The sequence below is a fragment of the Thioclava sp. F36-7 genome (assembly GCF_002020075.1).
Taxonomy (GTDB): Bacteria; Pseudomonadota; Alphaproteobacteria; order Rhodobacterales; family Rhodobacteraceae; genus Thioclava; species Thioclava sediminum.
In genome coordinates, this window is record NZ_MPZR01000006.1 from 110921 (window position 1) to 328439 (window position 217519).

The following is a 217519-nucleotide window of genomic DNA, read 5'->3' on the forward strand; positions in this document are numbered from 1 at the left end:
GCGCTTGCTTTTCTTCCAGCAGCTCGACCGTGGCCAGCCGCAGGATCGCCATCACATCCGTTGGCGTGCGACGGCGCAGATGCGGTTTGATGATCCGGTCGGCGCGGCCCAGATGGCGCAGCGTCGTCGTGGCGAGGCGCTGGGCGCGGGCACGCTGTGAAGGCTCCAACCCGTCGAGCGCTTCCGCCCCGATCTGTTCGGCGAGGCTCTCGCGATCCTCGAGAACGCCCACGATCAGGCCAAGGGCTGCGCGGCGCGCGGGGTCGGGTCTGGACATGGGCTGCGGCTTCCTGGCTTGTTGCGGCTTAAGCACGGGCCTATATCATGCCCCGATCCACAGACAAGAAAGGACGCGCCATGTCCGATCAGCCCGAAGAGACCCGCGACCTGCCGCCCGCCGCGATCCGCGCGCTCGCCGAAGCCGAGGAGCGCCGCAAGAACGCGCAGGCGGCAGAACTGCCGACCGAGCTTGGCGGTCGCGACGGACCCGAGCCCGTGCGCTACGGCGATTGGGAGAAGAAAGGCCTCGCGATCGACTTCTGATCGCGGCGCGGTCTCAGAGGCCGGGGGCGCTGCCCCCGGACCCCCGGGATATTTGAACCAAGAGGAAGAGGGCGCCTTTCAGAGCCCCAGCACGTCGAGCATGTCGTATTCGCCGGGGCGCTTGTCCTGCCCCCAGAGCGCAGCCTTGAGCGCACCGCGCGCGAAGATAGCGCGGTCGGTGGCGACATGGCGCAGGATGATCCGCTCGCCCATGCCTGCGAACAGAACGTCATGCTCGCCCACGATATCTCCGCCACGAATGGCCGAGAAGCCGATCGCGCCGTGTTTGCGTGCGCCGGTGATACCGTCGCGGCCCGACTCGCGATTGTCGTCAAGCGAGATGCCACGGCCTTCCGCCGCCGCCTCGCCCAGCATCAGCGCGGTGCCCGAGGGCGCATCGACCTTCTTGTTGTGATGCGCCTCGATCACCTCGATATCCCAATCGGCATCGAGCGCGGCTGCGACTTTCTTCGTCAGCTGCGTGAGCAAGTTCACCCCGAGGCTCATATTCCCAGCCCGCACGATCACGGCGTGCCGCGCGCAAGGTGCGAGCGCCGCGATGTCATCGTCATCCATGCCGGTCGTGCCGATCACATGGGTCAGGCGTGCCTGCGCCGCGATCTTCGCGAATTCGCGGGTGGCGGCGGGCGCGGTGAAGTCGATCACGGCCTGCGCGCCGGAAAACGCCTCGAGCGGATCGTCGGTCACGATCACCCCGTTCGGCGCGCCGCCCATCGCTTCGCCCAGATCTTTGCCGATCCAGTCATGGCCCGTGCGTTCGACGGCGCCCACAAGGCGCGCCTTGTCGCTCTCGCTCACGGTGCGGATCAGCATCTGGCCCATCCGGCCCGACGCTCCGGTGATCACGATGCCCGGCAGGTCGCTCATGTCTTTCTCCTTCACGGTTTCGCGCTATCTAGCTTGCACAGGCGGGCTTGGCAAAGCCCCCGTTGCGCAAAACCCGCAGACGCCCTATGTGAGCGCCATGGCAAAGAACCGTTTCTCCTCGGGCGATGGCCCTTCGCAACGTCAGCTTCGCATGGGCGAGTTGATCCGACGCACGCTGTCGGACCTCCTGATGCGGGGCGATGTGCATGATCCCGATCTCAACCGCGTCTCGGTGACGGTGGGCGAAGTGCGCTGCTCTCCCGACCTGAAGGTCGCGACCGCCTATGTGACGCCCTTGGGCGGCGAAGGCGGCAAGGAGCTGATCGCGGCGCTTGCGCGCAACAAGGGCGAGCTGCGCCGCTTGCTCGGCAAGGAAATGACCGCGAAATACAGCCCCGATCTGCGCTTCCGGCTGGACGAGACCTATGACCGTCTCGATGAGACGCGTCGGATATTCTCGGACGAGACGGTGCAGCGCGATATCGCTGCGCGCGACGATGACGAAGACGATGAAGACGATCGCGACTAATGCTGCCGCGCTGATGCTGCTGGCCACGCCTGCGCTGGCCGACGCACCTTGTGCGGATCGCAGCTTCGACGGCACGACCTACACGGTCTGCGAAGCCGAGCTCGGGCAGGACTTGAAGCTGTTCCTCGACGATCCCGACGGCAATCTGATCGGCACGCCCGAGCGGCTTTCCGAGGTCGTCCCCAAAGGCGCCCGCGTCGTCTTCGCGATGAATGCGGGGATGTACCATCCTGATCGCAAGCCGGTGGGTCTGTTCATCGAGAACGGCAAAGAGCTGCATTCGATCGTCACCTCGGAAGGGCCGGGCAATTTCGGCCTGCTGCCCAACGGGGTCTTCTGCATCGGCGAGACGTTCTCAGTGACGGAATCGCGCGCCTTCGCCGCCGATCCGAAGGACTGCACCTATGCGACGCAATCGGGGCCGATGCTGGTGATCGACGGCGCGCTGCATCCGAAATTCCTCGCCGATGGCACGTCGAAGAATATCCGTAACGGGGTCGGGGTCTCGGCCGATGGCAAGACCGCCTATTTCGCGATCTCCGATGCGCCGGTGAGCTTTCACGAATTCGGCCGCTTCTTCCGTGACGAGATACAGGTGCCGAATGCGCTCTATCTCGACGGCAAGATCTCGCGGCTGACCGTGCCCGGTCAGGGGCGCGAGGATATGGGCCTGCCGATGGGACCGATCGTCGCGCTGATCGCGCCTGCCGCCCCCACCGCTGGAGATTGACGGTTCGCGCCGCTTGGGCTAGCAGGCGCACCCTTGGAATATGGAGGCCTCATGGCACGCAAGAAGGGTCGCGACATTTCCGGCTGGCTGATCGTGGATAAGCCCGCGGACATCACCTCCACCTCGGTGGTGAACAAGGTGCGCTGGGCGCTGGGCGCCAAGAAGGCGGGCCATGCGGGCACGCTCGACCCGGCGGCGACCGGGGTTCTGGCGGTCGCGCTGGGCGAGGCCACAAAGACGGTGCCGTTCATCACCGATGCGCTGAAATGCTACCGGTTTCAGGTGCGGCTGGGCGCTGCGACGAAGACCGACGATGCCGAGGGCGAGGTGATCGAGACATCCGATCTACGCCCCACGGATGAAGAGATCGCCACTGCGCTGACCGCCTTCGAAGGCGATATCGAACAGGTGCCGCCGCAGTTTTCCGCCGTGAAGGTCGATGGTGAACGCGCCTATGCGCTGGCCCGTGCGGGCGAGGAGATGGAGCTGGCCGCGCGGCCTCTTTATGTCGAAAGCCTCGTGATGCTGGGCCGTCCCGATGCCGACACGGTCGAGCTGGAGCTGGTCTGCGGCAAGGGCGGCTATGTGCGCTCCATCGCGCGCGATCTGGGGCAGAAGCTGGGCTGCCTCGGCCACGTGCTCTGGCTGCGCCGCGAATGGTCGGGGCCCTTCGAGGCGAGCGACGGGATCACGCTGGCCGAGATCGACGAGCTGGCGAAGACGCCGGAGCTCGATGAGAAACTGCTGCCCGTGGAGCTCGGCCTTGATGATCTGCCGCAGCTGAAAGCGACGCCCGAAGGCGCGGTGCGGCTGAAGAACGGCAATCCGGGGATGGTGCTTCCCGGGGACGCCGAATGGGGCGAAGAAGTCTGGGTCAGCCATGAGGGCAAGCCGCTTGCCGTCGGTATCTATAAATCCGGCGAGGTCCATCCGAGCCGCGTCTTCAACCTTTGACGCGCCCCTTCCCCTTGGTCCAAATATCCCCGCCGGAGGCATCCGCCCTCTGTCACGCACATAACGGTCAGGACGAGAGATGATCACCCGCGAGCATATCAAAGGCGACGCCCCCTCCATCGCGGTCTATTCGGATTGCGAGAACTACCGCTATCTGCTCACGCGGGTCTGGGATGACAGCAAGCCGCGGGCGCTGTTCATCATGCTCAACCCCTCGACCGCGACCGAGGTGCAGAACGACCCGACCGTGGAGCGCTGCGAGCGCCGCGCGCGGGCGCTGGGCTTCGGGGCGTTCCGGGTCACCAATATCTTCGCCTATCGTGCGACCGATCCGAAGGTGATGCGGGCGCAGCCGGACCCGGTCGGGCCCGAGAACGATGCGGCGATCCGCGAGAGCGTCGACTGGGCGGGCGGTCCCGAGGACCGGATCATCTGCGCCTGGGGCGCGCATGGCGCGCATCTCGCGCGGGGCGCTGCGGTGGAAGACCTGCTGCGCGAAAGCGGTCGGGCGCTGCATCACCTCGGGCTGACCAAGGCGGGCGCGCCGAAGCATCCGCTCTATATCGCCTATGAGCATCAGCCCGAGCTGTGGTTCACCCGCGAAGGCTGAGCGAACCGTTAAGCATTTAACGCTTGTTTCCTAGGGTATCCGCGCCGGCAGCGGTAGATTTCTCGCATCTTCACGGGGGTGAGAGAGATGTTGTTTCTGTCGGGTGTTCTGGGCCTGCTGATGGCGGGGGCTACGGCGGGTCTCATGGTGGCTTCGTCGGATGCCGAGAGTGATGAGCCTCCGGCGGATGAAGCGGATCCCAACGTATCGAGTGACGGCGCAGGGTCGCTGCTGGCCGAGGTCAGCGCGGGGCAGGCGCCAACCGATCCGGTCGAGCCACCGGCTCCCGGACCCGGCGACGATATTACTTGGGGCGACGCCTCCGACGACGCGATCGGAGGCGAAGCGGGTGACGATCAGATCAACGGCTATGATGGCGATGACAGCCTTTGGGGCGGGGACGGCGACGACCAGATCCTCGGTGCGTCCGGCAACGATACGCTCTGGGGCGATGCGGGGACCGACACGCTGATCGGCGGCGACGGCGAGGATGAACTCGTCGGCGGCATGGAGGCGGATCTCCTATCCGGCGAGTTCGGATCGGATCGGCTCTTTGGCGAGGCCGGGGAGGACACGCTGATCGGGGGTGCGGGCGACGATATGCTCGCGGGCGGCGCTGACGATGACACGCTGATCGGGGCCGATGGCGTGGATGTGCTGACCGGCGATGCCGGGCGCGACGAGTTGAACGGCGATGCCGGGAACGATCTGCTGATCGGCGTCACACCGGAGACGCGCGATGCGGGGGCGGCCGATGCCGATACGCTCAATGGCGGGGCAGGGGAGGACGTGCTGCTCGGCGGCTCGGGCGATTGGCTGCATGGCGGCGAAGGGGGCGATAGCTTCTCGCTGGGCGATTGGATCGATCCGAACGCCCCTGCGACAATCGCAGATTACACGGCCGGGCAGGACCGGCTGGCGGTCATCTACGATCCGCAGGGCACCGCCACGCCGCAGATCAGTATCGAGCCGTCCGAGGCGCATCCCGATGCGGCGTGGATCCTTCTCGACGGCGTTCGGCTGGCCGAGGTGCTGGACGCGGCCGGGCTGAGCGCGCAGGACGTGGCGCTGCTCACGCCCGCGCAATTCGCAGCGCAGCAGGCCATAGCGCTTTGAAATAAGGCTTTTCAACAAGACGATTCGCGTCTATACGCGCGCATCTGTTCCGAAAGGGGCAGTCTATGGACCTTGCTGGACGACATCCCGGCTTGCGCCCGAACCCTCAATGTAAGGAGATCCCGATGTCGATCACTGTCGAAGACAAGAACGCGCTTATCAAGGAATACGGCACCAAAGAAGGTGACACCGGTTCCCCCGAAGTTCAGGTCGCAGTTCTGACCAAGCGCATCGCGAACCTGACCGAGCACTTCAAAGAGCACAAGAAAGACAACCACTCGCGTCGTGGTCTTCTGATGCTCGTCGCGCAGCGCCGCAAGCTGCTCGACTACCTGAAGGCGAAAGACGTCGCACGTTACCAGTCGCTGATCGAGCGTCTCGGCCTGCGCCGCTAATCCGCCTCGGATTGGAATTCGAAACGCCCGTGCCTTTGGTGCGGGCGTTTTCATTTGCACTATTCCGACTGAATTGCGAAAATTGACAACAACAGCCCTTCTGCCTGCAAATTTAAAAACTTTTGGGTAAATGGCCTTCCCACCAAAAAACTTTGGTCGGTTCGACTTCTTGTCCTCCTGTATCGTCCGCTCCAAACGGGAAAACGCAAGCATCTGCCCTACCTTGCAGGTGCGTTAACAGGGAGGATTGAGATATGCAGATCGGAGTCTGGATCAGCTTGGCACTGTATTTCGTGCTGATGCTGGCCATCGGGGTCTATGCGTGGCGCAAGTCCACGTCGAGCTCCGAGGAATATATGCTGGGTGGGCGTAACCTGCCGCCCGCGGTTGCCGCCCTGTCGGCAGGCGCATCGGACATGTCGGGCTGGCTGCTTCTGGGCCTGCCGGGTGCGCTCTTCGTATCTGGCCTGACGCAGAGCTGGATCGGCATCGGCCTTTTCGTCGGCGCTTTCGTGAACTGGGTCATCGTGGCGCCGCGCCTGCGCGAGCAGACCGAGCGCTATGACAACGCGCTGACCATCCCCGGCTTCCTCGCCAATCGCTTCCCGAGCCACGCGACATTGCTGCGGATGGTTTCGGCGGTGATCATCGTGGTGTTCTTCGCGGTCTATACCGCGTCGGGCCTCGTCGGCGGCGGCAAGCTTTTCGCCAGCGCCTTCGGTGGCAGCTACATGACCGGCGTGATCCTGACGCTGGGTGTCGTGCTGGTCTACACCGTGATCGGCGGCTTCCTCGCCGTGTCGCTCACCGATTTCGTGCAGGGCTGCATCATGATGCTCGCGCTCGTCATCATGCCGATCGTGATCCTCACGACCGGTCAGGGCGACGGCGTGGACGCGGCTGCGAGCCGGCTGACCGATATCGACCCGAATTTCCTGTCGATGACGAATGGGCTGACCTTCGCGGGCTGGCTCTCGGCGGTCGCCTGGGGTCTGGGCTATTTCGGCCAGCCGCATATCATCGTGCGCTTCATGGCCGTGCGCTCGGTCGCCGATGTGCCGAAAGCGCGGAATATCGGCATGGGCTGGATGGCGATCTCGCTGATCGGCGCGATCTCGGTCGGTATCTTCGGCCGCGCCTATGCGCAGCGTAACGGGCTCGACGTGCAGGATCCGGAGACGATCTTCATCATCCTCTCGAACCTGCTGTTCCATCCGCTGGTGACCGGCTTCCTTTATGCCGCGCTTCTGGCGGCGATCATGTCGACCGTGTCGAGCCAGCTTCTGGTGTCGTCCTCGTCGCTGACCGAAGACTTCTACAAGATCGTCTTCAACAAGGACGCCTCGGACCGCACGTTGGTGAATGTCGGCCGTCTTGCCGTGCTGGCAGTGGGGATCGCGGCGATCATCATCGCGTCGAACCCCGACAGCAAAGTGCTCGGCCTCGTGTCGAACGCATGGGCCGGTTTCGGTGCCGCTTTCGGTCCGCTGATCATCCTGTCGCTGACCTGGAAGCGGATGACGGGTCTGGGCGGCGTGGCTGGCCTCGTCGTCGGTGCGCTGACCGTGATCGTCTGGATTTCGCTGGGCTGGGGCTCGTTCCTCTACGAGATCATCCCGGGCTTCATCGCGGCCTTCATCGCCATCGTGGTGGTGAGCCTCGCGTCCGAAGACAGAGGCGAGTTCCGCCCGATCGAGTGATCGAAGAGCTTACGAGCATCATTGCGCCCGTCCCGAAAGGGGCGGGCGTTTTGCGATCTGGCTATTTCGCTGCGGCGGAAAGTTGAGAAAATCCATTAGGACGGCATCGCACGCATGCCTTGGGACCCTTTGGATCAAGCGCGAAGAGGTTCGGACGGTTCGAAAAATAGGGGCGCCACTTTTTATCCGGCAAGTTCCCGATCAAGACCCCGTGGTCTTTCTTCATGATCGTGGCCAGTTCCGCGAGAGGCACTCCAGCGCCGTCCTTGCTGTGTGCCTCGATCGCTGCGCGAATTTTTTCATCGAGACTGGCAGATTTCTTGACTGCTGGCGTTCGTGCCGGAGCTGCGGTCGTTTTCGATTTCAGAAGATGAAACACTGAACAGCTTTCACGAAATGCCTTCGGCGCTTTCTCCTGTCCGACTCCGTGCACTTCTATCCCTTTTTCGCGGAGCCTGGTCGCGAGGTGGGTGAAGTCACCATCGGAGCTTGCGATGACGAACCGTTCGGCGCGTCGTTCCAAAGCGAGCTCGAGTGCGTCGAGGGCGAGCAACACATCTCCTGCGTTCTTGCCGCTTCCGGAATGCACCAGCCGGATCGAAGGGCTGTCGCCCCACGATCTAAACTGCGCGACATCACCGTAGGCACGCCGGATGAAAGCGCCTGGCGCGAACTTGAGGATCTGGGAAGCAAAAGTGGCAGAGATATTCTCGCCATCGATGAAAAGGGCAGTGGGTTTGCTCATGGGGTCACAATGATCAACGTTAATAACTACCGGCCGACGATGGCGTGCCAATCTGGCCAGAATTGGGCGTTGGTCGTTTCTTTCCCTAAGGACTCTTCGCTTCCCAAACCCCTTCATTTCCTGTATTGGCAGGCCCATCTGAGACGTGACGCCTCGAGCCCCCGGGCGCGTGCAACAGGATAAGGGGGCGGCGGCAATGGGGCCGCCATTCAAATCGGGAGACACGGGATACGCCCGTGAGAGCTCCCAGACAGGATACGCTGAATGTTCAATGTTGTGAAAAAATCCATCCAGTGGGGCGAAGAAGAGCTCACTCTGGAAACCGGCAAGGTTGCCCGTCAGGCTGACGGTTCGGTCATCGCCACGCTGGGCGAAACCTCCGTCATGGCCAACGTGACCTTTGCCAAGGAACCGAAGCCGGGCCAGGACTTCTTCCCGCTCACGGTTCATTACCAAGAGAAATACTATGCCGCCGGTAAAGTGCCGGGCGGCTTCTTCAAGCGCGAGGCTCGTCCGTCCGAAAAAGAGACGCTCACCTCGCGCCTGATCGACCGCCCGTGCCGTCCGCTCTTCGTGGAAGGCTTCAAGCATGAAGTGCTCGTGATGTGCACCGTGCTGTCGCATGACCTCGTCAACGAGCCCGACATCGTCGCGATGATCGCCGCTTCGGCCGCGCTGACGATCTCGGGCGTGCCGTTTATGGGCCCGATCGCCGCTGCGCGCGTCGGTTTCTCGGATGGCGAATACATCCTGAACCCCGAAGTCGACGACATGCAGAAGCTGCGGGAGAACCCCGAGCAGCGTCTGGACCTCGTCGTCGCGGGCACCAAGGACGCCGTGATGATGGTGGAATCGGAAGCTTACGAGCTGTCCGAAGCCGAGATGCTGGGCGCGGTCAAGTTCGGCCATGACGCGATGCAGCCGGTGATCGACATGATCATCGATCTCGCCGAAGCCGCCGCGAAAGAGCCCTTCGACTTCAAAGCGCCGGACTACTCGGCGATGCTCGAGACCGTCAAAGGTCTGGGCGAAGAGAAGATGCGTGCCGCTTACGCGATCTCGGACAAGCAAGAGCGCGTGGCCGCGGTCAACGCCGCCAAGGAAGAGATCAAGTCGCAGCTCACCGAAGAGCAGCTCGAAGATCCGACCCTCGGCACCGCGATGAAGAAGCTGGAATCGGCTGTTCTGCGTGGTGACGTCGTGAAGAACGGTCGCCGCATCGACGGTCGTGCGCTGGACGAGGTTCGCCCGATCGTGGCGGAAACCGGTCTGCTGCCGCGCACCCACGGGTCGTCGCTGTTCACCCGCGGCGAGACGCAGGCGCTGGTCGTGACCACGCTGGGCACCGGCGACGATGAGCAGATCATCGACGCGCTGCACGGCAACTCGCGCTCGAACTTCCTGCTGCACTACAACTTCCCGCCCTACTCGGTCGGCGAAGTGGGCCGCGTCGGTTCGCCCGGTCGTCGTGAGATCGGCCACGGCAAGCTCGCATGGCGCGCGCTGCAGGCGGTTCTCCCGGCTGCGACGGACTTCCCCTACACGATCCGCCTCGTCTCCGAGATCACCGAGTCCAACGGCTCGTCCTCGATGGCGTCGGTCTGCGGTGGCTCGCTGGCAATGATGGATGCGGGCGTTCCGCTGAAGTCGGCCGTGGCGGGTGTCGCGATGGGTCTGGTGCTCGAAGAGGATGGCTCCTGGGCCGTTCTGACCGACATCCTTGGCGACGAGGATCACCTCGGCGACATGGACTTCAAGGTCGCAGGCACCGAAGAGGGCATCACCTCGCTGCAGATGGACATCAAGGTCGCCGGCATCACCGCCGAGATCATGGAGAAAGCTCTGGAGCAGGCACGCGCTGGCCGCATGCACATCCTCGGCGAGATGAACAAGGCGCTCTCCGCGGGCCGCACGGAATTCTCCGCCCACGCTCCGCGCATCGAGACGATGACCGTTCCCACCGACAAGATCCGTGAAGTGATCGGTTCGGGCGGCAAGGTCATCCGCGAGATCGTGGAAGTCTCGGGTGCCAAGGTCGACATCAACGACGACGGCGTGATCAAGATCGCTTCGGCCAATGCCGAGGCCATCAAGAAAGCGCATGACATGATCCACGCCATCGTGGCTGAGCCCGAAGAGGGCCAGATCTACACCGGCAAGGTCGTGAAGCTCGTCGATTTCGGCGCCTTCGTGAACTTCTTCGGCAAGCGTGACGGTCTCGTCCACGTCTCCCAGATCGCCAACAAGCGCCTGAACCACCCGAGCGATCTGCTCAAGGAAGGTCAGGAAGTGAAGGTGAAACTTCTGGGCTTCGACGATCGCGGCAAGGTGCGCCTTGGCATGAAGATGGTCGATCAGGAAACCGGCGAAGAAATCGCGCCGGAAAAGCGTGAAGAGAAAGCCGACTGATCGGTTTGATCCGCTAGAAGATTGAGAAAGGCCCCGGAGCGATCCGGGGCCTTTTGCTTTTTGCGCTTCGGGTGGGGCGCGCGGATATGAAAAAGCCCCGGACGCTGCCGGGGCTCTCTCGTAAGCGGGTGAGCTAGGCTCAGCCCTGCGACTTGACGGTGCGCAGATAGGGCAGCTTGACGTCGACTTCGCCGAACTTCTCTTTCGCCTCGTCGGTCGAGACCGACAGCGCGACGATCACGTCCTGACCCGGCACCCAGTTCGCGGGGGTCGCGAAGGGCTTGCCGTCGGTCGCCTGAACGGCGTCCAGCGCGCGGATGATCTCGGCGAAGTTGCGGCCGACCGACATCGGGTAGGACATGGTCAGGCGGACTTTCTTGTCCGGGCCGATGATGAAGACGGTGCGCACGGAGGCCGAATCCGCGGCGGTGCGGCCGTCGGGCATGTAGGCATCGGCGGGCAGCATGTCATAGAGCTTCGAGACGTTCAGCGAGGTGTCGTCGATGATCGGGAAGTTCGCGGGCGCGCCGGCGACCTGCTCGATATCCGATTTCCACTTCACGTGCTCTTCGACGCTATCGACCGAGACACCCATGACCTTGGTGTTGCGCTTCTCGAACTCGGGGGCGAGTTGAGCAACTGCGCCGAACTCGGTGGTGCAAACCGGGGTGAAGTCTTTCGGGTGCGAGAACAGGATGGCGTAGCTGTCGCCGATCCAGTCGTGGAACTTGATCTCGCCAGCGGTCGAGTCAGCGGTGAAATCGGGAGCGGTGTCGTTGATACGCAGGCCCATGAAAAACCTCCTGTGTTTGCGTAAAATCACGTCTTTTCGGGATATAAGCCCTCGTCGGGGTCCGTTCCAGCCAGTTTAGAACCTTTTTAAACTCGGAGCCTGCGACCTTTCGTCAGGCCTTGCGCAGGACGGGGAGTGGTGAAACGCTCGCGCGCAACATCTGTGTGCCGGAGGCTGATATGATCGAGAAACGGAATTTCTACATCGACGGGGCGTGGGTCGCTCCCAAGGCGGCGCGCGAGTACGAGGTGATCGACCCGTCCACTGAGGATCCCTGCGCGGTGATCTCGCTGGGTGATCAGGCCGACACGGATGCGGCAGTCGCCGCGGCAAAGGCCGCGCTGCCCGGCTGGAAGGCCACGGACCCGGCAGAGCGGATCGCGGCGGTCGAGCGGATCGCCAAGGTCTATGCGGAGCGCGCCGAGGATATGGCGCAGGCGATGAGCCTCGAGATGGGCGCGCCGATCGACCTTGCGCGCCGCAACCAGTGGGGCGCGGGCGCCTATCACATCAAGAACTTCATAGACGCGGCGAAGGCTTTCGACTGGGTGCACCCGCTGGGCGACGGCACGCCGGGCGCGATGATCGCCTATGAGGCCGTGGGCGTCGTCGGGCTGATCACGCCGTGGAACTGGCCGATGAATCAGGTGACGCTGAAGGTGATCCCGGCGATCCTCGCAGGCTGCACGATGGTGCTGAAACCGTCGGAGGAAGCGCCGCTGTCCTCGCTGCTGTTTGCGGAAATCCTCGACGCGGCGGGTCTGCCCAAGGGCGTGTTCAACCTCGTGAATGGCGATGGCGTTGGCGTTGGCACGCAGCTTTCGACCCATCCCGATGTCGAGATGATTTCCTTCACCGGCTCGACCCGGGCCGGCAAGGCCATCTCGAAGGCGGCGGCCGATACGCTCAAGCGGGTGACGCTGGAGCTGGGCGGCAAGGGCGCCAACCTGATCTTCGCCGATGCGGATGAAGATGCGGTGGCGCGCGGCGTGAAGCACTGCTTCCAGAACTCGGGCCAAAGCTGCAACGCGCCGACGCGGATGCTGGTCGAGCGTTCGGCCTATGACAAGGCCGTGGAAATCGCGCGCCAGACCGCCGAGGCCACGCAGGTGGCCAGCCCGCGCGAGGAAGGCAAGCATATCGGCCCCGTCGTGAACAAGGCGCAGTTCGACAAGATTCAGGGCCTGATCGAGACCGGCATCGCGGAGGGCGCGAAGCTCGTCGCGGGTGGTCCCGGGCGACCCGAGCATCTCAATCGCGGCTTCTATGTCCGTCCGACGGTCTTTGCCGATTGCGACCCCTCGATGACGATCATGAACGAGGAAATCTTCGGCCCCGTGCTGTCGATCATGCCCTTCGACAGCGAGGAGCAGGCAATCGAAGTGGCGAACGCCACGCCTTACGGTCTGACCAATTACCTGCAATCGGGCGATGGCGCGCGGCGCAACCGTCTGGCGCGGCAGCTGCGCTCGGGCATGGTCGAGATGAACGGCCAGGACCGTGGCGCAGGCGCGCCGTTCGGCGGCGTGGGTTCCTCTGGCCGGGCGCGCGAGGGTGGCCGTTGGGGCATCGAGGAATTCTGCGACGTGAAGTCGATCTCCGGCTGGGCGGAATAAGGGGCGCTGCCCCTCTTGGCCTATCGGCCAATTCACCTGCGGATATTTCTATCGAGAAGAAGAGGGGCGGTTGCGCAAGCGGCCGCCCTTCGACATGATCGCGCGGCTTTTGGAACGGGAGAATGAGATGAGCTTCACGCTGGCGACCTGGAACATCAACTCGGTGCGGCTGCGCGAGGGGCTGGTGCGCAAGCTGATGGAGGAAGAGGCGCCCGACGTGCTCTGCCTGCAGGAGTGCAAGAGCCCGGTCGAGAAGATCCCGCTCGAGGGGTTCAAGGCGCTCGGCTACACTCACATGGTTGCGCGCGGCCAGAAGGGCTATAACGGCGTCGCGATCTTCTCGAAAATCCCGATGGAAGAGAACAGCGCCCATGATTTCGCCGATCTCGGCCATGCGCGTCACGTCGCGGGCACGCTCGAGAATGGCGTGACGATCCACAACTTCTATGTCCCCGCAGGCGGCGACGTGCCGGACCGCGAGGTGAATGAGAAGTTCGGGCAGAAGCTCGATTACCTCACTCAGATGCGCGATTACTTCAAAGCGGAAGCGCCGCAGAAATCGATCCTCGTGGGCGATCTGAATATCGCGCCGCGCGAGGATGACGTCTGGAGCCACAAGCAGCTTCTGAAGATCGTCAGCCACACGCCGATCGAGGTCGAACATCTGCACGACACGATGGAGGCGGGCAAATGGGTGGACATCACCCGGCAGGATATCCCCGAGGGGCTTTTGTACTCGTGGTGGTCCTATCGGGCGCGCGACTGGGATGCCGCCGACAAGGGGCGCAGGCTCGATCACATCTGGGCGACGCCGGATATTTCGAACGCGGCCCATGGCAGTCGTGTGCTGCGGGCTGCGCGCGGTTGGGAGAAGCCCTCCGATCACGCGCCGGTATTCGCGACCTTCGATCTGTAATCGCTTGCGGCAGCGCGCCGCGGTCAAACGGGTTTGCGTTCGGCCCCTGCGAGGCCATATAGGAAAGCAAATCCTCCGCAATTTCGGGAGACGGACATGCTGGAACTGGGTGGCGGCGCCAAGGCCGCAGGCAAGAGCGACTACGTCAAGGACGTGACCGAAGCCAACTTCATGGCCGAGGTGATCGAGAAATCGCAGACCGTGCCGGTCATCGTCGATTTCTGGGCGCCGTGGTGCGGCCCGTGTAAGCAGCTTGGCCCGGCGCTGGAAGCCGAGGTCGAAGCCGCGAAAGGCGCGGTCGTGATGGCCAAGGTCAATGTCGACGAAAACCAGATGATCGCAGGCCAGATGCGCGTGCAGTCGATCCCGACCGTCTACGCTTTCTGGCAGGGCCAGCCGATCGACGGTTTCCAGGGCGCGCTGCCGCCCTCCGAGATCAAGAGCTTCGTGGCCAAGCTGATCGAAGCGTCCGGCGGTGAGGCCGGTAACGGTCTCGGCGATGCGGTCGAGGCGGCGGAAGCCATGCTGGCCGAAGGCGCGGCGGAAGACGCAGCGGAGACCTTCGCGGCGATCCTCGAGGAAGATGGCGACCTGGCGGAGGCCCATGGCGGCCTGATCCGCGCGCGCATCGCGCTGGATCAACTGGACGCGGCAGGCGCGGCTTTGGCGGCTGTGCCCCCGAAGCTGTCCGACAGCGCCCCGGTCGAGGCCGCGCGCGCGCAGCTCGATCTGGCGAAACAGGCGCAATCGGCGGGGCCGCTCGACGATCTGAAAGCCAAGGTCGAGGCCAATCCCGACGATCATCAGGCGCGCTTCGATTATGCGCAGGCGCTTTATGCGGCGGGCAATGTCGAGGAAGCTGTGGACCAGCTTCTCGAGCTTTTCCGCCGCGATCGCGAATGGGATAACGAGGCCGCGAAGACGCAGCTTTTCACCATTTTCGACGCGCTCAAGCCGAACGATCCGATCGTGGCAAAAGGCCGCCGTCGTCTGTCGTCGATGATATTTGCCTGAGGACATGGGCGCGCTAGTTTCATCCGCATGATGAAGAAAGGCGACTTGCCCGAAATCCTTCCGCTTTTTCCGCTGCCCGGTGCGCTGCTGCTGCCCCGGGCGCGGCTTCCGCTGCATATCTTCGAGCCGCGCTATCTGCAGATGATCGAAGATTGCATGAAGACCAAGTCTCGGCTGATCGGGATGATTCAGCCGATCAAGGGGCCGGAGGGGCAAAACCACCTCAACGCGATTGGCTGTGCGGGCCGTCTGACCGGGTTCTCCGAGACCGAGGACGGGCGCTACATGATCACCCTGTCGGGGATCTCGCGCTATCGCATCGTGAAGCAGATCGAGGGCTTCACCCCCTATATTCGCGCCGAGGTCAGCTGGGCCGGGTTCGAGCGCGATCTTGGTGCGGCCGAGCATGACAACGGCTTCGACCGCGACGAGTTTCTCGACCTGCTGGCGAAGTTTTTCCACGCGCAGGGGCTGGATACCGATTGGGAAACGCTGAAAGATGCCGATGATGAGTTGTTGATCAACTCGCTCGGGATGCTGTTGCCGTTGGAGCCGGAGGACAAGCAGGCGTTGCTGGAGGCGCCCTGTCTGGCCACCCGGCGCGAGACCTTGGTGACCCTGATCGAATATGCGCTGCATGGCGGCGGAGAGGAGCGGTTGCAATGAGCGACGAGACTGAGAGCGCATCGACCCCCGAGACGGCCCGCGAGAAGCCGCTGTTCGACCGGCACATGCTGGAGGCGCTCGTGTGCCCGCTGACCCATGCGGTGCTGAAATACGATGCCGAGAAGCAGGAACTGGTTTCGCAGCCCGCGAAGCTGGCCTTCCCGATCCGGGGCGGCATTCCGATCCTTCTCGCAGACGAGGCCCGCCGGATCGACGAATAAGGCGCGGCGTTTAAAGCGCGCGGCCCTGCAACAGGCGGGGCAGGGGGCCTGACAAGCCCGCCGCTTGCTGCATGAACCCGCGCCGCAGCCCCGGGATCGCCTGCACCAGACCCATCCCCAGATCGCGCCCCGCTTTCAGCAGCGGATTGTCGTTCGAGAAGAGCTTGTTCACGGTATCCATGCCGAGCGCGAGCGACGTCGAGTCGAAGCGCCGCCAGCCCTGATAGCGCTCCAGCACGTCCTCGGCGCCGATATCCTCGCCGCGGCGCATCGCTTCCACGACGATCTCCGCCAGCGCCGCCGCATCGCGCAGCCCGAGGTTCAGTCCTTGGCCCGCGATCGGATGCACGCCATGCGCCGCATCGCCCACCAGTGCCACGCGCGGCGCGACATAGGCTTTCGCAAGCGTCAGGTTCAGCGGGTAAGAGAAGCGCGGACCGGCCAGTTTGATCTCGCCGAGGAAATCGCCGAAGCGCGGGCGCAGCACGGCGAGGAAATCCTCGTCATCGAGCGCCGAGATGGTTTTCGCGTTTTCCTCGGTCTCGCTCCAGACGATCGACGACCGGTTGCCCTTCAGCGGCAGGATGGCGAGCGGCCCGGTCGGCATGAAGAACTGCTGCGCGATGCCGTTATGGGGTTTCTCGTGCTCGACCGCAGCCACCAGCGCGGTCTGGCCGTAGCCCCAGCCCTCGCGGGTGATCCCGGCGCGTTCGGCCACGCCTGAGCGGCGACCATCGGCCCCGATCAGCAGCTTCGCGGTCAGGGTCTTGCCGGTGGACAGGCTCACTTCTACCCCGCCCGGCACGACCTGCTGCCCTGTCACCTGCGTTTCGTGCAGTAGCGTAATCTTGTCGCTCGCCTCCATCGCATCGAGGAAGGCGCGATAGAGGTAGCGATCCTCCAGCATGTAGCCGACCGGCGCCTGATCCAGCTCGCGCGCATCGAAATGCAGGAAGAAAGGGGCCGCCCCTTCGCCCGCGTGACCGTCGGCGGCTTTTACTTCCATCATCGGCTGTGCCTGATCGGCCAGCCCGTCCCAGACGCCAATCGCGCGCAGCAATTTCTGCGACGCGATGGCCAGCGCATAGGCGCGGCCGTCGAACGTGTCGGTCGCGCGCTGGCGTGCCGGCGCGGCGTCGACAAGGGTCACGGAAAGGCCGGCGGAGGCCAGTGCAAGCGCCAAGGCGGGGCCGTTGAGCCCGCCGCCCGCGATGATGACGTCTGAATCGTGTTTCATGGCGCTTACTATGGCGCTGGAAGCGGGATTGTCCATGCGCGGGACTGTCGCTAGCGTGGCGGAAAGAACGAAGGAGGCGGGCATGGAATGGCGGTTGGCAGGGGCTGCGGAACAAGGGCGGGCGATTGCCGCCGGTCAGCTCGATCCGGTGGAGCAGACCGAGGCCTATCTGGAGGCGGCTGAAGCGTCCGAAGAAATCTATGCGCGTCTCACGCCGCAGCGAGCCCGCGACGAGGCGATGGCCGCGCATCAACGCGCCAAGCAGGGAACCAGGCGCGGGATGCTCGATGGGGTCGCGCTGTCGTGGAAGGATCTGTTCGACACCGCCGGGGTCGCGACTGAGGCAGGCACGCGGCTGCTGGCCGGGCGTGTGCCCGAGCGCGATGCGGATGTGCTGATCGAGGCCACGCTGGGCGGCTCGGTCTGTCTGGGCAAGACGCATATGACCGAACTGGCCTTCTCTGGGCTGGGCGTGAACCCGATGACGGCGACGCCGCCGAATATCCATGATCCCGAACTCGCGCCGGGCGGTTCGTCCTCTGGCGCGGCGCTGTCGGTGGCACGCGGCTTGGCGGCGGCGGCGATCGGTTCTGATACGGGCGGCTCGGTGCGTATTCCGGCGGCGTGGAACGATCTCGTGGGGCTAAAGACGACGCATGGGCGGATCACGACGAAAGGCGTCGTGCCGCTGTGCCGGACCTTCGACACGGTCGGACCCATCACGCGCAATGTCGAAGATGCCGCGCATGTCTTTGCGCTGCTCGAACGGCGCAACGCGCCCGATCTGCGTGACGCGAGCCTCAAGGGGAAGCGGCTTCTGGTGCTTGAAGGGCTGCCCTTTGAGGGCACGCGCGAAAAGCCGGTGCAGGGCTTCGAGCGGGCCGTCGAAGCCTTCGCCAAGGCGGGCGCGGTGATCGAGCGGCGGGGGCTGCCGATGGTGCGTCAGGCGATGGACCTTTCCGGTGTTCTCTTCGCCCCCGAAGCCTATGGCGAATGGAAGCACGAGATCGAAGCCGCGCCCGAGAAGATGTTCGCGGCGATCCTCGAGCGGTTCCGCAGCGGGCGCGACGCGCTGGCCTCGGATTACGCGAAAGGCTGGCACGAACTGGCGGGCTATCGCGCCGCCTATCTGGAGGCGACCGCGGAATATGACGCCGTGCTGGTGCCGACCTCGCCGATCCTGCCGCCCGATGTGCGCCGTCTTCTCAGCGACAAGGCCTATTTCCAGGAAGAGAACGTGCTCGCGCTGCGCAACACCCGGATCGGCAACGTGTTGGGGCTATGCGCGCTCAACCTTCCTACGGGCATCCCAAGCTGCGGGATTTCGCTGATGGCGCCGCCGATGACGGAGGATCGGTTGCTGCGTTTGGGCATGGCCGCCGAATCGTCGCTGGCCTGAAAACCACATTTCTTGTGGTCAACCCGCTCTGGAGCTTGTCTTTTTCTGGACGAAACGGCGGAGCTTTTGTAACCTCGTCGGCAATAAGGGGCGACATAGACCCCATTCGATGAGGCACAGATGGACTTTCCCGAGCGGTTTTCGAACCTGCCCGAATACGCATTTCCGCGTTTGCGCGCGCTGCTCGATTCGCATGAACCGGGCGGCGACGTCTTGGCCATGTCCATCGGTGAGCCGCGCCATCCCATGCCCGAGTTCGTCGGCGATGTGATCGCGCAAAGCCTTGGAGAGTTTGGGAAATATCCCGTCAATGACGGCACGCCCGAATTGTTGGACGCGATCTCGGGCTGGCTGAAACGGCGCTATTCGGTCGAGATCGGGCCGGAGCGGATCATGGCGCTCAACGGCACCCGCGAGGGTCTCTACAACGCCGCGATGGCGCTTTCGCCCGAACAAAAACGCGGCAAAACGCCTGTGATCGCGATCCCGAACCCGTTCTATCAGGTCTATGCGGTGGCGGCGGCAGCCGTCGGCGCGGAGCCGGTTTTCGTGCCCGCGGGCGCTGATACCGGGTTTTTGCCTAATTATTCGGCACTTGCGCCCGAGGTGCTGGACCGCATCACCGTGGCCTATCTGTGCTCGCCCTCGAACCCGCAGGGTGCAGTCGCGAGCCGCGATTATCTGGCCGATCTGCTGCATCTGGCCGAGAAGCACGATTTCATCGTCTTCGCCGACGAGTGCTATTCCGAGATCTGGCGCGAGGCCCCGCCGCCCGGTGCGGCACAGGTCGCAGCCGAAGAGAGCATCGACCCCGAGCGCGTGGTGATCTTCCATTCGCTCTCGAAGCGGTCGAACCTGCCGGGTCTGCGCTCGGGCTTCCTCGCCGCCGGGCCGCAAAGCATCAAACATATCCGTCGCCTGCGCGCCTATGCCGGCGCGCCGCTGCCGCAGCCGTTGCAGCGCGTGGCCGAGCGCGCTTGGGCGGATGAGGCCCATGTCACGGAAAATCGTCGCCTCTACGCCGAGAAATACGAGATCGCGGGACAGATCTTCGACGGCGTCGATGGCTTCCAGCTGCCGCAGGGCGGCTTCTTCCTCTGGCTTCCCGTCGAAGACGGGGAGGCGGCGGCGCTCAAGCTTTGGACAGAGACCGGCATTCGCGTGCTGCCGGGCGCCTATCTCGCGCGCGAGGTGAACGGGGAAAACCCCGGCCAGAAATATATCAGAGTGGCTCTGGTCGCTCCAAAAGCAGAAACGCAGCGCGGGCTGATGCAGCTCCGCGACTGCCTATACGGTTGAGGACGGTAGGTTATGGCATCTTATCAGGTTCGACAGCGCGATCCGCTTTTCGATCAGGACACGCAAGCCGTTCTGGAACGGCGTGGCAAGGAATTGGTGGGGGGGCTGCTGGTCGTCTTCGGCTTGCTCGCCGCGATGATGCTGTTCTCCTATCACCCCGAAGATCCAAGCTGGATGGCGTCCTCGGATGAGCCGGTGCAGAACTGGCTGGGCCGGATCGGTGCCGGGATCGCCTCGCCGCTCTTCGTGATCGTCGGGCATGGCGCGTGGCTGCTGCCCGCGGCGCTAGTGGCTTGGGGGCTGCGCATGATCACCCATCGCGGCGAGGAGCGCCTCGTGTCGCGGATGATCTTCTTCCCGATCGCCGTGGCCGTCGCCGCCGTTTATGCGGCGCTTCTGGTGCCGGGCGACCAATGGGGTCAGGCCTTTGGCCTCGGCGGGCATTTCGGCGACATGATCGCGGGCGCGATGCTGGGGATCGTTCCGATCTCGGGCGTGGTCGGTCTGAAGCTTCTGTCGCTGGTCCTCGCCGCGGCAATGCTGGCCATGGCGACCTTCGTTCTCGGCTTCACCAAGCCCGAGCTGCAGGCGATCACGCGCTTCATGTGGCTGGGCACGGTCGCGATCTATGTCGGCGCGATGAACATTCTGGGCCGGGGGGCTTCGGCCTCGGTCACGGGGGCTCGCTCGGCCGCAGAGCGTGCGCGTCAGCGCCGCGCCGAAGCAGCCGAACGCGCCGCAGAGCTGGCGGCTTGGGAAGAGCAGCAGGCCTACGCCGCGCATGACTGGGCACCCGAGGTCGAAGCGGCCCCGGCGGCACGCCCGTCCTTCCTCTCGCGCATCCGTCGTCCGGTGGAACCCGATTACGATCCCTATGATGCCTCGCCCGAACTGTTCGAGACCGAGCCCTATTGGGACGACCAGCCGCAGCCCGCAGCGCCGACCGAGGACCGCATTCGCGCCCGGATCAGCCAGGCGGTGCAGAACCGCAAGTCGGCGCCGATCGTGACCGATTACGCGCCCGAACCCGAGGCTCCGCTGCATCACGATATGCCCGAGACCTTCGCCGACCCCGAGCCGGAGGCGCCGCGTCCTTCGGCCTCGGTGCTGGCGGCCGTCGCCAAGCGCCTCGCGCGCGCGCCGCGTCAGCCGCAGGTCGTGCATCAGGAACCGCCGCTGCGGGCCGAGCCGCAACTGCGCGCCGAGCCGCCGCTCAAGGCCAAACCGCGCTTCATGCCGGGCTTTGGCGCACCTGCCGCTGCCGCCGAGCATGCGCCCGAAATGGCCTATGCCGGTGCCGACGAGCCGCAGATGACGGCGGCTGAGCAGGTCGCGCAGGGTTATGACTACACGGACGATGACAGCCGCGACTGGACCCACCCGGATTACGAAGGCTTCGAGGCCGATCCCCGCGACATGCGCACCGAGCATTTCTACGCCGGTGAGCCGCACTCCTTCGACGAGACCGGCGCTGCGCAATGGATCGAGGAAGACGTGGTGCCGGAGATCCCGGCCTCCGCGCGCGGTCTCGACCGTCAGGTGATCAAGCAGCCCGAACCGAAACGCGTCGTGCAGCCTGCGGCGAAACCCGCAGCCCCCTCGCGTCGTGCGATCGAAGAGGCGCAGCCGAAGATGGCTTTCGAGAAGCCGAAAACCGCGCCCTTCGAGATGCCTCCGCTGTCGCTGCTGACCAACCCCACGACGATCCAGCGTCACCAGCTCTCGGATGAGGCGCTGGAAGAGAACGCGCGGATGCTCGAGACCGTGCTCGACGATTACGGCGTGAAGGGCGAGATTGTCTCGGTCCGCCCCGGCCCCGTCGTCACGATGTATGAACTCGAGCCCGCGCCGGGTCTGAAAGCCAGCCGCGTGATCGGTCTGGCCGACGATATCGCCCGCTCGATGTCGGCGCTGTCGGCACGTGTCTCGACCGTGCCGGGCCGCTCGGTGATCGGTATCGAACTGCCGAACGATCACCGCGAAAAGGTCGTGCTGCGCGAGATCCTCTCGGCGCGAGATTTCGACGACAAGAACATCAAGCTGCCGCTGGCTCTGGGCAAGACCATCGGCGGTGAGCCGATCGTGACCAACCTCGCCAAGATGCCCCACCTGCTGATCGCAGGGACGACCGGCTCGGGTAAATCGGTGGCGATCAACACGATGATCCTGTCGCTGCTCTACCGTCTGACGCCGGAAGAGTGCCGCTTGATCATGATCGACCCGAAGATGCTCGAACTCTCCGTCTATGACGGCATCCCGCATTTGCTGTCGCCGGTTGTGACCGACCCGAAGAAGGCGGTCGTCGCCCTGAAATGGGTCGTCTCGGAGATGGAAGAGCGTTACCGCAAAATGTCCAAGATGGGCGTGCGGAACATCGAGGGCTACAACGGCCGCGTGAAGGAAAGCCTCGACAAGGGCGAGATGTTCAAGCGCACCGTGCAGACCGGCTTCGACGAAGAGACCGGCGAGCCGATCTTCGAGACGGATGAATTCCAGCCCGAGCCCTTCCCCTATATCGTCGTGATCGTCGACGAGATGGCCGACCTGATGATGGTCGCAGGGAAAGAGATCGAAGCTTGCATCCAGCGTCTGGCGCAGATGGCGCGTGCCTCGGGGATCCACCTGATCATGGCCACGCAGCGCCCCTCGGTCGATGTCATCACCGGCACGATCAAGGCGAACTTCCCGACCCGGATCTCCTTCCAGGTGACGTCGAAGATCGACAGCCGCACCATTCTGGGCGAGCAGGGCGCCGAGCAGCTTCTGGGCATGGGCGACATGCTCTACATGGCGGGCGGCGGCAAGATCACCCGTTGCCACGGGCCGTTCGTGTCCGATGAGGAAGTCGAGGAAATCGTCAACCACCTAAAGAGCTTCGGTCCGCCGGAATACATGTCGGGCGTGGTCGAAGGTCCCGATGACGACACGGCGAGCGATATCGACGCGGTGCTCGGCCTCAACACCGGTGGCAATACCGGCGGTGAGGATGCGCTCTACGATCAGGCGGTGGGCATCGTGATAAAGGATCGCAAATGCTCGACCTCTTATATCCAGCGCAAGCTGGGCATCGGCTACAACAAGGCCGCGCGCCTCGTGGAGCAGATGGAAGATCAGGGCATCGTGTCCTCGGCCAACCATGTCGGCAAGCGCGAAATCCTTGTGCCCGAGCAGCAGTAAGCGGGTCACAATCAGAAATGCGACGCGCCCCGGGGGATACCTCGGGGCGCTTTGCGTTTCAGGGGGCTCTTACTCGGGACGACCGCCGGGCGCCGTGATCCGATACGGGGGCGATGTTATTGAATGACATCCCCTGTTAGGCGCAAATGCGCTCAAGACGGACCCGCAGCGCGATTGGCGCGTTACGGCGGGACTTCCGCTTTCGCAAGGAGTGCCTAAATCTATGGTCATGAAACAGATCCGCATCCTGCTCGCCGCGATCTTCACGCTGGCGCTCGCCCTTCCGGCCTCGGCCGGGAAAGTCTCGCTGAATCAGATATCGTCCTATCTGAACTCGCTGACCTCCGCTTCGGCGGATTTCACGCAGGTCAACTCGGACGGGTCGATCTCGACCGGCAAGCTGTTCATCAAGCGGCCCGGTCGGGCGCGCTTCCAATACAATAACGACAAGACGCTGGTGCTGGCCTCGGCCAACCGGGTAGCGGTGTTCGATCCGAAATCGAACCAGCCGCCGGAGCAATATCCGCTGGTGAAGACGCCGCTGAACCTGATCCTCGGGCGCAATATCGACCTGAACCGCAATGGTATGGTCGTGGGCTACACGACGGACGGGCCGAAGACGATCGTGACTGCACAGGACCCGCAGCATCCCGAATACGGGAATATTCAGCTGGTCTTCACCGACGGGCCGGTCGAGCTGCGCCAGTGGGTGATCACCAACCAGTCGGGCGAGAAGACCACGACGATCCTGAACAACCTGCAAAAGGGCGGAAACTTCGCCACGTCGATGTTCTCCATCGATCAGGCATTGGCCCAGCGGCGCTGATTGCTCAACGCCGGCAGGATTGCAGTTGGATTTCGTACATCTGCGCGCGGGATGCGACGCGGTCGGCCACGGCGAGAAGCCAGGATTTCGACCGGTGTGACCCGCGCGAGTAGCCGCCGCGCCCTTCGTGATAGGCCAGATACTGGTTGCGCGCGTCGGCCTTGGAGATGCCGAGCTTCTTCTGCGTGCCGTCCATGTACCAGCCCATGAAGTCGGTGGCATCCGAGATGCGGTTGCGCCTTGCACCGAAGCGATGGGTGTCTTCGCGATACTCGTCCCAGGTGCCGTCCAGCGCTTGGCTGTAGCCATAGGCGGAGCTTTGACGGCCCAGCGGGATGATCCCGAGCGCGAAGCGCTGCGGCGTCTTCGCATTGCCGTCGAACTTGCTTTCCTGGTGGATCGTGGCCATCTGCACGGCGACCGGAACGCCCCAGCGGGCCTCCGTCCGGCGCATGGCGTTGAAATATTGCGGGCGTTCTTTGATGATCGCGCAGGCGTCATCAAGATTGCGCGGGGGCTTGGACGGTCCGCCTCCACAGGCGGCCACCGCAAGCACTACGCCGAGGGCGAGGTATTTCTTCATAACTGCTCTTCTTTGCTCTGACGGCCTTGTTTTTTGTCAGTCTATGCGTAATTGGCCCGTTCGAAAACCGGGAAACGCACCAGGATCAGCGGACTGTCGCGACGAATCGGACAATCTGTTTCCGGCGGAAATGAGGCGAAAACGTGGACCTGAGCGGTTTCACGATTTAGAATTAAGGTATGAGGATAGATATGCATACCACGCACGCGAAATATCACATCGGCCAAGTGGTGCGGCATCGCAACCACCCGTTCCGCGGGGTGGTGTTCGATGTCGATGCGATCTTCTCCAACTCGCAGGAATGGTATGACGCGATCCCCGAGGAATCGCGCCCGTCCAAGGATCAGCCCTATTACCACCTGCTCGCCGAGAACGACGAAAGCTATTACGTGGCCTATGTGTCCGAGCAGAACCTCGTTGCGGATTTCTCCGGCGAACCGGTGAGCCATCCCGATCTCGAGGACCTCTTCGGCGAATTCGGTAACGGGTCGTATCAGCTGCAATTCCAACTGAACTGAACCGCGCCGCCCATGGTGCAAGGCTGCGAGGCGGGCAGGGGCCCTATCCCGCCTGTCGAATTTCGATCGGGTCTAGCGGCATGCGGAAGGCGAGCAGATTGCGCCCCTCCTCGCGGTGATAGCCCAGATCGGTCGCCAGATCGCGGATCAGGAACCAGCCGAAACCGCCTTCGGGCAGGCTGGTCGGGTCGGGCCGCTCCGGGTCGCGGTCTTCCAGATCGAGGCAGGCAGGAGGCAGCGCGACCCCGTCGTCGCTGACCGAGCAGGTGAGCCCCTTACCGTCGCGCGCGATGGAGAGCGAGATCGTGCCTTTGCCGCTATCGCCGTAGCCGTGCTCGACGATGTTGTTGAGGATTTCCGCGAGAATCAATTCGAGCGTCCCGGCCTCTTCCTCGGTCATCAGACGGATGAAACGCGCCACGGCGGCCCGCAGCGCGTCGCGCACCGCGATCGGTGTCGCCGCGAAGCTGAGGTTGAAGACCCGCACTTCCGCCTGCTGCGGGTGCGGGCTTGGGCGCGGGGTGCTGGGCGGCGATTTCGGTCTCACACGCTTATGCATATTTCCGGCCCTCCCCCAGCGCGGCTTCGATGTCGGCGTGGATCGGCAGCACCGAATCCATCCGGGTCAGGCGAAAAACCTTCGCGACATTCGGCGTCAGCCCGTAAAGCTCCAGCTGTCGGTTTGGCGCGAGCGATTTCATCACCGCCACCACCGCGCCGAGGCCCGAACTGTCGAGAAACTCCACTTTCGAGAGGTCCAGCAGCACCCGTGCCGCCGGTTGCACGGTCACATCGCGCATTCTTTCCTTGAAACGGATCGCGATGGCAGCGTCCAGCCGCGCCTCGGCCAGATGGACGACGAGCGCGCCTTCCAGCGCTTCGGCAGTGAGGTTCATATCCGACTCCCACGGTTGATCTGACGGGAAGGCTAGACGGCAATGCTTACCATTCGGTATCCGTGGGACAGAATTTTGGAGGGTATCATGGAAAACGTGGTGATCGTCGGAGCCTCGCGCACGCCGATGGGCGGAATGCAGGGCGTGTTTGCAGGTGTGCCTGCGTCGGAACTGGGTGGGACCGCCGTCAAGGCGGCGATGGACGGTGCGGGCGTCGCGCCTGCGCGGATCGAGGAAGTGCTGATGGGCTGTGTGCTGCCCGCAGGTCAGGGGCAGGCGCCCGCACGGCAGGCAGGCTTCGCGGCGGGCCTTGGCGAGGAGGTGCCCGCGACGACGCTGAACAAGATGTGCGGTTCGGGCATGAAAGCGGCGATGGTGGCCTATGACCAGATTGCGCTCGGCCAGACTGGGGTGATGGTCGCGGGCGGCATGGAGAGCATGACCAACGCGCCCTACATGCTGCCGAAGATGCGCGCGGGGGCGAGGCTCGGCCATGCGCAGGCGCTCGATCACATGTTCCTCGACGGGCTGGAGGACGCCTATGACAAGGGGCGTCTGATGGGCACCTTCGCGGAGGATTGTGCGCAGGCGTTTCAATTCACCCGCGAGGCGCAGGACGATTACGCGATGGCGTCGCTGAACCGCGCCGTTGCCGCGGAGAAATCCGGGGCTTTCGCGGGTGAGATCGCGCCGGTGACCGTGAAGACCCGCAAGGGCGAGACTGTGGTCTCCATCGACGAGCAGCCCGACAATGCGCGCCCCGACAAGATCCCGCATCTCAAGCCCGCCTTCCGCAAGGACGGCACGGTGACGGCGGCGAATTCGTCCTCGATCTCGGACGGGGCGGCGGCGCTGGTGCTGGCGTCAGAAGCTGCGGCGAAGGCCGAGGGCCTGCCGATCCGCGCCCGCATTCTGGGCCATGCGAGCCATGCGCAGGCGCCCGCCGATTTCCCGACGGCGCCGGTTCCGGCGGCGGAGAAGCTGCTGAAGAAGCTCGGCTGGACGGTCGATGACGTCGATCTGTGGGAAGTCAACGAAGCCTTCGCGGTCGTGCCGATGGCCTTCATGCACAAGCTTGGCATTTCGCATGACAAGGTGAACGTGAATGGCGGCGCCTGTGCGCTTGGCCATCCGATCGGCGCGTCGGGTGCGCGGATCATCGTGACGCTGCTCAATGCGATGGAAAAGGCCGATCTCAAGCGCGGCGTGGCCGCGATCTGCATCGGTGGGGGCGAGGGCACGGCCATCGCGATCGAACGGGTATGAGTGTGGATTACGACGATCTGGCGAAACGCATCGCCGCGCTGACCGAGGGCGAGACCGACGAGGTCGCGCTGATGGCGACGCTGGCCTGCGAAATCCATCATGCGGATGACCGCTTCGACTGGACCGGGTTCTACCGGGTGACCGAGCCGGAACTGCTGAAGATCGGCCCCTATCAGGGTGGGCATGGCTGCCTCGTGATCCCGTTTTCGCGCGGGGTCTGCGGGGCGGCGGCGCGCGAAGGGCGCACGCAGCTGGTCCCCGATGTCGAGGCCTTCCCCGGTCATATCGCCTGCGCAAGTTCCACCCGCTCGGAACTGGTGATCCCGGTCCATGCGCAGCGGGGCCTCATCGCGGTGCTCGATATCGACAGCGACCAGCCCGACGCCTTCACCGAAGCGGACGCCGCGGCGCTGGAGGGGATTCTGAAAGACGTGTTCGGACATTTGTGAGGAAGCCATGAAACATACCGGCGGGTGCCTCTGCGGGGCGATCAGCTACGAGGTCGAGGGCGATATGCGGCCTGTGGTGGCGTGCCATTGCTCCCAGTGCCGCAAGACCTCCGGCCATATCTGGGCCTCCTCGCAGATCGACGACCATCAGCTTGTGCTGATCAACCGCGACGGGCTGCGCTGGTATCGTTCGTCAGAGACGGCGGAGCGGGGCTTTTGCGCGGTCTGCGGCAGCTCCGTGTTCTGGCGGCTGGACGGGGAGGGGCGCATCTCGATCGCGGCGGGCACGCTCAACCTGCCGACGGGGCTTTCGATGGCGGAGCATATCTTCGTGGCCGATAAGGGCGATTACTACGAAATCGAGCCGGGGCCGCCGCAATCGCCCTGAGGCTTGACCCGACAGGCGGCGCAGTGCATCTCGCAGCGCATGAGTTACGTCTATGACCCGCCACAGGATGCCCCGCGCATCCTTCATGCCGATCACGAAATTCTCGTGGTCGACAAACAGGCGGGGTTGCTGTCCGTGCCGGGCAAAGGGCCGGACAAGGCCGACTGCCTGATTGCGCGGCTGCGGGGGATTTACCCCGAGGTTCTGCTGGTCCACCGGCTCGATACCGATACGTCTGGCGTGATGGTCTTCGCGCTGACGCCCCATGCGCAGCGCCATCTCGGTCTGCAATTCGAGAAGCGCCAGACCAAGAAAGCCTATCAGGCGCGGCTCTGGGGTGAGCTGGCCGAGAAGGAGGGGCGGGTCGATCTGCCGCTGTGTGTCGACTGGCCGAACCGTCCGCGCCAGCATGTCGATCACGAGAACGGCCGCCCCGCCCAGACCGACTGGCGGGTGATGCGCCATGAGGACGGCACGACGCGGGTGCGGCTGATGCCGATCACGGGGCGCAGCCACCAGCTGCGGGTGCATATGGCCGAGCTGGGCCATCCGATCCTTGGCGATCCGCTGTATGCCGAAGGCCCGGCACAGGCGTTCGAGCGCCTGATGCTCCATGCCGAGACCCTGCGCTTTCGCCATCCAGATGGCGGCATGCATATGACCTTCACCGCGCCGGTCCCGTTCTGAAACCGATACAATCGCAGGTCTTTTCCCCGCCTGCGCGCGCAGGCATACTCCTGCGAGACTTATTGCGGAGAGCCCGATGCCCAAACCTTTGCGCCTTGGTGTGAATATCGATCACGTGGCCACCGTGCGGAATGCCCGCGGCTCGGCCTATCCCGACCCTCTGCGCGCCGCGCGTCTGGCCGAACAGGCCGGGGCCGACGGGATCACCGCGCATCTGCGCGAAGACCGCCGCCATATCCGCGACGCGGATATCGACGCGCTGCGCAGCGGCATCGACATCCCGCTGAATTTCGAGATGGCCGCGACGCCCGAGATGCAGGAGATCGCGCTGCGTCATCTGCCCCATGCCTGCTGCATCGTGCCGGAAAAGCGCGAAGAGGTGACGACCGAAGGCGGTCTCGACGTCGCGGGCGATATTTCGCGGCTGACCGATTACGTGGGGCCGCTCGTCGAGGCGGGCATCCGCGTGTCGATGTTCATCGGTCATGATCCGGCGCAGATCGAAGCCTCCGCCAAGATCGGCGCGCAGGTGATCGAGCTGCATACCGGCCATTTCTGCGACATGCATTACGAGGGCGATTTCGCCGCCCGCGATGCCGAGTTGGAGGCGCTGAAAGCAGGGGCGGCCTATGCCGACAGTCTCGGGCTGGAGGTGCATGCGGGCCACGGTCTGACCTATGAGACGGTCGAGCCGATCGCCGAGATGAAGCAGATCCGTGAGTTGAACATCGGCCATTTCCTGATCTCAGAGGCGATCTTCGTGGGGCTCGGTCCCGCGATCGTGCATATGCGTAAGCTGATGGATGCGGCGCGGGGCTGAGGCGGCATGATCCTCGGCATCGGCACCGATCTCGCGAATATCGAGCGGATCGAGCGCACGCTCGAACGCTTCGGCGACCGCTTCCGCAATCGCGTCTTCACCGAGACCGAGCAGCGCAAGGCCGAACGCCGGAAGGATGTGGCGGGCACCTATGCCAAGCGCTGGGCGGCGAAAGAGGCCTGTTCCAAAGCGCTTGGGACCGGGTTGCGCATGGGCATCGCATGGAAGGATATGGCGGTCACGAATCTGCCAACGGGACAGCCCGTGATGCAGGTCACGGGCTGGGCGGCGGATCGGCTTAAGGAAATGACACCAGAGGGTTACGAGGCCGTCATCCATGTGACGCTGACCGATGATCACCCCTGGGCGCAGGCCTTCGTCGTGATCGAGGCCCGCAAGCTTTCTTGACTCGGGCGCGAGGCCGCGTATTGAGGCCAAGGAATTTTGAGGCAGGGTAAGAGATAATGGCGAAGAACAAGGCCGAGGGCGGTATCCTCGACACGATCAAGACGATTGTCTGGGCACTGGTGATCGCGGGGGTGTTCCGCACGCTGTTCTTCCAGCCCTTCTGGATTCCCTCCGGCTCGATGAAGGACACGCTGCTGATCGGCGACTTCCTCTTCGTGAACAAGATGGCCTACGGCTATTCGCGTTACTCCTGCCCGTTCTCGGCCTGCCCCTTCGACGGGCGCCTGCTGGCCAGCGACCCCGAGCGCGGCGATGTGGTGGTGTTCCGTCACCCGACCAAGAACGTCGATTTCATCAAGCGTCTGATCGGCCTGCCGGGCGACAAGATCCAGATGATCAACGGCGTGTTGCAGATCAACGGCAAGGCCGTCGAGATGAAGCCCGAGCCCGATTTCGAGGAAGTCATGCAGCCGCAGGGCCCGCAGGGGCTGTTGCCGCGCTGCTCGAACTCGCCGGTCGGCATGGGCGATACCTGCATCAAGAAGCGCTATGCCGAGACGCTGCCCAATGGCGTCACGCATGACATTCTGCAGATCAACAATGACGGCCCCGTGGACAACACGCCCGTCTACACCGTGCCCGAGGGCATGTATTTCTTCATGGGCGACAACCGCGACAACTCCGAAGACAGCCGCTTCCCGCAATCGGTGGGCGGTCTCGGCTTCGTTCCGAAAGAGAACCTGATCGGCCGGGCCGACCGGGTGATGTTCTCCTCGGCGGGTCGCTCGCTGTTCTACTTCTGGACCTGGCGTCCGGATCGGTTCTTCAAGGCGATCAATTGAAGCTAAGCGCGGAGATCAAGGCATTCGAGCAGCGCCTCGGGCACAAGTTCAAACGGCCCGAGCTGCTCGCGCGCGCGCTGACGCATAGCTCGATCTCCACGCCGACCCGGCCCGACAACCAGCGGCTGGAATTTCTGGGCGACCGCGTTTTGGGCCTCGTGATGGCCGAGGCGCTGTTCCTGGGCGATCGTGCCGCTTCCGAGGGCCAGATGGCGCCGCGCTTCAACGCGCTCGTGCGCAAGGAAGCCTGCGCCGATATCGCCCGCAAGATCGACCTCGGTGCGGTGCTGAAGTTGGGCCGGTCCGAGATGATGACCGGCGGGCGGCGCAAGCTGGCGCTGCTGGGCGACGCGATGGAGGCGGTGATCGCCGCGGTCTATCTCGATGGCGGGTTCGACGCGGCGAAGGTGCTGATCCTGCGGCTTTGGGAAGATCGGCTCGACAGTGTCGAGGAAGACGCCCGCGACCCGAAAACCGCGCTGCAGGAGTGGGCGCAGGCCCGCGGTCTGCCACCGCCGCACTACGAGATCATCCATCGCGACGGTCCCGATCACGCCCCAAATTTCACCATCGAGGTGCGTCTGGAAAACGGCGCGCGCGAAACGGCGAAGGCCGGATCGAAGCGTCAGGGCGAGATGACGGCGGCGAAGTCGCTGCTGAAACGTCTGGAAGATGGCGCCGAGGGCTGAGCCAAGGCCCGGATCAGCCGCGAAGCGGCCCGGGCAGCGCCCGACCGCCCCCTCGGGCGGGCGCTTTCGACACCACCGCGCGCGGAAAGCTCTTACGGATTTTACCCGATTAAGCGCAGGCCACGAAGGTATCACGCCCACCCGGCGGTCAGCCGCCACCCTCCGCCACATGACAAGATGACTGGCAACGCGCGCCGTTATAAGCTACCCCGCGCCCCGTATCGCTTTCGCGTATCGCCAAAAAGGAACACCCATGACCACACGCGCCGGTTTCGTCGCCCTGATCGGAGAGCCCAATGCGGGCAAATCCACGCTGCTCAACGCGATGGTGGGCGCGAAGGTCTCGATCGTCACCCATAAGGTGCAGACCACCCGTGCCCGCATCCGTGGCGTCGCGATGGAAGGCCAGAGCCAGATCGTCTTCGTCGACACGCCCGGCATCTTCCGCCCGCGCCGTCGTCTGGATCGCGCAATGGTCAACGCGGCTTGGGGCGGGGCGGCCGATGCCGACATGATCGTCCTGCTGGTCGAGGCGCATCGCGGTCTGACGCCGGGTGTCGAAAGCATCCTCGAGGCGCTGCGCGGTCGCGAAGGCACGCAGCCGGTGGCGCTTGCGATCAACAAGATCGACAAGGTGAAATCCGAGGAGCTTCTGGGTCTGACCGCGAAGCTCAACGAGGCGTACCAGTTCACCAAGACCTTCATGATCTCCGCCGAGCGCGGCTACGGCGTGCAGGATCTCAAGGAGTGGCTTGCGGGTGAGATGCCCGAGGGGCCGTGGCTTTATCCCGAAGATCAGATCGCCGATCTGCCGATGCGCATGATCGCGTCGGAGATCACCCGCGAGAAGCTGACGCTGCGCCTGCATGAAGAACTGCCCTATCAGCTGACCGTCGAGACCGAGAGCTGGGAAGAGCGCAAGGACGGCTCCGCCCGGATCGATCAGGTGATCTATGTCGCCCGCGATGGTCACAAGGGGATCATCCTCGGCAAGGGTGGCGAGACGATCAAGGCGATCTCGAAAGCCGCCCGCGAAGAGCTGATCGAGTTTCTCGACCGGCCCGTGCATCTGTTCCTGCAGGTGAAGGTGCGCCCGAACTGGCTCGAAGAGGCCGAGCGCTATTCCGAGATGGGTCTCGACTTCAAGGACTCGAAGTGATGAGCGAGGGGCGGCTGACCACGGATTTCTGGGTCCGCGCCTATCTCAAGCGGCTGGAGCTGGCGAATATCCCGGCCTATGTCACCGCGCATGGGCAGGCGTCCTCGGGGGCCGTGCTGGTGAAATGCGCGCGGCTCGACGGGACCGCGCAAAGCTACGAGCGGCGTGCCGACCTGATGACGGGCAAAAGCGCGTGGATGCTGTTGCATGACGGTCCCGAGGCCGAGGTCGACGCCAGCATCCGCAAGCAACGCAGTTTCGACCCCGACCTTTGGGTGATCGAAATCGAGAGCCGCGAAGGGCGCACGATGCTGGACGAGGACGGCCTCAGCGGCTGATCCCGAGCCGGTTGAGCCCGCGGCCCAAGGTCACGATCACCAGCCCGCCGATCCAGAAGGCCACGAGGAACTTCACGCACCACAGGCCCAGCCCGCCCCATCCGAGCCTGTCGAGGTTGAGGAAAAAATACGGGTAGAACCCGGTCTCCAGCCCCCGGATCACCGCATAGACGAGATAGACCAGCGGCCAGGCCAGCCAGATCACGGCGTGATGGCTCGTCAGCCCGCCTTTCGGCGCGAAGGCCAGCCACCAGACCGGCACAAGGATCGGCGCTGCGGTGTGGTAGAGCAGGTTCGAGACGTAATCGAGCCCGTGCAGCGGCGCGTCGCCGGCCAGCAGCAGGTGATAGACTACGCCGACGATCAGGATCCACAGCACCACCGCCGCAAGGAACGGCTTGGCCAGTGCCCGTTTGCGCCACGCCATCCAGCCGAAGGCGAGGCCCACCAGCGTATTCGTCCAGATCGTGAAATAGCGAAACATCAGCCACAGGATGCCCAGCGGCACGGCGGCGTGGGGGTGTTCGGCCATGTTGTTGAGGAAGCTCGCGCCGAAGGCCGCCAACTCGACGAGGGCGATCAGGGCGGCGAAAAGGATCGAGGCGCGTTTCATGGGTGTGAAGCTAGTGCGGCGCGCGACGTCTGCGCAATTCACGAAGCCGCTTGCGCCGCAACGTCACGGAAAGGATAGTCCCTCGCATGGACTGGCAAGACCTCGGCACGATCCTCTCGGCACGACCGCATGGCGAAAGCTCGATGATCGTCGAGCTGTTCACCTCGGCGCATGGGCGACATGCGGGCGTGGTGCGCGGCGGGGCGTCGCGCAAGATGACGGGGATCTTGCAGCCGGGAAACCGGGTCACGGCGACGTGGCGCGCCCGGCTGGAAGATCACCTCGGCAGCTACACGATCGAGCCTTTGCAGAGCCGCGCGGTGATCCTGTCGGACCGGCAGGCGCTGGCCGGGCTGAATGCGGTGACGGCGCTTCTGCGGTTCACGCTACCCGAACGTGAGTCGCATGACGCGTTGTTCATGGCCTCCGAGGCGCTGTTCGACGCGATGGCCGAGGGCGGCGACTGGGTGCCGACCTATCTGCGCTGGGAGTTGGGGCTGCTGGAAGAGATGGGCTACGGGCTCGACCTGTCGCGCTGCGCGGTGACCGGATCGCGCGACGATCTGGCCTATGTCAGCCCGCGCTCGGGGCGTGCGGTGAGCCGTCAGGGCGCCGGGGAATGGGCGCCCAGACTTCTGCCGCTACCGCTGTGCCTGTTGGGGCAGGGGCCCGCGAGCCTGGGCGAGATCGTACAGGGGCTGCGGCTGACCGGGTTTTTTCTTGGCGAACGGATGGCGCCCGATCTGGGGGATCGGCCCTTGCCCGAGGCGCGGCAGCGGTTCGTGGATTTGCTGGGGCGCAGTGCGCGCTGACGGAGGGACGCGCCCGAGCCTCGGGTGGGCGCTTTGTTCGGCTCGTGGCTGGGCGCTTTATCTCGCAAGCCCGTAGGTCGGTCGTGCCTTTACTGTCTTCGCCAATGCGCCCTCCCGGGGGTAGGGTCGGGCGCGGCCCGGGGCTAGTCGCCCCGTGCTATAGTTGGAAACCCGCCGTGGTGCTCAAGGCCGCTCGCGATCGTCCAGCAACAGCGTCAGCAGCGCCAGATCCAGCCAGCGCCCGAACTTCTTGCCCACCTGCGGCATCAAGCCCACCTGCGTGAAGCCCAGCCGCTCATGCAGCCGGATCGAGCCCTCATTCGCAGCGTCGATCGCGCCGACCATGACGTGAAATCCGCCCTCTTTGGCACGCGCGATCAGCGCTTCCATCAGCTTCGCGCCCTTGCCGCCCGCGCGGTGGTCGCGGTGGACATAGACGGAATGCTCGACGCTCAGGTGATAGCCGTCATGGGGGCGGAAGGGGCCGAAGCTCGCATAGCCCACGGCACGCCCGTCTTCCTCCCAGACCAGCACCGGATAGCCCGCCGCCTGCCGATCCGCGATATAGGCGCGGCGGTTCTCGGGGCCGACCTCGATCTCGTTCCAGATCGCGGTCGTGTTGCGCACCGCGTCATTGTAAATCTCGGTGATCGCCTCAGCGTCTTGCGGTCTTGCGTCGCGGATCATCTGCGCCCCTCCAGTCTGTCGCGCCAGATTTGGCCGCGAAACCGGGCGAGCGCAACGCTATTTCTGCACGATGAAATGTCCGGTGCGGCGCACGGCCTCGGCGGCGGACACGAACTCTACCCCAAGATCGCGGGTCGCGGCCTCGTGGCTGAGGTGCATCTTCATCCCCAGCATCGGCTTGATCAGCGCGATCTGCTCGTCGAACAGCGCGAGGATCGAGACGATCCAGTTCGGCGCCTTCCGCGTCGGGATTTTGCGCTCGGGGAACTCGGCCTTCAGCACGCGCGCCATCTCGAGGAAGGACATGAAGCTTTCCGCACAGATGTAGCGGCGACCGATGCTCTCGGTCCGGTCGAGCGCCGCGACATGGCAGGCGGAGACATCGGCCACATCGACCACCGGAATATCGAACTCCGGCGCCATCGGGTCCTTGCCCGCCATCAGCCGCTCGATCACCGCGACGGACGAGCCGGTATGGCGATCCATCGGCGTGCCGCAGACGAGGCCGGGATTGATCACGGTCAGACGCATCTCGTGATGATCCTCGATGAATTCCCACGCCGCTTCCTCGGCGAAAATCTTCGAGCGCGTATAGGGGCTACAGGTCGGCGCGCGCGGGTTCGACCAGTCGCGCTCGGTCATTGGGTCAGAGGTCACGCCATGCATCACCGCCTCCATCGACGACGTCTGGATCACGCGGGTCACGCCCGCCGCTTGTGCCGCTGTCAGGACCCGCTTGGTGCCCTCGACCGCAGGCTGGATCACCTCGGCCTCGTTCTTGGGCTTGCTGAGCGGGAAGGGGGAGGCGGTGTGGATCACGGCATCGACCCCCACCATTGCCGCGTCCCAGCCCTTATCCGCCATCAGATCGGCCTCGACGAAGCTCAGCCGTTCCAGCGCTTCGGGGCCGAGGTCACTCAAGGCGGCTTTCACCTCCTCGCCGCGGCTGGCCTTGCGCAGCGTGCCGCGCACGATCTCGCCCTGCGCCAGAAGGTCATAGGCAATGCGTTTGGCGATGAAGCCGGTGATGCCTGTGACCAGAATTGTGCGAGCCATGCGCCCTCCATTGTGCTGAACCTCGTCGTTCAGCTTGCGGGGGCGTTGGGCGGGTGTCAAATCAGAACGGGGCGATGCGAGGTTCGCCCGCATCGCCCCGTTGAATAGAGTTTCGCTGGCTCAGCCGAGGAGACGCCTCGCGATCACCTGCGCCTGAATTTCGGCGGCACCCTCGAAGATGTTCAGGATACGCGCGTCGCAGAGGATGCGGCTGATCTGGTATTCCAGCGCGAAACCGTTGCCGCCATGGATCTGCAGCGCGTTGTCGGCAGCGGCCCACGCCACCCGCGCACCCAGCAGTTTCGCCATACCGGCTTCCAGATCGCAGCGATGGCCGTGATCCTTTTCCCAGGCCGAGAAATAGGTCAGCTGGCGGGCGATCATCGTCTCCACCGCCATCATCGCGAGCTTCGACGACACGCGCGGGAATTCGATCAGCGACTTGCCGAATTGCTTGCGGTCGATCGCGTATTGCATCCCGATCTCCAGCGCCGATTGCGCCACGCCCACGGCGCGGGCGGCGGTCTGGATGCGGGCGGATTCGAACGTCTCCATGAGTTGCTTGAAGCCCTTGCCCTCTTCGCCGCCCAGAAGGTTCTCGCCCTTCACGCGGAAATTGTCGAAGCCGAGCTCGTATTCCTTCATGCCGCGATAGCCGAGCACTTCGATCTCGCCGCCGGTCATGCCCTCGGTGGGGAAGGGGTTGTCATCGGTGCCCGGCGTCTTCTCGGCCAGGAACATCGACAGACCCTTGTAATTGTCGGTCGCGGGATCGGTGCGCGCCAGCAGCGTCATCACATGGGTGCGCTGTGCATGGGTGATCCAGGTCTTGTTGCCGGTGATCAGCCAGTCGTCGCCATCCTTGACCGCGCGGGTGCGAAGCGAGCCCAGATCCGAGCCGGTATTCGGCTCGGTGAACACGGCGGTCGACAGGATTTCACCCGACGACAGGCCCGGAAGCCATTTCTGCTTCTGCTCTTCGGTGCCGCCGCAGATGATCAGCTCGGCCGCGATCTCGGACCGGGTGCCGAGCGAGCCCACGCCGATGTAGCCGCGCGAGAGCTCCTCGGTCACGACGACCATCGAGGCTTTCGACAGGCCGAGCCCGCCATATTCTTCCGGAATGGTCAGGCCGAAGACGCCCAGTTCGGCGAGCTCCTCGATGATCTCCATCGGGATCAGCTCGTCCTTGAGGTGCCATTCATGCGCGTTCGGCTTCACGCGGTCTTCGGCATAGCGGTAGAACTGCTCGCGGATCATCTCGAGGTCCTCGTCGAGACCCGACTGCCCGAAGATCGAGCGGCCCTGAACGTCGCGCATCAGCTCGACCAGACGCATCCGGGCGGCGTTGGAATTGCCCTCGGCGATCAGTTTCGCGGCGGCCTCGGACGGGGTCCAGCTGACGCCCATATCGGCCAGGCGCACCATCTCGCCCTGGTTCATCTGGATGCCGCCCGCGATCTGCGCGAGATATTCGCCGAAGCCGATCTGCACGATCAGCTTCTCCATCTCGCCCAGTTTGCCGTCCGCGGCCAGACGTGCGGCCCAGCCGTGCAGCTGCTTGAGCGACTGCTGATAGGTGGTCAGCCAGGCAAGACCATGGGCGCGGTATTGGTTCGCCTCGAGCGCGGCGCCGGAAATGCGGCCGTCTTTCTCGGTCGCAGCGCGCAGGCTCGCGGTCGCGTCGGAGACCAGCGTCTCCAGTTCGGGCAGGCTCGCCTCCGCAAGGCCCATCAGGTCGTCCAGAATGATCGTCGTCGGCATATCGGCCCCGTCATGTGCCATGAGTCGGCTCCTTATTCTGCAGTTGCAGCCTGTCTAGTTACTTCGCAACCGCAGCGCAATAAAAATTCGCAAACGACGGCAATGGCGACGTAAAATGTCGCAGCCGTTGGCGGGGGTATGGGGTATCCGCCTGATTTCACGTCGCTTCACGGCTGCATCCCGCCGCGTAACCCGGTAGAAGCGACGCGGGACACAGAAGGGAATGCGCATGTTCGGGATGGAAGTTTGGCAAATATTCGCGGCGCTTGGCGTCACGCTTTTCGCAGGTTTCGTGAAAGGCGCGGTCGGTTTCGCGATGCCTATGATCATGCTCTCGAGCTTCGCGTCCTTCCTGCCGCCGCATCAGGCGCTGGCGCTTTTGATCCTGCCGACGCTGGTGACCAACGTGATGCAGGCCTTCCGTCAGGGGGTCGGCGCGGCGGTGGGCTCGATCAAGAATTACCGGCTGTTCATCGCAATGATCATCGTCTTCATCCCGATCAGCGCGACCCTCGTCGACGTGATCCCGCAGCCGCTGATGTACGCGCTTTTGGGCGGGCCGATCGTCGCCTTCTCGATCTGGCAGATCTCGGGACGTCAGATCCCGATGCCCACGCGCCACCGAGCGCTGACCGAGACGGGGCTGGGCATCGTCGCGGGGCTCTATGGCGGGATTTCCGGGATCTGGGGGCCGCCGCTGATCATCTACCTGATCTCGATCGACGCACCGAAACAGGAGGCCGTGCGCATCCTCGGCGTCGTCTTCCTGACCGGGGCGATCATCCTGACCGGCTCGCATCTGGTCTCGGGCGTGCTGAACGCGCAGACGATTCCGCTGTCGCTTTTGATGATCCTGCCCGCGCTGGCGGGGATGAAGCTGGGCTTCAAGGCGCAGGACCGGCTCGATCCCGTGCGCTTCCGGTGGTGGACACTGATCCTGCTGGGCGTGGCCGGGCTGAACCTGCTGCGCCGTGCGCTGATGGGTTAAGCGACGAAGGGGCGCAGCCCCTGACGGCGGGCGGAGGCCAGCGTCTTCGCCTCATAGCCCGAGACGATCTTGCGCACCGGCTTGCGATGGAGCGGCACCCCGCCTTCGCGCACTAGCCCCGCAAAGGCCGTCGTCGCCGCCAGAAGCGGTTGCCGGGCGAGCCGCCCAATATGCAGGCTCTCCAGCTTGCAGCCATCCGCCATCAGCAGGTGATGGCCGCCCAGCAGCAGCCCGTGCCATTCCAGAATGCCCGGGCAATCGGGTTGCAGCGCGGCGCAGCCGTCGGCCAGCGAGCGCGCCTCGATCAGCACCTCGTCCTCGCCGAAGATGAAATCCACCGACGGCCCGCTGAGCGCCACACGGTGCTGCGGCATGACCCACAGATCCTGCCGCGCCGAGAAGACCGGCGCACAGAGCTTCACCGGACGCAGGTGCCCGATCGCAGGGAGGCTGACCCGGCCCGACCAGAGCACCGGCTGCGGTCCGGCATCGATGGTCTCGACCAGATCGCCTTCGCGAAGCCGCGCGGCAGGCACCGCGCCCTCCGGCGTCTGGATCGGGGTCGCGGGGGCGAAACAGCCCGCCGGTCCCATCGGTTGCAGATGATCGCCAAGCGCCAGCCAGTCGACGCGCGGCCCGATCCGCGCGGGCCCCGCCGGATCGAGCAGGGCGGCGGCCTCGTCACGGGTCAGCGGCAGCGGGGCCACGCCCGCCTGCTGCCGGATCGTGCGCTGATCGAGCGCCTCCAGCGTCAGCAGGCTCTCGCGTCCCGGCCCGTCCCAGCGCCAAATGAGCCGCATCCGCCCACCGGTCAGCCGCTCCTGCGTAGCGTCGATCGAGATCGCATGGACCGCCGAGCCGCGCCGCTGCGCCAGCACGATGCGCCCGTCGACATCGAGATTGAGCGAGAGGAAATTCCGCCAGCCTTCGCGCTGATGCAGATGGATCAATGGCAGGGGCGATTGCTCGCCGCGCATCAGGGTGAATTCCAGCATCAGGCTGCCCCGTGCGAGCAGCTCCGGCAATCTGCGCTCGTCGAACCTGACCGCGCCGCGATGCGCGATCTGCGCACCGATCCAGCCCTGTTGCGCCCTCATCCGCGACGCTCCGAATGCTGCCGTGATCCCATGCCTGTCTCCGCGCCCGGGGAAGCCGACACGGAAAACGCGCGCCGCCTGAATGGGCCGCGCGTGGGTCTTTTGCGTCTGACTACGGGCTTTGCCCTGCTCGATATGCCCGATTTCGGGCTTTTGCTTTTGACATATCATGACACCGCGACCTGCCTTTGGGTAGCCCCTGTCTCCGCGTCACTTGCGCCCGGTGTCGAGCCTGCAACAGCCATTGCCCCGAGGGCCGCGGCGCTCTAAGCCTGTAGCGCTGAAAAGGAGTGCCCATGACGACCGATCCCATCCGCCTGAGCGCCGATCTGATCCGCTGCCCCTCGGTGACCCCGGAGGAGGGCGGCGCGCTGGTTTTGCTGGAAGGCTTGCTGAGCGGGGCGGGCTTCACCTGCACGCGCGTCGATCGCAACGGCACGCCGAACTTCTACGCGCGCTGGGGCGCGAAGGGGGCGGCGAAAAGCTTCGGCTTCAACGGGCACACGGATGTCGTGCCGGTGGGCGATGCGAGCGCCTGGACGCATGACCCGTTCGGCGCCGAGATCGTCGACGGCGTGATGTGGGGGCGCGGCGCGACCGACATGAAGACCGCCGTGGCGGCCTTTGCCGCGGCAGCGGTGGATTTCGTGACCGAGACGCCGCCCGACGGGGCGGTGATCCTCGCCATCACCGGCGACGAGGAAGGGCCGGGCCGCGACGGCACGCGGGCGCTTCTGGATTGGATGAAGGCCGAGGGCGAGGCGATGTCGGTCTGCCTCGTGGGCGAGCCGACCTGCCCCAATGAGATGGGCGAGATGATGAAGATCGGGCGGCGTGGCTCGCTCAGCTTCTATATCGAGGCCGAGGGCGTGCAGGGCCATGCCGCCTATCCGCATCGCGCGAAGAACCCGCTGCATGCGCTGGTCGATCTGCTGGGCCGGATGACGGCAGAGCCGCTCGATCACGGCACGGATCATTTCCAGCCCTCGAGCCTGCAGATCACCACCATCGATTGCGGCAACCCGGCCAATAACGTGATCCCGGCCAAGGCCCGCGCGACCGTGAATATCCGCTTCAACGACGCCCATACCGGCGAGGGGCTGATCGCCTGGGCCGAGGCGATGGCCTCCGAGATCTCCGCCGAGACCGGCATCCGCATCGCGCTCAACCCCGATATCTCCGGCGAAAGCTTCGTCACCCCGCCCGGTCCCTTCGTCGATCTCGTCGCGAAATCGGTCCAGGCGGAAACGGGCCGCGCGCCGGAGCTGTCCACCTCGGGCGGCACCTCGGATGCGCGCTTCGTGAAGGATCACTGCCCGGTCGTGGAATTCGGCCTCGTCGGCGCGACGATGCATCAGGTGGACGAGCGCGTGCCGCTCGATCAGATCGAAGCGCTCACGCGCGTCTATGCCCGCATATTGAGAGACTATTTCGCATGATCAGGATCGAGCCGGTCACCGATTACACGCCCTGCCACGCGCTGCGCCGCGCCGTGTTTATCGAAGAACAGGGCATCCCGGAGCCCGAGGAATGGGACGATCTCGACGATCAGGCGGTCCATCTTCTGGCCAGCGAGGATGGCACGCCGCTCGGCACCGCGCGGCTGATCCGCAAGGGTGAGACCGGCAAGATCGGTCGCATCTGCGTGGCGAAATCCGCGCGTGGCACCGGGCTTGGCGCGGCGCTGGTGCGCGACGCCTGCGAGCGGTTCGCTGAGATGGGCTGCACCCGCGCCTATCTCTCGGCCCAGAGCTACGCGATCCCGTTCTACGAGAAGCTCGGCTTCGTGCCCTACGGCGAAGATTACGACGACGCGGGCATCCCGCATCGCGATATGGAAAAGCCGCTCTGAGCTTCCTCTTGATCCAAGTATCCCGGGGGGGCGCGTCAGCGCTGGGGCAGAGCCCCCTCCGCCCAAGCCATGCGCGCCTACGCGCGCGAGGGCAGCGACCCCTCGACACCCAGAATTAGCGCAACACTCTTTGAGTGACGCCCCTCACGCCCCATGTTAGGCAAACCCATGAGCAAACCCGCCCCCATCCCCTCGCGCCAGCAAATCCTCGACTGGCTGAACGACAATCCCGACCAAGGGGCCAAGCGCGATATCGCGCGGGCCTTCGGTGTGAAGGGGCAGGCGAAGATCGAGCTGAAGCGCATTCTCAAGGATATGGCCGACGAAGGCCTGATCGAGAAGCGCCGCCGCAACTTCCGCGACCCCAACGTGCTGCCGCCGGTTTCCGTGCTGCGTGTGATGCGCGAGGATAGTCAGGGCGACCAATGGGCCGAGCCTGCCGAATGGAATGGCGAGGGGCCTGCGCCTTTGGTCCTCTTCGTTCCGAAGGACGGTGATCCCACGCTGGCCGAGGGCGACCGTATCCTCGGCCGCCTGACCCCGGTCGAGGATGAGGATTACGGCTACGAGGCGCGGCTGATCCGCAAGATCGGGCAGGCCTCGCATCGCATCGTCGGCATCTTCCGCAAGAATGCCGAAGGCGGGCGGATCATGCCGATCGACAAGGGCGTCGGCAACGAATGGCAAGTGCCGGCGGCGGTCACGCAGGGCGCCAAGGATGGCGAACTGGTCGAGGCCGAACAGACCGGGCCGCGCGGGCGCATGGGCCTGCCCAAGGCACGCGTGATCGAGGTGCTGGGCGATCCGTCCGCGCCGAAAGCCGTGTCGCTGATCGCGATCCATCAGCATGGCATCCCCGACGATTTCCCCGATGCGGTCGTGGCCGAGGCCGATGCCGCCAAGCCCGCGCCTCTGGGCGAGCGCGAAGACCTGCGCAAGCTGTCTTTCGTCACGATCGACCCGGCGGATGCGCGCGACCGCGACGATGCGGTGCTGGTGATCCGCGATGACGATCCGAAGAACGAGGGCGGCTTCCTGATCTGGGTCGCGATCGCCGATGTGGCGCATTACGTCACGCCGGGCTCCGAGCTGGACCGCGAGGCGCGCAAGCGCGGCAACTCCACCTATTTCCCCGACCGCGTCGTGCCGATGCTGCCCGATAGCCTCTCGGGCGATCTGTGCTCGCTGCACGAGAACGTGGACCGTGCGGTATTGGCGGTGCGGATGAAGATCGACGCGCAGGGGCGCAAGGTCTCGCATCGCTTCACGCGCGGGATGATCCGCTCGGTCGGCTCGCTCGAATACGGGCAGGTGCAATCGGCGCGCGACGGCAATCCGGACGAGAAGACCGAGGATATGGTCGAGGAGATCATCGACCCGATCTACGAGGCCTACGAGGCGCTCAAACACGCTCGCGCGATCCGTCAGCCGCTGGAGCTGGACCTGCCCGAACGGCAGATCGTGATCGGCGACGATGGCCATGTCGCCTCGATCCGCTTCAAGGACCGGCTCGACGCCCATAAGCTGATCGAGGAGTTCATGGTGCTGGCCAATGTGGCCGCCGCCGAGGAACTGGAAAAGCTGCGCCGTCCGCTGCTGTATCGTGTCCACGAAGAACCCAGCCTCGACAAGATCGAGAGCTTGCGCGAAGTGGCGCAGGCGTCGGGTTTCACCCTGGCGAAGGGGCAGGTGCTGCAGACCGCGCACCTGAACAATCTGCTCAGCCAGTCCGAGGGCTCCGAGTTCGACGAGTTGATCAACATCTCGACGCTGCGCTCGATGACGCAGGCCTATTACGCGCCGACGAATTACGGCCATTTCGGTCTCGCGCTGCGCTCCTACGCGCATTTCACCTCGCCGATCCGGCGCTATTCCGACCTGATCGTGCACCGCGCGCTGATCCTCGGCCATGGCTGGGGCAAGGACGGGCTGAGCGCGTGGGATATCGAGAACCTCGAGGACACGGCGAAGCAGATTTCCGATACCGAGCGCCGCTCGATGGTGGCCGAGCGCGACACGACCGACCGCTATCTGGCCGCCTACCTGTCAGACCGCGTGGGCAGCGAGTTTACGGGCCGCATCTCGGGCGTGCAGAAATTCGGCGCCTTCGTGAAGCTCGACGAGACCGGCGCGGACGGGCTGATCCCGATCCGCGAGATCGGGCGCGAGTTCTTCCATTTCGACCGCGAGGCGCAGGAGCTCGTGGGCTCGGATACCGGCATGGTCATCACCATCGGGCAGCGTGTGCGGGTGCGGCTGTCCGAGGCCGTGCCGATCACCGGCGGGCTGATGCTGGAGCTGCTGGAAGTCGAAGGGCAGGGGATGCCCTCGGGTGACGGCAAGCGCCGCAAGGGCCGCCGCCCCGGCACGCGTCCGCCGCGCAAAGGCCCGGGTAAGGGGCCGCGCAAACCGGCCCGCGATGCCGCCAAGAAGAAGGCGGTCGCGCGCAAGGTGAAACGCACGCGCAAGAGCTGAGGCTTACAGCATCCACTCGATCGGCAGGCGCTGCGCGACCCACAGGAAGATGCGATGCGAGAAGGGCACGCCCGGCTCGCGCTTGCGCACGCCATGCCCGGGGCGCGACCAGCGCAATTGCTGCGCACGGGTGAGGCGCAGCCGCCATGCGCGGGCGGGGATGAATTCCTGGAAGGTCTCGGAGATTTCCGTCGCGATCTCGGGCGCGTCGATCACGATGCCCAGCTCTGTATTGAGCCGCATCGAGCGTGGATCGAAGTTGAACGAGCCGATGAAGACGCGCGCGCGATCCACCGCGAAGACCTTGGCGTGCAGCTTGTTGCGCGAAAACGGAGAGGTGCCGCGAATGTCGGAGCCCAGCAGCCGCTCGCGCCGGTTGCGGTCGCTCGGGCGGCGGTCTTCGGCATCGGCTGCGTATTCGTAAAGCTCGATCCCGGCGCGTAACAGCCCCTTGCGGCGATGCGCATAGCCGGAATGGACCAGCGCCACATCGGTCGCGGCATAGGAATTCGTCAGCACCTTGATCGTCGCGCCGGATTTGGCGATCCGCTTGAGATAGCGCACCCCCGTCCGCGTCGGCACGAGGTAGGGCGTCACCAGCACCAGTTCCTCCAGCGGTTGCCCCAAGGCACGCACCAGATATTGCCAGAGCAGTTTGCGCCCCTGCAAAAGCCCGTGGATTTTCGACGGGTGGTCGTAGATCAACTGCGCCTCGGCGAAGATCACCCGCGCCTTACCCGACAGCAGCCGCGACAGCCGGTCGGGATGCTGAAGGTCGTCGGCATAGCGTTTCGCCTCGGGCTCCGAGAGGCGGAGCTCTTCGGTCTGGATGATGGTCTCGGCCTCTTTCGCCTCGCAGCCGCCCAGCATCTTTTCCGCCGGGATCGCGGGGGGCGCGTTCCAGTAGAGGTCGAACTGCTTTCCGATCTGCGCCAGAACCGGCCCCGCGACCGCGACGTCGAGATCCATGTAGAGGCCGCTTTCGGAAAGGCTGTTGAAATAGTCGTCGCCGATATTGCGCCCGCCGAGGATCGCCATCCGGCCATCCGCGATCATCGCCTTGTTGTGCATCCGGCGGTTCAGGCGGCGGAAGTCGGACAGGTAGCCGAGGAAGCGCGCGGTGCGGATCGGGAAGGGGTTGAAGAGGCGGACGTCGACATTGGGCAACTGGTCGAGCGCGGCCAGCGTGCGGTCCATCCCCGCCGTGCCGTTATCGTCGATCAGCAGCCGGATATGGACCCCGCGCTTGGCCGCCTTGCGCAGCGCGCCGAGCATGATCGCGCCCGCCGTGTCGTTCTGCCAGATGTAATATTGCAGATCGAGCGAGACCTCCGCCGCGTCGATCAGTTCCAGCCGCGCCGCCAGCGCGTCGAGCGGATCGGCGAGCAGCTGGACCGCGCTCTTTGTCTCAATTCCCGCGAGCCGGTCCCGCAGCGCGGTCGCGAAGCGCCCGGTTTCGGGGGCGACCTGCATATGGGACTCGGGGAACGGGCCTTTCGGACGCCGATGCGACAGCCTTGCGACGATCAGCGTCAGACCGGCCAGCGCGATGAGGCCGGCGATCAGGGCGAAGCCCAGAATATGAAGCAGTTCCAGTTTCATGGCTGGCATCATGTAGGCGGTTCAAGGGTTTAGGAAAGTGGGCTTCGCATATGAAAAAGGCCGACGTGATCGCCGGCCTTCTTAAAAATCTCGTGTTCCGGGTTCAGCGGATCAGCCGATCGCCGCGGCTTTCACGTCGTCGTCGATATAGGGCACGTATTGCGCGAAGTTGTCCGAGAACATCTCCACCAGCTTCTGCGCCTGCGCATCATAGGCCGCCGCGTCGTCCCAGGTGCGGCGCGGGTCCAGAAGCACGTCCGAGACGTTCGGGACCGAGACCGGAACCTCGAAGCCGAAATTGGGGTCCTTGCGGAACTGCACGTCATGCAGCGAGCCGTCGAGCGCGGCTTTCAGCAGCGCACGGGTCGCCCGGATCGGCATCCGCGAGCCGGTGCCGAAGGCGCCGCCGGTCCAACCGGTGTTGACCAGCCAGCACGACGCGCCGGTGTTGCGGATCTTTTCCTGCAGCAGCTTGCCATAGACCTCGGGGCGACGCGGCATGAAGGGCGCGCCGAAGCAGGTCGAGAAGGTCGGGAGCGGTTCGACCACGCCGACCTCGGTGCCCGGGGTCTTCGAGGTGAAGCCCGACAGGAAGTGATACATCGCCTGCGCCGGGGTGAGCCGCGCGATGGGCGGCAGGACACCGAAGGCATCGCAGGTCAGCATGATCACGTTCTTGGGCTGGCCCGCCATTGCGGTATCCGAGGCGTTCGGAATGTAATGCAGCGGATAGGCGCAGCGCATGTTGTCGGTGATCGAGTTGTCGTTGAAGTCCAGCTCCAGCGTCTCCTCGTCGAACACCATGTTCTCGACCACGGTGCCGAACATCGAGCAGGTGTTGTAGATCTCCGGCTCGGCTTCTTTCGACAGGTTGATCGTCTTGGCGTAGCAGCCGCCTTCGAAGTTGAAGATGCCGTTATGCGACCAGCCATGCTCGTCATCGCCCACGAGGATGCGCGAGGGATCGGCCGAGAGCGTCGTCTTGCCGGTGCCAGAGAGGCCGAAGAAGACCGCCGCGTCATCGGGGTCGTCGATCGCGTGGTTGGCCGAGCAGTGCATCGCCATGATGCCTTCGCCGGGCAGGATGTAGTTGAGAAGGGTGAAGACGCCCTTCTTGTTCTCACCCGCATAGGCGGTGTTGCCGATCAGGATCGTCTTCTTCTCGAAGTTCAGCGCGATCACGGTTTCCGAGCGGCAGCCGTGCTTCTCGGGATCGGCCTTGAAGCTCGGGCAGTTGATGATCGTCCATTCCGGGTTGAACGCGTCGAGCTCCTCGCGCTCGGGGCGGCGCAGCATGGTGCGCAGGAACAGCCCGTGCCAGGCCATTTCCGCCACGAGGCGCACGTCGAGCCGATGCTCGGGGTCGGCACCGCCGAAGAGGTCCTCGACGAAGTAATCCTTGCCCTTCATGTGCTCCAGCATGTCGGCATAGAGGCGGTCGAAGGCTTCGGGATCCATCGGGGAGTTGTTCTCCCACCAGATGCTGTCTTCGACCGAGGCGGTGCGCACGACGAACTTGTCTTTGGGCGACCGGCCCGTGTGTTTCCCGGTGGTGCAGTAGAACGCGCCACCCTTGCCGAGCGTGCCTTCGTCGCGCTTGATCGCTTCTTGGATCAGCGCCGGTTCCAGCAGGTTATAATAGACATTCCCGAGACCTTCGATGCCTTGATCTTCCAGCCGTTTCGCGGGGTTAACGCGTCCAATGTCCATCTGATGCTCCCGATGCCGTCGCGCGGCGTTCACAGGGTTATTCCCGGCGCCTCGGGGCCTCGAAGCGCCGATCCGAGCAACAATGTTACCCGGATGGATCGCCTATAGCATGACAATTTTGCGAAGGAACAGAATGGATAGGGGGAGTTAGCGCAACCATTTCTAGGTTTAGCGCAATCACGGCGAAATGTCGCGGAAAGGTGAGGCAAATTAGTCAAAGGTTCGGAAATTCTGGCTCTGATGATTCGCGAAACCTTGGTGATTCGCAGCTTTTTGTTGATTTGAAGGCAACGAACGCGGAATATGCGTGTAATAACTATAAAGTAGCAGTGAAGGGATATTCCGACATGTCGAGAATCGCGCTGGTCGACGACGACCGCAATATTCTGACCTCTGTCTCGATGACGCTCGAGGCGGAAGGTTACGATGTCGAAACGTATAACGATGGACAGGCTGCATTCGACGCGTTCACCAAGCGTCTCCCGGACATGGCGGTTCTGGATATAAAGATGCCGCGAATGGACGGCATGGAGCTGCTGCAGCGGCTTCGCCAGAAGACGGCGATGCCGGTGATCTTCCTGACCTCCAAAGACGACGAAATCGACGAGGTTCTGGGTCTGCGCATGGGCGCGGACGACTACGTCAAGAAGCCGTTCTCGCAGCGTCTTCTGGTCGAACGCATCCGCGCGCTGCTGCGCCGGCAGGAAGCGATCTCGACCGGCGAGGTCGCCTCGACCGAAGACACCAAGGTCATGGTGCGCGGCTCGCTCGAAATGGACCCGCTGCGCCACGCGGTGACCTGGAAGAGCAAGGACGTCACGCTGACCGTGACCGAATTCCTGCTGCTTCAGGCGCTCGCGCAGCGGCCCGGTTTCGTGAAATCCCGCGATCAGCTGATGGACGTGGCTTACGACGATCAGGTCTATGTCGACGACCGCACGATCGACAGCCACATCAAGCGCCTGCGCAAGAAGATGCGCAGCGTCGATGATGATTTCACGGCGATCGAGACACTCTACGGCATCGGATACCGGTATAACGAAGAGTGATGCTACGTAGATGAGTATTGCCGGGAAGATCGGATTGGCTCGAAAGCGCTCCTCAAACTTCGCCCGTCGCGCGCCGGAAACGGAAGTCGTGCTCGGCGAGGATTGGATCGGCCCGGCCGATATCGTCGACGACGATCTGCGCAAGGGTCGGGCGCGGCGGTCGATGTTCTCGCTCAACCGCTCGCCGCTGGCGCGCAAGATCATCACCTTCAACCTGTTGGCGATGATCGTGCTGGTGACCGGCGTGCTCTACCTCAACCCGTTTCGTGACAGCCTCGTGCTGCAGCGCGAAGGCGGGCTGGTGAACGAGGCGCAGCTGGCCGCCGACGTGTTCGAGGCGCAGCTTCCGGCTGGCGCTCCGGTCAATCTGGCGGCGGGAGACGGGCTCGACCCGCTCGCGACGATCCGCGGGATGGAGCTGCCCGAAGGTGCCGATCTCTACCTGTTCGATCCCAGTGCGGCGCTGCTCGGCACGACGACCACGGGCGACCGCGCGCCGGTCGAAGAGGTCGACGGGCTGAATTTCGACAAGCGCTCAACCGTGCTCAGCGATTTTCTCGGTCAGATCTGGGACTCGGTCGCGGGTCTGTTCGAGCGCGGTGGCGGCACCGCCGCCGATAGCGCGCTCGACATGGTGCGCGATCTGGTGCCCTCGGCGCTGGATGGCCGCACCAAGATCGCCTCGCAGAAGAACGCCGCCGGAGAGACCATCTTCGCCGTCGCCACCCCGATCCGGCAGGGCGATCGCGTCGTGGGCGTCGTGGGGCTGATCTCCGTTGCGGGGCAGATTGACGCGCTGGTCCGCGTCGAGCGCGAGCAGGTGCTGCAGATGTTCGTGATCGCGATCATCGTCTCGATCGGGCTGTCGCTGGTGCTGGCCTCGACCATCGCCAACCCGCTTTCCGATCTTGCCGCCGCTGCCGAAATCGGGCGCGACAAGAACGCGCGCAAGATGGCGCCCGCCCGGGTGCGCATCCCCGACCTGACCGCGCGACCCGACGAGATCGGGCGGCTATCGGGCGCGATGCGCGGTATGGTCGGCGCGCTTTACGAACGTATCGACGCGAACGAACAGTTCGCCGCCGACGTCGCCCATGAGATCAAGAACCCGCTGGCCAGCCTGCGCTCTGCCGTGGCCTCGCTGCATATGGTCAAGAAAGACGAACAGCGCACCCGTCTTCTCGAGGTCATTGATCACGACGTGCGCAGATTGGATCGTCTGGTGAGTGACATTTCCAATGCATCGCGGCTCGATTCCGAGCTGGTGAAAGAAGAGGAAGAGCGGTTCGACCTGATCAAGATGGTGTCGAATCTCAGCGAATTCCTCGGGCAGCAGGCGCGCGAGAAGGGCGTCGATTTCATTACCGACCTGCCGTCGCAATCTGTGGTCATCTCGGGGCTGGAAGCGCGTCTGGCGCAGGTCTTCGTGAACCTCATCACCAATGCGACCTCGTTCTGCGAAGAGGGCGACGCGGTGCGGGTCTGGGCACGCCAGCGCGACAATCGTGTGCTGGTCGTGGTCGAGGATACCGGGCCGGGCATTCCCGAAGAGGCGCTGACCAAGGTCTTCAAGCGGTTCTATTCGGAGCGTCCCGAGGGGCAGTTTGGCGATCACTCGGGTCTTGGCCTCGCGATCTCCAAGCAGATCGTCGAAGCCCATGGCGGCGTGATCTGGGCCGAGAATATCCGCCCCACCGATGCCGACCGGACCTCCGATCCTCTGGGCGCGCGTTTCGTCGTGGGCCTGCCGGTCAGCTGAATGACCGGGTCGGACGACCTCTCGACCAATCTCCATGCCAGTGCCGTCGCGCTCGACCCCGAGCGCGGCGTTCTCATTCGTGGCGCCTCGGGCAGCGGCAAATCGCTTCTCGCGTTGCGGTTGATGGCGCTAGGGGCGTCACTTGTCGCCGATGACCGGGTCGACCTGCGCACCGAAGGCGGGGCGCTGATCGCAAGCGCACCGGAGCCGATCGCGGGCCGGATCGAGGCGCGCGGTGTGGGTATCCTACGCGCCGATCACCTGTCGCAAGCCCGCATCACTTTGCTGGTCGATCTCGATCGGGAAGAGGTCGAACGCTTGCCAACCTGTCGAAAAGACAGGGTGTTGGGGGTCAATCTGCCCCTTGTGCTGCGCGTGCAGCATGGTCATCTTGATGTGGCAATCTTGCAATGGCTGAAAGGGGGCCGATGGGCGTGACCCGATCCGATCCGGTATGGGCACAGGCTGGCCAGCGCGTCGTGCTGGTGACCGGCCCGTCAGGTGCGGGCCGCACGACTGCCATCGGCGCTTTGGAGGATCTGGGCTACGAGCCGATCGTCAACCTGCCGCTGAGTCTCGTGCCGCGCCTTCTCAAAGGCCATCTGACCGGCCCGGTCGCGCTTGGCGTCGATGTCCGCGGTCGCGATTTCTCGGCCGCGGCGCTGATCGAACTGGTCGATATGTTGACCAAGCGCCCGGATCTGCATCTCGACCTGCTCTATCTGGATGCACGTCCCGAAGTGCTCGAACGGCGCTATTCCGAGACCCGCCGCCGTCATCCGCTATCGCCCGAGGAAGACCCCGGCGCAGGCATCGCGCAGGAGATGGACCTGCTCTCGCCGATCCGCATGCGCGCCGATGTCCTGATCGACAGCTCCGAGATGAGCCCGCATGATCTGCGCGCCGAGGTCGGGCGCTTCTTCGACACGGGCCGCACCGAGGCGCTCTCGGTCACGGTGAATTCCTTCAGCTACAAGCGCGGAGTGCAGCGCGGGCTCGATCTGATGTTCGATTGCCGCTTCCTCGCCAATCCCCATTGGGAGCCGGAGCTGCGCGCGCTTGACGGGCGTGACGCGGCGGTCGCGGATTACGTCGCCGCCGATCCGCGCTTTGCGGAGTTCCACCAGCGCGTGCTCGATCTGCTGTTGTTCCTGCTTCCCGCCTATGTCGCGGAGGGCAAGGCTTACCTCTCGGTCGGCTTCGGGTGTACCGGGGGGCAACACCGCTCGGTTGCAATGTCCGAGAGCATCGCCAAAGCGCTTGCGGAAGCAGGGTGGCGCGTGTCTAAACGTCATAGGGAATTGGAGCGTCTCGGCCATGCCGAGAACGAAGAAACGAAGGTGAGGTCGGGCGCGTGATCGGTATCGTGATCGTGGCACATGGTGGTCTGGCGCGCGAATATCTCGCCGCTATAGAGCATGTCGTGGGCCCGCAGCGCGGCATTCGTGCCATCACGATCGAGGACGATCACGACCGCGCGGGCAAACAGGCGGAGATTCGCGCCGCCGCCGATGCGGTCGATGACGGCACAGGTGTCGTGGTTGTGACCGACATGTTCGGCGGCTCTCCGTCCAACCTGTCGCTGATGGCCTGCGAGGCGCGAGACCGCGAAATCATCTACGGTGCGAACCTGCCGCTGCTGATAAAGTTGGCGAAATCGCGCAGCCTTGCGGTCCATGCAGCGGTCGAGGCCGCGCTCGACGCGGGACGAAAATACATCAATAGTTACAATGCCCAAGCGGGAGTGGTGAAATGTCCGTGACCCGCGAGTTGGAGATCGTGAACGAGAAGGGCCTGCATGCGCGCGCCTCTGCCCGTTTCGTCGAGGTTGTCGAGGATCATGACGCCCGCGCCACGGTGGCGAAGGATGGCCAGTCGGTCTCGGGCGACTCGATCATGGGGCTTTTGATGTTGGCAGCTTCGCGTGGAACCACTATTGAAGTGACGACAAGCGGGGCCGAGGCAGAGAAGCTCGCCGATGCGCTTCAGGCATTGGTGGCCGACAAATTCGGCGAAGGTATGTGACGCTCCGCACCCAGCGAGGGGGTTCGCCCAATGAACCAAGAGAGCGAGATCGCAATCGAAGCCGCGCAAGCCGTATCGAAGCCGTATGATAAGCGTCGCCTGTCCTATGCGGGGACGTTTTCCAACCCGTTCAAGGTCGGTACGATCCGCACTTTGGAATGGCTGACCGCGAAAGCGCAGCTTCTGCATCTGATCCGCAAGTTCGAGAAGCGCGGCGCGCCGGTCGGGGCCGAGTTCTGGCCGCAGGCGCTCGATGTGATGGGGATCGATGTCACGACGCCCCCCGAGCAGATCGCCCATATCCCGAAAGAGGGTCCGCTGGTGGTCGTCGCGAACCACCCGCATGGGCTGGTGGACGGGATGGTGCTGGCCTACCTGATCGGGCAGGTGCGCGATGATTTCCTGATCCTGACCCGGTCGTTGCTGACCGGCATTCCCGAAGTCGAGCAATACATGCTGCCGGTGCCCTTCCCACACGAGCCCAATGCCCGCGAGGACAGCCTCAAGATGCGCGCCGCCTGCATGGCGCAGCTCAAGCGCGGTGGCGTGGTGGTACTGTTCCCGGCCGGGCAGGTGGCGCATTCCGAGACGCTGATGGGACCGGTGATCGAGCAGGAATGGAACCCCTTCACCGCGAAAATGCTCGCCCGGTCGAACGCCTCGGTGCTGCCGATCCATTTCCCGGGGCAGAATTCGCGCGCCTATCAGATCGCCAACAAGCTGAGCGCGACGGTGCGGCAGGGGCTGCTGCTCTATGAGATCAAACGTGCGCTGAACAAGCCCCAGAACCCCGCGATCGGCCCGGCGAAGAGCGCAGACGAGATCGCCGAGGCGCTGCAGAACCCGCGCAAGTTCCTCGCGGACCTGCGGGCGGAAACGCTGGCGCTGTAAGGCGACTGGTGGAGGGGGCTCTGCCCCCGCGGCTCCGCCGCCCCCCGGGATATTTTGAAAGAGCGAAGTCGCTTACGCGATCTTAACGGAACGCGGGGCAGTCTGCTTTCGCGGTACAGGCGGGGACGCCGATGGCCGTAAGAGCGAAGGCACCCGGTTCTCCGCAATCGCGGCTCGGGCCGGGTGTCGACCCCAGTCTTCGCTCTTGGAAAATATCCCGGGGTGAGCGCAAAGCGCGAGGGGCAGAGCCCCTCACTTGCACCGTGCCTCAGCGCGTCGGCACCGGCTCGTCACCGCGATAATCGTAGAAGCCGCGCCCGGTCTTGCGCCCGAGCCAACCGGCTTCGACATATTTCGTCAGAAGCGGGCAGGGCCGGTATTTGGTATCGGCCAGCCCGTCATGCAGCACGTTCATGATCGCGAGACAGGTGTCGAGCCCGATGAAATCGGCCAGCTCCAGCGGCCCCATCGGATGGTTCGCGCCGAGCTTCATCGACTCGTCGATCGAGCGCACATTCCCCACGCCTTCATAGAGCGTATAGACCGCCTCATTGATCATCGGCATCAGGATGCGGTTCACGATGAAGGCCGGGAAGTCTTCGGCCGAAGCCGCGGTCTTGCCGAGCTTTTCCACCACTTCGTGCAGCGCCTTGTAGGTCTCCTGATCGGTCGCGATGCCGCGGATCAACTCGACCAGTTGCATCACCGGCACCGGGTTCATGAAGTGGAAGCCCATGAATTTCTCGGGCCGGTCAGTGCGCGAGGCGAGCCGCGTGATCGAGATCGACGAGGTGTTCGAGGTCAGGATCGTCGTCGGCTTGAGATGCGGAAGCAGGTCTTCGAAGATCGCCTGCTTGACCGTCTCGCGCTCGGTCGCGGCCTCGATCACCAGATCGGTCGGACCCAGATCGCTCAGTTTCGTGGTCGTAGTGATCTTCTTCAGCGCGGTGTTCTTCTCGTCTTCCGAGATCTTGCCGCGCGACACCTGTCGATCGAGGTTCTTGGTAACCGTGGTGAGCGCTTTCGTCAGCGCGTCTTCGCTGATGTCGTTCAGCAGAACGTCATATCCGGCCAGCGCGAAGACATGGGCGATACCGTTGCCCATCTGCCCTGCACCCACGATGCCCACTTTCTCGATCGCCATAATTTTCCCTCTCACGCTTTGCGCCCTGACCATAGTTCTCCGCTCGGTCCATGCAAGCGAAACGCAGGGCTGAGATCATTTTAACATTAGCCGTTTGGCAAGATTTTGGGCGCAATCTGGCCTCGGGTGAGTCGAACTCAGACTGAGGTGGGAAAATGGCTTTCGAATATACGGGCGATGGCGCCCTCGATTACTTTCCGTGCCGATACGGGAAATCCAAACTTCTGTTCCGCGGGCCGCGCCGTGCGCTGCAGGGGGATTTCATTGCCGCGATGGGCGGGACGGAGACCTATGGAAAATTCGTGGAGCATCCCTGGCCCGCGCTGCTCGAGGCGCGGCTGGAGATGCCGGTGGTGAATTTCGGCTATCTGAATGCCGGGATCGACGTGTTCCTGCACGAGCCGCAACTGGCTGCGGCGTCAGAGGCCGCGAAGGTCACGGTGATCCAGTTGCTCGGCGCGCAGAACATGTCGAACCGCTTCTATGCGGTGCATCCGCGCCGCAATGACCGCTTCCTGCGCGCGTCGAGCCTGATGCGCTCGATCTTCCGCGGCGTGGATTTCACCGAGTTCAACTTCACGCGTCACATGCTGAGCGCATTGAAAGAACGCGAGCCCGAGAAATTCGCACTGCTCGAAGTCGAGTTGCAGGAGGCATGGCAGCAGCGGATGACCGCGCTTCTGGCCAAGATCAAGGGGCGCAAGCTGCTGCTTTGGTTGGGCGAATTCCACGATCCGGCGCATAGCGACACGCTCGGACACGAGCCTCTGATGGTGACGGAGGCGATGGTGGAGACGTTGCGACCGCTCGTGGCCGATATCGTGCGGGTCGAGCCTTCGGTGACGGCGCGCAGTGCAGGCACGACGGGGATGCATTTCTCCGCGCTGGAAGAGCCTGCGGCGGAAATGGTGCCGGGGCCGCTGGTGCATGAGGAAATTGCAGCGGCCCTCGCGCCTGCGCTGCGGCCATTTCTCTAACAGGAAAGGGCGGGGAAATTCCCCGCCCTTTCGACTTGGTTCAACTCTCGCGGGGGGCAGCGCCTCTCCCGCGGATCAGAGCTTTTCGGTCAGCGCCGGAACAGCGTCGAAGAGGTCCGCGACCAGACCGTAATCGGCGACCTGGAAGATCGGCGCTTCTTCGTCCTTGTTGATCGCGACGATGATCTTCGAGTCCTTCATGCCGGCGAGGTGCTGGATAGCCCCGGAGATGCCGCAGGCGATGTAGAGCTCGGGGGCCACGACCTTGCCGGTCTGACCGACCTGCCAGTCGTTCGGCGCGAAGCCCGAGTCGACGGCGGCGCGCGAGGCACCCACAGCCGCGCCAAGCTTGTCGGCCAGCGCTTCGATCACCTTGAAGTCCTCTTCCGAGCCGACGCCACGGCCGCCCGACACGACGATCTTCGCCGAGGTCAGCTCCGGACGATCGCTCTCGGCGACCTTGTCTTCGATCCAGCTCGACAGAGCGGGCGCGTCCGACATGGCGACGGTTTCGACCGAAGCCGAACCACCTTCGCCGGCTGCGTCGAAGGTCGAGGTGCGGAAGGTGATGACCTTCTTCTCGTCCTTCGATTTCACGGTCTGGATCGCGTTGCCCGCGTAGATCGGGCGCTCGAACGTGTCGGCATCGACAACGCCGGAGACATCCGAGATCACCATCACGTCGAGCAGGGCTGCGACGCGCGGCATCACGTTCTTCGCATCGGTCGTGGCAGGCGCCACGATATGCGAGTAGTCGCCCGCGAGCGACACGATCAGCGCGGCGGTCGGCTCCGCCAGACGGTGGCTCAGCGAGGGATCCTCGGCCACGAGAACCTTCGCGACACCGTCGATCTTGGCGGCGGCTTCACCCGCGGCGGCAGCAGACGCGCCCGCGCAGAGCACGGTCACATCGCCCAAGCTTTTTGCGGCGGAGACGGCCTTGGCGGTCGCGTCGACCGACAGTTCGCCATCATTCACTTCACCCAGCAGCAGAACGGCCATCACACGACCCCCTTCTCTTTGAGTTTCGCAACCAGCGTGTCGACATCCGGCACCATTTCGCCAGCCTGACGCGCTTCGGGCTCGGTGGTTTTCACCACTTCGAGGCGCGGCGAGACGTCGACGCCGTAGTCGTCGGCGGTTTTCTCGTCGAGCGGCTTCTTCTTCGCCTTCATGATGTTCGGCAGCGACGCGTAACGCGGCTCGTTCAGACGAAGGTCGGTGGTGACGATCGCGGGCAGCTTGACCTCGATGGTCTGCAGACCGCCGTCGACTTCACGGGTGACCTTCGCGGCCTCACCCTCGACCACGACTTCCGAGGCGAAGGTCGCCTGACCCCAGCCCAGAAGTGCCGCCAGCATCTGGCCGGTCGCGTTCATGTCGTTGTCGATCGCCTGCTTGCCGAGGATCACCATGCCGGGTTGCTCTTCCTCGACGACCTTGGCGAGGATCTTGGCGACGGCCAGCGGCTCGATATCGGTCTGCACGTCATCGGCGGCGACCACGAGAATCGCACGATCCGCACCCATCGCGAGCGCGGTGCGCAGGGTTTCCTGCGCCTGCTTCACGCCGATGGAGACCGCGATGATCTCTTCGACGGCGCCCTTCTCCTTCAGACGGATCGCCTCTTCGACAGCGATTTCGTCGAACGGGTTCATCGACATTTTGACATTGGCGAGATCGACACCGCTTCCGTCCGCTTTCACGCGAGCTTTCACGTTATAGTCGATCACGCGCTTCACAGGCACGAGAACCTTCATGGCGTGTCTCCCTTGTGTAGTCCGCCAAATTGCGGCGAACGGATTCATTCGGCAATTTTGTTACAAGAGCAAAGGGCGAAGGGACAGGGGGAAAACGCCTCGTTTTGGCCCTGAAACGTCACGTCTTTTCGACTGTTTGCGCTAGCGGTGCGTGCAGATTGCCCTAGCGTCGCGCTGTGTCCACGATCCGCCCATGAAAAAGGCCGCCCGAAGGCGGCCTTTCGCGTTTGTTTGCCGGGCAAGGTCAGTCGTCCTTGCACTCACCGGCGATCTTGCAGTCGTTCTGCATCTCGAGCCACATCGCGTTGGCGACGGCGACCAGAGCGGCCAGCGGAAGCCCGAGGATCCATGCGAAATACCACATCTGTCTGTCTCCTTAGTAAACGGTATGGCTGTCGCGCTCGACATCTTCGACCGTCACCTTGCCCCACAGGACCTTATAGACCCATGCGGTATAGGCGAGGATGAGCGGCATGAAGATGAGCGCGCAGACAAGCATGATGAAGAGCGTCTGGTGCGAGGACGAAGCGTCCCAGACCGTCAGCGAAGCGTCGGGCATTTTCGAGCTCGGCAGGATGAAGGGGAACATCGTCAGGCCGACCGAGGAGATCACGCCGAAGATGCCCAGTTTCGACCAGAGCAGCGTCGAGACTTCGCGCCCGGCGCGCAGCCCCCGTACCGCCATTGCGATACCCGCGAGGCCGAGGATCGGCGCAATCGCGATCCAGGGGCGGTCCGCATAGGCCTGCATCCAGCTCCCGCTATGCTCGACCGTCGAGAAGAGCGGGTTGGAGGGGCCGTTGTCCGGCACGACCGAGGTGATGTGGTAGCCCGTGATCCCGAAGGCGAGCCAGATCCCCGCGAGGATATAGGCCACGAACGCCACCATGCCTGCAACGGAGCCGATCTCGGTCGCGCGAACCTTCACCGCGCCTTCGGTCTTCACCGAGAGCCACGCCGCGCCATGCATCATCAGCATCGACAGCGACACCACGCCAGCCAGCAGCGCATAGGGGTTCAGAAGGCCCAGCAGCTTCATGATGAAGTTGCCCGGATAGAGCGGCATCAGCATGTCGTTGAGCTCGAAGGGCACGCCTTGCAGGACGTTGCCCATGGCGACGCCGAAGATCAGTGCCGGCACCGCGCCGCCCACGAAGAGCGCCCAGTCCCAGCCGTTGCGCCAAGCCGCCGAGTCGCGCTTCGAGCGATACTTGAAGCCGACGGGGCGCAGGATCAACGCCGCGAGCACGAGGAACATCGCGAGGTAGAACCCCGAGAAGCTCACCGCATAGAGGGGTGGCCAGGCCGCGAAGATCGCGCCCCCGCCGAGGATGAACCAGACCTGGTTGCCTTCCCAGACCGGGCCGACCGTGTTGATCGCCACGCGGCGCTCGCTATCGGTCTTGCCGACGAAGGGCAGAAGGGCACCCACGCCCATATCGAAGCCGTCGGTGAGCGCGAAGCCGATCAGCAGGACGCCCAGCAACAGCCACCAGATGACGCGCAGAACGTCGAGGGGGATGAGTTCATAGAGGATCATTGGTTCTTACTCCGCAGGCATGGTGACAGGGGCGTTGCCGTCGCGACCGGACAGGCGGTCGTCATGGCGCTGCAGCCACTCTTGAGTGACCTCGACATCCTGATACGGGCCTTTCTTGATGTATTTGATCATCAGGCCCATCTCGATGACGAAGAGCACGGTGTAGAAGGCCACGAAGCCCAGCAGGGTGAACAGTAGGTCGCCCACCGACAGGTGGCTGACCGAGAGTGCCGTCGGCAACACGCCGTCCACCGTCCAGGGTTGGCGTCCGAACTCGGCGGTGAACCAGCCCAGTTCCGCGGCGATCCACGGGGCGGGAATGACGATCACGGCCAGACGCAGCGCCCAACGCGGATATTGCATGCCCTTCCAGTTCGAGACGACGAAGAAGTAGACCATCAGCGCGATGAAGGAGAAGCCAAGCGCCACCATCAGGCGGAAGGACCAGAAGATCGGCCAGACCGTCGGCACGGTATCGTCCGCGGCCATCTTGATCTGCGCATCGGTCGCCTGACGGGGATCGTCCACGTAGCGTTTGAGCAGATAGGCATAGCCCAGATCGCCGACATTCTCGTTGAACTGCTTCTCGACATCGGCGGACACGTCGCCCTTGGCTTCGCGGATTTTCAGCAGGTCGTCATAGGCGACGATACCGTTGCGAATCCGCTCTTCCGAGCCTTTGACGAGCTCGTCGATCCCGGTGATCTGCTCGGTCAGCGAGCGCGTGCCGATCAGGCCCATCACCCACGGGATGTGGATCGCGTATTTCGTCTCGCGATCTTGCTGGTCGGGGATGCCGAAGAGGGTGAAGGAGGCGGGGGCCGGTTCGGTCTCCCACATCGCTTCCATCGCGGCGAGCTTCATTTTCTGGTTGTGAGTCGTCTCGTAGCCCGACTCGTCACCGAGGATGACCACCGACAGGGCCGAGGCGAGACCGAAGGCGGCCGCAACCGCGATCGAGCGGCGGGCGAGCTCGAAATGACGACCCTTGAGCATGTACCAGCTCGACACGCCCATCACGAAGACAGCCGCCGTGACATAGCCTGCCGACACCGTGTGCACGAACTTGGCCTGCGCGACGGGGTTGAACACGACGTCGAAGAAGGAGGTCATCTCCATCCGCATCGTCAGCGGATTGAAATGGGCTCCGACGGGGTTCTGCATCCAGCCATTGGCGATGAGGATCCAGAGCGCCGAGAAGTTCGACCCGATGGCGACGAGCCAGGTGACGACCATGTGCTTGACCGGCGAGAGCTTTTCCCAGCCGAAGAACATCAACCCGACGAAGGTCGCTTCCATGAAGAAGGCCATCAGGCCCTCGATGGCGAGCGGTGCGCCGAAGATGTCGCCCACATAATGCGAGTAGTAGCTCCAGTTCATCCCGAACTGGAATTCCATAGTAATGCCCGTGGCCACGCCCAGCACGAAGTTGATGCCGAACAGGGTGGCCCAGAACTTGGTCATTTGCCGCCAGATGGGGCGGTTGGTCATCACATAGACCGTCTCCATGATCGCCACGATGATCGACAGACCAAGCGTCAGCGGCACGAAGAGGAAGTGATACATGGCGGTCATGGCAAATTGCAGCCGTGACAGCTCAACGATCCCGAAATCCATTCTCGTTCTCCGTTTCCCTACTTGCACCCGACCTCGCCAAAAGCCGAGTTTCTCGGAAATATTATTCCTGGATGCAGCTTATGGGCGGGCGGTCTGCGCCTGACATTGAGCCAAATCAAATTGACGATGTGTCGCACGGAGGTGTGAAGAGCCGTGAACGACAATATGTCACATGAAATTAAGGACTTATTGTCGCAGGTCGTGCGTCATTTCAGCGCGATGGTGCCCGTTGCGGCGCTCTGATCGGGCTGTCTGTGAGACACCAGAAGGAAGCCCGCGTCGGGCAAAAGGGCGCGCAATCCGGAGAGAGTCGCGGCGGCCGTTGGGGCGTCGAGCCCCTCGGTCGGCTCGTCCAGCAGCAGGATGTCGGGTTGGCGCAAAGCCGCACGGGCCAGCGCCAGACGTTTCGTCTGACCGCCCGAAAGTCCGGTGCCGCCTTCGCCAAGCCGCGCCTCGAGACCGCCGCGCGCGGCGATCACCTCATCGAGCGCGACGGCGCGCAGTGCGGCCCAGGCCGCGTCTTCATCGAGCTGCGCCTCGGGCGGCAGGGCGAGCGCGAGGTTCTCGGCGATGGTGCCGCCGATCAGCTGGCTGCGCTGCGGAACCATGGTGAGCACATCGCGCAGGTCGCCCTCCGGCCAGTCGGCCAGCGCGCGGCCCTTCACCGTGATCTCGCCGCCGGACGGTTTGAGAAGACCGGACAGCACGGCGAGCGCGGTGGATTTCCCCGCGCCCGAAGGTCCGGCAAGCATCACCGTCTCGCCACGCGCGAGGCTGAAGGTCAGATCCGAAAAGAGCGGCGCGGCGCTATTGCTGCGGGTGAAGGCCACGTTGCGCGACTCGATCAGCGGGGCGTCCGTATTGATGGGCGCGTGGCCGTCGGGCTGGGGGCGCTCGGGCGTATCGGTCAGGTCCATGACCCGCGCGCCGGCTTCCTGCATCCGCCCGATCTCTGCCATGCCGCGACGGAGCAGCATCAGCGACTCGGCCAGTGCGAGTGCCACGAACAGGCCCATCGCGGCGCGGGCGGGCGTGATCTGCCCTGTTAGCGCCATTTGCCCGGCGATAGCCAGAGCGGCGGCTCCGGCAAGCGCGGTGGTTGCCGAAATCACGGCCCCCACGCGCCGGTCGAGCGCCTCGAGATTGCGCCGCGCCAGCGCCTCGGCCTCGACCTCGGCCAAGGTCTGCGCGGTGGCGGCCTCCAACTGTCCGGCCACGGCCAGATCGGCGCGCGCACGCATCGTCTCCAGCGCGCGGCGGCGGATGTTTTGCAGCGCGGTCTCGGCGGCGCGGGCGTCGTGGCGGGCGGCGCGGGCCACCCAGATCAGCCCGAGCCCGCCGCCCAGCAGGTAGATCAGGAAGACCGCCAGCCCGATCGGCAGCCCTTCGAGCCACCACAGCATCAGAAGTGCCGCGATCTGCACCATGCCGCCTGCGAGGAAGGGGAGGACCAGCCGCAGCAGCACGCCGTCCAGCGCATCCACATCCGAGGTGATCCGGTTCAGCGCCTGCGCACCGCGCAGCCGTGCCTGCTCTTCATGCGGGCGGCGGGAGACGCCATCCATCAGGTCGATGCGCAGCTTCGCCAGCGCACGCAGCGTGGCGTCATGGGTCAGCAACCGTTCGCCATAGCGCGAAACCGCGCGGCCCAAAGCCAGCCCGCGCACGCCTGCCGAGGGGGTGAAGAAATTGAAGTTGAGGCCCAGCCCCGTGATCCCGGCCAAGGCCGAGGCGGTGATGAACCAGCCCGACAGGCCCAGCAGTGCCGCCCCCATCGCGAGCACGAGGAAGGACAGCGCGAGGCCTCGGCTGAAGGCCCATTTCTGATCGGCGATCAGACGGGCGGTGAGGGTCAGAAGCGTTTTCATGCTGCGCCCTCCAAGTCGATCTGGCGATCCATCGCAGCAACGAGGGCGGGGTCGTGGCTCGCGACGATCAAGGTGGTGCCGTGGGCGCGCAGCGCCAGCAGCGCCGCGATCACCTTGGCGCCCGTCTCGGCATCGAGATCGGCGGTCGGTTCGTCCGCCAGCACGATCGGGCGGCCCGCGTAATGGGCGCGCGCGATCAGCAGACGCCGCGCCTCGCCGCCCGAGACGCCGCCGCCCATGTCGCCCAGCCGGGCGTCGAGCCCGCCGGGGAGGCCCGCGACGACCTCGGTCGCCTGCGCGGCATCCAGCGCCGCATCGAGATCGCCGGGACGGTTCAGCGTGATCAGCTCGCGCAGGCTCGCATCGGCGAAGCGCGGGCTTTGCGGAATCCAGCCGAAAGCCGCGCGCCAGTCATCGGCGTTTTGCTCGGTCAGCGCGGTGTCGCCCAGCGTGATCTCCCCCGCCTCGGGATGGATCAGCCCGACCAGCGCGGTCAGAAGCGTCGTCTTGCCCGCGCCCGACGGCCCGGTGATCGCCACCGCTTCGCCCGGGGCGATGTCGCCATCGGGCAGGGGGATCGGATCGGCGGCCTCGCCGGGGCGGATTTGCAGACCGTGCCAGTGCAGCGGCCCAAGCTGCGGCGCCGTGCCTTCGCCGCCGGTGCCCATCAGTGTGTTTGCCTTTGCGATGGCAGTCTCGGTCGTCTCCAGCTCGGAGGCCACGGCGAGCGCGGCGGCTCGGTCATGCCACGCCGCTGCCAGATCGCGCAGCGGCTGGAAGAACTCGGGTGCGATCATCAGCAGGAAAATCCCCTCGGCCGGGGTCATCTTGCTGCCCCATGTGCCGAAATTCATCCAGCCGATCAGCGAAAAGCCGACATAGACCGCGACCAGCGCCACGCCGATCGCGGCGAACAGTTCCAGAAGCGTCGAGGAGAGGAAGGCCACCCGCAGAACCGCCATCGTGCGGACGCGGAGGTCTTCGGATTTGGTCTCAAGATCGGCGCGCGAGCGGGCCTCCGCGCCCAAGAGCCGCAGATCGGTGATCGCGGCGATCCGGTCGATCAGCAGGCGGTTCAGAGAGCCGATCTCGACCATTTGCTTTTCCGAGGCGTCCTGCGCGGCCATGCCAACAAGCGCCATGAACAGCGGGATCAGCGGCCCCGCGATCAGCAAGATGCCCGCGACCGCCCAGCTTTGCGTGGCGGCGAGCAGGATGAAGGCGAGGGGTATGATCCGGGCGCGTAGGAAGGCGGGCTGGTAGCGCGTGGCCCAAGGACCGAGTGCGCCGAGCTTCTCCGCCGAGAGCGAGGCCAGTTCCGCAGGCGACAGCGCGGCGGCCCCGCTGGCCTGACGCAGCGCCTTTCGGATCAACGTCTCGCGGCTTTCACGCAGCACGACCTCGGCGGCATCGGCGGAAAGCTTCTGCGAAACCCAGTCGAGCGCAATCCGCACGAGCGCCAGCGCCACGAAACCCGCGGCCCCGGCAAGCGGCGAAAGCGCGGGGCTAACCCCGGGCGCGACCAGATCGCCAAGAACCAAGCCGATCAGAGCGGCCTGCGCGGGCCAGATCAGCGCCGAGGCTACGCCGAGCCAACCGGCGAGCTTCAACTTCCCCGCCACCGGCTGAGCGATACGGGCAAGAACGGCTTTCGGCTTCGGCGCTTCGGTCGTGGCGTCTGTCATAGGGATTTTGGGGTCTTTTCCTCTGTCGCGCTTGGCTGTGGAGATAGCCGGGCAGAGGGTCTGCGGCAATGGCGTGCGACAATCCGCGCTTGTCACGTCTGCGGGACATCCCGCCATGCGCGCATGAAAAAACCGTTCGGATGAGGGTCCGAACGGTTTTCGAGGTTACCTGTGGCGGGGCCTTAGCAGGGCGCGATGTACTCGCGGCCATAGGAGTCGCGATAGCGGCACTGACCCGGCTGGTTGGCTTTGCCGATCAGAGCGCCGGCAACGGTGCCGACTGCGCCGCCGATCGCGGCGTTCTGCACGCGGTCGCCGTCATCCGAAACAGCAGCGCCGATCGCGGCACCGGCAACACCGCCGGTCGCGGCAGCGCGGTCTTGTTGCGACATCTGGCAGCCTGCAACGGCAACGGTGGCGCTGAGCGGCAGGATGAGGAACATCTTCTTCATGGTACGTGTCTCCCTTCTGTATCTTCGGACATCCAACGTCGCCCCTCTCCGGGCAGTTCCAAGTTTTTCTTAATTAGTTTTGAGCCCGTATCCTGAAGCCGTGATGGTCGTGTGGCTTGACATGCGAGGTCATTCGGGGGTCAAGCAATATGGAACCCTTCGACACAGACGACAGAAAGACACGCCTATGAGTTCGACCACTTGGCGCGTTCCCCTGATCGGGGCGCTTTTCCTTTTCGCGCTGAGCGCGGTGGTGTTGATGGTCATGCGCCCGCTAATGGCGATCGACGAGACGCGCTATGTCACCGTCGCCTGGGAGATGTGGCAGGGCGGCTCCAAGCTGGTGCCGCATCTCAACGGGGCGATCTATTCCGACAAGCCGCCGCTTCTGTTCTGGCTCATCAATATCGTCTGGAGCGTCACGGGCCCCAGCGAATGGGCGGCGCGGCTGGTCGCGCCCGCTTTCGGGCTGCTGTCGGTCGGACTGGTGGCGATGCTCGCGCGCAGGCTCTGGCCGGAAGAGCCCGAGCGCGCCGGGCTCGCCGCGCTGATCCTCGGGACGAGCGGGGTGTTCCTGCTGTTCGGCTCGACGACGATGTTCGACACGATGCTGACTGCGGCGACGCTGCTAGGGATGCTCGCGGTCTGGGCGATGCGCGACACGGAGCGCTTCGCCCCGGTGATCGGGCTTGGTATCGCGTTGGCCTTCGGCGTCTTCGCCAAGGGGCCGGTGATCCTGGTGCATGTGCTGCCGACCGCGCTTTTGATGCCGCTTTGGGCGACGGGGGCGGAGCGGCCCGCGCTCAAGCAATGGTATGCGCGGATCGGGTTCGGTTTTCTGATCGGGTTCGGCATCGTGCTGCTGTGGCTCGGCCCGGCGATCATCTTCGGCGGGGCGGAATATCGCGAGCAGATCCTGTGGAAGCAAAGCGCCGGGCGGATGGTGGAAAGCTTCGCCCACGGCCGCCCCGTCTGGTTCTTCGTGGCGCTGCTGCCCTTCTTCCTCTGGCCGTGGGGCTGGAGCCGCGCGGGGCTGGCCACGTTCAAACCCTCGCGGCTCTGGGAGGATGCGGGTACGCGCATGGTGGCGGTCTGGTTCGCCACCGCATTTGTCGCCTTCTCGCTGATCTCGGGCAAACAGGCGCATTACCTCGTGCCGGAACTGCCCGCGCTGGCGCTGATCCTGTCGGGGCTGTTGCCCACGGCGGAGCGTCGGATGCGCTGGCTGCGCCTGCTGTGGCTTCTGCCCGGCGTGGCGACGGCGATCGCTGCCGCATCGGTGCATTTCGGGGCGTTCCCGGATCTGCCCGAGGGCACCGGCTCGTGGCTCTTCGTGATCGCGGGTGTGGCGCTTCTCGTGGGTGGTGCGCTGATCGTGCTCAAGGCGCGGCAGGGCTGGTTCGCCGAGGCCTTCGTCGCACCGCTCGTGCTGATCGCCATTCAGATCATGGTCTGGCCGATCCTTTGGAAAGTCTACGATCCGGCCCCGATCGCGAGCCTGATCGCCGCGCATTCCGAAAATGGCGTGGCGACCACCGATCGCGGCTATGCGGGACAGTTCTCGTTCGTCGCGCGGCTTGAGAAACCCGTGACGGTGCTCGACAACAGCGCCGATCTGGGGCGCTGGATGGCGGATCATCCCGGCGGTCTGATCCTCGCAGCGAAGCCGATCGAGGGCGCCGACGGTCTCATCCAGATCGCGGAGCGGCATTTCCGGCAGGATGACTGGCGGCTTTATCAGGTGGCGGAGACGATCGCGCCGCCCGCTGAAGCTGCGCCCGAGAACGCGCCGACTCCCGCGCCCGACAGCGCAAACTGACCCTTCAAAATAAAAGTCACGCCCGAAGCAGATGCTCCGGGCGTGCCTTCTAACCGATAGACTTCAAGTATTATGACTTGGTCTTCTCGGTGGGCCGCTCATCAAGAGTGACGGAGAGCGTGAGCGGCTTGTTCGCGCGCAGCAGAGAGAGCTGCACTTCGGTGCCCGGCGCGTCGGACCCGATCGCACGGGTCAGATCGCGGGGCTCTTTCATCGGCTTGCCATCGACGCCGACGATGATGTCGCCGCGCTTCAGGCCAGCTTTCTTCGCGGGCGTATCGGACGACACATCGGCCACGAGCACGCCTTCGGGTTTGTCGAGACCCAACGCCGCCGCGATGTCTTCGCTGACCGGCTGGATCTGCACGCCGAGGAAGCCGCGCTTGACGGTGCCGTCGTTCTGCAGATCGGCGACGACGCCCTTGATCGTGTCGGAGGGCACCGAGAAACCGATCCCGACGGAACCGCCGGTGGGCGACAGGATCGCGGTGTTCATGCCGATCACTTCGCCTTGGGCATCAAAGAGCGGGCCACCCGAGTTGCCTTTGTTGATGGCTGCATCGGTCTGGATGTAGTTATCGAACGGGCCCGATTTCAAGTCGCGGCCCTTGGCCGAGACGATGCCGGTCGAAACGGAGGTGCCGAGGCCGAACGGGTTGCCGATCGCCACGACGGGCTCGCCGACCTGTGCGGTCTGGCTGTCGCCGAAGCCCACGGTCGGCAGGTCCTTGTCGGTGTTGACCTTGACCACGGCGATATCGGTAGCCTTGTCTTCGCCGATCACTTTCGCATCCGCGGTCGAGCCGTCGGAGAAGGTGACCTTCACGCTCTCGGCGCCGTCGACGACATGGGCGTTGGTGACGATATGGCCGTCTTTCTGGATGATGAAGCCGGTGCCGAGGCCGGTGATCTCAGGACGTTGCATCTGCTGGCCCTGACCGTTGGGACCCGGACCCATATCGGGCATGCCGAAACGACGCTGGAAGAACTCGAAGGGGAAATCCTGCGGCATCCCCATTTGGGCCATTTCCTGATCGTTGGCCTGCTTCTTGATCTCGATGGTGACCACGGCGGGCATCACCTTCTTCACCAAATCGACGGTGTTGGTGAAGGTTTCGGCGGCGGCCACGTTCGGGACCAGTGCCAGACCGCTCGTCGCAACGGCGCCTGCGCCGAGCATGGCGGTGGTGGCGAGGGTGCGCAGCAGGGGGGCTTTGCGGAAGTCCTGCATGTTTCTCTCCTTGTTGACAGGTATGCGCCCTATGTGAGGGCCTAGCCTGTCAGGGACTCTGCGGGAAGATTGCAGACCTGTTATCCTTTTCACCTTTAGGGGAGGGGTGCGTGACACAAGCCGTGGCATCGGCCACATATGTCGCGAACCGAGAAAGCGAGTGCGATGAAACTGCTGTTGATCGAAGACGACGCGACCACCGCCGATTACGTGCTGCGGGGCCTGCGCGAAGAGGGCCATACGGTCGACCATCTCGCGAATGGCCGCGACGGGCTGTCCCAGGCGCTGGGCGGGACCTATGACGTGATGATCATCGACCGGATGCTGCCCGAACTGGACGGGCTATCGATCACCCGCGCGATCCGCGCCGCAAAGGTCACGACGCCGATCATCTTCCTGACCGCGATCGGTGGCGTGGATGACCGGATCGAGGGGCTCAACGCAGGCGCGGACGATTACCTCGTGAAACCCTTCGCCTTCGGCGAGCTCTCGGCGCGTCTCGCAGCACTGGCGCGGCGTCCGCAGGCGCAGTCGGAGCAGGTGATGCTGGAGGCAGGCGATCTGAAGATGGACCTGATCGCGCGCAAGGTAACGCGCGGCGGGCAGGAGATCGACCTTCTGCCTCGGGAGTTCTCGCTGTTGGAATTCCTGCTGCGCCGCAAGGGCCGGGTGCAGACCCGGACGATGTTGCTGGAGGGCGTGTGGGATCTGAATTTCGACCCGCAGACCAATGTGGTGGAGACCCATATCTCCCGGCTCCGGAACAAGGTCGACAAGCCGTTCGACCGTGACCTCATCCACACCGTGCGCGGTGCGGGCTACCGGATCGAGGGCTGATGAAGACACGTCTGAACCGCGCGGAAATCCTTGCCTCGACGCCGCTGCGGCAGGCGCTGGGGCTGATGGGGATCGTCTTCGCGATCCTTCTGGTGACGCTCGGCTTTGCCTATGTCGCGCTGCGTTCCTCGACCGAGGATTCGATCCGTGCCGATCTCAAGCAGCAAACGGCAGTATTTCAGGTGGCCGCCAACCCCGAGACGCTCTCGGTTATCGTCTCGGCGGAGGCGCGGGCCTCGGACCCGTCCGAGCGGGCGATCGCCTTCGTGATGTCGGATGGGCGGCAGGTCGGCAATGTGCGGGTCACGCATCAGGGCGACCGCTGGGTCATCTCGCGTCATCCCGAATATGCGCCGCTCTCGAAACATGGCTATTTCACGCTGACCATGCCGCTTGCGGGTGGCTTGCTGGTGATCGGGGAGAGCCGCGCGCCGATTGCGGAACTGACCTCGACCTTCCTCGCGATCCTCGTCTTCTCCTTCGTGCCCTCGCTTCTGGTGTCCGCCGCCTATGGCGCGTGGGTCGGGATGCGGGCGCGCAAGCGGGTGAGCGCGATCGAAGAGACGCTCGACGATCTCACCGAGGGGCGGCTGGAGGCGCGGGTGCCGCGCGACGAGGTGAAGGCTCGGAAGGGCGACGACCTCGCACGGATCGGGGCGCGGCTGAACGTGATGGCCGAGACGCAGGAGGCCACGGTGGCGGCGCTGCGTCAGGTTTCCGCCGATATCGCGCATGACCTGAAGACGCCGATGCAGCGGATCTCCGTGCTGCTATCGGAGCTGAAGGAAGCTTTGCCCGAGGACACACCGCCCCGGGCGCTGGCCGAGCAGGCGGGCACCGAAGCCGAACGCGCAGTGGCCGTGTTCCACTCGCTTCTGCGGATTGCACAGATCGAGGGGGGCAGTCCGAAGGCACGCTTCGCGCGGGTCGATCTGGGCGCGCTCGCGGCCGATATCACCGAGCTTTACGAGGCCAGTGCGGAAGAGGCGGGCGGGGCGCTGACCCTGCAACGGCCCAATGCGCCTCTGATGGTGCACGGCGACCGGGGCTTGCTGGGGCAGATGCTGTCGAACCTGATCGAGAACGCGATCCGTCACGGTGGCCCTGCGCCGCAGATCGCGGTGCGCCTGTCTCGCGAGCGCGGCGCAATCATTCTCAGCGTCGCCGATCATGGTCCCGGTATTCCTGCGGCGGAGCGCGAGAAGGTTCTGCGTAGGCTCTATCGGCTGGAACGCTCGCGCACGACGCCGGGCAACGGGCTGGGGCTTGCGCTGGTTCACGCGGTGGCGGGGCTGCACGAGGCGGAGCTGGAACTGTCCGACAATCGCCCCGGCCTGATCGTGTCGCTGCGCTTCGCCGCGCCGGGTCAGTCGGCCTGATCGGGCAGGTCGATCTCGGTCAGGAAACGCAGGCTCAGCGGCAGGGTCGCAGCCCCCAGCGCACGCGCGTCGGGGCCCACCTGCCCCTCGCGCACGATCGGAACGCCCGCGCCCGAGAGGTTGATCTTCGCGAGTTCCGCTTCGGTGGCGGCGACGAGCCGCGCGCGCAGATCGTCGGGCATCCAGCCGTCGATCACGATCGCATCGAGATCGCACAGTGCCGCCGAGGACGCGGCGACACTCGCGAGACCGCGCGCCGCTTTCGCGAGCCAGTCGTCGACGAGGTCTTCGGGAAGCTCCCACATATCGCGCTGCTCCCAGAGGAAACTCGCATCGAGGCCACGTTCCGCCATCGCTGCTTCGAGAACCGAGAGCGAGGCCACGTCGAGCAGCTGGCACTGGCCTCCGTGACCGTCGGGCACCGGCATCGAGGCAAGCGCGCCCGCATTGTTGTTGGGGCCGGTCACAAGCGAGCCGTTCATCACCAGCCCGCCGCCCACGAAGAAGCCCACGAATGTATAGAGGAAATCGTCCGGCAGGGTCTGATCGCCCAGCAACAGCTCTGCCGAACAGGCGGCGGAGGCGTCGTTTTCCAGCACCACGGGAAACGGGTAGATCGCCTCCAGCTCGGCGCGGATGTCGCGTTCGCGCCAATCGGCCATCGCGCTTTCTTCCAGTCCGAGCGCCACGCCCCAGTCCCACATCCGGAAGGGCGCGCCGATGCCGAGGCCCGAGATGCGCTCGCGTTTCGAGGCGGGCAATTCCGTCACCATCCGTGCGATCGCGTCGATGGCGAAGGCGATGGTATCGGCGGCGGTGGGGTAGTCGTGGCGCGAGACGCTGCGCGAGATCGGCGTGCCCATCATGTCGATCAAGATCACTTCGGTGCGGCGACGTCCGACTTTCAGCCCCAGAAAATAGGCGCCATCCGGGTTCAGGCGCATCGGCACCGTGGGCTGGCCGACCTTGCCGCGCACCGGGTCGCAGCGCAGCAGGAAGCCTTCATCTTCGAGCGCACGCATGATGACGGAAACGGTCTGTGCCGAGAGGCCCGTCATCCGCGCGATCTCTGATTTCGCCAAGGCGCCGCGGCGGCGAATCAGCGACATCACCAGCCGTTCGTTGCGGTTGCGCATCGAGGAATGATCCGTGCCAATTTTCACCGGGGCGGTCTTGATCATTTCCATCACGCGCTGGGGCACAGTTCATTCTCCGAGGCTGCTCGCGCTTAAGTTACGCTGAGTATTTATCGGCTTCCAGAGGGTGTTCTGTCAATTAATAAATCCACGTGATTTATCTATTGACGAGTCGCCCCGTCTTCGCACATGATTTGCCTCGAAGCCGATCGGAGAGACGGCTGAATTGTTTCTGGGAGGAGACCTGACATGATGAAGAAAACCGCAATTCTCGGTGCGACCGCACTCGGTCTGATGGCGACGGGCGCTTGGGCGGAAACCACCGCCTGCCTGATCACCAAGACCGACACCAACCCGTTCTTCGTGAAGATGAAAGAGGGTGCCTCGGCCAAGGCCAAAGAGATGGGCATCACGCTCAACACCTATGCGGGCAAGCTCGACGGCGACGTGGAAAGCCAGGTCGCGGCGGTCGAAAGCTGCATCGCGGCAGGTGCCAAGGGTATTCTGATCACCCCGTCCGACAGCCGTGCGCTTGCGCCTGCGGTTACGAAGGCGCGCGAGGCCGGTGCGCTGGTGATCGCGCTCGACACCCCGTTCGAGCCCGCCGACACCGCGGATGCGACCTTCGCCACCGACAACTTCAAGGCAGGCGAGCTGATCGGCCAGTGGGCCAAGGCGAAAATGGGCGACAAGGCTGCGGATGCGAAGATCGGCTTCCTCGACCTCAACCCGAGCCAGGTCTCGGTCGATTACCTGCGCGATCAGGGCTTCATGAAGGGCTTCGGCATCGACATCAAAGACGAGAAGAAGATCGGCGACGAAGACGATCCGCGCATCGTCGGCCATGACGTGACCAACGGCAACGAGCAGGGTGGCCGCACCGCGATGGAGAACCTTCTCCAGAAGGATCCGGGCATCAACGTCGTCTACACGATCAACGAGCCCGCTGCCGCCGGTGCCTACGAGGCGCTGAAATCGGTCGGCATGCAGGATCAGGCGATCATCGTTTCGGTCGATGGCGGCTGCCCGGGCGTGCAGAACGTCAAGGAAGGCATCATTGGCGCGACCTCGATGCAGTTCCCGCTGAAGATGGCCTCGATGGGCATCGAAGCGATCGCGGCCTTCGCCAAGGACGGCACCAAGCCGCAGAACTCCGAAGGTCTCGACTTCTACAACACCGGCGTGACGCTGATCACCGACCAGCCGGTCGACGGCATCGACTCGATCTCGTCTGAAGAAGGCCTGAAGCAGTGCTGGGGCTGATCCCCGCCTGAAAGACCGGAAGGGCCGCCCCGCGCGGTGGCCCTTTCCTTTGGGCCGCGTGACGGCCCTTCACCCCACATTGCACAAAGAGGATGACGGACATGACCCAGACCGTTCCGCCTCGCGGCCAGTCCTTCGAGCACGGCCTCGACCAAAGCGACAAGACCGTCGCGGCCTTCAAGAGTAAGAAACGCGGGCTTCTCGGCACGATCCAGCACGGGCTGCACGGCAATCCGACGATGGTGCCGGTGATCGTGCTTCTGTTGTCCGTCGCCGTGTTCGGCCTGGTCGCAGGGGGCAAGTTCTTCTCGGCCTTCAACCTGACCCTGATCATGCAGCAGGTCTCGATCATCGGGATGCTGGCTGCGGCGCAATCGCTGATCATCCTGACCGCAGGCATCGACCTGTCGGTGGCCGCGATCATGGTGCTGATGTCGGTGATCGCCGGCAACCTTGCCGTCTACATGGGCGTGCCCGCACCGATCGCGCTACTGATTTCCTTCGCAGGCGGCACCGGCGCCGGTTTGCTGAACGGCTTCCTCGTCACCAAGGTGAAACTGCCGCCCTTCATCACCACGCTCGGCACCTGGTCGATCTTCTACGCGCTCAACCTGTGGCTTTCGGGCGCGCAGTCGATCCGCTCGCAGGATATCGACAAGTTCGCGCCCCTTCTGAAATTCTTCGGCAACACGATTACCGTCGGCAATGCGCGGCTGACCTATGGGTCGGTCCTGATGGTCGTGGTGTTCCTCGTGCTCTGGTATCTGCTGAACAAGACCGCCTGGGGCCGCCACGTCTATGCCGTGGGCGACGACAAGGAGGCGGCGGAGCTCGCGGGCATCCGCACCGACCGCACGCTGCTGTCGGTCTACGGTCTGGCCGGTCTCGTCTGCGCGATCGCAGCTTGGGCCTCGATCGGCCGCGTGGGGTCGATCTCGCCGCAGGCCTTCTACGAGGCGAACCTGCATTCCATCACCGCCGTGGTGATCGGGGGCATCTCGCTCTTCGGCGGGCGCGGCTCGATCCTCGGCGCATTGTTCGGGGCGCTGATCGTGGGCGTGTTCCAGTCGGGGCTGCGGCTCGCGAATGTGGACGTGCTCTGGCAGGTCTTCGCCATCGGCTGGCTCATCATCATCGCGGTCGCTATCGACCAATGGATCAGAAAGGTTTCGGCATGACGCAAGAACCCATTCTCACCGCACGCGGTCTGGTGAAACGCTATGGCCGCGTCACCGCCCTCGACGAGTGCGACTTCGATCTCTACCCGGGCGAAATCCTGGCCGTGATCGGCGATAACGGGGCCGGGAAATCCTCGCTCATCAAGGCGATTTCCGGGGCCGTTACGGCCGACGAGGGCGAGATCAAGCTGGAAGGCAAGCCGATCTCCTTCAAGAGCCCGCTCGAGGCGCAGGATGCCGGGATCGCGACGGTCTATCAGACGCTGGCGCTCTCTCCCGCGCTGTCGATCGTGGACAACATGTTCGTCGGGCGCGAGTTGCGCCGCGCCGGTCCGATGGGCAAATGGCTGCGGATGCTCGACAAGCCCGCGATGCGCGCCTTCGCCCGAGAGAAGCTCAACGATCTGGGGCTGGCGACCATTCAGGATATCGATCAGGCGGTCGAGACGCTGTCGGGTGGTCAGCGTCAGGGCGTGGCCGTGGCTCGCGCGGCGGCTTTCGGGTCGAAAGTGATCATCATGGACGAGCCGACGGCGGCGCTCGGCGTGAAGGAGAGCCGTCAGGTGCTCAACCTGATCCTTGATCTCAAGGCAAAAGGTCTGCCGATCATTCTGATCTCGCACAACATGCCGCATGTGTTCGAGGTGGCGGATCGGGTCCACGTCCACCGGCTGGGCAAGCGGCTTTGCGTGATCGATCCGAAGAACCATTCGATGTCGGATGCGGTGGCCTACATGACCGGCGCGAAGCAGCCCGACGACGTTAACGAAGCCGCTTGAGAGCAGGCGAAAGAACAGGAAGCGCCCGGTCGGATCGGCCGGGCGTTTTTCGTTTGGGGAGTGAGGGGCGCGCCCGAGCCTTGGGTGGGCGCTTTGATCGGCGCGTGGCTGCGCGCTTTATCTCGCAAGCCCGTAAGTCATTCGTGCCCGCGATGACGTCGCCAATGCGCCCTCCCGGGGGGAGGGTCGGGCGCGGCCCGGGGCTGGTCGCCCCGCGCCATAAACGCCCCCCTCAACCCCAAACAAGAAAACCCGCGCCCTCCCGAGCGCGGGTTTCCCGTGAAACAACAACGGGTCGTCAGTTGCGGCGGCCCGCTTCCAGCGCGTCTTCGAAGGTGCGCAGCCCGGTCTTCGGGGCCTGAACCAGCACGGCCATGTTGCCCGGCTTATGCTCGTTGCGCAGCATCTTGGTATGGGCCTGCGGGATCTGATCCCACGGGAAGACCTCGGACATGCAGGGGTCCAGACGCCGCTCCACCATCAGCTTGTTGGCCGAGGCCGCCTGCTTGAGGTTGGCGAAGTGCGAGCCCTGCAGGCGCTTCTGGTGCATCCACATGTAGCGCACGTCGAAGGTGCAGTTGAAACCCGAGGTGCCGGCGCAGATCACGACCATGCCGCCCTTCTTCACGATCAGCGTCGAGACCGGAAAGGTCGCCTCGCCGGGGTGTTCGAAGACCATGTCCACGTTCACACCTTTGCCAGTGATGTCCCAGATCGCCTTGCCGAACTTGCGGGCCTCTTTCAGCCACTCGTTATATTCCGGCGTGTTGACCGTGGGCAGCTGACCCCAGCACTTGAAGTCTTTGCGGTTGATCACGCCCTTGGCGCCCTGATCCATCACGAACTGACGCTTGCTCTCGTCCGAGATCACGCCGATCGCGTTGGCGCCTGCGGTGTTCGCAAGCTGGATCGCGTAGGAGCCCAGACCGCCCGAGGCGCCCCAGACAAGCACGTTCTGGCCTGGCTTGAGCTCATGCGGATGGTGACCGAACAGCATCCGGTAGGCGGTGGCGAGCGTCAGCGTGTAGCAGGCGGCCTCTTCCCAGGTCAGGTGCTTCGGGCGCGGCATCAACTGCTGCGCCTGCACGCGGGTGAACTGCGAGAACGAGCCGTCATGCGTCTCGTAGCCCCAGATCCGCTGGGAGGGAGAGAACATCGGGTCGCCGCCGTTGCACTCTTCGTCGTCGCCATCGTCCTGGTTGCAGTGGATTACCACCTCGTCGCCGACTTTCCAGCGTTTGACCTTGTCGCCCACCTTCCAGACGATGCCCGACGCGTCGGAGCCTGCGATGTGATAGGGCTGCTTGTGACCGTCGAAGGGCGAGATCGGCACGCCGAGACCGGCCCAGACGCCGTTATAGTTCACGCCCGCGGCCATCACGAGAACGAGCACTTCGTGGCTGTCGATCTCCCAGGTGTCGACGACTTCCTGCTGGAACGACTGCTCGGGCTCGCCATGGCGTTCGCGACGGATCGCCCAAGCGTACATTTTCGGGGGGACGTAGCCGAGGGGCGGCATCTCGCCGATCTCGTAAAGGTCCTTCTCCGGCGCATCGTAGGGCGCGATACCGGTTTCCTGATCAAGGGCCATGGCTTTCTCCTGTCTGTCCTTGCCGCGCCGCAGAATCGGGCGGTGTTCGTTCAGAGGGATACGCATGGCTGCGCAACTTTTCAATCCCTGACGTTCCGTTTTTGTAATTTTATGTCCCTCGCGATTTTCGAGCTGCGAGCAAACCCCTATTTATAAAGCTTCGCGTCGCGGACGCTGCGTGAAACCAGTCACGCCGCGTTGCAGCGAATTGACAGGATCACAAAATTCAATTTAAACCATCTCAACGCGCAACAATATTGCGCAGCGAAGATTCGTATTCCGATGGAGGCCGCCATGACCGACACGATGCCCGCCAAAGACCGCCCCTGGCTGTTTCGCACCTATGCGGGCCATTCCACGGCTGCCGCCTCGAATGCGCTCTATCGCAACAACCTCGCCAAGGGGCAGACGGGCCTCTCCGTGGCTTTCGACCTGCCGACCCAGACCGGCTATGACAGCGACCATGTCCTGTCGCGCGGCGAGGTGGGCAAAGTCGGTGTGCCGGTCTGCCATCTGGGCGACATGCGTGCGCTGTTCGATGAGATCCCGCTCGAGCAGATGAACACTTCGATGACGATCAACGCGACCGCGCCGTGGCTCTTGTCGCTCTATATCGCTGTGGCCGAGGAGCAGGGTGCGGATGTGTCGAAGCTGCAGGGGACGGTTCAGAACGATCTGGTGAAGGAATACCTCTCGCGCGGCACCTATATCTGCCCGCCGAAGCCCTCGCTCGCGATGATCACCGATGTCGCGGCCTATACCCGCGAGCACCTGCCGAAATGGAACCCGATGAACGTCTGTTCCTATCATCTGCAGGAAGCCGGGGCGACGCCGCAGCAGGAGCTGGCCTTCGCGCTCGCGACCGCGATTGCGGTGCTGGACGATCTGAAAACCAAGGTGCCGGAAGAGGCCTTCCCCGCGATGGTCGGGCGCATCTCCTTCTTCGTGAATGCGGGCATCCGCTTCGTCACCGAGATGTGCAAGATGCGCGCCTTCACCGAGCTGTGGGACGAGATCTGCCGTGACCGCTACGGCGTCGAGGACGAAAAATTCCGCCGTTTCCGCTATGGCGTGCAGGTGAACTCGCTCGGCCTGACCGAACAGCAGCCCGAGAACAACGTCTACCGCATCCTGATCGAGATGCTGGCCGTGACGCTGTCGAAGAACGCGCGCGCCCGCGCGGTGCAGCTGCCCGCCTGGAACGAAGCGCTCGGCCTGCCGCGCCCCTGGGATCAGCAATGGTCGCTGCGGATGCAGCAGATCATGGCCTATGAGACCGACCTTCTGGAATATGGCGATCTGTTCGACGGCAACCCGGCGGTGAGTGCGAAGGTCGAGGCGCTGAAGGACGGCGCGCGGGCCGAGCTGGAAACGCTCGACGGTATGGGCGGGGCGATTGCCGCGATCGACTACATGAAATCGCGTCTGGTGGAATCGAACGCCGCGCGGATCAACCGGATCGAAGCCGAGGAAACCATCGTCGTCGGTGTGAACCGCTGGCAGCAGGGCGAACCCTCGCCGCTGACCGCAGGCGATGGCGGCATCATGGTCGTCGACCCGGCGGTGGAGCAGGAGCAGATCGACCGTCTGAACGCCTGGCGCGCCGAGCGTGACGAGGCCGCGGTGCAGGATGCGCTCGCGCAACTCAAGGCGGACGCGAAGGCTGGCAAGAATATCATGGAAGCTTCGATCGCTGCCGCGAAAGCGGGCGCGACCACCGGCGAATGGGCAGGCGTGATGCGCGCCGTTCATGGCGAGTATCGCGGCCCCACGGGGGTCTCGCGCTCGCCCTCGAACCAGACCGAAGGGCTCGACGATATCCGCGAGGCCGTGGATGCGGTGAGCTCGCAGCTGGGCCGTCGTCTGAAATTCCTCGTCGGCAAGCCGGGCCTCGACGGCCACTCGAACGGCGCCGAGCAGATCGCCTTCCGCGCCCGCGATTGCGGCATGGACATCACCTATGACGGCATTCGCCTGACGCCGGAACAGATCGTCGCCAAAGCCATCGAGGACGAGGCGCATGTGGTGGGGCTGTCGATCCTGTCGGGCTCGCATATGCCCCTGATCGAGGAGTTGATGGAGCGGATGCGCGCCGCTGGCCTCGACCATGTCCCGGTCGTCGTCGGCGGGATCATCCCGGATGAGGACGCCAAGAAGCTCCTGAGCTTCGGCGTCGCGCGCGTCTACACGCCCAAGGATTTCGAGCTGAACCGGATCATGATGGATATCGTGACGCTCGCGACCCCGGCCGAGAAAGCCGCCTGAGCGCGCAGCCCGTTTGGGATCGGGAAGGAGCAGGCGTCTTCTTCTCGACCCAAATATCCCCGCCGGAGGCTCCCGGCGTCGGACCCCGCGAAAACCGCGCCCTTTCGCCCTTCCGCCCGCCAAGGCGCGCAGGTAAGGTCGCGCCATGACGACCCCCATGATCCAGTTTTCCGAGGACCAGGCCGAGGCTTGGGATGCCGTTGCTTCCGCGCTCGAGGCGGCGGGGGTGGATATTCTCGAAGGCTCGATGACGCCGGAAAGCGGCAGCAATCGCGTGCTTTCGGTGATCGGCAAGGCGGGGTCGGGCAAGACGCTGCTTCTGGCGGAGCTATATAAAGCGTTGGAGGCGGCAGGCGTCGATCTGGTCTCGGGCGATTTCGAGGGCAAGCGGCGCCGCGAAAAGCGCACGCTGGCGATCCTCGCACCCACGAACAAGGCGGCGAGCGTCTTGCGCTCGCGCGGCGTGCCCGCGACGACGATCCATCGCATTCTCTACACCCCCGTCTACGATCCCGAATACGAGCGGATCGCGGAATGGCTGACCGGGCAGGGCGAGCGGCCCAAGCCCGAATTGCTGATCGAGATGGGCCTGACCGAAGCGACGCTCGACCGGGCGAAGGCGTTCTACGAGCTGCACAAGTCGATCCCTGCGGCGCTGGCCTCGGCGGGGCTGCGCGGCTCGGATTTCATCAATGGTTGGAAACGGCGCGAAGACCCGCTCGATATCGGGTTTGTCGATGAGGCCTCGATGCTCGACGAGCGCCAGTTCGACGATCTGCGCGAGATTTTCCCGACGCTGGTGCTGTTCGGCGATCCGGCGCAGCTGGCGCCCGTGAACCAGTCGGGCGAGATGGTGTTCGAGCGTCTGCCCGACGAGCGAAAACACATCCTGCACCGCATCCACCGGCAGGCCGAGGATAACCCGATCCTCGATCTGGCGCATATGCTCGGCGATGAGAGCGTGACCTTCGAACAGTTCGAGCGCGAGATCGAGAAGGCCGCCGCCAAGGACGACCGCGTCGTCTGGGCCGAGCGGGTGGAGAGCGATCTGATGGCGCGCTCGCCGGTGCTGGTTTGGCGCAACGCCACGCGCATCCGGCTGATCCACGCCTTCCGCGCCGCGCATTCCGCGCCGGCCGACATGATGCTGCCGGGCGAGCCCTTGATCTGCGACGGGATCGAACTGCCGGTGAAGCACCGCAAGAAGCGGATCGATCTGGAGGCGCGCGGTCTGATCAAGGGCGCGCAGGTGATCTATCTCGGCCCCGGCAAGAAGCCCGGCTTCTCGCGGCTGCATGTGATGGGGGCGGAAGATCCGCGGCTCTCGGCGGCCTCGATCGTGAAGATCGAAATGCCGGACGAGGAAGAGCCGTTCATTCCTTTTGCTGCCCGCATGGGCGCAACCTTCCTGCATGGCGCGGCGGTGACGATCCACAAGGCGCAGGGCTCGCAATGGGAAGACGTGCAGGTCTTCGCGCCGGATATCTATGCGGCCTACCGGGCAGGGCGTATCGAGGCGGGCATCCCGCTGTGGAAGCGCCTCGCCTATGTCGCGATCACCCGGGCGCAGCATCGGCTCTTGTGGGTGGTGCGGGCGCGGCTGGCGCGGCCCTCGGCGCCGCTGACCATTGACGACCTGCCCAAAGGCGGCGGTAAGCTGGAACTGAAAGCCGAACCGCAGGACGGATAGGGCAGGAGCCTCCGGCGGGGATATTTGAGCCAAGGCGAAGGAGGGGCGAGATGGGCGTGATGGTGGTGACCGGGGCGAGCGCCGGGATCGGGCGCGCAGTGGCAGAGGCGGCGCTGGCCGAGGGCTGGCAGGTCGCCTGTCTGGCGCGCTCGGAGGACAAGCTGGCGGAGGTTGCCGCGCAAGGCGACGGGCTGGCGGTGGCCTGCGATGTGAGCGATGCGGCAGCGGTGGAGCGCGCCTTTGCCGAGGTCGTCGCGAAGTTCGGGCGGATCGACGTGCTGTTCAACAATGCCGGGATGTTCCCGCCTGCGGCCTTGCCCGACGAGGTCACGCTGGAGGATTGGGACGCCTGTATCGCGGTGAACCTGACGGGGATGTTCCTGTGTGCTCGCGCCGCTTTCGCGCAGATGCGGGGGCAGGCGCCGCGCGGCGGGCGGATCATCAATAACGGCTCGATCTCGGGGCAGGTGCCGCGCGCGAAATCGCTCGCCTATACGACCACGAAACACGCGATCAACGGCATGACCAAGCAGATCGCGCTGGACGGGCGCGACTTCGACATCGCCTGCGGGCAGATCGACGTCGGCAATGCGCGCACGGGGCTTCTGGCGAATATGGATTCGGCGGCGACCAAGACGGCGGAGCCCACGATGGATGTGGCCAATGTTGCGCGCTCGGTGCTGCATATGGCCTCGCTGCCGCTCGAGGCGAATGTGCTCAACATGACGGTGATGGCGAGCGCGATGCCCTTCGTCGGGCGCGGTTAACGCACGAAGCGGAAGATCGCGGCGGCGGCCCAGCCTGCGAAGACCGCAAGCGCCAGAGAGAGCAGCCCGTAAAGCGCCGCATTCTCATGCGCGAGCGTGTAGAGCCAGCGCTCCAGCCCGACTTTGCGCACCTCGATTGCGGATTGGTATTTGTCCACCAGTTTGCCGTCGCGCAGCAGGAAGATACGCGTCTTGTAGTCGCCCTCGGTGAGGTTCGCAGGCAGCGCGAAATCGGCGCGGAACAGCGTGTTGTCCACGATATGCACGCCGCCGGTCTCGAGTTTGTAGAGCCCCTGCTCCTTTCGGATATCCACGAGCGCTTCGGTGAAGGGGATCGAATCTTCGACGGTGATCGGACCCGAGAAGGCGCGCATCGCGAGCGGAATCGAGATCCGCTGCTGGGTGTCGGTGCGCCGATCGAGGATATCGCCGAGCGGGCCGGAGGTGGCGACGGCGTAATAGCTGGGGGCTGCGGCGACGCCGACCGAAGCCGTGTTCACCCAGATCCCGAATTCACGCGATTTCTTGCGGATGGTGACCGGGCCGAGCGGCCCTTCGAGCGTCACGATCACCGCGAGCTTCTGCCCTTCGGGCTCCGGCGTCTCGCGCTTGATCGCGCCATAGATCAGGATTTGTGACCCGTCGAAGGAGGTCGTGATCCCGATATTGTCGCGGCTGAGACCGGCCACGATCTGCTCGTCGGGTTCGGGGCGATTGGTGATCGGCATGCCCGGACGCGCAGGCAGAACCTGTTGATCCTGTGCCAGAGCGGGCAGGGCGACGGCGCAGAGGCCGAGAGCGAGGAGGGCGGTACGGATCATCATTCGCCCCCCGTCGCGATGGAGTAGAGGTTGCTTGGATGAAGCACGAGGTCGAGGCCGAGCTTGCCCGCGACGATGATCACGAGAAGCGCCAGCAGAATGCGCAGCTGTTCCGCCTTGAGGCGCGCGCCCAGCCGCGAGCCGATCTGCGCGCCGATCACGCCGCCGACGATCAGCAGGAGCGCCAACATCACGTCGACCGTCTGGTTGGTGATCGCGTGCATCAGCGTGGTGAAGGCCGAGACGAACAGGATTTGGAACAGCGAGGTGCCGATCACGACCTTGGTCGGCATGTTCAGCAGATAGATCATCGCCGGGACCATGATGAAGCCGCCGCCCACGCCCATGATCGCCGCGAGGATACCGACCGCGACCCCGACCAGCAGCGGCGGAATCACCGAGATATAGAGGCCCGAGGCCCGGAACTTGAACTTGAAGGGCAGCTTGTGGACCCATGTGTGCTGCACGCGCTTCTTGCGCACGCCACCGCCCTTGCGCTGCTTTTGGATGGTGCGGATGCCCTCTTGCAGCATCAGAAGGCCGATCAGGCCGAGGAAGACGACGTAGCAAAGCTGCACCGCGAGGTCGATCTGGCCCAGCTCGGTCAGCAGGTTGAAGACGTAGATGCCGCTGGCCGAGCCGAGCAGGCCGCCCACCAGCAGCACGAGCCCCATCGGAATGTCGACCGCCTTGCGCTTGAGCTGCGCCAGAACGCCCGACACGGACGAGGCGACAACCTGGTTCGCGCCGGTCGCCACGGCGACCGAAGGCGGGATGCCGATGAAGAACAGAAGCGGGGTGATCAGGAAGCCACCGCCCACGCCGAACAGGCCCGAGAGCAGCCCCACGATGCCGCCGAGCCCCAGCAGGGTGAAGATATTGACCGAGACTTCGGCGATGGGCAGGTAGATCTGCATGAACTGCACCCGCTGAGGAGGTTGCATCGTTAGTGTCCCCGAAGGGCAGGCGAAGTCAAACCCCGCCGTGCCGCAGGGTTACAACTGTTGCAGATATCGTCGCAAAACCTGTTCGAGCTTGGCCGCGCCCATCGGCGCGATCGCCTTGGTCTGCTCGTGGCTGATATTTTCCTGCGCCATGCCCGCCCCCATATTGGTGATGACGGAGACGGCTGCCACGCGAAGGCCGAGGAACCGCGCAAGGATCACTTCCGGGACCGTGGACATGCCCACCGCGTCGGCGCCGAAGACCTTGGCGGCGCGGATTTCGGCGGGGGTCTCGAAGGTCGGGCCGGAGAACCAGCAATAGACGCCTTCGGGCAGTTCGATCCCTTCGGCCTGGGCTGCGGCTTTGAGCCCGGCGCGGATTTCCGGATCATGCGCCTCGGTCAGCGGCACGAAACGCGCATCCGAGGGCTCGCCGATCAGGGGATTGTTGCCCGAGAAGTTGATGTGATCGTTGAGCATCATGAGCCCGCCGGGCTGGATGTCCTCGCGCAGGCTACCGGCCGCATTGGTCAGCAGCAGGCTCTCGCAGCCGAGCTCCTTGAGGATCTCCAGCGGCAGGCGCATCTCGGCGGGGTTGCCGTGTTCATAATAGTGAACCCGACCGCCGAACACGGCGACGCGAACGCCTTCGAGCGTGCCAATCACCAGCTTCGGATTGTGGCCCGAGACACCCGCATGGGGAAAGCCCGGAAGCTCCGAATAAGGGATCGCTACGCCCTCGACCTCCTCGGCCAGATGGCCGAGGCCGGAGCCGAGGATCATACCGAGGCGCGGGGCCTCGTCGCCCGCGCGTTCGCGGATCAGTTGCGCGAGTTCAGCGCTCTTTGACATAGGGCTGCCCCCCTGCACGCGGCGGGATCGCCTTGCCGATGAAGCCCGCGAGAATGATCACGGTGAGGATGTAGGGCACGGCCTGCATGAACTGGATCGGCAGGGTGATGACGCCCAGATCGATATTCGGATAGCGGTTCGAGATCGCTTCCAGCAGGCCGAACAGCATCGTCGCGCCGAGAGCCGGAACCGGCCGCCATTTCGCAAAAATCAGAGCCGCGAGGGCGATATAGCCGCGCCCGGCGGTCATTTCCTTCACGAAGCCAGCCGCCAGACCGGTTGCCAGATAGACGCCGCCCAGACCCGCCAGAACGCCGGTGATGGCGACTGCGGTGTAGCGCATCCGGATCACCGAGATACCTGCGGTGTCGACGGATTCTGGGTTCTCGCCCACGGCACGCAGGCGCAGGCCGAAGCGGGTGCGGAACAGCACCCACCAGGTGATCGGCACCATCGCGAAGGCGACATAGACGAGGATCGAGTGCCCCGAGATCAGGTTCGAGTAGATCGGACCGAGAAAAGGCACATCCTGCACAGCGTCGGCGCCGGGCAAGGTGATCGGATCGAAGCGCCCGTTGCCCGAGAGTTGCGGTGTGCGGCCGCCCTGATGGAACCAGCTTTGCGCGATCAGAACGGTAAAGCCCGAGGCAAGGAAGTTTACCGCGACGCCGGAAATCAGCTGATTGCCGCGGAAGGTGATCGAGGCGAGGCCGTGCACGAAGGCGAGGCTCATCGAGCCTCCGACACCCGCCAGCAGCCCAAGCCACGCATTGCCCGTCACCGCCGCGACCGCGCCGGAAAAGAAGGCGGCCATCAGCATTTTGCCCTCGAGGCCGATGTCGAAGATGCCCGCGCGCTCCGAGAACAGACCTGCGAGGCAGGCGAGCAGCAGCGGCGTGCCGAGGCGAACGGCGCTATCGAGAATTTCGATGATCGTTCCGAAATCCATCTCAGGCCTCCTTCCGGGCGTTGGCGCGCGCGACGAAGAAGCTCTCGATCGGTGCGCGCAGCATGTTGTCGAAGGCCCCGGTGAACAGGATCACGAGCGCCTGGATCACGGTGATCAGTTCGCGCGGGATCGTGGTCTCCAGCGCCAGCTCGCCGCCGCCCTGGTAGAGGAAGCCGAAGAGAAGCGCGGCGAGGAACACGCCGAACGGGTGGTTGCGGCCCATCAGTGCGACCGCGATCCCGATGAAGCCCGCGCCCTCGACCGAGTTGAGCACGAGGCGATGCGCCTCGCCCATCACGTTGTTGATTGCCATCAGACCGGCGAGGCCGCCCGAGATCAGCATCGCCGCCATGACGATCTTCACCGGAGAGATGCCCGCATAGCGCGCGCCCGTCTCCGACCGCCCGAAGGCGCGGATCTCGAAGCCCAGCTTGGTGCGCCAGATCAGCACCCAGACGAGGTAGCAGGCGAGGATCGCCACGAAGAAGGACACGTTTGCCGGGACCGATTTCGAGAAGAACTGACCGATCAGCGGGAAGTCATGGAAGGTCGGCAGATGCGTCGCAGGTTCGAAGCGCGCGGTGGCCGGGTCCATCGAGCCGCGCGGACGCAGCACGTTGACCAGCATGTAGTTCAGCACCGCCGCGCCGATGAAGTTGAACATGATCGTGGTGATCACGATGTGGCTGCCGCGCTTGGCCTGCAGATAGGCCGGGATCGCCGCCCAGGCTGCGCCGAAGATCGCGCCTCCCGCCATCGCCGCGATCAGCGCGATGGTCCAATGCGGCCACGGGAAGGCCAGCAGCACCAGCGCCACGCCAAGCCCGCCGAGTGTGGCCTGACCCTCGCCGCCGATGTTGAACTGGCTGGCATGATAGGCGACGGCGACCGCGAGGCCGGTGAAGATGAAGTTCGTCGCGTAGTACAGCGTGTAGCCCCAGCCATAGGGCGAGCCGAGCGCGCCCGAGACCATGACCTTGATCGCCTTGATCGGGTCTTCGCCGATCAGCAGCACCACGATCCCCGAGATCACGAAGGCGATCAGCAGGTTGAGGAGCGGGATCAGGGCCACATCGACCCATTTCGGTGTCTTTTCCATTATTGGCTCTCCTCGGGCGCGGCGATCGTCCAGCCGTCCATGCCGCGCACGTCCTCGCCGCCCATGCCCGCCATCAGGCAGCCCATGCCGGTCTGCGTGGCGGTCTCGACGGGGCCGATGCCCATGATCTGCCCGTCGAACATGACCGCGACCCGGTCCGAGAGCGCCCGGATCTCGTCAAGCTCGACCGAGACCAGCAGTATCGCGGCGCCTTGGTCGCGTAGTTCGATGATGCGTTTGTGGATGAATTCGATTGCGCCGATATCGACGCCGCGGGTGGGTTGGCCCACCAGCAGCAGCGCCGGGTTGCGTTCGATCTCCCGGGCCAGCACGATCTTTTGCTGGTTGCCGCCCGAGAAGCTCTTCGCGGGCAGGGTCGGGATCGGCGGACGCACGTCGAAGCGTTCCATCGCCTCGGCCGTGTGAGCCACGATCCCCGCATTGTCCATGACGAAGCGGTTCTTCTGATAGGCCGGATCGGTGTGATAGCCGAAGACCATATTCTCCCACGCGGCGAAATCGAGGATCAGGCCGAGGCTATGGCGGTCCTCGGGGACGTGCGAGATGCCCCGGCGCCGGCGGGACTGGCCGTCGCTATGCTTGCCGGTGAGGTCGATCTCTTCGCCGTTGATGCGGATGTTGCCGGTGCCCTTGGCGAAACCGCCGAGGATCTCCAGCAGTTCGGACTGGCCGTTGCCCGCCACGCCCGCAATGCCGAGGATCTCGCCCGCGCGGATTTCGAGATTGATGCCCTTGAGGCGTTCGATCCCGTCTTCGTCCTTCACGCGGAGGTTCTCGACCTCCAGCACGGTCTTGCCGGGTTGGGCTGCTGTCTTGTCGACGTTGAGCAGAACCTTGCGGCCGACCATCAGCTCGGCCAGTTGCTCGGGCGAGGTCTCGGCGGTTTTCACCGTCGCCGTCATCTCGCCGCGGCGCATCACGCTGACCGTGTCGGTGATCTCCATGATCTCACGCAGCTTGTGGGTGATGAGGATGATCGTCTTTCCTTCCTTGCGGAGGAAATCGAGGATGCGGAAGAGGTGATCGGCCTCGGCGGGCGTCAGCACGCCGGTCGGCTCGTCGAGGATCAGAATATCCGCCTGACGATACAGTGCCTTGAGGATTTCCACGCGCTGCTGGTGGCCGACGGAGAGCTCTTCGATCTTCTCGTCGGGATCGACGTTGAGCTCGTATTCCTCGGCGAGGCGCTTGAGTTCCTTGCGGGCCTTGGAGAGCGAAGGGCGCAGCAGCGCGCCATCCTCGGCCCCAAGGATGATGTTCTCGAGCACGGTGAAATTCTGCACCAGCTTGAAATGCTGGAAGACCATGCCGATGCCGGCGCTGATCGCGGCCTGGCTGTCGGGGATATGGGTGTGCTTGCCCTTGATCCAGATCTCGCCCGCATCCGCCTTGTAGAAGCCGTACAGGATCGACATCAGCGTGGATTTCCCCGCGCCGTTCTCGCCGATGATGCCGTGGATCGTACCGGGCATGACCCGGATCGAAATGTCCTTGTTGGCCTGCACCGTGCCGAAGGCTTTCGAGATGCCTTTTAGCTCGATCGCGGGCGCGCCCGTGGGCGTGGCGGCAGCGTGGGCCGCTTCGGCCGCATCGCTGGCGTTTTCAGTGGCAAGGGCGGCAGTTGCCTGCCGCCCCGCGTTGTTCGACTCTGTTGTGCTCATCACTCGACCGGGCAGCTGTCGTCCGACATGTAGTCATGCACTTCGATCTTGCCCGACGCGATGTCGGCTTTCGCCTGCTCAACGGCTTTTTCCATCTCGGGCGTGACGAGCGACTTGTTGTTGTCGTCCATCGCGACGCCGACGCCGTTCTGGGCCAGACCCATCACCTTGATGCCCGGCTTCAGATCGGGGCCCGCCGAGAACGCGTCATAGACGGCGTTGTCGACACGCTTGAGCATCGAGGTCAGGACCTTGCCCGGGTGCAGGTAGTTCTGGTTGCTGTCCACGCCGATCGACAGGACGTCGCCATCCGCGGCTGCCTGCAGAACGCCGATGCCGGTGCCGCCGGCGGCTGCGTAGATCACGTCCGCGCCCTGGCTGATCTGGGCCTTGGCGATCTCGCCGCCCTTCACCGGGTCGTTCCACGCCGCCGGGGTGGTGCCGGTCATGTTCTGGATGACTTTCGCGTCCGGGTTCACGGCCTTCACGCCCTGAACGTAACCGCAGGCGAATTTGCGGATCAGCGGGATGTCCATGCCGCCGACAAAGCCGACGGTGCCGGTTTTCGACGCCATCGCGGCCATCATGCCGACGAGGTAGGAGCCTTGCTCTTCCTTGAAGACGATCGACTCGACGTTGGGCTGGTCGACGACCATGTCGACGATCGCGAATTTGGTGTCGGGGTAGTCGGGAGCGACGGTGTTGAGCGTGTCGCCGAAGGCGAAGCCGGTCATCACGATCGGGTTGGCGCCCGACTCGGCCAGTTTGCGCAGGGCCTGCTCACGCTGAGCTTCCGACTGCATTTCCAGTTCCTTGTAGGAGCCGCCGGTCTCTTCGGCCCAACGCTTCGCGCCGTTGAAAGCGGCTTCGTTGAAGCTCTTGTCGTATTTGCCGCCCAGATCGTAAATGATCGCGGGATCGGCCAGCGCGGCCCCGGCGCTGAGCGCGAGCGCGGTCGCGGCGCCGAGGAACTTGGTGAAATAGGTCATGGATTACTCCCGAACGTTATGGCCCTGTTGGATAAGCCTGTTGGCGCGCTCGGTTCAGCGCGCGGACCCGGCGATTTGGGCAGAGCTTGCCAAAGGGGTCAAGCGTCAAGTTGTGGATGACGCGGGGTCGCAAGACAAATTTGATTGAACGGTCAGCTTGTCGCTCTAGCGAGTGGCAAAGTGAGAACCAGCGCGTCGATGCGATCGCCTTCCGGGCTACGGTAATAGCCTTTCCGGCGCCCCGATCCCTTCCAGCCGGTCGCGGCATAAAGCGCGCGCGCGGCGTCGTTCTCGGCGGAGACTTCGAGGAAGGCGCTTTCGGCCCCCAGCGCCTCGGCTTCCTGTGCGAAGCGCTCGACCAGCGCCCGGCCGGTGCCGTTGCGGCGGCCTTTCGGGTCGACCGCGAGGGTCAGAAGCTCGGCTTCGCCCGCGATGACGCGTCCCAGCAGGAAGCCTCGGTTTTCGTTCAACAGAAAGGTGCCGGGGCCGCGCATCAGATCCCGGAATTCAGCCTCGTTCCACGGGCGTGGTGTGGTGAAGCAGGCGGCATGCAGCTCGGCGAGGGCTTCGGCGCGCATCAGTCGAGGATCCTTGGCGGCGGATCGGAGGGAGGAGCGGCGTCAGCCGCGCGCAGGTAGAGTGGCGCGGGGCGTTCTCCGGGGATGAATTCGCGAGAGGCCGCGATCCGTGCGATGGCTTCGGTGGGGGCGAAAGCCGCGGGTGCGGCAGCAGCGCCGATCCGCTGGGCGACCTCTTCGGCGGCGGAGCCGATGCAGGTCAGACCGGGTTCTGCCAGACCTTCGGGCAGCGCGTCGAGTTCATGCAGATCGAGCGGGATGGCCTGTGCGGTACGGAAGCCCTCGAGATAGACGCGCTCGCGCGGGGCGGCCACGGCGGCCAGCACCGGACCTTCGCTGCCGAATTGCGCCGCGTCGGTGATCGAGACGCCGAGCGCCGGGGCTCTCAGGCTCAGCGACAGCCCGCGCGCGGCAGAGACGGCGATGCGGACGCCGGTGAAATTCCCCGGTCCGATCCCGACGCCGATCCGCGTCAGGTCGCGCCAGCCGACGCCCGCCTCGGCGAGCACCTCTTCCAGAAGCGGCATCAGCCGTTCGGCCTGCCCGCGTCCCATCTCTTCGTGACGCGCGACGAGGCAGTCATCACCCGACAGCAAAGCGGCCGCGCAATGCGCGGCCGATGTGTCGAAGCCTAGCGTCAGATCAGGCATTGACCGGACGCACCTCTGAAACCTCGGGGATGTAGTGCCTGAGCAGGTTCTCGATCCCCATCTTGAGCGTCAGCGTCGACGAGGGGCAACCGGCGCAAGCGCCCTGCATGTGCAGGTAGACCACACCACGCTCGAACCCGTGGAAGGTGATGTCGCCACCGTCCTGCGCCACGGCCGGGCGCACGCGGGTGTCGAGCAACTCCTTGATCTGCGAGACGATCGCGCCGTCCTCGCCGTCATGCTCGGCATGGCCCGAGGGCGCGGCTTCGCCTTCGATCACCGGGGCGCCGGACTGGAAATGCTCCATGATCGCGCCGAGGATCGCCGGTTTCGCGTGATCCCAGCTAGTCGCGTCATCTTTCGTCACGGTCACGAAGTCCGAGCCGAAGAACACGCCGGTCACGCCGGGCACTGCGAAAACGCGCTTGGCCAGCGGCGATTTGGCCGCCGCTTCGGCGGAGGGGAAATCAGCGGTGCCGGTCTCCAGCACGGTCTGGCCGGGCAGGAATTTCAGCGTCGCGGGGTTCGGGGTCGTCTCGGTCTGAATAAACATCGCGTGCCTCCTTGGCTTGCCGCTCATATGCGCCTTCCGACAGAAATAATCAAGTAATCGCGGCTATGCGCTAGATGATGCGCGGCGCGATCTGGGCGGGATCGGTGACCTCCGGGCGCCAGAACGCTTCCGCTTCCGGTCTGATCCGCGCGAGAGCGGCCTCGAAGTCACGATGATTGACATGGCGCCAGAGGGCAAAGGCCGTGGCCTCTATAGCGTTGTCGGGGGTCAGATTGTGATGCGGGCGCAACGCCTGCGCTTCGCGGGTCATCTCGGTCCGGCTGCCGAACGGGCGCGGCGTCGCCATCACATCCCAGTGATACAGGAAGATCGCGCGCAACACGGCAGGCAGGCAATCGGCGAAGGCGATGGCCTCGACAGGGCGCAGCCGCGCACGGAAGGCGACGAAGACGCCCTCGATCGCCGTGTAGGTCATGTTGTCGGAGTCGAGACCCATCCGATCGCGCGCATCGGCGAGGAAGGACGAGAACTCCTTCTGCGCATGGCGATAGGTCCAGGGCATCGGCATCGGTCAGGTGATCTGTTCGAGCTTTTCCTTCGACATTTCGCCCGGCACGATGGTCAGCGGGCAGGGCAGCGTTCCCGCCTGTTTGACCATCTGGCTGACCAGCGGCCCCGCGCCGCCCTTGCCGGAGCCTGCGCCGAGGACCAGCACGCCGATCTCGGGATGTTCGTCCATTACGGCGATGATCTCGGGCACGGGCTCGCCCTCGCGGATCACCAGTTCCGGCTCCACGCCCTGACGGTCGCGCATCCATTTCGCGAAGACCTCGAAATGTGCCTCGATCCGCTCGCGGGCTTCTTCGCGCATGATCTCGGCCACGCCGATCCAGTGCTGGTATTCGTCGGGCGGGATCACCGAGAGGATGATCACGCCGCCGCCGGTATGGTTCGCGCGCATCGCCGCGAAACGCATCGCGTTGAGGCATTCGCGGGTATCGTCGAGCACAACCAGAAACTTGCGCATGGCTCCTCCGGGACGGGGTGTCTGCGGATCATCGCCCGGCGCGAGGTCTTTGGCAACCGCGGGGGTGTCGAGGCTCAAAGCGGCGACCCTTGCGCCCAGTCCATATAGGCCTCGCGCGCCCGCTGCGTGCCCTTGCCGGGCGTGTAGCTGACATCGTCGAAGCCCGCGACCGGGGTGACCTTGGCGAAGTTGCCGGTCAGGAAAACCTCGTCGGCATTGCGGAAATCGTCGAGCGTCAGCACCGCTTCATGCACCGTCTCGCCACCCTCGCGCAGCAGGCCCATGATCCGCTTGCGCGTGAGCCCCGCGAGGAAGGTGCCGTTCGGCATGGGCGTGAAATACTCGCCATCCTTCACCATCCAGACATTCGCGGTCGCGCTTTCTGCGACATTGCCCATCGCGTCCTGCACGAGCGCGTTGCCGAAGCCCTTGCGCTGCGCCTCGACCAGCATCCGCGCGTTGTTCGGATAAAGGCAGCCCGCCTTCGCATCGGTGACGTTATCGGCCAGAACGGGGCGACGGAATTGCGTGGTGGTCAGCGTCGTCGACTTGCCCGGGTCGGGCATCGCCACCTCTTCGAGGCAGAGCGCGAATCCGGTTTCGCCGGGCTTCGGCGCCACGCCCAGATCGGAACCCGCAATCGCCCAGTACATCGGGCGCACGTAAACGGCGGCACCCTTGTCGTATTTCCGCAGGCCCTCGCGCGCAATCTCGACAATCTCCTCGGCGGCGAGAGTCGGCGTGATCATCAGCGCCTCGGCGGAGCGGTTGGTGCGCGCGCAATGCGCGTCGAGATCGGGGACGACCCCGTCGAAAAGCCGCGCCCCGTCAAAGACTGAGCTGCCTTGCCAAAGCCCGTGATCGGCGGCGCGCATGACGGCGATATCGCCCTCGTGCCATGCGCCTTCGAACCAAGTGCGGATGTTTTTGCCGAATGCCATCGGTGCCTCCTTCGTATCGGGCGCGATCCAACCACTCGCGCCCCGCGAAGTCCATACGACCGATTGTATCGGTGTCAGGTGTCGTGAGGTCCGGTCATGGGAGCGGGGCTGCGTTAACCGCATCGCAACTGCGACCTGCCTAGGCTTGCGGAAGTTTCGCCCCTTGTGGCTACCCGTAACTGGAGATTTGGCATGACCCCGGCCCGGCGCAGGCGTAAACGTCTCTTCGATCTGACGCTGGCGGTGCTGGCGCTGCCCGTGGTCTTGCCGCTGATCGTGCTTGTTTGGTTGGCGGTTGCACTGGTGCAGGGGCGACCGTGGTTCTACGGCGGCGAACGGATGCACAGTCCCACGCGCAGCTTCCGGATGTGGAAGTTCCGCACGATGGAGGCGGAGGCGGGCGATCACGGCATCACCGCCGGGCATAAGCGTGCACGGATCACCCCGCTCGGGCGGGTTCTGCGCCGCTGCCACGCCGATGAGCTGCCGCAAATCTGGAACGTCCTGCGCGGCGATATGAGCTTCGTCGGACCGCGCCCTCCGCTGCGCGAGGTGGTAGCGCGTTTCCCGCAGCTCTATGCGCAGGTGCTCGCAAGCCCGCCGGGGATCACCGGTCTCGCGAGCGTGCAGTTTGCACAAAAAGAGGCGCGTCTGCTGGCGCGATGTCGGACGGCGGAGGAGGCGCGGCGGATCTACGATCAGGCTTGCGTCCCCGAGAAAGCCCGGCTCGATCTGCTATACCAAAGGCAGGCCTCGTGGCGGCTCGATCTTGCGCTGATCTGGCAAACCCTGCGCGGAGGGATCGCGTGAGGGGAGCGCTTATCGACAAGATCGCGACGCGCCTGATCGCGCTGTCGCGCCCGCGCAAGGCGGCTGTCATCGCAACGCTCGATGCGCTGCTCGCGATGGCGTGCCTTGCGCTGGTGTTGCAACTCACGCCTGCCTTGAGCCGTGGGGGGAATGCATGGCTCCTGGTCCTGACCGGGAGCGGTCTCGCCGCAGTGGCGAGCCTTGGCTCCGGCTTGGCGCGGGTCCCCCTGAAGGACTTCGCCATGCTGGGGGCGGGAAAGGCGGTCGTCCTCTCCTGCCTCCTTGCACTGGCCCTCTGGGCCGGCCTCGGATGGCGGGGCGGCGACACTGCGCTCTTCTTTGGTTGCGCATTTCTATCGGGCATCGTGGTCCAGCGCCGGGCGCTTCTGGCGCTGACGGGATGGCTCTATCGACGCTTGAACGTCGTCTCGCGCATCGCGATCTACGGCGCGACGCCGGAGGGGATCGCGCTGGCACGGGCGTTGCGCGACCGATCCGGGTTTTTGACCTGCGCCTATCTCGACGACAGCCCGGTTTTGCGCGGCGCGACGTTGGACGGGGTGCCGGTTCTGGGTCCCGCAGCGCGTAACGCGCTGATCCGCAAGTTCAATGTCGATCGCGTCGTCCTCGCCGATCCGCGCCTGCCCGAGCAGCGTAAGGCCGCGTTGGCGCGTGACCTCTCGCGCCTTGGATTGCGCTGCGAGGCGCTGCCGGATTTCGCCCTGCTGGTCGGCGGCGCGGATCTTGCCGCGCGGCTCGAACCGGTGCGCCCCGAGCGCTGGCTGGGCCGCTGTGAGATCACCGGGGGCGACCCGCCCGAGGCGGAGTTCTACCGCGGAAAATCCGTGCTCATCTCGGGGGCGGGCGGCTCCATCGGGGCAGAGCTTTGTCGTCAGATTCTCGCCTGTGGCCCGGCGAAACTCGTCCTGCTCGAACTCTCGGAGCCCGCGCTGTTCGCCCTCCTGTCCGACCTGACGCCGCTTGCCGCCCGCGCGGGTGTCGACCTCGTCACCCGGCTCGGCTCCGCGGGGGACGCGGCGCTGGTGCGGGAGATCTTCGCACGCGAGGCGATCGACGCTGTGTTCCACGCCGCCGCCTACAAGCACGTCGCGCTGGTGGAAGAAAACCCGCTTTCCGGATTCGCGAATAACGTCACTGCCACGGTCTGCCTCGCGCAGGGGGCGCGGGCCGCGAAAGTTGCGCGGTTCGTGCTGATTTCCAGCGATAAGGCGATCGCGCCACGCTCGGCCATGGGCGCGTCGAAACGAATGGCCGAGCTGGTGGTGCAGGATCTTTCGACCCGCGCGGGCGCGACGGTTTTCTCGATCGTGCGCTTCGGCAATGTGATCGGCTCGTCCGGATCGGTCGTGCCGATTTTCGAACGGCAAATCGCGCAAGGCGGCCCGATCACGCTCACCGATCCTGACGCCACACGCTATTTCATGACCATTGCCGAGGCGGCGCGGCTCGTGCTGATAGCCGGACGCTGGGAGGTCTCGGGGCGGGTCTATGCGCTCGATATGGGGGCACCGATCCGGATCGGCGATCTCGCCCGGCAGATGGTCGAGGCGCGCGGGTTACAGCTGCGCGGGCCCGACTGCCCCGACGGCGAGATCGAGCTGTTGCGGATCGGTTTGCGGAGGGGGGAGAAGTTGCACGAGGCCCCCGTGACCGGCGCGCATAGCTGCGCGACCGCACATCCGAAGATCAGGCATGCCCCCGAGGTCCACCTCTCGGAGGGCGGGACCGCCCTGCTTCTGCGTGATCTAGATGTGGCTGTGGCGCAGCGTTGCCGAGAGCGGCTTGAGGAACTCATATCGACGCTGAGGCGAATTGAGGGCGATGCCCTAGCGCCGCTCGTTTTGGACGAAGCGTCGCGTCTACAAAGCGCGGACGCGCGGGAAATCGATGTCACCGCGAAGGGCTGGCGCCGGCAAAACGGAACGCCCGGAAGCGAAGTGGCAAGCGCCGTGAATGAGGACGCGGCGTTCGTTCCTGCTGAAACGCGCGGCGTCACCGTGCCAACACGAATGCAGTTTCTTCCCGTCCCGCCCGACGCGCGGGTCGCGTCAGGCGAAGGGATCATGGGGATAGCCGACCGCGCTTAGATAGAGCCCCTGCGGCGGGCAGACCGGCCCGCAAGCGGCGCGGTCGCGCGCGGCGAGCGCTTCGCCCACGCGCTCGGGCGGCCAGGACCCGGCGCCGACGCGCTCCAGCGTGCCGACGATCGAGCGGACCTGATTGTGCAGGAAGCTGCGCGCGCGCAGGTGAAACCGAACCTCGCGCCCATGCGGGATGTCGAGCGCCTCGATACGGATCTCGTCGAGCGTTTTGACCGGCGAGTTCGACTGGCACATGGTCGAGCGGAACGTGGTGAAGTCATGATGCCCGATCAGATGCGCCGCGCCTTGCCGCATCGCCTCGATATCGAGCGGGTTAAGCACCTGCCAGACCAGCCCGCGATCATGCGTCACCGGCGCGCGGCGTTGCACGAGCCGGAACAGGTAGCGCCGCTCCTGTGCCGAAAACCGAGAGTGGAACTCTTCCTCGACGCGGGCACAGGCGAGGATCGCGACCGGCGCGGGGCGCAGGTGATAATTCAGCGCTTCCGACAGCCGGAAGGGGTCCCAGTCCTTCGCCAAATCGGCATGCGCAACCTGCCCGGTGGCATGAACGCCCGCATCGGTGCGACCGGCCGCCGCAATCGTGTGGGGGCCGGGTTCGAGCTTCGCCAAAGCCGCCTCGACCGCGCCCTGCACCGAAGGCTGGTCGGCTTGACGCTGCCACCCGGAAAAAGGGCCCCCGTCATATTCGATTTTGAACGCGTATCTCGGCATGGATCGCCCATAGCCCGAGCGCGCCCCGTTTCGCAATCCCCTCCCGGTTCCGCGCCGCGATTGCGGGCCCCTGCTCGGGGTGGCTTGCCCTCGTCATGGCCCGGAGCTACCGATGGCCGGTCGGGCAGAGAAGGGCGCGGATATGAGTTTGACGATCATGGCGGCGGTGCTGGGCGCGGCCTTCCTGCATGCCCTGTGGAATGCGCTGATCCGCCTAGGTGGCTCGAAAATCCGCGCGATGGTGATGCTGTCGATCGCCGAGGCCGCGATCGGGCTTGTCGTCGCTTTGTCGCGCCCCTTGCCGGACAGCGCCGCGCTGGGCTGGATCCTCGCCGCGGGGGTGATCCATTTCGGCTACAAGTTCTTCCTCGCCCATGCCTATGAGCAGGGCGATCTGAGCCGGGTCTATCCGATCGCGCGCGGAACCGCGCCGATGATGGTGGCGATCGTCTCCGCCGCGCTGGCGATCGATGCGATCAGCGGGCTCGAATATGCAGGGATCGCGGTTCTGGGGCTCGGGATCGCCCTGATGGCGCGCGGCGTGTTCACCGATGGCGAAAGCCGCCGCCTGCTGCCCTATGCGCTGGGCTCGGCGCTGGCGACCGCGAGCTATACGCTGGTCGACGGGATGGGCGCACGCATCTCGGGCGAGCCCGTGGGCTATGTTGGATGGATCATGGTGCTGGGCGGGCTGTTTTTCGCGACGGGCATGGTCGGGCTGCGCGGGACCGCGATGCTGCGCGCCGCGCCGCGCGAATGGGGGATCGCGACGCTTGGGGCAGCGGCCTCCTATGCGGCTTATGCGATCTCTATCTGGGCGATGACCCGCGCGCCGATCGCGCTGGTCGCGACCCTGCGCGAGACCTCGATCCTGTTCGCGGTGCTGATTGGCTGGCTCGTCTTCGGCGAGAAGATGCGGATGACGAAGGCGCTGGCGGCGTTGTTGATCGTCTCGGGCGTGGTGCTGACGCGGGTCTGAGCGATTAGAATCGCGGCTGACCTTGGTCGTCGCAGCTGGCAGGCATGGCGTCGTCCGCCGGGCGCGCGATCAGGTGTCCGGTCACGATTTGCAGCGGCGTGAAGGGCGGCTCCTGAATCGCGGGCTGGATCTGGCGGGTCACGTAGCAGCCGCCGAAGCTCTCGGTCTTGCCGTCCCGCGTCCGGGCGCTCACCGTCACCCCGAGCGTGGTATAGATTGAACCTGCGGCGCCTTCCGCCATGACCGGGCCGATCGTGACCGAAGCCTCGGCGGTGTCTGCATAGCCTTTCGCGAAATCCGCATAATCGCCGTTCTTTTCGGGATCGGCGAAATAGCTCCAGGCGCGGGCGTAGTGATGCAGCGAGATCGCGTTATAGAGCGAGCGGATCAGCGCGGACGGGGTCGAGCGGTCGTCGAGATAATCCGGCGCGGCCATGGCTGCTTGCGCGGAAAACACGAGAGCCAGAAGTGCGAGACTGCGGCGCATGCGACCTCCGTTTCGCGGCCCGTGCGGCATGGGGCGCCGCGCCGGGGCCGCAGTTCGAGTCAGCTTCGCTCGGGCACGAGTTGTTGCACGATGCCGACGAGCAGCAGGTAGATGGATGTGACGACCAGCCCCCAATGCGCCCAGCTTGCCGGGTCGAAATCGACCCATGCGGCCCAGCCCGCGAAGAAGGTCCACAAAAGCGCCATCGGCAAGGAAACCACGCGCCAGCGCTTCGTGCGTACCGGGTGAATGAACTTGAGCGGCAGGAACATCGCGATGGCGAGCGCCACGACGACGAGCAGGATCGTCCAATAGCCGGGCTTGAGCGCGAACAGCACCAGTACCAGCATGTTCCACGCGCCCGGGAAGCCCTGGAACGAGTTGTCCTTCGTCTTCATCCGGGTGTCGGAGAAATAGACGACGCTGCCATAGGTGATCGCGATGATCGCGAGCCAGCCCGTCCATCCCGGCAGCAGGCTCGACTGGAACAGCGCGAAGGCGGGGATGAAGACATAGGTCAGATAGTCGATGATCAGGTCCATCAGGACGCCGTCATAGAGAGGGAAATTCGCCTTCACATCGTAGCGCCGCGCGAGCGGGCCATCGATCCCGTCGACGAAGAACGCGGTGACGAGCCAGAGGAACATCAGCGCCCATTCGCCCTCTGCGGCCGCGAGAAGCGCGAGCATCGACAGCACGGCGCCGGTGGCGGTGAGGAGGTGAACGAACAGGGCTTTGATGCGGATATCCATCTGTCCGTGATGCCGGATTTGCGACGCAGGGGCAAGCGAACTTCAGGCGCGCGGATGGCTCTTGTCGTAGATTTCCATCAGCCGCGCTGCATCGACGGCGGTGTAGATTTGAGTCGTTCCGAGGCTCGCATGGCCCAGCAGTTCCTGAATGGCGCGCAGGTCGCCGCCGGCGGCCAGCAGATGGGTCGCGAAGCTGTGGCGCATCGCGTGCGGTGTCGCGGTGGAGGGCAGGCCCAGCGACATGCGCGCCCGCTCCATCGCCTTGGAAATCATGCGCGGATTGAGCGGCTTTCCGCGTGCGCCGTAGAACAAGGGCGCATCCGGCTCGGTGGGGTAGGGGCACAGGCGAATGTACTCCGCGACGGCATCGCGGGCGGCGGGCACGACCGGCACGAGCCGCTCCTTGTCGCCCTTGCCGCGGATGCGCAGCACCTCGGGCAGGGGGTGGGCCTCGGCGCGCAGGGCGAGCGCTTCGGAGATTCGCAGGCCGCAGCCGTAGAGCAGCGTCAGCACCGCGGCGTCGCGCGCGGCGATCCACGGCTCCATCGCCTGCGTGTCCACCTGTTCGATCATCCCGGCCGCGGCGTCCTCGTTCAGCGGGCGCGGGAGTTTGCGCTGATATTTCGGGCTGCGGGTCGAGAGGATATGGCTCGCATCGAACCCGTCGCGATCGGCGAGCCAGCGGATGAAGCTTTTCACCGAGGAGAGCGCGCGGGCGAGCGAGCGCGACGAGACCTCGCGGCCGCGTTCATGCGCCATCCACGCCCGCATATCGGAGGGGCCCAGCTGTGCGATCCGGGCGGTGCCCAGACTCTCGCCGTGATGGGTTTGCAGAAAGCCAAGGAAGCTCGCCACGTCATGCCGGTAGGCGGTGATCGTGTGGTCGGAAGCGTCGCGCAGCCCGCGCAAATGGCTCAGCCATTCGGCGAGCGCGTCTTGCAGCCCTGCGGACGGCTCCGCCATCAATCCAGCCAGCGGCGCATCGTGCGTTCGAATACGCCCGCGAAGAAGGCCAGAAGGTCGGTGCCTTGGGAAGGTTTGAACTGATGCGGATCCTCGGCGGCCATGACCAGCATGCCGGGCAGGCGGCCGTCGCCCAGATCGAGCTGCATCAGCGCCTCGGAGCGCACCCAGTTCGCCGCTTCGCCGAAGATCGCCTCGGAGCCCGGCACGGTCTGGCGCAGCACGACCTGTCGCGGCTGCCCGCCACGCCCGCCGCGCATGTATTCGGTGATGAAGCCGGGTTCGGCCACGCAGAGAACCTCGCCCAGCTGGCGCAGAGCCGGGTCGTTCTCGTTCTGGTGGCTTTCCAGCACGAGGCGCACCGCGTCGACGCGCAGGATCTCGGCCACTTCGGTCGCGAGATTCGACAGGAAAGACTGGAAGTCATGCGGGTCGAGCATCCGGAGCACCGCGCGGTGAATCTGGTTCGTGCCCGCGAGGTTCTCATAGGCCGCCGCGATGACCGAGCGATGGGTATCTTCGAGCCGGTCGAGCCGCGCCTCGAGCCGGGACATGGCCGCGCCGCGCAGGTCGACGATATTGCCGCCCATCGCGGCCTCGTTCGCAGCGATCAGCGCCCGCATCAGGTCGCGGTCCTCGAGAATCACGTCAGGGTCGGAAATGATCTTGTCGCGGAGTTGCTCCACGAGGGCCGGTTCGGTCATGCCTGTCTCGTCGCTGGTCGATGCATCATTTTTTCCAAGCATACACGATGCGCCCCGCGACGCAGTCCAAAAAACAGCTCGTGCGACGAAAAAGGCCCGCCGGAGAGGCGGGCCTTTGTTGTATCGGACTCACGCGAGAAGATCAGATCTTCTGGCCGGTCGCTTCCCAGTCCTTGAGGAATTGGGCCAGACCCTTGTCGGTCAGCGGGTGGTTGACCATCGACTTGATAACCGCCGGCGGTGCGGTGATCACGTCGGCGCCGATGCGCGCAGCGTCGCTGATGTGGTTCACCGAGCGGATCGACGCGGCGAGGATCTGGGTCGTGAAGTCGTAGTTGTCATAGACCGTGCGGATGTCCTCGATCAGGTTCATCCCGTCGAGGTTGATGTCGTCGAGACGGCCGATGAAGGGCGAGATGAAGGTCGCGCCCGCCTTCGCGGCGAGGATCGCCTGCGCGGTCGAGAAGCACAGCGTGACATTGACCATGTGGCCTTCGGATGCGAAAGCCTTGCAAGCGGTCAGGCCGTCCCAGGTCAGCGGAACCTTGATCGCGATATTGGGGGCGATCTTGGCGAGCTTCATACCTTCTTCGATCATGTCCTTGGCTTCGGTGGCCACGACTTCGGCCGAGACCGGCCCGTGGACCATGTCGCAGATTTCTTTGGTGACTTCGAGAATGTCGCGGCCCGATTTCAGGATCAGCGACGGGTTGGTGGTCACGCCATCGACCATGCCCAGATCGTTGAGTTCCTTGATCGCGGCGGTGTCGGCGGTATCGACGAAGAATTTCATGGCAGCTCTCCTTGGCAGCAGTCGCGAGCGTGTTAGCGCAAAAGTGGCGACGGCGAAAGAGGTCGCAGCAGGACGGGGGCTCCGCCCCGCGGCTTCGCCGCTCCCCGGGATATTTAGCGCAGTTGGAAGGCATGGTGATGTCTGAACCCGGTTGGTTCGAAGAGGGCGCGCGCGTCGCGGTGCTGACGGCGGAGCCGATCGGGCGCCCGCTCGATTATCGCGCGCCGGAGGGTGGCTGCTACAACGGGGCTTTCGTCGAGGTGCCGCTGGGGCCGCGCAAGGTGCTCGGCGTGGTCTGGGGGCCGGGCGAAGGCGGTTTCGATGCCGCCAAGCTGCGTGCGGTGAACCGGGTCTTCGACGTGCCGCCGATGCGCGACGAGCTGCGGGTGTTTTTGGAGCGGATGGCGGAGTACACGATGACGCCGCTGCCGCAGGTGCTGCGGCTTGCGACGCGGGCGCCGGGCTTGGGCGACCCGCCGGGGATGCGAACGATTTACCGGCTGGGCGACCGGGAGCCATCGCGGATGACAGATGCGCGGGCGCGGGTGCTCGAGGTGCTGGAAGAGCATGGCGGTGCGGGTTTCTACCTGAGCGAGTTGGCGCATCTGGCCGGGGTCACGACGCAGGTCGTGAAGGGGTTGGTGAAGACCGGCGCGCTGATCGAGGCGGAGGTGCCGCGCGATCAGCCGTTCCCGCGGCTCGATCCGGCGCGGCCCGGCAAGGCGCTGTCGGAGGCGCAGACTGCTGCGGCGGAGGCTTTGCGCGCGGGCTCCGGGGCTTATTCGACGACGCTGCTTAAAGGCGTGACCGGCTCGGGCAAGACGGAGGTCTATCTGGAGGCGGTCGCGGAATGTCTGCGCAAGGGGCGGCAAGCGCTGGTTCTGCTGCCCGAGATCGCGCTGAGTTCCGAGTTCCTCTCGCGGGTCGAGGCGCGGTTCGGCGCGCGCCCCGGCGAGTGGCATTCCGGGGTCACGCAAAGCGAGCGGCGCAGGCTGTGGAAGGCCTGCGGGGCGGGCGAGGTGCAGCTTGTCGTCGGCGCGCGCTCGGCGCTGTTCCTACCGTTTCGCGATCTGGGGCTGATCGTGGTCGATGAGGAGCATGACAGCTCCTACAAGCAGGAGGAGGGCGTTCTCTATAACGCCCGCGACATGGCGGTGCTGCGCGCCTCGGGCTGTTCGGCGCAGGTGGTGCTGGCCTCGGCGACGCCAAGCCTCGAGACATGGGCGAATGCAGAGGCCGGGAAATATCAGCGGCTCGATCTGGGCGCGCGGTTCGGCACGGCGGAATTGCCCGAGATGGGCACGATCGACATGCGCGACGAAGCGATCGAGAGCGCGCATTGGATCGGGCCGACGCTGGTGAAAGAGGTTCTCGCGCGGGTGGCCGAAGGGCAGCAGGCGATGCTGTTTCTCAACCGTCGCGGCTATGCGCCGGTCACGATCTGCCGCGCCTGCGGGCATCAGATCGGCTGCGATCATTGTGACGCGCGGATGGTGGAGCACCGTTTCCTCAAGCGGCTCGTCTGCCACCAATGCGGCGAGACCAAGCCGATCCCGGTGAAATGTCCGAGCTGCGAGGTGGAGGGAAAGCTCGCCCCGGTCGGGCCGGGGGTGGAGCGGCTGGCCGAGGAGGTCGCGGAGCGCTTCCCCGAGGCGCGTCTGGCGGTGCTGTCCTCGGACCTGTTCGGCTCGGCCCGCGCGCTGAAGGAGAAGATTGCCGAGATTGCACAGGGCGAGGCGGATATCATCATCGGGACGCAGATCGTGGCGAAAGGGCATAACTTCCCGCGGCTGACGCTGGTGGGGGTGATCGACGCCGATCTTGGTTTGCAGGGCTCGGATCTGCGCGCGGCGGAGAAGACGTTCCAGCTGATGCGGCAGGTGGCGGGCCGGGCGGGCCGCGCCGAGGAGAAGGGCGCGGCGCTGTTGCAGACCTACCAGCCCGAACACCCGGTGATCCGCGCGATTCTGGGCGGCGACGAGGAGGCGTTCTGGGCGCAGGAGGCCGCTGCTCGGCAGGCGCAGGGCGTGCCGCCTTACGGGCGGATGGCTGGGATCATCCTGTCGGGGCCGGATTTGCAGCCGCTGTTTGAGGTGGGCAACCACCTCGCGCGCAACGATGCCGCGCTTCGCCGGATCGGGGCGCAGGTCTTCGGGCCCGCGCCTGCGCCGATCGCACGGGTGCGCGGGCGGCATCGGGTGCGGCTCTTGGTGAAGGCAGAGAAAAGCGCGCCGCTACAGGGCGCGCTCAAGGCTTGGCTCAAGGGGCTGAAGCTGCCGACCAATGCGCGGCTCGCGGTCGATATCGATCCGCAGAGCTTCCTATAGGGAGGCGCTTAGCGGCTTCCCCTTCCCTTCGCCGGTGCTTCCACCGGAAGCCCCGCCACTGACTTCGTCAGCGGTTCGCTCCGGGAACCCAGAGCACATCGTCCTTGCCGTCGTCATTCGCGATCCGGGCAGCGACGAAGAACCAGTCGGACAGGCGGTTGAGGTATTTCACCGCCCATTCGTTCACGCCTTCGATTGCGGCCAGCGACACGGCCTCGCGCTCGGCGCGGCGTGCCACGGTGCGCGACATGTGCAGGTGCGCGGCAAGCGGCGTGCCGCCCGGCAGGATGAAGCTGCGCAGCGGCTCCAACTTCTTGTTCATCGCGTCGATCTCGGTCTCGAGCCGGGTCACCTGAGACTCGACCATGCGCAGGACGGGGTAGCCCGCCTCGTCGTCATGCTCCATATCGGGCCGCGCCAGATCGGCACCCAGATCGAAGAGGTCGTTCTGGATCACGGAGAGCTGCTTTTGCAGCGCCTCATCCGCATGCAGGCGCGCAATGCCCACGGTCGCGTTCAGCTCGTCCACGGTGCCATAGGCGGTCACGCGCGCGGAATGTTTGGCGACACGCACCCCGTTCGAGAGCGCGGTTTCCCCGGCATCGCCGGTGCGCGTGTAGATGCGATTGAGAACGACCATCAGCCACCCCTTCTGAGATAAACGAACAACAGGATCAGCGCGATTGCGACCGCCTGGGCGGCAATGCGCAACCGCATCAGCTTGTTGGCATGTTTCTTGTTGAAATCGCCCCCGCGTCCGAAGCCCGCGATGCCGATCATCAAGATCACCAGAACCGCCAAACTCGCCAGAGCGACGACATAAAATAACGGGTCGTTGCGCATGTAGTCTCTCTCCCTCTGGGCTCAAGACATAGCTGGAGATCACGAAAATGCGAAAGGATTTTCAGCCCTTGTCCAGCACCCAGTCGAGCATCCGGTCGGGCAGGAAGCGGCGCACGACGCTGATTGCCTTGGTCGGCGTGGTGATCTTGTAGCGCGGCTTCGGGTTCGGGGCCTCCAGCGCCTTGAGGATCGCCTTGGTCACCTCGGAAGGGGGCAGTTCGAACGTGTCGGGCTTGCCGCGGCTTTGGTAGAGGCGCTTGAGCAGGCTGCCCTCGTATTGCGCGCGGCGGGCGGAGTTCTCCCAATCCACCCATTTCTCGAAAGGCGGGATCGAGTTGACGCGGATTTTCGAGGTAATCGGGCCGGGCTGGATCAGCACGATCTTGATATCCGTATCGGCCATTTCGAGCCGCATCACATCGGTCAGCCCCTCGAGGGCGAATTTCGTCGAGGCATAGGCCGCGCGCCATTTCAGCCCGACGAAGCCCAGCACCGAGGAGCATTGCAGGATGCGCCCCTCGCCATTGTCGCCCTGCGCGCGCATCACCTTGATCGCGCGGGTCGTCAGGTCGTGCAGGCCGAACAGGTTGGTCTCGAAGATCTCGCGCAGCGCGCCGGGCGGAATGTCCTCGGCAGCGCCGGGGCAGGCGAAGGCGGCGTTGTTGTAGAGCGCGTCGAGCCGGCCGTGCCCACGCGCAAGTGCCTCGTTGAAGCCAGCCTCGATGCTTTCGGGATCGGCCACGTCCAGTTGGAAGGAGATCAGCCCTTCGGAGCGCAGGCGCTCGCAATCCTCTTCACGGCGGCAGGTGGCGAAGACTTTCCAGCCCGCGGCTTTCAGCCCGTGGGCCGCGTCGTAGCCGATGCCCGAGGAGCATCCGGTGATCAGGATCGTCTTGGCCATGCGCGCGTCTTCCCTCTGATCCGGCGACGCAAAGAAAAACCCGCCGGAGATTTGCCTCCGACGGGGGTATTTCGAGCCATTTGAAAAGGCAAGATTTTAGCGGCTGGCAGGCCGGTTTAGGTCAATTTGCCGGGCGCAAGTACTTCTTGGAGACCCAGCCTTCGGTGCCGTCGCCCTCGATCTTCACATTCGCCCAGCCGCCGATTTCGGCCACGACGAGCACTTCGTCGTTCTTGCGGACGCGGTCGATCACGCTGTCGCTGGTGGACGGGCCGGAGCGCACGTTGAGCGCATTGGCAGACACGCTCCAAAGCGTGCCGCCCTCGACTTTCGGCGCCGAGGTGTCGCGATATTCCGGCGACGGTTTGAGCTCGGGGCCCGGCATCCGCGCGTTCGGCGTAACGCGGGTGATCAACGAGGCTTTCTCGATTTTCGGCGTGTTGGCTTGCGATGCGGCGGCAGCCTTCGCAATAATTTGAGGTGCTTCGCTGGCCGAAAGCTCTTGATTGTCGCTCGCGGCGCGTGTCACCTGCGCAGTGTCATTCGACGTAGCCGCCGAGGCTTGTGCGATGTCCCCGGGAACGTCGCGTCCGGCGATGGCCATAACGGCGTAAATACCCGCCAAAGTGGTCAACAACAACTTACCCATGTTCAACCCCCTGATTCCGAATTGGCAGCTCTGGAATCGTCAAAAATGTTAACACGATTCTCTCTGCTCTACGTCGGTGAAATTCCGCCGACGGGGGAAAAGTTCCGTGGAAATTCTTATTCCTGCTTTTCCCGCTGGACCGGGATCGGGTGCGGCTTTAGTAAATCGGCATGAGCAGTGACGAAGAAAATCCCCTCTCCACCAGTTCCGAACCGCTGAGCCGCGCGATCGGCGAGCGCTATCTGACCTATGCGCTCTCGACGATTATGCACCGGGCGCTGCCCGATGCGCGTGACGGGTTGAAGCCGGTGCATCGGCGTATCCTGTTCGCGATGCGCGAGCTGAAGCTGTCGCCGACCGGCGGCTTCCGGAAATCCGCGAAAATCTCGGGCGACGTGATGGGGAACTACCACCCCCATGGCGATGCCGCGATCTACGATGCGATGGCGCGTCTCGCGCAGGATTTCGCGATGCGCTACAAGCTCGTCGACGGGCAGGGCAATTTCGGCAATATCGACGGCGATAACCCGGCAGCCTCGCGTTACACTGAGGCGCGTCTGGCCTCCCCCTCCGAGTCGCTTTTGCAAGGTCTGGCCGAAGACGCAGTCGATTACCGCCCGAACTACGACGGCACGCTGACCGAGCCGGTCGTGCTGCCCGCCGCCTTCCCGAACCTGCTGGCCAATGGCGCAAGCGGCATCGCGGTCGGCATGGCCACGAATATCCCGCCGCACAATCTCGGCGAGCTGGTCGAGGCGCTTTTGGAGATGATCAAGCGTCCTGACATCACCGATGACGAGCTGGTCGAGCATATCCCCGGCCCCGATTTCCCGACCGGCGGCGTGCTGGTAGAACCGCCCGAGAATGTCCGCGACGCCTATCGCACGGGCCGCGGCGCGTTCCGCCTGCGGGCGCGTTGGGAGAAAGAGGAACTGGGTCGCGGTCAATGGCAGATCGTCGTCACCGAGATCCCCTATCAGGTGCAGAAATCGAAGCTGATCGAGCGTCTGGCCGAGGTCATCCAGACCCGCAAAGTGCCCGCGCTGGCCGATGTGCGCGACGAGAGCGCCGACGATATCCGCATCGTGCTGGAGCCGAAATCGCGCACCGTCGAGCCCGAGATGCTCATGGGGATGCTGTTCAAGAACTCCGATCTGGAGGTCCGGTTCTCGCTCAACATGAACGTGCTGATCGACGGGCGGGTGCCGAAGGTCTGCTCGCTCAAGGAGGTGCTGCGTGCCTTCCTCGATCACCGGCGCGAGGTGCTGCTGCGCCGCTCGCAGCACCGGATGGACAAGATCGACGCGCGTCTCGAAGTGCTCGAAGGCTATATCATCGCCTTCCTGAACCTCGACCGGGTGATTGAGATCATCCGCTACGAGGACGAGCCCAAGGCGATGCTGATGGCCGAGTTCGAGCTGTCCGACGTGCAGGCCGAAGCGATCCTCAACATGCGCCTGCGCAGTCTGCGCAAGCTCGAGGAAATGGAGCTCAAGCGCGAGCGTGATGCGCTGATCGAAGAGCGCTCGGGGCTCGAAGACCTGCTCGCCTCCGAAAAGCTGCAATGGAAGACGATCGGCGGTGAGCTGAAAGACATCGACAAGAAATTCGGCCGCAATGCCGAGGGCGGCGCACGGCGCACCGGCTTCGCCGAGGCAGGCGAAGTCGAGGAAGTGCCGATCGAGGCAATGATCGAGCGCGAGCCGATCACCGTGATCCTGTCGAAGATGGGTTGGATCCGCGCGATGAAGGGTCACAACGCGCTCGATGCCGAGGTGAAGTTCAAGGATGGCGACGGGCCGATGTTCGCCATGCATGCCGAGACCACGGACCGGATCGTCGCGATGGGCTCCAACGGACGTGCCTATACCGTGCTCGGGGCGAATCTGCCCGGCGGGCGCGGCATGGGCGAGCCGCTGCGGCTGATGGTCGATCTGCCCAACGAGGCGGAGGTGACCCATCTGCTGCTGCCGAAGGCGGGCGAGAAATATCTGCTGGCCTCCTCGGATGGCGACGGCTTCATCTGTCCGGGCGAGGAGCTCGTGGCGCAGACCAAATCAGGCAAGCAGGTTCTGAACATGAAGGGCGCGGCGAAAACCACCGTCTGTTCGAAGATCGACGGCGATACGGTCGCCTGCGTCGGGCAGAACCGAAAGCTGCTGGTCTTCGCGCTGGAAGAATTGCCCGAGATGGCGCGCGGTAAGGGCGTCCGGTTGCAGAAATACAAGGATGGCGGGTTGAGCGATGCGAAGACCTTCACCTTGGCCGATGGGCTGAGCTGGAAGGACCCGGCTGGCCGCACCCGGACCGAGACTGATCTGGCCGAGTGGACCGGCAAGCGGGCCTCGGCGGGCCGCATGGCGCCGCGCGGCTTCCCGCGGGATAACAGGTTCACCTGAGGCTTTGCCTGAGGGATCGTCCGGGCAGGCCCGGGCGATCCGGCAGGGGGCGCTGCCCCCTCTTGCCCTGTCGGGCAATTCACCCCCGGGATATTTTCGCCAAGGCGAAGGGCGCGTGTTTGCGCGCGTCCGTCACGCGCGCTCTGCCGTCAGCCAGATGCCGCCCTTCGGGCGTGTCGTCAGGATCATCTCCGGCACAGGCTCGCGCCCCGGCACGGCGGTGAAGCGGAACCGGGCGAGGAGCGTGGCGAGGATGATCTGCGCTTCCTGCATCGCGAAGCCCGCGCCGATGCAGATGCGCGGCCCGGCCCCGAAAGGCAGGAAGGCGAAGCGGTCATGCGTCGGGTTGGCGAAACGATCCGGGCGGAACGCATGCGGGTCCTCCCATAGCGCATGGTGGCGGTGCAGCGCGTAGATCGGCAGCATCACCGTGTCGCCCGCGCGCACCTCGCGCCCCAGAAGGCTGTCGGGTTTGCGCGCCGTGCGCGACAGGAAGCCCGCAGGCGGGTAGAGGCGCAGGCTTTCGTTCACGATCTGCGCGATGAGGGGCATCTTCGGCAGGTCGTCGACGGTCGCCGCGTGGGTGCCGAGCGCGGCCTGCGCCTCGCTGCGGGCGGCCTCCTGCACCTGCGGGTCGAAGGCGCAGAGGTAGAGCGCCCAGGCGAGCGTCAGCGCGGTCGTCTCGTGGCCTGCGACGATGAAGGTCAGCAGGTTGTCGCGCAGCTCGGCAGGGCTCATCTCGCGGCCGGTTTCGGGGTCCTGCGCGCCGTCGAGCAGGTCCAGAAGGTCGGGCACCGCCTTCGCCTCGCCCGCGCGCCGGGCCTCGATCGCGCGGTCGGCATGGCGCTTGAGGTCGCGCACGACGCCCGAGGAGATCACCCGATGCGGGCGCGGCACCCAGGCGGGCAGGGCGAAGAGGTCGAGAAGCGAGACCTTCGCCGTCTGCGCGATATAGGCGTCGATCGCCCGGTGGATCGCGGCGCGGTCGAAGCCCTCGTCGCCGGAGAAGGTCACGTCCGAGATCACCTCGAAGGTCGCGGCCACCATTTCCTGATGCAGGTCCACCGCGCGACCGGTATCGGCCGCGGTGCTGATGCGCGCCGCAGAGGCCTCTGCTGCGGCGCCCATGACGGGGGCGAGCGCCTCCATGTTGCGCGCGGCGAAGACCGGCGAGGCGGCGCGGCGCTGCCAGCGCCATTCGGCCCCTTCGGCGACGAACAGACCTTCCCCAACGGCAGGGCCGAGAATGAGTTTGGTCACCACCGATTTCGGATAATCCTCGACGCGGGTCTTGAGGATGTGGCGCAGGCTGTCGGGGTCCATCACCATATGCCAGCGCGCCCCGGTATTGCCCGAGATGATCGGCGCATGGGTCGCCAATTCCGGTATGATTTCCAAGAGGTTGCGCCGCGCGGCGCGGAAGCTCGCGAAGATGCCCAGCGGATGCTCGGCAAGGGGCGCACGGGCCGGAAGGCGGTGGGTGTCGTCTGTCGCAGCGTAATCCATGACGAGATGGTAGTGCGGCGCCGGTCGCTGCCCAAGCGAAACCGCGAACACAGACAGGCGAAACCCTGCATTCCGGGCTTGATTTTTCCCCGCCAGCGCAATAGGTAGCGCGCGATATTGACTCGGGCTCGCTGCTAGCGGCCCCCTAACCAGAGGCGCCCCGCGAGATGGCAAAGGAAAAGTTTGAACGTAACAAACCGCACGTCAACATCGGCACGATTGGCCACGTTGACCACGGCAAGACGACGCTGACGGCTGCGATCACGAAGTATTTCGGTGATTTCCGCGCGTATGACCAGATCGACGGCGCGCCGGAAGAGAAGGCCCGCGGGATCACGATCTCGACCGCGCACGTGGAGTACGAGACCGAGTCGCGTCACTACGCGCACGTCGACTGCCCCGGCCACGCCGACTACGTGAAGAACATGATCACGGGTGCAGCGCAGATGGACGGCGCGATCCTGGTTGTGAACGCAGCTGACGGCCCGATGCCGCAGACCCGCGAGCACATCCTGCTCGGCCGTCAGGTCGGCATCCCGGCGATGGTCGTGTACCTGAACAAGGTTGACCAGGTCGACGACGAAGAGCTGCTCGAGCTCGTGGAAATGGAAGTTCGCGAACTTCTGTCGTCCTATGACTTCCCCGGCGACGATATCCCGATCATCAAGGGTTCGGCTCTGGCCGCGATGGAAGGCCGTGATCCGGAAATCGGCGAGAACTCGATCCGTGCGCTGATGGAAGCTGTCGACAGCTACATCCCGACGCCGGAGCGCGCCGTGGACCAGCCCTTCCTGATGCCGATCGAAGACGTGTTCTCGATCTCGGGCCGTGGTACGGTTGTGACCGGCCGCGTCGAGCGTGGCGTGATCAACGTCGGCGACGAACTGGAAATCGTGGGTATCCGCGACACCTCGAAGACGACCTGCACGGGCGTCGAGATGTTCCGCAAGCTGCTGGACCGTGGTGAAGCTGGCGACAACATCGGCGCGCTGCTGCGCGGTGTGGACCGTGACGGCGTCGAGCGTGGTCAGGTTCTGTGTAAGCCGGGTTCGGTGAAGCCGCACACGAAGTTCGAAGCTGAAGCCTACATCCTCACCAAAGAGGAAGGTGGTCGTCACACCCCGTTCTTCGCGAACTACCGTCCGCAGTTCTACTTCCGCACGACGGACGTGACCGGAACCGTGACCCTTCCCGAGGGCACCGAGATGGTCATGCCGGGCGACAACCTGAAGTTCGAAGTCGAACTGATCGCCCCGATCGCGATGGAAGACGGTCTGCGCTTCGCAATCCGCGAAGGTGGCCGCACCGTCGGCGCCGGCGTCGTCTCCAAAATCATCGAGTGATCCTCGGATCATAGCGATTTGCGAAGGGCCGCCCGGTTGGGCGGCCCTTTTGCTTTGCGTGAAGGGCGTGCGCGGGTGGTCGTAATCGCGGGCGTGTCGCGCTAGGTCTTCTGCAGGGCGGACCATGGGGGAGGATGCGGGACATGGCAGAGGCGACTGCGGCACGCGAGTGCCATTGGGACGTGGACGGGCTGCGGATCGCCGGGCGCGCGTGGGGCCCCGAGGAGGGGCTTCCGGTCTTGGCGCTGCACGGCTGGATGGATCATGCGGACAGCTTTGCCGCGCTCGCGCCGCGGCTCGAGGGCTGCCACGTCGTTGCGCTCGATCTGAGCGGGCAGGGCCTGAGCGGGCATCGCGCGGCCCATGCGAGCTATAATATCTGGGACGACCTGCCGCAGATCCTGCGGGTGCTCGACGCTCTGGGCTGGGAGGACTGCGTGCTGCTGGGCCATTCGCGCGGCGCTAATATTTCGGCGCTGCTGGCAGCGGCGATGCCGGAGCGGGTGCGCGGGGTCATCGCGCTCGATTCGCTGGCGCCCGAGCCGGTGGCGCGGGATTTCGTCACAACGCTGCGCGCCTATCTGACCGAGGTGCCAAGGCAGGCGGCGCGGCCTCCGCGCCGTTTCCCGACGCGTGAGGACTATATCGCGCGCCGCGCGGGGCAGGGCAATGCGCGCGCGGTGGCCGAGGCGCTGGCGGAGCGTGCGCTGGAAGAAGGCCCGGAGGGCTGGCATCTGCGCGGAGACCGGCGGCTGTTCGCGAGCTCTGCGGTGAAGCTCGACCGCGATGACGTGGAGGCGGTGCTGCGGGCGATCCGGGCGCCGGTGCTCAACATCTGGGCCGGGGACGGGATACGGGCGCAGCGTGAGGGCACGGCGGAACTGGCGCGATGGGGGGCGGAGCTGATCGCCGATTATGAGAGCATCGAGATCGCGGGCGACCACCATTTCCACCTCGACCCGGAGGCGGCGGAGCAGATCGCGGAGGCGGTGAAGGGCTGGCTTGCGCGCAAGCTGTAAGCGGGCGGCTGGCGCGGCCCCGTCGCTTGCGCTAGACTGATGAAGCGCATGATGGAGGCTCCGATGGACAAGACCCTTTTCTGATCCCGTTTCCCTGAAACCCTGATCGAGAGAGGTCTCTCCATGTCTGCCCATCCGCTGCCGCGGCGCTTTCCTGCGCCCGATACCCGTAATCCCGTTCTTCTGCCCGATGGCACGCCGCATGAACCGACCGTGTTCCTGCAGGCGGTGATCGATCATCCCAATATCGAGGTCGGTCGCTATGCCTATTACAGCCCGCTTGCCCCCGTGACGGACGCGGCGGCGGAGCTTGCGCCCTACCTTTATCCCGGCTGCCCCGAGCGGCTGGTGATCGGGCCCTTCGCGCAGATCGCGCATGGGGTGCGCTTCATCACCGCCTCGGCCAATCATCCGATGGGCGGGATCACCACCTATCCGTTTCGGATCTTCGACATGGAGACGGCCGGGAAATATCTCGAGGAGAATGCCGCGATCGGCGACACCGTGATCGGGCCGGATGTCTGGCTCGGCTTCAACACGATGGTGATGCCCGGTGTGCACATCGGGGCGGGGGCGATCGTGGCGGCTGGCTCGGTGGTCGCGCAGGATGTGCCGCCCTTTGCAATCGTCGCGGGCAATCCGGCGCGCGTGGTGCGGTCCCGGTTCAGCCCCGATGAGATTGCACGATTGCTCGATCTGGCGTGGTGGGACTTGCCGGTGGAGGTGATCCAGAGGGCGTTGCCCGCGCTGGAGGCAGGGGATGTGGCGGCGCTGGCCGAACACGCGCCTTGAGCGAGAGGCTTGCCGCTGCGCGCAACGACGCTAGGCTCTGGGCAACGCTACGATTTCTCCCGGAGCCCGGATGACCAACAGCCCGATCCTCTTCTCGCATATCCTGACTGGTGCGCCCGATCCCGACGGGCCTGCCGACATCGTCGAGGCGTTGCGGGACGAGCGGCTCGCTTGGGCGCATCTCGACGGGACGCATCCGCAGGCGCAGCGCTGGATTCGTGAGGAGCTGGATTACCTCGACCCGCAGGCGGTGGAGGCCTTGCTGGATGTCGATACGCGCCCGCGGATGAGCCAGATCGGTGAGGGGCTTCTGGTGATCCTGCGCGCGATCAACTTCAACGAGGGCGAAGACCCCGAAGATATGGTCTCGCTGCGGATGTATCTCGACCGGCAGCGTATCCTGACGATTTCGCGCAAGCGGGTGCGCGCGATCGAAGGGATGAACGCGGCGATCCGCGACGGCAAGGGGCCCAGCGATGCGGGAACCTTCCTCGTGCGACTGACCGAGGATATCGTCGGCAATATCGGGGTGTTCCAGACCGAGTTGGACGAGCGTGCCGAGGCGTTGGAAGATCAGGTCTATGGCGGGCAGGCCGATCACATGCGCCACGATGTTCTGGATTTGCGGCTGCAGGTGATTGCGGCGCGGCGTTACCTCGCGCCGCAACGCGAGGCGTTGATCCGTCTGACACAGGCGGAGAGCCCGCTCATCGACGAGGTCACGCGGCGCGAGATCGAGGAAGAAGCGCTGAAGATGACGCGGATTTCGGAAGATATGGACGAGCTGCGCGATCAGGCGCAGGTGCTTCGCGAAGAACTGTCGAGCCAACTCTCGGACCGGGTCAACCGCAACACTTTCGTGCTGTCGGTCGTGTCGACGATCTTCCTGCCGCTCGGGTTTCTCACCGGTCTGTTCGGGGTCAATCTCGGCGGGATGCCGGGGCTGAACTCCGACAATGCGTTTAATTATCTGGTAATCGTCTGCGTGGTGATCGTCGCCGCGCAGTTGATCGTAATGGGCTTCCTGCGCCTCTATTCGAAGCGCAGGAAGCGATAGTTCGCGCGATCAGGCGGCCTCGCGCATGTGGCGGCCTTCCTGAATCTCCTCGATGATCTTGGCGACGAAATCATCCAGATCGTTCGGGTTGCGCGACGTGACGACGCCGTTGTCGGACACCACGGATTCGTTCACCCAGTCGCCGCCGGCGTTTTCGACATCGGTGCGGACCGAGTGATACGAGGTCATTTTGCGCCCCTTGGCGATGCCGGCCTCGATCAGGAGCCACGGCGCGTGGCAGATCGCGGCGACGACCTTGCCTTGGTCGTAGAAGCTGCGCAGGAGATCCAGCGCGCTTTTTTCGACGCGAAGTAGGTCGGGGTTGATCTGACCGCCGGGGAGTACGATCGCATCGTAGTTGGAGGCGACGACGTCCGAGATCTTGCACTGCACCGAAACGGTCTCGCCCCAGTCGGTCTCGTCCCAGCCGCGAATGTCTTCGCCATCGAGCGAGGCGAGGTCGATTTGCGCGCCAGCCTCGGTCAGCTTGTCGCGCGGAACGGTCAATTCGGCTTGCTCGAAACCGTCGGTAGCCATGATCAGAATGCGGGCTTCGGAAATCTTGGGCATTTGCTTTCCTTTCCTAAGGCGCAGCTTGCGCAGGTTCGGAAGAAAAACGATCTGCGCCCGGCATGCGTTCCACGGCGATTTCTTCGGCGGGGAAATGCGAAAGATAGGTGGAAAGGCACTTGATTTCGGTCGCGTGAGACTTTAGCACCCACGCCACGGCCTAGGGGTATAGCTCAGTTGGTAGAGCATCGGTCTCCAAAACCGAGGGTCGCGGGTTCGAGTCCCTCTGCCCCTGCCAGCCGTTTCCTGAAAATTTACGTTCGTTCGCGTAACGTTCCTGAAGTGGCGTCCTCTGACGCCGGTTTTGGGCGCTGTCGCGAGGAACCGTCGTGCTTGGCAGAATTTTCCGGGTCTTTCAGCGATATGTCGATGCGAATCTCCGGATTTCGCGAAGGGTGCCGGATCTGGGGCCGCGCGCGGCGGCTCGGCGGGTGCATGTCACGCGCTACGATTTCTGCGGCAACCGTCTTCGCCTCGAAGGGCGAATCGATGCGCGCGAGGTGATTTTACGCTTGGGGGGCGTGGCGCAGCACTGCGCGCTCGAGCCTGATGCGTCGGGGCTGGCGAAGTTTGCCTTTGACGTGCCTTTCTGGCCCGACAAGGTGGAACTGGCCCTTCCCGATACGGATGCCGATGGGCAGGGTGAGGAAAGCTGGGTTTTGCCGCCGATTGGCAGGGCTCGCCTCGCATGGGGGCAGCTGCGCATCGCCCCGGTGTTCCTGTGGCGAATCGCACGTCATGCCCGCGATATCTGGCTCTGGCGAAACCACGGCGACAGTGCCGCGGGGATTCGCGTGAAATCCGCGCTTGGTTTCGTGGGGCCGTCGCGGGGTGCGACGCTACCGTGCGACCTGCTCCGCACCAGCGCGCCGACTGAGCCGTCCACGTTCCCCGGGATCGTGATCGTGTTGCCGGTGTTCAATGCGCGGGCGCTGCTGCGCGAGGCGCTCGCCCGCGTCGTTCAGCACACCGATCTCGATTGGCATCTGGTCGTGATCGAGGATCGCTCGACTGATCCAGAGATGCGGCCGTTTCTGCGCGATTGGTGTGCTGGCCGGGCGAATGCGACGCTTTTGGAAAATGACACGAACCTTGGCTTCGTCGCGTCGGTCAATCGCGGGTTTGAGGTGGCGCTCAGGCGCTTTCCCGACCGCCCTGTGGTCTTGCTGAATTCCGATGCCCTCGTGCCTGCGGGCTGGGCGTCACGGCTTGTGGTTCCGCTTTCCGATCCGCAGGTCGCAAGTGTCACGCCAATGTCGAATGACGCGCAGATATTGTCCGTCCCGAAGGCCGGAGCGCGGAGCGATCTGCCGCCCGGTGCCGTCGATCAGATCGACGCCGTCGCCGCGCGCATGAACCCGGTGCAGGCGCGCGCCGACCTGCCGACCGGGATCGGCTTTTGTATGGCGCTCGCACCGCGCTTTCTTGCAAGGTTCCCGCAGTTCGACGCCGTGTTCGGGCGTGGCTACGGCGAAGAGACAGATTGGTGTCAGAAGGTCGGGCGGCTCGGGGGGCGGCATGTCGGGATCGGCTCGCTCTTCGTGGAGCATCGCGGTAGCGCCTCCTTCGGCGCGGCAGCGCGTCGAAAGCTGCTCGACTGCAATCAGGCGACGATCGAGAGGCGCTATCCAAGCTATCCGCGCGCCGTCGATCGTTTTCTCTCCACTGATCCGCTCGCGGCCCCGCGTTTCGCGCTCGCCCTGGCCCGAGCGGGGGCGCTGCAAACCGAGCCGATCAAGTTATGGCTCGGACATTCCCTCGGCGGCGGTGCGGAAATGTGGTTGCGCAAAGAAATCGCATCGGAGCTTCGCGCCGGCCGGCGGTGCGTCGTTCTTCGCGTCGGTGGGCCCGTGCGCTGGTCTATCGAGCTTCACGACCCGCTAGGCCTGAGCACGGTCGAGACATCGGATCGCGCGGTAGTGCTATCCCTGCTGAAGTTTCTGCCGGATCGCCACGTCATCTATTCCTGCGGCGTTGGCCATCCGAGCCCGCTCGAGATACCCGCGCTGCTTACGGAACTATCCGCGGGGCAGCGGCTCGATATCCTGTTTCACGACTACTTGCCCCTAAGCGAGGCCTACACGCTCCTGCGTGCGCCAAACAGCTTGCGCGAGATCCCCGAATACATCGGCCCTCGGGCCAAGTCTCGAAAGTCGTCTCGGCGCTCTTCAACCGACGAACTCTCGGATTGGGAAAGCGCGTGGGGCGCGGCACTGACCAGCGCAACGCGATTGCAAGTTTTCTCGCGCAGCTCCGCAGAGATTGTGGCCTCGGCCCGCCCAGACGTCGCGCATAAGATCGAGTGCAAACCGCATGATGTGGCTCGGCCTGCGATTCTCGTCCGGCCGCCTCCTGGACCCCAGGCGAGCGCCCGCACCGCGGGCTCTGTTCTTGGCGTGCTTGGTCATATCGGCGTCCACAAAGGTGCCGCGGTTGTCGAAGCTCTGGGCGAGACCTTCGCCGCCAATGGCCGCGCGCGGCTCGTGCTGTTGGGAAGTCTCGATACGCGGTTTCATTTGGGCACGCCGAACCACGTCCACGGCCCGTTTGAGCCCACAGATTTGCAGATGCTGATCGCACGGTACGGAATTGAGCGATGGCTGATCCCATCGCTCTGGCCGGAGACCTTTTCCTTCACCACGCATGAGGCGCTCGCCACCGGTCTGCCAGTGTACTGTTTCGACCTCGGCGCTCAAGCTGAAGCGGTCAGAGCTGCAGGCGCACAGGGGGGTGTCTTGCCGCTGCCACGCAGGCCATCGGATATAGACATCGATCGCCTCTTTGGGGCGCCCGCCACGCAGAGGTGGGTGGCATGACGCTCGAAGACAGTCATGCGATCTTTCATATAGGCGCCCCGAAATGCGGCAGTTCGGCTCTTCAAGCAGCATGGAGCGCGGAACCGGACCGACCATCGCGCACCGGTTTGCGTGTGCGCTATATCGGCGCGGTGCGGGTGGGCGGCAAACTCATGCCGTTGCGTGGCAGGGCCGTGCGCCGCGCTGATGCGTTGTCTCCCTATGGCTATGTCTCGATGCCCGATCCCGGCCGGGAGGTCGCGGCGAAATCTCTCGGCGATTTCGTCTTGCGCGAGATCGCACGCGCGCGGCGGCGCGGCTATATCCCGTTCTTCTCGAATGAGGGCTGGATTCGTCGGCCCGATTTCTTTACGCGGTTACTTTCTGACCTCGGCCATCCGCTCGTGACCGTGCTGGCCTTTTTGCGTCCTCCCCTGACGTGGATGAACGCGGCGTTCTGGCAATGGGGCGTCTGGAGTCGGCCCCGCTTCGACGATTGGATTTCGTCCCGCCGTGTCCCGTTCTGCTTTGGCGGAGATCTCGCAGCCTGGGCGCGCATTCCCAACGTAGGACTGCAGGTCGCGCCAGCAAAGCAAGATGTGGTCACCTTCGCCGACGCTTTGCTGGGAACGCCGGGCAACGCAATCGGACCATGCAACAGCACGGGCAGCGCAGCACAGTTTGGTTTTTTGCTGCGCAATCGCCGTTTTCGGCCGGACAGCCATCGCGCGGAGATCGAGTTTGTATTGCAACGGCAAATGGCGAACGGCCCCACGCTGCGCCGCGCGTGGGCGATCGCGCCACGTCACGTCGAGACACTGCAGCGGCTTGCACAGAGCCAACGTCGAGAGCTCGAGCGCGTCTTACCCGCCGTACAAGCGGAGCAAATATTCGACGACCCGCTCTGGACGGCGCCATATCCGTATCATCCTGAAATCGAGCGCGGCCCGGCGCCGCTCGATGATCTCGATGAATTGCGCGCGTTTGCGGGAGGTCTTCTTTCAAAACCGTTGTGCAAGGGGGCAGAGCTCGGTGCACTCGACGCGTCTATAGCGGAGCGGCTCGGCAACCTTCTGCGCGCGGACCGTTCCCTTCGGTGGCGGACCGCGCTCCTTGGAGCGCCGCGAGATCAAACGCCGCGGCCCAGATCGTTCACCTTGCGAGGAGATCCCGGTAGCTCGTCCTGAGGGCCAAAAGGCCAAGGGCCAGCGCCACGAGCGACACGCCGATGACGTAGAACGCAGAGAGATAATCGGGCTGATAGGTCGGGAAAAACCCGCGCCGCAGATAGCCGATCACATGGACCAGCGGGTTAAACCAAAGGGTGTCCGCGGCCCAGCGCGGCAACTGGTCGGTGAGGAAAAAGACTCCGGAAATCAGGAACATCGGACGCATCAGGATCGACCATATCTGCTGCCAGACCGGCGCGCGCAGAAAGAGGTAGCAGTTCAGGGCGCCGATACCGAAGGAAAGCAGTACGGCGAGACCCGCTGCTTCCAAGATACCCAGCGGATCAGGGCTCGCGCGGGTGTCGAACGTCAGGAGGCATCCCTGAAGCACAAGGTAGGAAACAACGAGTTTCGTCAGGGCATTCAGGGCGAGCCGTGCGATGAGCGCATCGACAAAGCTCACAGTGGGATAAGCGAGGAGAGCGCGCGAGTAGGTGAGGGCGTTGGCGACCTTCGACTGAACGTCTGAAAACAACATGAATGGCAGTAAGCCCGTCGCGTAGAAAAGGGCGAAACTGGCCCCGAGCGGCGGGGCGTGAAAGGTCAACGAAAAGAACAGCGTCAACAGGGCGACGCCGCCGATCGGCTCGAGCAACGCCCAAAGATAGCCCCCCGGTGAGCGACCGTAGCTTGCCGACATCTCGCGCAGAATGAGCGCGCCGATGGCACGAAGCGCCGGAAAGGACCGGGCCGGGATGCGCGCCGCGCGGGAGGAGAACATTTCGAGCCTCGTTTACCGGTTTTCAATTCGGATCGTGTTCGCTGGACCCTGACGCGACCGATAGTGGAGCCAATTGTGAAACACGCGGTTAACGAGCCTGCGCAGGCGACGCCCGTCCTCGCAAAGGGGGCTGGGTTGCGCGAAGTGCCAGTGCCGCTCCGGCCGGTGCCGAGCGCATACGCGCCCCCCGCACGCAAGGCGCGCTGGCGGCGGCGGCATCAGACTGTGGCGTTAAGCTTCCTGGCGCTGGTGATCGCGCCGGTTCTGGTGGCGGCCTATTATCTCTATGCGCAGGCGGCGGATCAGTTCGTTTCACGCGTCGGCTTCACGGTGCAGCGGGAGGAAATGGCGCCGGCGCTCGATCTTTTCGGCGGTCTGTCCAGCCTGTCGGGCGCGTCTTCGAGCGACACCGACATTCTCTATGAATTCATCCAAAGCCCGAGCCTTGTTGCGCAGATCGACGACGCGCTCGATCTGAGGGCCATCTGGTCGCGCGATCGATCCGATCCGGTCTTCGGGCTTCCTGGCGACGCCACTCTCGAGGAGCTTGTCGCCTATTGGAACCGCATGGTTCATGTGCGGCACGGGGCGGGCGCGGGGCTGCTCGACATCGAGGTGCGTGCTTTCGATCCGGGCGCGGCACAGCGGATCGCGCAGACCTTGATGGCACAAAGCTCTGCGATGATTAACCGGCTCAGCAACGCCGCGCGCGAGGATGCGATTCGCCATGCGCGCGGGGAGTTGCGGCGCGCCGAGGCGCGTCTGACGACGGCGCGCACGGCGCTCACCACTTTCCGCAATCGCCACCAACTGATCAGTCCGGAGATGGATTTGCAGAGTCAGGCGGGGGTGCTGGGGTCGCTGCTCGAACAGCAAGCGCAGGTGATGATCGAGAGTGATCTGCTGCGCGGCACGGTGCGCAGCGGGACGGACCCGCGGTTGAAACAGGCGGAGCGGCGGCTTGCGGTGATCGAGGACAGAATCGGGGCAGAGCGACGCAAGCTCGGGATCGATGGCGGCTCCCAGGAAGAGGCTTTCGCGAGCATCGTCGGCGAATACGAGCGGCTTATGGCGGAGCGCGAATTCGCAGAGCGTGCTTATGCGGCGACGCGCGCAAGCTATGACGCGGCGGAGGCCGAGGCGCGCCGGAAAAGCCGGTTTCTTGCAACATTCATGGCGCCGACCCTTGCCGAAAGTGCCGAGTATCCCCGGCGGGAGACGCTTCTGGCGCTGATCGCGGGTAGCCTCGTTTTGCTTTGGGCGATTGGCATCTTGGTCGGCTACGCGATCCGGGACCGTCGGTAACGGCGATGATCCGGCTGCAAAATCTCAGCAAGAGTTTCCGCGTTCCCGGTGGCGAGAAGGTCGTGGCGCGCAATATTTGCACGAGCTTTCCAAGCGGGCGATCCGTCGCTTTGCTGGGGAGAAACGGGGCCGGAAAGTCGACGCTGCTGCAGATGATCGCAGGTACCGCGCGTCCGGATCGCGGGAGGGTGATTGCGCGGGGCAGCGTGTCGTTCCCGGTGGGCTTCGCGGGCTCGTTTCACAATGATCTGACGGGCGCGCAGAATTGCCGCTTCATCGCGCGGATCTACGGGGTGGATACCGATGAGATGGTGGCTTTCGTAGAGGCGACCGCCGAGCTCGGGGCGCATTTCCGGATGCCGCTACGCAGCTATTCTTCCGGGATGCGCGCGCGATTGGCGTTTGCCGCGTCGATGGCGATCAGCTTCGACACCTATCTCGTCGACGAGATCACGGCGGTCGGCGATGCCGCGTTTCGCGAGAAGAGCGCAGCCCTGTTTCGCGACCGGCTGAAAGACGCCGGGGCGGTTGTTGTCAGCCACTCGATGAATCAGTTGCGCGAGATTTGCGATTGCGGCGCGGTGCTGGAGCGTGGGCGGCTTGAGTTTTTCGACGATCTCAACGCCGCGATTGCCTGCCACGAACGCAACATGCTTTGAGCTGGGCGCCGCGAGCCGTCGCATTCTATTAAAATATTGAGAGAAAGCCCTTTTGGGGCCGCTTTTCCTCCGCGCTCCGTGCCCAGCCAAGCCTCACATTTGAGACAGTGTGAACATGGAAAGCGGAGGTGACTATGCCTCAATTGGTGCCGGTCGCGACTGTTACGAATGGCGCGGAAAACTTCCTGACGTCGATCACCGACCTGCTTCTCGTGCAGGGCGAGACCGGGCCGACGCTCTATTCGCTTTCGAATGCGCCGGGCGGTATCTCGCAGATTCCGCTGACTGCGCGGCTGAATTCGAGCGACCTGGCTTATCTGAGCGAGAGTGCGGGGCTGGATGCAGCCGCGACGCTGACCGAGATTTCGATCGACGGCAGCCCCGCCTTGATGGTGACGGGTTCGGCTTCGGGCGCGTTTCAGGCGGTCTGGCTGAACCAGAATGACGGCGGAATCAGCGATGTGTTCACGCTGCCGGGCGCGGTTGCGCCGGGTGCGGTGCTTGCGATCGCGCCGCTGCAACTCGACGCGCAGAGCTTTTTCGTCGGGGCCCTGTCGCATGGCAGCGGGCTGCATGTCTGGCAGATGGGGGCCGGAGGCCGGATCACCGAGATCGCGCAGGGCATCGCGGGCGAGGTCTGGTCAGAGAATGACGTCCATGCGCTCGCCACGGTCGAGATTGAGGGCGCGCAGTATGTCCTTGCGGCTTCGGTGACGGATAATTCGCTGACTACGCTCGCGCTCGATACGCAGGGACAGCTGCAAATCGCCAGTCAGATCGATGCGCGCGACGGCCTCTTCATCAACGCACCGAATTCGATCGAGACGATCCAGGTGGGCGGACAGGCCTACGCGCTTTTGGGGGCCGCGGGCACAAGCTCGATCTCTGTCGTGGCGCTTGGTCCGGGCGGGCGGATGGAGGTCACCGATCAGATCAATGACGATCTGGGCACGCGGTTCGACGGCGTGACGACGCTCGAAACCGTGACGATGGGCGATCAGGTCTATGTGCTGGCCGGAGGCGCCGATGACGGGGTCAGCCTGCTGACGCTGCTGCCCGGCGGCAAACTGGTCCAGATCGGGACGCTGGCAGACGGGCTAGAGACCGCGCTGTCTGATCCAGCTGCGGCGGCGATGATCGCGGATGCGACCGGGCTCGATATTTTCGTGGCGGGAGACGTGCCGGCGAGCGTGAGCGATCAGGGGATGGGGATCAGCCATATCAAGGTGGAGTTGGGCCCTGCCGGTCTGGCGCTGAAGCTTGGCGATGGCGGCGACACCGCAGACGGAGGCGTCGAGAACGATCAGATTTCCGGTGGCGCTGGCGATGACCAAATCCGCGGCGGGGCGGGGGCGGACATCCTGCAAGACGGCGCTGGCGCGGATTCTCTCTGGGGCGGCGAGGGGCAGGATGTGTTCGTGCTCGACGCGGACGGGCGCACCGATTTCATCATGGATTACGAGCCCGGCATCGATCGGCTCGACCTCTCGAGCATGGCGTGGTTCTACACCAAGGAGGCTTTGGACATCGCGCCGACCGCGACGGGTGCGGATATCCGGATCGGCGATGAGCGGGTGATCGTGAATACCGCGGACGGCTCAAGCCTGAGCGCTGCGGATTTCGAAACCTCGGAGCTGCGCGATCTGTGGCATTCCGCGATCAATCCGCTCGAGGTTGGCGATATCCACAAAGAAGGTACCGCGCAGGGCGATCTGATCGACGGGCGCGGCGGCGATGATCTGCTCGTCGGCAATGACGGGTCGGATATCCTGCAAGGCATGGCGGGGGACGATCTGCTCAATGGCGGGCGGATCGATCGCAGTTACGACCCGTTCGCGGCACAGGTGTTCCGGGTCTATCAGGCGACGCTTGACCGGGCGCCCGATGGGAACGGTCTGCACTATTGGACGGACCTTCTGTCGCGCGGCGCGGTCGAACTGCAGGAGGTTGCGGATCGGTTCATCAACTCGCCGGAATTCCAGTCGAACTACGCGGAGACGAGCGACGCGGAGTTTCTGACGCTGCTTTACCAGAACGTGCTGGATCGGAGCCCCGATGATGGGGGGCTGACCTATTGGCTCGACCAGCTGGATCAGGGGGTAAAAAGTCGGGAGGAGGTAGTTTTGGGATTTTCGGAAAGCCCGGAGTTTCGGGATTCGACAGAGATCGACACGCTCATGCTGAGCCATGCCAGCGCGCAGACGGATTTCACCGATGACGTGTTTCGTCTGTATCAGGCGACGCTGGGGCGCGAGCCGAACCTTGGCGGGATGATGTATTGGAGCGAGATGCAGGCGGACGGGATGGAGTTTCTCGATGTCGTCTCCGGCTTCGTCAATTCGCCCGAATTCACCTCGACCTATGGCAATCTCGACGATGCCGGTTTCGTCTCGCTTCTCTATCAGAACGTCTTGGGACGGGCGCCGGACAGCGAGGGGCTGACATGGTGGGTCGATCAGCTCGACAGCGGAGGCTACACCCGCGAGAAAGTGGTCGCCGCATTTGCGCAAAGCCCCGAGATGATTACCCAGACGGCACAGCCGCAGATCGATTGGTTCCGCTCTTTCGGCTTTGAGGATCAGCTCGATGGCGGCGAGGGGTACAATCTGCTGCAGGGCGGTGCGATGGCGGATCAGTTCGTCTTCCGCGCGGATGAGGACGGGCACCATGTCATTATCGATATCGAGCCCTGGGATCGGCTGAGCTTCGATGGCTTCAACTACAGCTCTGCCGCCGAAGCCCGCAGCCATATGGTCGAGGCGGGCTCAGGCGTGACCTTCACCGATCAGGGCGTCACGGTCGAGTTCATCGATGCCGATCTCGGCCTGTTCGCCGACGGGATGTTCGACGTCTCGGGCTAGGTGAGTTCGGTTCGTAGCGCTGCAAGATAGCGCGCCACGAGGGTCTGCGCGCGCTCCGGTGTCGCGGCTTCGGCATAGCAACGGCATTCGGGTGCGTTGCCCGAGGGGCGCAGATGGACGATTTCGCCCGAGGGGAAGGTCAGGCGCAGCCCATCGGTGCGGTTGATCTGTTCGGCCGGGCCGAAATTGCTGAAGAATTCCGCCCGGGCGGCGGGGTCGTCGGCAAGGCGGTCGATGAAGGCGCGCGAGCGGTCCGTCGGGACTTCGGCGACCCGGTCGGCTGCGGTGAAACGGGCGGGAAGCTGGGCGACAAGGCCGCTGAGGGCGGTGCTGGCCTGTTTCGCCGCGACGAGCGGCGCGACGATCGGCAGCAGGCAATCGCGCGTCGCAAGCGGCGCAATCGGCCCCGCAGGGCCCGTTGCGGTGAAGCCTAGGAGGAAGCCGCCATTGGGCTCGTACCCCACGACCTTCGCGGTGGGATCGGCATCGCGCGCTGCCTCCATCGCGGCGATCACAAAGGGCGAGCCGATCTTCGTGCGATGGATGCTGTCGAATTCGGGCATCGCATCGACCATCGTATTGGCGGAGACCGGCGTGCAGAGGATTTTCGCCCCGAGAAGCCGCGCGGTCAGCGCGCCCAGCACGTCGCCGGGGATCAGTGTGCCGGTCTCGTCGCTCAGCATCGGACGGTCGGCATCGCCATCGGTCGAGATAACCGCATCGAGCCCATGTTCAGTGCACCATCCTTGCAGGGTTTTGCGGGTCTCGGGATCAACCGCCTCGGTATCGACGGGGATGAAAACGTCAGAACGTGCGAGCGGCACAGCCGTCGCGCCCATCGCCTCCACCGCGGTGACGAGGATGTCGCGCGCGACCGAACTGTGCTGATAGACGCCGATGCGCAGGCCATCGAGGGCCTCCACCCCGAACCCGTCGACATAGCGCGCGATGTAGCGTGCCGCGCTGTCCGTCCCCGGGATTTCGGGTCCCGGTTTTTCGGCTGCGGGATGGTCCTGACCGAGCCGGTCGAGGATCGCGGCCTCGTCCGCCTTCGCGATCTCGCCATGCGGGACATAGAATTTCAGCCCGTTGCGATCGGCGGGAATGTGGCTGCCGGTGACCATGATCGCCGAATTGCCCGCTCCCATCGAGGCGAGCGCCAGAGCGGGCGTGGGAAGTGCGCCTTCGCGAATGGCGGTGAGGCCAGCGGCGCGGATCGCGGCGATGACGGTCTCGGCGATTGCGGGGGAGGAGGGGCGCAGGTCCCAGCCGACATGAACGGCTTCGCCCTGTGGACAGGCCGAAATGAAAGCGCGGGTGTAATCGGTGACCAGCGCGTCGGTCAGTTCGGTGACGAGGCCGCGCAGGCCGCTGGTGCCAAATTTCGGTGCCATATGTCCTCGAATGCTGCGCCGTTGAAATTGGGCCGAACCTAGGGGGAGGGGGGCGGACAGGCAAGCACCGTGCGCCGCTCTCAAACACGGTTAACGCCGGGTTCCTATCGTCGGCCTCCATCGCAACCCAGCGCAGGAACTCCCGATGTCAGATCAGACCGCCAATCTCGCGCTGCCGCTTATCCTTGGCAGCCAGGCCCAGAAACACGTCACCCATAACGAGGCGGTGCAGCGGCTCGATGCGCTCGTGCAGCTTGCGGTGATTTCGCGCAGCGTGACCGAACCGCCGATCGGTCCGCCGGAGGGGGCGCGGTACCTGCTGCCGACCGGGGCGCTGGGCGCATGGGCGGGGCAGGACGGGGCGCTTGCGATCTTTGCCGCCGGGGCGTGGCAATTCGTGAGTCCGCGCGAGGGCTGGCGCGCTTTCGTGCTGGATGAGGCGGTGGAGCTGGTCTTCGCCGCAGGCGCTTGGGACGTGCCGCCGTTGCCGGAGTTGAGCCAGCTCGACGGGGTCGGGATCATGACCGGCTATGACGCGGTGAACCGGCTTTCCGTCGCGGCGGAGGCCACGCTTCTGAGCCATGCCGGGGCAGGCCATCAGCTCAAGCTGAACAAGGCGGCGGCGGGCGAGACGGCGAGCCTTCTGTTCCAGTCGAACTGGTCGGGCCGGGCCGAGATGGGGCTGGCAGGCAGCGACGATTTCGCGATCAAGGCGAGCGCGGATGGCGCGACATGGTTCGAGGGGCTGCGCATCGACGCGGCCACCGGGCGCGCAGCGATGCCACAAGGCGCGGTGATCGACGGGGCGCTGAGGGGCAGCGGTGTCGTCGGCACGGTCGCGCAGGTCGGCGGCGTGTCGACGGGCGCCGTGATTGAGCAGGGCAGCACCGCCTCGGGCGATTACATCCGCTTTGCCGATGGTACGCAGATTTGCTCGGCGCTGGTGAGCCTCGCTTACGTCGCGGATTGGGCGCTGAAGGAGGACTGGGCCTATCCGGCGCAATTCGCGCAGGCGCCCTCTCTGAGTGTCGCGCTCGATGCGGATAGCCTCGCGGCGGGCAGCGCCATCGGCGCGGGCGCGATCTCCTTCGTCGGGGTCGAGGGCGTCACAAGCTCGGGCGCGCGCGCCGTGGTCTATGCCGCGAATGGCGCGAGTTTCCTTAGCGGCGAGAGCTGCGATCTGAGCGTCACCGCAATCGGGCGCTGGGTGTGACGCTTATTCGGCGGGGCGGGCGTGTGGTTTGCGTGCCCGGTCGAGCCGGGTGAAAATCTCGGACAGGCGGGCACTGTAGCGCGCGGCAATCGCATCGGCGCAGAAGTGGCGGCGCAGGAAGGCTTCGGCCTGCGTCGCCTTTTTCTTGCGCGCGTCCGGGTCGCTGCGTGCCGCGCGGAACTGGGCGACCGCGGCGGCGTGGTCCGGCTCGCCCCAGTGCATTCCGGGCTCGACGTAAAGATAGTCCTGCGGCGCGACCTCGACCTCGGACGCGGGCACGAGCCACGTAGTGTCCTCGTTGCAGAATTCCAGATTGCCGGAATAGCCCGTGCACAGGACCGGCACGCCTAGCGTCATCGCCTCGAGCATGCCGAACCCCCAGCCCTCGGAGCGATGCAGCGAAACGTAGAGGTCCGCGCCGGCCATCAGCTCCAGCACCCCCGCGTGATCGAGCGTCTCGTCGAGCAAAGCGATGCGCGGATCGGCTGCGACGAGCCGGTCGATTTCGGCCCAAAGCGTGGCCTGTGCCGCGTCGCAGACATGGCCGCGATTTTGCGTCTTGATCAGCAGGCGCACCTCCGCGTCCTCGCTGAAGGCTTCGCGGAAGGCGTGGATCGTCCCGAGCGGGTTCTTCCGTTGCACGAAGGAGAAGCTGTCGAAACTGGCGAGGCAGACGAAGCTTTCCTCGGGCCAATCGTTGCGTTGGCGCAGGGTGCTGCGCGCGTGGCCCCGGTCGATGCTGGGCGGTTCGGGATAGCACATCCCGACATTCACCACCGGCGTGTCGGTCTCTTTGCGGTAAATCTCGGCGCAGTATTCCGAGGGCACCCAGACCTCGTCGACAAGGTCGAGCGCGAGGTGGTGACAGTCCGGAGCGCGGTCCAACTCCCAATGCATATAGGCGATATTGTAAGCGTCGGAGTAGCAGTCGGCGTCGAAGGCATAGGCCGGGGGGACCGCGTCGCCATTCAGGTGCAGCAAGTTGATGCGCGCGGGGCGGGGCGCGCCGGTCTTGGCGCCGTCTTGCGCGGGCGTCGGGTTGTCGCGCGCGCTTTCCACCGCGTTGAGCGTGACGTCGCAGCGGGACAAAATGTCATGCGACAGCCGCGTCGATTGGCCCAGCCCGGAGGCTTTCGCGAAGGGACCGTGGATCTGAACATCTACGGGGGTGCCCTCGGGGGCGGGGCGCGTGGCGGCGGCGATCCGATGGCCGTCGGGCGTGCGCAGGAAGGACATGCTCTCGAGGTCGAAGCCCTTCGCGCGCAGCGCCGCAGCGTAGCGCGCGCGGGTGATCGGCGGGCCGGGATGCAGTTGCGAGCAGACATCCGAGAGGCGGCCTCCTTCGAGCAGCGTCTTCGTTTCGCTGCGGGGCAGGAACAGCAGGATCTCGGGCCGTTCGACCGCGAGGATCATCGCGAGCACATGCAGCATCCGGCGGTGGCGGTCGGTCTTCGGCGAGAATTGCGCGAGCGGCGGGATCGCCTCGCGCAGGGCCAGAAGCCCGCGGGTTATCGGCCAGGGGCTGGAGCCTTTCGTCTCTGCCAGCGTCTCGATCAGGCTGTCGGGGAGGAGGCAATCGCCGAGCCCGAGCGACGGGGCGTCGCGAAGCGCCCATGCGGTCGCGTCGTCCGGGTCGCCGGTCTTGCCGTAGAGGTCCATCGCGCGGCTCGGTCCGCCTGGGCGGGTCTGTGCATTGAGCCAGTCGATCGCGGCGCGGCTCAGCGGGATTTGCTGCGACGGGTGCTGCGCGGCGTAGCTGTCGAGATACCAGCGCAGGATGTCCGACACTGCCGCGTCGCTGCCATCGAGGGGAAGCTGCTCCTCCATGCCCGCGCGATGGCGTGCGTAATCGATGTAGGAAAAGAGAGGCGCGGGCAGGTCTTCGCCATGCGCGGACCGCGCCGCGAAAAGCGGTTGCTGCGCGGTCAGGTCGGGCATGTCCGCCTGCGCGGTGGACGCGGCGCGCAGCGAGATGATCGGGCCATGCATATAGCGATGCAGGGCGTCTTTCTCTTTCGGAAGCGCCGTCGCGTCGGGGTCGAAGCACAGCGTGGCGATTGGGCCGCTGCCGGGGATGTGGAGGCTGATTTCGCCGCCCGCGGCCTCTTGCAGAGCTGCCGACAGCGGCAAGGCGAAGCCGTGATTGCCCGAGCCGATGCCAGCCTGTGCAAGGTCGGCGCGGAACATCGCCGCGCGTCCCGAGATGAGCCGCCCGGCATTGCAATGAATTTCGATATCGAGCGGGGTGCCGTCGCCTTTCTTTGCGATCCAGCCGACCACCCTCCCGTTCTCGATCCGCTCCAGCGCTCCGCGATAGCCGCGCAGGCGATGGAGCAGGGAGACGGCTGACGGCGGCGGAACGAAAGTCGACATGCAATTCCTTGATGAAAAACAACCTTTGGTAGAGTCACCCTAGTCGATTGCGTGACAGTCGCAACCGTCTTGCGCCGCCCGAGATGCCCCGCACGGCGCGACGGGCCGTTATTGCGGCTGCCCCATCAGTTGCTGAGCAAGCGTCGCGGCGGAGCTTTCGCGCGCCGAGGCGATTTCCGTCAGGCTTTGCGTCACATCGGCGTCCAGCTTGGCGGCGGCGTCGGTGCCCGACAGGCCGAGCACGGGTGCGGCCTCCGACAAAGGCGCGTCGAACAGCGCCTGCGCGATCGCGAATTGCGGAGGTCCGCCACGCGCGCCGCTTTGAGAGCTCGTCGCGGCGGGAAGGACGAAGGCCAGCGCCGCCACGACGGAAAGCGCGAGCGCCAGGCCCATCGGCGCGCGTTTGAAGTAGTTGGTCATCGGCCGCCAGTTCTTCCAGATATGCAGCGCGAACGGCACGATCAGCACCATCGAGAGCCATTCATGCATCCCGTGGAACCACGCGCTGCCCCAGTGGAAGAACAAGGCGATTCCTGAAATCAAAGAGACGAGGAAAAGGCCGGTGATGAACGGCGTGGCGTAGCGGTTGAGGATGGCGGGCATCGATGGCTCCTGTCGAATCGCGGCTGTGCTGACCGCGCGGGGTGTCGGATGTTAAGTTGCACGCGCATCGATGGATTTTCCGTTATCAAAGCCGGCTTGCAGTGGGCGCATGGCGTCCGCGGAGGGGCAGGCGGTCGCAACAGCCTTGAAATCCGCGAGGGGAGCAAGTATCTGGCGGCAGTTGCGCCGAAAGCGGCGCGGTATTTTCGGCTCAAGGGCGCCGCATTGGGCGCGTAAGGAACGACGACGATGGCAAACCCACTCCAGTTTCTCCAGCAGGTGCGCTCGGAAGCGGGCAAAGTGGCTTGGCCGAGCCGCCGCGAAGTTCTGCTGACGACCGGCATGGTGCTGGCGATGGCTGCGCTGACGGCAATCTTCTTCTCGCTCGTGGACTGGGTCATCCGTCTCGGCGTGACGCAGGTGATCGGGAGCTGATAGGCTTCCGGCGCTCTCCGCCAGACCTCATTCGCAGTTGCGGCAACGAAGTGATCGCGCTCCGGCCTTACGCTCTTGAAATCACAGGGCTCCGGCGGTAAAGGGGCGGGACTTTCCCAGAGGCGGCGTGCATCGATTCGCGTGGTGCGCGCTGTTTTTTATTCTGGGAGACACGGGTAATCCCGTGAAATAACAGGAATTTTCGGCGCTCCGGCGTCGTCGGCAAGGGGCAAAGAATCGGCATGGCGAAGCGTTGGTATTCGGTAAGCGTTCTCTCGAACTTCGAGAAGAAAGTGGCCGAGCAAATCCGTCAGGCCGTGATCGATCAGGGTCTGGAAGACCAGATCGAAGAAGTTCTGGTGCCGACCGAGGAAGTAATCGAGGTGCGTCGCGGCAAGAAAGTGACCTCCGAGCGTCGCTTCATGCCGGGCTACGTGCTGGTGCGGATGGAGATGACCGACAAGGGTTATCACCTGATCAACTCGACGAACCGGGTCACCGGTTTCCTCGGGCCGCAGGGCCGGCCGATGCCGATGGGTGATGCGGAAGTGAACCGCATCCTCAGCCGTGTCGACGAATCGGGTGAGCAGGCCGCGCCGCGCAGCCTCATCACCTTCGAGGTCGGCGAGAACGTGAATGTGACCGACGGGCCCTTCGAGGGCTTCTCGGGCATGGTCGAGGAAGTGGACGAGGCGGCGAGCCGCCTGAAAGTCACCGTCTCGATCTTCGGTCGGCCGACGCCGGTCGAACTGGAATACACGCAGGTGCAGAAAACCGCCTGAGTGTGAGCCGTGGGAGGCGAGGGGCCCTGCACGACAGGGACGCCCGGACCGAACCACTAAACTTCGCGACCCCCTAGGGGCGTGACAGTGATAAGGAGAGGGCCACATGGCCAAGAAAGTTGTTGGGCAGCTCAAGCTGCAAATTCCGGCAGGCGGCGCAAACCCGTCCCCGCCGGTCGGTCCGGCGCTGGGTCAGCGCGGGATCAACATCATGGAATTCTGCAAGGCGTTCAACGCCAAGACGCAGGAAATGGACAAGCAGGCGAAGATCCCGACGATCATCACCTACTACGCCGACAAGTCGTTCACCTTCGAGATCAAGCAGCCTACGGCTAGCTTCATGATCAAGCAGGCAGCCGGCCTCAAGCCGGTCGGCAAGCGTAACCGTCCGAAGGGTTCGGAAGCTCCGGGCCGCGTCGTCGCCGCGACCATCACCGCCGCTCAGGTGCGTGAGATCGCCGAAGCGAAGATGAAGGACCTGAACGCCAACGACATCGAAGGCGCGATGAACATCATCCTCGGCTCCGCGAAGTCGATCGGTATCGAGGTGAAAGGCTAAGTCATGGCAAAGCTCGGTAAACGCACCAAAGCCGCCCGCGAAGCCTTCGCCGGCAAGTCCAACGTCTCCGTCGAGGAAGCCGTTTCGCTGATCAAGTCGAACGCGAACGCGAAATTCGACGAGACCCTCGAAATCGCAATGAACCTCGGTGTCGACCCCCGTCACGCCGACCAGATGGTTCGTGGCGTCGTCGCTCTGCCGAACGGCACCGGCAAGACCGTCCGCGTGGCTGTCTTCGCTCGTGGCGCGAAAGCGGACGAAGCCAAGGAAGCCGGGGCCGATATCGTCGGCGCCGAGGACCTGATGGAAACCATTCAGGGCGGCACGATCGAATTCGATCGCTGCATCGCGACCCCGGACATGATGCCGATCGTCGGCCGTCTGGGTAAGGTCCTGGGCCCGCGCAACCTGATGCCGAACCCGAAAGTCGGCACCGTGACGATGGACGTGAAAGCGGCTGTCGAAGCGGCGAAAGGTGGCCAGGTTCAGTTCAAGGTCGAGAAGGCCGGCGTCATTCATGGCGGCATCGGCAAGGTCTCCTTCTCCGAGGAGCAGCTGGCCGAAAACATCCGCGCCTTCGTGGATGCCGTGACCAAAGCCAAGCCCGCCGGCGCGAAAGGCACCTACATGAAGAAGGTGTCCCTGAGCTCGACGATGGGCCCGGGCGTCGCCGTCGACATTACGTCGGCGACCGGCAACTAAGAGAATTCCACCGGGGGAAACCTCGGTGGGTGGTAGGGCGGCGGCCTGACGCCTCCGCCCTGACCTGTCCGAGACGGAGGGTGCCTGATCCCGCAAAGGTGACGGCTTAATTTCCTTCCTGAGATGGGGATCGAGACCAATTCCGGGTTTGGGCCTTCGGGCCGATCTCGGGCGATCTGGCCTCGGGCCCTTCGGACCCGACCCCGGGAAACCGGGACAATGAGAGCCGGGGGGAAACCCCCATACTTGGAGTGTAACTGTGGATAGAGCCCAAAAAGAGAAAGTGGTCGAGGAACTCGGCCAGATCTTCGCAAGCTCTGGCGTCGTAGTGGTTGCTCACTACGAAGGCATGACGGTTGCTAACATGCAGGACCTCCGCGCACGCATGCGTGAAGCGGGTGGTTCGGTTCGTGTTGCCAAGAACAAGCTCGCCAAGATCGCCCTTGAAGGTCAGCCCTGCGAAAGCATCGCTGAATACCTGACGGGCATGACCGTGCTTTCCTATTCTGAGGATCCTGTCGCTGCGGCGAAAGTGGTCGTCAAATATGCCAAAGAGAACGAGAAACTCTCGATCCTCGGCGGCGCAATGGGAGACTCGGCACTCGACATCGCTGGTGTCAAAGCTGTCGCTGACATGCCGTCGCGTGAAGAGCTCATCGCTCAGATCGTGTCGCAGATCGGCGCACCCGCTTCGAACATCGCCGGTGCCGTTGGCGCGCCTGCTTCGAACATCGCGAGCATCCTTTCGACCATCGAGGAAAAGGCTGCGTAAGCAATCGACTTGTCCCGTAGCGGCTTGAAACCGCGACGTTGGAAACCCAAATCTAGGAACTGAAAAATGGCTGATCTGAAAAAACTCGCCGAAGAAATCGTGGGTCTGACCCTCCTGGAAGCCCAGGAACTGAAAACCATCCTGAAAGACGAATACGGCATCGAGCCCGCCGCTGGTGGCGCTGTCATGATGGCCGGTCCGGCTGCTGGTGGCGAAGAAGCTGCTGAAGAGAAAGACGAATTTGACGTCGTTCTCGTCGAAGCTGGCGCTCAGAAGATCAACGTGATCAAAGAAGTCCGCGGCATCACCGGCCTGGGCCTGAAAGAAGCCAAAGAGCTCGTTGAAGCTGGCGGCAAGGTCAAGGAAGGCGCTGCGAAAGCGGAAGCCGAAGAGATCAAGAAAAAGCTCGAAGACGCTGGCGCGAAAATCGAGCTCAAGTAAGCGAGCCGGATGCGACTGCATCCGATCTGAAAAAAGGGCTGGGTCCGGGGTTTTCCCGGGCCCAGCCGAACCTGTCTCGGAGAGGGCTTTGCCCGTTTGAAGCTTTCTCCAAGGCGGTGTTCGCGGTTCGGGAGCCTTTCGGTGGGACGAAAGGCAGGTATGGAACCGCCCCCCCTTCATTCGCCTTGCGGCGTGCAATGGGCCCCGACATTGCATGTGCCGCGAAGAGACGAAAGGTCACGCAGAGCATGGCTCAAGCTTACGTTGGTCAGAAACGCATCCGTCGCTATTACGGCAAAATCCACGAAGTCCTCGAAATGCCGAACCTCATCGAGGTTCAGAAATCCTCCTACGATCTGTTCCTGCGCTCCGGCGAAGTCGATCAGCCCACCGATGGCGAGGGTATCCAGGGCGTTTTCCAGTCGGTCTTCCCGATCAAGGATTTCAACGACAACGCCATTCTGGAGTTCGTGAAATACGAGCTCGAAAAACCGAAATACGATGTCGACGAGTGCCAGGCTCGCGACATGACCTATTCGGCACCGCTGAAGGTGACCCTGCGCCTCATCGTGTTCGATGTGGACGAGGAAACCGGCGCGCGTTCGGTCAAGGACATCAAGGAACAAGACGTGTTCATGGGGGATATGCCCCTCATGACCAAGAACGGTACGTTCATCGTGAACGGCACCGAGCGGGTCATCGTGAGCCAGATGCACCGCTCGCCGGGCGTGTTCTTCGACCATGACCGCGGCAAGACCCACTCCTCGGGCAAGCTGCTCTTCGCCTGCCGCATCATTCCCTATCGCGGCTCGTGGCTGGACTTCGAATTTGACGCCAAGGACCTCGTCTTCGCGCGTATCGACCGTCGTCGGAAACTGCCGGTGACCACGCTGCTCTATGCGCTGGGTCTCGATCAGGAAGGCATCATGGATGCCTATTACGACACCGTCACCTACACCGCGAAGGGCAAGTCGGGCTGGGTCACCAAGTTCTTCCCCGACCGCGTGCGCGGCACCCGTCCGACCTTCGACCTCGTCGATGCGGCGTCGGGCGAAGTGATCCTGAAAGCGGGCGAGAAAGCGACCCCGCGCATGGTCAAGAAATGGCGTGACGACAACTCGGTCCCCGAGCTGCTCGTGCCGTTCGACCACATCATGGGCCGCTTCTGCGCCAAGGATATCGTCAACGACGATACCGGCTTCATCTACATCGAAGCGGGCGACGAGCTGACGGCGGAATACGACAAGAACGGCGAGCTTTCGGGCGGTTCGATCAAGACCCTGATCGACAACGGCATCACCGAGATCCCGGTGCTCGACATCGATAACGTCAATGTCGGTCCCTACATCCGCAACACCATGGCGTCGGACAAGAACATGAACCGCGAAACCGCGCTCATGGATATCTACCGCGTCATGCGTCCGGGTGAGCCGCCGACCGTCGAGGCCGCTGAAACCCTGTTCAACAGCCTGTTCTTCGACTCCGAGCGCTACGACCTCTCGGCCGTGGGCCGCGTGAAGATGAACATGCGTCTCGACCTCGATGCGCCGGACACCCAGCGCACGCTGCGCAAAGAGGACATCATCGCCTGCATCAAGGGTCTGGTGGAACTGCGCGACGGCAAGGGCGAGATCGACGACATCGACCACCTCGGCAACCGCCGTGTGCGTTCGGTCGGCGAACTGATGGAAAACCAGTATCGCGTCGGCCTGCTGCGCATGGAGCGCGCCATCAAGGAGCGTATGTCCTCGGTCGAGATCGATACGGTCATGCCGCAGGATCTGATCAACGCGAAACCGGCCGCGGCTGCGGTGCGTGAATTCTTCGGCTCCTCGCAGCTGTCGCAGTTCATGGACCAAACCAACCCGCTGTCGGAAGTCACGCACAAGCGTCGTCTCTCGGCGCTCGGCCCGGGCGGTCTGACCCGTGAGCGTGCCGGCTTCGAGGTGCGCGACGTTCACCCGACCCACTACGGTCGGATGTGTCCGATTGAGACGCCCGAAGGTCAGAACATCGGTCTGATCAACTCGCTGGCTACTTTCGCCCGCGTGAACAAGTACGGCTTCATCGAAACCCCGTATCGCAAGGTCAACGACGGTCAGGTCACCGACGAGGTGGTCTACATGTCCGCGACCGAGGAAATGCGTCACACCGTGGCGCAGGCGAACGCGACGCTCGATGAGAACGGCAAGTTCATCAACGATCTCGTCTCGACCCGCCAGTCGGGCGAATACGCGCTCAACCCGCCGGAAACGGTGGACCTGATCGACGTGTCGCCGAAGCAGCTGGTCTCGGTCGGTGCGGCGCTCATTCCGTTCCTCGAAAACGACGACGCGAACCGCGCTCTGATGGGTGCGAACATGCAACGTCAGGCCGTGCCGCTGCTGCGCTCGGAATCGCCCTATGTCGGTACCGGCATGGAAGCGACCGTCGCACGCGACTCCGGCGCTGCGATCATGGCGAACCGCGGCGGTATCATCGACCAGGTTGATGCGCAGCGTATCGTTATCCGCGTGACCGACGATCTCGAAGCGGGCGACGTGGGCGTGGACATCTACCGTCTGCGCAAGTTCAAGCGCTCGAACCAGTCCTCGACCATCAACCAGCGTCCGATCGTGAAAGTGGGCGACCGGGTGGTGAAGGGGCAGATCGTCGCTGACGGTCCGTCGACCGACATGGGCGAACTGGCTATCGGCCGGAACGTGGTCGTCGCCTTCATGCCGTGGAACGGCTACAACTACGAAGACTCGATCCTGATCTCCGAGCGGATCCACCGCGACGACGTGTTCACCTCGATCCATATCGACGAATACGAAGTGGCGGCCCGCGACACCAAGCTCGGCCCGGAAGAGATCACCCGCGACATCCCGAATGTCGGCGAGGAAGCCCTGCGCAACCTCGACGAAGCCGGGATCGTCTATATCGGCGCCGAAGTGGGGCCGGGTGACATCCTCGTCGGTAAGATCACGCCGAAGGGCGAAAGCCCGATGACGCCGGAAGAGAAACTCCTCCGCGCCATCTTCGGCGAGAAGGCATCGGACGTGCGCGACACCTCGCTGCGTCTGCCGCCGGGGGCTTACGGTACGATCGTGGAAGTCCGCGTCTTCAACCGTCACGGCGTCGACAAGGACGAGCGTGCGCTGCAGATCGAGCGTGAGGAAGTCGAGCGTCTGGCCCGTGACCGGGACGACGAGCTCGCCATTCTCGAGCGCAACATCTACGCGCGTCTCAAGACCCTGATCACCGGCAAGACCGCCGTGAAGGGGCCGAAAGGCGTCAAGGCTGGCTCGACCATCGACGAAGAACTGCTGGGCACCCTGTCGAAGGGCCAATGGTGGCAGCTCGCGCTCGAAGATGAGGGCGACGCCAAGGAAGTCGAAGCCCTCAACGACCAGTTCGAGGCGCAGAAGCGCGCGCTCGACCTGCGTTTCGAGGACAAGGTCGAGAAGGTCCGTCAGGGCGACGATCTGCCTCCGGGCGTGATGAAGATGGTCAAGGTCTTCGTGGCTGTGAAGCGCAAGCTTCAGGCTGGCGACAAGATGGCTGGCCGTCACGGCAACAAGGGCGTCGTGTCGAAAGTCGTTCCGATGGAAGACATGCCGTTCCTTGCCGATGGCACCCCTGTCGATCTCGTGCTGAACCCGCTGGGCGTGCCGTCGCGCATGAACGTCGGTCAGATCCTCGAGACGCATATGGGCTGGGCTTCGCGCGGTCTGGGCAACCAGATCGACGAGGCGCTGAAAGCCTATCGTCGTAACGGCGACCTGACCCCCGTTCGCGAGGCGATGAAGATCGGCTATGGCGACGAGACCTACGGTGAGATCATCGAAGGTATGGATGACGAGGCGTTCATCGAGAGCGCCGAAGCCGTCCGCACCGGCGTTCCGATCGCGACCCCGGTCTTCGACGGTGCCAAAGAGGCCGACATCAACGACGCGCTCAAGCGTGCGGGCTTCAACGAATCCGGTCAGTCGACCGTGTTCGACGGCCGCACCGGCGAGCAGTTCGCGCGTCAGGTCACGGTGGGTGTGAAGTACTTCCTGAAGCTTCACCACCTCGTCGATGACAAGATGCACGCCCGTTCGACCGGTCCGTACTCGCTCGTCACGCAGCAGCCGCTGGGTGGTAAGGCGCAGTTCGGTGGTCAGCGTCTCGGGGAGATGGAGGTCTGGGCTCTGGAAGCTTACGGCGCCGCCTACACCCTGCAGGAGATGCTGACGGTGAAGTCGGATGACGTGGCAGGCCGGACGAAGGTCTACGAGTCGATCGTCAAGGGCGAGGACAACTTCGAAGCCGGCGTGCCGGAGTCGTTCAACGTTCTCGTCAAAGAGGTCCGGGGCCTCGGCCTCAACATGGAACTCCTGGACGCGGAGGATGACGAGTGAGGGCTTCGGCCCTCCTCTAAGCCCTTCCGCCCTCATTCAAGGATTTACAGATGAACCAGGAACTGACCCAAAACCCGTTCAACCCGCTCGCGCAGCCGAAGGCGTTCGACGAGATCAAGATCTCGCTCGCCTCGCCGGAGCGGATCCTGAGCTGGTCCTTCGGTGAAATCAAAAAGCCGGAAACCATCAACTACCGTACGTTCAAGCCCGAGCGTGACGGCCTGTTCTGCGCACGCATCTTTGGCCCGATCAAGGACTACGAATGCCTGTGCGGCAAATATAAGCGCATGAAGTATCGCGGCGTCGTCTGCGAGAAATGCGGCGTCGAAGTCACCCTCCAGAAAGTGCGCCGCGAGCGTATGGGCCACATCGAACTGGCCTCGCCCGTCGCTCACATCTGGTTCCTCAAGTCGCTGCCCTCGCGCATCGGCCTGATGCTCGACATGACGCTGCGCGACCTCGAGCGTATCCTCTACTTCGAAAACTTCGTGGTGATCGAGCCGGGTCTGACCGACCTGCAATACGGTCAGCTGATGTCCGAAGAAGAGTATCTCGACGCGCAGGACACCTACGGCGCGGACGCCTTCACCGCCAATATCGGCGCGGAAGCGATCCGTGAAATGCTTGCTGGCATCGATCTCGAAGCCACGGCCGAGCAGCTCCGCGAGGAGCTGAAGGAAGCCACGGGCGAGCTGAAGCCGAAGAAGATCATCAAGCGTCTGAAGATCGTCGAGTCGTTCCTCGAGTCGGGCAACCGTCCCGAGTGGATGGTGCTGACCGTGCTTCCGGTGATCCCGCCGGAACTGCGTCCGCTCGTCCCGCTCGATGGCGGCCGTTTCGCGACTTCGGATCTCAACGACCTCTATCGTCGTGTGATCAACCGGAACAACCGTCTGAAGCGTCTGATCGAACTGCGTGCGCCCGACATCATCGTGCGCAACGAAAAGCGGATGCTGCAGGAATCGGTCGATGCGCTGTTCGACAACGGCCGCCGCGGCCGCGTCATCACGGGCACCAACAAGCGCCCGCTGAAGTCGCTCTCGGACATGCTGAAAGGTAAGCAGGGTCGCTTCCGTCAGAACCTTCTGGGTAAGCGCGTCGACTTCTCGGGTCGTTCGGTCATCGTGACCGGCCCGGAACTCAAGCTGCACCAGTGCGGTCTGCCGAAGAAGATGGCGCTCGAACTCTTCAAGCCCTTCATCTACTCGCGCCTCGAGGCCAAGGGCCTGTCGAGCACCGTGAAGCAGGCGAAGAAGCTGGTCGAAAAAGAGCGTCCCGAGGTGTGGGATATCCTCGACGAGGTGATCCGCGAGCACCCGGTTCTGCTGAACCGTGCGCCGACGCTGCACCGTCTGGGTATCCAGGCGTTCGAACCGATGCTGATCGAAGGCAAGGCGATCCAGCTGCACCCGCTCGTCTGCTCGGCGTTCAACGCTGACTTCGACGGTGACCAGATGGCCGTCCACGTTCCGCTCTCGCTGGAAGCCCAGCTGGAAGCGCGCGTGCTGATGATGTCGACGAACAACGTCCTGTCGCCCGCCAACGGCGCGCCGATCATCGTTCCTTCGCAGGATATGATTCTGGGTCTCTACTACGTGACCATGGAACGCGAAGGCATGAAGGGCGAAGGCATGTCCTTCTCCTCGGTCGAGGAAGTGGAGCACGCGCTCAACTCGGGCGAAGTGCATCTGCACGCCAAGATCACCGCGCGGATCAAGCAGATCGACGAAACCGGCAACGAGGTCTATGAGCGTTTCGAGACCACGCCCGGCCGTGTGCGCCTCGGCGCGCTGCTGCCGCTGAACGCGAAAGCGCCGTTCGAACTGGTGAACCGTCTTCTGCGTAAGAAAGACGTGCAGAACACGATCGACACCGTCTACCGTTATTGCGGTCAGAAAGAGTCGGTCATCTTCTGTGACCAGATCATGGGCATGGGCTTCAAGGAAGCGTTCAAGGCTGGCATCTCGTTCGGCAAGGACGACATGGTGATCCCGGATAACAAGTGGGACATCGTCGAAACCGTCCGCGACCAGGTCAAGGACTTCGAACAGCAATACATGGACGGTCTGATCACCCAGGGTGAGAAGTACAACAAGGTCGTCGATGCATGGTCGAAGTGTAACGACAAGGTCACCGACGCGATGATGAACACCATCTCCGCGCCGAAATACGACGAGAACGGTGCCGAGCAGGAACCGAACTCGGTCTACATGATGGCCCACTCGGGTGCTCGTGGCTCGGTGACGCAGATGAAGCAGCTGGGCGGTATGCGTGGCCTCATGGCCAAGCCGAACGGCGAGATCATCGAGACGCCGATCATCTCGAACTTCAAGGAAGGTCTGACCGTTCTTGAATACTTCAACTCGACCCACGGCGCCCGTAAGGGTCTGTCGGATACCGCACTGAAGACGGCGAACTCGGGTTACCTGACCCGTCGTCTGGTGGACGTCGCTCAGGACTGCATCGTGCGCACGCATGATTGCGGCACCGACCGCGCGATCACCGCTTCGGCGGCTGTGAATGACGGCGAAATCGTCGCTCCGATCTCGGAGCGCGTGCTGGGCCGTGTCGCAGCTGACGACGTGACGGTTCCGGGCGAGGACGAGGTGATCGTCCGCGCCGGCGAGCTGATCGACGAGCGCAAGGCCGACGCGATCGAGCAGGCGGGCGTGCAATCCGTCCGTATCCGCTCGGCGCTGACCTGTGAGGCCGAAGAGGGCGTTTGCGCGCTCTGCTACGGTCGCGACCTCGCACGCGGTACGCTGGTGAACCAGGGCGAAGCGGTGGGCATTATCGCCGCGCAGTCGATCGGTGAACCCGGTACGCAGCTGACGATGCGGACCTTCCACTTGGGCGGTGTTGCTCAGGGTGGCTCGCAGTCGTTCCTCGAGGCCAGCCAGGAAGGCAAGATCGAGTTCCGCAACGCCAACATCATCCTCAACGAGATGGGCGAGCAGATCGTCATGGGCCGGAACATGCAGCTCGTGATCGTGAACGATCAGGGTGACGAGCTTGCCTCGCACAAGATCGGCTACGGCACCAAGGTCTTCGTGAAGGATGGCGAGGCGGTCGGTCGCGGCGACAAGCTGATCGAATGGGATCCCTACACCTTGCCGATCATCGCCGAGAAGCCCGGTAAGGTCCGCTTCGTCGACCTGATCTCGGGTATCTCCGTGCGCGAGGATACCGACGATGCGACCGGCATGACCCAGAAGATCGTGTCCGACTGGCGCGCTGCGCCCAAGGGCAACGAGCTGAAGCCGGAAGTTCTGATCCTCGGCGAGGATGGCGAGCCGGTCCGCAACGAAGCGGGCAACCCGGTGACCTATACCATGTCGGTGGATGCGATCCTCTCGGTGGAAGACGGTCAGGACGTGAAGGCGGGTGACGTCGTTGCGCGTATTCCGCGCGAAGGCGCGAAGACGAAGGACATCACCGGCGGTCTGCCGCGTGTGGCCGAACTCTTCGAAGCACGTCGTCCGAAGGATCACGCGATCATCGCCGAAATCGATGGCTATGTGCGCTTCGGCAAGGACTACAAGAACAAGCGTCGGATCGCGATCGATCCGCGTGATGATGGTCTGGAGCCGGCCGAGTACATGGTGCCGAAAGGCAAGCACATCCCGGTGCAGGAAGGCGACTTCGTGCAGAAGGGTGACTACATCATGGACGGCAACCCGGCGCCGCATGACATCCTGCGCATCATGGGGATCGAGGCTCTGGCCGACTACCTCATCAACGAGGTGCAGGACGTCTATCGACTGCAGGGCGTGAAGATCAACGACAAGCACATCGAGGTGATCGTTCGCCAGATGCTGCAGAAGATCGAGATCCTCGATTCCGGCGATACGACGCTCCTGAAAGGCGAGAATGTCGACAAGGCAGAGTTCGACGAGGAGAACGACAAGGTTGCAGCCCGTGGTGGGCGTCCGGCGCATGGCGAACCCGTGCTGCTCGGCATCACCAAGGCCTCGCTGCAGACCCGGTCCTTCATCTCGGCGGCCTCCTTCCAGGAGACGACCCGCGTTCTCACCGAGGCTTCGGTGCAGGGCAAGCGCGACAAGCTCGTGGGCCTCAAGGAGAACGTCATCGTCGGCCGTCTGATCCCGGCGGGTACCGGTGGCGCGACCACCAAGGTCCGCAAGATCGCGACCGAGCGTGACTCCAAGGTCATCCAGCAGCGTCAGGCCGAGGCGGAAGCCGCGGCAGCGCTGGCGGCTCCGGCCGAGGCAGAGGCCGATTTCGGTCCGGTCGAGACGCCGGAAAGCCGCGATTGATCCACCTCCGGTTGGAGACGATCTGAAACATCCCCCCGCGCGAGAGATCGCGCGGGGGTTTTTCTTTGCGCGAACCCGATCTCTGGGGCAGGGTAACGGCGAAAGCCGAGAGCCTGTTTGCCGGAGGAGGGACCCCGATGATCCGCTTTGTCACCCCGTTCGCGCTGAGCGCGCTGATCGCCATGCCTGCCTTTGCGGGCGCCTATCAGGATGCGGAGGCGCAGCTGCGCAAGGCCTATGGCGACTACCGCGCGGCGCTGTTCCTGTCGAACCAGGGCAAGCAGCCGGAGACCAAGGCCGCGCTCGATCGCTTCGTCGGCGAGTGGCAGACGCTGTCCGACGCTTGGACCGCCGAGCCGCCGCCGCAATATGCCGATGACGCGGTTCTCGGCGCGACCTTCGACAAGGTCAGCGAGCTCGCGGCGAAGGCCGAGGAAGAGGTGGCCGCCGGGAACCTGCCCGAGGCGCATGAGACCCTCGAAGGGGTGCGCGACAGCATCGGCGATCTGCATATCCGCAACGGCGTCGTGGGCTTCTCGGATCGGATGAACGCCTATCACGCGGAGATGGAAGAGGTGCTCGCGCGCGATTACGCCGGGATGGGCGGCGAGGGCGCGCGTCAGCTGATCGCTGACGCCTCGCTTCTGAGCTACCTCGCGGCGCAGATCGTCAAGCATCCCGCGCCCGAAGCCGAGACCGACATGGCCTATCAAAAGCTCGTGGACGGCTTCGCGGTCTCCGTCGCGTTCTTCTACGACGCGGCGATGGCGGGCGACATGGAACGTGCAATGGAGATGCGAAACGCCCTCAAGCCGAGCTATTCGAAGCTTTTCGCGAAATTCGGCTGATCCGCCACAGGGACGCGGCTGCTCCGGGATGATCCGTTTACAAGACCGGGTGGCGGGTCTAATAGAGCCGCACCTTCGGCGCCATCCCGGCCCAGCGACAAGAGAGTTCCGGCACCCATGCCCGAGATTTCAATCGTGATCCCCGCGAAGAATGAAGCGCCGAACATCGCGGGGCTTCTCGACGAGATCGACGCCGCCTGCGCGCCGGTCTGCGATTACGAGGTGATCGTAGTCGATGACGGCTCGGATGACGGGATGGACCAGATCCTGCGCGAGCGGATGAAGACCCACCCGAACCTGCGCCTGCTGCAGCACAAGAATGCCGCCGGTCAGCGGGCTTCGGGCGGTCAAAGCGCGGGCGTCCATTCGGGGGTTCGGGCCGCGAAGGGCAGCATCATCTGCACGCTGGACGGCGACGGTCAGAACCCGCCCTCCGAGCTTCCCGCCCTGATGGCGCCGCTGCGCGCGGCGAATTCCGAGAAGATCGGTCTAGTCGCAGGCCAACGCGTCGGGCGGCAGGACACGATGTCCAAGAAGCTCGCCTCGAAGCTCGCGAACAAGATCCGCGGCGCGATCCTGAAAGACGGCACCCGCGACACCGGCTGCGGCCTCAAGGCTTTCAGGCGCGAGGCGTTCCTCGCGCTGCCCTATTTCGACCATATGCACCGCTACCTCCCCGCGTTGTTCTCGCGCGACGGGTGGCAGGTGGCCCATGTCGACGTCGCTCACCGTTCGCGCGGCGGCGGCAGCTCGAATTACAACAACCTGCAACGCGGTCTCGTCGGCATTGTCGACCTGATGGGCGTCGCGTGGCTTCTCCGTCGGCGCAAGAAAGCGCAGCCCGGCGAAGTGATGCGCGAGGAGTGACGCCTATGGACTGGCTGATGGATGTGCTTCACGCGGACAGCGTTCTCGAGCTGTGGTGGGTCCTTTTCGGCCTGCTCGCGCAGCTCATGTTCACGGGGCGGTTTCTCGTCCAGTGGATCGCGTCCGAGCGCAAAGGCGAATCCGTGGTGCCGGTCGCATTCTGGTATTTCTCGCTCGCCGGCGGCGTGATGCTGCTGACCTATGCGCTCTATCGCAAAGACCCCGTCTTCGTTCTCGGCCAGTCGCTCGGCGTGTTCATCTACGGGCGCAATCTGTGGCTGATCCATGCCAAGCGTAAACGCGAAGCTTGAACGCAGGGGCGATCGGGACGGCTGGCTCGTCCCGGCCCTGATCGTCGTCGCCGCGGTCACCGCGCTGCGGCTGGTACTTCTGGCGTTCAACAAGACCGATCTCTTCGTCGATGAGGCGCAATACTGGCTCTGGGGCCAGCATCTCGATTTCGGCTATTACTCCAAACCGCCGCTGATAGGCTGGCTGCTGCGCGCGGTGACCGATCTGGCAGGCTCGGACGCGCCGTCCTGGGTGCGGATGCCGGGCGCCGTGTTGCACGGCATCACGGCGCTGGTGCTCGGCGCCTTGGGCGCGCGGATCGCGGGGCGTTCGGTCGCGATCTGGTCGGCGGCGATCTATGTCACGCTGCCCTTCGTCGCGGTCGGCTCGGTGCTGATCTCGACCGATACCGTGATGGCGCCGTTCTACGCGCTGAGCCTTTTGTTTCTGCATCGCACCGGCGAGAGCCGCCGCTGGTCGGACGCGCTGGCCGCGGGCGTCACGGCGGGGTTGGCCTTCATGGCGAAATACGCTGCGATCTACCTGATCCCCGGTCTGGCGCTGGCGGCGCTCGTGGCGCCGGCGTGGCGGATCGGCTGGCGTAATATGGTGATTGCGGCGCTGGCCTTCGGACTGGTGATCGCGCCGAACGTGGTCTGGAACCTGAATAACGGGCTGACCACGGTCTCGCATACGATGGACAATGTCGGCTGGGTCCGCGAAGGGGCGGCGCTGAATTTCGGCTCGATGGTGGAGTTCGTCGCCTCGCAATTCGCGGTCTTCGGGCCGGTGACGATGGTGGCGCTGCTGATCGGCTGTGCGGGCTGGGGCGACCCGGACAAGCGCGGGCTGGCGATGCTCTCGGTGCCGCCGCTGGTCGCGGTGACGATCGAGGCGCTGCTGGATCGTGCCTATGCGAACTGGGCGGTCGCCGCCTATTTCGCCGGGACCGTTCTGGCTGTGATGGTGCTGCGTGGCATCTGGCGCTGGATCGCGCTCCTGATCAACGGGCTGATCGCGCTGTCGATCCCGCTGCTGACGGTCCTCGCGCCCTATCCGGACCGAGATGGCGCGCCGCTTCTGAAGCGGTGGCTGGGGCAGGCCGATCTGAGCCGCCAGATCCTCACGCTCGCGGAAGCGGCCGACGTGCCGGTCTACACGGGCAATCGCGCGATCCTCGCTGACCTTTACTATACGGGGCAGGATTCGGGCGTGACCGTCTTTGCTCCGAACCCCAAGCTGCGCGCCGACAGCTATTACGAGCAGATGTGGCCCTTGCCACAGGACTATAATGGTCGTTTGCTGGTGATCGCCAATAGCGCGCCCGATTGCGGTAGCGGTCCGGTTGCGCCCGAGGCGCAACTCGACGCGACCGGGACCTGGGCAGGCAAAGGCTATGCGGCTTATCTGGTGGAGGCGCGCTGTGTCCGTTCCGAAAATTGACATGATCTTCGCGGGCCGCTTGTTGCTGGCGGCGTGGATCGGGGGCTTCCTGCTGTTCCGCTTCGTGCCGGAGCTCGACCTCGGCGTCGCCGGGCTGTTCTACCGGGCAGGGGAGGGGTTCTCTGTCATCACCAATCCGCTCTGGGAGTGGCTGCGCCAGCGGATCTGGGATGTCTCGATCGTTCTGTTCCTCGTCTCGCTCGTGGCCTGGCCCTGGGCGGGGCTGCGTCATCGCACGGTGCTGCGCCTGCCCGCGCGGATCTGGGCCTTCGTCTGCCTGCTCTATCTGCTCGGTCCGATCGTGGTCGTGAACGGTGTCCTGAAGGCCAATTCGGGACGCGCGCGCCCGGCCGATGTCGATCTCTTCGGCGGCGCGCATCATTTCAGCCTCGCGGGGACCTTCACCGATCAATGCTCGCGAAACTGCTCGTTCGTGTCGGGCGAGGTGGCGGCGGCGGTGGCGCTGGGGCTGCTGATCTGGCTCGGCGCGGAGCTGTCGCGGCTGCGCCTGCCGCGCTGGGGATTGCTCTATCTGCGGGCCGTCGGCGTCTTCGTCGCGGTCTTCATCATCGTGCAGCGGGTCGGCACCGGGCGGCACTTCCTGTCGGACGCCTATTTCGCCGGGCTGGTGAGCCTTACGGTGGCCTGGCTGCTCTGGGGGATCCTCTTTGCGGGGTGGGGCGCGCAGCTCCTCGCACGGACCCGCCGCGAGAGTTGACAACCCAAACGACTCCCCCTATACGCCGCGCTACCTGACGGGCGAAGTCTGCCCGAAGGGTCGCCGATTTCTAGTGGTCATGATCCGGGCCTTCGCCCCGATCCTCTGGAATTCAACGCATTCGCCGCGGTCCTCGGGCCGGGGAGGAATGCGATTTGGCGTTTTCGCGAATCCGCGCGGAAACGCGTCGAGAAGTGGCGCCTCCGGAAACGGGGCGAGTATTGACAGCAGAACGGGGAACCGAATGCCGACGATCCAACAGCTGATCCGCAAACCGCGGCAGCCCAAGGTGAAGCGCTCTAAGTCGCAACACCTCCAAGAGTGCCCGCAAAAGCGTGGCGTTTGCACGCGCGTCTACACGACGACGCCGAAGAAACCGAACTCCGCTATGCGTAAGGTCGCCAAGGTGCGCCTGACGAATGGCTTCGAGGTCATTTCCTACATCCCGGGCGAAAAGCACAACCTCCAGGAGCACTCCGTTGTGCTCATCCGTGGCGGCCGTGTGAAAGACCTTCCGGGCGTTCGTTACCACATCCTGCGCGGTGTGCTCGATACGCAAGGTGTCAAAGACCGTCGTCAACGCCGTTCGAAATACGGCGCGAAGCGTCCGAAGTAAGGAGATCTCGAGATGTCTCGTCGTCACGCCGCTGAAAAGCGCGAAGTCCTGCCCGACGCCAAATATGGCGATCGCGTGCTGACCAAATTCATGAACAACCTGATGATCGACGGCAAGAAGTCCGCCGCCGAGAAAATCGTCTACAACGCGCTCAACCGCGTTGAGGGCAAGCTCAAGCGTGAGCCCATCGAGGTGTTCCACGAAGCCCTCGACAACGTGAAGCCTTCGGTCGAAGTGCGTTCGCGTCGTGTGGGTGGTGCCACCTACCAGGTTCCGGTCGAAGTGCGCCCGACCCGCCGCGAAGCGCTTGCTATCCGCTGGCTCATCGCTGCCGCCAAGTCCCGCAACGAGAACACCATGGAAGAGCGCCTCGCTGGCGAGCTTCTGGATGCGGTGAACTCGCGTGGTTCCGCGGTCAAGAAGCGCGAAGACACCCACAAGATGGCCGACGCGAACAAAGCGTTCAGCCATTATCGCTGGTAATAACGGAAGGACGCCACAATGGCTCGCGAATATCCCCTACAGCGTTATCGCAACTTCGGGATCATGGCGCATATCGACGCTGGTAAAACCACGACGACCGAGCGCATCCTGTTCTACACCGGCAAGTCGCACAAGATCGGCGAAGTGCACGACGGTGCTGCTACCATGGACTGGATGGAGCAAGAGGCCGAGCGCGGCATCACCATCACCTCGGCAGCAACGACGACTTTCTGGCAGTGGCAGGAAGATCCGACCGCCGAAGGTACGGATGATACCAAGTTCCGTATGAACATCATCGACACCCCCGGCCACGTCGACTTCACCATCGAGGTGGAGCGTTCGCTGGCCGTGCTCGACGGCGCTGTTGCGCTGCTCGACGGGAACGCCGGTGTTGAGCCGCAGACCGAGACCGTGTGGCGTCAGGCTGACCGCTACAAGGTTCCGCGCCTCGTCTTCGTCAACAAGATGGACAAGATCGGCGCGGACTTCTTCAACTGCGTGAAGATGATCAAAGACCGCACCGGTGCGACCCCGGTTCCGGTGAACTTCCCGATCGGTGCCGAAGATCAACTCGAAGGCATCGTCGACCTGGTCACCATGGAAGAGTGGGTCTGGAAAGGCGAAGATCTGGGCGCTGCCTGGGTTCGTCAGCCGATCCGTGACGATCTGAAAGCGACTGCGGACGAATGGCGTTCGCACCTCATCGAGAACGCCGTCGAGCAAGACGACGACGCGATGATGGCCTATCTCGAAGGCGAAGAGCCCGATATCGCAACGCTGCGCAGCCTGATCCGTAAGGGCACGCTGTCGCTGTCCTTCGTTCCGGTTCTGGGTGGTTCGGCCTTCAAGAACAAGGGTGTCCAGCCGCTGCTCAACGCCGTGGTCGACTTCCTGCCCTCGCCGCTCGACGTGCCCGCCTACATGGGCTTCTCGCCGGACGACGAGACGGAAACCCGGAACATCGCGCGTCACGCCGATGACGAAGAGCCGCTCTCGGGTCTCGCGTTCAAGATCATGAACGACCCCTTCGTGGGCTCGCTCACCTTCACGCGCCTCTACTCGGGCACGATGAAGAAGGGCGACTCGATCCTGAACGCGACCAAAGGTCGTAAAGAGCGCATCGGTCGTATGATGATGATGCACTCGAACAACCGGACCGAGATCGAAGAAGCGTATGCAGGCGACATCATCGCGCTCGCCGGTCTGAAAGAGACCACCACCGGTGACACGCTGTGCGACCCGAACAACCAGGTCGTTCTCGAAACGATGACCTTCCCCGATCCGGTGATCGAGATCGCCGTGGAGCCGAAGTCGAAAGCCGACCAGGAGAAGATGGGCCTCGCCCTTCAGCGCCTGGCAGCCGAAGACCCGTCCTTCCGCGTCGAGACCGACCTCGAGTCGGGTCAGACCATCATGAAGGGCATGGGCGAACTTCACCTCGACATCCTGGTCGACCGCATGAAGCGCGAGTTCAAGGTTGAGGCGAATATCGGTGCTCCGCAGGTGGCCTATCGCGAGACGATCAGCCACGCGACCGAAATCGACTACACGCACAAGAAGCAGACCGGCGGTACCGGTCAGTTCGCGCGCGTCAAGCTCGAGATCACGCCGACCGAGCCGGGCGAAGGTTATTCGTTCGAGAGCCGCATCGTTGGTGGTGCTGTTCCGAAGGAATACATCCCGGGCGTCGAAAAGGGCATCAAGTCGGTCATGGACTCCGGTCCGCTGGCAGGCTTCCCGGTGATCGACTTCAAGGTTGCGCTGGTTGACGGTGCTTTCCACGACGTCGACTCTTCGGTGCTCGCCTTCGAAATCGCTTCGCGTGCCGCGATGCGTGAAGGTCTGCGCAAGGCTGGCGCGAAGCTGCTCGAGCCGATGATGAAAGTCGAAGTGGTGACCCCGGAAGAATACACCGGTGGCATCATTGGCGACCTGACCTCGCGTCGGGGCCAGGTGCAAGGTCAGGACACCCGCGGCAACGCGGTCGTCGTGAACGCCTTCGTGCCGCTCGCCAACATGTTCGGCTACATCAACAACCTGCGTTCGATGTCCTCGGGCCGTGCGGTCTTCACGATGCTCTTCAGCCATTACGAAGCCGTGCCGCAGAACATCTCGGACGAGATCCAGAAGAAATACGCGTAAGGGACGTGCGCCGGGGCAACCCGGCGCCTTTCCAATCCAACGCACTGACAGGAGGCCATCATGGCAAAGGAAAAGTTTGAACGTAACAAACCGCACGTCAACATCGGCACGATTGGCCACGTTGACCACGGCAAGACGACGCTGACGGCTGCGATCACGAAGTATTTCGGTGATTTCCGCGCGTATGACCAGATCGACGGCGCGCCGGAAGAGAAGGCCCGCGGGATCACGATCTCGACCGCGCACGTGGAGTACGAGACCGAGTCGCGTCACTACGCGCACGTCGACTGCCCCGGCCACGCCGACTACGTGAAGAACATGATCACGGGTGCAGCGCAGATGGACGGCGCGATCCTGGTTGTGAACGCAGCTGACGGCCCGATGCCGCAGACCCGCGAGCACATCCTGCTCGGCCGTCAGGTCGGCATCCCGGCGATGGTCGTGTACCTGAACAAGGTTGACCAGGTCGACGACGAAGAGCTGCTCGAGCTCGTGGAAATGGAAGTTCGCGAACTTCTGTCGTCCTATGACTTCCCCGGCGACGATATCCCGATCATCAAGGGTTCGGCTCTGGCCGCGATGGAAGGCCGTGATCCGGAAATCGGCGAGAACTCGATCCGTGCGCTGATGGAAGCTGTCGACAGCTACATCCCGACGCCGGAGCGCGCCGTGGACCAGCCCTTCCTGATGCCGATCGAAGACGTGTTCTCGATCTCGGGCCGTGGTACGGTTGTGACCGGCCGCGTCGAGCGTGGCGTGATCAACGTCGGCGACGAACTGGAAATCGTGGGTATCCGCGACACCTCGAAGACGACCTGCACGGGCGTCGAGATGTTCCGCAAGCTGCTGGACCGTGGTGAAGCTGGCGACAACATCGGCGCGCTGCTGCGCGGTGTGGACCGTGACGGCGTCGAGCGTGGTCAGGTTCTGTGTAAGCCGGGTTCGGTGAAGCCGCACACGAAGTTCGAAGCTGAAGCCTACATCCTCACCAAAGAGGAAGGTGGTCGTCACACCCCGTTCTTCGCGAACTACCGTCCGCAGTTCTACTTCCGCACGACGGACGTGACCGGCACCGTGACCCTTCCCGAGGGCACCGAGATGGTCATGCCGGGCGACAACCTGAAGTTCGAAGTCGAACTGATCGCCCCGATCGCGATGGAAGACGGTCTGCGCTTCGCAATCCGCGAAGGTGGCCGCACCGTCGGCGCCGGCGTCGTCTCCAAAATCATCGCGTAATCGATGGTTTCGGGGCCCTCTCCGGGGCCCCGAAAACGACAGTTGGAAAGAATTTGAATGGTGCGCCGAAAGGCGCGCCATTCGCTCTTGACAGACTCAGGGTGACGCCATAGAGGACGCGCCTGATCTGCCAAGATTTTCAGGTTCGATGCAGGCGCTACATTCGGTGCCGTCTGCCTCTCAACCTTCACGCCATGCGAAGAGGCATGACATATGACCGGCCAAAATATCCGCATCCGGCTCAAGGCGTTCGATTACCGCGTGCTGGACGCCAGCACCCAGGAAATCGTGAACACCGCGAAACGTACGGGTGCCCAGGTTCGCGGGCCCATCCCGCTCCCGAACAAGATCGAGAAATTCACGGTTCTGCGTGGTCCGCACATCGACAAGAAGTCGCGTGACCAGTGGGAAATCCGGACGCACAAGCGTCTTCTCGACATCGTCGATCCGACCCCCCAGACCGTGGACGCGCTGATGAAGCTCGACCTCGCAGCGGGCGTCGACGTCGAGATCAAGGTGTAAGGAGGGCATTATGCTGCGGACTGGTGTTATCGCCAAGAAGCTGGGCATGACCCGGCTCTTCCTTGAGGACGGCAAGCAGGTTCCTGTGACCGTTCTCCAACTCGACAAGCTTCAGGTGGTGGCTCAGCGCACTTCCGAACTCGACGGCTACACGGCCGTTCAGCTCGGCGCTGGCGAAGCCAAGGCCAAGCGTACGACCGCCGCTCTGCGTGGTCACTTCGCGAAAGCCAATGTCGCCCCGAAGCGCAAAGTCGCGGAATTCCGCGTCGCTGAAGAAAACCTGATCGAAGTGGGCGAGGAAATCACCGCGAACCACTATTTCGAAGGTCAGTTCGTGGATATCGCGGGCACCTCGATCGGTAAGGGTTTCGCCGGTGCTATGAAGCGTCACAACTTCGGCGGTCTGCGCGCCACGCACGGCGTGTCGATCTCGCACCGCTCGCACGGTTCGACCGGTCAGTGTCAGGACCCGGGCAAAGTGTTCAAGGGCAAGAAGATGGCCGGTCACCTCGGTGCCGTGCGCGTCACGACCCAAAACCTTCAGGTCGTCAAGACCGATGCCGACCGTGGCCTGATCATGGTCAAAGGTTCGGTTCCGGGCGCCAAAGGTGGCTGGGTGACGGTCAAGGATGCGGTCAAGAAGCCGCTCTCCGAGAACATCATCTACCCCGCCGCGCTGAAGTCGGCTGCCGAAGCCGCTGCGAAAGCCGCTGAAGAAGCCGCTGCCGCTGCTGCTGCCGAGGCTGAAGCCGAAGCTCAGCGTCTCGCCGAGGAGCAGGCCGCTCAGGAAGCTGCTGCGCTGAAGGAAGCTGAAGAGTCGATCGAAGCCGACAAAGGCGAAGACGGCGGCGAAGCGCCCGAAGGAGACAAGCAATGAAACTCGATGTGATCAAGCTCGACGCCGGCAAAGCCGGTTCGATCGACCTCGCCGACGAGATCTTCGGGCTCGAGCCGCGTGCGGACATCCTGCATCGCGTCGTGCGCTGGCAGCGCGCGAAGGCTCAGCAGGGCACCCACTCGGTTCTCACCCGCTCGGAGGTCAGCTACTCGACCAAGAAGATCTATCGTCAGAAGGGCACCGGTGGCGCACGTCACGGCTCCCGCAAGGCGCCGATCTTCCGCAAGGGTGGTGTCTACAAGGGCCCGACCCCGCGCAGCCACGCTCATGACCTGCCCAAGAAGTTCCGGGCTCTGGGTCTGAAGCACGCGCTGTCGTCGAAAGCCGCTGCTGGCAAACTGATCGTCCTAGAGGACGCGCAGCTCGCCGAAGCCAAGACCAAGCTGCTGGCGAAAGCCGCCAAGGAGCTGGGCTGGAAGAAGGTGCTGGTGATCGACGGGGCCGAGGTGAACGAGAACTTCGCCCAAGCCGCGCGCAACATCGACGGCATCGATGTGCTGCCTTCGATGGGCGCCAACGTGTATGACATCCTCAAGCGTGACACGCTCGTGCTCACGAAGGCGGGTGTCGAAGCTCTGGAGGCTCGTCTGAAATGAGCGCGAAACCCGAACATTACGACGTGATCGTCAAGCCGATCATCACCGAGAAAGCCACCATGGCCTCGGAGAACGGCGCTGTTGTTTTCGAAGTCGCGAAAGACGCTTCGAAGCCGCAGATCAAAGAAGCTGTTGAGACTCTCTTCGGCGTCAAGGTGAAGGCGGTCAACACCACCATCACCAAGGGCAAGACCAAGCGCTTCCGGGGCACCCCCGGCCGTCGCTCGGACTTCAAGAAAGCCTACGTGACGCTGGAAGAAGGCAACACGATCGACGTCACCACCGGCCTGTAATCCGGTAGGACAGAGACATTGGAAAGGCCCTCGCGATCCGCGGGGGCCTTTTCGTTTGTGATGATGGGGAAGGGGGCGCTTGCCTCTCAAGGGGCGCCCGGGCTCTGCGGGTCATTTCTCCCGCAGGTAGCTTTCCGAGACATAGCCGCGCAGGTTGCGGGCGACGTCGAGCGAGACGTTGCACCAGCGGGTATTGCCGCTGCGCTCGCAGCTGCGCACGTGGACGAGCGCGCCGTTGGGAAGCCCCAGGATCACCTTGTAGCCGGTGCCGGGGCCTGCGCGCAGTTTCAGCATGTCCTCGCCTTTCACCCCGGCGACCTCATAGGTGCCGCGCCACGCGTCGGCGAGAGTCGGGGTGGCGAGGGTGGCTGCCGCGCAGAGCGGGGCTGCAAGGAGGATTACTCGGGTTGGACGCATTGGTTGCTCCTGTTATGTCTTCTGCCTCGAGAGCCATTTTGCCCGCCCGGACGACGAAGCGCCAGTTGCTTGGACCATCGCGCGCAAAAACAGGCCAAGCCTATAGACTCACCCCCGCATCCCTGCTACATCGCGCCAGTCTCGCGGCCTCGGATTCGTTCCGGGGCCCGTGATTTTTGAATTCGGGGACCTTCGGGGCCCTATACACACAGACAGGCGGGGCAACTCGCCGCAAACCAACGGAAGACAGAAAGCATGGCACTCAAGTCGTATAAGCCGACGACGCCGGGCCAGCGTGGGCTGGTTCTGATCGACCGTTCGGAGCTTTGGAAAGGCCGTCCGGTCAAAGCCCTCACGCAGGGTTTGACCAAGTCGGGTGGCCGGAACAACACCGGGCGGATCACGATGTGGCACAAGGGTGGTGGCGCGAAGCGTCTCTACCGCATCGTCGATTTCAAGCGTCGCAAGTTCGATGTTCAAGGCACCGTCGAGCGGATCGAATACGATCCGAACCGGACCGCCTTCATCGCGCTGATCAACTATGAAGATGGTGAGCAGGCCTACATCCTCGCACCCCAGCGTCTCGCTGTCGGTGACAAGGTCGTTTCGGGCTCGCGTCACGACGTCAAGCCGGGCAACGCGATGCCGTTCTCGGGCATGCCGATCGGTACCATCGTCCACAACGTCGAACTGAAGCCCGGCAAGGGTGGCCAGATCGCACGCGCAGCGGGCACCTACGCCCAATTCGTCGGCCGTGACGGTGGCTACGCTCAGCTGCGTCTTTCGTCGGGCGAACTCCGCCTCGTGCGTCAGGAATGCATGGCGACCATCGGTGCCGTGTCGAACGCCGACCACTCGAACCAGAACCTCGGTAAAGCCGGTCGTAAGCGCCACATGGGCGTCCGTCCGACCGTCCGCGGTGTCGCGATGAACCCGATCGACCACCCGCACGGTGGTGGTGAAGGTCGTACCTCGGGTGGCCGTCATCCGGTTACGCCGTGGGGCAAGCCCACCAAGGGCAAGCGCACGCGCGTCAACAAGAAGACGGACCAGTATATCCTGCGTTCGCGTCACGCGAAGAAGAAGGGTCGCTAACATATGTCTCGTTCTGTTTGGAAAGGCCCCTTCGTTGATGCCTACCTGCTGAAAAAAGCAGAGAAGGCTCGCGAGTCGGGCAAAGGCGACGTCATCAAGATCTGGTCGCGTCGCTCCACCATCCTGCCGCAATTTGTTGGTCTGACCTTTGGGGTCTACAACGGCCACAAGCACATCCCGGTGAACGTCACCGAGGAAATGATCGGTCAGAAGTTCGGTGAATATTCGCCGACCCGCACCTATTACGGGCATGCGGCCGACAAAAAAGCCAAGAGGAAGTAATCGTCATGGGTAAGGAAAAGAATCCGCGCCGCGTGGCGGAGAACGAAGCGATGGCGAAGACCCGCATGCTTCGCACCTCGCCGCAGAAACTGAACCTCGTCGCCGCGATGATCCGTGGCAAGAAGGTCGACAAGGCCCTTTCGGACCTGACCTTCTCGAAGAAGCGCATCGCGCTCGACGTGAAGAAGTGCCTTCAGTCGGCAATCGCCAACGCTGAGAACAACCACGGCCTGGACGTGGACGAGCTCGTCGTTGCGGAAGCCTGGGTTGGCAAGAACCTGGTGATGAAGCGTGGCCGTCCGCGGGCACGTGGTCGCTTCGGCAAGATCATGAAGCCGTTCTCGGAAATCACCATCAAGGTGCGTCAGGTTGAGGAGCAAGCGTAATGGGTCAGAAGGTTAATCCGATCGGCATGCGCCTCCAGGTCAACCGCACCTGGGATAGCCGCTGGTATGCCGACAGCAAAGACTATGGCGACCTGCTGCTCGAGGACATCAAGATCCGCGAGTTCATCCACGAGGAAGCCAAGCAGGCCGGCATCAGCCGCGTCATCATCGAGCGTCCGCACAAGAAGTGCCGTGTGACCATTCACGCTGCACGTCCGGGCGTCATCATCGGCAAGAAGGGCGCTGACATCGAAGCGCTCCGCAAGAAGCTGGCGAACTTCACCGACAGCGAGCTGCACCTGAACATCGTCGAAGTCCGCAAGCCGGAACTCGATGCGCAGCTCGTCGCCGAGTCGATCGCACAGCAGCTCGAGCGTCGTGTCTCGTTCCGTCGCGCCATGAAGCGCTCGGTGCAGAACGCGATGCGTATGGGTGGTCTTGGTATCCGTGTGAACGTCGCTGGCCGTCTGGGCGGCGCCGAGATCGCACGTACCGAGTGGTATCGCGAAGGTCGCGTTCCGCTGCACACCCTGCGTGCCGACATCGACTATGCGCTGTCCGAAGCGTCGACCCCCTACGGGATCATCGGCGTGAAGGTCTGGATCTTCAAAGGCGAGATCATGGAACATGATCCGCAAGCTCGTGACCGCAAGCACGCTGAAGCCCAAGAGGGCCCGGCACCGCGCGGCCCGCGTCGCGATCGCTGAGGGAGTAGATAGTTATGCTGCAACCGAAACGGACGAAGTTCCGCAAGATGCACAAAGGCCGGATTCACGGTGAAGCCAAAGGTGGTTTCGACCTGAACTTCGGTCACTTCGGCCTCAAGGCAGAGGCGCCCGAGCGCGTCACCGCCCGTCAGATCGAAGCTGCGCGTCGTGCGATCACCCGCCACATGAAGCGTCAAGGCCGTGTCTGGATCCGGATCTTCCCGGATACCCCGATCACTGCGAAACCCACCGAAGTCCGTATGGGTAAAGGTAAGGGTTCGGTCGACCGTTGGGCCGCCAAGGTCAAGCCCGGCCGCGTGATGTTCGAGATCGACGGCGTCAACGAAGAGACCGCTCGCGAGGCTCTGCGCCTCGGCGCGGCCAAACTTCCGGTCGCCTGCCGTATCGTCGAGCGTCAGGACTGGTAATCCCGGTCTGACTGCTGAAGACAAACGAAAGCCCCGCCAGAGATGGCGGGGCTTTTGCGTTGTTGGCGGTATGATCAGGCGCCGTCGGAAATCCAGCCGTCGATCAGCGCCTCGAGTGCTTCCCAGTCGGTATATTCGATATCGGCGTCGAGATCGGCATCGGGGTCCTTCTTCGCCACGATCCGGCGCATCACGAACCGGCGGAAGATATCGTATTTCGACGGCAGGTAGGCGCCCGCGATCTGCTCGGTCAGATCCGGCGTCCAGCCGGTCGCCTCTTCGAAGTCCTTGAGGATCTTGTCGAGTGCGCGCCAATCCTCCGCGTCGTGGCCCGCGGCGGCCAGGGACACGGAGAGAAAGAGGCTCGGGCGGTTCCGGATGATGTCGCGTTGCTCTGCGACGAAATCGGCGAAGCGGCCCTGATAATGTCCGACATGGATCGAGGCCGCGAGGATGATCCGGTCGAACCGGTCGAGGTTCATCCCCTCGGCTTCCTTCGTGGAAATCAATTCGGCGGAGTGGCCCAATTCGGAGATCCGGTCGGCGACGTGCCGCGCGATCTTGCGGGTTTGCCCCTCGCTGGAGGCATAGGCGACGAGTGTTTTCATGCTGCGCTCCCGTTATCTGGTTGCGCAGCAAGGAAATCAGGTGAGACGCGGTTTGGCTATGATTGTGATCAAAGCGCCGGGCTCAATCCACCCATTTGTAATTGAAGCTGACCGAGATGCGCTCGTCCTCGGCCATGTTCATCGGCACCTCGTGGCGCAGCCAGCTTTCCCAGAGCAGCACCTCGCCCGGTTCGGGGGCGATGTAGATGAAGGGCTGCAGCTCGCGCCGGGCGGTCTTGAGGCGGGTCGGGGCCGCCATCATCCGGGCGCTGCGCGGGTCTTCCAGCTTGAGCGCAGAGGCGCCGTCGGGCATCGCGACATAGGTCGTGCCCGAGATCACCGAATGGGGGTGCAGGTGCGAGCTGTGGGTGCCGCCTTCGGGCAGGATGTTGATCCAGAGGTCTTCGAGCACCAGCTTGCCCTCGCCCAGATCGAATTGCAGATCCTCGGCGAAGGCCGCGACGTGTCTGTCGAGCGCCTTCACCATGTCGGCGAAGATCGGGAAGCGCCAGGGCAGGTCGGTGAGCGAGGCGTAGGAGGTATAGCCCGGATAGCCGTTCTCCTCGCACCAGTCCTGCCCGGCCTCGTCATCCTCAGCGATGGCGTAGCACGACGCTTCCAGCTCACCCGTATCGACCTTCGGGCCGAATGCGGATAGGGAGGCGCGGTAGAGGCGGGTGACGAAGAGGGACTCGATCTGGGTCTTGGGCTCGGACATTAGGGCTCTCGCAACTGGGCGTGGATTTACCCCCGCTGTTACGCCAAAGCGGGCCGAAGGCCAAACAATCCTTGCCATATTCGATTCGCTCTGATATTGGCCCCAAGTTCCTGAAATCAGGACCGACATAACCCATCAGAAAGCAGGGTCACCCGCGAGGGGCCCTCTGATGCCAAGAAAGGACCCGGGATGAACGCCCAAGAACTCAAGGCGAAGACGCCTGATGAGCTGCGTGATCAGCTCGTCTCGCTGAAGAAAGAAGCCTTCAACCTCCGCTTTCAGCAGGCCACGAACCAGCTCGAGAACACCGCGCGCATGCGCTCTGTTCGTCGGGACGTTGCACGTATCAAAACCGTGCTGAACCAAAAAGCCGCTGAAGCCGCGAAGTAAGGAGAGCTTCCTATGCCCAAACGCATCCTGCAAGGTACCGTGACGTCGGACAAGAACGACCAGACCGTAACCGTTTCGGTCGAGCGCCGCTTCACGCATCCGGTTCTCAAGAAGACGATCCGGAAGTCCAAGAAATACCGCGCCCATGACGCGGAAAACCAGTTCAAGACCGGTGACATTGTTCGCATCGAAGAGTGCGCACCCGTCTCGAAGACCAAGCGCTGGCGGGTTGTGGTTTCGGCGTAAGCCGGGGCCATCCGTCAGTATTCGAAACCCTGGGGCCCTTACTGCATAGGCGTCCCCAAAGGTCGGGAGTAACCCCATGATCCAGATGCAGACCAATCTGGATGTTGCTGACAACTCCGGCGCTCGCCGGGTTCAGTGCATCAAGGTCCTCGGCGGCTCGCACCGCCGTTACGCATCCGTGGGCGACATCATTGTGGTGTCGGTCAAGGAAGCGATCCCGCGCGGCCGCGTGAAGAAAGGTGACGTCCGTAAGGCCGTCGTCGTGCGCACCGCCAAAGAAGTTCGTCGCGACGATGGCACCGCCATCCGTTTCGACCGCAACGCCGCCGTCATCCTGAACAACGCGGGCGAGCCGGTCGGCACCCGTATCTTCGGGCCGGTCGTGCGTGAGCTGCGTGCGAAGAACTTCATGAAGATCATCTCGCTTGCTCCGGAGGTGCTGTAATGGCTGCTAAGCTCCGCAAAGGCGATAAGGTCGTCGTTCTCGCTGGCAAGGACAAGGGCAAGCAGGGTGAGATCACCTCTGTTGACCCGAAAGCCGGCAAAGCTGTCGTCGACGGCGTGAACGTTGCGATCCGCCACCAGCGTCAGACCCAGTCCAACCAAGGCGGTCGCCAGCCCAAGGCTATGCCGATCGACCTGTCGAACCTGGCTCTGATGGACGCAAACGGCAAAGCCACCCGCGTCGGCTTCCGCGAGGAAGACGGCAAGAAGGTGCGTTTCGCCAAGACCACGGGGGATGCGATCTGATGCTCGATCAAGCAACCTACACTCCGCGTCTTCGCGCTCTTTACCGCGACACCATCAAGGCGGCGCTGAAAGAAGAGTTCGGCTACAAGAACGACATGATGATCCCGAAGCTCGACAAGATCGTGCTGAACATGGGCGTCGGCGAAGCCGTGAAAGACACCAAGAAGGTCAAGCAGGCCGCCGAAGAGCTCTCGCTCATCGCTGGTCAGAAGGCCGTGATGACCAAGGCGAAGAAGTCGATCGCTGGCTTCCGCGTCCGGGAAGAGATGCCGCTGGGTACGAAAGTGACCCTGCGCGGTGACCGGATGTACGAATTCCTCGATCGCCTGATCAACGTTGCTATGCCGCGCGTTCGCGACTTCCGCGGTGTGAAGCCGTCCTTCGACGGTCGTGGCAACTTCGCAATGGGCCTCAAGGAACACATCGTGTTCCCCGAGATCGACTTCGATAAGGTCGATGAGGTTCTGGGTATGGACATCATCATGGTGACCACGTCTGACGTGGATGCCGAAGCGAAGGCGCTGTTGAAGCATTTCAACATGCCCTTCAACGCCTGATCGCGGAGGAACGAAACTTATGGCTAAGAAATCCATGGTTGCGCGCGAAGCGAAGCGCCAGCGTCTTGTGAACAAGTACGCTGACAAGCGGGCCGCGCTCAAGGAAATCATCAACGACCAGGAGCGCCCGATGGAAGAGCGCTTCAAGGCGTCGCTGAAACTCGCGGAACTCCCGCGCAACTCGTCGGCGGTCCGGCTGCACAATCGTTGCCAGCTCACGGGTCGTCCCCACGCTTACTACCGTAAGCTCAAACTCTCGCGGATCATGCTGCGTGACCTGGCCTCCTACGGTCAGATCCCCGGCATGGTAAAGTCGAGCTGGTAAGGAGGGCGACATGTCTGTGAACGATCCTCTCGGCGATATGCTGACCCGCATCCGCAACGCGCAACTGCGTGGCAAATCCACCGTCCGCACCCCGGCCTCCAAGCTCCGCGCTTGGGTTCTCGACGTGCTGGCTGACGAAGGCTACATCCGTGGTTACGAGCAGGCGACGTCTGCTGCCGGCCATCCGGAGCTGGAAATCAGCCTCAAGTACTACGAGGGCACCCCGGTCATCCGCGAGCTGCAGCGCGTCTCGACCCCCGGTCGCCGCGTGTACATGGCCGCGAAAGACGTTCCGTCGGTCCGTCAGGGCCTCGGCGTCTCGATCGTCTCGACCTCGAAGGGCGTGATGTCGGATGCAAACGCACGATCCGCCAATGTTGGCGGCGAAGTGCTCTGCACCGTGTTCTAAGGAGGGCTCAATGTCTCGTATTGGTAAGAAACCGGTCGAGCTTCCCAGCGGCGTTTCTGCGCAGCTGTCGGGCCAGACCATCGAAGTGAAGGGGCCGAAAGGCACCCGTACCTTCACCGCGACCGACGACGTGACCCTCGCTGTCGAGGACAACGCCGTCACCGTCACCCCGCGTGGCCAGTCGAAGCGCGCGCGCCAGCAGTGGGGTATGACCCGCTCGCAGGTCGCGAACCTCGTCCAGGGCGTGACCGAAGGCTTCAAGAAGGAGCTGGAGATTCAGGGTGTTGGTTATCGTGCGCAGATGCAGGGCAACGTCCTGAAGCTGTCGCTCGGTTATTCGCACGAAGTCAACTTCGAGGTTCCGGAGGGCGTGACTGTCACCGCTCCGAAGCAGACCGAGATCGTTGTGGAAGGTTCTGACCAGCAGCAGGTGGGCCAGGTCGCGGCAAATATCCGCGAATGGCGTGCTCCCGAGCCCTATAAGGGCAAAGGCATCCGCTACAAGGGTGAGTATATCTTCCGCAAAGAAGGTAAGAAGAAGTAAGGAACGCGAAAATGGCAAACAGCAAACGGGATCTGTTCCTCAAGCGCCGCCTGCGCGTCCGGAACAAGCTTCGCAAGATGGCCGCTGGTCGCGCCCGTCTTTCGGTGCATCGTTCGTCGAAAAACATCAGCGTTCAGCTGATCGACGACGTGAACGGTCGCACTCTGGCCGCCGCTTCCACGCTCGAGAAGGATCTCGGTGTGGTCGGCAAGAACAACGTCGAAGCGGCAGCCAAAGTCGGCGCCGCGATCGCCGAGCGTGCGAAGAAAGCCGGTGTCGAAACCTGCTACTTCGACCGCGGTGGCTTCCTGTTCCACGGGAAGATCAAGGCACTCGCCGACGCAGCCCGCGAAGGCGGTCTGAAGTTCTAAGACTGGTGGGGGACGTTCGCGTCCCCCCGATGATCCGGGCCGCGCCCTTCGGGGCGGGGCACCTGGATTGAGACAAACGGCGTGAAACCACGCCATCACGAGAAGGAATGCCTCATGGCAGAACGTGACAACCGCCGGGGCCGCCGCGACGACCGCGACGAAAACCCGGAATTCGCCGATCGCCTCGTCGCGATCAACCGCGTGTCGAAAACCGTGAAGGGTGGTAAGCGCTTTGGCTTCGCAGCCCTCGTGGTCGTCGGCGACCAGCGTGGCCGTGTCGGCTTCGGCAAAGGCAAGGCCAAAGAGGTTCCGGAAGCGATCCGCAAAGCCACCGAGCAAGCGAAGCGCAACCTGATCCGCGTCCCGCTGCGCGATGGCCGCACGCTGCACCACGACATCGAGGGCCGTCACGGCGCTGGTAAGGTCGTGATGCGCACCGCACCGGAAGGTACCGGGATCATCGCCGGTGGTCCGATGCGTGCCGTGTTCGAGATGCTGGGCGTGAAGGACGTCGTGTCGAAATCGACCGGCACCCAGAACCCCTACAACATGATCCGTGCCACGCTGAACGGTCTGACCCGCGAAGCAAGCCCCCGTCAGGTGGCTGCGCGCCGCGGCAAGAAAGTGGCCGACATCCTCAAGAAGCCCGAGGCTGAGGCACCTGCCGAAGCCACGGAAGCGTAAGGAGAGCGATCAATGGCTACCATCGTCGTCAAGCAGATCGGTTCGCCGATCCGTCGCCCCGCCATCCAGCGTGCCACGCTAAAAGGTCTGGGTCTGGACAAGATGAACCGTACCCGTGAGCTGGAAGATACCCCGGCCGTTCGCGGTATGGTCGCGAAAATCCCGCACCTCGTCGAAATCGTCGAAGAGCGCGGCTGAGCCGACCGGTTCGTCTGAATACCGAAACGCCCCGACCGAAAGGCCGGGGCGTTTTGCATTCGTGGGGTGTGTCTTCGGAGGGCAGGGCGCCTCAGTTCCAGGCGGGGCCTCTGCCGCCGCCATAGCCGCGCCCTTGGCCGCCCATGCCGCGCCCCTGCATCTGCCCACCGCCTCCGCAGCGCTGGAAGGCGGGCAGGTGTTTGGTCTGCGAGGCATCGCGCAGGCGCGTCAGGATCTGGGTAAGCTGCGCATTCCCGGTGACCGCCGGCAGGAGCCGCCCGTCATAGAGCCCGGAATTGGCCATCTCCGCCTGCACGCCAAGCGCACAAGCCTCGGCCAAGGTGCCCGGCACCGGGGCCAGAGGCTTGGCCCCGCTCAGATAAGGGTTGGCGGGCACGGATAGCCCGTTCTGCCGCAGCACAGCGATCAGCGCCGCAGCATGGGAGATCTCGGCCCGCTCGATATTCGAGAAGGGGCGCACGGCGCCAAACCTCTCCATGATCGCCCGATAGGTGGCCTGCGCGTGATACTCGTCATCCAGCGCCGCGAGCACCGCCCTATGTTCCGCCGAGGTGAGCGCCGCTTGTGCGGGTAGGGCCGTGCCTAAAACGACCGCGATCACGGTGACTATCGCGCCAAGTCTTGTTCCAAGTGAGCTGTGAAAACGCATCGGTCTCTCCTTCCTGAGCCAACTGGAATTCATACGGCGACGTAGGACGGAATCCGGCGCCGATGTGACCGCGCGCCGCAGGCCCCGAGGCAGGCATGTCATTTCTTTAATTTTTCTTCACGAAATCCGGAACCGAATGTGACACACTGGGTTGGTTGGATATCGTTGCATCCTGCAATAGGGTGCTGCGCTTCAAGACTGAGGGACGGATCGATATGTTTGAAAAAATCATGGTTCCGGTCGACCTGCGTCATGTCGAGAAGATGGGCAAGACGTTGAAAGTCGCTTCGGAAATCGCAGCGAAACACGACGCAGAAGTTGTTTTCATAGGTGTCACTAGCCAAGAGCCGAGCGAATTCGGCCACAATGCCAAGGAATATGCCGCGAAACTGGACGATTTCGCGCAGAGCCATGCCAACGAGTTTGGGCATAAGGGGTCGTCGAAGGCAGTCATCGTGCCCGACCCGGCCGTTGATCTCGACAAGACGTTGCTGAAGACGGCTGATGATCTCGGCGCTGATCTGGTGGTGATGGCCACGCATGTGCCCAACGCGGCCAACTATCTCTTTGCGTCGCATGGCGGCCACCTCGCCGCGCACAGCGATGCGTCGGTGTTTCTCGTACGCGGATAACGCGGACCAATATAACCAATAAGGACAGGAGGACGGCATATGGCCGAACCTGAAGAAGTTCAGGGCATCCCTGCCCCCGAAGGGGACACACAACTGATCGAGACCGACTATGAGATCGGTCAAGACAACCTCGAAGGGCAGGTAGGGCCCTTCGGTTTCGACATTCACAACCCTGTTTTCATGATCTCGGCGTTGTCCATCGTGGCCTTCGTCTTCTATGCGCTGGCTCTGCCGGAGCAGGCGAGTTCGCTGTTTGGCGCGATGCGCCCGTGGCTGACCTCGACCTTCGACTGGTTCTTCATGAGCGCCGCGAACATCTTCGTCATCTTCTGCCTTGCCCTGATCGTCTCGCCCTATGGCGCAGTGCGTCTGGGTGGCACGGATGCGGAGCCGGACTTCACCTATATGGGGTGGTTCGCGATGCTTTTCGCGGCCGGTATGGGTATCGGCCTGATGTTCTTCGGCGTGCTTGAGCCGGTCTATCACATGGCGGTCTCGCAGCCTCTGGGCACGCCTTCGCCCTTCGATGCGGACGGCAACCTGATCCCGGAGAATGTCGCACGGGCCAAGGAAATGGGCCTCGCCGCGACGATCTATCACTGGGGTCTGCACCCCTGGGCGATCTATGCGGTCGTGGCGCTCGCGCTGGCGCTGTTCTCCTATAACAAGGGGCTGCCGCTGACGATCCGTTCGGCCTTCTATCCGATCTTCGGCGAGAAGGTCTGGGGCTGGACCGGCCATATCATCGACATCATCGCGGTGTTCGCGACGCTGTTCGGCCTTGCGACCTCGCTTGGCTTCGGCGCGCAGCAGGCGAATGCGGGTCTCAACCACGTCTTCGGCGTTCCGATCGACACGACGGTGCAGGTCATCCTGATCACGCTGATCACCGGCGTTGCGCTGTTCTCGGTGCTGCGCGGCCTCGATGGCGGCGTGAAGCTGCTTTCGGAGATCAACATGGGGATCGCGGCGCTGCTGCTGCTCTTCGTGCTCTTCGCGGGTCCGACGCTGATGATCTTCACCGATTTCGGTCAGGGTCTTCTGGCCTATGCGAAAGACATCATCCCGCTGTCGAACCCGATCGGGCGCACGGATGACAGCTATCGCGACGGTTGGACCGCGTTCTACTGGGCGTGGTGGATTTCCTGGTCGCCCTTCGTCGGCATGTTCATCGCCCGCGTTTCGCGTGGCCGTACCGTGCGCGAGTTCATCATCTGCGTTCTGCTGATCCCGTCGCTCGTCTGCGTGCTGTGGATGGCGGTCTTCGGTGGTGTTGCGATCGATCAGGTCATCTCGGATCCGTCCGGCTCGCTGGTGAAGGCGCAGGTCATCGATAGCTACAACCCGCCGCTGTCGCTCTTCGCGATGCTGGAGGGGCTGCCGCTGGCCTCGATCACCTCGGTCATCGCGATCGTCCTGGTCATCGTGTTCTTCGTGACCTCGTCGGACTCCGGCTCGCTCGTGATCGATACGATCACCGCAGGCGGCAAGGTCGACGCGCCGGTCCCGCAGCGTGTGTTCTGGGCCACTTTCGAGGGCGCGGTCGCGATCGTGCTGTTGATCGGCGGCGGTCTGAGCGCGCTACAGGCGATGGTCATCTCGACCGGTTTGCCCTTCACGCTGGTTCTGCTGGTGATGTGTTGGGCGATCTGGAAGGGTCTGCGGACCGAACCTCGGTAAGCTGGCCAAGCTTTGAGACAAAGGCGCGCGGGGGAAACCTCGCGCGCCTTTCGCTATGTGCAGGGCGTCTGGAAACGCGGCGCGTCTGCGTATATGACCCGGCGCATGTCTGACGGCGCGACCCAAACCTCCGCGAGCCATATCGCGATTTCCGATCTCGGCCACGATCTTGACGGTCGTCCGGTGCTGGAGGGGATTTCGCTGGAGACCCGCGCCCGGCGCATCGGCGTGGTGGGGCGCAACGGATCGGGCAAATCCACCCTGTCGCGACTGATGGCGGGGCTGATCGCGCCGAGCCGGGGCAGTCTGCGGATCAACGGGCACGATCTGGCCGCCGACCGGAAGGCCGCGCTGCGCGAGGTCGGTATCCTGTTCCAGAACCCCGATCACCAGATCATCTTTCCGACCGTGATCGAGGAGATTTCCTTTGGGCTGCGTCAGCAGGGAATGAAGAAGCCCGAGGCCGAAGCGGCGGCCGATCGCACCCTGGAGCAGTTCGGCAAGGCGGCGTGGCGCGATGCCTATGTGACGACGCTCAGCCAAGGCCAGAAGCAGCTTCTGTGCCTGATGGCAGTGAGCGCGATGGCCCCGAACCTGCTGATCCTCGACGAGCCCTTCTCCGGCCTCGACATCCCGACCAAGGCGCAGCTGGGCCGGGCGCTGACGCTCTATCGCGGGACGCTGGTGCAGGTGACGCACGACCCGCGCGAGCTGGAGCATTACGACGAAATCCTCTGGCTCGACCAAGGGCGGCTGCGGATGCATGGCGCGGCGCGCGAGGTGCTGCCCGCCTACGTCGAAGAGATGACCCGCGCGGGAGAGGCCGATGATATCGCTCAGCTCTCCCGTTAAGACAGCCGCCCATGACTGGCCTGCGGGTCTGAAACTGGCTGCGCTCTGCGTGGCGACCGTGGGCCTGTTCTATATCGAAAACCCGCTGATCCTTGCGGGCGTCGTAACGGCGATCGCGATCGCCTATACCTTGCCGGGCCGCGCCTTCCTGCGCGCGGGGCTCGCGGCTCTGAAACTGCTCTGGCCCTTCATCGTGATCGTCGCGATCTGGCAGGCGGTGATCGGCGAGCTGGTGCAGGGCGCGGTGATCGTGATGCGGATGATCTCTGCGGTGGCGCTGGCGAACCTCGTGTCGATGACGACGCGGTTGAGTGATATGATCGCGGTCGTGCGCTGGCTGACGACGCCTTTGCGTCGCTTCGGGCTGTCGACCGCCGCGCTGGAGATCGCAATCGCGCTGGTGATCCGTATGGTGCCGGTGCTGACCAACAAGGGCGGGCGCCTCACCGAGAGCTGGCGCGCCCGGGCAACCCGGCGGCCAAGCTGGCGGCTGGTGCTGCCCTTCACGCTTCTTGCGCTTGACGATGCCGACCATGTCGGCGATGCGCTACGGGCCCGGGGAGGGCTCACATCCGAGAGGGAGACTTGAGATGGAAAAGAATGTCGCGCTGATCGCGCTGTTTGCGGCCCTGATTGCAGTGCTCGCGCTGATCCCGAAAATCACGCTGGGCTTCGGGGTGCCGATCACGGCGCAGAGCCTTGGGATCATGCTGGCGGGGGCCGTGCTGGGATCGAAGCGCGGTGCGCTGGCGGTCCTGCTGTTCCTGCTGCTGGTGGCCGTGGGGCTGCCGCTGCTGGCCGGTGGTCGTGGGGGGCTTGGCGTCTTCTTCGGCCCGACGGGTGGCTTCCTGTTTAGCTGGCCGCTCGCCGCATGGCTGACCGGTTTCATCGTCGAGAAGTGGCGCTCGGTGCCGCTGGGTGCCTCGGTCTTCGTGGGGGCGATCCTTGGCGGGATCGTGCTGTCCTACGCGATGGGGATCGTCGGGCTGTCGCTGGCGCTTGGCAAAAGCCTGATCGAGAGCACCTCGCTGATGCTGGTCTTCATCCCGGGTGACATGATCAAGGCGCTGATCGTGGCTGCGCTGACGGTGTCGCTGTCGCGCGCGCGGCCTTCCAGCGTCCTGTCGCGGCACTGAGACGCGTGGCGTGGCGCTGCTTCTGATCCATACGGGCGGCACGATCGGCATGGTCGCCTCGGACGCGGGATTTGTGCCGCAGCAGGGCGTGGTCGAGGAGTTCCTCGCCACCTTGCCCGAGGGGCGCGAGGTCGAGACTCTGCGTCTCGATCCGCTGATCGACAGCGCCAATGCCACGCCCGCCGACTGGAACAGGATCGCCGAGACCATCGCCGCGCATCACGACCGCTGCGACGGTGTGATCGTGACCCACGGCACCGATACGCTGGCCTATACGGCGGGGGCTTTGTGCTTCGCGCTCGAAGGGTTGGGCAAGCCGGTGATCGTGACCGGCTCGATGCTGCCGCTGTCGGTCGAAGGCAATGACGGCGCGCGCAATCTGCGCGACGCGATCACGACGGCAGGGCAGGCGGCGCCCGGCGTCTGGGTGCAATTCGCAGGACGCCTGCTGCACGGCGCGCGGGTCCGCAAAAGCCATTCGCGTGCCTTCGACGCCTTTGCCGCTGATCCCTCCGACATCCCGCCTCGCCAGCCGGGGGAGCGCCTGACGCGCCACCCGATCCGGCCCGCCCGGATCGCCGTTCTGGCGGTGGCGCCGGGGGCGGAGGAGAGCCTTCTCGAACATGCCGCCAAGACCTGCGATGGTCTGGTGCTGCGCTGCTATGGCTCGGGAACTGCGCCCGACACGCCCGGCGTGCGCGCAGCGCTTGCCACTGCGCAAGAGCGCGCGATCCCCGTCATCGCGGTCAGCCAATGCCCCGAGGGCGGCATGGCGCTTGGCACCTATGCGGCGGGGGCTGTCCTGCGCGATCACGGGGTGATCGACGGGCGCGACATGACGCCGGAGGCGGCCTATACCAAGCTCGCCCATGTCCTCTCGCTCGACGATCCGCAGGAACGGGCCGCCCGCCTGTCCCGCGCGCTCTGCGGGGAATATACGCCCTGATCTTTGGTGCTCACGCCGGTTTTTCGGAACGTCTTCGCCCGCCTTTCCGTTAGGAGAGCGAACCCCGAAAAGGAGCACCTCCCATGGCCGAAGGCAACAACAAGCCGAAATCTTCCAATTCGAAAGCGCAAAGCCCGAAGCGGTCGCGCAAGGCCACCGGGGTCGTGCCCGTCGAACAGCTCCAGAGCCGGGTCGAGGCCTATCGCGAGCTTGCCGAGGCCTATGTGAGATACCCTTGTGTGATGCGTCCGGGCGATCTGACGGGGCTTGCGCGGCGCCTTCATGTGCGCTCGACGATCATCGAGGATCACGCGGTGCGGATCGACGAGAAGGCCGAGGGCGCGGGCGAGAAGTTCGAGGAACTGGCGGATTCGCTGTTCTCCTTCTTCCGCGGCACCTCGCTTCTGTTCCACCGCGACATGCTGGGCGAGGATGAGCGGATGCCGACGGTGCTGGCGCTCGGCGACGTTCACCCCGAGAATTTCGGGATCATGCCCAATGCCGATAACGTGCCGATCTTCGGTGTGAACGATTTCGACGACGTGCTGTACGGGCCCTTCACCTGGGATCTGAAGCGGGGGATCACGGGCTTCCTGATCGCGGCCAAGGAAGAGGGCGATCAGAAGAAAAAGCACCGCGAGAAGATCGTGCGCAAATTCGTCGAAGGCTATCGCGACGGGATGGAATTCTACGCCCGCCACGACAAGGAGGCGAGCCAGCAGATGCGCCCCGATAACAGCCCGAAGGTGATCCAGCGGATGTTCAAGAAGGCGCGCAAGAGCCGGAAGAAATGGCTCTGGGATCGCTATCTCAACGAGACCGGGCGGGGCTTCCGGGCGAATGACGAACTGACGCCGATCTCCAGCCGGATCTCGGAGTTTCAGGGCTACATCAATGACGTGGCCAAGCAGAACGGGATCGATCCGGGCGGTCGCGCGGGCGAGCTGAAGGTGAAGGATGTCTGCATCCGCCACGGGCAGGGCACGGCGTCGCTGGGGCTGCCGCGCTACTATTGCCTGATCGAAGGGCCGAGCAAGGATGCGAGCGACGATCTGATCATCGAGTTCAAGCGCGCTCGCCAATCCGCGCTGGAAGGCCTCGTGCCGGAGAATGATTTCGTCGCCGGCGACAAGGGCGACCGGATCGCGCATGGCCAGCGGGTCCACCTGGCGCAGGGCGATGTGTTCTACGGCAGCGTGGAGATCGACGAGATGAGCTTCATGTCGCGCGAGCGCGCGCCGTTCCGCGACGATATCGATCTCGACGATCTCTCGAAGAGCAGCTGGCGCGACTATGCCCATGCCTGCGGTCAGGCGCTGGCGCAGGCCCATGCGCGCTCCGACGATGCGGGCGAACTGGACTACCGGATCGAGCCGCGCATCATCGAGGCGATGCAGCCCTTCGACCTGTTCGTCGATGATCTGCTGTGTTTCGGACGCGAGGCGGTCAAGCGGCTCAAGCGCGACCACAAGTTCTTCAAGATGGATCTGAAGCGCGGCGCCTTCGACATGACGCAGAAGCACTACCGCTAGGGTCGCGCCTCTGGGCAGCGGTCGGCGCGGCGAATCTGTCGTGCTTGCGTGATCGCCTTCGTGTCGTTACTCCGCGATTATGGCGGTCAAGCGTACGACATTGATGGATGTGGCGCGGGCGGCGGGCGTGTCCCGCGCGACCGCCTCTCTCGTCATTCGCGGCTCCGATCTGGTTGCGGACAAGACGCGCGAGAAGGTCGAAAAGGTCATTGCCGAGCTCGACTACGTGCCCAATAGCGGGGCAGCCCGACTGCGCGGCCAGAAAAGCTGCACGGTCGGCGTCATCATCCCGAACCTGGTGAACAGCTTCTTCTCGGAATTCGTCGAGGGGATCGAGGCCGAGCTGGACGAGCAGGGCTATCAGGTCATGCTCGCCAGCTCGCGCGACGATCCGGAGCGGCAGTCGGGGTTGCTGCGCCGGTTGCGCGAGCACGATGCCGAAGGGATCATCCTCTTTCCCGCTGAAGGGACCGAGCCGGACACGATAGAGAAGCTGGTCGCAGCAGGCGTGCCGCTGGTGCAGGCGATGCGCCATGTCGGGCGCGATCTGAGCGATTTTGCCGGGTCCGACCACGGCCTCGCGGTGCGGCTGAGCGTGCGGCATCTGCGCGATCTCGGCCATCGGCGGATTTCCTTTGTCTCGCTCGCCGGGAAGGTGTCGACGCGGGAAGAACGTCTCGGGGCCTTCGAAGAGGAGTTGCGCGCGCAGGGGCTCGTCAATGCCGGGGTGATCGACGTGCCGCTGGAATGGGATGGTTCGCCGCAATCGGCCGCGATGCTGATGGCGCTGGAGCCGCGCCCGACTGCCGCGATCTGTTTCAACGACATCCTCGCCTCGGGTCTGCTGCGAGGGTTGTTCGACCTCGGCCTGATGCCGGGGCGCGACCTCTCGGTGGTGGGGCACGATAACCTGTCCTTCATCGATCTCGGCGCGCCGCCGCGCCTGACGACGGTGCAGGTATTCCCGCGCCAGATCGGGGCAGCCTCGGCCAAGCTGCTGCTGCGGCGGATCAAGGACCCGAGCGCAGAGCTCAAATCCGAGATCGTGACGCCCCGCCTGCGAGTGCGCGACACTACCGGCCCCGTCGACTGATCCCCGCCAAAGACCATCACGCATCCGTGATTTGCGACTCAGGATTTAGATCGTTCTAATTAGATCGATCTAAAAATGCATATGTCCAATCGTTGAGGAGCGGAGGGGCATGTGGTTACACGCAGGGGAGGCGACGTGTATCACTTCAATTTCACGCCCGTATTCGAGAATTTCGACCTGCTGCTCTATGGCGCATGGTTGACCATCCGCCTGTCTTTCGCGGCGATGATCCTGGGGTTGATCGTGTCGGTTCTGGGGGCTGCCGCGCGCACGTCGCATTCCAAGGTGCTGCACGCGATCGTTGGTGCCTATGTCGAGATCATCCGCAACACGCCTTTCCTCGTGCAGATCTTCTTTCTGTATTTCGGGCTGCCCGCGATCGGGATCTCGCTCGATCCCAATGTCGCGGCGCTGATCGCGCTGGTGATCAATGTCGGCGCCTACGGGACCGAGATTACCCGCGCCGGGATCGAATCCGTGCCCAATGGCCAGATCGAGGCCGGGCGCGCGCTGGGGCTCGGGCCGATCCAGATTTTCCGCTACGTGATCCTGAAACCGGCGCTGCGCAACGTCTATCCGGCGATGACGAGCCAGTTCATCTACCTGATGCTGACTTCGTCGGTCGTCTCGACGATCTCGGCAAACGATCTGGCCTCCATCGGCGCAGATCTGAACGCCAAGACCTTCGCCAGCTTCGAGATCTACCTCGTCGTGACCGGCATCTACCTCGTCCTTTCGCTGCTGTTCTCGGGGCTCTTCAAGCTCATCCAGAACGCCGTATTCAACTATCCTGCGAGCCGCTGACATGATCCGCCAATTCGGACCTTCCGACATCCTGTTCATCATCGAGGCCGTGCGCTGGACGCTTCTGCTGTCGGCCATCGCCTTCATCGGCGGCGCAATCGGCGGGCTGTTCGTGGCGCTCGCGCGCAGCTCCGGCTCGAAGGCGCTGCGCCGGATCAGCGCCGGGTTCATCCGCATCTTCCAGGGCACGCCGCTCCTGATGCAGCTGTTCCTGTTCTATTTTGGGCTGACCGTGCTGAACCTGCCGATCAACCCGCTTCTGGCGGCGGCGATCGCGCTGACTTTCCATGCCAGCGCCTATCTGGGCGAGATCTGGCGCGGCTCGATCGAGGCGGTGCCTTCAGGGCAGACCGAGGCCGCGACTGCGCTGTCGCTGAGCTATCGCGACCGGATGCAGCATGTGGTTCTGCCGCAGGCGGCAAGGATCGCCGTGGCCCCGACGGTCGGCTTTCTCGTGCAGCTGATCAAGGGCACCTCGCTGACCTCGATCATCGGCTTCACCGAGCTGACCCGCGCCGGTCAGATCGTCAACAACGCGACCTTCGACCCGTTCGTCGTCTTCGGGCTGGTGGCCGCGATCTACTTCATCATCTGCTGGCCGCTGTCGCTTTACGCGCGCCGGTTGGAAGGGCGGATGCGCCTCGCATTCACCCGCTGATTTTTCACCCGCTTCAGGTTTAGGAGGAGTAATCCATGAAGTTTCTCAAGACAGTTGCAACGGCGGCCCTGACGGTCGGCGCATTGATGGCAGGCCAGGCGCAGGCCACCACGCTCGATCAGGTCGAGAAGGCCGGCGTGCTCAAAGTCGGCATGCTCGTCGATTTTCCGCCCTTCGGTCTGATGGGCACCACCGGCAAGCCGGAAGGCTATGACGCCGATACCGCCAAGGCGCTCGCCGATTACCTCGGCACCAAGATCGAGATCGTGCCGGTGACCGGCCCGAACCGCATCCCCTACCTGCTCTCGGGTCAGGTCGACGTGCTGGTCGCCTCGCTGGGCATCACGCCCGAGCGCGCCAAGCGGGTCGATTTCTCGCGCCCCTATGCCGGGATCGAGATCATGGTCTACGGCAAGAAGGATGAGAAGGTTTCCAAGCCGGCTGATCTGTCGGGCGAGTCGGTCGGCGTCGTGCGCGCCTCGACGCAGGATGCGGGCGTGACCAAGGTCGCCCCCGATGACGCCACGATCCGCCGCTTCGATGACGATGCGGGTGCGGTGCAGGCGCTGCTCTCGGGTCAGGTGCCGCTGATCGGCGTTTCGAACGTCGTGGCAGCCCAGATCGAGAAGGCCGCGCCGGGTCGCTTCGACGAGAAGTTCCCGCTCTCGAGCCAGGTTCAGGGCATCGCGGTCGAGCCGGGCGCCGACAAGCTTCTGGCGAAGATCAACGAGTTCGTCGGTTCCGCGATGAAAGACGGCACGATGGACAAGATCTCCGAGCAGTGGCTCGCGACGGACATCCCCGATTTCGTCCGCAACGGCTCGGTCGAGGAAGCCGCGACGCCGAAATCGGCCACGAACTGATCTCACTTCACATCCGGCGCAGCCCCGCGCTGCGCCGGATCACCCAACAAGGCATCCCATGACACAAGCACAGCAGCCCGCCGTCGAGATGCGCGGCGTCACCAAGTTCTTCGGTGCGTTTCAGGCGCTGAAGTCAATCGATCTGACGGTCGAACAAGGGGAGCGGATCGTGGTCTGCGGTCCGTCCGGCTCCGGCAAATCGACCCTGATCCGCACGCTCAACCAGCTCGAAGAGATTCAGGACGGCAAGATCACCGTCGACGGGATCGAATTGACGGCTGGCGGCGAGAACGTCGCCAAGGTACGTCGCGATGTCGGGATGGTCTTCCAGCAATTCAACCTGTTCCCGCACCTGACTGTTCTGCAGAACTGCACGCTCGCGCCGCTCAAGACGGGACGTGCGGATAAGGCCACCGCAGAGGCGACCGCGCGCAAATATCTGGAGCGCGTGAAGATCCCCGAACAGGCCGACAAGTTTCCCGCCCAGCTCTCGGGCGGCCAGCAGCAGCGGGTCGCGATTGCGCGGGCGCTCTGCATGGAGCCGCGGATCATGCTGTTCGACGAGCCGACCTCGGCGCTCGATCCCGAGATGGTCAAGGAAGTGCTCGACACGATGATCGATCTGGCCCGCGAAGGGATGACGATGCTCTGCGTGACTCACGAAATGGATTTCGCCCGCGCCGTTGCCGACCGCGTGATCTTCATGGAGCAGGGCGCGATCATCGAAGAGGGGCCGCCGGCGGAGTTCTTCGGCAATCCGAAATCCGAGCGTCTGCGTAATTTCCTGGGGCAGATCTCATGAAGGACGAGGCCAAATCGAACCCGCCGATCCTCGCGCTGATCGAGTTGAAGCCCGCCGACATGATGGAAGCGTTCTGCGCCGAGCATCCGGTCACCCGCGATGCCGGGGCCCGCGAGGGCATCGAGGTCGTGCTGACCAGCGGCGCGCGCGGTCTCTCGGGCGCGGAGATCGCCGAATTTCCCGACCTGCGCCTGATCGCGGTCAATGGCGTGGGCACCGATGCGGTCGATCTGGATGCGGCGGCCACGCGCGGCATCCATGTGACGACGACGCCGGATGTGCTGTCGGAGGCGGTGGCCGAACTGGCGCTGGGGCTCGCGATTTCGGTGCGGCGCCGGATCGGCGAGGGCGAGCGGCTGCTGCGCTCCGGCGGTTGGTCGAACGGACAGAAACCCCGGCTGGGTCAGGCGCTGACCGGTTGCCGGGCGGGTATCCTCGGCCATGGCCGGATCGGGCGGGCGCTGGCGGATATGCTCCGCGCGCTGGGGGTCGATGTGATCTACCATGCGCGCAAGCCCCATGATGACGCCCCCGAGGCATGGCGCCCCAACGCCCGGACGCTGGCCGCCGAAAGCGATGTCCTGTTCGTCACGCTCTCGGCCACGCCCGAGACGCGGTATATCGTCGATGCGCCGGTGCTCGAGGCGCTCGGCTCCGAGGGCACTCTGGTCAATGTCGCGCGCGGCTCGGTCGTCGACAGCGCAGCGCTGGCGGCGGCCTTGCATGGCGGCACGCTGGGCTCTGCCGCGCTCGATGTGTTCGAGGTTGAACCTGCCGCGCCCGATGGGGCGGAAGACGGTCTTCTGCGCGCGCCCAATACGCTTTTCACGCCGCACATCGCTTCCGCGACGAACGAGGCGCGGCGCGCGATGGCGGAGCTGGTGATCGCCAATATCGACGCCTATCTGGCCGGAAGCCCGCTTCCGAGCCCGGTAACGCCTGCCTGACCGGAGCCTCACATGCTGGACTTTCTCTGCATCGGCGAGCCTCTCGCCGAATTCACCAACGATCCCGCAACGCCCGATCTGTTCCATCGTCGCCTCGGCGGCGACACGCTCAACGCGGCGATCTATCTCGCGCGGCTGCGGCCTGATCTGCGGGTCGGCTATCTCTCGCGGCTGGGCGAAGACGGGATGAGCCGCTGGATGCGCGACACGATTGCGCAGGAGGGTGTCGAGATCGAGGCGATCGGGGCCGAGGCCAATGGCAGCCCGGGGCTGAGCTTCATCGCCACCGATGCAACGGGCGAGCGCAGCTTCACCTATTGGCGCGATCAGGCGCCGGCGCGCCGGATGTTCGGCGCGAAAGGGGCTGAGGTCGCGGCGCTCGGTCAGGCGCGTGTCCTGCTGTTCTCCGGTATCACTCTGGCGATCCTTCCCGAGGAGGCGCGCGCGCGGCTGCTGGCGGAGCTCGATGCTCTGCGCCAGCGTGGCGTCACCGTCGCCTATGACACGAATTACCGCCCGCGGCTCTGGCGGGACCGGGCCGAGGCGGCGGAGTGGACGGAGCGCGCCTTGGCGGTGACGAGCCTCGCGCTGCCCTCGCTCGACGATCTCGCGGCCCTTTGGAACGAGGCCGATCCCGAGGCGGTCATGGCGCGCTGCGAGACACATGCGCCGGGGATGATCGTGCTGACGACAGGGGGCGGTGCGGTGCTCGCGCGCGACGCATCGGGTACGGCGCTGCGGGTCGCGCTGCCGGCGCCAGTACCGGCTGTCGACACGACTGCCGCTGGCGACAGTTTCGACGCCGCGCTTCTCTCCGCCCTGCAACGCGGCAAGCCGCTGGAGGCGGCAATTCTCAATGGCGCACGGCTCGCAAGCTGCGTCGTCCGTTATCCCGGCGCGGTCATCCCGCGCGAAGCTATGAAAGAAGAGGTTGCACATCATGCAGCGTGACCAAATCGCAAGCGCAGCAGAAGCTCTGGCCGCCGCGAATGACGGCGAGACGCTCGATGCGCTGACCCCGCTCCCGGAAAGCCCGGCGGAGGCCTATGCGGTGCAGGCCGAGAGCCTGCGCCATCTCGGTCCGGTGGGCGGCTGGAAACACGCGCTTCTGGGCGGGCGCGACCTGTCCTGCGCGCCGGTTCTGAGCCGAGCGATCCACCCGACGGGGACGACCCTTGCCGTCGCGCCCCATGTCCGACTTGAGTTGGAAATCGCGGTGCGGCTGCGCGCCGATATTTCGCCCAAGGCCAAGCCCGCCGAGATTCTGGATGCGATCGGCAGCGTTCATATCGCTTTCGAGGTGCTGCAATCGCGCTTCACCGCGCTCGAAAAGCAGCCGCCGCTGGCGCAGATGGCGGACCGATTCTCGAACCAGGCGATCATTCTGGGCGACGAGGTCCCTGATTGGCAGAGCCGCGATCTGACGCGTCTGCCGCTTGCGATCGGCACGCCGTCCGATCCGCCCACGATGGCCGCGGGCATGTCGCTCTCCGAGATCGTGTGCTTCCTCAGCTTCCTTGCCGAGCGGGCCGCCGTCATCGGGCCGGGGTTGCGGGCGGAGCATTGCATCGTCACCGGCGCGCGCATCGGCCCGCAACCTCTGCCCGCGGGCGCGGAGGTGCGTGGCGGGCTCGAGGGCTGTCAGGTTTCGATGACCACGCGGGCGCTCTGAACGCCCAAGCACGCTGTGGTTGGTCGATGGAGCAACAGGCGCGTCGTCGGGGATCGAGCGCCGCCTCGACGGCTGAGGAAAGAGCGCGGGCCTGTCACTCAGACCCGCGCCACCTTTAGCCCGCGATCAGCGCCTTGGCGCGCGCAACGATCGCATCTTTGGTGATACCGAACTCGGCATAGAGCCGCTCTGCCGGAGCCGAGGCGCCGAAGCCCGGCATGCCGATCACATCCGCCTCGCGCGCGACGTAGCGGGTCCAGCCGAAGGCCGATGCGGCCTCGACAGCGATCCTCGGCGCGGCGCCGAGAACTTCGGCGCGGTAGTCCTCGGACTGCGCGTCGAACAACTCCCAGCATGGCATCGAGACCACGGCGACATTGACGCCGTCCGCATGCAGCGCCTCTGCGGCCTCCACGGCCAGCGCCACCTCGGTCCCTGTCGCGAGAAGCGTCACATCGCGGCTCTCCCCGAAGGAGCGGATCACATAGGCGCCGCGCGCGGTCAGGTTCTCATCCCCCGGGCCTCGCAGTTGCGGTACACCTTGCCGCGACAGCACCAGCAACGACGGCGTGCCTGTCGACCGGATCGCGATATCCCACGCCTCCAGCGTCTCCACCGCATCCGCGGGCCGGAACACGTTGAGATTCGGGATCGCGCGCAGCGAGGCCAGATGTTCGACCGGCTGGTGCGTGGGGCCGTCCTCGCCGAGCCCGATCGAGTCGTGGGTCATCACATAGGTGACGCCCAGCCCCATCAGGGCCGACAGGCGGATCGCGTTGCGTGCGTAGTCCGAGAACACGAGGAACGTGCCGCCATAGGGCTTGAGGCCGCCATGCAGCGCGAGACCGTTCATCGCCGCCGCCATGCCGAACTCGCGCACACCGTAGCCGATATAGCGACCCGGTTTGGCGGCGGTGTAGGACGAGTCGACCGCAGCGACGCGCGTCAGGTTGGAGCCGGTGAGATCGGCGCTGCCGCCGATCATCGCAGGTACCGCCTTGGCGAGATGCTCCAGCGCGATCTGCGAGGCTTTGCGGGTTGCGACCGATTGCGGTTTCTCGAACAGCTCGGCGCGCGCAGTCTCGACGGCGGCGGCGTAGCCTTCGGGCAGCTTGCCCTCGACACGGGCGGTGAATTCGGCGGTCTTGCCGGAGGCGGCGAGGGCGTCCTCCCATTCCGCGCGGGCCTGCGTGCCACGGGCCCCGATGGCGGCCCAGGCTGCGGCGAGGTTCTCAGGGATGTCAAACGGCGCTGCGTCCCAACCGAGCGCCTGCTTGGCCAGCGCGCCTTCCTCGTCCCCGAGCGGTGCACCATGCGCCTTCGCGGTGCCCGCCCGGTTCGGCGAGCCGAAGCCGATCACCGTCTTCATCGCGATCAAGCTGGGCCGCGCGGTCTCGGCCTTCGCGGCCGCCATAGCCTCGTCGAGCGCCTTGGCGTCATGCCCGTCGCAGCGGATCACATGCCAGCCACAGGCCGCAAGCCGCGCCGGAACATCCTCCGAGAAGGACACCGAGGTCGGCCCGTCGATGGTGATGTCATTGTCGTCGTAAAGCAGGTTGAGCTTGCCCAGCCCGAGATGGCCCGCAAGCGAGATCGCCTCTTGTCCGATCCCTTCCTGCAGACAGCCATCGCCCAGCATCACCCATGTGCGGTGATCGACGAGGCCGGGGAACTCGGTGGCTAGCGCGCGCTCGGCCAGTGCCATGCCTACGGCGGTCGCCAAGCCCTGTCCCAGCGGACCAGTCGTCGTCTCGACGCCCTTCGCATGGCCCCATTCCGGATGACCGGCCGTGATCGACCCCCATTGCCGGAAATTGCGAATCTGGTCGCGCGTCATGTCTTCGTAGCCGGTCAGATGCAGTAGCCCGTAAAGCAGCATCGACGCATGGCCGTTCGACAGAACGAAACGGTCGCGATCGGGCCAGTCGGGGGCCGAGGCGTCGAATTTCAGATGGTTGCGAAACAGCACGGTGGCCGCGTCGGCCATGCCCATCGGCGCACCGGGATGGCCGGAATTGGCGGCATTCACCGCGTCGATGGCCAACGCCCGCAGGCAATTGGCGAGGGCGAAGTTTTCAGGGTCGATAGCGGCTTTGGCCGCGACTTGAGCGTGATCGAGCATGGGATCCTCCTATGGCGCGAACGCTAGCAGCGGTCACAGGTTCTAACAATTAAAAATCACAAAGTAACAAAAATAATGTTGAAACTAACGTGACGCATGTTATTTAACCTCAACACGACGGAGGAGCGTTCGACATGCCCGAGGTTTGGATCGGCACCAGCTGGAAGATGAACAAAACCCTGTCCGAGGCGATGGCCTGGGCGGATGGCCTCGCGGCTGCGACCCTGTCGCCGCGTATCCAGAGCTTTGTCATTCCGCCCTTCACCGCGACGCGGCAGGTCAAGGCCGCGCTGGCTGACACGCCCGCGCTGGTCGGTGCGCAGAACATGCATTGGGCCGATGCCGGCGCCTGGACGGGCGAAGTGTCCGCGCCGATGCTGGTTGATTGCGGTCTCGACATTGTGGAGCTCGGCCATTCCGAACGCCGCGCCCATTTCGGCGAGACCGACGAGACGGTCGGCCTCAAGACGGAGGCTGCGGTGCGCCACGGGCTGATCCCGCTCATCTGCATCGGCGAGACGCTCGAGGATCGCGAAGAGGGGCGGGCCGCTGAAGTGCTGGCCACGCAGGTGCGCGGTGCGCTCTCGAAGCTGTCGGAGGACCAGAAACAGGCCGAGATCTGGCTCGCCTACGAGCCGGTCTGGGCCATCGGTGAAAACGGTATTCCCGCCACGGCCGATTACGCCGATGCCCGCCAGGCCGAGATCATCGCTGTGGCGCAAGAGGTGACGGGCCGCCGCGTGCCCTGCCTCTATGGCGGCTCGGTCAATCCTGACAACTGCGCAGAGCTGATCGCCTGCCCGCATATCGACGGGCTGTTCATCGGTCGCTCTGCTTGGAACGTGGCCGGATATCTCGACATTCTCGCGCGCTGCAATGCCGCGCTGGACGCACAAGTCAAAACGGAGGAACTGTCATGAAAATCGCAGTGGCCGGCGACAGCGCCGGCGAACCGCTCGCCAAGATCCTGGCCGAATATCTCAGCCAGAACCCCGACTACGAGGTGACTGAAGCCTCGCGCACCGAGGCCGGGCCGGACGATTTCTACGCCAATCTCGCGGATCGCGTCGCATCGGGCGTCAAGGACGGAACCTACGACCGTGCGATCCTGTGCTGTGGCACCGGGATCGGGGTCTGCCTCTCGGCCAACAAGGTGCCGGGTATCCGTGCAGCCCAGACCCACGACACCTATTCGGCGGGCAAGGCGGCGACTTCGAACAACGCGCATATCATCACGATGGGTGCGCGGGTCGTGGGGGCGGAGCTCGCGAAAGACATTGCCGATGCCTTCCTGTCCTCGTCCTTCGATCCCGAGGGGAAATCGGCGGGCAACGTTCAGGCCATTGACGCGGTCGACGCCAAGTATCACACGACGGCCTGAGCGAACTCCCGAGGGTCGGGCGGTTCGCCGCCCGGTCCCAACTCACTGACGGAATTCCCACATGCTGACCTTGCCGAACGACCGTCCCTCGCAGGCGGCGTACCTGCGTGACTGCCTGCCTGCTGGCGGGCTTGGAGAGATCATCACCGCGCTGGCGGATGCCTTGCCCCCGATCGAGAAACGGCTCGCGGCGGGCCGGTTGCCCGGCGATCCGGCCGCGTCCTGCGGTCAGAACGAAAGCGGCGATGTGCAGAAGGCGCTCGATGTGGGCGCGCATGACCATATCCTTGCGGCGCTCGGCGGGCTGGGCGTGCGGCACATGCTGTCGGAAGAGGCCGAAGAGGTGGAGCTGCTCGATCCGGAGGGCCAATTCGATCTCGCGATCGATCCGATCGACGGGTCGGGCTCCATCGGTATCGGCGCGCCGCTCGGGATGCTGTTCGCGATCTATCCGACCGGTCCCGCCGATTTCCGGCGTCCGGGCTCGGAGGCGATCGCGGCTGGCTACGCCTCCTTCGGGCATTCTCTGGATTTCGGGTTCACGGCCGGGCAGGGGGTGCAGATCGCGACCTATGACGGCACGGATTTCCGCATGACAGCGCAGGATGTTCGGCTGTCGGCCAAAGCGTCGACCATCGCTTACAACGCCTCGAACGAGCGCCATTGGAGCCCGGGGCTGCAACGTTGGGCCGCCGAGTTGCGCGCCGGTGCGGATGGTTCGCGCGGGCGCGATTTCAACATGCGCTGGCTTGCGGCGGCGGTCGGTGAACTGCACCGTATCCTGCTGAAGGGCGGCGCGTTCCTTTACCCGGCGGATCGGCGCGAAGGCTATCGCGAAGGGCGGCTGCGGCTGGCCTATGAGGCGGTGCCGATCGCCTGCCTGATCGAAGCGGCGGGCGGGCACGCCACCGATGGCACCAAGCGTATCCTCGATCTCGTGCCGGAGGCGCCGCACCAGAACGTGCCGCTCGTGTTCGGCGCATCGGAAGAGGTCGACATCATCAAGACATATCTTTCGGAGGAGACCTGACCTATGGCCCGCATCACCCTGCGCCAGTTGCTCGATCACGCGGCGGAGAACGGCTATGCCGTGCCCGCGTTCAATATCTCGAACATGGAGATGGGTCTCGCGATCATGACCGCCGCGCGCGAGGCTGATGCGCCGGTGATCCTTGCCGCCTCGCGGGGCGCACGCGCCTATGCGGGGGACCGCCTGCTGGCGCGGCTGATTGACGGGCTGGTCGAGACCTTCCCCGAAGTGCCGGTCTGCATGCATCTCGATCACGGTAGCGATCTGGCCACCTGCGCCACCGCGATCCAGCATGGCTTCACCTCGGTGATGATGGACGGCTCGCTGCTGGCCGATGGCAAGACACCCGCCGATTACGCCTATAACCGCGATATCACCGCGCGCGTGGTCGAGATGGCGCATGCCTGCGGTGTCTCGGTCGAGGGTGAACTGGGCGTGCTCGGCTCGCTCGAGACCGGCATGGGCGATCAGGAAGACGGCCACGGTGCGACCGAGAAGCTCTCGGAAGAGCAGCTGCTGACCGACCCCGAAGAAGCCGAACGCTTCGTGCGTGAAACCGGCGTCGATGCGCTCGCGGTCGCGATGGGCACCAGCCACGGCGCCTACAAGTTCACCCGCCAGCCCGATGGCGACATTCTCGCGATGAATGTCATCGAAGAGATCAACCGTCGCCTGCCCAATACGCATCTGGTCATGCATGGCTCGTCCTCCGTCCCCGAGGATCTGCGGCAGATGATCAACAGCTATGGCGGCGATATGCGCCCGACCTGGGGCGTGCCGGTCGAGGAGATCCAGCGCGGCATCCGCTCGGGCGTGCGCAAGGTGAATATCGACACCGACAACCGCATGGCGATGACGGCAGGCGTGCGCAAAGTCCTTTCCGAGACGCCCGGCGAATTTGATCCGCGCAAATACCTCACCGAAGGCAAGGCGCTGATGCAGCAGCTTTGCAAGGCGCGGTTCGAAGCGTTTGGCACCGCCGGTCACGCCTCGCGCATCACGCCGCTGCCGCTGGAGGTGATGGCGGCGCGCTAAGCGTGTCCCGTCTGCAGAACACAGAAAAAGGGCGCCCGCGCGGGCGCCCTTTCTTCGTTGCGAGGTGGCGTTCTACGTGACGCCCCCGAAATCCCCACGCGCCTGTCAAAACGAAAAAGGGGGCCGCGCGGCTCCCTTTCCCAGTGTCCCGTTGCGCCGGATCAGGAGGATTGATCCAGGGTGAACGGGCCGGTGTAGGCGTCGACATTGCTCGAGTCGATCAGCATGCAGTCGAAGAGTTGCTTCTCTTCCGAGACTTCCAGCTCGCCGGTCTGGATGAAGTGATCGGCCTGACGCACGGCTTGCTCGGCGAAGATCGCGACCGGCTGCAGCACGGTGTAGGTCATCTCGCCTGCCTTGACCGCGTCGACCGCATCGGGCGAGCCGTCGAAGCCGCCGACGACCATGCCGTCGAGCTTGCCCGCTTCCTTGAGCGCGGCGATCGCACCGAGCGCCATTTCGTCGTTGCCCGAGATCACGCCGGTGATGTCCGGGTTGGCCTGCAGCATCGACTGCATTTTGGAATAGCCCTGCGTGCGGTCCCAGTTAGCCACTTCCTGCGCTTTCTTGTCGAGGTCGGGATACTGGCTCAGCACCGTCTCGAAGCCGTTCGAGCGGGTCTGCGCGTTGTTATCCGACGGGGCGCCGAACAGCTCGACATAGGAGCCTTTCTCGCCCATCGCCTCGACCCATTTCATCGCGCCGAGTGCTGCGCCCTGCGCGTTGTTCGACACCAGCTGTGCCTTGGCGAGACCCGACTGGTTGATCTCGGCGTTGACGATGAAGACCGGGATACCGGCTTCGACCGCTTTCTTCACGGCGCCGACCGAACCGTCCGCGTTCGCCGGGTCAAGGATGATCGCCTTGGCCTTGTTGGTGATTGCGGTGTCGACGAGGTTGCTCTCGGTGTTGGTGTCACCCTTGTGGGCGGAGACGTTGGCGTCATAGCCAAGCTCTTCGGCGGTCGCCTTGGCGACCTCGCCCTCGGTGTACCAGTAGGGGTTCGAGGGATCGTTGACGATGATCGAGATCAGACCGTCAGCCATCGCGGCCTGTGCCATCAACGGCATCATTGCGACGGTCGCGAGAATGGTGCGCCTGGTGAATTTCATGTTGGGTTTCCTCCCGTTGGGTTGTTGTAGATGCCGGATAGGTCCGGCGGGTATTCGGGCGCGGGACCTCCCTGTCCCGCGTCCTCGAAGTCTCAGCGCCGTGCGCGGCCGTATTGCAGGCTGTTGAGCAGCACGGCGAGCACGATCACGGCGCCCGTAAAGACGGTCTGCCAGTAGGCAGAGACGCCGATGATCACGAGCCCGTCGCTCAGAAAGCCGATGACGAAGGCGCCCAGCATCGTGCCGCGCACGTTGCCGCGCCCGCCGGTCAGGGCGGCCCCGCCGATGACGACGGCCGCGATGGCGGTCAGTTCGTAGGTGGTGCCTGCGGTGGGGCCCGCCGAGGTCAGCTGGGACGACAGCACGAGGCCCGCGATGGCGGCACAGATGCCCGATAGCACGTAGACCGAGATTTTCACGCTGCGCGTCGGCACGCCGGAGAGTTCCGCTGCGCGCTCGTTGCCGCCCGAGGCGTAGAGCCAGCGGCCGAAGGCGGTGCGCGCCAGCACGAGGCCGACCGTCAGCGCGACCAGCGCCAGCACGATCACCCCGATCGGCACCCCCGCGATGCGGTTGAAGCCGAGCCAGTCGAAGCCGGTATTGCCCAGAGCTTCCGCGCCGCCAAGGTTGTTATAGGTGAGGCCGTTGGTCATTAGCAGCGCGACACCGCGCGCCACATAGAGCATCCCCAGCGTCGCCACGAAGGCGGGCACGTTGAAGAACGCGATGAGCACGCCATTGATCAGGCCCACGAAGGCGCCCAGACAAATCGTCAGCACCACCACGGCCCAGACCGGCGGGTAGAGCACGACACCGGCGGCCGGTATCTCGACCCCCTGCATCAGGTAGCCCGCGACGACCCCGGCCAGACCCAGCGTCGAGCCCACGGACAGGTCGATGCCGCCGTTCAGGATCACCAGCAGCATGCCGATCGCCAGCAGCCCGAAGATCGCGACATGCGACGACATGATCAGGAAGTTGCCGATACTGAAATAGACCGGAGACAGGATCGAGAAGACGGCGATGATCGCGACGAGGGCGAAGAATGCGCGGCCCTCCAGAAGGATCTTGCCGATGTTCAGGCCCATGCCGCCCGATCCGGGCTTGGAATTCGTAACGTCCGCCATGTTGGCCTCCCTTAGTGGTGCACGGCTTCGCCAGAGGCGGCCATGATCTGCTCTTTGGTTGCGGTGTGATCGAACTCGGCCGCGATCCGGCCTCTGTTCATCACGATGATCCGGTGGGCGATGCTCAGGCATTCGCCGACTTCCGAGGTCGAATAGAGTACGGCCAGCCCACGCTCCTGCGCGGTGCGCGCGAGCAGCTTGAAGACCTCGGCCTTCGCGCCGATGTCGATGCCGCGCGACGGTTCGTCGAGCAGGATGACCTCGGGCCGGGTGGCGAGCATCTTGCCGATGACCACCTTTTGTTGGTTGCCGCCCGAGAGCGAGCCGATCATCGCGCCGCCGCCATCGGTTTTCACGGTCACTTCGCGGATCGAGTCGTCGATCACCTTGCGCTCGTCCTTGCGACTGGTGAACAGCCCGCGCGTGAAGGCGCCGATCGAGGAGAGCGACAGGTTCTGACCCACGGTCATCGTCTGCACGAGCCCGTCGCGCTGCCGATCCTCGGGGACGAGCACCAGCCCGGCCTCGATGCGCTCGGCGATCGACATGTGCGAGATGTCGCGCCCGTGCAGCTTCACCGCGCCGCTTTTCGCGCGCAGACGCCCGGCGGCGCATTCCATCATTTCGGTGCGCCCGGCGCCCATCAGCCCGTAGATGCAGACGATCTCGCCTGCGCGCACGCTCAGGCTCATGTGGTCGACCACCAGCCCGTGACCCGACGGGTCGGGGACGCAGAGATCTTCGACGATCAGCGAGGGCTCGCCCATCTTGCTGTCGGGAGGCGTGCCGAGGTCGAACCCTTCGCCGACCATGTTGCGCACGATCCATTCGAGGTCGATCTCGTTGCGTGGCGCGTAGGCGGTCATTTCGCCATCGCGCAGCACCACCGCGTGATCGGTCACTTCCAGCGCCTCTTCGAGGTGGTGCGAGATATAGACGATGCTGACGCCCTTCGCGGTGAGGTCGTTGATCACCTTGAACAGCACTTCCACTTCCGAGGCCGACAGCGCCGAGGTCGGCTCGTCCATGATCAGGATGCGGCTTTTGGCCTGAAGGGCGCGCGCGATCTCGACGATCTGCTGCTGCCCGAGACGCAATTCCTCCACCGGGGTGAGGGGGTCGATCTCTTCTTCCAGCTCTTCCATCAGCGCGCGGGTGACCCGCTCTTCCTCGGCGAAATCGACGCCGCGGCGGGTGCGGATTTCGCGCCCCATGAAGATGTTGTCGCGCACGTTCAGGTTCGGCGCGAGCGCGAGTTCCTGGTGGATGATCGAGATGCCCTGCGCCAGCGCGTCATTCGCGCCGTTGAAGGTCACCGGTTCGCCGTCGAGCAGAATCTGCCCCGAGGTTGGCGTCACGATGCCGGCAAGGATCTTCATCAGCGTCGATTTGCCCGCGCCGTTCTCGCCGAACAGCGTCGTCACCTGACCGCGATGGATGTCGAAATTCACGCCCTTGAGCGCTTTCACCGCACCGTAATGCTTGGCGACGTGGCGGGCCGACATGACGACCTCGCCGGTCCCTCGCGGCGCCTCGGGGCGGATGCTTTGCTGCACGGTCATTGGACTTTCACCTCGACCGGCGTGATCAGCCACATTTTCGGATTGATCAGCTTGAAGGCACCGGTGACGGTCACCGTCTTGCCGGTCAGGTTGGAGGTGTCGATCCCGTCGAGCACCTCGGCCTTCATCGCGCGGTTAATGCCCGCGCCCGCATCCTGGTATTCGATCTGGTTCTTGAAGGCGCCGAAGGAGATGTCGCCGGGGGCGTCGCGCAGGTCGGTGCCGTTGATCGCGGGGCCGGTCTGGACGCGGATGCGCACGTTGTCGAGCCCATCGACATTGATATCGTAAATGCCCGATTTGCCTTCGCCGACGGTGCCGGTCACGCGCACGGGCAGCACAGGCATCGCGCCGCCGGTGCCGTATTTCTTGGCGGCTGCGGATTTGTCCTCGGCCAGTGCGGCGGCGAGCGTCTTGGCGTCGACGGCGCGCTTGCTCACATCGTCGCGGATGCGGGGGAATTCCTTGGTGCCGTAGGCATCGGGCGAGAACCCGTCGACGCGGGTGTCCTGCTCGGAGCCGATGGTGACGACGGTGGTGTCGAGCCCGATCGCGACGAGGGTGCACAGCGCCACGGCGCCGACAATGACGCCCCGCCGGCCGATACGCGGTTTCATGGAAATATCGGTGGCATTCATGGCCTGTCGCTCCTCCCCTCGGGCCCCGGCGGGGCCTGTTGATCCTGTGTCGGGAGATGTTGACCCGGGCGCCAAAAGACACCGGCTCGCTCGATCCCGGCGCGCTTGAGACCAGCACCTGTCGCGCGCCGCGCGGGCGGCGTCGTCAGGGTGCGTGTCGCGGCTGAGATCTCGCGCGGCCTATCCAAGGTGCAGACCGCCATCCTCCCGTTTCGCAAGACGAATCGTGCCGATGCCCGTTCCGCCTGCCACTCGCCGAATCCACTGAATTTGCCAGCCTTTTCCTCCGTTTGGCAGGCAGTGGCGTTCGGTTCGTGCTGATCACCATACCTGAAAAAAATTACAAAGAAAGAAAAAAAATACACTCGACATGTGGTCGGGCTTGGGTATGCTTGACGCGTCTCGAGGGCAGATTTGTCCCCGAGAAGACCGCATTGGCTGGAGGGGCCGCGGTCGCAAATCAAGGGAGGAGGTCGCATGGCACAAGCGCCTTGCGTGGCTCGCCATCTGCGTCCCGAAACGGTGCAGCATGGCTGATCGCGACATCATTATCGGCATCGATGCGGGGACCTCCGTCATCAAGGCCGTGGCCTTCGATCTGTCGGGTCGGCAGATCGCGGCGGCGGCCGTGCCGAACCGCTACGACAGCGGCCCGAACGGAGCCGCAACTCAGAACATGGACCGGACATGGGCCGACTGCGCAAGCGCGCTGCGCAGCCTTGGCGGGCGGGTCGACGGGCTGGCCCGCCGCACCGCCGCGCTGGCGGTGACCGCGCAGGGCGACGGGACGTGGCTCGTAGGGCAGGGCGATCGCCCGGTCGGTGATGCCTGGCTCTGGCTCGATGCGCGGGCGGCGGAGACCACCCGCAGGCTGGCCGGGCACGGCCGCGACGCGGCTCGCTTCCGCGCCACGGGCACCGCGCTCAACACCTGCCAGCAAGGCGCGCAGATGGCGCATATGGATCGCCATTGCCCCGAGCTTCTGGACCGCGCCGAGGTGGCGCTGCATTGCAAGGACTGGCTCTATCTGAACCTCACGGGCGTCCGCGCGACCGATCCCTCCGAGGCGAGCTTCACCTTCGGCGATTTCCGCACCCGCAGCTATTCCGACCTCGTGATCGAGGCGCTGGAATTGCGCGGCCGCAGCCATCTTTTGCCGCCGATCCTTGACGGCAGCCGCGATACCCATCCGCTGAGCAACGCGGCCGCCGAGGCGACGGGCCTGCTGGCTGGCACGCCCGTCAGCCTTGGCTACGTGGATATGGTGATGACCGCGCTCGGTGCGGGCGTGCATACCGGCACGCCGGGGGCGGCGTGTTCCACCATCGGCTCGACCGGGGTGCATATGCGCGCGGTGCGCGACGAGGACGTAACGCTGAACGGGCGCTCGGGCTATGTGATCTGCCTTCCTGCAGAGGGCATGGTCACGCAGGTGCAGACCAATATGGCCGCCACGCTGAACATCGACTGGGCGCTGCGCGTCGCGGCCGACCTGATGAGCGAGACCGGCCATCCGCATGACTACGCCAATCTGGTGGCGCGGATAGACGGCTGGCTGGCCCGATCCGAACCGGGCGCGCTGCTCTATCAACCCTATGTCTCCGAGGCGGGCGAGCGCGGCCCGATGGTCAACGCCAATGCCCGCGCCGGATTTATCGGCCTCTCGGCAGGTCACCGTTTCCCGGACATGATCCGCGCCGTCGTCGAAAGCCTCGGCATGGCCGCGCGCGATTGCTATGGCGCGATGGGAGAGTTGCCGCGCGAGTTGCGACTGACCGGCGGCGCTGCGCGCTCCGGCGCGTTGCGCGGAATTCTTGCCGCGTCTGTCGGTGCCCCCGTGCGGGTGTCGGCGCGCGAGGAGGCCGGGGCTGCTGGCTGCGCCATGATGGCCGCCGTCGCAATCGGCGCCTACCCGAATATGGAAAGCTGCGTCGCCGAATGGGTCACGCCGCTTCTGGGTGAGGCCGAAGCGCCGGACCCGGCGCTTCAGACCACCTATGCAGACCTTTACCCCGCCTATGCCGAAGCCCGCGAGGCGCTCGAACCGGTCTGGGACCGGCTCGCAGATCATCGCGACCGGCGGACCACCCCCGAAATCGATGCGCCGCGCACCGCGCAAGGAGGATCGTGACATGAGCACGCAGGAACTGGATCTTTTCGTCATCGGAGGCGGCATCAACGGCGCGGGCTTCGCGCGCGACGCGGCGGGCCGTGGCCTCAAGGTGGCGCTGTGCGAAAAGGACGACCTCGCCGAGGGCACGTCGTCGCGCTCGGGCAAGCTGGTGCATGGCGGGCTGCGTTACCTCGAATATTACGAGTTCCGGCTCGTGCGCGAGGCGCTGATCGAACGCGAGGTGCTGATGAATGCCGCGCCGCATATCATCTGGCCGCTGCGCTTCGTGCTGCCCCATTCGCCGCAGGATCGCCCGGCCTGGCTCGTGCGGCTGGGGCTGTTCCTCTACGACCATCTCGGCGGGCGCAAGAAGCTGCCGGGGACGCGCACGCTCGACCTGCTTCGCGATCCCGAGGGCGCGCCGCTCCTCGACAAATATACGCGCGGCTTCGAATATTCCGATTGCTGGGTCGACGATGCGCGTCTGGTGACGCTGAACGCGCTCGATGCGGCGCAGCGCGGGGCCATCGTGATGACCCGCTCGCCCGCGATCAGCGCGCGGCGCGAGGACGGCAAATGGCGGGTGGTGACGCAGAACACCTTGACCGGAGAAAAGCGCGAATTCCTCGCCAAATGTCTGGTGAATGCCGCCGGTCCTTGGGTGACCGACGTGCTGACCCGGGTTGCAGGCGCCAATTCGACGCGCAATGTCCGGCTGGTCAAAGGCAGCCATATCATCGTGCCGAAATTCTGGGAGGGGCCGCATAGCTACCTCGTGCAGAATACCGACAAGCGGGTGATCTTCATCAACGCCTATGAGGGCGACAAGGCGCTGATCGGGACGACCGATATCGCCTATGAAGGCCGGGCCGAGGATGTCTCGATCGATGACGGCGAGATCACCTACCTGCTCGACTGCGTGAACCGCTACTTCAAGGAGAAGTTGCGGCGAGAGGATATTCTCGAGACCTTCTCAGGCGTGCGACCGCTCTTCGACGACGGCAAGGGCAACCCTTCGGCGGTGACCCGCGACTATGTCTTCGATCTCGACGAGACCGGCGGCGCGCCGCTCCTGAACATCTTCGGCGGCAAGATCACCACTTTCCGCGAGCTGGCCGAACGGGGCATGCACGAGATTCGCCACGTCTTCCCGAAGATGGGCGGCGACTGGACCGAAGAGGCGGCGCTGCCGGGCGGTGACATGCCCGGGGCGGATTACGACGCGTTCCGCGAGACGTTGAAGGCCGAATATCCGTGGATGTCCCGGGATTTGCGCGAATATTACGGGCGCCGCTACGGGACGCTCACGCATCGGATCGTGGGCACGGCCAATGACCCCAAAGGTCTGGGCCGTCACTTCGGCGGGCATCTTTATGAGGCCGAGGTGACGTGGCTGGTCGAGAATGAATGGGCGGCCACGGCGGAGGATATCCTCTGGCGGCGCACCAAGCACCGGCTGACCATGTCCGAGGCCGAGATTGCGGCCTTCGCCGAATGGTTCGACACGGCGCATGCGGTGGCTGCCTGATGGGACTGACGCTGTCTTTGAACACCAATCCGCTGGTGAACCGCTTCGCCGATCCGGATGACCTGATCGATTGCGTCGCCCGCGATCTGCGAATCCGCGATCTGCAGCTGACGCATGAGTTCATCAACCCGTCCTGGCCCGCGCCGGTGATCCGACGTCTGACGCGGCAGATGAGCGCGGCGCTGTCGCGGACCGGGGTGCGTGTGACCTCTGGGATGACGGGGCCCTACGGGCGGCTGAACCATTTCGGCCATCCCGACCGCGACGTGCGGCGCTATTATGTCGACTGGTTCAAGACCTTCGCGGACATCACCGCCGATCTCGGCGGCACGTCGGTGGGCACGCAATTCGCCATTCTGACCTATCGCGAGCAGGACGACCCGGCCAAGCGCGAGGAGATGATCCGGATCGCCATCGACTGCTGGGCCGAAGTGGCCGAGCACGGCAAAGCCGCCGGGCTGGACTATGTCTTCTGGGAGCCGATGAGCGTGGCGCGCGAATTCGGCGAGACCATCTCCGAATGCATGGCGCTGCAGGACCGGCTGACCGCGGCGAATATGGCGATCCCGATGTGGATGATGGCCGATATCGACCATGGCGACGTGACCTCCGAGAACCCGGACGACTTCGACCCTTATGCCTGGGCGCGGGCCGTGCCGAAGGTTTCTCCGATCATCCACATCAAGCAAAGCCTGATGGACAAGGGCGGGCATCGGCCCTTCACGGCGGAGTTCAACGCGCGCGGCCGCATCCAGCCCGAGCCGCTGCTCAAGGCCTTTGCCGAGGGTGGCGCGGCCGACAATGAGATCTGCCTCGAGCTGTCCTTCAAGGAGCGCGAGCCCAACGACCGCGAGGTGATCCCGCAGATCGCCGAAAGCGTCGCATTCTGGGCGCCGCATATCGACACCGGAGCCTCCGACCTCAAGGTCTGAGGTCCGGGCAACGCGGCGGGGCTTCCCTAGGCCTCGCCTGAGCCTTATCAATAACGCCGCGCAACGATCTTGCGCGGCCCGAGCCGAAGGACAGCATGAACGACACCGATGAAACACTCGCCATCCGCGCAGCGTGGATGCACTACGTGGGCGGGCTCACGCAGGCCAAGGTCGCCAAGCGGCTCGGTCTGCCGTCGGTCAAGGCCCACCGGCTGATCGCCAAGGCGGTGGCCGACGGTAGGGTGAAAGTGTCGATCGAGGGCGATATCGTCGAATGCGTCGAGCTGGAGACGCGGCTGTTCGAGACCTACGACCTCAAGCTCTGCGAAGTCGCGCCGGATATCGGCGAAGAGGGCTTGCCGCTGCGCGCATTGGCACTGGCGGGCGCGGCCTATCTCAAGCGTCAGTTCGAAGCGGGCGAACATTCGATCATCGGGCTGGGGCACGGCCGTACCTTGGCCGAAGTGACCCGGCAATTGCCGCGCACCGATGCCAAGGGGCTGCATTTCGTGTCGCTGCTGGGCGGGCTGACTCGTAATTTCGCGGCCAACCCGCATGACGTGATGCATCGCATCGCCGAAAAGACCGGCGCGCGCGCCTATGTCATGCCGGTGCCGTTCTTCGCCAATACGGTCGAGGACCGCGAGGTGCTGCTGTCGCAGCGCGGCGTCGATGAGGTCTTCCGCATGGCGCAGTCCGCGACGCTCAAGATCGTCGGTATCGGCACCGCGACGGCTGATGCTCAGCTGGTCTCGTCGGGGATGATCGAACCGGGTGAGATCGAGGCGATTGCAGCGGCGGGCGCGCAGGGCGAGATGCTGGGCGATTTCTTCGATGCCTCCGGCAATGTTGTAGAAACCACGCTTTCCGCCCGAACGCTCGCAGTGGGCTACGATCCCGAGCGCGAAGAAGATATCGTCGCCATCGCGGGCGGGCCGGACAAGGTCGAAGCGATCCGGGCGGTTCTGCGGTCTGGCAGGGTTGCCGGGCTGATCACAGACGAGCGGACCGCGCGCGCGCTACTGAGCTGACGGCACGCAAAGGACGACCCTGATGAAACGAGACGACCGGAGGCAGAGCATCCTCGACGCGCTGGTGCGCGATGGGGCGGTGCAACTTGACGAGTTGGCCGAACGGTTCGGGGTCTCGAAGATGACGATCCACCGCGATCTCGACGATCTCGAAACCGAAGGGCTGCTGCGCAAAATCCGGGGCGGCGCCACGATCGAGCCCGGCTCGCAATTCGAGAGCGATTTCCGGTTCCGTCAGTTGCAGGGCCATGACCTGAAGGAGCGGATGGCCCGCGCCGCGCTCGAATGGGTGGAGCCGGGGATGACCGTGATGGTCAACGATGGCTCGACCGCGTCCGTGTTGGGCAGCCTGTTGCCCGAGAAGCGCCCGCTGACGGTGATCACCAACAACGACGCGGTGATGGAGGCGCTGAAAGCCGAGCCGGGGATGACGGTCATCGCGCTCGGCGGGCGCTATTCGGCGAAATACAACGCATGGATCGGTCGGGTCACGGAAGGCGCGCTCGCGACGCTGCGCGCCGATCTGGCCTTCATCTCGACGCCGGCGGCGGGGGATGGGCGCGTCTATCACATGGACGATGACATCACGCGCGCGAAGCGGGGCATGATGGACGCCGCGGCGCAATCCGTGCTGCTGATCAACCATCTGCGTTTCGACCGGACGGCGCTGCACGTCTTGGCCGACTTCTCGGAATTCGCGGCGGTCATCACCGATGCCGAACCGTCGGAAGCAGCCCGGGCGCAGATCGAAGCCACAGGGGCCGCACTCAAAGTCGCGAAAAGCGGGTAGGGCGCCTCTGTTTCCGCCCTTTGTCACGACAGCGGGTCGGTTGCGCCATCGGCAAAGCGCAGTGAATTGAAGCAGCGCTTCACAGGGTTTGCATCTGCTATTAAAGATTATGGAAAGACTTGACGCGATGCCGGGCAGCATCCGTGACGGCTTCTGCCACACGATTTGCGCGCAATCGCATCCGGCACGGTCGTATTTCCAAGGCGCAGGACATGCTCAAAGACATCAATCTCAACGCGATGAATCACTTCGAGGCCGTCGCTCGGCTCGGCGGCATATCGAAGGCGGCCGAGGAGCTGGGCGTGTCGCCTTCCGCCGTCAGCCAACAGATCCGGCAGTTCGAGCAGCAAATGGGCGTTCGCCTGTTCAAACGGGAGAAGCGGCGACTGTCACTGACACTGGATGGCGAGCGGCTGTTCCAGACGACGACGCAGGCATTCCGGATGATGCGCGACGTGCGCTCCGCGATCCAGCGCCAGCGCGAGACGCGCCATTTCATCCTGCGGGTGTCGCCCTCTTTCGCAGTGCGCTGGCTCTCTCCGCGGCTCAAGTCGTTTCTCGAGCTTGCGCCGAACTGGGACATGCGGATCGACGCTGCGCCCGATTTCTCCGACTTCGAGACGGAGGTCGTCGATCTGGACCTGCGCTATGGCGAAGGCGGCTGGACCGGCCTGCATGAAGAACCGGTGGTCCATGATCTCGTGCTGCCGATGTGCTCGCCCGGCTATCTGGAAGAGTTGCGCGCGCTGTCCGACGATCCGATCGGGCAGTTGCGACAGGCGCGACTGATCGACTCCGTGAAGACGCATTACCGCTGGGATTTCTGGCTGGCGCGGCACGGCATCATGGGAGAGCGGATGATCTACCCGATGCGGTTCGACCGCTCGTCGATGGCAATTCAGTTGGCGACTGACGGGGCTGGGGTCGTTCTGGAAAGCACGACGCTTGCGCTGAACGAGCTGGAGCGTGGCGCCCTTGTCCCGCTGTCGACCGCGTTCGAGGCGATCCGTTTCCCTGCCTACTGGCTCGTCTCTCCGGCGCGCCATACCAGCCGTCGGATCGTGCGGATCTTCTCGGACTGGATGCGGGAGGAGGGCGCCGCTCATGATGCGCGCGCCTCGGCGCTGATCACTGGCTTGGGCTGCCGCATCCGCGAGCAGCGTGGGCGACAGCTTCCGGGGGAAGAATACCTGCCCGAATGAAATACGCGCGCCCTGTCGCCAAGGCGCGCGCAATGGATGCGGATGCTGGATCCGGGTCAGTAGATCGTCAGCGCCGGTACGTAGGAGATCAGCGCCAGCACGAGGATCGCCACGAGGTAGAAGGGCGCCAGCGAACGCACCACCTCCATCACGCCAACCCGTGCGATCGCGGCTGAGATGAACAGCGTGGTTCCCACCGGTGGCGTATAAAGACCGATCGACAGGTTCACGACCATCATCAGGCCAAGCTGCACCGGATCGAGACCGATCGTATGCCCAATCGTCACGAAGAGCGGCCCAAGCAGCAGCACCGCTGCGGGCAGATCGAGGAACGCGCCCACGATCAACATCACCACGTTCAGCGCGAGGATCACCAGCCAGCGCTCCTGAATGGTCGCAGCCACCCATGCGGCGAGCTCTTGCGGCACGCGCTCTGCAGTCAGCAGCCACTGGATCGTGGAGGATGCCATGATGATGAACATGACTGCGCCGGTCATCATCGCCGTGTCGACCACCGCTTCCCACAGGGATTTCGGGTTGATGTCACGGTAGATGACACCGCTGACCAGTAGGGCATAGGCGACCGCCATCACGCTGACCTCGGTCGGGGTCGCCACGCCGAAGCGCAGGGTGCCGATCACGAAGACGGGCATCAGCAGGGCCGGGATCGCGCTGAAGATCTGGCTGCGGAAGGCGGCAAAGCCTCCTTCCAGCGGCGAGCGCGGCAGATTGCGGCGGCGCGCCACGATCGCGACGGCGATGAACATGCCCACACCCAGCATCACCCCGGGCAGGATGCCCGCGACGAAGAGGTTGATGATCGAGGTTCCCGAGACCAGCCCGTACAGAATGAGCGGGATAGACGGCGGGATCAGGACCGAGACGGTCGACGAGGCAGAGTTGATCGCCCCCGAGAAACCGCCCGGATAGCCCTCGGCTTTCTGCACCGGGATAAGCGCGTTGCCCATCGCCGTCGCATCGGCCACGGCAGACCCCGAGACACCGCCGAACATCACCGATCCGAGGATCGAGACCTGTCCCAGGCCGCCCTTGAAATTGCCCACGACCAGACGCGCGATATTCACCAGATAGGTGCCGAACCGCCCCGCCATCATCAGGTTGCCGGCGAGGATGAAGAACGGCACCGCCAGCATCGGAAAGCTTTGGGTGGGCGTGTAGAGACGCTGCACGATGACCGCCAGCGGCTTGTGGTCGAGCCACAGCGCAGCGGCGACGCCGCCCAGCATCGCATGTGCCACCGGCACGGCAAGCGCGAGCAGCACGAAGAAGACGAAGATCATGACACCGGCCATTGCGGGTCTCCTCAGCTCAAGCTTGCATGGGCGGGATCGTCATCCATCACGGACTTGCCCCCCAGCAGCAACACGATGTCGAGCGCGGCGATGATGGCCATCGCTCCGAATGAATAGACCATGCTGGAATAGCCCCAGATCGCCTTGACCCCGAGCGTGGACAGCGTCTGGAAGGTCGAGGCGCGCAGGATCGGCTGGCTGGACCAGAGGACCGAGATCGAGATCACGATGATCGCGGCTTCGACAAACAGCATGAAGGCGCGCCGAACCCGGGCCCCGGCCAACTCCGGCAGCAGGGTGATCGCGATGTTGCGCGAGCGCGCGGTGGCGATGACGATGCCGCCCGCGACCAACCACGGCAGCAGGATAGCGTGAATTTCATAGGCCCACGGGATGCCCTTGCCGGCCCCGTAGCGCAGGATCACGTTTGTCAAAAGCGCCACGAACAGCACCGAAAGCGTGCCCGCAGCGATCAGCTTTCCCGACCATTCCAGCAGGTCGATCACGCCTTGCGCGAGGCGCAGGAAGGGGCGCATACGCCCCCTCCCTTCGCCTGATCCCGCGGCGTCGCTGCGGTCAGAGTCGATCATTCCAGCCCCGCAGCCTTTTTGAGTTCGGCGACCGTATCGGGGTAGTCCTTGGCGTATTTGTCATAGACCGACTTGGTTGCCTCGATATAAGCCGCGCGGTCCGCCTCAGCGAACTTGGCGCCGTCTGCCTCCATCTTCGGCATCAGCTCCTTGTCTGCCTTGAGCGACATGTCACGCTCCATCGCGCCCGCTTCCGAGGTCGCCTTGAGCGCGCAATCCTGCGTCGCCTTATCAAGGCCTTCCCACCACGACAGGCTGGCCACGACCGGGGTGCTTTCATACTTGTGCCCGGTCATCGTGATGTAGGGCGTGATCTCCTGCAGCTTGGCCGAGTTGATGTTGGTCAGCGGGTTTTCCTGACCGTCGAACACGCCCGATTGCAGCGCCGAGGGCAGCTCGGACCACGCCAGCGGCGCGGGCGATGCGCCGAGCGCGTCGAAGATGTCGATCGTCATCTGATCCGGGGGGGTGCGGATCTTGAGGCCCTTGAGGTCGGCAGGCTCTTTGACGAACTTGTTGACCGTGGTGATGTTGCGAATGCCGTTATCCCAGAAGCCGAGGATCTTGAGCCCGGCTTTCTGTGCGTCCGCGTCAAGCGAGTCGCCCACCGGCCCATCGAGCACTTTCCATGCCGTCGGCAGATCCTTGAACAGGAAGGGCAGGCCCAGCAGGCCGATCTGCGGCACGATCTGCGCCATCGGCCCCTGGCTGTTGGCCGTGACCTGAATCACGCCTGCCGCGGTCGAGGTCAGCATCTCAGAGTCGTCGCCCATCGTGGCCGAGGCCGCGACGTTCACCGTATCCTTGCCGTCGGTGCACTGGGTAAAGATTTCAGCCCATTTTTCCGCCGCGATGTAGCGCGGGTTTCCAGGGTTCGCACCATGCGCGAAGATCACTTCGTCAGCCTGCGCCGTAGAGGCCCCTGCAAGGGCCGTCGCGCCGAGAAGTGCGATGGTCAACATAGATTTCATTGGTCTCTCTCCCGATTGGTTCGGACGGTCTCCTCACCGTCCCGCCGGATTGGCTCCGGCTTCATCCGGCCCACCTCACTGCGGGCCGGAGATTAGTTGCCTTGCGGTCAGGCACAACCGCGAACAGGCGTTATTCGGTCGGCCTAGTGAATGAGCGAGCCGCCATTCACGTCGACTTCGGTGCCGGTGCAGTAGGCCGAAAGGTCAGAGGCAAGGAACAGCGCGCAGCCAGCGACATCCTCGGCCGTGCCCGCGCGTCCCATCGGAATTCCGGCGAGGACTTGCGTGCGCATCTCTTCGGTCAGCTTGCCTGCGGTGATGTCGGTGGCGATGAAGCCCGGGCAGAGCGCGTTCACGCGCACGCCGTCGGGGGCAAGCTCGCGCGCCGAGGCCTTGGTCAGCCCCAGCACGCCCGCCTTCGCGGCCGAATAGTGCGGGCCACCGAAGATGCCACCGCCGCGCTGCGCGGAAACCGATGACAGGTTCACGATCGAACCGGTCTTGCGCTCGCGGAAATGCGGCGTCAGCGCCTGCGTCATGTAGAGCGTACCACGCAGGCTCACATCGGTCACCGCGTCGTAATTCTCCGGCATGATGTCCATGAGCTTAAGCGGCTGGGTGATGCCCGCGTTGTTCACGAGGATATCCACCGCGCCCCATTTTGCGATCAGCTCGTCCGCGGCGGCCTGACAGGCAGCCTTGTCGACGACGTTACACGCGAGGCCAACATGTCCCTCGCCGGGCAGATCGGCGGCAGCGGCAGCGGCCTGATCCGCGTCGAGGTCGAGGATCGCCACGGTCGCGCCATGCTGCGCGAAAAGCGTCGCCGTCGCCTTGCCGAGCCCGCGGGGGCTGGCCGCCCCGGTCACGATGGCAAATTTACCGTCCAGAAGTCCCATTGTGTTCCTTTCTTCGTGTCGTTGACGCGGCGCTCAGAGCCAGCCGCGGATCTGTTGGGCGACCTTCGCGGTGCTCAGGCCATAGAGGTCATGAAGCGTGGGCAGCGCGCCCGCTTCGAGAAATTCATCGGGCAGCGCGATCTGGCGGAAAGACGGCGTCACCCCTGCGCGCAGGAGCGAGCGGGCAACCGCTTCGCCAAGGCCGCCCACTTCGGAGTGGTTCTCGGCGGTGACGAGAAGTCGGCCCTTGCCTGCCTCCGCGAGGATCGTCTCGGTATCGAGCGGCTTGATCGTCGGGCAGTGCAGAACCGCGACGTCGATCCCGTCCTTGGCCAGCAACTCCGCCGCATCGAGCGCGCGCATGGTCATGATCCCCGAGGAGACCACCAGAACGTCGCGCCCTTCGCGGATCATCTGCGCGCGGCCCAGTTCGAACTGGTAGTCGGGGCGATAGCGGGTGATCACCGAAGGCACCTTGCCCCGCAGAAGCCGGGCATAGACCGGCCCATCATGGGCGATCATCGCAGGCACCATCTGCGCAACGTCGGTCGCGTCACAGGGATCGAGAATGGTCAGGTTGGGCAGCCCGCGGAAGATCGCGAGATCCTCGGTCGCCTGATGGCTGGGTCCGTAACCCGTGGTCAGGCCCGGCAGACCGCAGACGATCTTGACCGGCAGGTTCTCCTCCGCGATCGCCATGCAGATGAAGTCATAGGCCCGGCGCGAGGCGAAGACCGAATAGGTCGTCGCGAAAGGAATGAAGCCCTCATGCGCCATCCCTGCCGCCGCCGACATCAGAAGCTGCTCGGCCATACCCATCTGATAGAACCGGTCGGGATAAGCCTGCGCGAAGACGTGCAGATCGGTGTATTTCGCGAGATCCGCCGTCAGGCCGACGATGCGGGGATCATCCTTCGCGGCCTCGACCAGCGCATGCCCGAAGGGGGCGGCGACGGTGTCATAGCCTTCCGCTGCCAGCGAAGCGATCATCGCGCTTGTCGCGACCTTCGTTTCGGGCACGCGGCGGGGTTCGTATTTGCGGGCGCGGGCTGCGGCGGTCATGCGGGCACCTCTGCGTCTAGAATATCCAGTGCGCGCGTCCACTCATCAGGCTCGACGCGGACGAAATGGGTGATCTCGCGCTCTTCGAGAAACGGCACGCCCTTGCACATCTTGGTATTGCAGATGATCACGCGGGGCTTTGGCTCGGGGCAGGTGCGGGCAGCGTCAAAGGCCGCGACCAGCGCATCGAGGTCATTGCCGTCGACTTCCTGCGCGTGCCAGCCAAAGGCCTCCCATTTCGGTGCCTCGGCCCCGACGGCGAGCGCGTCACGGGTCGGACCGTCGGCCTGCTGGTTGTTGAAATCCACGATGCAGATCAGGTTGCTCAGCCGATGCTGGGTTGCCGACATCACGGCCTCCCAAGTCGAGCCTTCGCCCAGTTCGCCGTCGGACATCAGGTTGTAGACGAACTGATCGCCGCCCTTCGCCTTCAGCCCGAGCGCCATGCCGACCGCGATGCCCAGCCCATGGCCGAGGCTGCCGCCGGTGATCTCCATCCCCGGCGTGTAAGAGGCCATGCCCGACATCGGCATGCGCGAGTCGTCCATCCCGTAAGTGCCGATCTCGTCCTCGGGCAGGATGCCCGCCTCGATCAGCGCGGCATAGAGCGCGATCGCATAGTGGCCGATCGACAGCAGGAAACGGTCGCGCCCCTCCCATTCGGGATCGTCGGCGCGCAGGTTCAATGCGTGGAAATAAGAGGTCGCGAGAACGTCCGCCACACCAAGCGCCTGACCGACATAGCCCTGTCCCTGGACTTCGCCCATCTGGAGGGCTTTGCGACGGATGCCCCAGGCGCGGCGCGCCAACGAGACGTTCGACCGCAGATTTGCGGTAAGTTCTGGCATGGTTCCTCCCCTGCGGCGATCCTCCATCAGCCGCATCCTGCCCCGAACACTGCCGCGAGGAGCGCTCCAAAAAAAGAAAGGAAACTTAAACTCGTTGTTAGTATTTCTTCACAACTTCCCGGCTGGTTTTGATGTCCGAGCGGTGGTTTCCCCGCTACTCCTGTTGGGGAAGCTCTGCGCGCTACACTGAGGAGGTCGTGTGCGGAGCATGACTACGGGAGGACATCATGAAACTGGGTTTGGGCAGTTACGCCTATCGCTGGTCCATCGGGATCAAGGATCAGATACCCTCTAAGCCACTGACGGCATTCGACCTTCTGGATCGTGCTGAAGCGCTCGGACTTGAGGTCGTGCAATATGCGGACAACATGCCGCTGGATCGTTACACTGCGGACGATCATCACAAGCTCTACGAGATCGCCCAACAAAAGGGCCTGCAACTCGAGCTTGGGACGCAATGTTTCGATGCCGATGAAGTCGACCGCTATATCGAGATCGGCCAGCGCCTTCACTCAAAGATCGTGCGCGTGGCCCTCGATGCCGAAGACAGCCACATGCCGGTGGCCGAGCTGGCCGAGCAGCTGCGCCCGCGGGTCGATCGTGCGCGTGCCGCAGGCATGAAAATCGCGATCGAGAACCACTTCAACTATCCCAGCCCGCGTATGGTCGAGCTGCTTGAGGCGGTCGGCGACGATCACCTCGGGGTCTGTCTCGACGTGGCGAATTCGATCTGTGCAAACGAGTGGCCCGAAGAGACGATCAGCCTCTTGGCGCCGTGGACGATCAACCTGCACCTGAAGGATTACGAGATCACGCCCGACCCCTATGGCGTCGGCTTCCGCATTCATGGCGTGCCCTTGGGCACGGGCCGCGCGCCGATCGCGTGGACCCTCGACCAGCTGGCGCATTGCCCCGCCGACATGAGCGTGATCCTCGAACATTGGCTGATGCTGGAGAGCGACGGCCTGGAAGCGGCGATCGCCAAGGAACAGCCGTGGATCGAGCAGACGACCGCAGCCGCGAAAACTTTTACCGAGGGGCGCTGAGATGACCGACGATATTCGCACCAAGAAACTGATGAACGCGCCCGAGGACATTATCCCCGAGGCGATCGAAGGAATGCTTTCCGCCCATCCCGACCTGCTGACCGTCGAGGGCGCCACGCGCCGCGCCGTCGTGGCAAAGGACGGCCCGCGCGACGGCAAGGTCGGGATCATCATCGGTGGCGGTTCGGGGCACGAACCGGCCTTTGCGGGCTATGTTGGGCGCGGCCTGGCGGATGCGGCGGCGGTCGGCAACGTGTTTGCCTCGCCCTCGCCCGAGCACATCATGGATGCCGCGCGCGCGGTGGAGGGGGGCGCGGGGGTGATGTTCCTCTATGGGAATTACACCGGCGACGTCATGAATTTCGACATGGCCGCCGAGGAATGCGAGGGGATGGGTATTCCCGCCCGCTCGGTTCAGGTGACCGATGACGTGGCCTCGGCGCCCAAGGGCCGGGAGAAAGAAAGACGCGGCATCGCCGGGGATTTCTTCGTCTTCAAGATCGCGGGCGCCGCAGCAGAGGCCGGTCGCGATCTCGAAGCTTGCTATGCCGCAGCACAGCACGCCAATGACAATTGCCGCTCGATGGGCGTCGCGCTGAGTGCGTGCTCCTTGCCCCAGACCGGCAAGCTCAATTTCGACCTTGGCCCGCGCGAGATGGAAATCGGCATGGGGATCCATGGTGAACCGGGCATGCGTCGCGGTCACTTGGAAAGCGCCGATGCGGTCAGCGACGAGCTGATGCAGGCTATCCTGACCGACATGGAGCTGGGCAAGGGTGACGAGGTCGCAGTGCTGGTCAACGGACTGGGCGCAACCGGGCCGCTGGAGCTTTACATCCTGCACCGCCGGATCGCGCAGATCCTTGGCGAGCGCGACGTGAAAATCCACCACAGCTGGGTCGGAGAATACTGCACCTCTCTGGAAATGGCCGGGGCTTCGGTCACGCTGCTCAAGCTGGACGACGACCTCAAGACGCTGCTCGATATGCCGTGCCGGACGCCTGCGCTCACGGTCGCCGGAAGCCTTGAGCCGGTGGGCAAGCGCACCCGCCGCACTCATGCCGCCGCCTCCAGCACAAGCGGGATCGAGCGGTCTGACCTTGCTATCGACGGCCCCGTCACCCCCGAGCGGTTCCGCCAGACGATGCTGGCGATTGCAGATGCGATCCACGCGAACCGCGACTGGCTGTCGGAGCTCGACGGGGTCATCGGGGATGGCGATCACGGCGTCACGATGGACATCGGCTGGACCGCGGTGCGCAAGGAACTGAGAGACCCGACGGATGAAACCGTGTCCGAGACCTGCGCGCGCATGGCCAAGGCGTTTCTCGACGCGGTCGGGGCGTCTTCCGGACCGCTTTATGCGACGGCTTTCCGTAAGGCGGGCGAGGCTGTGTCCGATCGGCTCAACCTCGATGCCGGTGCGATGGTCGCGTGGATCGAAGGGATCTGCGCAGGCATCCAGTCGCGCGGCGGTGCACAAGTCGGCGACAAGACGATGATCGACGCATGGGTTCCGGCGGTGGCGAAAGCGCGCGAGACCCTGCAATCGGGCGGTGACGTGATCGCCTGCCTCGAGGCGGCCTGCGCCGGCGCAAAAAACGGTCGCGACTACACCGCTGAAATCGAAAGCCGCCGGGGCCGGTCGGCCAAACTGGGGGAACGCTCTGTCGGGCACATGGACCCGGGCGCGGCCTCGGCCCATGTCATGCTGGTCGCGATGACCGAGGCCCTGCGCGATTGATCATGATCGGGGCGCTCTCAAAGGCGCCCCGCCCGTCATCGCGTTGAATGTCCGAGCGTCTGGCTTGAGTTGGTCCCGTTTGTGAGTGTCACATCACCCCCTATGGTCTCGTGGGCGAGATCGTCGCAACCGGGGCGCGGAGCGCGCTTTTCCGAAACATCGTCTGCGATCATGGCGAAGCAATCCGCTATGATCGCGGCGTTTTTCGCCTCATTCCAGTCCGCTTCTGCTGCGGCGCTAGGCTACGATTGGGTATCTGGAATGTCAGCCGGAAAACCCGGAAACCGGGGTCGGTTCTGGAAACCAACCTGCAATGCAGTGTTCCGAATTTCGGCTGAATAGTGGAGGCGAGTACCGGAATCGAACCGGTGTACACGGATTTGCAATCCGTCGGCATCATTGATTTTATTGGTTTTATTTGTAAACTATGCTGCTTGGTAGTCACGCAATTTCAATGAGTTAACTGGACGCCCGTAAACGATCAATCAGCCCGCGCTACACCACCGTCTCCCTGTACACAGAGGAGCTGAAGTCGGTCCAGCAACATCTCGGTATGCCCCGAATTCAATGGCGCTGTCGACCTTGGAAACTTACCCCGTCGGGGCGTGTGTTAAGAAGAGATGGGTTCACTGACGCAATCGGCCCAAAGCGAAATTTCGTTAGGCTTGACCTGCCATGGGGATTTTCCTCCACCATCGATTAGAGTCCGACCCAACTTTGATCCGCTCTCCAGTGCGCTCCCCGCGCTCGAACACATCGGACGCGCCTTCGAGCAGGGCCCGTTTCAATTGATGGGTCATCGTCAGATGCACCCCGAACCGGCTCGCCAGCTCGGCCGCTGTCTCTTCACCCTTCAGGCTTCCAGCGCGACCTTTGCACTGAACTCGGTCGCGTGCTGCGTGCGATTCGACATCTCTGCCCCCCTTCTCGGCGAAGATCAGCAGACCGCAAATCGTAGCTTATTTCAGTGTCCGAATTTCGGGGCGGCTCCGACTTGTATCAACATGTCCGAGTTACGCGTTCCGAGAACCACGATTGTCGGCCCACGTTGGGAGTGTTTTCTGAAAGAGCTGACGAGGAGGCCAAGCTCAGAAATAGTCGAAAGACAGACTGCCGGTTAAAGGCACTTTGGCGGAATACCGACCGGTCCGCGCCTGAGCGTGCGGCCTCCCTATTCTTTTCCTATATCCGGCGCACTAAGTCATGCCGATGCGTCTTCTTAGGCGAGTCCAACTATTGGACAGAAATAGAAATGTTGCATGACCTCCTCCTCGTGGCTGCCGGCCTTGTTCTCCTTTTTGTCGGCGGCGAAGGGCTCGTGCGTGGCTCGGTCGCAATTGCCGAGCGCCTCGGCATATCTAAGCTTCTAATCGGTCTGATCATTGTCGGTTTCGGCACGTCGACACCGGAACTGCTTGTTTCCGTGAACGCAGCCATAGACGGCGCGCCTGAGATTGCTTTGGGTAACGTCGTAGGCTCGAACATCGCGAACATTCTGCTCATTGTCGGCGTGGCAGCAGTTATCACACCGATCCTCGGCTGGGCGCGAACAGCTGTGCGCGAGGCGCTGGTCGCAACACTTGTTTCGCTGGCGACCTACGCTCTTGCTCAGGGTGAAATCATCACTCGGATCGAAGGCATCGCAATGCTTCTCGTCCTCACGGGTTACCTCTCTTCCAGCTACTGGTTGGAAAGACGCAACCGCCGGGCAACGGCATTTCAACATGAAGCTGAGGAGTTCGAAGACATTCCGCTACCGCGACCTTGGCTTGCGCCGCTCTTGGTTATTGTTGGCATTGCCGCTCTGGTGTTCGGAGCGGACTTACTGGTCGAAGGGGCAGTAAACATCGCCCGCGAGTTCGGGGTGCCCGACGCGGTAATCGGTCTATCGCTCGTGGCCATCGGAACGTCGCTGCCCGAACTCGCCACCAGTATCGTCGCGGCGATCCGGCGCCACCCCGATGTGGTGCTCGGCAACGTTATCGGCTCGAATATCTTCAACATCCTCGCGATCCTCGGCGTCACGGTGGTGATCCAGCCGATCGAAATCAGCACGCGCTTCCGCGAGATCGATACCCCAGTCATGCTGGCGTCGTCTCTCATACTGCTGGGCTTGCTGTTCGCTACTAAGAAGATTGGTCGCGTGTGGGGTGCGCTGATGTTGGCCGCCTATGCCGCATATATGGTGCTCTTGTTTTCCAACGGTATTGCCAGCTAGCTTTTCTAACAGCGGGGCGTTCGTTCATCCAAGGCATTGGAACAGAGAGCGCCCGGTCAACGGCCGCGCTTCAAGGCGACGACGACGGTGCTCGACGTGAGCGAGACATTGCGTCTCTTCGTCAGCTTCTAGACGGTCGAGGCGGAGGACGACGTCTGCGATCCAGACCTCGCCAGACTGGCCGCGCGGCTCGCCCTGCTGCATTTCGAGCGCGCCCTCGACACCGGCGTCCCGGCCCCACTCACGGTGCTCGGCGACCGCGAGCGCGCCGTCTGCCTCGCCATCCCCTCTGATCGCAAATCCGAGGCAATCGCGGCCGAGCTCGGCATCGCCCCCTCCAGCGTGATCACCTGCCGCAAGCGCGCCGATGGCAAGCTGGACATCTCCTGCCGCGCAGGCTTGTTCGCAATTCGCGCGGGTTAGAACTACGGAACCGAGGATCGCGCCTCAATATGACCGACCTAACGCGAAGATCATTGCGTGATCGTGGCTAAATCTATAACAAGCATTTCTGATGCTTGTTTGTTGGAGGCACCATATGCGCCTGACCAGTTTCACAGATTTCGGACTCCGAGCGCTGATGCGGATGGCCAGCGCGCCGGAGCGTGCCTTCTCGACAGCCGAGATCGCCGAAGAGTTCGGTATCTCTCGCCACCACCTGAATAAAGTCATTCAGCGCCTGGCCCGGCACGGCTTCGTGACCACGCGGCGCGGGACCGGTGGCGGCGCAATGCTCGGCCGTCCCGCCCACGAGATCGTTCTGGGAGACCTCGTGCGGCTTCTCGAGCAGGACCAGGCCATTGTCGAATGTTTCTCTCCTGACGGCGCGTGCTGCATTACCCCCGTCTGCGGCCTGAAGGGCAGACTCCGCGCCGCAGAGACCGCGTTTTTGGCAGAACTCGATCGTTCGACGCTGGCAGACATCGCCTTGCCGGCCACTGTTCCATCTGCGGTCTGAAAGGAGATAGCGATGCGTAACGTGTCTTTCACCACTGACGGTTTCACGGTCGACGCAGAACTCGTTGGACGCGTCTTCGGCCTCCCACCAGCCGATGTTCTCGCGAAACTCCGCGACGGCGAGGTCACAAGCAGATGCGAGGCCGGTGTCGACGACGACGCCGGCCGATGGCGGCTGACCTTCTACTTTGGCGGTCGCGCTCTACGCCTCGTTGTCGATGAGAACGGCACGATCCTGTCACGCGGCACCTTTCCCTCACACGCACCCGTTGCGGCTCCGCGCGACCTCGAGACGACACATTCGAAGTCCTGACCAGCAATTTCCCGCGGGAAAGAAGCACGACGATCTGCCCCTCCCTCCCCCGCAAGCTCCGCTTCTTGTTGCCGGCGGCGAGTTGTCTAGCGTGACACCTTGCTGAAGGCGCGCTCCGCCATGAGACGCGCCTTGTTCAGGACGCGCGCGAATAGCGTATCCCTTCGGGCACATGCTGATCGAGAACCGAAGCGATCATCCGTGTTAACGGTCGACCTTCCGGTGCAATGCTGATGCGCTTTCCCGTCAGTCTTGCGAATGGCGCGAAGCGCGTGGCCATTTCCGTCAGGCAAGGCAGCAGCTTCTGGGCATTGGTGCCGAACTCCTGGCTCAAATCGTCAAGATCCACTGCGAACCGACACATCAACTCCTCGATCGCCCGAGCGCGCAGCTGGTCTTCGGGGCTTAACTGGTAGCCACGAGCGCCCGGAAAAACACCGGTTGCAATCCGCTGCTGATAAGCTGCGGTCGCGGGCGCATTCTGGACATAACCTTCCGAAAAGCGCGAAATCGACGATGCCCCGAGCCCTATGAGAGTGCTGCATGTGTCGGTCGTGTATCCTTGGAAATTGCGACGCAGCCGTCCGGCCTCGAGCGCCGCCGTCAGAGTGTCGCCGGGGCGCGCGAAATGGTCGATGCCGATAGCTGTGAGCCCGGCTGCAACAAACAGTTCTCCGGCGCGGGTGGCGAGGTGGTAGCGCGCCAAATCGTCCGGCAGCGCCTCTTCGTCGATCAGCTTTTGCCGTTTTGAAACCCAAGGCACATGCGCGTAACCAAAGAGCGCAACGCGGTCCGGCGTAAAGGTGAGAACCTTTTCGATCGTGTCTTCGATGCGCGCGAGGCTCTGGTGCGGGAGGCCATAGACCAGATCGGTGTTGAGAGAGGCGATGCCGGCTGCACGCAAGTCTTCGACGCACGCGCGTGTGGTTTCGAACGGTTGCAGGCGACCGATGGCTTTTTGGACTTCGGGATCGAAATCCTGAATGCCGATCGACGCGCGGTTCATGCCTTCGGAGGCGAGAGCTTCGATCTTCGCGCGATCGACCATGGTCGGGTCGATCTCCACCGAGAACTCGAACTCCTGGGCTGGTGGAAACACACGGCGTATCGATGCCGAGAGACGATGAATCAATTCCGGCGGCAGGATGGTAGGCGTTCCGCCACCCCAGTGAAGGCGGCCCATTTTCAGGCCGTTCGGTATGATGGCGCGCACCATATCGAGCTCTGCCTCGAGCGCCTCGATATAGCTTTCCACCGGGCCAAGGGTTTTCGTGCCTTGTGTGTGACAGGCGCAGAACCAGCATAGCCGCTCGCAAAACGGGATGTGCATGTAGACCGACACAGGCTCGCTGGGGTCCAACTGTTCAAGCGCATGGCGTTGAAAGGACGCGCCTGTGTCGGGCGAAAAGGCCGCCGCAGTCGGGTAGGACGTGTAACGCGGCACGCGCGCATCGAAGAGGCCAAGGGCCCGAAGTGTTTCTGTGTGTTCCATGCCCTATTATCAGACAGACAGAAGCGGGCTTCTTTGCTGTGGCTCAAACTAAATGTGCGACCATGCGGCCGGTGGCCGCACAGGTCCCCTCGTTCGACCGTGAAAGTGACAGAAGGGCATCGAGTCATCTTGCCTGCGGCAATTGGTATTTACAATGCGCATTAAAATAGTGCAGTGAGAGATCATGGCGACGAAGGTTGAAGCCGATTGAGTCGTGACGGGCCGAAGGCTCTTGCAAAGGTCTTGTTGAATGACGGATCAAACCCGAACTGCATTGGACGATTTGCCCGGCGATCTTTTGATGTGGGTTCTCATTATCAGCGAATTGCTGGTTTTCGGTGCGGGGTTGATCGTTTTCTTGTCGGTGCGGATCACTGATCCGACGGGCTTTGCCGAAGCGCAGAATGCGCTGAACCGGACTGCCGCTGCGACGAACACGATCATCTTGCTGACGAGCGGCTTTTTCGCTGCCCTGGCACTGAATCTGAGGCAATCGCGCAGGCGTGGCGGCGCACGCGTTTCTCTTGTGTGTGCCGCTTTGCTCGGCGCGGCATTTCTCGGGATCAAGGGCGCCGAATTCGCGTCCAAGGCCGCGCAAGGCATTGTCTGGGACACGCATCCTTTCTTCAATTTCTATTTCCTGCTGACCGGATTTCACGCCGCGCATGTCGCAGCCGGCGTCATCCTGTTGCTGCTGGTGGCGTGGCGCGATCATGTGGGAAATATCGAGGATGCGACCGCGTTCTGGCACATGGTCGATCTGATCTGGGTGTTGCTCTTTCCAGTGGTCTATCTCCTGCAATGACACGCCGGTCCCTCTATATCGCCCTCGGCACGCTTGTTCTCCTCACCCTTGGCTCGTCCTTGCTTTCATTCTCGGGGGTCTGGGCCAAGTGGCCAGGGGCGGCAGCGGTGGTCGTGATGGCACTTGCCTGGCAAAAGGCGCGGATCATCCTCGGAAAATATCTGGGATTGGTGCAGGCGCCCGCTTGGCAGCGCGGCTTCGATGTGGCGCTGACAGGCGTGTGCCTCCTGTTGCTGGTGCTCTATCTCGCGCCACTGGGGCTATAGGGAACCCGCTGGTCTGTTCGGTAACGACCATCGAACCTGCATTTGCAACGCTCGCCTGATGCGCTCTGCTCCTCGAACAACCTGATGTGAGCCGGTCCGATTGGACAACCCCCGTTGCGCGAATTTCGCGACGAGAGGTGCGGGCATCAGGCCGTCGCTGCCATGGCGATCCGACGATACCCAGCTTCGCCGTGATAGAAGCCGTTACTTAGTCCGACCTCCCCGCATAGGGCGGCAAGGCGCGCAAGTAATTCAAATATTCATTGTGAGCCGCGACAATTCGCCCCACCTCTTCCGCCGATAACGGCCTGCGCGTGTTGATGCGCCACGCAGGAAGCCCAGACCAAACCTTCGCCAGGGACGAGGTGCTGAAGGGTTTCGTGTCTTCTGGCTACGGTCCGAAAACGTAACCCCTGCACCCTCTTGAGCATCAAGGATTCAGCCGAGGGCGTGCGGTCGGGAAGACCAGATTCGCGGACGCTTGCCATCCGGCTCGAAATGCTCCGCCCGTAATTTGCGAGAATGCGAAGTTCATGGGCATCCTACACTCACCGCAATAGGTATTTACAATGCTTATTTTGTGGAGATAGCATGAGCCTCAAGTTCAAATTCTCGGGGGATCCCATGTCACCTGCTGATCGACAGATCATATCCGCGCGCCCCGAAACGACCGCTGCGATCATGGCGCAAACGGGTTTGGACGAGGATAAACTGACCCAGTTGGTGCATCGTTTCTACGACAAGGTGCGTGCTGATGCGGTTCTCGGGCCGATCTTCGCCTCCAGGATTTCCGACTGGGCGCCGCATTTGCAGCGGATGGTGGAGTTCTGGTCTTCGGTCGCACTCATGACCGGTCGTTTTCACGGCGCCCCGATGCAGGTCCATGCGTCCTTGCCAGTGGAATGGGATCATTTCGAACGGTGGCTGATGCTGTTCCGCGAGACCGCAACCGAGACCTGTCCCCCCGAGGGGGCCGCCCATCTCATCGAACGCGCCGAGCGGATCGCGCGCTCGCTGCATATGGCGGTCGAGAACGCCACGCCCCGAACCGTCCCCTCTTTGCTCTGACCAAAGGATACCAACATGACGAGACCGCTACCCCCGCAAGATTCCGCCAGCCTCACCCGCTACATCGAGGCAGAGTATCACGCCAAGCATCGCACTCAATTGCCTGAACTGGCGGCGCTCTCGGAAAAGGTGGAAACCGTCCATGCCGGGCAAGCAGATGTCCCTGCAGGGCTGTCCGCGCTACTGCACCGGATGATCGGCGAGCTCGAAGTCCACATGAAGAAGGAGGAGCTGGTTTTGTTTCCCGCCATTCGCAACGCGGCACCGAGGCTGGACGGGCCGATCGCTGCGATGCGCGCGGATCACGACGACCATGAGGCGGAGGTCGGACAGATCCGGCAATTGACAAACGATCTCACATTGCCGGACGGTGCATGCCAAAGCTGGACGCGGCTCTATGCCGGGGTCGGTGAATTTCTTGAAGACCTGGCAGCCCATATTCGGCTGGAGAACGACGTGTTATTCCCGCAATTCGAAACCAAAGGCGCAGGCCATGTCTGAGATGTATCTTCCCAACCCAACTAAGGATCTCTTCGAGCGGCGTCATGCCTTGGCGCCGAAGACCGAGGACGCCTTCCGCGCATTTTCGAAAGCGGTGTTCACTGAAGGGGCGCTCGATGCGCGCAGCAAGCAGCTTATCGCCGTGGCCGTCGCGCACGTAACGCAGTGCCCATGGTGCATCGAGAGCCATGTCAAAGCCGCCCGGCGTGCGGGCGCCTCGGACGAACAGGTCATGGAAGCGATTTGGGTCGCCGCGGAAATGCGCGCCGGCGCCTCTTGGACCCATGCTCTGAAAGCAGTTGAGATGATCGGCGACACGGACAAGCCGGACAGCTGATGCCGTCAGCAAGCCCCCCCACCTCCGAAGCTCCTGGCGAGCTTATCCGCGTCAAGCGGATCTATCGCGCGGCACGCGTGTCAGATGGCAAGCGGATATTGGTCGATCGTCTCTGGCCGCGCGGCATGGCGAAGGACCGCGCCAGACTGTTTCACTGGTGCAAGGAGATCGCGCCGAGCGACGAATTGCGGCGCTGGTTCCACGAGCACCCTGATAGGTGGCAGGAGTTCACCACGCGTTATGAGGCGGAACTTGCCGCTCATGACGATTTGGTCCGCGAGCTCGCCGGATATGCACGCGAGAACGTCGTTACGCTACTTTATGCTTCAAAGGACGAGGCACATAATAACGCCGTCGTGTTACGCGATTACCTGCGCCAATGGTTATAGAACGGGAGGAGCAAGCATGACGGACCAGCCAATAAACCCGCTGCACACACCGCTTTGCGACCTGCTGGGGTGCGCCCAGCCAGTTCTGCTGGCCGGGATGGGCGGCGTTTCCCGCTGGGAACTGGCCGCCGCCGTGGCCAATGCGGGCGGTTACGGGATTTTGGGCATGGTGCGCGAAGACCCAGCCCTGATCGCCGCAGAGGTTACTGCGCTGCGGGACGCGACTGACCGACCTTTTGCCGTCAACTTGATCCCCGCGGCGACCGAACCAGCGCTGCTCGATGCGCAGATCGCCTGCTGTCTCGATCTTGGCGTGCCGGCCTTCAGCTTTTTCTGGGACGTGATGCCTGACGTGGTGGCCCGCGTGAAACGTGCCGGTTGCCTTGTTCTGCATCAGGTCGGCACGGTCGAGGCCGCGCGGATCGCCGAAGAGGCCGGAGCGGATGTGATCATCGCGCAGGGCGTCGAGGCGGGCGGTCACGTGCATGGACGACACCCGGCTTTCGGGCTGGCCGAGCAAATCCTTGCGCAGACCGACCTGCCGGTCGTCGTCTCCGGAGGGATCGCAACGGGCGAGGGCCTCGCCGCCGCGTTGACCATCGGCGCCGATGGCGTGCAATGCGGCACGGCCTTTCTGGCGACCGAGGAATCCTTCGCTCATCCCTATCACAAATCCCGAATCACGGAGGCCACCGGCGACCACACGGTTCTGACCGATGTTTTCGTTCTGAATTGGCCCAAGGGCGCTGCGGTGCGGGTGATCGCCAATAGCGTGACCGAGAGCCTGGACGGACATTACCTTGGCCACGACCCTGACAGTCTTCCGCGCGAGGCCATCGCCCGCGACGGCGAGCAGCCGCGCCTGCGCTTCAGCACGGATTCGCCGCTGCGAACCACGACCGGCGACTTGGAGGCGATGGCACTCTATGCGGGTCAGGGTGTGGGTGCGCTCAACGATGTCCCCACGGCCGCTGCACGTCTGGACGGCATGGTCGCGCAGGCCCGTCATCTCCTGGAACACCCGTTTTGACGTGCTTTTAAGTCGAAGCCGTGAACGACGAATTCAAGAGCTCAGCTGCCAAGGTTGCTTTTGCTCACCACCTCGCTTTGCGCGCCGGTCAGAGAACTGGCGCGACTGCTTCCCGCGTGGATGGTCGTCTAACGATCAGTTATGGACCCTCGGTCGCGGCATGAAGCCTCTGACAGACATACTCGGTTCGATCGACCAAAGGGCGGACGAAACCTTGCCGGAAGGAGTTTTTTCGATCCCGCGAAAGCACTACGCAGCGAGCCCGAACGCGAGGTGACCGATCGGGAATGTTCCAGCAGGATACCGAACGCGAGCGACAGGCCGCTGGGAAAGGACAAGAGCGGAAATTGATCGCAGATCAAGGCGCCACAAGGCCAACCATCAAACTCTGGACCATCGGATCAACAAGCGCTTTGTTGCGATCCTCGCGGATCACGATCCACGCCGGCAATTCGAACACTGGCGCACCGGGCACCGGGAACAGGGCGCCGCTATCGATCTGGTGTTCGACCAGACGCCGGGGAAAATAGCCGCTGCCGCCATTGAGCTTGAGATATTGAAGGCCGAGCCAGGCGATGTTGGCCGAGAGTGCAGGACCGGGAAACTCCGGAAAGCCAGCGCGGAACTGATTGTCGAATTCCGGGCCCCACTCGACATGGATATAGCCGTCAGGCTGCATGCTAGCGGTCGGTTCGGTAGAGACGAGCACCAGCTGTTCAGTAAGCAATGGCAGGAGCTCGAGCATCGGACGGCGCTGCGGGGTGAACATGACTCCGATATCCATCCGCCCGTCGACCAGCGCCTGCATCAGTTCAGGCTCGAAGCCGATTTCGGAATGAAACGAAACTCGGGGATGGGTCCGCTGGATATTGGCGAACCATTTCATCATCAGCCCTTCCCACAGGCCGAAGCGCGCACCGATGACGACACGCGCGCGGAATTGTCCAGGAAGGCCGACGTCGTGCCGCGCGCGTTCGAGGGCTCGCACCATCTGCGCTGCATGCTTCAGGAACCGGCCACCGCCCGCAGTCAGCGCCGCGCCGGCCTTGTTGCGAGTGAAAAGCCTGGTGCCCAACTGATCTTCGAGTGCTCGGATACGAGCGCTCACGGTTGACTGGGTGACGTGAAGCCTTTCGGCGGCCGCTACGAAGCTGCCGGTATCGGCGACGGCAAGGAAAGTTCGGGCATGTTCGATGTTCATGGATCCCCCATGTATCGCATTTGCGAATATCATATCGCATTTATATTTGCTTTCCCAATATTATGAATCGCGCAATACTTGAAGTCCGCGCTTCCCGCGGACGACCGGAAGATGACCGGCATATGGATTAAACGAGCTTACCGGGCCGCAGGGTTTCCGGCAGTCAACAGCGTCTCTTGGATCGCGTCTGGCCGCAAAGCGTGGCGTGGGAGAAGCTGCCGGGGTCAGAAGCTCCGAAAACCGCGGAGCCTGGAACTCCGCCGCAGGCTCCGACACGCCGCGGGCCGGTGGGCAACCTCGAAGCCGCGCATTGGGCAGAATTCGGCGCCCGCCCGACCCGCGCTATAGATCTATGCGACTGACGTTGCGCTGAAAGAGTATCTCGAAAGGAGGTTCGCAAGGCCATGAGAAACAGCGATTTGAACGGAGCGAACAGCGTGACGGGGAACGATCCCGCCGCGCCGAAGGAGGAGAGCTATGACGAGCGAAGGCCGTGCCCGACCCCGGGAGAATGTCGGCTCATGGCTGGGCTCGGGCTTTCGTTGGCCGGCATCACCCTCATCACCTTCGGCGACACGGGCATTGCGGGGCCATGGGCGCACAGCGTTGGGGTCAGCGCGCTGACCACCGGCCTGCTGCTGTGGGGAGCGGGTGCCATTCGACGCACGCTCGAACTGTGAGGCCGGCTCCCACTCGAGGCACCGCGCACATCGTCCGCTGTGCTGACCGCATCAGCAAACAGCCGTTTGAGAGATCCCAGCGTGATGGAAGACAACGATGGCCGCGGCATCGGGATGCTCTCGTCTCCGCACTCATTCGCGGTGGAGTTCGCAGTGGATTAGCTCGGCCCGCCGATGGTTAGTCGCGAATAGCCGCGTGCGTCGCGGCGCGTCGACCGAAGATCATGACAACGAAACAGTGGACCAGAGGGACATGGAAAATGGAATGAGTTTCGAAATGGTGATCGGTTGGCTTTTCGGCCTTCTTATTCTGGTGTTGGTGGTTTTGACCATAGCAGCGCTGATCAAGTGTCTACAGAAATAGCGAAAGAAGAGGCCAGTAGCCCCCAAAGCAGCATCGGCACGGTCTCGGCACAGGGCAGCACGGTCTAGGTCTTGATCCGGCGGCGGAATTCCTCGTTCAGGCGTTTGATGGCGTTTGCGGTCTTGGCCGATTTCCATTGCGACGGGTCGAGCCTGCTGAAGGTGAAGAGGCGCTCGCCAGCTTCCTTGAGGCTGTCCTCCGCTGCCCTGCACTTGAGTTGCACAAGATCGGCGGGCCGCACCGAGAGGTTGGACATCGTGACCGCGCGACGTGCGCCCATGCTTGAAAAGCGGACGCACGGGTCCCACCATAAGGCTTCCCGGGGATGACCTCGCCCAATCACAAGCTCTGCACGCTGGACCGCCTGACCCACGATTGAACATTTTCCATGCGCAGCACCCCAGACCGTATCCGCCAAGCCGTGAGCTTTGAAATCATCGGCCTCCTCATCGTAACGCCGCTTTTCGCCTGGGCTTTCGATCATCCGATGGAGGAAATGGGCGTGCTGGTCGTGCTTGGCGCAACAGCGGCTACTGCCTGGAACTATCTTTTCAACCTGGCCTTCGATCATCTCCTGCTCTGGCGTCGTGGCGATGTCCGTAAGACTATGCCAATTCGGATCTCTCACGCGGTGCTTTTCGAGGTGACGCTGCTTACCCTGCTTCTGCCGGTTTTCGCATGGTGGCTCGACGCTTTCCTGCTGACCATTGTCGTGATGGAACTGTCCTTTGCAGGCTTCTACCTCGTCTACGCCTTCGTTTTCACTTGGGGATACGATACGATCTTTCCGCCTCAGAAACGTAAGCGGATGGCATAGATATGGATGACGATGCTACCGGAGGAGCCCCCGCCTGCTTTGCCCATCTTCTGGTCGATGGGCACCTGGTCGATCCCGAGGCGGCACGCGATGTGGCGCGATTCAGACGGGCGGAGCGCGCTCGGCTTGTGGCCGCGCGGGCCTTGTCCGCAGAAGATCGAGAGCGCGCGACCGTCCGGCTGATTGACGGTCTCGACCGGACAGTTCCTCTCGATGCCCGCCTCACCGTGGCTGTTTATTGGCCGATCCGGGGCGAACCGGATCTGCGGGGCTGGATGGGCAAGGCACATGAGGCCGGGGCCGAAGTCCTGTTGCCCGTCGTCATCGAACGAGATGCGCCGCTCGAATTCCATACGTGGACCCCGGATTGCCGCATGGTGCGCGGCGTCTGGAACATCCCCGTGCCAGCCGCAGGCGAACCTCGCACGCCCGACCTCGTGATCGTCCCCCTTGTCGGTGTCGACACGACGCTTCATCGCCTCGGAAACGGGGGAGGCTATTACGACCGCACGCTCGCCCGTTTTGATAAGAAGCCGCGGATCGTTGGTATCGGCTTTTCAAACTGCGTCTTGCCCACCATCTACCCGATGCCTTGGGATGTGCCGATGGACGAAATTATTCTGTCGGATGGCACCCATTTGACGAGATAGTGCAGAGAGGAACTGTGTCGCTGCCTCGTCACGCTTCTATGTAAAGGTATCCGCCCAAGTTCAGCGCCAATGGTTGGCCGATGTTTTACTTCTTGAACCAGGCGGGGGTGACGAAGGCTCAAGCGATTGAAGCATTGAATGGAACCGTAGCAGTCTACGCGAATAGCAAAGCCAACGCCTTAGAGCGATTGAGAGGCCAACGAAGCGCGCTCAACGCTGCTGGAGGGCAAGCTGTGCCAATCCTCGCAAAGATGATCGACGGGGATTTTGCTGGTCTTTTTGAAGAGGAGGATGATCGCGCGATAGCCAGAGCCATTCAGGCGCTACCGGACGGGTTCGACAATTTTGAACCGGTGTATGACCTTCTTCTCAACCTGTTTGATAGCGCCGGAACTGATAGCGCGAAAAAGGGCGGTGTCTTTAGAGCCTTAGCACCTCTAGACGAGTTGGCGTTTTTGCCGTGAATCGCCGATGAATGAGCCACCTCCCCCGAGAAGGAAAGTTAGCAGGCAGCTGGACGGCTCCCAATAACCACAATCAGACCTGACCCATTCCCGCCGCTTTACGCCCAATCAGCTAACTCCGGCGGGCTTACTGGCAATAAGCTGGCCGGCTGAACTGGCCGCTGTGGGGCCTTCGCCTGCCGGACAATGCTGGACGTCGCCGCCAAATGCTGGTTCGGAGGCATTGCGCGGCAGCAATGGCTGTCGCGCGAATGTCCACAAAAGGCCGAAACCGACGAGCCAGGTTGTTCGGGGCGGGGAGCGGTCATTCGCGGCGCAGGGATCAAGGCCCGCAATGTGCAGAAAGAAAGCTTCTGCATAGCCAGGGCCGTCAGCAATAGGGTAGGGGTGCGGCCGGTCCCTAGCTGTCATTCTTTCTTTTGGATTTAATCAAGCCGTGGCATAAATTACCGCAATGGAATATCGAGGCCTCCGCCTCGTCCTCCACGTATGGGACTGCATAGAAGCGTCCGGGCAATTCACCGCGATCGGAACGGGATGATCGGAGGGGCACCAAATTGAACAAGGAGTTCGAAGAGGTCAAAGCCGACATCGGCGAAGGAAAGGAAGCTTCGACGACGGTCCGAGAGTTGCTTCGCTGGTTCGGTGCCCGCAGGCGCCGCACCGGCGTCGTCAAGAGAATACAAACCGAGTTGGATAATGCGGGTATCATAACCAGCCCAGATTTCACTAAGGTCTGGATTGACGCAGAAATAACGTTCAAGAAAGCGCCGGTTGCAGCGGCTGCTACCAAATCTACCGGTAGCGACCAAGGCGAGGATGGTGCAGCCTATGCCCCAAAAGAGGCAAACTTCCTCATCAGCATGCTCAAGGCGGCCAACTGCGGTGTGGTTTCGGTCAACCCGCAGGATACCGTCGAGAAGGCGATTACCCTGATGCTGGCGCACGATTTCTCGCAGCTGGCGGTCATGTCGAACGAGCACACGCTGAACGGTGCGATTAGCTGGAAGACGATCGGCAAGCGCTTGAGCCACGAGAATAATCTCGTCGAAGTGAGAGACGCCATGGAGACGGCCGTCGCTCTGGAAGAAAGCGAAGCGCTGTTCAAAGCTACGAAATTGATCATCGAGCACGAATTCGTCTTCGTCCGATCCTCAACCGACAAGAAGGTTACTGGCATCGTCACCGCGACAGATCTGAGCGAGCAATTTCAGTTTCTATCAGAGCCATTTCTCCTCATCGGACAGATTGAGAACCAGATCCGAAAACTGATGAATGGAAAGTTCACTACCCAGACTTTGCAGGAGGTCTGTGGCGACACGGACTCGGAGAGAAGGGAGCGAATTCAATCTGTCGTAGACCTAACGTTTGGTGAGTATCTTCGGATAATTCAGAAGCCAGAGAACTGGAAACTGCTCGACCTTCGCGTAGACAGGGGCGTATTTTGCGCTGAGCTGGATAAGGTCCGCGAAATCCGAAACGACGTGATGCACTTCGATCCGGACGGGATCGACGAAGAGCAATACGATCAGTTGAGACGGTTCTCAGGGCTGATGGACGAACTGGATGCCTTAGCGCAATAGATATAGGCATCCACCCGGATGTGCGCGGAACTGACCGACCGCGCGTCGCCAGGGCCGATGGACGATCCGTGATAGCGCTGCGGTGGCCTGCGAGCATCTGGAAAGAGCTGGTCGGGGCCTTCGAGGCGCCCTGTTCGAATGGCAGCTTCGGGCCGAGGCTGTGTGGAAACTTAAGCCCATGGTATACTTTCGCAAGGCAGCGGGAGGCACGGATGGCGGGTTTCATCGACGGCATCGACCGGGAGCAAACCACGCTTTTCCCCGAGCGCGTCGACGAATGGATTAGTGAGGATCATCTGGTCCGTATCATCGACCTCCTCGTCGATGAGCTTGATCTTCGCGCGCTCGGGTTCGGACGTTGTGTGCCTGCTCGAACCGGTCGCCCGGGCTACCATCCATCCTGTCCGTCGTGAGATGATTTGGGACACGAGGGCCTGATCGAGAACGGAGGGCCTGGCTCGTTGTGGTTTCAGTTTATGCCGCGGTCTGGCGATGCAGCAAGCGGCGCTTCTCGATGGTTTTGGCTTTGATCTCCTTTCGTGTTTTCAGGATGGCTTCGGCCCTGCCGAGATAGACGTCGGCGGGCGCGAGGTTGCCCAGGCTCTCGTGGTAGCGGTGATGGTTGTAGTGGTCGATGAAGTCGCCGATCGCCTATTCCAGAGCGCCGGGCAGGTAATAGTTCTCGAGCAAGATGCGGTTCTTGAGGGTCTGGTGCCAGCGTTCGATCTTGCCCTGGGTCTGAGGGTGGCGGGGAGCACCCCGGACGTGATCCATGCCCTCGTCAGCAAGCCAGTCGGCCAGTTCCCCGGAGATGTAACTGCTGCCATTGTCGCTGAGCAGCCGGGGCCGGTTGGCAACTGTGGCCTGATTGCAGCCGGACGCGACCAGAGCATCTTCCAGTGTCGCGGTCACATCAGACGCCTTCATCGTCGTGCAGAGCCGCCAGGCGATGACGTAGCGGCTGTAGTCGTCGAGGATGGTCGAGAGGTAGAACCAGCCCCAGCCGATGACCTTCAGGTAGGTGAAGTCGGTCTGCCAGAGCTGGTTCGGTCGGACCGTCTTCTCGTGGAACTCCTCTGCCGCCTTGATCACCACGAAGGCCGGGCTGGTGATTAGGTCATCTGTTCGTTTTCTTCCGGCACCCGTTGCACCAGCCATTGGATGCAAGTTGGCATCCGATGTTTCGTGAGGCATTTTCCTATTTTGCGCCGCGTTTGATCGCTGATGACCGCTCGGTCGCGAAACTCACCCGCTGAGAAGGCCGCAAAGGGCGATGACTGAGCACTTTGGGAGGACTGAGGGGCATTTTGCGCACACCCGGCTGTGTTAGTCGGGGCGTCGAAAGATGCCGAGATGTTCTTCGTTCAGGTGTTCGATCTGCATTTCGGTGGCCGGTCCGGGGGAGGCTGTGACCTGCCATGGGTCTTTCATCCAGCCACGACCGGAGCCCGGTTGGTGTTTACGCCGATCGGCGCAGGTTGAGCAA

Annotated in this window: 218 protein-coding genes, 2 tRNA genes and 3 pseudogenes (1 of these 223 only partly in view); 147 read left to right on the forward strand and 76 right to left on the reverse strand. The window is 64.0% G+C overall.

From position 1 onward, the window contains the following. A protein-coding gene (locus BMI89_RS12480) for a transcription antitermination factor NusB (protein ID WP_078571174.1) crosses the window boundary here: on the reverse strand, positions 1-277 show its 5' portion. Its footprint begins 995 nt before the window's first position; the window shows 277 of its 1272 coding nt (coding positions 1-277); it begins with the start codon at positions 275-277; its stop codon lies beyond the left edge, outside the window. A gap of 80 nt (positions 278-357) precedes the next feature. On the opposite strand from BMI89_RS12480, the gene BMI89_RS12485 reads away from it, so the two are divergent. Continuing rightward, on the forward strand, positions 358-543 hold the full coding sequence (locus BMI89_RS12485; RefSeq protein WP_078521523.1) for a DUF1674 domain-containing protein: 186 nt from the start codon (positions 358-360) through the stop codon (positions 541-543). A 78-nt stretch (positions 544-621) separates the two neighbouring features. Here the strand turns inward: BMI89_RS12485 and dapB are convergent, their stop codons facing one another. Then, the gene (dapB, locus tag BMI89_RS12490; RefSeq protein WP_078571175.1) at positions 622-1431 is read right to left on the reverse strand and encodes a 4-hydroxy-tetrahydrodipicolinate reductase; all 810 of its coding nucleotides are present in this window, start codon (positions 1429-1431) and stop codon (positions 622-624) included. A 97-nt stretch (positions 1432-1528) separates the two neighbouring features. Here dapB and rbfA point away from each other — a divergent pair, with 97 nt between their 5' ends. The 7 genes from rbfA (at position 1529) to putP (ending at position 7465) form a co-directional block, all read left to right on the forward strand. Continuing rightward, a complete protein-coding gene (gene rbfA / locus BMI89_RS12495) occupies positions 1529-1960 on the forward strand; it encodes a 30S ribosome-binding factor RbfA (RefSeq protein ID WP_078521678.1) in 432 nt (143 codons plus the stop codon). 13 nt (positions 1961-1973) lie between these two features. Further along, on the forward strand, positions 1974-2690 hold the full coding sequence (locus BMI89_RS12500) for a phosphodiester glycosidase family protein (RefSeq protein WP_246832031.1): 717 nt from the start codon (positions 1974-1976) through the stop codon (positions 2688-2690). 51 nt (positions 2691-2741) lie between these two features. After that, the gene (truB, locus tag BMI89_RS12505; protein ID WP_078571177.1) at positions 2742-3644 is read left to right on the forward strand and encodes a tRNA pseudouridine(55) synthase TruB; all 903 of its coding nucleotides are present in this window, start codon (positions 2742-2744) and stop codon (positions 3642-3644) included. Between the two features lie 79 nt (positions 3645-3723). Next, positions 3724-4254, forward strand: coding sequence for a DUF1643 domain-containing protein (locus tag BMI89_RS12510; protein WP_078549474.1), 531 nt, complete (start codon positions 3724-3726; stop codon positions 4252-4254). Positions 4255-4341: 87 nt separating this feature from the next. After that, on the forward strand, positions 4342-5370 hold the full coding sequence (locus tag BMI89_RS12515) for a calcium-binding protein (protein ID WP_078571178.1): 1029 nt from the start codon (positions 4342-4344) through the stop codon (positions 5368-5370). A gap of 125 nt (positions 5371-5495) precedes the next feature. After that, positions 5496-5765, forward strand: a complete 270-nt coding sequence (rpsO, locus tag BMI89_RS12520; protein ID WP_075776826.1) for a 30S ribosomal protein S15 — start codon at positions 5496-5498, stop codon at positions 5763-5765. A 254-nt stretch (positions 5766-6019) separates the two neighbouring features. Then, positions 6020-7465 (forward strand): sodium/proline symporter PutP, encoded by a 1446-nt coding sequence (gene putP, locus BMI89_RS12525; RefSeq protein WP_078571179.1) that lies wholly within the window; start codon positions 6020-6022, stop codon positions 7463-7465. Positions 7466-7526: 61 nt separating this feature from the next. Here the strand turns inward: putP and BMI89_RS12530 are convergent, their stop codons facing one another. Further along, entirely contained in the window at positions 7527-8210 is a 684-nt protein-coding gene (locus BMI89_RS12530) for an NYN domain-containing protein (RefSeq protein ID WP_168176808.1), read from the reverse strand. Positions 8211-8474: 264 nt separating this feature from the next. On the opposite strand from BMI89_RS12530, the gene pnp reads away from it, so the two are divergent. Continuing rightward, positions 8475-10619, forward strand: coding sequence for a polyribonucleotide nucleotidyltransferase (gene pnp, locus BMI89_RS12535; RefSeq protein WP_078521507.1), 2145 nt, complete (start codon positions 8475-8477; stop codon positions 10617-10619). A 139-nt stretch (positions 10620-10758) separates the two neighbouring features. Here pnp and BMI89_RS12540 read toward each other — a convergent pair whose 3' ends face one another. Next, the gene (locus BMI89_RS12540) at positions 10759-11412 is read right to left on the reverse strand and encodes a peroxiredoxin (protein ID WP_078521505.1); all 654 of its coding nucleotides are present in this window, start codon (positions 11410-11412) and stop codon (positions 10759-10761) included. Between the two features lie 179 nt (positions 11413-11591). Between BMI89_RS12540 and BMI89_RS12545 the strand changes: the two genes are divergently transcribed. From BMI89_RS12545 to BMI89_RS12565, 5 genes are all read left to right on the forward strand, one after another. Next, positions 11592-13028 carry an aldehyde dehydrogenase family protein gene (locus BMI89_RS12545; protein ID WP_078571181.1) on the forward strand — a complete coding sequence of 479 codons (1437 nt, stop codon included), beginning with the start codon at positions 11592-11594 and terminating at the stop codon, positions 13026-13028. Between the two features lie 127 nt (positions 13029-13155). Next, positions 13156-13944, forward strand: coding sequence for an exodeoxyribonuclease III (locus BMI89_RS12550; RefSeq protein WP_078542609.1), 789 nt, complete (start codon positions 13156-13158; stop codon positions 13942-13944). Positions 13945-14040: 96 nt separating this feature from the next. Then, the gene (locus BMI89_RS12555) at positions 14041-14958 is read left to right on the forward strand and encodes a co-chaperone YbbN (protein ID WP_078571182.1); all 918 of its coding nucleotides are present in this window, start codon (positions 14041-14043) and stop codon (positions 14956-14958) included. Between the two features lie 27 nt (positions 14959-14985). Continuing rightward, a complete protein-coding gene (locus BMI89_RS12560) occupies positions 14986-15624 on the forward strand; it encodes an LON peptidase substrate-binding domain-containing protein (protein ID WP_078571183.1) in 639 nt (212 codons plus the stop codon). After that, positions 15621-15845, forward strand: a complete 225-nt coding sequence (locus tag BMI89_RS12565) for a Trm112 family protein (protein WP_078571184.1) — start codon at positions 15621-15623, stop codon at positions 15843-15845. The genes BMI89_RS12560 and BMI89_RS12565 overlap by 4 nt, the downstream gene beginning before the upstream one ends. A 10-nt stretch (positions 15846-15855) precedes the next feature. Here the strand turns inward: BMI89_RS12565 and BMI89_RS12570 are convergent, their stop codons facing one another. Then, entirely contained in the window at positions 15856-17082 is a 1227-nt protein-coding gene (locus BMI89_RS12570; protein ID WP_143593906.1) for an FAD-dependent monooxygenase, read from the reverse strand. Between the two features lie 82 nt (positions 17083-17164). On the opposite strand from BMI89_RS12570, the gene BMI89_RS12575 reads away from it, so the two are divergent. From BMI89_RS12575 to BMI89_RS12590, 4 genes are all read left to right on the forward strand, one after another. Further along, positions 17165-18481: an amidase family protein gene (locus BMI89_RS12575; protein ID WP_078571186.1), complete on the forward strand. Its 1317-nt coding sequence runs from the start codon at positions 17165-17167 to the stop codon at positions 18479-18481. A gap of 120 nt (positions 18482-18601) precedes the next feature. Then, on the forward strand, positions 18602-19780 hold the full coding sequence (locus BMI89_RS12580; protein ID WP_078571187.1) for an aminotransferase class I/II-fold pyridoxal phosphate-dependent enzyme: 1179 nt from the start codon (positions 18602-18604) through the stop codon (positions 19778-19780). A 12-nt stretch (positions 19781-19792) separates the two neighbouring features. Beyond that, positions 19793-22957, forward strand: coding sequence for a DNA translocase FtsK (locus BMI89_RS12585; protein ID WP_078571188.1), 3165 nt, complete (start codon positions 19793-19795; stop codon positions 22955-22957). Between the two features lie 229 nt (positions 22958-23186). Next, positions 23187-23783 (forward strand): outer membrane lipoprotein carrier protein LolA, encoded by a 597-nt coding sequence (locus BMI89_RS12590; RefSeq protein ID WP_078542610.1) that lies wholly within the window; start codon positions 23187-23189, stop codon positions 23781-23783. Between the two features lie 4 nt (positions 23784-23787). Here BMI89_RS12590 and BMI89_RS12595 read toward each other — a convergent pair whose 3' ends face one another. Beyond that, on the reverse strand, positions 23788-24366 hold the full coding sequence (locus tag BMI89_RS12595) for a lytic transglycosylase (protein WP_078542536.1): 579 nt from the start codon (positions 24364-24366) through the stop codon (positions 23788-23790). Positions 24367-24557: 191 nt separating this feature from the next. Between BMI89_RS12595 and hspQ the strand changes: the two genes are divergently transcribed. After that, the gene (hspQ, locus tag BMI89_RS12600; RefSeq protein ID WP_078542537.1) at positions 24558-24884 is read left to right on the forward strand and encodes a heat shock protein HspQ; all 327 of its coding nucleotides are present in this window, start codon (positions 24558-24560) and stop codon (positions 24882-24884) included. A 43-nt stretch (positions 24885-24927) separates the two neighbouring features. On the opposite strand, the gene BMI89_RS12605 is transcribed toward hspQ, so the two are convergent. Together BMI89_RS12605 and BMI89_RS12610 are read right to left on the reverse strand one after the other, a co-directional pair. Further along, positions 24928-25443 carry an ATP-binding protein gene (locus BMI89_RS12605; RefSeq protein WP_078571189.1) on the reverse strand — a complete coding sequence of 172 codons (516 nt, stop codon included), beginning with the start codon at positions 25441-25443 and terminating at the stop codon, positions 24928-24930. Beyond that, complete coding sequence (locus BMI89_RS12610) at positions 25436-25780, reverse strand: STAS domain-containing protein (RefSeq protein WP_078571190.1); 345 nt, start codon at positions 25778-25780, stop codon at positions 25436-25438. The genes BMI89_RS12605 and BMI89_RS12610 overlap by 8 nt, the downstream gene beginning before the upstream one ends. Positions 25781-25867: 87 nt before the next feature. Between BMI89_RS12610 and BMI89_RS12615 the strand changes: the two genes are divergently transcribed. From BMI89_RS12615 to BMI89_RS12660, 10 genes are all read left to right on the forward strand, one after another. After that, positions 25868-27046, forward strand: coding sequence for an acetyl-CoA C-acyltransferase (locus BMI89_RS12615; protein WP_078571191.1), 1179 nt, complete (start codon positions 25868-25870; stop codon positions 27044-27046). Continuing rightward, positions 27043-27495 (forward strand): GAF domain-containing protein, encoded by a 453-nt coding sequence (locus tag BMI89_RS12620; RefSeq protein WP_078571192.1) that lies wholly within the window; start codon positions 27043-27045, stop codon positions 27493-27495. The genes BMI89_RS12615 and BMI89_RS12620 overlap by 4 nt, the downstream gene beginning before the upstream one ends. Positions 27496-27502: 7 nt before the next feature. Next, positions 27503-27883, forward strand: coding sequence for a GFA family protein (locus BMI89_RS12625; RefSeq protein ID WP_078571193.1), 381 nt, complete (start codon positions 27503-27505; stop codon positions 27881-27883). Between the two features lie 39 nt (positions 27884-27922). After that, positions 27923-28570: a pseudouridine synthase gene (locus tag BMI89_RS12630; RefSeq protein WP_078571323.1), complete on the forward strand. Its 648-nt coding sequence runs from the start codon at positions 27923-27925 to the stop codon at positions 28568-28570. A 76-nt stretch (positions 28571-28646) separates the two neighbouring features. Beyond that, entirely contained in the window at positions 28647-29390 is a 744-nt protein-coding gene (locus tag BMI89_RS12635; protein WP_078571194.1) for a pyridoxine 5'-phosphate synthase, read from the forward strand. 6 nt (positions 29391-29396) lie between these two features. After that, positions 29397-29798 carry a holo-ACP synthase gene (acpS, locus tag BMI89_RS12640; RefSeq protein ID WP_078542544.1) on the forward strand — a complete coding sequence of 134 codons (402 nt, stop codon included), beginning with the start codon at positions 29397-29399 and terminating at the stop codon, positions 29796-29798. A 53-nt stretch (positions 29799-29851) separates the two neighbouring features. Beyond that, positions 29852-30640 carry a signal peptidase I gene (lepB, locus tag BMI89_RS12645; protein WP_078549435.1) on the forward strand — a complete coding sequence of 263 codons (789 nt, stop codon included), beginning with the start codon at positions 29852-29854 and terminating at the stop codon, positions 30638-30640. After that, positions 30637-31329, forward strand: coding sequence for a ribonuclease III (gene rnc / locus BMI89_RS12650; RefSeq protein ID WP_078571195.1), 693 nt, complete (start codon positions 30637-30639; stop codon positions 31327-31329). Before lepB ends, rnc begins: the two co-directional genes overlap by 4 nt. Positions 31330-31582: 253 nt before the next feature. Next, entirely contained in the window at positions 31583-32488 is a 906-nt protein-coding gene (gene era, locus BMI89_RS12655; RefSeq protein WP_078571196.1) for a GTPase Era, read from the forward strand. Continuing rightward, a complete protein-coding gene (locus BMI89_RS12660) occupies positions 32488-32826 on the forward strand; it encodes a DUF1491 family protein (protein ID WP_078571197.1) in 339 nt (112 codons plus the stop codon). Before era ends, BMI89_RS12660 begins: the two co-directional genes overlap by 1 nt. Here the strand turns inward: BMI89_RS12660 and BMI89_RS12665 are convergent. Then, complete coding sequence (locus tag BMI89_RS12665; protein ID WP_078571198.1) at positions 32816-33439, reverse strand: Pr6Pr family membrane protein; 624 nt, start codon at positions 33437-33439, stop codon at positions 32816-32818. The genes BMI89_RS12660 and BMI89_RS12665 overlap by 11 nt on opposite strands. 86 nt (positions 33440-33525) lie before the next feature. Here BMI89_RS12665 and recO point away from each other — a divergent pair, with 86 nt between their 5' ends. Further along, positions 33526-34251, forward strand: coding sequence for a DNA repair protein RecO (recO, locus tag BMI89_RS12670; RefSeq protein ID WP_078542549.1), 726 nt, complete (start codon positions 33526-33528; stop codon positions 34249-34251). Positions 34252-34434: 183 nt separating this feature from the next. Here recO and BMI89_RS12675 read toward each other — a convergent pair whose 3' ends face one another. The 3 genes from BMI89_RS12675 to BMI89_RS12685 form a co-directional block, all read right to left on the reverse strand. Then, on the reverse strand, positions 34435-34938 hold the full coding sequence (locus BMI89_RS12675; RefSeq protein ID WP_078521463.1) for a GNAT family N-acetyltransferase: 504 nt from the start codon (positions 34936-34938) through the stop codon (positions 34435-34437). 57 nt (positions 34939-34995) lie between these two features. Further along, positions 34996-35994, reverse strand: a complete 999-nt coding sequence (locus tag BMI89_RS12680) for an NAD-dependent epimerase/dehydratase family protein (protein WP_165756983.1) — start codon at positions 35992-35994, stop codon at positions 34996-34998. A gap of 120 nt (positions 35995-36114) precedes the next feature. Further along, positions 36115-37779: an acyl-CoA dehydrogenase family protein gene (locus tag BMI89_RS12685; protein ID WP_078571200.1), complete on the reverse strand. Its 1665-nt coding sequence runs from the start codon at positions 37777-37779 to the stop codon at positions 36115-36117. 208 nt (positions 37780-37987) lie between these two features. Here BMI89_RS12685 and BMI89_RS12690 point away from each other — a divergent pair, with 208 nt between their 5' ends. Next, positions 37988-38746: a sulfite exporter TauE/SafE family protein gene (locus BMI89_RS12690; protein ID WP_078571201.1), complete on the forward strand. Its 759-nt coding sequence runs from the start codon at positions 37988-37990 to the stop codon at positions 38744-38746. Here the strand turns inward: BMI89_RS12690 and BMI89_RS12695 are convergent. After that, positions 38743-39843: a Hint domain-containing protein gene (locus BMI89_RS12695; RefSeq protein WP_078571202.1), complete on the reverse strand. Its 1101-nt coding sequence runs from the start codon at positions 39841-39843 to the stop codon at positions 38743-38745. The genes BMI89_RS12690 and BMI89_RS12695 overlap by 4 nt on opposite strands. A 296-nt stretch (positions 39844-40139) precedes the next feature. On the opposite strand from BMI89_RS12695, the gene dapE reads away from it, so the two are divergent. The 3 genes from dapE (at position 40140) to rnr (ending at position 44170) form a co-directional block, all read left to right on the forward strand. Then, the gene (dapE, locus tag BMI89_RS12700; RefSeq protein ID WP_078571203.1) at positions 40140-41282 is read left to right on the forward strand and encodes a succinyl-diaminopimelate desuccinylase; all 1143 of its coding nucleotides are present in this window, start codon (positions 40140-40142) and stop codon (positions 41280-41282) included. Further along, a complete protein-coding gene (locus tag BMI89_RS12705) occupies positions 41279-41695 on the forward strand; it encodes a GNAT family N-acetyltransferase (protein ID WP_078571204.1) in 417 nt (138 codons plus the stop codon). Before dapE ends, BMI89_RS12705 begins: the two co-directional genes overlap by 4 nt. Positions 41696-41863: 168 nt before the next feature. Next, positions 41864-44170: a ribonuclease R gene (gene rnr, locus BMI89_RS12710; protein WP_078571205.1), complete on the forward strand. Its 2307-nt coding sequence runs from the start codon at positions 41864-41866 to the stop codon at positions 44168-44170. 3 nt (positions 44171-44173) lie between these two features. Here the strand turns inward: rnr and BMI89_RS12715 are convergent, their stop codons facing one another. Further along, positions 44174-45772 carry a phospholipase D family protein gene (locus BMI89_RS12715; protein ID WP_168176809.1) on the reverse strand — a complete coding sequence of 533 codons (1599 nt, stop codon included), beginning with the start codon at positions 45770-45772 and terminating at the stop codon, positions 44174-44176. 111 nt (positions 45773-45883) lie between these two features. After that, positions 45884-47482 carry a phosphoenolpyruvate carboxykinase gene (locus tag BMI89_RS12720; protein ID WP_078571207.1) on the reverse strand — a complete coding sequence of 533 codons (1599 nt, stop codon included), beginning with the start codon at positions 47480-47482 and terminating at the stop codon, positions 45884-45886. A 347-nt stretch (positions 47483-47829) separates the two neighbouring features. On the opposite strand from BMI89_RS12720, the gene BMI89_RS12725 reads away from it, so the two are divergent. From BMI89_RS12725 to BMI89_RS12755, 7 genes are read left to right on the forward strand one after another with little or no spacing between them, the layout of a single operon-like run. Further along, the gene (locus BMI89_RS12725; RefSeq protein ID WP_078521444.1) at positions 47830-48531 is read left to right on the forward strand and encodes a response regulator transcription factor; all 702 of its coding nucleotides are present in this window, start codon (positions 47830-47832) and stop codon (positions 48529-48531) included. A 10-nt stretch (positions 48532-48541) separates the two neighbouring features. Beyond that, positions 48542-50290, forward strand: a complete 1749-nt coding sequence (locus BMI89_RS12730; protein ID WP_078571208.1) for a sensor histidine kinase — start codon at positions 48542-48544, stop codon at positions 50288-50290. Next, a complete protein-coding gene (locus BMI89_RS12735) occupies positions 50291-50728 on the forward strand; it encodes a serine kinase (RefSeq protein ID WP_078571209.1) in 438 nt (145 codons plus the stop codon). Then, positions 50719-51648, forward strand: coding sequence for an RNase adapter RapZ (gene rapZ, locus BMI89_RS12740; protein ID WP_078571210.1), 930 nt, complete (start codon positions 50719-50721; stop codon positions 51646-51648). Before BMI89_RS12735 ends, rapZ begins: the two co-directional genes overlap by 10 nt. Further along, complete coding sequence (locus BMI89_RS12745) at positions 51645-52052, forward strand: PTS fructose transporter subunit IIA (protein ID WP_075776867.1); 408 nt, start codon at positions 51645-51647, stop codon at positions 52050-52052. The genes rapZ and BMI89_RS12745 overlap by 4 nt, the downstream gene beginning before the upstream one ends. Further along, on the forward strand, positions 52043-52315 hold the full coding sequence (locus BMI89_RS12750) for an HPr family phosphocarrier protein (protein WP_075776868.1): 273 nt from the start codon (positions 52043-52045) through the stop codon (positions 52313-52315). Before BMI89_RS12745 ends, BMI89_RS12750 begins: the two co-directional genes overlap by 10 nt. Before the next feature lie 30 nt (positions 52316-52345). Then, entirely contained in the window at positions 52346-53206 is an 861-nt protein-coding gene (locus tag BMI89_RS12755) for a lysophospholipid acyltransferase family protein (protein WP_078571211.1), read from the forward strand. 268 nt (positions 53207-53474) lie between these two features. Here the strand turns inward: BMI89_RS12755 and BMI89_RS12760 are convergent, their stop codons facing one another. Next, complete coding sequence (locus BMI89_RS12760) at positions 53475-54350, reverse strand: 3-hydroxybutyryl-CoA dehydrogenase (protein WP_078571212.1); 876 nt, start codon at positions 54348-54350, stop codon at positions 53475-53477. Positions 54351-54505: 155 nt separating this feature from the next. On the opposite strand from BMI89_RS12760, the gene BMI89_RS12765 reads away from it, so the two are divergent. Beyond that, positions 54506-55327 carry a DUF6473 family protein gene (locus BMI89_RS12765; RefSeq protein ID WP_078571213.1) on the forward strand — a complete coding sequence of 274 codons (822 nt, stop codon included), beginning with the start codon at positions 54506-54508 and terminating at the stop codon, positions 55325-55327. A gap of 75 nt (positions 55328-55402) precedes the next feature. Here BMI89_RS12765 and BMI89_RS12770 read toward each other — a convergent pair whose 3' ends face one another. The 8 genes from BMI89_RS12770 to BMI89_RS12805 form a co-directional block, all read right to left on the reverse strand. Then, the gene (locus BMI89_RS12770) at positions 55403-56329 is read right to left on the reverse strand and encodes an electron transfer flavoprotein subunit alpha/FixB family protein (protein ID WP_078542565.1); all 927 of its coding nucleotides are present in this window, start codon (positions 56327-56329) and stop codon (positions 55403-55405) included. After that, a complete protein-coding gene (locus BMI89_RS12775) occupies positions 56329-57087 on the reverse strand; it encodes an electron transfer flavoprotein subunit beta/FixA family protein (RefSeq protein ID WP_078521428.1) in 759 nt (252 codons plus the stop codon). Before BMI89_RS12775 ends, BMI89_RS12770 begins: the two co-directional genes overlap by 1 nt. A 244-nt stretch (positions 57088-57331) precedes the next feature. Continuing rightward, the gene (gene cydX, locus BMI89_RS12780; protein ID WP_078521427.1) at positions 57332-57451 is read right to left on the reverse strand and encodes a cytochrome bd-I oxidase subunit CydX; all 120 of its coding nucleotides are present in this window, start codon (positions 57449-57451) and stop codon (positions 57332-57334) included. A gap of 12 nt (positions 57452-57463) precedes the next feature. Then, positions 57464-58627 carry a cytochrome d ubiquinol oxidase subunit II gene (gene cydB, locus BMI89_RS12785; protein ID WP_078571214.1) on the reverse strand — a complete coding sequence of 388 codons (1164 nt, stop codon included), beginning with the start codon at positions 58625-58627 and terminating at the stop codon, positions 57464-57466. A 6-nt stretch (positions 58628-58633) separates the two neighbouring features. Next, entirely contained in the window at positions 58634-60244 is a 1611-nt protein-coding gene (locus BMI89_RS12790; protein WP_078571215.1) for a cytochrome ubiquinol oxidase subunit I, read from the reverse strand. A gap of 206 nt (positions 60245-60450) precedes the next feature. Then, positions 60451-62112 (reverse strand): ATP-binding cassette domain-containing protein, encoded by a 1662-nt coding sequence (locus BMI89_RS12795; protein WP_078571216.1) that lies wholly within the window; start codon positions 62110-62112, stop codon positions 60451-60453. Beyond that, on the reverse strand, positions 62109-63797 hold the full coding sequence (cydD, locus tag BMI89_RS12800) for a thiol reductant ABC exporter subunit CydD (protein WP_078571217.1): 1689 nt from the start codon (positions 63795-63797) through the stop codon (positions 62109-62111). Before cydD ends, BMI89_RS12795 begins: the two co-directional genes overlap by 4 nt. 182 nt (positions 63798-63979) lie before the next feature. Further along, positions 63980-64249 carry a YMGG-like glycine zipper-containing protein gene (locus tag BMI89_RS12805; protein WP_075776878.1) on the reverse strand — a complete coding sequence of 90 codons (270 nt, stop codon included), beginning with the start codon at positions 64247-64249 and terminating at the stop codon, positions 63980-63982. A 187-nt stretch (positions 64250-64436) separates the two neighbouring features. Here BMI89_RS12805 and BMI89_RS12810 point away from each other — a divergent pair, with 187 nt between their 5' ends. Further along, positions 64437-66068: a glycosyltransferase family 39 protein gene (locus BMI89_RS12810; RefSeq protein WP_168176810.1), complete on the forward strand. Its 1632-nt coding sequence runs from the start codon at positions 64437-64439 to the stop codon at positions 66066-66068. 70 nt (positions 66069-66138) lie between these two features. Here the strand turns inward: BMI89_RS12810 and BMI89_RS12815 are convergent, their stop codons facing one another. Then, a complete protein-coding gene (locus BMI89_RS12815; RefSeq protein ID WP_078571219.1) occupies positions 66139-67299 on the reverse strand; it encodes a Do family serine endopeptidase in 1161 nt (386 codons plus the stop codon). A 165-nt stretch (positions 67300-67464) separates the two neighbouring features. On the opposite strand from BMI89_RS12815, the gene BMI89_RS12820 reads away from it, so the two are divergent. Both BMI89_RS12820 and BMI89_RS12825 read left to right on the forward strand, forming a co-directional pair. Further along, positions 67465-68136: a response regulator transcription factor gene (locus BMI89_RS12820; protein ID WP_078571324.1), complete on the forward strand. Its 672-nt coding sequence runs from the start codon at positions 67465-67467 to the stop codon at positions 68134-68136. After that, positions 68136-69515, forward strand: a complete 1380-nt coding sequence (locus BMI89_RS12825) for a HAMP domain-containing sensor histidine kinase (protein ID WP_078571220.1) — start codon at positions 68136-68138, stop codon at positions 69513-69515. Before BMI89_RS12820 ends, BMI89_RS12825 begins: the two co-directional genes overlap by 1 nt. Here the strand turns inward: BMI89_RS12825 and BMI89_RS12830 are convergent. Beyond that, a complete protein-coding gene (locus tag BMI89_RS12830; RefSeq protein WP_348638854.1) occupies positions 69503-70717 on the reverse strand; it encodes an ROK family protein in 1215 nt (404 codons plus the stop codon). The two genes, BMI89_RS12825 and BMI89_RS12830, sit on opposite strands and share 13 nt — an antisense overlap. Before the next feature lie 186 nt (positions 70718-70903). On the opposite strand from BMI89_RS12830, the gene BMI89_RS12835 reads away from it, so the two are divergent. From BMI89_RS12835 to BMI89_RS12845, 3 genes are all read left to right on the forward strand, one after another. Further along, positions 70904-71914 (forward strand): sugar ABC transporter substrate-binding protein, encoded by a 1011-nt coding sequence (locus tag BMI89_RS12835; RefSeq protein WP_078521667.1) that lies wholly within the window; start codon positions 70904-70906, stop codon positions 71912-71914. A 101-nt stretch (positions 71915-72015) separates the two neighbouring features. Further along, positions 72016-73092: an ABC transporter permease gene (locus BMI89_RS12840; RefSeq protein WP_078521410.1), complete on the forward strand. Its 1077-nt coding sequence runs from the start codon at positions 72016-72018 to the stop codon at positions 73090-73092. Next, positions 73089-73871: an ATP-binding cassette domain-containing protein gene (locus BMI89_RS12845; RefSeq protein WP_078542575.1), complete on the forward strand. Its 783-nt coding sequence runs from the start codon at positions 73089-73091 to the stop codon at positions 73869-73871. The genes BMI89_RS12840 and BMI89_RS12845 overlap by 4 nt, the downstream gene beginning before the upstream one ends. A 298-nt stretch (positions 73872-74169) precedes the next feature. Here the strand turns inward: BMI89_RS12845 and ccrA are convergent, their stop codons facing one another. Further along, on the reverse strand, positions 74170-75462 hold the full coding sequence (gene ccrA / locus BMI89_RS12850; RefSeq protein ID WP_078542614.1) for a crotonyl-CoA carboxylase/reductase: 1293 nt from the start codon (positions 75460-75462) through the stop codon (positions 74170-74172). A gap of 294 nt (positions 75463-75756) precedes the next feature. On the opposite strand from ccrA, the gene BMI89_RS12855 reads away from it, so the two are divergent. From BMI89_RS12855 to BMI89_RS12865, 3 genes are all read left to right on the forward strand, one after another. Beyond that, the gene (locus tag BMI89_RS12855) at positions 75757-77727 is read left to right on the forward strand and encodes a protein meaA (RefSeq protein ID WP_078571326.1); all 1971 of its coding nucleotides are present in this window, start codon (positions 75757-75759) and stop codon (positions 77725-77727) included. Between the two features lie 145 nt (positions 77728-77872). Further along, entirely contained in the window at positions 77873-79417 is a 1545-nt protein-coding gene (locus tag BMI89_RS12860) for an AAA family ATPase (protein WP_078521404.1), read from the forward strand. Positions 79418-79467: 50 nt separating this feature from the next. Continuing rightward, a complete protein-coding gene (locus tag BMI89_RS12865) occupies positions 79468-80184 on the forward strand; it encodes an SDR family oxidoreductase (RefSeq protein ID WP_078571222.1) in 717 nt (238 codons plus the stop codon). Here the strand turns inward: BMI89_RS12865 and BMI89_RS12870 are convergent. The 13 genes from BMI89_RS12870 to BMI89_RS12930 all read right to left on the reverse strand — a co-directional run bounded on the left by BMI89_RS12870 (position 80181) and on the right by BMI89_RS12930 (position 91230). Further along, positions 80181-81005 (reverse strand): TIGR02186 family protein, encoded by an 825-nt coding sequence (locus BMI89_RS12870; protein WP_168176811.1) that lies wholly within the window; start codon positions 81003-81005, stop codon positions 80181-80183. The two genes, BMI89_RS12865 and BMI89_RS12870, sit on opposite strands and share 4 nt — an antisense overlap. Next, positions 81005-81922 carry a sulfite exporter TauE/SafE family protein gene (locus BMI89_RS12875; protein WP_078521398.1) on the reverse strand — a complete coding sequence of 306 codons (918 nt, stop codon included), beginning with the start codon at positions 81920-81922 and terminating at the stop codon, positions 81005-81007. The genes BMI89_RS12870 and BMI89_RS12875 overlap by 1 nt, the downstream gene beginning before the upstream one ends. A gap of 78 nt (positions 81923-82000) precedes the next feature. After that, a complete protein-coding gene (locus tag BMI89_RS12880) occupies positions 82001-82801 on the reverse strand; it encodes a purine-nucleoside phosphorylase (RefSeq protein WP_078571224.1) in 801 nt (266 codons plus the stop codon). Beyond that, positions 82785-83750 carry an ABC transporter permease gene (locus BMI89_RS12885; protein ID WP_078571225.1) on the reverse strand — a complete coding sequence of 322 codons (966 nt, stop codon included), beginning with the start codon at positions 83748-83750 and terminating at the stop codon, positions 82785-82787. The genes BMI89_RS12880 and BMI89_RS12885 overlap by 17 nt, the downstream gene beginning before the upstream one ends. A gap of 1 nt (position 83751) precedes the next feature. After that, positions 83752-84849, reverse strand: a complete 1098-nt coding sequence (locus tag BMI89_RS12890) for an ABC transporter permease (RefSeq protein WP_078571226.1) — start codon at positions 84847-84849, stop codon at positions 83752-83754. Continuing rightward, the gene (locus tag BMI89_RS12895; RefSeq protein ID WP_078571227.1) at positions 84849-86531 is read right to left on the reverse strand and encodes an ABC transporter ATP-binding protein; all 1683 of its coding nucleotides are present in this window, start codon (positions 86529-86531) and stop codon (positions 84849-84851) included. Before BMI89_RS12895 ends, BMI89_RS12890 begins: the two co-directional genes overlap by 1 nt. Then, the gene (locus BMI89_RS12900) at positions 86531-87520 is read right to left on the reverse strand and encodes a BMP family ABC transporter substrate-binding protein (RefSeq protein ID WP_078521388.1); all 990 of its coding nucleotides are present in this window, start codon (positions 87518-87520) and stop codon (positions 86531-86533) included. Before BMI89_RS12900 ends, BMI89_RS12895 begins: the two co-directional genes overlap by 1 nt. A gap of 152 nt (positions 87521-87672) precedes the next feature. Next, on the reverse strand, positions 87673-88098 hold the full coding sequence (locus BMI89_RS12905; protein ID WP_078571228.1) for a GNAT family N-acetyltransferase: 426 nt from the start codon (positions 88096-88098) through the stop codon (positions 87673-87675). Further along, positions 88098-88748 carry a tRNA (adenosine(37)-N6)-threonylcarbamoyltransferase complex dimerization subunit type 1 TsaB gene (gene tsaB / locus BMI89_RS12910; protein WP_078571229.1) on the reverse strand — a complete coding sequence of 217 codons (651 nt, stop codon included), beginning with the start codon at positions 88746-88748 and terminating at the stop codon, positions 88098-88100. Before tsaB ends, BMI89_RS12905 begins: the two co-directional genes overlap by 1 nt. Further along, the gene (locus BMI89_RS12915) at positions 88741-89301 is read right to left on the reverse strand and encodes a NifU family protein (RefSeq protein ID WP_078571230.1); all 561 of its coding nucleotides are present in this window, start codon (positions 89299-89301) and stop codon (positions 88741-88743) included. The genes tsaB and BMI89_RS12915 overlap by 8 nt, the downstream gene beginning before the upstream one ends. Before the next feature lie 70 nt (positions 89302-89371). Beyond that, positions 89372-89830 (reverse strand): DUF2267 domain-containing protein, encoded by a 459-nt coding sequence (locus BMI89_RS12920; protein WP_078571231.1) that lies wholly within the window; start codon positions 89828-89830, stop codon positions 89372-89374. Positions 89831-89833: 3 nt separating this feature from the next. Then, a complete protein-coding gene (locus tag BMI89_RS12925; RefSeq protein WP_078521378.1) occupies positions 89834-90289 on the reverse strand; it encodes a universal stress protein in 456 nt (151 codons plus the stop codon). 74 nt (positions 90290-90363) lie between these two features. After that, positions 90364-91230 carry a branched-chain amino acid aminotransferase gene (locus tag BMI89_RS12930; protein ID WP_078571232.1) on the reverse strand — a complete coding sequence of 289 codons (867 nt, stop codon included), beginning with the start codon at positions 91228-91230 and terminating at the stop codon, positions 90364-90366. A gap of 192 nt (positions 91231-91422) precedes the next feature. Here BMI89_RS12930 and BMI89_RS12935 point away from each other — a divergent pair, with 192 nt between their 5' ends. After that, entirely contained in the window at positions 91423-92040 is a 618-nt protein-coding gene (locus BMI89_RS12935) for a sugar transferase (protein WP_078571233.1), read from the forward strand. After that, positions 92037-94148 carry a polysaccharide biosynthesis protein gene (locus BMI89_RS12940; RefSeq protein WP_078571234.1) on the forward strand — a complete coding sequence of 704 codons (2112 nt, stop codon included), beginning with the start codon at positions 92037-92039 and terminating at the stop codon, positions 94146-94148. Before BMI89_RS12935 ends, BMI89_RS12940 begins: the two co-directional genes overlap by 4 nt. On the opposite strand, the gene truA is transcribed toward BMI89_RS12940, so the two are convergent. Further along, on the reverse strand, positions 94110-94877 hold the full coding sequence (gene truA / locus BMI89_RS12945) for a tRNA pseudouridine(38-40) synthase TruA (protein WP_078571235.1): 768 nt from the start codon (positions 94875-94877) through the stop codon (positions 94110-94112). The genes BMI89_RS12940 and truA overlap by 39 nt on opposite strands. Positions 94878-95019: 142 nt before the next feature. Here truA and BMI89_RS12950 point away from each other — a divergent pair, with 142 nt between their 5' ends. Beyond that, positions 95020-95856: a DMT family transporter gene (locus BMI89_RS12950; RefSeq protein ID WP_078571327.1), complete on the forward strand. Its 837-nt coding sequence runs from the start codon at positions 95020-95022 to the stop codon at positions 95854-95856. Between the two features lie 4 nt (positions 95857-95860). Here BMI89_RS12950 and BMI89_RS12955 read toward each other — a convergent pair whose 3' ends face one another. The 5 genes from BMI89_RS12955 to fsa all read right to left on the reverse strand — a co-directional run bounded on the left by BMI89_RS12955 (position 95861) and on the right by fsa (position 99555). Then, complete coding sequence (locus tag BMI89_RS12955) at positions 95861-96343, reverse strand: hypothetical protein (protein WP_078571236.1); 483 nt, start codon at positions 96341-96343, stop codon at positions 95861-95863. Positions 96344-96402: 59 nt separating this feature from the next. Then, complete coding sequence (locus tag BMI89_RS12960) at positions 96403-97095, reverse strand: CDP-alcohol phosphatidyltransferase family protein (RefSeq protein WP_108722379.1); 693 nt, start codon at positions 97093-97095, stop codon at positions 96403-96405. A 42-nt stretch (positions 97096-97137) separates the two neighbouring features. Beyond that, positions 97138-98058: a tyrosine recombinase XerC gene (locus BMI89_RS12965; protein ID WP_078571238.1), complete on the reverse strand. Its 921-nt coding sequence runs from the start codon at positions 98056-98058 to the stop codon at positions 97138-97140. Beyond that, entirely contained in the window at positions 98058-98762 is a 705-nt protein-coding gene (locus BMI89_RS12970) for a DUF484 family protein (protein WP_078571239.1), read from the reverse strand. The genes BMI89_RS12965 and BMI89_RS12970 overlap by 1 nt, the downstream gene beginning before the upstream one ends. Before the next feature lie 142 nt (positions 98763-98904). Further along, positions 98905-99555, reverse strand: coding sequence for a fructose-6-phosphate aldolase (fsa, locus tag BMI89_RS12975; RefSeq protein ID WP_078542596.1), 651 nt, complete (start codon positions 99553-99555; stop codon positions 98905-98907). 137 nt (positions 99556-99692) lie between these two features. Here fsa and BMI89_RS12980 point away from each other — a divergent pair, with 137 nt between their 5' ends. After that, positions 99693-101882 (forward strand): primosomal protein N', encoded by a 2190-nt coding sequence (locus BMI89_RS12980; protein ID WP_078571329.1) that lies wholly within the window; start codon positions 99693-99695, stop codon positions 101880-101882. A gap of 67 nt (positions 101883-101949) precedes the next feature. On the opposite strand, the gene BMI89_RS12985 is transcribed toward BMI89_RS12980, so the two are convergent. From BMI89_RS12985 to BMI89_RS13000, 4 genes are all read right to left on the reverse strand, one after another. After that, a complete protein-coding gene (locus BMI89_RS12985) occupies positions 101950-102522 on the reverse strand; it encodes a cob(I)yrinic acid a,c-diamide adenosyltransferase (RefSeq protein ID WP_078571240.1) in 573 nt (190 codons plus the stop codon). Then, complete coding sequence (locus tag BMI89_RS12990) at positions 102522-102725, reverse strand: twin transmembrane helix small protein (RefSeq protein WP_078521361.1); 204 nt, start codon at positions 102723-102725, stop codon at positions 102522-102524. Before BMI89_RS12990 ends, BMI89_RS12985 begins: the two co-directional genes overlap by 1 nt. A 61-nt stretch (positions 102726-102786) precedes the next feature. Continuing rightward, entirely contained in the window at positions 102787-103626 is an 840-nt protein-coding gene (locus BMI89_RS12995) for an SDR family NAD(P)-dependent oxidoreductase (protein WP_078542598.1), read from the reverse strand. Positions 103627-103747: 121 nt separating this feature from the next. Further along, positions 103748-104275, reverse strand: a complete 528-nt coding sequence (locus BMI89_RS13000) for an SH3 domain-containing protein (RefSeq protein WP_078571241.1) — start codon at positions 104273-104275, stop codon at positions 103748-103750. 170 nt (positions 104276-104445) lie between these two features. Between BMI89_RS13000 and parC the strand changes: the two genes are divergently transcribed. Further along, positions 104446-106674 (forward strand): DNA topoisomerase IV subunit A, encoded by a 2229-nt coding sequence (parC, locus tag BMI89_RS13005; RefSeq protein ID WP_078571242.1) that lies wholly within the window; start codon positions 104446-104448, stop codon positions 106672-106674. A 132-nt stretch (positions 106675-106806) separates the two neighbouring features. Here parC and BMI89_RS13010 read toward each other — a convergent pair whose 3' ends face one another. Further along, positions 106807-108180 (reverse strand): cytochrome P450, encoded by a 1374-nt coding sequence (locus BMI89_RS13010; RefSeq protein ID WP_078571330.1) that lies wholly within the window; start codon positions 108178-108180, stop codon positions 106807-106809. A 167-nt stretch (positions 108181-108347) separates the two neighbouring features. Between BMI89_RS13010 and tuf (BMI89_RS13015) the strand changes: the two genes are divergently transcribed. The 4 genes from tuf (BMI89_RS13015) (at position 108348) to BMI89_RS13030 (ending at position 112391) form a co-directional block, all read left to right on the forward strand. Further along, positions 108348-109523 carry an elongation factor Tu gene (gene tuf / locus BMI89_RS13015; protein ID WP_078521300.1) on the forward strand — a complete coding sequence of 392 codons (1176 nt, stop codon included), beginning with the start codon at positions 108348-108350 and terminating at the stop codon, positions 109521-109523. A gap of 143 nt (positions 109524-109666) precedes the next feature. Then, the gene (locus tag BMI89_RS13020) at positions 109667-110542 is read left to right on the forward strand and encodes an alpha/beta fold hydrolase (protein ID WP_143593907.1); all 876 of its coding nucleotides are present in this window, start codon (positions 109667-109669) and stop codon (positions 110540-110542) included. A 123-nt stretch (positions 110543-110665) separates the two neighbouring features. Continuing rightward, a complete protein-coding gene (locus BMI89_RS13025) occupies positions 110666-111334 on the forward strand; it encodes a CatB-related O-acetyltransferase (RefSeq protein ID WP_078571244.1) in 669 nt (222 codons plus the stop codon). Between the two features lie 70 nt (positions 111335-111404). Beyond that, positions 111405-112391 carry a zinc transporter ZntB gene (locus tag BMI89_RS13030; RefSeq protein ID WP_078571245.1) on the forward strand — a complete coding sequence of 329 codons (987 nt, stop codon included), beginning with the start codon at positions 111405-111407 and terminating at the stop codon, positions 112389-112391. Positions 112392-112400: 9 nt separating this feature from the next. Here the strand turns inward: BMI89_RS13030 and BMI89_RS13035 are convergent, their stop codons facing one another. Then, positions 112401-112961, reverse strand: a complete 561-nt coding sequence (locus BMI89_RS13035; RefSeq protein WP_078571246.1) for a type 1 glutamine amidotransferase domain-containing protein — start codon at positions 112959-112961, stop codon at positions 112401-112403. A gap of 162 nt (positions 112962-113123) precedes the next feature. Here BMI89_RS13035 and BMI89_RS13040 point away from each other — a divergent pair. The 3 genes from BMI89_RS13040 (at position 113124) to BMI89_RS13050 (ending at position 116943) form a co-directional block, all read left to right on the forward strand. After that, a tRNA-Trp gene (locus tag BMI89_RS13040) sits at positions 113124-113199 on the forward strand. Between the two features lie 91 nt (positions 113200-113290). After that, positions 113291-115777 carry a glycosyltransferase gene (locus BMI89_RS13045; protein WP_078571247.1) on the forward strand — a complete coding sequence of 829 codons (2487 nt, stop codon included), beginning with the start codon at positions 113291-113293 and terminating at the stop codon, positions 115775-115777. Beyond that, positions 115774-116943, forward strand: a complete 1170-nt coding sequence (locus BMI89_RS13050) for a hypothetical protein (RefSeq protein ID WP_078571248.1) — start codon at positions 115774-115776, stop codon at positions 116941-116943. The genes BMI89_RS13045 and BMI89_RS13050 overlap by 4 nt, the downstream gene beginning before the upstream one ends. Here the strand turns inward: BMI89_RS13050 and BMI89_RS13055 are convergent. Next, positions 116909-117706, reverse strand: coding sequence for an ABC transporter permease (locus BMI89_RS13055; RefSeq protein WP_078571249.1), 798 nt, complete (start codon positions 117704-117706; stop codon positions 116909-116911). The two genes, BMI89_RS13050 and BMI89_RS13055, sit on opposite strands and share 35 nt — an antisense overlap. Positions 117707-117931: 225 nt before the next feature. On the opposite strand from BMI89_RS13055, the gene BMI89_RS13060 reads away from it, so the two are divergent. The 3 genes from BMI89_RS13060 (at position 117932) to BMI89_RS13070 (ending at position 122531) form a co-directional block, all read left to right on the forward strand. Beyond that, entirely contained in the window at positions 117932-119011 is a 1080-nt protein-coding gene (locus tag BMI89_RS13060; protein ID WP_143593908.1) for a hypothetical protein, read from the forward strand. 5 nt (positions 119012-119016) lie between these two features. Next, a complete protein-coding gene (locus tag BMI89_RS13065) occupies positions 119017-119670 on the forward strand; it encodes an ABC transporter ATP-binding protein (protein ID WP_078571251.1) in 654 nt (217 codons plus the stop codon). Positions 119671-119804: 134 nt separating this feature from the next. Further along, the gene (locus tag BMI89_RS13070) at positions 119805-122531 is read left to right on the forward strand and encodes a DUF4214 domain-containing protein (RefSeq protein WP_078571252.1); all 2727 of its coding nucleotides are present in this window, start codon (positions 119805-119807) and stop codon (positions 122529-122531) included. Here BMI89_RS13070 and BMI89_RS13075 read toward each other — a convergent pair. Continuing rightward, a complete protein-coding gene (locus tag BMI89_RS13075) occupies positions 122528-123925 on the reverse strand; it encodes a phosphomannomutase (RefSeq protein ID WP_078571253.1) in 1398 nt (465 codons plus the stop codon). The two genes, BMI89_RS13070 and BMI89_RS13075, sit on opposite strands and share 4 nt — an antisense overlap. A gap of 145 nt (positions 123926-124070) precedes the next feature. On the opposite strand from BMI89_RS13075, the gene BMI89_RS13080 reads away from it, so the two are divergent. Further along, positions 124071-125138 (forward strand): DUF2793 domain-containing protein, encoded by a 1068-nt coding sequence (locus BMI89_RS13080; protein ID WP_078571254.1) that lies wholly within the window; start codon positions 124071-124073, stop codon positions 125136-125138. 3 nt (positions 125139-125141) lie between these two features. Here the strand turns inward: BMI89_RS13080 and BMI89_RS13085 are convergent, their stop codons facing one another. Continuing rightward, the gene (locus BMI89_RS13085; protein ID WP_078571255.1) at positions 125142-127511 is read right to left on the reverse strand and encodes a glycosyltransferase; all 2370 of its coding nucleotides are present in this window, start codon (positions 127509-127511) and stop codon (positions 125142-125144) included. A 108-nt stretch (positions 127512-127619) separates the two neighbouring features. Continuing rightward, positions 127620-128114, reverse strand: a complete 495-nt coding sequence (locus BMI89_RS13090; RefSeq protein ID WP_078571256.1) for a DUF4405 domain-containing protein — start codon at positions 128112-128114, stop codon at positions 127620-127622. A 249-nt stretch (positions 128115-128363) separates the two neighbouring features. On the opposite strand from BMI89_RS13090, the gene secE reads away from it, so the two are divergent. The 21 genes from secE (at position 128364) to BMI89_RS13195 (ending at position 151420) form a co-directional block, all read left to right on the forward strand. Then, positions 128364-128549: a preprotein translocase subunit SecE gene (secE, locus tag BMI89_RS13095; RefSeq protein ID WP_075773824.1), complete on the forward strand. Its 186-nt coding sequence runs from the start codon at positions 128364-128366 to the stop codon at positions 128547-128549. Between the two features lie 242 nt (positions 128550-128791). Then, entirely contained in the window at positions 128792-129331 is a 540-nt protein-coding gene (gene nusG, locus BMI89_RS13100; protein ID WP_075773825.1) for a transcription termination/antitermination protein NusG, read from the forward strand. Positions 129332-129437: 106 nt separating this feature from the next. Continuing rightward, on the forward strand, positions 129438-129890 hold the full coding sequence (rplK, locus tag BMI89_RS13105; protein ID WP_078521322.1) for a 50S ribosomal protein L11: 453 nt from the start codon (positions 129438-129440) through the stop codon (positions 129888-129890). Between the two features lie 3 nt (positions 129891-129893). Then, positions 129894-130592 (forward strand): 50S ribosomal protein L1, encoded by a 699-nt coding sequence (rplA, locus tag BMI89_RS13110; RefSeq protein WP_075773827.1) that lies wholly within the window; start codon positions 129894-129896, stop codon positions 130590-130592. A 259-nt stretch (positions 130593-130851) separates the two neighbouring features. Further along, positions 130852-131364 (forward strand): 50S ribosomal protein L10, encoded by a 513-nt coding sequence (rplJ, locus tag BMI89_RS13115; RefSeq protein WP_078521320.1) that lies wholly within the window; start codon positions 130852-130854, stop codon positions 131362-131364. 66 nt (positions 131365-131430) lie between these two features. After that, positions 131431-131805 (forward strand): 50S ribosomal protein L7/L12, encoded by a 375-nt coding sequence (rplL, locus tag BMI89_RS13120; protein ID WP_078521318.1) that lies wholly within the window; start codon positions 131431-131433, stop codon positions 131803-131805. 248 nt (positions 131806-132053) lie between these two features. Further along, the gene (gene rpoB / locus BMI89_RS13125; protein WP_078571257.1) at positions 132054-136190 is read left to right on the forward strand and encodes a DNA-directed RNA polymerase subunit beta; all 4137 of its coding nucleotides are present in this window, start codon (positions 132054-132056) and stop codon (positions 136188-136190) included. A gap of 50 nt (positions 136191-136240) precedes the next feature. Beyond that, entirely contained in the window at positions 136241-140467 is a 4227-nt protein-coding gene (gene rpoC, locus BMI89_RS13130) for a DNA-directed RNA polymerase subunit beta' (protein ID WP_078571258.1), read from the forward strand. Between the two features lie 137 nt (positions 140468-140604). Then, positions 140605-141315, forward strand: a complete 711-nt coding sequence (locus tag BMI89_RS13135; protein ID WP_078571259.1) for a hypothetical protein — start codon at positions 140605-140607, stop codon at positions 141313-141315. Between the two features lie 117 nt (positions 141316-141432). Further along, on the forward strand, positions 141433-142182 hold the full coding sequence (locus BMI89_RS13140) for a glycosyltransferase family 2 protein (protein WP_078542973.1): 750 nt from the start codon (positions 141433-141435) through the stop codon (positions 142180-142182). A 5-nt stretch (positions 142183-142187) separates the two neighbouring features. After that, positions 142188-142493 carry a lipid-A-disaccharide synthase N-terminal domain-containing protein gene (locus BMI89_RS13145; RefSeq protein ID WP_078521308.1) on the forward strand — a complete coding sequence of 102 codons (306 nt, stop codon included), beginning with the start codon at positions 142188-142190 and terminating at the stop codon, positions 142491-142493. Then, complete coding sequence (locus tag BMI89_RS13150; protein ID WP_078571260.1) at positions 142468-143916, forward strand: glycosyltransferase family 39 protein; 1449 nt, start codon at positions 142468-142470, stop codon at positions 143914-143916. Before BMI89_RS13145 ends, BMI89_RS13150 begins: the two co-directional genes overlap by 26 nt. Then, on the forward strand, positions 143897-144634 hold the full coding sequence (locus tag BMI89_RS13155) for a phosphatase PAP2 family protein (RefSeq protein WP_168176812.1): 738 nt from the start codon (positions 143897-143899) through the stop codon (positions 144632-144634). Before BMI89_RS13150 ends, BMI89_RS13155 begins: the two co-directional genes overlap by 20 nt. 244 nt (positions 144635-144878) lie before the next feature. Then, positions 144879-145250 (forward strand): 30S ribosomal protein S12, encoded by a 372-nt coding sequence (rpsL, locus tag BMI89_RS13160; RefSeq protein ID WP_038074720.1) that lies wholly within the window; start codon positions 144879-144881, stop codon positions 145248-145250. A 12-nt stretch (positions 145251-145262) separates the two neighbouring features. Further along, positions 145263-145733 (forward strand): 30S ribosomal protein S7, encoded by a 471-nt coding sequence (gene rpsG, locus BMI89_RS13165; protein ID WP_075773836.1) that lies wholly within the window; start codon positions 145263-145265, stop codon positions 145731-145733. Positions 145734-145751: 18 nt separating this feature from the next. Continuing rightward, positions 145752-147875: an elongation factor G gene (gene fusA / locus BMI89_RS13170; RefSeq protein WP_078521302.1), complete on the forward strand. Its 2124-nt coding sequence runs from the start codon at positions 145752-145754 to the stop codon at positions 147873-147875. Between the two features lie 60 nt (positions 147876-147935). Beyond that, positions 147936-149111 carry an elongation factor Tu gene (gene tuf, locus BMI89_RS13175; RefSeq protein WP_078571262.1) on the forward strand — a complete coding sequence of 392 codons (1176 nt, stop codon included), beginning with the start codon at positions 147936-147938 and terminating at the stop codon, positions 149109-149111. Between the two features lie 213 nt (positions 149112-149324). After that, positions 149325-149633 (forward strand): 30S ribosomal protein S10, encoded by a 309-nt coding sequence (rpsJ, locus tag BMI89_RS13180; RefSeq protein ID WP_036639457.1) that lies wholly within the window; start codon positions 149325-149327, stop codon positions 149631-149633. Between the two features lie 10 nt (positions 149634-149643). After that, entirely contained in the window at positions 149644-150510 is an 867-nt protein-coding gene (gene rplC / locus BMI89_RS13185; RefSeq protein ID WP_078542383.1) for a 50S ribosomal protein L3, read from the forward strand. Then, positions 150507-151127: a 50S ribosomal protein L4 gene (gene rplD / locus BMI89_RS13190; RefSeq protein WP_075773839.1), complete on the forward strand. Its 621-nt coding sequence runs from the start codon at positions 150507-150509 to the stop codon at positions 151125-151127. Before rplC ends, rplD begins: the two co-directional genes overlap by 4 nt. After that, positions 151124-151420, forward strand: a complete 297-nt coding sequence (locus BMI89_RS13195; protein ID WP_078521296.1) for a 50S ribosomal protein L23 — start codon at positions 151124-151126, stop codon at positions 151418-151420. Before rplD ends, BMI89_RS13195 begins: the two co-directional genes overlap by 4 nt. 111 nt (positions 151421-151531) lie before the next feature. Here BMI89_RS13195 and BMI89_RS13200 read toward each other — a convergent pair whose 3' ends face one another. Beyond that, a complete protein-coding gene (locus tag BMI89_RS13200; RefSeq protein WP_078571263.1) occupies positions 151532-151837 on the reverse strand; it encodes an SH3 domain-containing protein in 306 nt (101 codons plus the stop codon). A 255-nt stretch (positions 151838-152092) separates the two neighbouring features. Between BMI89_RS13200 and rplB the strand changes: the two genes are divergently transcribed. The 5 genes from rplB to rplP are packed head-to-tail and all read left to right on the forward strand — an operon-like array spanning position 152093 to position 154735. Further along, positions 152093-152932, forward strand: coding sequence for a 50S ribosomal protein L2 (gene rplB, locus BMI89_RS13205; protein WP_078521293.1), 840 nt, complete (start codon positions 152093-152095; stop codon positions 152930-152932). A gap of 3 nt (positions 152933-152935) precedes the next feature. After that, the gene (gene rpsS, locus BMI89_RS13210) at positions 152936-153214 is read left to right on the forward strand and encodes a 30S ribosomal protein S19 (RefSeq protein WP_078521291.1); all 279 of its coding nucleotides are present in this window, start codon (positions 152936-152938) and stop codon (positions 153212-153214) included. A gap of 5 nt (positions 153215-153219) precedes the next feature. Further along, on the forward strand, positions 153220-153600 hold the full coding sequence (gene rplV, locus BMI89_RS13215; RefSeq protein ID WP_078521290.1) for a 50S ribosomal protein L22: 381 nt from the start codon (positions 153220-153222) through the stop codon (positions 153598-153600). Then, positions 153600-154307: a 30S ribosomal protein S3 gene (gene rpsC, locus BMI89_RS13220; RefSeq protein ID WP_078521288.1), complete on the forward strand. Its 708-nt coding sequence runs from the start codon at positions 153600-153602 to the stop codon at positions 154305-154307. Before rplV ends, rpsC begins: the two co-directional genes overlap by 1 nt. A 14-nt stretch (positions 154308-154321) precedes the next feature. After that, positions 154322-154735: a 50S ribosomal protein L16 gene (gene rplP / locus BMI89_RS13225; RefSeq protein ID WP_078542381.1), complete on the forward strand. Its 414-nt coding sequence runs from the start codon at positions 154322-154324 to the stop codon at positions 154733-154735. Between the two features lie 74 nt (positions 154736-154809). Here rplP and BMI89_RS13230 read toward each other — a convergent pair whose 3' ends face one another. Together BMI89_RS13230 and BMI89_RS13235 are read right to left on the reverse strand one after the other, a co-directional pair. Beyond that, positions 154810-155343 (reverse strand): flavodoxin domain-containing protein, encoded by a 534-nt coding sequence (locus BMI89_RS13230; protein ID WP_078571264.1) that lies wholly within the window; start codon positions 155341-155343, stop codon positions 154810-154812. 82 nt (positions 155344-155425) lie between these two features. After that, complete coding sequence (locus tag BMI89_RS13235) at positions 155426-156061, reverse strand: 2OG-Fe(II) oxygenase family protein (RefSeq protein WP_078571265.1); 636 nt, start codon at positions 156059-156061, stop codon at positions 155426-155428. A 189-nt stretch (positions 156062-156250) separates the two neighbouring features. Between BMI89_RS13235 and rpmC the strand changes: the two genes are divergently transcribed. From rpmC to rpmD, 11 genes are all read left to right on the forward strand, one after another. Continuing rightward, positions 156251-156451 carry a 50S ribosomal protein L29 gene (rpmC, locus tag BMI89_RS13240; RefSeq protein ID WP_078521281.1) on the forward strand — a complete coding sequence of 67 codons (201 nt, stop codon included), beginning with the start codon at positions 156251-156253 and terminating at the stop codon, positions 156449-156451. Between the two features lie 12 nt (positions 156452-156463). Then, positions 156464-156697: a 30S ribosomal protein S17 gene (gene rpsQ / locus BMI89_RS13245; protein ID WP_078521280.1), complete on the forward strand. Its 234-nt coding sequence runs from the start codon at positions 156464-156466 to the stop codon at positions 156695-156697. A gap of 76 nt (positions 156698-156773) precedes the next feature. Next, positions 156774-157142 (forward strand): 50S ribosomal protein L14, encoded by a 369-nt coding sequence (rplN, locus tag BMI89_RS13250; protein ID WP_075773851.1) that lies wholly within the window; start codon positions 156774-156776, stop codon positions 157140-157142. Next, positions 157142-157447, forward strand: a complete 306-nt coding sequence (rplX, locus tag BMI89_RS13255) for a 50S ribosomal protein L24 (protein WP_078521279.1) — start codon at positions 157142-157144, stop codon at positions 157445-157447. Before rplN ends, rplX begins: the two co-directional genes overlap by 1 nt. Continuing rightward, entirely contained in the window at positions 157447-158004 is a 558-nt protein-coding gene (gene rplE, locus BMI89_RS13260; protein ID WP_078549282.1) for a 50S ribosomal protein L5, read from the forward strand. Before rplX ends, rplE begins: the two co-directional genes overlap by 1 nt. Positions 158005-158023: 19 nt before the next feature. Then, positions 158024-158329 carry a 30S ribosomal protein S14 gene (gene rpsN, locus BMI89_RS13265; protein WP_075773854.1) on the forward strand — a complete coding sequence of 102 codons (306 nt, stop codon included), beginning with the start codon at positions 158024-158026 and terminating at the stop codon, positions 158327-158329. Positions 158330-158339: 10 nt separating this feature from the next. Continuing rightward, on the forward strand, positions 158340-158738 hold the full coding sequence (rpsH, locus tag BMI89_RS13270; RefSeq protein ID WP_152845393.1) for a 30S ribosomal protein S8: 399 nt from the start codon (positions 158340-158342) through the stop codon (positions 158736-158738). A 10-nt stretch (positions 158739-158748) separates the two neighbouring features. Then, a complete protein-coding gene (gene rplF / locus BMI89_RS13275) occupies positions 158749-159282 on the forward strand; it encodes a 50S ribosomal protein L6 (protein WP_078521275.1) in 534 nt (177 codons plus the stop codon). Between the two features lie 11 nt (positions 159283-159293). After that, a complete protein-coding gene (gene rplR, locus BMI89_RS13280) occupies positions 159294-159653 on the forward strand; it encodes a 50S ribosomal protein L18 (protein ID WP_075773856.1) in 360 nt (119 codons plus the stop codon). A gap of 114 nt (positions 159654-159767) precedes the next feature. Then, the gene (rpsE, locus tag BMI89_RS13285; RefSeq protein ID WP_075773857.1) at positions 159768-160337 is read left to right on the forward strand and encodes a 30S ribosomal protein S5; all 570 of its coding nucleotides are present in this window, start codon (positions 159768-159770) and stop codon (positions 160335-160337) included. 12 nt (positions 160338-160349) lie between these two features. Beyond that, positions 160350-160535, forward strand: coding sequence for a 50S ribosomal protein L30 (rpmD, locus tag BMI89_RS13290; RefSeq protein ID WP_075773858.1), 186 nt, complete (start codon positions 160350-160352; stop codon positions 160533-160535). A 91-nt stretch (positions 160536-160626) separates the two neighbouring features. Here rpmD and BMI89_RS13295 read toward each other — a convergent pair whose 3' ends face one another. Next, positions 160627-161205, reverse strand: coding sequence for a hypothetical protein (locus BMI89_RS13295; protein WP_210402158.1), 579 nt, complete (start codon positions 161203-161205; stop codon positions 160627-160629). A 215-nt stretch (positions 161206-161420) separates the two neighbouring features. Here BMI89_RS13295 and BMI89_RS13300 point away from each other — a divergent pair, with 215 nt between their 5' ends. The 15 genes from BMI89_RS13300 to BMI89_RS13370 all read left to right on the forward strand — a co-directional run bounded on the left by BMI89_RS13300 (position 161421) and on the right by BMI89_RS13370 (position 174822). Continuing rightward, positions 161421-161837, forward strand: coding sequence for a universal stress protein (locus BMI89_RS13300; RefSeq protein WP_078521656.1), 417 nt, complete (start codon positions 161421-161423; stop codon positions 161835-161837). 39 nt (positions 161838-161876) lie between these two features. Further along, positions 161877-163517: a BCCT family transporter gene (locus BMI89_RS13305; protein WP_078521273.1), complete on the forward strand. Its 1641-nt coding sequence runs from the start codon at positions 161877-161879 to the stop codon at positions 163515-163517. 105 nt (positions 163518-163622) lie between these two features. Continuing rightward, the gene (locus BMI89_RS13310) at positions 163623-164369 is read left to right on the forward strand and encodes an ABC transporter ATP-binding protein (RefSeq protein WP_246832027.1); all 747 of its coding nucleotides are present in this window, start codon (positions 163623-163625) and stop codon (positions 164367-164369) included. Continuing rightward, positions 164344-164958 carry an energy-coupling factor transporter transmembrane protein EcfT gene (locus BMI89_RS13315; protein ID WP_078571268.1) on the forward strand — a complete coding sequence of 205 codons (615 nt, stop codon included), beginning with the start codon at positions 164344-164346 and terminating at the stop codon, positions 164956-164958. Before BMI89_RS13310 ends, BMI89_RS13315 begins: the two co-directional genes overlap by 26 nt. Position 164959: 1 nt before the next feature. Then, the gene (locus tag BMI89_RS13320) at positions 164960-165505 is read left to right on the forward strand and encodes a biotin transporter BioY (protein ID WP_078542375.1); all 546 of its coding nucleotides are present in this window, start codon (positions 164960-164962) and stop codon (positions 165503-165505) included. Between the two features lie 10 nt (positions 165506-165515). Then, positions 165516-166451 (forward strand): asparaginase, encoded by a 936-nt coding sequence (locus BMI89_RS13325; protein WP_078571269.1) that lies wholly within the window; start codon positions 165516-165518, stop codon positions 166449-166451. Between the two features lie 83 nt (positions 166452-166534). Further along, the gene (locus BMI89_RS13330; RefSeq protein ID WP_078571270.1) at positions 166535-167983 is read left to right on the forward strand and encodes a DUF2252 family protein; all 1449 of its coding nucleotides are present in this window, start codon (positions 166535-166537) and stop codon (positions 167981-167983) included. Positions 167984-168086: 103 nt separating this feature from the next. Beyond that, positions 168087-169076, forward strand: a complete 990-nt coding sequence (locus tag BMI89_RS13335) for a LacI family DNA-binding transcriptional regulator (protein ID WP_281478296.1) — start codon at positions 168087-168089, stop codon at positions 169074-169076. A gap of 135 nt (positions 169077-169211) precedes the next feature. Then, a complete protein-coding gene (locus BMI89_RS13340) occupies positions 169212-169880 on the forward strand; it encodes an amino acid ABC transporter permease (protein ID WP_078521258.1) in 669 nt (222 codons plus the stop codon). Between the two features lies 1 nt (position 169881). Continuing rightward, entirely contained in the window at positions 169882-170538 is a 657-nt protein-coding gene (locus BMI89_RS13345) for an amino acid ABC transporter permease (protein ID WP_078521256.1), read from the forward strand. 35 nt (positions 170539-170573) lie between these two features. Next, a complete protein-coding gene (locus tag BMI89_RS13350; protein ID WP_078571272.1) occupies positions 170574-171401 on the forward strand; it encodes a transporter substrate-binding domain-containing protein in 828 nt (275 codons plus the stop codon). 58 nt (positions 171402-171459) lie between these two features. After that, the gene (locus BMI89_RS13355) at positions 171460-172203 is read left to right on the forward strand and encodes an amino acid ABC transporter ATP-binding protein (protein WP_078542369.1); all 744 of its coding nucleotides are present in this window, start codon (positions 171460-171462) and stop codon (positions 172201-172203) included. Beyond that, the gene (locus BMI89_RS13360; RefSeq protein ID WP_078571273.1) at positions 172200-173150 is read left to right on the forward strand and encodes an NAD(P)-dependent oxidoreductase; all 951 of its coding nucleotides are present in this window, start codon (positions 172200-172202) and stop codon (positions 173148-173150) included. The genes BMI89_RS13355 and BMI89_RS13360 overlap by 4 nt, the downstream gene beginning before the upstream one ends. A 12-nt stretch (positions 173151-173162) precedes the next feature. Beyond that, positions 173163-174101, forward strand: a complete 939-nt coding sequence (locus tag BMI89_RS13365) for a sugar kinase (RefSeq protein WP_246832029.1) — start codon at positions 173163-173165, stop codon at positions 174099-174101. Next, a complete protein-coding gene (locus BMI89_RS13370; protein ID WP_078571274.1) occupies positions 174091-174822 on the forward strand; it encodes a hypothetical protein in 732 nt (243 codons plus the stop codon). Before BMI89_RS13365 ends, BMI89_RS13370 begins: the two co-directional genes overlap by 11 nt. A gap of 115 nt (positions 174823-174937) precedes the next feature. Here the strand turns inward: BMI89_RS13370 and tkt are convergent, their stop codons facing one another. Then, positions 174938-176944: a transketolase gene (gene tkt, locus BMI89_RS13375; RefSeq protein WP_078571275.1), complete on the reverse strand. Its 2007-nt coding sequence runs from the start codon at positions 176942-176944 to the stop codon at positions 174938-174940. A gap of 134 nt (positions 176945-177078) precedes the next feature. Between tkt and BMI89_RS13380 the strand changes: the two genes are divergently transcribed. The 4 genes from BMI89_RS13380 to fba all read left to right on the forward strand — a co-directional run bounded on the left by BMI89_RS13380 (position 177079) and on the right by fba (position 180390). Then, positions 177079-177864 carry a triose-phosphate isomerase gene (locus BMI89_RS13380; protein ID WP_078571277.1) on the forward strand — a complete coding sequence of 262 codons (786 nt, stop codon included), beginning with the start codon at positions 177079-177081 and terminating at the stop codon, positions 177862-177864. Continuing rightward, entirely contained in the window at positions 177861-178325 is a 465-nt protein-coding gene (locus tag BMI89_RS13385) for an RpiB/LacA/LacB family sugar-phosphate isomerase (RefSeq protein ID WP_075777653.1), read from the forward strand. Before BMI89_RS13380 ends, BMI89_RS13385 begins: the two co-directional genes overlap by 4 nt. 61 nt (positions 178326-178386) lie before the next feature. Continuing rightward, positions 178387-179355, forward strand: coding sequence for a class 1 fructose-bisphosphatase (locus BMI89_RS13390; RefSeq protein WP_078571278.1), 969 nt, complete (start codon positions 178387-178389; stop codon positions 179353-179355). A gap of 3 nt (positions 179356-179358) precedes the next feature. After that, a complete protein-coding gene (gene fba, locus BMI89_RS13395; protein ID WP_078571280.1) occupies positions 179359-180390 on the forward strand; it encodes a class II fructose-bisphosphate aldolase in 1032 nt (343 codons plus the stop codon). Positions 180391-180551: 161 nt separating this feature from the next. On the opposite strand, the gene BMI89_RS13400 is transcribed toward fba, so the two are convergent. The 4 genes from BMI89_RS13400 to BMI89_RS13415 form a co-directional block, all read right to left on the reverse strand. Continuing rightward, on the reverse strand, positions 180552-181502 hold the full coding sequence (locus BMI89_RS13400; RefSeq protein WP_078571281.1) for a D-ribose ABC transporter substrate-binding protein: 951 nt from the start codon (positions 181500-181502) through the stop codon (positions 180552-180554). A 92-nt stretch (positions 181503-181594) separates the two neighbouring features. After that, entirely contained in the window at positions 181595-182629 is a 1035-nt protein-coding gene (locus tag BMI89_RS13405) for an ABC transporter permease (protein ID WP_078521234.1), read from the reverse strand. An 11-nt stretch (positions 182630-182640) separates the two neighbouring features. Further along, positions 182641-184191, reverse strand: a complete 1551-nt coding sequence (locus tag BMI89_RS13410; RefSeq protein ID WP_078571283.1) for a sugar ABC transporter ATP-binding protein — start codon at positions 184189-184191, stop codon at positions 182641-182643. Then, positions 184188-184829 carry a DUF2291 domain-containing protein gene (locus tag BMI89_RS13415; RefSeq protein WP_078571284.1) on the reverse strand — a complete coding sequence of 214 codons (642 nt, stop codon included), beginning with the start codon at positions 184827-184829 and terminating at the stop codon, positions 184188-184190. The genes BMI89_RS13410 and BMI89_RS13415 overlap by 4 nt, the downstream gene beginning before the upstream one ends. A 529-nt stretch (positions 184830-185358) precedes the next feature. On the opposite strand from BMI89_RS13415, the gene BMI89_RS13420 reads away from it, so the two are divergent. From BMI89_RS13420 to BMI89_RS13445, 6 genes are all read left to right on the forward strand, one after another. Continuing rightward, positions 185359-186960 carry an FGGY-family carbohydrate kinase gene (locus BMI89_RS13420; RefSeq protein ID WP_078571286.1) on the forward strand — a complete coding sequence of 534 codons (1602 nt, stop codon included), beginning with the start codon at positions 185359-185361 and terminating at the stop codon, positions 186958-186960. A gap of 1 nt (position 186961) precedes the next feature. After that, positions 186962-188470: a glycerol-3-phosphate dehydrogenase gene (locus tag BMI89_RS13425; protein WP_078571287.1), complete on the forward strand. Its 1509-nt coding sequence runs from the start codon at positions 186962-186964 to the stop codon at positions 188468-188470. Then, positions 188470-189402, forward strand: a complete 933-nt coding sequence (locus BMI89_RS13430) for a TIM barrel protein (RefSeq protein WP_078542356.1) — start codon at positions 188470-188472, stop codon at positions 189400-189402. The genes BMI89_RS13425 and BMI89_RS13430 overlap by 1 nt, the downstream gene beginning before the upstream one ends. Before the next feature lie 95 nt (positions 189403-189497). After that, positions 189498-190433, forward strand: coding sequence for a sugar-binding transcriptional regulator (locus BMI89_RS13435; RefSeq protein WP_078521221.1), 936 nt, complete (start codon positions 189498-189500; stop codon positions 190431-190433). A 22-nt stretch (positions 190434-190455) separates the two neighbouring features. Further along, positions 190456-191223 carry a DeoR/GlpR family DNA-binding transcription regulator gene (locus tag BMI89_RS13440; protein ID WP_078571289.1) on the forward strand — a complete coding sequence of 256 codons (768 nt, stop codon included), beginning with the start codon at positions 190456-190458 and terminating at the stop codon, positions 191221-191223. A gap of 212 nt (positions 191224-191435) precedes the next feature. After that, complete coding sequence (locus BMI89_RS13445) at positions 191436-192425, forward strand: LysR family transcriptional regulator (RefSeq protein ID WP_078571290.1); 990 nt, start codon at positions 191436-191438, stop codon at positions 192423-192425. A gap of 56 nt (positions 192426-192481) precedes the next feature. Here BMI89_RS13445 and BMI89_RS13450 read toward each other — a convergent pair whose 3' ends face one another. The 6 genes from BMI89_RS13450 to BMI89_RS13475 all read right to left on the reverse strand — a co-directional run bounded on the left by BMI89_RS13450 (position 192482) and on the right by BMI89_RS13475 (position 198108). Continuing rightward, a complete protein-coding gene (locus BMI89_RS13450; protein WP_078571292.1) occupies positions 192482-193738 on the reverse strand; it encodes a TRAP transporter large permease in 1257 nt (418 codons plus the stop codon). A gap of 11 nt (positions 193739-193749) precedes the next feature. Beyond that, positions 193750-194274, reverse strand: coding sequence for a TRAP transporter small permease subunit (locus BMI89_RS13455; RefSeq protein ID WP_232621666.1), 525 nt, complete (start codon positions 194272-194274; stop codon positions 193750-193752). 50 nt (positions 194275-194324) lie between these two features. Further along, positions 194325-195299, reverse strand: coding sequence for a TRAP transporter substrate-binding protein (locus tag BMI89_RS13460; RefSeq protein WP_078571293.1), 975 nt, complete (start codon positions 195297-195299; stop codon positions 194325-194327). 143 nt (positions 195300-195442) lie between these two features. Beyond that, complete coding sequence (locus tag BMI89_RS13465) at positions 195443-196198, reverse strand: glucose 1-dehydrogenase (protein WP_078571295.1); 756 nt, start codon at positions 196196-196198, stop codon at positions 195443-195445. Between the two features lie 33 nt (positions 196199-196231). Further along, positions 196232-197260, reverse strand: coding sequence for a transketolase family protein (locus BMI89_RS13470; protein ID WP_078571297.1), 1029 nt, complete (start codon positions 197258-197260; stop codon positions 196232-196234). Continuing rightward, positions 197257-198108 (reverse strand): transketolase, encoded by an 852-nt coding sequence (locus BMI89_RS13475; RefSeq protein ID WP_078571298.1) that lies wholly within the window; start codon positions 198106-198108, stop codon positions 197257-197259. The genes BMI89_RS13470 and BMI89_RS13475 overlap by 4 nt, the downstream gene beginning before the upstream one ends. A 227-nt stretch (positions 198109-198335) precedes the next feature. Between BMI89_RS13475 and BMI89_RS13480 the strand changes: the two genes are divergently transcribed. Both BMI89_RS13480 and dhaL read left to right on the forward strand, forming a co-directional pair. Then, a complete protein-coding gene (locus BMI89_RS13480) occupies positions 198336-199154 on the forward strand; it encodes a TIM barrel protein (protein ID WP_078571300.1) in 819 nt (272 codons plus the stop codon). A gap of 1 nt (position 199155) precedes the next feature. Next, on the forward strand, positions 199156-200898 hold the full coding sequence (gene dhaL / locus BMI89_RS13485; RefSeq protein WP_078571302.1) for a dihydroxyacetone kinase subunit DhaL: 1743 nt from the start codon (positions 199156-199158) through the stop codon (positions 200896-200898). 342 nt (positions 200899-201240) lie between these two features. Here dhaL and BMI89_RS20870 read toward each other — a convergent pair. Then, positions 201241-201370 (reverse strand) — tRNA-OTHER (locus tag BMI89_RS20870). A 780-nt stretch (positions 201371-202150) separates the two neighbouring features. On the opposite strand from BMI89_RS20870, the gene BMI89_RS13495 reads away from it, so the two are divergent. The 3 genes from BMI89_RS13495 (at position 202151) to BMI89_RS13505 (ending at position 204386) form a co-directional block, all read left to right on the forward strand. Next, on the forward strand, positions 202151-203116 hold the full coding sequence (locus BMI89_RS13495; protein ID WP_078571303.1) for a calcium/sodium antiporter: 966 nt from the start codon (positions 202151-202153) through the stop codon (positions 203114-203116). Between the two features lie 538 nt (positions 203117-203654). Continuing rightward, on the forward strand, positions 203655-204074 hold the full coding sequence (locus tag BMI89_RS13500; RefSeq protein WP_078523320.1) for an Rrf2 family transcriptional regulator: 420 nt from the start codon (positions 203655-203657) through the stop codon (positions 204072-204074). A 12-nt stretch (positions 204075-204086) separates the two neighbouring features. Beyond that, a complete protein-coding gene (locus tag BMI89_RS13505; protein ID WP_078549204.1) occupies positions 204087-204386 on the forward strand; it encodes a DUF6522 family protein in 300 nt (99 codons plus the stop codon). A gap of 136 nt (positions 204387-204522) precedes the next feature. On the opposite strand, the gene hemN is transcribed toward BMI89_RS13505, so the two are convergent. Beyond that, a complete protein-coding gene (hemN, locus tag BMI89_RS13510) occupies positions 204523-205878 on the reverse strand; it encodes an oxygen-independent coproporphyrinogen III oxidase (protein WP_078571305.1) in 1356 nt (451 codons plus the stop codon). A 250-nt stretch (positions 205879-206128) separates the two neighbouring features. On the opposite strand from hemN, the gene BMI89_RS13515 reads away from it, so the two are divergent. From BMI89_RS13515 to BMI89_RS13540, 7 genes are all read left to right on the forward strand, one after another. After that, positions 206129-206683 carry a cytochrome c oxidase subunit 3 gene (locus BMI89_RS13515; RefSeq protein ID WP_078523317.1) on the forward strand — a complete coding sequence of 185 codons (555 nt, stop codon included), beginning with the start codon at positions 206129-206131 and terminating at the stop codon, positions 206681-206683. A gap of 116 nt (positions 206684-206799) precedes the next feature. After that, a complete protein-coding gene (locus tag BMI89_RS20875; RefSeq protein ID WP_166504583.1) occupies positions 206800-206949 on the forward strand; it encodes a hypothetical protein in 150 nt (49 codons plus the stop codon). A 624-nt stretch (positions 206950-207573) separates the two neighbouring features. Continuing rightward, positions 207574-208017, forward strand: a complete 444-nt coding sequence (locus BMI89_RS13520) for a group III truncated hemoglobin (protein ID WP_078523324.1) — start codon at positions 207574-207576, stop codon at positions 208015-208017. Between the two features lie 15 nt (positions 208018-208032). Then, on the forward strand, positions 208033-208518 hold the full coding sequence (locus BMI89_RS13525) for a hemerythrin domain-containing protein (RefSeq protein WP_078523316.1): 486 nt from the start codon (positions 208033-208035) through the stop codon (positions 208516-208518). Continuing rightward, entirely contained in the window at positions 208511-208855 is a 345-nt protein-coding gene (locus BMI89_RS13530) for a carboxymuconolactone decarboxylase family protein (protein ID WP_078523315.1), read from the forward strand. The genes BMI89_RS13525 and BMI89_RS13530 overlap by 8 nt, the downstream gene beginning before the upstream one ends. Beyond that, on the forward strand, positions 208855-209244 hold the full coding sequence (locus BMI89_RS13535) for a DUF488 family protein (protein WP_078523314.1): 390 nt from the start codon (positions 208855-208857) through the stop codon (positions 209242-209244). The genes BMI89_RS13530 and BMI89_RS13535 overlap by 1 nt, the downstream gene beginning before the upstream one ends. A gap of 16 nt (positions 209245-209260) precedes the next feature. Next, positions 209261-210274: a nitronate monooxygenase gene (locus BMI89_RS13540; RefSeq protein WP_075777504.1), complete on the forward strand. Its 1014-nt coding sequence runs from the start codon at positions 209261-209263 to the stop codon at positions 210272-210274. 358 nt (positions 210275-210632) lie between these two features. Here the strand turns inward: BMI89_RS13540 and BMI89_RS13545 are convergent, their stop codons facing one another. After that, entirely contained in the window at positions 210633-211475 is an 843-nt protein-coding gene (locus tag BMI89_RS13545; protein WP_078523313.1) for a LysR family transcriptional regulator, read from the reverse strand. Positions 211476-211879: 404 nt separating this feature from the next. On the opposite strand from BMI89_RS13545, the gene BMI89_RS13550 reads away from it, so the two are divergent. Further along, the gene (locus BMI89_RS13550) at positions 211880-212155 is read left to right on the forward strand and encodes a hypothetical protein (protein ID WP_078571306.1); all 276 of its coding nucleotides are present in this window, start codon (positions 211880-211882) and stop codon (positions 212153-212155) included. A 431-nt stretch (positions 212156-212586) separates the two neighbouring features. On the opposite strand, the pseudogene BMI89_RS13555 reads toward BMI89_RS13550, so the two are convergent. Then, positions 212587-212739, reverse strand: a pseudogene (locus BMI89_RS13555) (transposase); the annotation flags it as partial. A 168-nt stretch (positions 212740-212907) separates the two neighbouring features. Between BMI89_RS13555 and BMI89_RS13560 the strand changes: the two are divergent. From BMI89_RS13560 to BMI89_RS13580, 5 genes and pseudogenes are all read left to right on the forward strand, one after another. Next, positions 212908-213336 (forward strand): PACE efflux transporter, encoded by a 429-nt coding sequence (locus tag BMI89_RS13560; RefSeq protein ID WP_078549189.1) that lies wholly within the window; start codon positions 212908-212910, stop codon positions 213334-213336. A 2-nt stretch (positions 213337-213338) separates the two neighbouring features. After that, on the forward strand, positions 213339-213986 hold the full coding sequence (locus BMI89_RS13565) for a 5-formyltetrahydrofolate cyclo-ligase (RefSeq protein WP_078523308.1): 648 nt from the start codon (positions 213339-213341) through the stop codon (positions 213984-213986). 80 nt (positions 213987-214066) lie between these two features. Then, the gene (locus BMI89_RS13570) at positions 214067-214450 is read left to right on the forward strand and encodes a hypothetical protein (protein ID WP_078542318.1); all 384 of its coding nucleotides are present in this window, start codon (positions 214067-214069) and stop codon (positions 214448-214450) included. Between the two features lie 557 nt (positions 214451-215007). Beyond that, positions 215008-216033, forward strand: coding sequence for a CBS domain-containing protein (locus BMI89_RS13575; protein ID WP_078523306.1), 1026 nt, complete (start codon positions 215008-215010; stop codon positions 216031-216033). 212 nt (positions 216034-216245) lie between these two features. Further along, positions 216246-216434: pseudogene (locus BMI89_RS13580) on the forward strand (IS5/IS1182 family transposase); the annotation flags it as partial. A 73-nt stretch (positions 216435-216507) separates the two neighbouring features. Here BMI89_RS13580 and BMI89_RS13585 read toward each other — a convergent pair. After that, positions 216508-217152: pseudogene (locus BMI89_RS13585) on the reverse strand (DDE-type integrase/transposase/recombinase); the annotation flags it as partial. Between the last annotated feature and the right edge of the window lie 367 nt (positions 217153-217519).

Excerpts from the sequence above, each read along its gene's own strand:
- secE (WP_075773824.1), top strand. The coding sequence starts at position 128,364 with ATGGCAAACCCACTCCAGTTTCTCCAGCAGGTGCGCTCGGAAGCGGGC.
- cydD (WP_078571217.1), bottom strand. The coding sequence starts at position 63,797 with ATGACAGACGCCACGACCGAAGCGCCGAAGCCGAAAGCCGTTCTTGCC.
- BMI89_RS12705 (WP_078571204.1), top strand. The coding sequence starts at position 41,279 with ATGATCAGGATCGAGCCGGTCACCGATTACACGCCCTGCCACGCGCTG.
- BMI89_RS13145 (WP_078521308.1), top strand. The coding sequence starts at position 142,188 with ATGGACTGGCTGATGGATGTGCTTCACGCGGACAGCGTTCTCGAGCTG.
- BMI89_RS12925 (WP_078521378.1), bottom strand. The coding sequence starts at position 90,289 with ATGCGCAAGTTTCTGGTTGTGCTCGACGATACCCGCGAATGCCTCAAC.
- BMI89_RS13475 (WP_078571298.1), bottom strand. The coding sequence starts at position 198,108 with ATGCCAGAACTTACCGCAAATCTGCGGTCGAACGTCTCGTTGGCGCGC.
- BMI89_RS12585 (WP_078571188.1), top strand. The coding sequence starts at position 19,793 with ATGGCATCTTATCAGGTTCGACAGCGCGATCCGCTTTTCGATCAGGAC.
- BMI89_RS13345 (WP_078521256.1), top strand. The coding sequence starts at position 169,882 with ATGATCCGCCAATTCGGACCTTCCGACATCCTGTTCATCATCGAGGCC.
- BMI89_RS12755 (WP_078571211.1), top strand. The coding sequence starts at position 52,346 with ATGAACCAAGAGAGCGAGATCGCAATCGAAGCCGCGCAAGCCGTATCG.
- BMI89_RS13560 (WP_078549189.1), top strand. The coding sequence starts at position 212,908 with ATGCGCAGCACCCCAGACCGTATCCGCCAAGCCGTGAGCTTTGAAATC.
- BMI89_RS13545 (WP_078523313.1), bottom strand. The coding sequence starts at position 211,475 with ATGAACATCGAACATGCCCGAACTTTCCTTGCCGTCGCCGATACCGGC.
- BMI89_RS13535 (WP_078523314.1), top strand. The coding sequence starts at position 208,855 with ATGCCGTCAGCAAGCCCCCCCACCTCCGAAGCTCCTGGCGAGCTTATC.
- BMI89_RS13000 (WP_078571241.1), bottom strand. The coding sequence starts at position 104,275 with ATGGGTAAGTTGTTGTTGACCACTTTGGCGGGTATTTACGCCGTTATG.
- BMI89_RS13435 (WP_078521221.1), top strand. The coding sequence starts at position 189,498 with ATGAACGACACCGATGAAACACTCGCCATCCGCGCAGCGTGGATGCAC.
- BMI89_RS12695 (WP_078571202.1), bottom strand. The coding sequence starts at position 39,843 with ATGAGGGCGCAACAGGGCTGGATCGGTGCGCAGATCGCGCATCGCGGC.
- rpsO (WP_075776826.1), top strand. The coding sequence starts at position 5,496 with ATGTCGATCACTGTCGAAGACAAGAACGCGCTTATCAAGGAATACGGC.
- rplN (WP_075773851.1), top strand. The coding sequence starts at position 156,774 with ATGATCCAGATGCAGACCAATCTGGATGTTGCTGACAACTCCGGCGCT.
- BMI89_RS13495 (WP_078571303.1), top strand. The coding sequence starts at position 202,151 with ATGTTGCATGACCTCCTCCTCGTGGCTGCCGGCCTTGTTCTCCTTTTT.
- BMI89_RS12545 (WP_078571181.1), top strand. The coding sequence starts at position 11,592 with ATGATCGAGAAACGGAATTTCTACATCGACGGGGCGTGGGTCGCTCCC.
- tuf (WP_078571262.1), top strand. The coding sequence starts at position 147,936 with ATGGCAAAGGAAAAGTTTGAACGTAACAAACCGCACGTCAACATCGGC.
- BMI89_RS12845 (WP_078542575.1), top strand. The coding sequence starts at position 73,089 with ATGACGCAAGAACCCATTCTCACCGCACGCGGTCTGGTGAAACGCTAT.
- truB (WP_078571177.1), top strand. The coding sequence starts at position 2,742 with ATGGCACGCAAGAAGGGTCGCGACATTTCCGGCTGGCTGATCGTGGAT.
- BMI89_RS13430 (WP_078542356.1), top strand. The coding sequence starts at position 188,470 with ATGGGACTGACGCTGTCTTTGAACACCAATCCGCTGGTGAACCGCTTC.
- rplP (WP_078542381.1), top strand. The coding sequence starts at position 154,322 with ATGCTGCAACCGAAACGGACGAAGTTCCGCAAGATGCACAAAGGCCGG.
- BMI89_RS12730 (WP_078571208.1), top strand. The coding sequence starts at position 48,542 with ATGAGTATTGCCGGGAAGATCGGATTGGCTCGAAAGCGCTCCTCAAAC.
- BMI89_RS13480 (WP_078571300.1), top strand. The coding sequence starts at position 198,336 with ATGAAACTGGGTTTGGGCAGTTACGCCTATCGCTGGTCCATCGGGATC.
- BMI89_RS12515 (WP_078571178.1), top strand. The coding sequence starts at position 4,342 with ATGTTGTTTCTGTCGGGTGTTCTGGGCCTGCTGATGGCGGGGGCTACG.
- BMI89_RS13200 (WP_078571263.1), bottom strand. The coding sequence starts at position 151,837 with ATGCGTCCAACCCGAGTAATCCTCCTTGCAGCCCCGCTCTGCGCGGCA.
- BMI89_RS12570 (WP_143593906.1), bottom strand. The coding sequence starts at position 17,082 with ATGAAACACGATTCAGACGTCATCATCGCGGGCGGCGGGCTCAACGGC.
- BMI89_RS13500 (WP_078523320.1), top strand. The coding sequence starts at position 203,655 with ATGCGCCTGACCAGTTTCACAGATTTCGGACTCCGAGCGCTGATGCGG.
- BMI89_RS13440 (WP_078571289.1), top strand. The coding sequence starts at position 190,456 with ATGAAACGAGACGACCGGAGGCAGAGCATCCTCGACGCGCTGGTGCGC.
- BMI89_RS12865 (WP_078571222.1), top strand. The coding sequence starts at position 79,468 with ATGGGCGTGATGGTGGTGACCGGGGCGAGCGCCGGGATCGGGCGCGCA.
- BMI89_RS13085 (WP_078571255.1), bottom strand. The coding sequence starts at position 127,511 with ATGTCGACTTTCGTTCCGCCGCCGTCAGCCGTCTCCCTGCTCCATCGC.
- BMI89_RS13320 (WP_078542375.1), top strand. The coding sequence starts at position 164,960 with ATGGAAAAGAATGTCGCGCTGATCGCGCTGTTTGCGGCCCTGATTGCA.
- BMI89_RS12550 (WP_078542609.1), top strand. The coding sequence starts at position 13,156 with ATGAGCTTCACGCTGGCGACCTGGAACATCAACTCGGTGCGGCTGCGC.
- rpoC (WP_078571258.1), top strand. The coding sequence starts at position 136,241 with ATGAACCAGGAACTGACCCAAAACCCGTTCAACCCGCTCGCGCAGCCG.
- fsa (WP_078542596.1), bottom strand. The coding sequence starts at position 99,555 with ATGAAATTCTTCGTCGATACCGCCGACACCGCCGCGATCAAGGAACTC.
- BMI89_RS13525 (WP_078523316.1), top strand. The coding sequence starts at position 208,033 with ATGACGAGACCGCTACCCCCGCAAGATTCCGCCAGCCTCACCCGCTAC.
- BMI89_RS12810 (WP_168176810.1), top strand. The coding sequence starts at position 64,437 with ATGAGTTCGACCACTTGGCGCGTTCCCCTGATCGGGGCGCTTTTCCTT.
- rpsL (WP_038074720.1), top strand. The coding sequence starts at position 144,879 with ATGCCGACGATCCAACAGCTGATCCGCAAACCGCGGCAGCCCAAGGTG.
- BMI89_RS13400 (WP_078571281.1), bottom strand. The coding sequence starts at position 181,502 with ATGAAATTCACCAGGCGCACCATTCTCGCGACCGTCGCAATGATGCCG.
- BMI89_RS12580 (WP_078571187.1), top strand. The coding sequence starts at position 18,602 with ATGGACTTTCCCGAGCGGTTTTCGAACCTGCCCGAATACGCATTTCCG.
- BMI89_RS13300 (WP_078521656.1), top strand. The coding sequence starts at position 161,421 with ATGTTTGAAAAAATCATGGTTCCGGTCGACCTGCGTCATGTCGAGAAG.
- rbfA (WP_078521678.1), top strand. The coding sequence starts at position 1,529 with ATGGCAAAGAACCGTTTCTCCTCGGGCGATGGCCCTTCGCAACGTCAG.
- BMI89_RS13460 (WP_078571293.1), bottom strand. The coding sequence starts at position 195,299 with ATGAAATCTATGTTGACCATCGCACTTCTCGGCGCGACGGCCCTTGCA.
- BMI89_RS13150 (WP_078571260.1), top strand. The coding sequence starts at position 142,468 with ATGCCAAGCGTAAACGCGAAGCTTGAACGCAGGGGCGATCGGGACGGC.
- BMI89_RS13140 (WP_078542973.1), top strand. The coding sequence starts at position 141,433 with ATGCCCGAGATTTCAATCGTGATCCCCGCGAAGAATGAAGCGCCGAAC.
- BMI89_RS13390 (WP_078571278.1), top strand. The coding sequence starts at position 178,387 with ATGCTGACCTTGCCGAACGACCGTCCCTCGCAGGCGGCGTACCTGCGT.
- BMI89_RS12825 (WP_078571220.1), top strand. The coding sequence starts at position 68,136 with ATGAAGACACGTCTGAACCGCGCGGAAATCCTTGCCTCGACGCCGCTG.
- BMI89_RS13010 (WP_078571330.1), bottom strand. The coding sequence starts at position 108,180 with ATGGATTACGCTGCGACAGACGACACCCACCGCCTTCCGGCCCGTGCG.
- BMI89_RS12500 (WP_246832031.1), top strand. The coding sequence starts at position 1,974 with ATGCTGCTGGCCACGCCTGCGCTGGCCGACGCACCTTGTGCGGATCGC.
- BMI89_RS13355 (WP_078542369.1), top strand. The coding sequence starts at position 171,460 with ATGACACAAGCACAGCAGCCCGCCGTCGAGATGCGCGGCGTCACCAAG.
- BMI89_RS13295 (WP_210402158.1), bottom strand. The coding sequence starts at position 161,205 with ATGCGTTTTCACAGCTCACTTGGAACAAGACTTGGCGCGATAGTCACC.
- BMI89_RS13235 (WP_078571265.1), bottom strand. The coding sequence starts at position 156,061 with ATGTCCGAGCCCAAGACCCAGATCGAGTCCCTCTTCGTCACCCGCCTC.
- BMI89_RS13065 (WP_078571251.1), top strand. The coding sequence starts at position 119,017 with ATGATCCGGCTGCAAAATCTCAGCAAGAGTTTCCGCGTTCCCGGTGGC.
- BMI89_RS12935 (WP_078571233.1), top strand. The coding sequence starts at position 91,423 with ATGACCCCGGCCCGGCGCAGGCGTAAACGTCTCTTCGATCTGACGCTG.
- BMI89_RS12820 (WP_078571324.1), top strand. The coding sequence starts at position 67,465 with ATGAAACTGCTGTTGATCGAAGACGACGCGACCACCGCCGATTACGTG.
- BMI89_RS12720 (WP_078571207.1), bottom strand. The coding sequence starts at position 47,482 with ATGGACATTGGACGCGTTAACCCCGCGAAACGGCTGGAAGATCAAGGC.
- BMI89_RS12815 (WP_078571219.1), bottom strand. The coding sequence starts at position 67,299 with ATGCAGGACTTCCGCAAAGCCCCCCTGCTGCGCACCCTCGCCACCACC.
- BMI89_RS13450 (WP_078571292.1), bottom strand. The coding sequence starts at position 193,738 with ATGGCCGGTGTCATGATCTTCGTCTTCTTCGTGCTGCTCGCGCTTGCC.
- BMI89_RS12715 (WP_168176809.1), bottom strand. The coding sequence starts at position 45,772 with ATGAAACTGGAACTGCTTCATATTCTGGGCTTCGCCCTGATCGCCGGC.
- rplV (WP_078521290.1), top strand. The coding sequence starts at position 153,220 with ATGGGTAAGGAAAAGAATCCGCGCCGCGTGGCGGAGAACGAAGCGATG.
- BMI89_RS13410 (WP_078571283.1), bottom strand. The coding sequence starts at position 184,191 with ATGACCGTGCAGCAAAGCATCCGCCCCGAGGCGCCGCGAGGGACCGGC.
- tsaB (WP_078571229.1), bottom strand. The coding sequence starts at position 88,748 with ATGCCTGATCTGACGCTAGGCTTCGACACATCGGCCGCGCATTGCGCG.
- putP (WP_078571179.1), top strand. The coding sequence starts at position 6,020 with ATGCAGATCGGAGTCTGGATCAGCTTGGCACTGTATTTCGTGCTGATG.
- BMI89_RS12625 (WP_078571193.1), top strand. The coding sequence starts at position 27,503 with ATGAAACATACCGGCGGGTGCCTCTGCGGGGCGATCAGCTACGAGGTC.
- BMI89_RS12775 (WP_078521428.1), bottom strand. The coding sequence starts at position 57,087 with ATGAAGGTTCTCGTGCCTGTGAAGCGCGTGATCGACTATAACGTGAAA.
- dhaL (WP_078571302.1), top strand. The coding sequence starts at position 199,156 with ATGACCGACGATATTCGCACCAAGAAACTGATGAACGCGCCCGAGGAC.
- BMI89_RS13055 (WP_078571249.1), bottom strand. The coding sequence starts at position 117,706 with ATGTTCTCCTCCCGCGCGGCGCGCATCCCGGCCCGGTCCTTTCCGGCG.
- BMI89_RS12760 (WP_078571212.1), bottom strand. The coding sequence starts at position 54,350 with ATGGCGATCGAGAAAGTGGGCATCGTGGGTGCAGGGCAGATGGGCAAC.
- rplA (WP_075773827.1), top strand. The coding sequence starts at position 129,894 with ATGGCAAAGCTCGGTAAACGCACCAAAGCCGCCCGCGAAGCCTTCGCC.
- acpS (WP_078542544.1), top strand. The coding sequence starts at position 29,397 with ATGATCCTCGGCATCGGCACCGATCTCGCGAATATCGAGCGGATCGAG.
- rpsS (WP_078521291.1), top strand. The coding sequence starts at position 152,936 with ATGTCTCGTTCTGTTTGGAAAGGCCCCTTCGTTGATGCCTACCTGCTG.
- nusG (WP_075773825.1), top strand. The coding sequence starts at position 128,792 with ATGGCGAAGCGTTGGTATTCGGTAAGCGTTCTCTCGAACTTCGAGAAG.
- BMI89_RS12590 (WP_078542610.1), top strand. The coding sequence starts at position 23,187 with ATGAAACAGATCCGCATCCTGCTCGCCGCGATCTTCACGCTGGCGCTC.
- BMI89_RS12875 (WP_078521398.1), bottom strand. The coding sequence starts at position 81,922 with ATGCAGATCTACCTGCCCATCGCCGAAGTCTCGGTCAATATCTTCACC.
- BMI89_RS13360 (WP_078571273.1), top strand. The coding sequence starts at position 172,200 with ATGAAGGACGAGGCCAAATCGAACCCGCCGATCCTCGCGCTGATCGAG.
- rpsC (WP_078521288.1), top strand. The coding sequence starts at position 153,600 with ATGGGTCAGAAGGTTAATCCGATCGGCATGCGCCTCCAGGTCAACCGC.
- rplE (WP_078549282.1), top strand. The coding sequence starts at position 157,447 with ATGCTCGATCAAGCAACCTACACTCCGCGTCTTCGCGCTCTTTACCGC.
- BMI89_RS13405 (WP_078521234.1), bottom strand. The coding sequence starts at position 182,629 with ATGGCGGACGTTACGAATTCCAAGCCCGGATCGGGCGGCATGGGCCTG.
- BMI89_RS13520 (WP_078523324.1), top strand. The coding sequence starts at position 207,574 with ATGTCACCTGCTGATCGACAGATCATATCCGCGCGCCCCGAAACGACC.
- BMI89_RS12880 (WP_078571224.1), bottom strand. The coding sequence starts at position 82,801 with ATGTCAAAGAGCGCTGAACTCGCGCAACTGATCCGCGAACGCGCGGGC.
- BMI89_RS13080 (WP_078571254.1), top strand. The coding sequence starts at position 124,071 with ATGTCAGATCAGACCGCCAATCTCGCGCTGCCGCTTATCCTTGGCAGC.
- BMI89_RS12605 (WP_078571189.1), bottom strand. The coding sequence starts at position 25,443 with ATGCATAAGCGTGTGAGACCGAAATCGCCGCCCAGCACCCCGCGCCCA.
- BMI89_RS12855 (WP_078571326.1), top strand. The coding sequence starts at position 75,757 with ATGACCGACACGATGCCCGCCAAAGACCGCCCCTGGCTGTTTCGCACC.
- BMI89_RS13020 (WP_143593907.1), top strand. The coding sequence starts at position 109,667 with ATGGCAGAGGCGACTGCGGCACGCGAGTGCCATTGGGACGTGGACGGG.
- rnr (WP_078571205.1), top strand. The coding sequence starts at position 41,864 with ATGAGCAAACCCGCCCCCATCCCCTCGCGCCAGCAAATCCTCGACTGG.
- pnp (WP_078521507.1), top strand. The coding sequence starts at position 8,475 with ATGTTCAATGTTGTGAAAAAATCCATCCAGTGGGGCGAAGAAGAGCTC.
- rplK (WP_078521322.1), top strand. The coding sequence starts at position 129,438 with ATGGCCAAGAAAGTTGTTGGGCAGCTCAAGCTGCAAATTCCGGCAGGC.
- recO (WP_078542549.1), top strand. The coding sequence starts at position 33,526 with ATGGACTGGCAAGACCTCGGCACGATCCTCTCGGCACGACCGCATGGC.
- rpsG (WP_075773836.1), top strand. The coding sequence starts at position 145,263 with ATGTCTCGTCGTCACGCCGCTGAAAAGCGCGAAGTCCTGCCCGACGCC.
- BMI89_RS13070 (WP_078571252.1), top strand. The coding sequence starts at position 119,805 with ATGCCTCAATTGGTGCCGGTCGCGACTGTTACGAATGGCGCGGAAAAC.
- BMI89_RS13135 (WP_078571259.1), top strand. The coding sequence starts at position 140,605 with ATGATCCGCTTTGTCACCCCGTTCGCGCTGAGCGCGCTGATCGCCATG.
- BMI89_RS13445 (WP_078571290.1), top strand. The coding sequence starts at position 191,436 with ATGCTCAAAGACATCAATCTCAACGCGATGAATCACTTCGAGGCCGTC.
- BMI89_RS13370 (WP_078571274.1), top strand. The coding sequence starts at position 174,091 with ATGCAGCGTGACCAAATCGCAAGCGCAGCAGAAGCTCTGGCCGCCGCG.
- BMI89_RS13540 (WP_075777504.1), top strand. The coding sequence starts at position 209,261 with ATGACGGACCAGCCAATAAACCCGCTGCACACACCGCTTTGCGACCTG.
- BMI89_RS12630 (WP_078571323.1), top strand. The coding sequence starts at position 27,923 with ATGAGTTACGTCTATGACCCGCCACAGGATGCCCCGCGCATCCTTCAT.
- BMI89_RS12485 (WP_078521523.1), top strand. The coding sequence starts at position 358 with ATGTCCGATCAGCCCGAAGAGACCCGCGACCTGCCGCCCGCCGCGATC.
- BMI89_RS13305 (WP_078521273.1), top strand. The coding sequence starts at position 161,877 with ATGGCCGAACCTGAAGAAGTTCAGGGCATCCCTGCCCCCGAAGGGGAC.
- BMI89_RS12725 (WP_078521444.1), top strand. The coding sequence starts at position 47,830 with ATGTCGAGAATCGCGCTGGTCGACGACGACCGCAATATTCTGACCTCT.
- BMI89_RS12805 (WP_075776878.1), bottom strand. The coding sequence starts at position 64,249 with ATGAAGAAGATGTTCCTCATCCTGCCGCTCAGCGCCACCGTTGCCGTT.
- BMI89_RS13505 (WP_078549204.1), top strand. The coding sequence starts at position 204,087 with ATGCGTAACGTGTCTTTCACCACTGACGGTTTCACGGTCGACGCAGAA.
- cydX (WP_078521427.1), bottom strand. The coding sequence starts at position 57,451 with ATGTGGTATTTCGCATGGATCCTCGGGCTTCCGCTGGCCGCTCTGGTC.
- ccrA (WP_078542614.1), bottom strand. The coding sequence starts at position 75,462 with ATGGCCCTTGATCAGGAAACCGGTATCGCGCCCTACGATGCGCCGGAG.
- rpsN (WP_075773854.1), top strand. The coding sequence starts at position 158,024 with ATGGCTAAGAAATCCATGGTTGCGCGCGAAGCGAAGCGCCAGCGTCTT.
- BMI89_RS13090 (WP_078571256.1), bottom strand. The coding sequence starts at position 128,114 with ATGCCCGCCATCCTCAACCGCTACGCCACGCCGTTCATCACCGGCCTT.
- rpsH (WP_152845393.1), top strand. The coding sequence starts at position 158,340 with ATGTCTGTGAACGATCCTCTCGGCGATATGCTGACCCGCATCCGCAAC.
- BMI89_RS12620 (WP_078571192.1), top strand. The coding sequence starts at position 27,043 with ATGAGTGTGGATTACGACGATCTGGCGAAACGCATCGCCGCGCTGACC.
- rplX (WP_078521279.1), top strand. The coding sequence starts at position 157,142 with ATGGCTGCTAAGCTCCGCAAAGGCGATAAGGTCGTCGTTCTCGCTGGC.
- BMI89_RS12595 (WP_078542536.1), bottom strand. The coding sequence starts at position 24,366 with ATGAAGAAATACCTCGCCCTCGGCGTAGTGCTTGCGGTGGCCGCCTGT.
- BMI89_RS13415 (WP_078571284.1), bottom strand. The coding sequence starts at position 184,829 with ATGAATGCCACCGATATTTCCATGAAACCGCGTATCGGCCGGCGGGGC.
- BMI89_RS13470 (WP_078571297.1), bottom strand. The coding sequence starts at position 197,260 with ATGACCGCCGCAGCCCGCGCCCGCAAATACGAACCCCGCCGCGTGCCC.
- BMI89_RS12970 (WP_078571239.1), bottom strand. The coding sequence starts at position 98,762 with ATGACCGAACCGGCCCTCGTGGAGCAACTCCGCGACAAGATCATTTCC.
- BMI89_RS12795 (WP_078571216.1), bottom strand. The coding sequence starts at position 62,112 with ATGAAAACGCTTCTGACCCTCACCGCCCGTCTGATCGCCGATCAGAAA.
- BMI89_RS13380 (WP_078571277.1), top strand. The coding sequence starts at position 177,079 with ATGCCCGAGGTTTGGATCGGCACCAGCTGGAAGATGAACAAAACCCTG.
- BMI89_RS12950 (WP_078571327.1), top strand. The coding sequence starts at position 95,020 with ATGAGTTTGACGATCATGGCGGCGGTGCTGGGCGCGGCCTTCCTGCAT.
- BMI89_RS12635 (WP_078571194.1), top strand. The coding sequence starts at position 28,647 with ATGCCCAAACCTTTGCGCCTTGGTGTGAATATCGATCACGTGGCCACC.
- BMI89_RS13385 (WP_075777653.1), top strand. The coding sequence starts at position 177,861 with ATGAAAATCGCAGTGGCCGGCGACAGCGCCGGCGAACCGCTCGCCAAG.
- BMI89_RS12980 (WP_078571329.1), top strand. The coding sequence starts at position 99,693 with ATGTCTGAACCCGGTTGGTTCGAAGAGGGCGCGCGCGTCGCGGTGCTG.
- BMI89_RS12885 (WP_078571225.1), bottom strand. The coding sequence starts at position 83,750 with ATGGATTTCGGAACGATCATCGAAATTCTCGATAGCGCCGTTCGCCTC.
- BMI89_RS13330 (WP_078571270.1), top strand. The coding sequence starts at position 166,535 with ATGGCCGAAGGCAACAACAAGCCGAAATCTTCCAATTCGAAAGCGCAA.
- BMI89_RS12905 (WP_078571228.1), bottom strand. The coding sequence starts at position 88,098 with ATGCGCGCCGAAGCCCTCGCCGAGCTGCATGCCGCCTGCTTCACCACA.
- BMI89_RS13075 (WP_078571253.1), bottom strand. The coding sequence starts at position 123,925 with ATGGCACCGAAATTTGGCACCAGCGGCCTGCGCGGCCTCGTCACCGAA.
- rpsJ (WP_036639457.1), top strand. The coding sequence starts at position 149,325 with ATGACCGGCCAAAATATCCGCATCCGGCTCAAGGCGTTCGATTACCGC.
- BMI89_RS13035 (WP_078571246.1), bottom strand. The coding sequence starts at position 112,961 with ATGCCCAAGATTTCCGAAGCCCGCATTCTGATCATGGCTACCGACGGT.
- rplB (WP_078521293.1), top strand. The coding sequence starts at position 152,093 with ATGGCACTCAAGTCGTATAAGCCGACGACGCCGGGCCAGCGTGGGCTG.
- rpsE (WP_075773857.1), top strand. The coding sequence starts at position 159,768 with ATGGCAGAACGTGACAACCGCCGGGGCCGCCGCGACGACCGCGACGAA.
- BMI89_RS12610 (WP_078571190.1), bottom strand. The coding sequence starts at position 25,780 with ATGAACCTCACTGCCGAAGCGCTGGAAGGCGCGCTCGTCGTCCATCTG.
- BMI89_RS13315 (WP_078571268.1), top strand. The coding sequence starts at position 164,344 with ATGATATCGCTCAGCTCTCCCGTTAAGACAGCCGCCCATGACTGGCCT.
- BMI89_RS12770 (WP_078542565.1), bottom strand. The coding sequence starts at position 56,329 with ATGGCCGTTCTGCTGCTGGGTGAAGTGAATGATGGCGAACTGTCGGTC.
- BMI89_RS12960 (WP_108722379.1), bottom strand. The coding sequence starts at position 97,095 with ATGGATATCCGCATCAAAGCCCTGTTCGTTCACCTCCTCACCGCCACC.
- BMI89_RS12615 (WP_078571191.1), top strand. The coding sequence starts at position 25,868 with ATGGAAAACGTGGTGATCGTCGGAGCCTCGCGCACGCCGATGGGCGGA.
- BMI89_RS12930 (WP_078571232.1), bottom strand. The coding sequence starts at position 91,230 with ATGGCATTCGGCAAAAACATCCGCACTTGGTTCGAAGGCGCATGGCAC.
- rpsQ (WP_078521280.1), top strand. The coding sequence starts at position 156,464 with ATGCCCAAACGCATCCTGCAAGGTACCGTGACGTCGGACAAGAACGAC.
- BMI89_RS13465 (WP_078571295.1), bottom strand. The coding sequence starts at position 196,198 with ATGGGACTTCTGGACGGTAAATTTGCCATCGTGACCGGGGCGGCCAGC.
- BMI89_RS12915 (WP_078571230.1), bottom strand. The coding sequence starts at position 89,301 with ATGTTTATTCAGACCGAGACGACCCCGAACCCCGCGACGCTGAAATTC.
- rplD (WP_075773839.1), top strand. The coding sequence starts at position 150,507 with ATGAAACTCGATGTGATCAAGCTCGACGCCGGCAAAGCCGGTTCGATC.
- era (WP_078571196.1), top strand. The coding sequence starts at position 31,583 with ATGACCACACGCGCCGGTTTCGTCGCCCTGATCGGAGAGCCCAATGCG.
- BMI89_RS13030 (WP_078571245.1), top strand. The coding sequence starts at position 111,405 with ATGACCAACAGCCCGATCCTCTTCTCGCATATCCTGACTGGTGCGCCC.
- BMI89_RS12685 (WP_078571200.1), bottom strand. The coding sequence starts at position 37,779 with ATGGCACATGACGGGGCCGATATGCCGACGACGATCATTCTGGACGAC.
- BMI89_RS12790 (WP_078571215.1), bottom strand. The coding sequence starts at position 60,244 with ATGGATTTCGGGATCGTTGAGCTGTCACGGCTGCAATTTGCCATGACC.
- truA (WP_078571235.1), bottom strand. The coding sequence starts at position 94,877 with ATGCCGAGATACGCGTTCAAAATCGAATATGACGGGGGCCCTTTTTCC.
- BMI89_RS12660 (WP_078571197.1), top strand. The coding sequence starts at position 32,488 with ATGAGCGAGGGGCGGCTGACCACGGATTTCTGGGTCCGCGCCTATCTC.
- tkt (WP_078571275.1), bottom strand. The coding sequence starts at position 176,944 with ATGCTCGATCACGCTCAAGTCGCGGCCAAAGCCGCTATCGACCCTGAA.
- BMI89_RS12735 (WP_078571209.1), top strand. The coding sequence starts at position 50,291 with ATGACCGGGTCGGACGACCTCTCGACCAATCTCCATGCCAGTGCCGTC.
- BMI89_RS12900 (WP_078521388.1), bottom strand. The coding sequence starts at position 87,520 with ATGACCTATTTCACCAAGTTCCTCGGCGCCGCGACCGCGCTCGCGCTC.
- BMI89_RS12530 (WP_168176808.1), bottom strand. The coding sequence starts at position 8,210 with ATGAGCAAACCCACTGCCCTTTTCATCGATGGCGAGAATATCTCTGCC.
- BMI89_RS13195 (WP_078521296.1), top strand. The coding sequence starts at position 151,124 with ATGAGCGCGAAACCCGAACATTACGACGTGATCGTCAAGCCGATCATC.
- BMI89_RS12860 (WP_078521404.1), top strand. The coding sequence starts at position 77,873 with ATGACGACCCCCATGATCCAGTTTTCCGAGGACCAGGCCGAGGCTTGG.
- BMI89_RS13230 (WP_078571264.1), bottom strand. The coding sequence starts at position 155,343 with ATGAAAACACTCGTCGCCTATGCCTCCAGCGAGGGGCAAACCCGCAAG.
- rpoB (WP_078571257.1), top strand. The coding sequence starts at position 132,054 with ATGGCTCAAGCTTACGTTGGTCAGAAACGCATCCGTCGCTATTACGGC.
- BMI89_RS12955 (WP_078571236.1), bottom strand. The coding sequence starts at position 96,343 with ATGCGCCGCAGTCTCGCACTTCTGGCTCTCGTGTTTTCCGCGCAAGCA.
- dapE (WP_078571203.1), top strand. The coding sequence starts at position 40,140 with ATGACGACCGATCCCATCCGCCTGAGCGCCGATCTGATCCGCTGCCCC.
- BMI89_RS13025 (WP_078571244.1), top strand. The coding sequence starts at position 110,666 with ATGTCTGCCCATCCGCTGCCGCGGCGCTTTCCTGCGCCCGATACCCGT.
- BMI89_RS13425 (WP_078571287.1), top strand. The coding sequence starts at position 186,962 with ATGAGCACGCAGGAACTGGATCTTTTCGTCATCGGAGGCGGCATCAAC.
- BMI89_RS13310 (WP_246832027.1), top strand. The coding sequence starts at position 163,623 with ATGTCTGACGGCGCGACCCAAACCTCCGCGAGCCATATCGCGATTTCC.
- BMI89_RS12575 (WP_078571186.1), top strand. The coding sequence starts at position 17,165 with ATGGAATGGCGGTTGGCAGGGGCTGCGGAACAAGGGCGGGCGATTGCC.
- BMI89_RS13365 (WP_246832029.1), top strand. The coding sequence starts at position 173,163 with ATGCTGGACTTTCTCTGCATCGGCGAGCCTCTCGCCGAATTCACCAAC.
- BMI89_RS12990 (WP_078521361.1), bottom strand. The coding sequence starts at position 102,725 with ATGCGCAACGACCCGTTATTTTATGTCGTCGCTCTGGCGAGTTTGGCG.
- rplL (WP_078521318.1), top strand. The coding sequence starts at position 131,431 with ATGGCTGATCTGAAAAAACTCGCCGAAGAAATCGTGGGTCTGACCCTC.
- BMI89_RS13455 (WP_232621666.1), bottom strand. The coding sequence starts at position 194,274 with ATGCGCCCCTTCCTGCGCCTCGCGCAAGGCGTGATCGACCTGCTGGAA.
- BMI89_RS12835 (WP_078521667.1), top strand. The coding sequence starts at position 70,904 with ATGAAGAAAACCGCAATTCTCGGTGCGACCGCACTCGGTCTGATGGCG.
- BMI89_RS13050 (WP_078571248.1), top strand. The coding sequence starts at position 115,774 with ATGACGCTCGAAGACAGTCATGCGATCTTTCATATAGGCGCCCCGAAA.
- BMI89_RS12995 (WP_078542598.1), bottom strand. The coding sequence starts at position 103,626 with ATGGCCAAGACGATCCTGATCACCGGATGCTCCTCGGGCATCGGCTAC.
- fba (WP_078571280.1), top strand. The coding sequence starts at position 179,359 with ATGGCCCGCATCACCCTGCGCCAGTTGCTCGATCACGCGGCGGAGAAC.
- BMI89_RS12765 (WP_078571213.1), top strand. The coding sequence starts at position 54,506 with ATGGCTTTCGAATATACGGGCGATGGCGCCCTCGATTACTTTCCGTGC.
- rapZ (WP_078571210.1), top strand. The coding sequence starts at position 50,719 with ATGGGCGTGACCCGATCCGATCCGGTATGGGCACAGGCTGGCCAGCGC.
- BMI89_RS12565 (WP_078571184.1), top strand. The coding sequence starts at position 15,621 with ATGAGCGACGAGACTGAGAGCGCATCGACCCCCGAGACGGCCCGCGAG.
- hemN (WP_078571305.1), bottom strand. The coding sequence starts at position 205,878 with ATGGAACACACAGAAACACTTCGGGCCCTTGGCCTCTTCGATGCGCGC.
- BMI89_RS12690 (WP_078571201.1), top strand. The coding sequence starts at position 37,988 with ATGTTCGGGATGGAAGTTTGGCAAATATTCGCGGCGCTTGGCGTCACG.
- rpmC (WP_078521281.1), top strand. The coding sequence starts at position 156,251 with ATGAACGCCCAAGAACTCAAGGCGAAGACGCCTGATGAGCTGCGTGAT.
- BMI89_RS13550 (WP_078571306.1), top strand. The coding sequence starts at position 211,880 with ATGAGAAACAGCGATTTGAACGGAGCGAACAGCGTGACGGGGAACGAT.
- BMI89_RS12555 (WP_078571182.1), top strand. The coding sequence starts at position 14,041 with ATGCTGGAACTGGGTGGCGGCGCCAAGGCCGCAGGCAAGAGCGACTAC.
- dapB (WP_078571175.1), bottom strand. The coding sequence starts at position 1,431 with ATGAGCGACCTGCCGGGCATCGTGATCACCGGAGCGTCGGGCCGGATG.
- BMI89_RS12895 (WP_078571227.1), bottom strand. The coding sequence starts at position 86,531 with ATGAGCACAACAGAGTCGAACAACGCGGGGCGGCAGGCAACTGCCGCC.
- BMI89_RS12870 (WP_168176811.1), bottom strand. The coding sequence starts at position 81,005 with ATGATCCGTACCGCCCTCCTCGCTCTCGGCCTCTGCGCCGTCGCCCTG.
- rpmD (WP_075773858.1), top strand. The coding sequence starts at position 160,350 with ATGGCTACCATCGTCGTCAAGCAGATCGGTTCGCCGATCCGTCGCCCC.
- BMI89_RS12540 (WP_078521505.1), bottom strand. The coding sequence starts at position 11,412 with ATGGGCCTGCGTATCAACGACACCGCTCCCGATTTCACCGCTGACTCG.
- BMI89_RS13565 (WP_078523308.1), top strand. The coding sequence starts at position 213,339 with ATGGATGACGATGCTACCGGAGGAGCCCCCGCCTGCTTTGCCCATCTT.
- BMI89_RS13530 (WP_078523315.1), top strand. The coding sequence starts at position 208,511 with ATGTCTGAGATGTATCTTCCCAACCCAACTAAGGATCTCTTCGAGCGG.
- BMI89_RS12985 (WP_078571240.1), bottom strand. The coding sequence starts at position 102,522 with ATGGTCGTTCTCAATCGCATCTACACGCGCACCGGCGATGCCGGGGAA.
- rplC (WP_078542383.1), top strand. The coding sequence starts at position 149,644 with ATGCTGCGGACTGGTGTTATCGCCAAGAAGCTGGGCATGACCCGGCTC.
- BMI89_RS13570 (WP_078542318.1), top strand. The coding sequence starts at position 214,067 with ATGTTTTACTTCTTGAACCAGGCGGGGGTGACGAAGGCTCAAGCGATT.
- BMI89_RS20875 (WP_166504583.1), top strand. The coding sequence starts at position 206,800 with ATGGCACTTGCCTGGCAAAAGGCGCGGATCATCCTCGGAAAATATCTG.
- tuf (WP_078521300.1), top strand. The coding sequence starts at position 108,348 with ATGGCAAAGGAAAAGTTTGAACGTAACAAACCGCACGTCAACATCGGC.
- BMI89_RS12560 (WP_078571183.1), top strand. The coding sequence starts at position 14,986 with ATGATGAAGAAAGGCGACTTGCCCGAAATCCTTCCGCTTTTTCCGCTG.
- BMI89_RS12840 (WP_078521410.1), top strand. The coding sequence starts at position 72,016 with ATGACCCAGACCGTTCCGCCTCGCGGCCAGTCCTTCGAGCACGGCCTC.
- BMI89_RS13420 (WP_078571286.1), top strand. The coding sequence starts at position 185,359 with ATGGCTGATCGCGACATCATTATCGGCATCGATGCGGGGACCTCCGTC.
- BMI89_RS13515 (WP_078523317.1), top strand. The coding sequence starts at position 206,129 with ATGACGGATCAAACCCGAACTGCATTGGACGATTTGCCCGGCGATCTT.
- rplF (WP_078521275.1), top strand. The coding sequence starts at position 158,749 with ATGTCTCGTATTGGTAAGAAACCGGTCGAGCTTCCCAGCGGCGTTTCT.
- BMI89_RS13335 (WP_281478296.1), top strand. The coding sequence starts at position 168,087 with ATGGATGTGGCGCGGGCGGCGGGCGTGTCCCGCGCGACCGCCTCTCTC.
- BMI89_RS12920 (WP_078571231.1), bottom strand. The coding sequence starts at position 89,830 with ATGCCGATGCCCTGGACCTATCGCCATGCGCAGAAGGAGTTCTCGTCC.
- cydB (WP_078571214.1), bottom strand. The coding sequence starts at position 58,627 with ATGATCCTCTATGAACTCATCCCCCTCGACGTTCTGCGCGTCATCTGG.
- BMI89_RS12665 (WP_078571198.1), bottom strand. The coding sequence starts at position 33,439 with ATGAAACGCGCCTCGATCCTTTTCGCCGCCCTGATCGCCCTCGTCGAG.
- fusA (WP_078521302.1), top strand. The coding sequence starts at position 145,752 with ATGGCTCGCGAATATCCCCTACAGCGTTATCGCAACTTCGGGATCATG.
- BMI89_RS12750 (WP_075776868.1), top strand. The coding sequence starts at position 52,043 with ATGTCCGTGACCCGCGAGTTGGAGATCGTGAACGAGAAGGGCCTGCAT.
- BMI89_RS12965 (WP_078571238.1), bottom strand. The coding sequence starts at position 98,058 with ATGGCGGAGCCGTCCGCAGGGCTGCAAGACGCGCTCGCCGAATGGCTG.
- rplR (WP_075773856.1), top strand. The coding sequence starts at position 159,294 with ATGGCAAACAGCAAACGGGATCTGTTCCTCAAGCGCCGCCTGCGCGTC.
- BMI89_RS12675 (WP_078521463.1), bottom strand. The coding sequence starts at position 34,938 with ATGATCCGCGACGCAAGACCGCAAGACGCTGAGGCGATCACCGAGATT.
- BMI89_RS13350 (WP_078571272.1), top strand. The coding sequence starts at position 170,574 with ATGAAGTTTCTCAAGACAGTTGCAACGGCGGCCCTGACGGTCGGCGCA.
- BMI89_RS12680 (WP_165756983.1), bottom strand. The coding sequence starts at position 35,994 with ATGGCTCGCACAATTCTGGTCACAGGCATCACCGGCTTCATCGCCAAA.
- hspQ (WP_078542537.1), top strand. The coding sequence starts at position 24,558 with ATGCATACCACGCACGCGAAATATCACATCGGCCAAGTGGTGCGGCAT.
- BMI89_RS12890 (WP_078571226.1), bottom strand. The coding sequence starts at position 84,849 with ATGGAAAAGACACCGAAATGGGTCGATGTGGCCCTGATCCCGCTCCTC.
- BMI89_RS12510 (WP_078549474.1), top strand. The coding sequence starts at position 3,724 with ATGATCACCCGCGAGCATATCAAAGGCGACGCCCCCTCCATCGCGGTC.
- parC (WP_078571242.1), top strand. The coding sequence starts at position 104,446 with ATGAGCAGTGACGAAGAAAATCCCCTCTCCACCAGTTCCGAACCGCTG.